Origin of the sequence: Agrobacterium sp. CFBP2214 (assembly GCF_030209895.1) — a bacterium.
GTDB lineage: Bacteria > Pseudomonadota > Alphaproteobacteria > Rhizobiales > Rhizobiaceae > Agrobacterium > Agrobacterium radiobacter.
On sequence record NZ_JARVRC010000005.1, the window covers coordinates 1 to 229,401 of the forward strand.

Annotated in this window: 204 protein-coding genes, 2 tRNA genes and 1 pseudogene (1 of these 207 only partly in view); 112 read left to right on the forward strand and 95 right to left on the reverse strand. The window is 60.1% G+C overall.

Annotation, left to right across the window (positions count from 1 at the left end; all coding sequences use genetic code 11):
• Window positions 1-397: 397 nt before the first annotated feature.
• Window positions 398-2,344, forward strand: a complete 1,947-nt coding sequence (locus QRN60_RS14585) for a M23 family metallopeptidase (protein ID WP_020811344.1) — start codon at window positions 398-400, stop codon at window positions 2,342-2,344.
• 68 nt (window positions 2,345-2,412) lie between these two features.
• On the opposite strand, the gene clpB is transcribed toward QRN60_RS14585, so the two are convergent.
• The 6 genes from clpB to QRN60_RS14615 all read right to left on the reverse strand — a co-directional run bounded on the left by clpB (window position 2,413) and on the right by QRN60_RS14615 (window position 12,288).
• Complete coding sequence (clpB, locus tag QRN60_RS14590) at window positions 2,413-5,037, reverse strand: ATP-dependent chaperone ClpB (RefSeq protein WP_003508767.1); 2,625 nt, start codon at window positions 5,035-5,037, stop codon at window positions 2,413-2,415.
• 367 nt (window positions 5,038-5,404) lie between these two features.
• Window positions 5,405-6,196, reverse strand: a complete 792-nt coding sequence (locus QRN60_RS14595) for a DUF4167 domain-containing protein (RefSeq protein WP_099086375.1) — start codon at window positions 6,194-6,196, stop codon at window positions 5,405-5,407.
• A 396-nt stretch (window positions 6,197-6,592) separates the two neighbouring features.
• Window positions 6,593-7,462, reverse strand: a complete 870-nt coding sequence (prmC, locus tag QRN60_RS14600) for a peptide chain release factor N(5)-glutamine methyltransferase (RefSeq protein ID WP_060727492.1) — start codon at window positions 7,460-7,462, stop codon at window positions 6,593-6,595.
• Window positions 7,459-8,538, reverse strand: coding sequence for a peptide chain release factor 1 (gene prfA / locus QRN60_RS14605; RefSeq protein WP_020811729.1), 1,080 nt, complete (start codon window positions 8,536-8,538; stop codon window positions 7,459-7,461). Before prfA ends, prmC begins: the two co-directional genes overlap by 4 nt.
• Before the next feature lie 29 nt (window positions 8,539-8,567).
• Window positions 8,568-10,835: a phosphoenolpyruvate--protein phosphotransferase gene (gene ptsP / locus QRN60_RS14610; protein ID WP_003508762.1), complete on the reverse strand. Its 2,268-nt coding sequence runs from the start codon at window positions 10,833-10,835 to the stop codon at window positions 8,568-8,570.
• A gap of 175 nt (window positions 10,836-11,010) precedes the next feature.
• Window positions 11,011-12,288: an aspartate kinase gene (locus QRN60_RS14615; protein WP_003508761.1), complete on the reverse strand. Its 1,278-nt coding sequence runs from the start codon at window positions 12,286-12,288 to the stop codon at window positions 11,011-11,013.
• A gap of 390 nt (window positions 12,289-12,678) precedes the next feature.
• On the opposite strand from QRN60_RS14615, the gene QRN60_RS14620 reads away from it, so the two are divergent.
• A complete protein-coding gene (locus QRN60_RS14620) occupies window positions 12,679-14,526 on the forward strand; it encodes a DEAD/DEAH box helicase (protein ID WP_003508759.1) in 1,848 nt (615 codons plus the stop codon).
• Window positions 14,527-14,813: 287 nt separating this feature from the next.
• On the opposite strand, the gene QRN60_RS14625 is transcribed toward QRN60_RS14620, so the two are convergent.
• Together QRN60_RS14625 and nspC are read right to left on the reverse strand one after the other, a co-directional pair.
• Window positions 14,814-16,052 carry a saccharopine dehydrogenase family protein gene (locus QRN60_RS14625; protein ID WP_003508758.1) on the reverse strand — a complete coding sequence of 413 codons (1,239 nt, stop codon included), beginning with the start codon at window positions 16,050-16,052 and terminating at the stop codon, window positions 14,814-14,816.
• Between the two features lie 59 nt (window positions 16,053-16,111).
• The gene (nspC, locus tag QRN60_RS14630) at window positions 16,112-17,209 is read right to left on the reverse strand and encodes a carboxynorspermidine decarboxylase (protein WP_003508756.1); all 1,098 of its coding nucleotides are present in this window, start codon (window positions 17,207-17,209) and stop codon (window positions 16,112-16,114) included.
• Between the two features lie 282 nt (window positions 17,210-17,491).
• On the opposite strand from nspC, the gene QRN60_RS14635 reads away from it, so the two are divergent.
• The 3 genes from QRN60_RS14635 (at window position 17,492) to galE (ending at window position 19,439) form a co-directional block, all read left to right on the forward strand.
• Window positions 17,492-17,836, forward strand: coding sequence for an ElaB/YgaM/YqjD family protein (locus QRN60_RS14635; RefSeq protein WP_003508755.1), 345 nt, complete (start codon window positions 17,492-17,494; stop codon window positions 17,834-17,836).
• A gap of 10 nt (window positions 17,837-17,846) precedes the next feature.
• Entirely contained in the window at window positions 17,847-18,284 is a 438-nt protein-coding gene (locus QRN60_RS14640) for a hypothetical protein (protein ID WP_020810995.1), read from the forward strand.
• A gap of 171 nt (window positions 18,285-18,455) precedes the next feature.
• Entirely contained in the window at window positions 18,456-19,439 is a 984-nt protein-coding gene (gene galE, locus QRN60_RS14645; protein WP_060727493.1) for a UDP-glucose 4-epimerase GalE, read from the forward strand.
• A gap of 104 nt (window positions 19,440-19,543) precedes the next feature.
• Here galE and QRN60_RS14650 read toward each other — a convergent pair whose 3' ends face one another.
• Window positions 19,544-20,116, reverse strand: a complete 573-nt coding sequence (locus QRN60_RS14650) for a PRC-barrel domain-containing protein (protein ID WP_060727494.1) — start codon at window positions 20,114-20,116, stop codon at window positions 19,544-19,546.
• A gap of 236 nt (window positions 20,117-20,352) precedes the next feature.
• On the opposite strand from QRN60_RS14650, the gene QRN60_RS14655 reads away from it, so the two are divergent.
• The gene (locus QRN60_RS14655) at window positions 20,353-22,077 is read left to right on the forward strand and encodes a sensor histidine kinase (protein WP_003508750.1); all 1,725 of its coding nucleotides are present in this window, start codon (window positions 20,353-20,355) and stop codon (window positions 22,075-22,077) included.
• A gap of 297 nt (window positions 22,078-22,374) precedes the next feature.
• On the opposite strand, the gene QRN60_RS14660 is transcribed toward QRN60_RS14655, so the two are convergent.
• The gene (locus QRN60_RS14660) at window positions 22,375-23,364 is read right to left on the reverse strand and encodes a sensor histidine kinase (RefSeq protein ID WP_035213313.1); all 990 of its coding nucleotides are present in this window, start codon (window positions 23,362-23,364) and stop codon (window positions 22,375-22,377) included.
• A 95-nt stretch (window positions 23,365-23,459) separates the two neighbouring features.
• Window positions 23,460-24,254 (reverse strand): response regulator, encoded by a 795-nt coding sequence (locus tag QRN60_RS14665; RefSeq protein ID WP_003508747.1) that lies wholly within the window; start codon window positions 24,252-24,254, stop codon window positions 23,460-23,462.
• A 138-nt stretch (window positions 24,255-24,392) separates the two neighbouring features.
• On the opposite strand from QRN60_RS14665, the gene QRN60_RS14670 reads away from it, so the two are divergent.
• The gene (locus QRN60_RS14670) at window positions 24,393-24,599 is read left to right on the forward strand and encodes a NepR family anti-sigma factor (RefSeq protein ID WP_003508746.1); all 207 of its coding nucleotides are present in this window, start codon (window positions 24,393-24,395) and stop codon (window positions 24,597-24,599) included.
• A complete protein-coding gene (locus tag QRN60_RS14675) occupies window positions 24,599-25,165 on the forward strand; it encodes an RNA polymerase sigma factor (RefSeq protein WP_003508744.1) in 567 nt (188 codons plus the stop codon). Before QRN60_RS14670 ends, QRN60_RS14675 begins: the two co-directional genes overlap by 1 nt.
• A 59-nt stretch (window positions 25,166-25,224) precedes the next feature.
• Here the strand turns inward: QRN60_RS14675 and QRN60_RS14680 are convergent, their stop codons facing one another.
• Window positions 25,225-25,695 carry an Lrp/AsnC family transcriptional regulator gene (locus QRN60_RS14680; protein WP_003508741.1) on the reverse strand — a complete coding sequence of 157 codons (471 nt, stop codon included), beginning with the start codon at window positions 25,693-25,695 and terminating at the stop codon, window positions 25,225-25,227.
• 175 nt (window positions 25,696-25,870) lie between these two features.
• On the opposite strand from QRN60_RS14680, the gene putA reads away from it, so the two are divergent.
• On the forward strand, window positions 25,871-29,545 hold the full coding sequence (putA, locus tag QRN60_RS14685; protein WP_111793002.1) for a trifunctional transcriptional regulator/proline dehydrogenase/L-glutamate gamma-semialdehyde dehydrogenase: 3,675 nt from the start codon (window positions 25,871-25,873) through the stop codon (window positions 29,543-29,545).
• 45 nt (window positions 29,546-29,590) lie between these two features.
• Here putA and QRN60_RS14690 read toward each other — a convergent pair whose 3' ends face one another.
• The 4 genes from QRN60_RS14690 to amaB form a co-directional block, all read right to left on the reverse strand.
• Window positions 29,591-30,415: an ABC transporter ATP-binding protein gene (locus tag QRN60_RS14690; RefSeq protein WP_020009952.1), complete on the reverse strand. Its 825-nt coding sequence runs from the start codon at window positions 30,413-30,415 to the stop codon at window positions 29,591-29,593.
• Between the two features lie 8 nt (window positions 30,416-30,423).
• A complete protein-coding gene (locus QRN60_RS14695) occupies window positions 30,424-31,203 on the reverse strand; it encodes an ABC transporter permease subunit (RefSeq protein WP_111793001.1) in 780 nt (259 codons plus the stop codon).
• A gap of 15 nt (window positions 31,204-31,218) precedes the next feature.
• Window positions 31,219-32,172 carry a sulfonate ABC transporter substrate-binding protein gene (locus QRN60_RS14700; RefSeq protein ID WP_111793000.1) on the reverse strand — a complete coding sequence of 318 codons (954 nt, stop codon included), beginning with the start codon at window positions 32,170-32,172 and terminating at the stop codon, window positions 31,219-31,221.
• A 242-nt stretch (window positions 32,173-32,414) separates the two neighbouring features.
• Entirely contained in the window at window positions 32,415-33,944 is a 1,530-nt protein-coding gene (gene amaB, locus QRN60_RS14705; protein WP_077998595.1) for an L-piperidine-6-carboxylate dehydrogenase, read from the reverse strand.
• 201 nt (window positions 33,945-34,145) lie between these two features.
• Between amaB and QRN60_RS14710 the strand changes: the two genes are divergently transcribed.
• A complete protein-coding gene (locus QRN60_RS14710) occupies window positions 34,146-35,048 on the forward strand; it encodes a LysR family transcriptional regulator (RefSeq protein WP_111784248.1) in 903 nt (300 codons plus the stop codon).
• Between the two features lie 17 nt (window positions 35,049-35,065).
• Here the strand turns inward: QRN60_RS14710 and QRN60_RS14715 are convergent, their stop codons facing one another.
• From QRN60_RS14715 to QRN60_RS14725, 3 genes are all read right to left on the reverse strand, one after another.
• A complete protein-coding gene (locus QRN60_RS14715) occupies window positions 35,066-36,034 on the reverse strand; it encodes a glutathione S-transferase family protein (protein ID WP_111792999.1) in 969 nt (322 codons plus the stop codon).
• A gap of 105 nt (window positions 36,035-36,139) precedes the next feature.
• Window positions 36,140-37,027: a DMT family transporter gene (locus QRN60_RS14720; protein WP_111792998.1), complete on the reverse strand. Its 888-nt coding sequence runs from the start codon at window positions 37,025-37,027 to the stop codon at window positions 36,140-36,142.
• Between the two features lie 167 nt (window positions 37,028-37,194).
• Window positions 37,195-37,344 (reverse strand): hypothetical protein, encoded by a 150-nt coding sequence (locus QRN60_RS14725; RefSeq protein WP_162690248.1) that lies wholly within the window; start codon window positions 37,342-37,344, stop codon window positions 37,195-37,197.
• Window positions 37,345-37,407: 63 nt separating this feature from the next.
• On the opposite strand from QRN60_RS14725, the gene QRN60_RS14730 reads away from it, so the two are divergent.
• Window positions 37,408-38,724, forward strand: coding sequence for a UDP-glucose dehydrogenase family protein (locus QRN60_RS14730; protein ID WP_003508722.1), 1,317 nt, complete (start codon window positions 37,408-37,410; stop codon window positions 38,722-38,724).
• Between the two features lie 86 nt (window positions 38,725-38,810).
• Window positions 38,811-39,833, forward strand: coding sequence for an NAD-dependent epimerase (locus QRN60_RS14735; protein ID WP_087746418.1), 1,023 nt, complete (start codon window positions 38,811-38,813; stop codon window positions 39,831-39,833).
• A gap of 2 nt (window positions 39,834-39,835) precedes the next feature.
• Here the strand turns inward: QRN60_RS14735 and QRN60_RS14740 are convergent, their stop codons facing one another.
• From QRN60_RS14740 to QRN60_RS14750, 3 genes are read right to left on the reverse strand one after another with little or no spacing between them, the layout of a single operon-like run.
• A complete protein-coding gene (locus QRN60_RS14740) occupies window positions 39,836-40,882 on the reverse strand; it encodes a glutathione synthase (protein ID WP_003508719.1) in 1,047 nt (348 codons plus the stop codon).
• 10 nt (window positions 40,883-40,892) lie between these two features.
• Window positions 40,893-42,770, reverse strand: a complete 1,878-nt coding sequence (locus tag QRN60_RS14745; protein ID WP_111792995.1) for a flavohemoglobin expression-modulating QEGLA motif protein — start codon at window positions 42,768-42,770, stop codon at window positions 40,893-40,895.
• Window positions 42,767-43,597 carry an N-formylglutamate amidohydrolase gene (locus tag QRN60_RS14750; protein WP_111793005.1) on the reverse strand — a complete coding sequence of 277 codons (831 nt, stop codon included), beginning with the start codon at window positions 43,595-43,597 and terminating at the stop codon, window positions 42,767-42,769. The genes QRN60_RS14745 and QRN60_RS14750 overlap by 4 nt, the downstream gene beginning before the upstream one ends.
• A gap of 291 nt (window positions 43,598-43,888) precedes the next feature.
• Here QRN60_RS14750 and QRN60_RS14755 point away from each other — a divergent pair, with 291 nt between their 5' ends.
• The 6 genes and pseudogenes from QRN60_RS14755 (at window position 43,889) to QRN60_RS14780 (ending at window position 47,767) form a co-directional block, all read left to right on the forward strand.
• Entirely contained in the window at window positions 43,889-44,110 is a 222-nt protein-coding gene (locus QRN60_RS14755) for a hypothetical protein (RefSeq protein ID WP_020009963.1), read from the forward strand.
• Window positions 44,111-44,128: 18 nt separating this feature from the next.
• The gene (locus tag QRN60_RS14760) at window positions 44,129-44,689 is read left to right on the forward strand and encodes a type 1 glutamine amidotransferase domain-containing protein (RefSeq protein WP_020009964.1); all 561 of its coding nucleotides are present in this window, start codon (window positions 44,129-44,131) and stop codon (window positions 44,687-44,689) included.
• A gap of 61 nt (window positions 44,690-44,750) precedes the next feature.
• Window positions 44,751-45,189: pseudogene (locus tag QRN60_RS14765) on the forward strand (PPC domain-containing DNA-binding protein).
• Window positions 45,190-45,243: 54 nt separating this feature from the next.
• On the forward strand, window positions 45,244-46,104 hold the full coding sequence (locus QRN60_RS14770) for a TIGR02587 family membrane protein (RefSeq protein WP_060723402.1): 861 nt from the start codon (window positions 45,244-45,246) through the stop codon (window positions 46,102-46,104).
• A 7-nt stretch (window positions 46,105-46,111) separates the two neighbouring features.
• Window positions 46,112-46,522, forward strand: coding sequence for a TIGR02588 family protein (locus QRN60_RS14775; protein ID WP_060723403.1), 411 nt, complete (start codon window positions 46,112-46,114; stop codon window positions 46,520-46,522).
• An 18-nt stretch (window positions 46,523-46,540) separates the two neighbouring features.
• Window positions 46,541-47,767 carry an NAD(P)/FAD-dependent oxidoreductase gene (locus tag QRN60_RS14780; RefSeq protein WP_111792993.1) on the forward strand — a complete coding sequence of 409 codons (1,227 nt, stop codon included), beginning with the start codon at window positions 46,541-46,543 and terminating at the stop codon, window positions 47,765-47,767.
• Between the two features lie 6 nt (window positions 47,768-47,773).
• Here QRN60_RS14780 and QRN60_RS14785 read toward each other — a convergent pair whose 3' ends face one another.
• Window positions 47,774-48,259, reverse strand: coding sequence for an MgtC/SapB family protein (locus tag QRN60_RS14785; RefSeq protein WP_112207408.1), 486 nt, complete (start codon window positions 48,257-48,259; stop codon window positions 47,774-47,776).
• A 172-nt stretch (window positions 48,260-48,431) separates the two neighbouring features.
• Here QRN60_RS14785 and QRN60_RS14790 point away from each other — a divergent pair, with 172 nt between their 5' ends.
• On the forward strand, window positions 48,432-48,932 hold the full coding sequence (locus QRN60_RS14790) for a YciE/YciF ferroxidase family protein (RefSeq protein ID WP_020009970.1): 501 nt from the start codon (window positions 48,432-48,434) through the stop codon (window positions 48,930-48,932).
• Window positions 48,933-49,001: 69 nt separating this feature from the next.
• Here QRN60_RS14790 and QRN60_RS14795 read toward each other — a convergent pair whose 3' ends face one another.
• The 12 genes from QRN60_RS14795 to QRN60_RS14850 all read right to left on the reverse strand — a co-directional run bounded on the left by QRN60_RS14795 (window position 49,002) and on the right by QRN60_RS14850 (window position 63,375).
• A complete protein-coding gene (locus tag QRN60_RS14795) occupies window positions 49,002-51,338 on the reverse strand; it encodes a glucose/quinate/shikimate family membrane-bound PQQ-dependent dehydrogenase (RefSeq protein ID WP_129565390.1) in 2,337 nt (778 codons plus the stop codon).
• A 103-nt stretch (window positions 51,339-51,441) separates the two neighbouring features.
• Window positions 51,442-51,783 (reverse strand): flagellar basal body-associated FliL family protein, encoded by a 342-nt coding sequence (locus QRN60_RS14800; RefSeq protein WP_111784242.1) that lies wholly within the window; start codon window positions 51,781-51,783, stop codon window positions 51,442-51,444.
• Window positions 51,784-52,277: 494 nt separating this feature from the next.
• On the reverse strand, window positions 52,278-53,321 hold the full coding sequence (locus QRN60_RS14805; RefSeq protein ID WP_111792989.1) for a helix-turn-helix domain-containing protein: 1,044 nt from the start codon (window positions 53,319-53,321) through the stop codon (window positions 52,278-52,280).
• A 118-nt stretch (window positions 53,322-53,439) separates the two neighbouring features.
• Complete coding sequence (locus tag QRN60_RS14810) at window positions 53,440-54,225, reverse strand: 3-hydroxybutyrate dehydrogenase (RefSeq protein WP_111820670.1); 786 nt, start codon at window positions 54,223-54,225, stop codon at window positions 53,440-53,442.
• A gap of 4 nt (window positions 54,226-54,229) precedes the next feature.
• Window positions 54,230-56,185: an acetoacetate--CoA ligase gene (locus QRN60_RS14815; protein ID WP_111792987.1), complete on the reverse strand. Its 1,956-nt coding sequence runs from the start codon at window positions 56,183-56,185 to the stop codon at window positions 54,230-54,232.
• Window positions 56,182-57,066 carry a 3-hydroxyisobutyrate dehydrogenase gene (gene mmsB / locus QRN60_RS14820; protein ID WP_111792986.1) on the reverse strand — a complete coding sequence of 295 codons (885 nt, stop codon included), beginning with the start codon at window positions 57,064-57,066 and terminating at the stop codon, window positions 56,182-56,184. Before mmsB ends, QRN60_RS14815 begins: the two co-directional genes overlap by 4 nt.
• Window positions 57,067-57,079: 13 nt before the next feature.
• Window positions 57,080-58,675: a GMC family oxidoreductase gene (locus QRN60_RS14825; RefSeq protein WP_060727512.1), complete on the reverse strand. Its 1,596-nt coding sequence runs from the start codon at window positions 58,673-58,675 to the stop codon at window positions 57,080-57,082.
• Between the two features lie 74 nt (window positions 58,676-58,749).
• On the reverse strand, window positions 58,750-59,757 hold the full coding sequence (locus QRN60_RS14830) for a branched-chain amino acid ABC transporter permease (protein WP_003508689.1): 1,008 nt from the start codon (window positions 59,755-59,757) through the stop codon (window positions 58,750-58,752).
• 1 nt (window position 59,758) lies between these two features.
• Window positions 59,759-60,646: a branched-chain amino acid ABC transporter permease gene (locus QRN60_RS14835; protein WP_026363562.1), complete on the reverse strand. Its 888-nt coding sequence runs from the start codon at window positions 60,644-60,646 to the stop codon at window positions 59,759-59,761.
• Window positions 60,647-60,648: 2 nt separating this feature from the next.
• The gene (locus QRN60_RS14840) at window positions 60,649-61,350 is read right to left on the reverse strand and encodes an ABC transporter ATP-binding protein (RefSeq protein ID WP_020009981.1); all 702 of its coding nucleotides are present in this window, start codon (window positions 61,348-61,350) and stop codon (window positions 60,649-60,651) included.
• A gap of 1 nt (window position 61,351) precedes the next feature.
• The gene (locus tag QRN60_RS14845; protein WP_111792985.1) at window positions 61,352-62,137 is read right to left on the reverse strand and encodes an ABC transporter ATP-binding protein; all 786 of its coding nucleotides are present in this window, start codon (window positions 62,135-62,137) and stop codon (window positions 61,352-61,354) included.
• A gap of 29 nt (window positions 62,138-62,166) precedes the next feature.
• Window positions 62,167-63,375 (reverse strand): ABC transporter substrate-binding protein, encoded by a 1,209-nt coding sequence (locus tag QRN60_RS14850; protein WP_060723414.1) that lies wholly within the window; start codon window positions 63,373-63,375, stop codon window positions 62,167-62,169.
• A gap of 233 nt (window positions 63,376-63,608) precedes the next feature.
• Between QRN60_RS14850 and QRN60_RS14855 the strand changes: the two genes are divergently transcribed.
• The gene (locus tag QRN60_RS14855; RefSeq protein ID WP_031234580.1) at window positions 63,609-64,526 is read left to right on the forward strand and encodes a LysR family transcriptional regulator; all 918 of its coding nucleotides are present in this window, start codon (window positions 63,609-63,611) and stop codon (window positions 64,524-64,526) included.
• A 136-nt stretch (window positions 64,527-64,662) separates the two neighbouring features.
• Complete coding sequence (locus tag QRN60_RS14860) at window positions 64,663-65,685, forward strand: LLM class flavin-dependent oxidoreductase (protein WP_003508682.1); 1,023 nt, start codon at window positions 64,663-64,665, stop codon at window positions 65,683-65,685.
• Window positions 65,686-65,872: 187 nt separating this feature from the next.
• On the opposite strand, the gene QRN60_RS14865 is transcribed toward QRN60_RS14860, so the two are convergent.
• Complete coding sequence (locus QRN60_RS14865) at window positions 65,873-66,991, reverse strand: mandelate racemase/muconate lactonizing enzyme family protein (RefSeq protein WP_111792984.1); 1,119 nt, start codon at window positions 66,989-66,991, stop codon at window positions 65,873-65,875.
• 229 nt (window positions 66,992-67,220) lie between these two features.
• Here QRN60_RS14865 and QRN60_RS14870 point away from each other — a divergent pair, with 229 nt between their 5' ends.
• The gene (locus tag QRN60_RS14870) at window positions 67,221-67,895 is read left to right on the forward strand and encodes a GntR family transcriptional regulator (RefSeq protein ID WP_111792983.1); all 675 of its coding nucleotides are present in this window, start codon (window positions 67,221-67,223) and stop codon (window positions 67,893-67,895) included.
• A gap of 107 nt (window positions 67,896-68,002) precedes the next feature.
• Window positions 68,003-69,472, forward strand: a complete 1,470-nt coding sequence (locus tag QRN60_RS14875; protein WP_129567335.1) for a mannitol dehydrogenase family protein — start codon at window positions 68,003-68,005, stop codon at window positions 69,470-69,472.
• Window positions 69,473-69,523: 51 nt separating this feature from the next.
• On the opposite strand, the gene QRN60_RS14880 is transcribed toward QRN60_RS14875, so the two are convergent.
• The 8 genes from QRN60_RS14880 to QRN60_RS14915 all read right to left on the reverse strand — a co-directional run bounded on the left by QRN60_RS14880 (window position 69,524) and on the right by QRN60_RS14915 (window position 78,010).
• The gene (locus tag QRN60_RS14880) at window positions 69,524-70,369 is read right to left on the reverse strand and encodes an ATP-binding cassette domain-containing protein (RefSeq protein ID WP_003508678.1); all 846 of its coding nucleotides are present in this window, start codon (window positions 70,367-70,369) and stop codon (window positions 69,524-69,526) included.
• A complete protein-coding gene (locus tag QRN60_RS14885) occupies window positions 70,366-71,205 on the reverse strand; it encodes an ABC transporter ATP-binding protein (protein WP_020813549.1) in 840 nt (279 codons plus the stop codon). The genes QRN60_RS14880 and QRN60_RS14885 overlap by 4 nt, the downstream gene beginning before the upstream one ends.
• Window positions 71,206-71,208: 3 nt before the next feature.
• Window positions 71,209-72,123 carry an ABC transporter permease subunit gene (locus QRN60_RS14890; protein WP_003508674.1) on the reverse strand — a complete coding sequence of 305 codons (915 nt, stop codon included), beginning with the start codon at window positions 72,121-72,123 and terminating at the stop codon, window positions 71,209-71,211.
• Window positions 72,120-73,127: an ABC transporter permease subunit gene (locus tag QRN60_RS14895; protein WP_003508673.1), complete on the reverse strand. Its 1,008-nt coding sequence runs from the start codon at window positions 73,125-73,127 to the stop codon at window positions 72,120-72,122. The genes QRN60_RS14890 and QRN60_RS14895 overlap by 4 nt, the downstream gene beginning before the upstream one ends.
• Before the next feature lie 61 nt (window positions 73,128-73,188).
• Complete coding sequence (locus QRN60_RS14900; protein ID WP_111820664.1) at window positions 73,189-74,793, reverse strand: ABC transporter substrate-binding protein; 1,605 nt, start codon at window positions 74,791-74,793, stop codon at window positions 73,189-73,191.
• A 115-nt stretch (window positions 74,794-74,908) separates the two neighbouring features.
• Window positions 74,909-76,096 (reverse strand): M24 family metallopeptidase, encoded by a 1,188-nt coding sequence (locus tag QRN60_RS14905; protein WP_129565389.1) that lies wholly within the window; start codon window positions 76,094-76,096, stop codon window positions 74,909-74,911.
• Between the two features lie 553 nt (window positions 76,097-76,649).
• Entirely contained in the window at window positions 76,650-77,399 is a 750-nt protein-coding gene (locus QRN60_RS14910) for an SDR family oxidoreductase (protein ID WP_060723420.1), read from the reverse strand.
• Complete coding sequence (locus QRN60_RS14915; RefSeq protein ID WP_162686891.1) at window positions 77,396-78,010, reverse strand: nucleoside 2-deoxyribosyltransferase; 615 nt, start codon at window positions 78,008-78,010, stop codon at window positions 77,396-77,398. The genes QRN60_RS14910 and QRN60_RS14915 overlap by 4 nt, the downstream gene beginning before the upstream one ends.
• A gap of 163 nt (window positions 78,011-78,173) precedes the next feature.
• Here QRN60_RS14915 and QRN60_RS14920 point away from each other — a divergent pair, with 163 nt between their 5' ends.
• The 4 genes from QRN60_RS14920 (at window position 78,174) to QRN60_RS14935 (ending at window position 82,282) form a co-directional block, all read left to right on the forward strand.
• Window positions 78,174-78,800, forward strand: a complete 627-nt coding sequence (locus tag QRN60_RS14920; protein ID WP_060723422.1) for a ribonuclease D — start codon at window positions 78,174-78,176, stop codon at window positions 78,798-78,800.
• An 83-nt stretch (window positions 78,801-78,883) separates the two neighbouring features.
• A complete protein-coding gene (locus tag QRN60_RS14925; RefSeq protein WP_111792981.1) occupies window positions 78,884-80,113 on the forward strand; it encodes a hypothetical protein in 1,230 nt (409 codons plus the stop codon).
• Between the two features lie 48 nt (window positions 80,114-80,161).
• A complete protein-coding gene (locus QRN60_RS14930) occupies window positions 80,162-80,470 on the forward strand; it encodes a hypothetical protein (protein ID WP_003508655.1) in 309 nt (102 codons plus the stop codon).
• A 261-nt stretch (window positions 80,471-80,731) separates the two neighbouring features.
• Window positions 80,732-82,282 (forward strand): hypothetical protein, encoded by a 1,551-nt coding sequence (locus tag QRN60_RS14935; protein WP_112346904.1) that lies wholly within the window; start codon window positions 80,732-80,734, stop codon window positions 82,280-82,282.
• Window positions 82,283-82,378: 96 nt separating this feature from the next.
• Here the strand turns inward: QRN60_RS14935 and rpsA are convergent, their stop codons facing one another.
• Complete coding sequence (rpsA, locus tag QRN60_RS14940) at window positions 82,379-84,079, reverse strand: 30S ribosomal protein S1 (protein ID WP_020009998.1); 1,701 nt, start codon at window positions 84,077-84,079, stop codon at window positions 82,379-82,381.
• A gap of 150 nt (window positions 84,080-84,229) precedes the next feature.
• On the reverse strand, window positions 84,230-84,910 hold the full coding sequence (gene cmk, locus QRN60_RS14945) for a (d)CMP kinase (RefSeq protein ID WP_003508652.1): 681 nt from the start codon (window positions 84,908-84,910) through the stop codon (window positions 84,230-84,232).
• Window positions 84,911-85,109: 199 nt separating this feature from the next.
• Between cmk and QRN60_RS14950 the strand changes: the two genes are divergently transcribed.
• Both QRN60_RS14950 and QRN60_RS14955 read left to right on the forward strand, forming a co-directional pair.
• Complete coding sequence (locus QRN60_RS14950; RefSeq protein WP_003508651.1) at window positions 85,110-85,496, forward strand: TIGR02300 family protein; 387 nt, start codon at window positions 85,110-85,112, stop codon at window positions 85,494-85,496.
• A 152-nt stretch (window positions 85,497-85,648) separates the two neighbouring features.
• Window positions 85,649-85,724 (forward strand) — tRNA-Ala (locus tag QRN60_RS14955).
• A gap of 74 nt (window positions 85,725-85,798) precedes the next feature.
• Here QRN60_RS14955 and QRN60_RS14960 read toward each other — a convergent pair.
• Both QRN60_RS14960 and QRN60_RS14965 read right to left on the reverse strand, forming a co-directional pair.
• Entirely contained in the window at window positions 85,799-86,299 is a 501-nt protein-coding gene (locus QRN60_RS14960) for a hypothetical protein (protein ID WP_060723426.1), read from the reverse strand.
• A gap of 72 nt (window positions 86,300-86,371) precedes the next feature.
• On the reverse strand, window positions 86,372-86,746 hold the full coding sequence (locus tag QRN60_RS14965; protein ID WP_003508649.1) for a PAS domain-containing protein: 375 nt from the start codon (window positions 86,744-86,746) through the stop codon (window positions 86,372-86,374).
• A 207-nt stretch (window positions 86,747-86,953) separates the two neighbouring features.
• On the opposite strand from QRN60_RS14965, the gene QRN60_RS14970 reads away from it, so the two are divergent.
• The 7 genes from QRN60_RS14970 to QRN60_RS15000 all read left to right on the forward strand — a co-directional run bounded on the left by QRN60_RS14970 (window position 86,954) and on the right by QRN60_RS15000 (window position 92,360).
• The gene (locus QRN60_RS14970) at window positions 86,954-87,856 is read left to right on the forward strand and encodes an NUDIX hydrolase (RefSeq protein ID WP_003508614.1); all 903 of its coding nucleotides are present in this window, start codon (window positions 86,954-86,956) and stop codon (window positions 87,854-87,856) included.
• A 69-nt stretch (window positions 87,857-87,925) separates the two neighbouring features.
• Window positions 87,926-88,897: a quinolinate synthase NadA gene (nadA, locus tag QRN60_RS14975; protein WP_003508608.1), complete on the forward strand. Its 972-nt coding sequence runs from the start codon at window positions 87,926-87,928 to the stop codon at window positions 88,895-88,897.
• Window positions 88,894-90,465, forward strand: a complete 1,572-nt coding sequence (locus QRN60_RS14980) for an L-aspartate oxidase (protein ID WP_112278390.1) — start codon at window positions 88,894-88,896, stop codon at window positions 90,463-90,465. Before nadA ends, QRN60_RS14980 begins: the two co-directional genes overlap by 4 nt.
• A gap of 1 nt (window position 90,466) precedes the next feature.
• The gene (gene nadC, locus QRN60_RS14985) at window positions 90,467-91,324 is read left to right on the forward strand and encodes a carboxylating nicotinate-nucleotide diphosphorylase (protein ID WP_112278391.1); all 858 of its coding nucleotides are present in this window, start codon (window positions 90,467-90,469) and stop codon (window positions 91,322-91,324) included.
• A 144-nt stretch (window positions 91,325-91,468) separates the two neighbouring features.
• Window positions 91,469-91,720 (forward strand): GlsB/YeaQ/YmgE family stress response membrane protein, encoded by a 252-nt coding sequence (locus QRN60_RS14990; RefSeq protein ID WP_003508605.1) that lies wholly within the window; start codon window positions 91,469-91,471, stop codon window positions 91,718-91,720.
• Between the two features lie 12 nt (window positions 91,721-91,732).
• Window positions 91,733-92,149 carry a DUF3597 domain-containing protein gene (locus QRN60_RS14995; RefSeq protein WP_080867088.1) on the forward strand — a complete coding sequence of 139 codons (417 nt, stop codon included), beginning with the start codon at window positions 91,733-91,735 and terminating at the stop codon, window positions 92,147-92,149.
• A gap of 22 nt (window positions 92,150-92,171) precedes the next feature.
• Window positions 92,172-92,360, forward strand: coding sequence for a hypothetical protein (locus QRN60_RS15000; RefSeq protein ID WP_080864605.1), 189 nt, complete (start codon window positions 92,172-92,174; stop codon window positions 92,358-92,360).
• 233 nt (window positions 92,361-92,593) lie between these two features.
• Here the strand turns inward: QRN60_RS15000 and cydX are convergent, their stop codons facing one another.
• From cydX to QRN60_RS15035, 7 genes are all read right to left on the reverse strand, one after another.
• Window positions 92,594-92,716, reverse strand: a complete 123-nt coding sequence (cydX, locus tag QRN60_RS15005; protein ID WP_107677753.1) for a cytochrome bd-I oxidase subunit CydX — start codon at window positions 92,714-92,716, stop codon at window positions 92,594-92,596.
• 22 nt (window positions 92,717-92,738) lie between these two features.
• Window positions 92,739-93,896, reverse strand: a complete 1,158-nt coding sequence (gene cydB, locus QRN60_RS15010; protein ID WP_060723432.1) for a cytochrome d ubiquinol oxidase subunit II — start codon at window positions 93,894-93,896, stop codon at window positions 92,739-92,741.
• A gap of 6 nt (window positions 93,897-93,902) precedes the next feature.
• Complete coding sequence (locus QRN60_RS15015; protein ID WP_111820660.1) at window positions 93,903-95,480, reverse strand: cytochrome ubiquinol oxidase subunit I; 1,578 nt, start codon at window positions 95,478-95,480, stop codon at window positions 93,903-93,905.
• 67 nt (window positions 95,481-95,547) lie between these two features.
• Complete coding sequence (gene cydC, locus QRN60_RS15020; protein WP_112346903.1) at window positions 95,548-97,239, reverse strand: thiol reductant ABC exporter subunit CydC; 1,692 nt, start codon at window positions 97,237-97,239, stop codon at window positions 95,548-95,550.
• Window positions 97,236-99,023 (reverse strand): thiol reductant ABC exporter subunit CydD, encoded by a 1,788-nt coding sequence (cydD, locus tag QRN60_RS15025; protein WP_112357031.1) that lies wholly within the window; start codon window positions 99,021-99,023, stop codon window positions 97,236-97,238. The genes cydC and cydD overlap by 4 nt, the downstream gene beginning before the upstream one ends.
• A 17-nt stretch (window positions 99,024-99,040) precedes the next feature.
• Window positions 99,041-99,619, reverse strand: coding sequence for a GbsR/MarR family transcriptional regulator (locus QRN60_RS15030; RefSeq protein ID WP_003508593.1), 579 nt, complete (start codon window positions 99,617-99,619; stop codon window positions 99,041-99,043).
• Window positions 99,620-99,999: 380 nt separating this feature from the next.
• Window positions 100,000-101,031 (reverse strand): L-idonate 5-dehydrogenase, encoded by a 1,032-nt coding sequence (locus tag QRN60_RS15035; RefSeq protein ID WP_003508592.1) that lies wholly within the window; start codon window positions 101,029-101,031, stop codon window positions 100,000-100,002.
• Between the two features lie 219 nt (window positions 101,032-101,250).
• Between QRN60_RS15035 and QRN60_RS15040 the strand changes: the two genes are divergently transcribed.
• From QRN60_RS15040 to QRN60_RS15050, 3 genes are all read left to right on the forward strand, one after another.
• Window positions 101,251-102,006 (forward strand): SDR family oxidoreductase, encoded by a 756-nt coding sequence (locus tag QRN60_RS15040; RefSeq protein WP_107677826.1) that lies wholly within the window; start codon window positions 101,251-101,253, stop codon window positions 102,004-102,006.
• An 89-nt stretch (window positions 102,007-102,095) separates the two neighbouring features.
• Window positions 102,096-102,989: an NAD(P)-dependent oxidoreductase gene (locus QRN60_RS15045; RefSeq protein WP_112346900.1), complete on the forward strand. Its 894-nt coding sequence runs from the start codon at window positions 102,096-102,098 to the stop codon at window positions 102,987-102,989.
• A 149-nt stretch (window positions 102,990-103,138) separates the two neighbouring features.
• Entirely contained in the window at window positions 103,139-104,122 is a 984-nt protein-coding gene (locus QRN60_RS15050) for an aldose 1-epimerase (RefSeq protein ID WP_112346914.1), read from the forward strand.
• A gap of 17 nt (window positions 104,123-104,139) precedes the next feature.
• On the opposite strand, the gene QRN60_RS15055 is transcribed toward QRN60_RS15050, so the two are convergent.
• Entirely contained in the window at window positions 104,140-104,601 is a 462-nt protein-coding gene (locus QRN60_RS15055) for an Lrp/AsnC family transcriptional regulator (RefSeq protein WP_003508584.1), read from the reverse strand.
• Window positions 104,602-104,768: 167 nt separating this feature from the next.
• Here QRN60_RS15055 and QRN60_RS15060 point away from each other — a divergent pair, with 167 nt between their 5' ends.
• Both QRN60_RS15060 and QRN60_RS15065 read left to right on the forward strand, forming a co-directional pair.
• Window positions 104,769-105,482: an aspartate/glutamate racemase family protein gene (locus tag QRN60_RS15060; RefSeq protein WP_003508582.1), complete on the forward strand. Its 714-nt coding sequence runs from the start codon at window positions 104,769-104,771 to the stop codon at window positions 105,480-105,482.
• On the forward strand, window positions 105,483-106,253 hold the full coding sequence (locus QRN60_RS15065) for a class II glutamine amidotransferase (protein WP_112278394.1): 771 nt from the start codon (window positions 105,483-105,485) through the stop codon (window positions 106,251-106,253).
• A 123-nt stretch (window positions 106,254-106,376) separates the two neighbouring features.
• Here QRN60_RS15065 and QRN60_RS15070 read toward each other — a convergent pair whose 3' ends face one another.
• A complete protein-coding gene (locus QRN60_RS15070; protein WP_223564973.1) occupies window positions 106,377-106,709 on the reverse strand; it encodes a hypothetical protein in 333 nt (110 codons plus the stop codon).
• Between the two features lie 36 nt (window positions 106,710-106,745).
• Between QRN60_RS15070 and QRN60_RS15075 the strand changes: the two genes are divergently transcribed.
• From QRN60_RS15075 to QRN60_RS15120, 10 genes are all read left to right on the forward strand, one after another.
• Complete coding sequence (locus QRN60_RS15075) at window positions 106,746-109,208, forward strand: glycogen/starch/alpha-glucan phosphorylase (RefSeq protein ID WP_003508578.1); 2,463 nt, start codon at window positions 106,746-106,748, stop codon at window positions 109,206-109,208.
• Entirely contained in the window at window positions 109,208-111,415 is a 2,208-nt protein-coding gene (gene glgB, locus QRN60_RS15080; RefSeq protein WP_003508576.1) for a 1,4-alpha-glucan branching protein GlgB, read from the forward strand. Before QRN60_RS15075 ends, glgB begins: the two co-directional genes overlap by 1 nt.
• Window positions 111,416-111,436: 21 nt before the next feature.
• Complete coding sequence (gene glgC, locus QRN60_RS15085) at window positions 111,437-112,699, forward strand: glucose-1-phosphate adenylyltransferase (RefSeq protein WP_003508574.1); 1,263 nt, start codon at window positions 111,437-111,439, stop codon at window positions 112,697-112,699.
• Between the two features lie 5 nt (window positions 112,700-112,704).
• Entirely contained in the window at window positions 112,705-114,147 is a 1,443-nt protein-coding gene (gene glgA, locus QRN60_RS15090) for a glycogen synthase GlgA (protein WP_060723437.1), read from the forward strand.
• Between the two features lie 4 nt (window positions 114,148-114,151).
• On the forward strand, window positions 114,152-115,780 hold the full coding sequence (locus tag QRN60_RS15095) for an alpha-D-glucose phosphate-specific phosphoglucomutase (RefSeq protein ID WP_003508565.1): 1,629 nt from the start codon (window positions 114,152-114,154) through the stop codon (window positions 115,778-115,780).
• A gap of 105 nt (window positions 115,781-115,885) precedes the next feature.
• The gene (gene glgX / locus QRN60_RS15100; protein ID WP_112295397.1) at window positions 115,886-117,841 is read left to right on the forward strand and encodes a glycogen debranching protein GlgX; all 1,956 of its coding nucleotides are present in this window, start codon (window positions 115,886-115,888) and stop codon (window positions 117,839-117,841) included.
• Between the two features lie 54 nt (window positions 117,842-117,895).
• Window positions 117,896-118,384 carry a MaoC family dehydratase gene (locus QRN60_RS15105; RefSeq protein WP_020010027.1) on the forward strand — a complete coding sequence of 163 codons (489 nt, stop codon included), beginning with the start codon at window positions 117,896-117,898 and terminating at the stop codon, window positions 118,382-118,384.
• Between the two features lie 23 nt (window positions 118,385-118,407).
• Entirely contained in the window at window positions 118,408-119,445 is a 1,038-nt protein-coding gene (locus tag QRN60_RS15110) for a DUF2332 domain-containing protein (protein WP_003508560.1), read from the forward strand.
• Between the two features lie 106 nt (window positions 119,446-119,551).
• Entirely contained in the window at window positions 119,552-120,091 is a 540-nt protein-coding gene (locus tag QRN60_RS15115) for a hypothetical protein (protein ID WP_153463805.1), read from the forward strand.
• Between the two features lie 142 nt (window positions 120,092-120,233).
• Complete coding sequence (locus QRN60_RS15120; protein ID WP_112295398.1) at window positions 120,234-120,842, forward strand: metalloprotease; 609 nt, start codon at window positions 120,234-120,236, stop codon at window positions 120,840-120,842.
• Between the two features lie 87 nt (window positions 120,843-120,929).
• On the opposite strand, the gene QRN60_RS15125 is transcribed toward QRN60_RS15120, so the two are convergent.
• Genes QRN60_RS15125 through QRN60_RS15145 form a run of 5 tightly spaced genes read right to left on the reverse strand, consistent with a single transcriptional unit; the run spans window position 120,930 to window position 126,426 of the window.
• On the reverse strand, window positions 120,930-121,484 hold the full coding sequence (locus QRN60_RS15125; protein WP_020809522.1) for a sarcosine oxidase subunit gamma: 555 nt from the start codon (window positions 121,482-121,484) through the stop codon (window positions 120,930-120,932).
• Window positions 121,477-124,437 (reverse strand): sarcosine oxidase subunit alpha, encoded by a 2,961-nt coding sequence (locus QRN60_RS15130; protein ID WP_112295399.1) that lies wholly within the window; start codon window positions 124,435-124,437, stop codon window positions 121,477-121,479. Before QRN60_RS15130 ends, QRN60_RS15125 begins: the two co-directional genes overlap by 8 nt.
• Window positions 124,434-124,748, reverse strand: a complete 315-nt coding sequence (locus tag QRN60_RS15135) for a sarcosine oxidase subunit delta (protein ID WP_020809520.1) — start codon at window positions 124,746-124,748, stop codon at window positions 124,434-124,436. Before QRN60_RS15135 ends, QRN60_RS15130 begins: the two co-directional genes overlap by 4 nt.
• An 11-nt stretch (window positions 124,749-124,759) precedes the next feature.
• Window positions 124,760-125,170 carry a hypothetical protein gene (locus QRN60_RS15140; RefSeq protein WP_035213317.1) on the reverse strand — a complete coding sequence of 137 codons (411 nt, stop codon included), beginning with the start codon at window positions 125,168-125,170 and terminating at the stop codon, window positions 124,760-124,762.
• 2 nt (window positions 125,171-125,172) lie between these two features.
• Window positions 125,173-126,426: a sarcosine oxidase subunit beta family protein gene (locus QRN60_RS15145; RefSeq protein WP_003508543.1), complete on the reverse strand. Its 1,254-nt coding sequence runs from the start codon at window positions 126,424-126,426 to the stop codon at window positions 125,173-125,175.
• A gap of 317 nt (window positions 126,427-126,743) precedes the next feature.
• On the opposite strand from QRN60_RS15145, the gene rpsU reads away from it, so the two are divergent.
• Together rpsU and QRN60_RS15155 are read left to right on the forward strand one after the other, a co-directional pair.
• Window positions 126,744-126,971 carry a 30S ribosomal protein S21 gene (rpsU, locus tag QRN60_RS15150; protein WP_003508541.1) on the forward strand — a complete coding sequence of 76 codons (228 nt, stop codon included), beginning with the start codon at window positions 126,744-126,746 and terminating at the stop codon, window positions 126,969-126,971.
• Window positions 126,972-127,104: 133 nt separating this feature from the next.
• A complete protein-coding gene (locus QRN60_RS15155) occupies window positions 127,105-128,001 on the forward strand; it encodes a tetratricopeptide repeat protein (protein WP_003508539.1) in 897 nt (298 codons plus the stop codon).
• Window positions 128,002-128,072: 71 nt separating this feature from the next.
• Here the strand turns inward: QRN60_RS15155 and QRN60_RS15160 are convergent, their stop codons facing one another.
• Entirely contained in the window at window positions 128,073-128,339 is a 267-nt protein-coding gene (locus tag QRN60_RS15160; protein ID WP_020812422.1) for a DUF6074 family protein, read from the reverse strand.
• Between the two features lie 340 nt (window positions 128,340-128,679).
• Here QRN60_RS15160 and QRN60_RS15165 point away from each other — a divergent pair, with 340 nt between their 5' ends.
• Window positions 128,680-128,958 carry an exopolysaccharide production repressor protein gene (locus QRN60_RS15165; protein WP_112295400.1) on the forward strand — a complete coding sequence of 93 codons (279 nt, stop codon included), beginning with the start codon at window positions 128,680-128,682 and terminating at the stop codon, window positions 128,956-128,958.
• A 110-nt stretch (window positions 128,959-129,068) separates the two neighbouring features.
• A complete protein-coding gene (locus QRN60_RS15170; RefSeq protein WP_111793073.1) occupies window positions 129,069-130,058 on the forward strand; it encodes a glycosyltransferase family 2 protein in 990 nt (329 codons plus the stop codon).
• Window positions 130,059-130,315: 257 nt separating this feature from the next.
• Here the strand turns inward: QRN60_RS15170 and QRN60_RS15175 are convergent, their stop codons facing one another.
• Together QRN60_RS15175 and QRN60_RS15180 are read right to left on the reverse strand one after the other, a co-directional pair.
• A complete protein-coding gene (locus tag QRN60_RS15175; protein WP_112295401.1) occupies window positions 130,316-131,284 on the reverse strand; it encodes a polysaccharide pyruvyl transferase family protein in 969 nt (322 codons plus the stop codon).
• A 52-nt stretch (window positions 131,285-131,336) separates the two neighbouring features.
• Complete coding sequence (locus tag QRN60_RS15180) at window positions 131,337-132,302, reverse strand: glycosyltransferase family 2 protein (RefSeq protein ID WP_112295402.1); 966 nt, start codon at window positions 132,300-132,302, stop codon at window positions 131,337-131,339.
• Window positions 132,303-132,419: 117 nt separating this feature from the next.
• Between QRN60_RS15180 and QRN60_RS15185 the strand changes: the two genes are divergently transcribed.
• The 10 genes from QRN60_RS15185 to QRN60_RS15230 all read left to right on the forward strand — a co-directional run bounded on the left by QRN60_RS15185 (window position 132,420) and on the right by QRN60_RS15230 (window position 144,935).
• On the forward strand, window positions 132,420-133,898 hold the full coding sequence (locus QRN60_RS15185) for a lipopolysaccharide biosynthesis protein (RefSeq protein WP_060723448.1): 1,479 nt from the start codon (window positions 132,420-132,422) through the stop codon (window positions 133,896-133,898).
• A 371-nt stretch (window positions 133,899-134,269) separates the two neighbouring features.
• Window positions 134,270-135,418 carry an acyltransferase family protein gene (locus tag QRN60_RS15190; protein WP_077998598.1) on the forward strand — a complete coding sequence of 383 codons (1,149 nt, stop codon included), beginning with the start codon at window positions 134,270-134,272 and terminating at the stop codon, window positions 135,416-135,418.
• 4 nt (window positions 135,419-135,422) lie between these two features.
• Window positions 135,423-136,214, forward strand: a complete 792-nt coding sequence (gene exoK, locus QRN60_RS15195) for an endo-1,3-1,4-beta-glycanase ExoK (protein WP_284765675.1) — start codon at window positions 135,423-135,425, stop codon at window positions 136,212-136,214.
• A gap of 84 nt (window positions 136,215-136,298) precedes the next feature.
• The gene (locus QRN60_RS15200; protein WP_003508515.1) at window positions 136,299-137,480 is read left to right on the forward strand and encodes a glycosyltransferase family protein; all 1,182 of its coding nucleotides are present in this window, start codon (window positions 136,299-136,301) and stop codon (window positions 137,478-137,480) included.
• Window positions 137,481-137,497: 17 nt separating this feature from the next.
• The gene (locus tag QRN60_RS15205; RefSeq protein WP_060723808.1) at window positions 137,498-138,496 is read left to right on the forward strand and encodes a glycosyltransferase family 2 protein; all 999 of its coding nucleotides are present in this window, start codon (window positions 137,498-137,500) and stop codon (window positions 138,494-138,496) included.
• Window positions 138,493-139,437 carry a glycosyltransferase family 2 protein gene (locus tag QRN60_RS15210; protein ID WP_112295860.1) on the forward strand — a complete coding sequence of 315 codons (945 nt, stop codon included), beginning with the start codon at window positions 138,493-138,495 and terminating at the stop codon, window positions 139,435-139,437. The genes QRN60_RS15205 and QRN60_RS15210 overlap by 4 nt, the downstream gene beginning before the upstream one ends.
• A complete protein-coding gene (locus QRN60_RS15215) occupies window positions 139,437-140,432 on the forward strand; it encodes a glycosyltransferase family 2 protein (protein ID WP_060723806.1) in 996 nt (331 codons plus the stop codon). Before QRN60_RS15210 ends, QRN60_RS15215 begins: the two co-directional genes overlap by 1 nt.
• 67 nt (window positions 140,433-140,499) lie before the next feature.
• Window positions 140,500-141,405 carry a UTP--glucose-1-phosphate uridylyltransferase gene (locus tag QRN60_RS15220; protein WP_003508507.1) on the forward strand — a complete coding sequence of 302 codons (906 nt, stop codon included), beginning with the start codon at window positions 140,500-140,502 and terminating at the stop codon, window positions 141,403-141,405.
• 107 nt (window positions 141,406-141,512) lie between these two features.
• Complete coding sequence (locus tag QRN60_RS15225; RefSeq protein WP_003508505.1) at window positions 141,513-143,861, forward strand: polysaccharide biosynthesis tyrosine autokinase; 2,349 nt, start codon at window positions 141,513-141,515, stop codon at window positions 143,859-143,861.
• Window positions 143,862-143,990: 129 nt separating this feature from the next.
• The gene (locus QRN60_RS15230; protein WP_112295861.1) at window positions 143,991-144,935 is read left to right on the forward strand and encodes a 2-hydroxyacid dehydrogenase; all 945 of its coding nucleotides are present in this window, start codon (window positions 143,991-143,993) and stop codon (window positions 144,933-144,935) included.
• Window positions 144,936-144,959: 24 nt separating this feature from the next.
• Here QRN60_RS15230 and QRN60_RS15235 read toward each other — a convergent pair whose 3' ends face one another.
• Entirely contained in the window at window positions 144,960-147,935 is a 2,976-nt protein-coding gene (locus QRN60_RS15235) for a PAS domain-containing protein (protein ID WP_060723804.1), read from the reverse strand.
• Window positions 147,936-148,301: 366 nt separating this feature from the next.
• Between QRN60_RS15235 and QRN60_RS15240 the strand changes: the two genes are divergently transcribed.
• The 3 genes from QRN60_RS15240 to QRN60_RS15250 all read left to right on the forward strand — a co-directional run bounded on the left by QRN60_RS15240 (window position 148,302) and on the right by QRN60_RS15250 (window position 151,460).
• On the forward strand, window positions 148,302-149,300 hold the full coding sequence (locus QRN60_RS15240; protein WP_060723803.1) for an ABC transporter substrate-binding protein: 999 nt from the start codon (window positions 148,302-148,304) through the stop codon (window positions 149,298-149,300).
• Between the two features lie 218 nt (window positions 149,301-149,518).
• Window positions 149,519-150,406 carry an ABC transporter permease gene (locus QRN60_RS15245; protein ID WP_060723802.1) on the forward strand — a complete coding sequence of 296 codons (888 nt, stop codon included), beginning with the start codon at window positions 149,519-149,521 and terminating at the stop codon, window positions 150,404-150,406.
• Window positions 150,399-151,460, forward strand: coding sequence for a quaternary amine ABC transporter ATP-binding protein (locus QRN60_RS15250; RefSeq protein WP_003508494.1), 1,062 nt, complete (start codon window positions 150,399-150,401; stop codon window positions 151,458-151,460). The genes QRN60_RS15245 and QRN60_RS15250 overlap by 8 nt, the downstream gene beginning before the upstream one ends.
• Here QRN60_RS15250 and QRN60_RS15255 read toward each other — a convergent pair.
• Window positions 151,452-152,696: a TIGR03862 family flavoprotein gene (locus tag QRN60_RS15255; RefSeq protein WP_112295862.1), complete on the reverse strand. Its 1,245-nt coding sequence runs from the start codon at window positions 152,694-152,696 to the stop codon at window positions 151,452-151,454. The two genes, QRN60_RS15250 and QRN60_RS15255, sit on opposite strands and share 9 nt — an antisense overlap.
• A 53-nt stretch (window positions 152,697-152,749) precedes the next feature.
• Between QRN60_RS15255 and QRN60_RS15260 the strand changes: the two genes are divergently transcribed.
• Genes QRN60_RS15260 through QRN60_RS15270 form a run of 3 tightly spaced genes read left to right on the forward strand, consistent with a single transcriptional unit; the run spans window position 152,750 to window position 154,680 of the window.
• Window positions 152,750-153,337: an IMPACT family protein gene (locus QRN60_RS15260; RefSeq protein ID WP_112294083.1), complete on the forward strand. Its 588-nt coding sequence runs from the start codon at window positions 152,750-152,752 to the stop codon at window positions 153,335-153,337.
• Window positions 153,338-153,376: 39 nt separating this feature from the next.
• Window positions 153,377-154,045, forward strand: coding sequence for a pseudouridine synthase (locus QRN60_RS15265; protein ID WP_111782218.1), 669 nt, complete (start codon window positions 153,377-153,379; stop codon window positions 154,043-154,045).
• 8 nt (window positions 154,046-154,053) lie between these two features.
• The gene (locus tag QRN60_RS15270; protein ID WP_112295863.1) at window positions 154,054-154,680 is read left to right on the forward strand and encodes a class I SAM-dependent methyltransferase; all 627 of its coding nucleotides are present in this window, start codon (window positions 154,054-154,056) and stop codon (window positions 154,678-154,680) included.
• On the opposite strand, the gene QRN60_RS15275 is transcribed toward QRN60_RS15270, so the two are convergent.
• Entirely contained in the window at window positions 154,681-154,866 is a 186-nt protein-coding gene (locus QRN60_RS15275; RefSeq protein ID WP_003508485.1) for a hypothetical protein, read from the reverse strand.
• A 183-nt stretch (window positions 154,867-155,049) separates the two neighbouring features.
• On the opposite strand from QRN60_RS15275, the gene QRN60_RS15280 reads away from it, so the two are divergent.
• Both QRN60_RS15280 and QRN60_RS15285 read left to right on the forward strand, forming a co-directional pair.
• On the forward strand, window positions 155,050-156,279 hold the full coding sequence (locus QRN60_RS15280) for a PQQ-dependent sugar dehydrogenase (RefSeq protein WP_129567362.1): 1,230 nt from the start codon (window positions 155,050-155,052) through the stop codon (window positions 156,277-156,279).
• Between the two features lie 87 nt (window positions 156,280-156,366).
• The gene (locus QRN60_RS15285; RefSeq protein WP_112294080.1) at window positions 156,367-157,383 is read left to right on the forward strand and encodes a DNA topoisomerase IB; all 1,017 of its coding nucleotides are present in this window, start codon (window positions 156,367-156,369) and stop codon (window positions 157,381-157,383) included.
• A gap of 3 nt (window positions 157,384-157,386) precedes the next feature.
• Here QRN60_RS15285 and QRN60_RS15290 read toward each other — a convergent pair whose 3' ends face one another.
• Window positions 157,387-158,109, reverse strand: coding sequence for a response regulator transcription factor (locus QRN60_RS15290; protein WP_020010058.1), 723 nt, complete (start codon window positions 158,107-158,109; stop codon window positions 157,387-157,389).
• A gap of 1 nt (window position 158,110) precedes the next feature.
• Window positions 158,111-159,346: a GAF domain-containing sensor histidine kinase gene (locus QRN60_RS15295; RefSeq protein WP_111834844.1), complete on the reverse strand. Its 1,236-nt coding sequence runs from the start codon at window positions 159,344-159,346 to the stop codon at window positions 158,111-158,113.
• Window positions 159,347-159,650: 304 nt separating this feature from the next.
• Between QRN60_RS15295 and QRN60_RS15300 the strand changes: the two genes are divergently transcribed.
• The 6 genes from QRN60_RS15300 (at window position 159,651) to recX (ending at window position 165,732) form a co-directional block, all read left to right on the forward strand.
• Window positions 159,651-160,667: an ABC transporter substrate-binding protein gene (locus QRN60_RS15300; protein WP_003508476.1), complete on the forward strand. Its 1,017-nt coding sequence runs from the start codon at window positions 159,651-159,653 to the stop codon at window positions 160,665-160,667.
• 100 nt (window positions 160,668-160,767) lie between these two features.
• Window positions 160,768-162,231, forward strand: a complete 1,464-nt coding sequence (locus tag QRN60_RS15305; RefSeq protein ID WP_112295866.1) for an ATP-binding cassette domain-containing protein — start codon at window positions 160,768-160,770, stop codon at window positions 162,229-162,231.
• Window positions 162,228-163,169 carry an ABC transporter permease gene (locus QRN60_RS15310; protein WP_060723793.1) on the forward strand — a complete coding sequence of 314 codons (942 nt, stop codon included), beginning with the start codon at window positions 162,228-162,230 and terminating at the stop codon, window positions 163,167-163,169. Before QRN60_RS15305 ends, QRN60_RS15310 begins: the two co-directional genes overlap by 4 nt.
• The gene (locus QRN60_RS15315; protein WP_111797920.1) at window positions 163,166-164,113 is read left to right on the forward strand and encodes an ABC transporter permease; all 948 of its coding nucleotides are present in this window, start codon (window positions 163,166-163,168) and stop codon (window positions 164,111-164,113) included. Before QRN60_RS15310 ends, QRN60_RS15315 begins: the two co-directional genes overlap by 4 nt.
• A 35-nt stretch (window positions 164,114-164,148) precedes the next feature.
• Window positions 164,149-165,069 carry an SMP-30/gluconolactonase/LRE family protein gene (locus QRN60_RS15320; RefSeq protein ID WP_129567363.1) on the forward strand — a complete coding sequence of 307 codons (921 nt, stop codon included), beginning with the start codon at window positions 164,149-164,151 and terminating at the stop codon, window positions 165,067-165,069.
• Between the two features lie 72 nt (window positions 165,070-165,141).
• Entirely contained in the window at window positions 165,142-165,732 is a 591-nt protein-coding gene (gene recX, locus QRN60_RS15325) for a recombination regulator RecX (protein ID WP_111797921.1), read from the forward strand.
• 3 nt (window positions 165,733-165,735) lie between these two features.
• Here the strand turns inward: recX and QRN60_RS15330 are convergent, their stop codons facing one another.
• From QRN60_RS15330 to QRN60_RS15355, 6 genes are all read right to left on the reverse strand, one after another.
• Window positions 165,736-166,134 carry a c-type cytochrome gene (locus tag QRN60_RS15330; protein ID WP_112295867.1) on the reverse strand — a complete coding sequence of 133 codons (399 nt, stop codon included), beginning with the start codon at window positions 166,132-166,134 and terminating at the stop codon, window positions 165,736-165,738.
• A gap of 97 nt (window positions 166,135-166,231) precedes the next feature.
• Window positions 166,232-166,759: a DUF992 domain-containing protein gene (locus QRN60_RS15335; RefSeq protein ID WP_080864623.1), complete on the reverse strand. Its 528-nt coding sequence runs from the start codon at window positions 166,757-166,759 to the stop codon at window positions 166,232-166,234.
• Between the two features lie 247 nt (window positions 166,760-167,006).
• Complete coding sequence (locus QRN60_RS15340) at window positions 167,007-167,816, reverse strand: ATP-binding cassette domain-containing protein (protein ID WP_112295868.1); 810 nt, start codon at window positions 167,814-167,816, stop codon at window positions 167,007-167,009.
• 30 nt (window positions 167,817-167,846) lie between these two features.
• Window positions 167,847-169,814, reverse strand: coding sequence for a Fe(3+)-hydroxamate ABC transporter permease FhuB (gene fhuB, locus QRN60_RS15345; RefSeq protein WP_112294076.1), 1,968 nt, complete (start codon window positions 169,812-169,814; stop codon window positions 167,847-167,849).
• On the reverse strand, window positions 169,811-170,713 hold the full coding sequence (locus QRN60_RS15350) for an iron-siderophore ABC transporter substrate-binding protein (RefSeq protein WP_020809213.1): 903 nt from the start codon (window positions 170,711-170,713) through the stop codon (window positions 169,811-169,813). The genes fhuB and QRN60_RS15350 overlap by 4 nt, the downstream gene beginning before the upstream one ends.
• A gap of 28 nt (window positions 170,714-170,741) precedes the next feature.
• On the reverse strand, window positions 170,742-172,904 hold the full coding sequence (locus tag QRN60_RS15355) for a TonB-dependent siderophore receptor (protein WP_162694844.1): 2,163 nt from the start codon (window positions 172,902-172,904) through the stop codon (window positions 170,742-170,744).
• A gap of 156 nt (window positions 172,905-173,060) precedes the next feature.
• Between QRN60_RS15355 and QRN60_RS15360 the strand changes: the two genes are divergently transcribed.
• The 5 genes from QRN60_RS15360 (at window position 173,061) to QRN60_RS15380 (ending at window position 178,405) form a co-directional block, all read left to right on the forward strand.
• Window positions 173,061-173,975, forward strand: coding sequence for a LysR family transcriptional regulator (locus QRN60_RS15360; protein ID WP_004431656.1), 915 nt, complete (start codon window positions 173,061-173,063; stop codon window positions 173,973-173,975).
• A gap of 226 nt (window positions 173,976-174,201) precedes the next feature.
• Complete coding sequence (locus QRN60_RS15365) at window positions 174,202-174,465, forward strand: spike base protein, RCAP_Rcc01079 family (protein WP_003508451.1); 264 nt, start codon at window positions 174,202-174,204, stop codon at window positions 174,463-174,465.
• 196 nt (window positions 174,466-174,661) lie between these two features.
• The gene (locus QRN60_RS15370) at window positions 174,662-176,329 is read left to right on the forward strand and encodes a phosphoethanolamine transferase (RefSeq protein ID WP_112295869.1); all 1,668 of its coding nucleotides are present in this window, start codon (window positions 174,662-174,664) and stop codon (window positions 176,327-176,329) included.
• 65 nt (window positions 176,330-176,394) lie between these two features.
• Window positions 176,395-177,048 carry a response regulator gene (locus tag QRN60_RS15375; protein WP_020809211.1) on the forward strand — a complete coding sequence of 218 codons (654 nt, stop codon included), beginning with the start codon at window positions 176,395-176,397 and terminating at the stop codon, window positions 177,046-177,048.
• Window positions 177,049-177,067: 19 nt separating this feature from the next.
• A complete protein-coding gene (locus tag QRN60_RS15380) occupies window positions 177,068-178,405 on the forward strand; it encodes a sensor histidine kinase (protein WP_112295870.1) in 1,338 nt (445 codons plus the stop codon).
• Between the two features lie 67 nt (window positions 178,406-178,472).
• Here the strand turns inward: QRN60_RS15380 and QRN60_RS15385 are convergent, their stop codons facing one another.
• Complete coding sequence (locus tag QRN60_RS15385; RefSeq protein ID WP_065695327.1) at window positions 178,473-179,777, reverse strand: MFS transporter; 1,305 nt, start codon at window positions 179,775-179,777, stop codon at window positions 178,473-178,475.
• A gap of 293 nt (window positions 179,778-180,070) precedes the next feature.
• On the opposite strand from QRN60_RS15385, the gene QRN60_RS15390 reads away from it, so the two are divergent.
• The 5 genes from QRN60_RS15390 to QRN60_RS15410 all read left to right on the forward strand — a co-directional run bounded on the left by QRN60_RS15390 (window position 180,071) and on the right by QRN60_RS15410 (window position 185,730).
• Window positions 180,071-181,180, forward strand: a complete 1,110-nt coding sequence (locus QRN60_RS15390; protein WP_112295871.1) for an RHE_PE00001 family protein — start codon at window positions 180,071-180,073, stop codon at window positions 181,178-181,180.
• Between the two features lie 250 nt (window positions 181,181-181,430).
• Window positions 181,431-181,661, forward strand: a complete 231-nt coding sequence (locus QRN60_RS15395) for a helix-turn-helix domain-containing protein (protein ID WP_020809209.1) — start codon at window positions 181,431-181,433, stop codon at window positions 181,659-181,661.
• 232 nt (window positions 181,662-181,893) lie between these two features.
• On the forward strand, window positions 181,894-183,138 hold the full coding sequence (locus QRN60_RS15400; RefSeq protein WP_003508438.1) for an adenylate/guanylate cyclase domain-containing protein: 1,245 nt from the start codon (window positions 181,894-181,896) through the stop codon (window positions 183,136-183,138).
• A gap of 240 nt (window positions 183,139-183,378) precedes the next feature.
• Complete coding sequence (gene iolG / locus QRN60_RS15405; RefSeq protein ID WP_112295872.1) at window positions 183,379-184,371, forward strand: inositol 2-dehydrogenase; 993 nt, start codon at window positions 183,379-183,381, stop codon at window positions 184,369-184,371.
• A 477-nt stretch (window positions 184,372-184,848) separates the two neighbouring features.
• Window positions 184,849-185,730: a DMT family transporter gene (locus QRN60_RS15410; RefSeq protein ID WP_112295873.1), complete on the forward strand. Its 882-nt coding sequence runs from the start codon at window positions 184,849-184,851 to the stop codon at window positions 185,728-185,730.
• Between the two features lie 22 nt (window positions 185,731-185,752).
• Here QRN60_RS15410 and ocd read toward each other — a convergent pair whose 3' ends face one another.
• Both ocd and rocF read right to left on the reverse strand, forming a co-directional pair.
• Window positions 185,753-186,808 (reverse strand): ornithine cyclodeaminase, encoded by a 1,056-nt coding sequence (gene ocd / locus QRN60_RS15415; protein ID WP_112295874.1) that lies wholly within the window; start codon window positions 186,806-186,808, stop codon window positions 185,753-185,755.
• Window positions 186,809-186,821: 13 nt separating this feature from the next.
• A complete protein-coding gene (gene rocF, locus QRN60_RS15420; protein ID WP_080867059.1) occupies window positions 186,822-187,742 on the reverse strand; it encodes an arginase in 921 nt (306 codons plus the stop codon).
• Window positions 187,743-187,871: 129 nt separating this feature from the next.
• Between rocF and QRN60_RS15425 the strand changes: the two genes are divergently transcribed.
• Together QRN60_RS15425 and QRN60_RS15430 are read left to right on the forward strand one after the other, a co-directional pair.
• Window positions 187,872-188,309, forward strand: a complete 438-nt coding sequence (locus tag QRN60_RS15425; protein ID WP_003508428.1) for an Lrp/AsnC family transcriptional regulator — start codon at window positions 187,872-187,874, stop codon at window positions 188,307-188,309.
• A gap of 123 nt (window positions 188,310-188,432) precedes the next feature.
• Window positions 188,433-188,506 (forward strand) — tRNA-Gln (locus QRN60_RS15430).
• A 63-nt stretch (window positions 188,507-188,569) separates the two neighbouring features.
• Here the strand turns inward: QRN60_RS15430 and bioZ are convergent.
• The 5 genes from bioZ to bioB are packed head-to-tail and all read right to left on the reverse strand — an operon-like array spanning window position 188,570 to window position 193,716.
• On the reverse strand, window positions 188,570-189,556 hold the full coding sequence (bioZ, locus tag QRN60_RS15435) for a 3-oxopimeloyl-[acyl-carrier-protein] synthase BioZ (RefSeq protein WP_087746333.1): 987 nt from the start codon (window positions 189,554-189,556) through the stop codon (window positions 188,570-188,572).
• Between the two features lie 56 nt (window positions 189,557-189,612).
• Window positions 189,613-190,908: an adenosylmethionine--8-amino-7-oxononanoate transaminase gene (locus QRN60_RS15440; RefSeq protein WP_112295875.1), complete on the reverse strand. Its 1,296-nt coding sequence runs from the start codon at window positions 190,906-190,908 to the stop codon at window positions 189,613-189,615.
• Window positions 190,905-191,543: a dethiobiotin synthase gene (gene bioD / locus QRN60_RS15445; RefSeq protein WP_112295876.1), complete on the reverse strand. Its 639-nt coding sequence runs from the start codon at window positions 191,541-191,543 to the stop codon at window positions 190,905-190,907. The genes QRN60_RS15440 and bioD overlap by 4 nt, the downstream gene beginning before the upstream one ends.
• Window positions 191,540-192,685 (reverse strand): 8-amino-7-oxononanoate synthase, encoded by a 1,146-nt coding sequence (locus tag QRN60_RS15450; RefSeq protein ID WP_112295897.1) that lies wholly within the window; start codon window positions 192,683-192,685, stop codon window positions 191,540-191,542. The genes bioD and QRN60_RS15450 overlap by 4 nt, the downstream gene beginning before the upstream one ends.
• A complete protein-coding gene (bioB, locus tag QRN60_RS15455; RefSeq protein WP_112295877.1) occupies window positions 192,682-193,716 on the reverse strand; it encodes a biotin synthase BioB in 1,035 nt (344 codons plus the stop codon). Before bioB ends, QRN60_RS15450 begins: the two co-directional genes overlap by 4 nt.
• A 232-nt stretch (window positions 193,717-193,948) precedes the next feature.
• Between bioB and QRN60_RS15460 the strand changes: the two genes are divergently transcribed.
• From QRN60_RS15460 to QRN60_RS15500, 9 genes are all read left to right on the forward strand, one after another.
• The gene (locus tag QRN60_RS15460; protein ID WP_112295878.1) at window positions 193,949-194,395 is read left to right on the forward strand and encodes an acetyltransferase; all 447 of its coding nucleotides are present in this window, start codon (window positions 193,949-193,951) and stop codon (window positions 194,393-194,395) included.
• A gap of 99 nt (window positions 194,396-194,494) precedes the next feature.
• Window positions 194,495-195,394, forward strand: coding sequence for an AraC family transcriptional regulator (locus tag QRN60_RS15465; RefSeq protein WP_060723774.1), 900 nt, complete (start codon window positions 194,495-194,497; stop codon window positions 195,392-195,394).
• A gap of 84 nt (window positions 195,395-195,478) precedes the next feature.
• Window positions 195,479-196,411, forward strand: a complete 933-nt coding sequence (locus tag QRN60_RS15470) for a hypothetical protein (protein WP_112295879.1) — start codon at window positions 195,479-195,481, stop codon at window positions 196,409-196,411.
• A gap of 165 nt (window positions 196,412-196,576) precedes the next feature.
• On the forward strand, window positions 196,577-196,942 hold the full coding sequence (locus QRN60_RS15475) for a hypothetical protein (protein WP_162694843.1): 366 nt from the start codon (window positions 196,577-196,579) through the stop codon (window positions 196,940-196,942).
• An 87-nt stretch (window positions 196,943-197,029) separates the two neighbouring features.
• Window positions 197,030-197,260, forward strand: coding sequence for a hypothetical protein (locus tag QRN60_RS15480; protein WP_003508366.1), 231 nt, complete (start codon window positions 197,030-197,032; stop codon window positions 197,258-197,260).
• On the forward strand, window positions 197,257-198,732 hold the full coding sequence (locus tag QRN60_RS15485) for a TolC family protein (RefSeq protein WP_060727539.1): 1,476 nt from the start codon (window positions 197,257-197,259) through the stop codon (window positions 198,730-198,732). Before QRN60_RS15480 ends, QRN60_RS15485 begins: the two co-directional genes overlap by 4 nt.
• 14 nt (window positions 198,733-198,746) lie before the next feature.
• Window positions 198,747-200,096, forward strand: coding sequence for a multicopper oxidase family protein (locus QRN60_RS15490; protein ID WP_080864632.1), 1,350 nt, complete (start codon window positions 198,747-198,749; stop codon window positions 200,094-200,096).
• 43 nt (window positions 200,097-200,139) lie between these two features.
• The gene (locus QRN60_RS15495; protein ID WP_003508363.1) at window positions 200,140-200,616 is read left to right on the forward strand and encodes a cupredoxin domain-containing protein; all 477 of its coding nucleotides are present in this window, start codon (window positions 200,140-200,142) and stop codon (window positions 200,614-200,616) included.
• A gap of 23 nt (window positions 200,617-200,639) precedes the next feature.
• Entirely contained in the window at window positions 200,640-200,924 is a 285-nt protein-coding gene (locus QRN60_RS15500; RefSeq protein WP_003508362.1) for a copper-binding protein, read from the forward strand.
• An 87-nt stretch (window positions 200,925-201,011) separates the two neighbouring features.
• On the opposite strand, the gene QRN60_RS15505 is transcribed toward QRN60_RS15500, so the two are convergent.
• Window positions 201,012-201,848: a phosphatase PAP2 family protein gene (locus tag QRN60_RS15505; protein WP_031234596.1), complete on the reverse strand. Its 837-nt coding sequence runs from the start codon at window positions 201,846-201,848 to the stop codon at window positions 201,012-201,014.
• A 174-nt stretch (window positions 201,849-202,022) separates the two neighbouring features.
• Here QRN60_RS15505 and QRN60_RS15510 point away from each other — a divergent pair, with 174 nt between their 5' ends.
• The 3 genes from QRN60_RS15510 (at window position 202,023) to QRN60_RS15520 (ending at window position 204,980) form a co-directional block, all read left to right on the forward strand.
• Window positions 202,023-202,721 carry a response regulator gene (locus QRN60_RS15510; protein WP_020010098.1) on the forward strand — a complete coding sequence of 233 codons (699 nt, stop codon included), beginning with the start codon at window positions 202,023-202,025 and terminating at the stop codon, window positions 202,719-202,721.
• Window positions 202,718-203,875 carry an ATP-binding protein gene (locus QRN60_RS15515; protein ID WP_020813631.1) on the forward strand — a complete coding sequence of 386 codons (1,158 nt, stop codon included), beginning with the start codon at window positions 202,718-202,720 and terminating at the stop codon, window positions 203,873-203,875. Before QRN60_RS15510 ends, QRN60_RS15515 begins: the two co-directional genes overlap by 4 nt.
• A gap of 151 nt (window positions 203,876-204,026) precedes the next feature.
• Window positions 204,027-204,980 (forward strand): DUF535 family protein, encoded by a 954-nt coding sequence (locus QRN60_RS15520; RefSeq protein ID WP_112295881.1) that lies wholly within the window; start codon window positions 204,027-204,029, stop codon window positions 204,978-204,980.
• Window positions 204,981-205,010: 30 nt separating this feature from the next.
• On the opposite strand, the gene QRN60_RS15525 is transcribed toward QRN60_RS15520, so the two are convergent.
• Window positions 205,011-206,528, reverse strand: coding sequence for an MFS transporter (locus QRN60_RS15525; RefSeq protein WP_112295882.1), 1,518 nt, complete (start codon window positions 206,526-206,528; stop codon window positions 205,011-205,013).
• A 130-nt stretch (window positions 206,529-206,658) separates the two neighbouring features.
• On the opposite strand from QRN60_RS15525, the gene QRN60_RS15530 reads away from it, so the two are divergent.
• Window positions 206,659-207,513 carry a LysR family transcriptional regulator gene (locus tag QRN60_RS15530; RefSeq protein ID WP_003522061.1) on the forward strand — a complete coding sequence of 285 codons (855 nt, stop codon included), beginning with the start codon at window positions 206,659-206,661 and terminating at the stop codon, window positions 207,511-207,513.
• A 121-nt stretch (window positions 207,514-207,634) separates the two neighbouring features.
• On the forward strand, window positions 207,635-208,417 hold the full coding sequence (locus tag QRN60_RS15535; RefSeq protein ID WP_112295883.1) for a pyrroline-5-carboxylate reductase: 783 nt from the start codon (window positions 207,635-207,637) through the stop codon (window positions 208,415-208,417).
• Window positions 208,418-208,471: 54 nt separating this feature from the next.
• Here QRN60_RS15535 and QRN60_RS15540 read toward each other — a convergent pair whose 3' ends face one another.
• From QRN60_RS15540 to QRN60_RS15565, 6 genes are all read right to left on the reverse strand, one after another.
• Window positions 208,472-210,070, reverse strand: coding sequence for an MFS transporter (locus QRN60_RS15540; protein ID WP_003508354.1), 1,599 nt, complete (start codon window positions 210,068-210,070; stop codon window positions 208,472-208,474).
• On the reverse strand, window positions 210,067-210,507 hold the full coding sequence (locus QRN60_RS15545) for a DoxX family protein (RefSeq protein ID WP_020813628.1): 441 nt from the start codon (window positions 210,505-210,507) through the stop codon (window positions 210,067-210,069). Before QRN60_RS15545 ends, QRN60_RS15540 begins: the two co-directional genes overlap by 4 nt.
• A gap of 208 nt (window positions 210,508-210,715) precedes the next feature.
• Window positions 210,716-212,698, reverse strand: a complete 1,983-nt coding sequence (locus tag QRN60_RS15550) for an amidohydrolase (protein ID WP_020010106.1) — start codon at window positions 212,696-212,698, stop codon at window positions 210,716-210,718.
• Entirely contained in the window at window positions 212,698-212,988 is a 291-nt protein-coding gene (locus QRN60_RS15555; protein WP_087746309.1) for a XapX domain-containing protein, read from the reverse strand. The genes QRN60_RS15550 and QRN60_RS15555 overlap by 1 nt, the downstream gene beginning before the upstream one ends.
• Window positions 212,989-213,060: 72 nt before the next feature.
• A complete protein-coding gene (locus QRN60_RS15560; RefSeq protein ID WP_087746307.1) occupies window positions 213,061-213,753 on the reverse strand; it encodes a hydrolase in 693 nt (230 codons plus the stop codon).
• Window positions 213,754-213,896: 143 nt separating this feature from the next.
• Window positions 213,897-214,829, reverse strand: coding sequence for a VOC family protein (locus tag QRN60_RS15565; protein ID WP_080864639.1), 933 nt, complete (start codon window positions 214,827-214,829; stop codon window positions 213,897-213,899).
• Window positions 214,830-214,948: 119 nt separating this feature from the next.
• Between QRN60_RS15565 and QRN60_RS15570 the strand changes: the two genes are divergently transcribed.
• On the forward strand, window positions 214,949-215,848 hold the full coding sequence (locus QRN60_RS15570; RefSeq protein ID WP_003508348.1) for a LysR family transcriptional regulator: 900 nt from the start codon (window positions 214,949-214,951) through the stop codon (window positions 215,846-215,848).
• Between the two features lie 120 nt (window positions 215,849-215,968).
• Here the strand turns inward: QRN60_RS15570 and QRN60_RS15575 are convergent, their stop codons facing one another.
• From QRN60_RS15575 to QRN60_RS15585, 3 genes are read right to left on the reverse strand one after another with little or no spacing between them, the layout of a single operon-like run.
• A complete protein-coding gene (locus QRN60_RS15575) occupies window positions 215,969-217,048 on the reverse strand; it encodes an alpha/beta hydrolase (RefSeq protein WP_112295884.1) in 1,080 nt (359 codons plus the stop codon).
• A gap of 26 nt (window positions 217,049-217,074) precedes the next feature.
• On the reverse strand, window positions 217,075-217,539 hold the full coding sequence (locus QRN60_RS15580) for a cyclophilin-like fold protein (protein WP_111792738.1): 465 nt from the start codon (window positions 217,537-217,539) through the stop codon (window positions 217,075-217,077).
• Window positions 217,536-218,723 (reverse strand): MFS transporter, encoded by a 1,188-nt coding sequence (locus QRN60_RS15585; RefSeq protein ID WP_112295885.1) that lies wholly within the window; start codon window positions 218,721-218,723, stop codon window positions 217,536-217,538. The genes QRN60_RS15580 and QRN60_RS15585 overlap by 4 nt, the downstream gene beginning before the upstream one ends.
• A gap of 125 nt (window positions 218,724-218,848) precedes the next feature.
• Here QRN60_RS15585 and QRN60_RS15590 point away from each other — a divergent pair, with 125 nt between their 5' ends.
• The 6 genes from QRN60_RS15590 to QRN60_RS15615 form a co-directional block, all read left to right on the forward strand.
• The gene (locus QRN60_RS15590; RefSeq protein ID WP_035213264.1) at window positions 218,849-219,742 is read left to right on the forward strand and encodes a LysR family transcriptional regulator; all 894 of its coding nucleotides are present in this window, start codon (window positions 218,849-218,851) and stop codon (window positions 219,740-219,742) included.
• 709 nt (window positions 219,743-220,451) lie between these two features.
• Window positions 220,452-223,394, forward strand: coding sequence for a beta strand repeat-containing protein (locus QRN60_RS15595; protein ID WP_112295898.1), 2,943 nt, complete (start codon window positions 220,452-220,454; stop codon window positions 223,392-223,394).
• A 93-nt stretch (window positions 223,395-223,487) separates the two neighbouring features.
• Window positions 223,488-224,453: a glycosyltransferase gene (locus tag QRN60_RS15600; RefSeq protein WP_112295886.1), complete on the forward strand. Its 966-nt coding sequence runs from the start codon at window positions 223,488-223,490 to the stop codon at window positions 224,451-224,453.
• Window positions 224,454-224,673: 220 nt separating this feature from the next.
• Complete coding sequence (locus QRN60_RS15605; RefSeq protein WP_112295887.1) at window positions 224,674-226,719, forward strand: O-linked N-acetylglucosamine transferase, SPINDLY family protein; 2,046 nt, start codon at window positions 224,674-224,676, stop codon at window positions 226,717-226,719.
• 102 nt (window positions 226,720-226,821) lie between these two features.
• Window positions 226,822-227,979, forward strand: a complete 1,158-nt coding sequence (gene glf / locus QRN60_RS15610; RefSeq protein WP_003510423.1) for a UDP-galactopyranose mutase — start codon at window positions 226,822-226,824, stop codon at window positions 227,977-227,979.
• 270 nt (window positions 227,980-228,249) lie between these two features.
• Window positions 228,250-229,401 carry the beginning of a beta strand repeat-containing protein gene (locus QRN60_RS15615; protein ID WP_284765730.1) on the forward strand. It continues 4,041 nt past the right edge of the window, so the window shows 1,152 of its 5,193 coding nt (coding positions 1-1,152); its start codon is at window positions 228,250-228,252; its stop codon lies off the right edge, out of view.

The window sequence follows — 229,401 nt, forward strand, 5'->3', positions numbered from 1 at the left end:
CGCCCTCGTTCAGTGAGCGGACTTATAAATCCACCCCACCAAACAAGTCAACACAGCAATATCAAAAAAATCAAGAAATGTGACAGATTACTGATTTTAAAAGGGAATTTCGTTTTCATCAGCCGATCGGCATAAAACCACCCCGCCGTGCCTGTGGTTTTGCACAGGAGAACAGCCCAACGGGCGGCAAGGCGGGTCTCGCGCCTTCTTTTAGCCCCCTTCCTCGCTAATTGCTTTGCCAACGAAGCGTTAATACGAGACATGCCTGCGCGTGTCCTTATATGGGCTGTTGCGGCATGTCCGCCGGTGCGTCGACCGATTTGACTCACGGCTATGAAAGTTGCACACCTTCGCCTGAAGTTTCTGGAGAGCGCATGACCGACGGGGCACAGCTGGTATGACTGCGGATCGCAATGTGATCCGGTCGCTAGGCACAGAACCGCCAATTCTGGCGGAAGGACGCCGTGCACCCGATCGCCGCGAAATTTCGCTCAGATGGCTTTCCGGCACGTTCCTGACCGGCATTACCTCTTCCATATTGATGGGCGTGGCGCTGTTTGCCGCTCTCGACGGCCGCCAGCAGCTTGCCATTCCCGCCGAAGCCTTCGCCAAGGCGGATATGGGCAACAACGCTACGGAAGCCGCCCGTCGGGGCACACGCCTCGTCGCACCGAATATCGCGGCCCGGCCATCCGACCGGTCGATCATGGAAGTCTCCACCGTTATCAATGAAGGCGACAAGGAAGTGGTCCGCAAGGTCCCCTTCTCCCACGTCAAGATCCCGCTGGCGGCAAATTACGCCAAGCAGGACGACTATCCCGCCTTCGATCCCCTGAATATTTTCGCGAGCAACGAGGACAAGGACGCATCGGCGCCCGCACCAAGCCGGACTGGAACGATCTACGGCTCCGAGGTGGAATCCGAAGTCAGCCTGAAGACAGTCGCCTTTCCCGTTCAGCACTCCAAATATCCCTTCGCCGGCTCCCTGAGTTTCGACGAGGTTGAGGAGGCGGTACGTTCGAACGGCTCGATCCTGACGGATGGCAACGAACAGCTTGCCGCGCTCTATTACATCGACCCCCGCCGTTTCGATAATGATGAAGGCGATGTCGATATCACCGCCGGCCTCGCGGCCCGCGTCGTTGAACAGAACATGTCGGTTTCGACCCCGCAGTCAGCCTCGGTGCCCGTCAAGGAATATGCAGACGACGTGATCCCTGCCCGCCAGACCGAGACCATCGAAGCCGCCCTCTTTGGCGCCGGCTATTCGAAGGCACAGTCGTCGGAAATCGCAGGCCTGCTGTCGCCGCAACTCCAGTCGAACAATGTCGAAAGCGGCGACGTGCTGCGCGTCGGCATTATTCAGGAAGACGACAAGAGCGACATCGTGCGCGTGAGCCTTTACCGCAAGGGCCGCCACATGGTCACCATGGCCATTGATGACCGCAAGCGTTTCATCAAGGCCAGCGAACCGCCGAAGCTCGACGCGGTGGCGACCGCCTTCGACAGCACCCCGGCACCTGCCGCCGGTCGCGATCTGCCGAGCGTTTATGACGGTGTCTACCGTGCGGCCCTGGCTTACGGCATGAACCAGAGCATGGTTTCCCAACTCATCAAGCTTCTCGCCAGCAGCGTCGATTTTCAGGCGCAGCTCAAGCCGGCGGATACTTTGGAAGCCTTCTTCTCCGTGGAAGACGCAGATGGCAAGGCGACAGACAAGTCGGAACTGCTCTACGTCAATGCCAAGTTCGGCGACAACGAGACACGTTTTTACCGGTTCCAGAATCCGGACGATAACAGCATCGATTATTTCGACGAGAACGGCAAAAGCATCCGGCAGTTCCTGTTGCGCAACCCCGTTCCTAACGGCCGCATGACCTCAGGTTTCGGCATGCGCCGCCACCCGGTTTTGAAATTCAGCCGCATGCATACCGGCACCGACTGGGCCGCCGCCCGCGGCACGCCGATCATCGCGACGGGCAACGGCACCGTCGAGAAGGCCGGATGGGCCTCGGGTTACGGTAACCAGACCCTGATCCGCCATGCCAATGGCTACGTCTCTTCCTATAACCACCAGAGCGCCATCGCCAAGGGTGTCACCGAGGGCTCCAAGGTCCGACAGGGCCAGGTGATCGGTTATGTGGGGTCGACCGGCCTTTCGACCGGCGCGCATCTGCATTACGAGCTAATCGTCAACGGCACCAAGGTGGACGCGATGAAGGTGCGCCTGCCGGGTGGCAAGTCGCTTTCCGGCGATGCGCTCGCGCGGTTCTCCGATGAGAGAAAACGTATCGACAATCTGCTGAATATTGACGAAAAGCCCAATCAGGTGGCGAGCCGCTAATTCGCCGGACCTTTACCGCCCGAAAAGCTGCCAAATGAAAAGGGCTCCGTTTCCGGAGCCCTTTCGTTTTATGCCGCATCGGCCGTTTCGGCTTCGGCCTCGCCCTTTGCGGGCTTGACCTTGAACAGCAGCCGGTCGGTGCCCGAGGTCACCTTGACCCGCGAACCGTCAGGAACTTCACCGCCGAGGATCATTTCGGCAAGCCTGTCCTGAACCGCCTTCTGGATCACCCGCTTCAGCGGACGCGCGCCGTAAGCCGGATCGTAACCCTTGTTGGCAAGCCAGCTGCGGGCATCCTCATCCAGTTCGAGCGAAATCTTGCGATCGCCGAGCAGCGAGATGAGACGCTTCAGCTGGATTTCGACAATTGCACCCATCTCATCGCGCCGCAGGCGGTGGAAGAGGATGATATCGTCGATACGGTTGAGGAATTCCGGCCGGAAATGCGACCGGACCCGCTCCATCACCAGATCACGAACCGAATCCACATCGTCATTGTCGCCCATCTGCGTCATGAATTCCGAGCCGAGGTTCGAGGTCATGATGATGATGGTGTTCTTGAAATCGACGGTGCGGCCCTGGCCGTCCGTCAGACGGCCATCATCCAGCACCTGCAGCAGGACGTTAAAGACGTCAGGATGCGCTTTTTCAATCTCGTCGAACAGCACGACCTGATAGGGCCGGCGGCGAACCGCTTCCGTCAGGGCACCACCCTCTTCATAACCGACATAGCCGGGAGGTGCGCCGATCAGCCGGGCAACGGAGTGTTTCTCCATATATTCCGACATGTCGAGACGAACCATCGCGGTTTCGTCGTCGAACAGGAAGCGGGCCAAGGACTTGGTCAGCTCGGTCTTGCCCACGCCCGTCGGGCCCAGGAAGATGAACGAACCGATCGGCCGGTTGGGATCCTGCAGGCCGGCGCGCGAACGGCGCACCGCTTTCGACACCGCCTGAACGGCCTCGCCCTGCCCGACAACGGACTTGGCAAGCTCGTCTTCCATGCGCAGCAGCTTTTCGCGCTGACCTTCCAGCATCTTGTCGACCGGAATGCCCGTCCAGCGGGAAACGACATGGGCGATATTGTCGGCCGTCACAACTTCCTGAACCATCGAACCGACACCGCTGCTGTCGCGGGCTTCCGCCGCAGCCAGTTCCTTTTCGAGGCCGGGAATGATGCCATAGGTCAGCTCGCCAGCGCGCTGGAACTGGCCGTTGCGCTGGGCAATCGCCAGTTCGTTGCGGGCTTCGTCCAGCCGCTTCTTCAAGTCTGCGGCGTGGCCGAGCTTCTGCTTTTCCGCCTGCCAGCGGGCCGTCAGCGCATCTGCCTTTTCTTCCGTATCGGCCAACTCGTCCTCGAGCTTCTTGAGGCGGTCGGCGGAGGACTGGTCCGTCTCCTGCTTCAAGGCTTCGCGTTCGATCTTCAGCTGAATGATGCGGCGATCCAACTCGTCCAGTTCTTCCGGCTTGGAATCCACCTGCATGCGAAGACGCGAAGCAGCTTCGTCCATCAGGTCGATTGCCTTATCAGGCAGGAACCGGTCGGTGATGTAGCGGTTGGAAAGCGTCGCAGCCGCAACCAGGGCCGAATCCGAGATACGGACCTTGTGGTGCTGTTCGTATTTTTCCTTCAACCCGCGCAGGATCGAGATCGTGTCCTCAACGGTCGGCTCATCCACCAGCACCGGCTGGAAACGGCGGGCAAGGGCCGGATCCTTTTCCACATGCTTGCGATATTCATCGAGCGTGGTGGCGCCGACGCAGTGCAACTCACCACGGGCAAGGGCGGGCTTCAGGAGGTTGGACGCATCCATCGCGCCATCGGCCTTGCCGGCGCCGACCAGCGTGTGCATCTCGTCGATGAACAGGATGATGCCGCCATTTTCGGCCTGCACCTCGTTCAGCACAGCCTTCAGACGCTCTTCAAACTCACCGCGATATTTCGCACCGGCAATCAGCGCGCCCATATCGAGCGCCATCAGCTTCTTGTCCTTCAGGCTTTCGGGCACATCGCCATTGACGATGCGCAACGCAAGACCTTCGGCAATCGCCGTTTTACCGACACCGGGTTCACCGATCAGCACGGGATTATTCTTGGTACGGCGCGACAGGACCTGAATAGTGCGACGGATTTCGTCGTCGCGACCGATCACCGGATCGAGCTTGCCTTCGCGGGCTTCCTCCGTCAGGTCGCGGGCGAACTTCTTCAGCGCGTCAAAGCCCTGTTCGGCGTTGGCGCTGTCAGCCGTGCGGCCCTTGCGGATGTCGTTGATGACCTGATTGAGCGCCTGCGCCGTTGCACCCGCCTTCTTCAGGGAAGCCGAGGTGGAAGCGGAGCTTTCAATCGCAAGCGCCTGCAGAAGACGCTCGACGGTGACAAAACTGTCCCCGGCCTTCTTGGCAAGATCTTCCGCGGTCGAGAACACTTTGGCGAGCGGCGCGGTGAGCGAAAGGCCACCATTTCCACCGGAAACCTTGGGCAATTTCGCAAGTGCCGCATCATTGGCAAGACGCGCTTCCTTGGCGCTGCCGCCGGCGCGCTCGATCAGCGATGCCGCCATGCCCTGCTCGTCATCGAGCAGAACCTTCAGAACGTGTTCAGGCGAAAACTGCTGATGGTTTTCGGCAAGCGCAAAGGTCTGCGCCGATTGCAGAAAACCACGAACGCGCTCGGAGTATTTTTCAATATTCATAGTCAAACCTCCATAGACCGGCCCGCCCGCTTTCGGCACGGCTCCGGGTGTTAGGGTTGAGGCTCCCTCAAAAGGCAAGCCCCGCTACGACAGCCGTGTTCAAAGGATTTCACGATCGCCGCCTCTTGAAGGTCGGTCGCCGGCGAATGCGGCTTCCGTCCTTCCTGCACGAATATGGGAGGCATTTTCATCGGTTTAAAGGGGAGAAAATCCACCATCCGGGAAATTTTCATCCGAACTGACAGGCGTCAATTCGCCGCGTGAAATCCACGCTGACGGCCAGCGGAATGTTCATAGCCAATCGCAAAAAACAAAAAACTCCGGCAAGCCGGAGTTTTTCGATCGCAGAGTGGTTTGCAGAAGCTGCTTATTCGGCAGCGTTCTCAAGCGTGGCAGGTGCAGCGTCGTCACCGGCCGGCGCATCTTCGCCTTCGGCGCCTTCCGCAGCGGCGGTGCGGCGCGGACGGCGCGGGCGCGGCCCTGTTGCACGGCGTGTCTTCGGTGCACGTTCAGCCGTCGGAGCCTCCGCCTGCTGCTGCTCTTCCTCAACGGCCACTTCCATGGGAGTGCCTTCGATGACCGGCTGCGGCGCCTGGCTGGCGTCGTAAACCGGCGGCTGCTGTTCGGCGGCCACCTGCGGCTGGCGCGGCTGACGTTCCTGCCGCTCGCGGCGGTCCGGACGCTCACGACGCTCCTGGCGCGGTTCGTTCCGCTCAGTACGCTCCTGGCGTTCGGGCTGCTGCGCGCGCTCGACCTGTTCGGCCTGCTGCTGCGGTGCAACGACGCCTTCATCGCCGTCATTCACATCCATATCGTCGCCATCGGCACCGCTATATTCGCCGCGATCGTCGCGCTGGAAGCGTTCCTGCATCTGGGCCTGAGCCGAAGCGATGATGCGGTTATAATGTTCAGCGTGCTGCAGATAGTTCTCAGCGATCACGCGGTCGCCGGAACTCTGCGCGTCGCGCGCCAGAGCCGCGTATTTTTCCGCTATGTGCTGGGCTGTGCCACGGATTTTAACATCGGGGCCGGAGCTGTCATAAGTCCTGGTGAGCGGGTTGCCGCCCTTGCGGTTGAAGTTGTTGTTGTTACCGCCACCATTGTTATTGTTGTTGCTTCCACGCCCCCGGCCGCGCTTGTTTTGCTGTCCTGGCCTCATCAATTGCTCACCTGAATTCTGTTTTGCTGACAATCTGGTTGTTTTCATGCAATTCCGGGCGGAAAACCGCTGGAAATTTTTCCTGAAATTGCTCCATCACGCGCCTTGCCGAAGATAACCCCGGGACAAGACCTCGCGTATGACGACCGGCTGCGCAAATGCTGCACCGAGCCGCCTGCGAACAAAGTTTACTGATTCACATGCCGGAAACGCCCAGCCTTTCAGGGCTCTCAAAAGAACCCGCTTCGGGACTGACCCATACCCTGACGAATCTGTGTTCGTCCTCAGCCACCCGGCATGTGGCCGCAAACTATCCCGCTTCATGCGGAAATCCAAGCCTTTTCTTTTGCTGTGCAAAATATCCTTGCAAAAAATCCGCAGACATATCGCGAACAACTATCTCCGGAAGGTCAAAACTCTGTCGTTACCGCCATAATCCTTCACGGCGTCCAGAAGAGAGAAGCCGTGGGAAGCAAATATAGCGGAAACATCAAGCCTTTGATCGAAACCGATCTCCACACCGACAATCCCGTTTTCCACAAGAAAGCGGCCTGCATCGGCAGCGATGAGGCGGTACGGTGCAAGGCCGTCCTGACCTCCGTCCAGCGCCGCCATCGGATCGTGGTTACGAACCTCTTGGTCAAGCGTTGCGACGATATCAGTCCTTATATAAGGCGGATTCGACACAATTATGTCAAAGCTGCCAGAGATTTTTTCAAACCAGTCGCTGCGTATGGTCTCAAAGCGCGCGCCAAGATCATTTCGGGCCGCATTCCTGGCCGCCGTTTCCAGCGCATCGGCGGAAATATCGCTGCCGATGCCGGTGGCATCGGGGCATTCTTTCAACAGCGCCAGACAGATCGCGCCCGTGCCGGTGCCCATGTCCAGAATGCGGGCGCTGCCCTTGGCGGAGATGGCTTTTTTCAGCTCCGGCAACAGCGTGTCGACCAGAACTTCCGTATCCGGCCGGGGCTCGAGCGTCTCCTTTGACAGAAGAAGATCGAGGCCATGAAATTCCCGGTGGCCGAGAATGCGGTGAACGGGTTCGCCATTCGCCCGCCTTTCGATCATGGTGGCGATACGGGCGCTTTCTTCCGGCGTAACGACACGATCAGGCTTCATCACGAAATCGGTCAATGAAAAATCGATGACCTCCGCAATCAGGAGCCGTGCATCGAGAAGCGGATCATCGATCCCTGCCGCCTGCAGCCTTTTGCGGGCGGCGGCAAGCGCGCTCGCAACACTCGCTTCGCCCGCCGTACTCAAAGCTGCTCGCCGAGCTGGGCAAGCTGACCGGCCTGATAATCGGCGATCAGCGCATCCACGAGTTCATCGATCTCACCCTCGATCATCCGGTCGAGCTTGTAGAGCGTGAGGTTGATGCGGTGATCGGTGACGCGGCCCTGCGGGAAATTGTAGGTGCGGATGCGCTCGGAGCGGTCGCCGGAACCGACCTGGCTCTTGCGGTCCGCCGAACGTTCGCTCTCCACTTTCTGGCGTTCGATATCGTAAAGCCGCGAGCGCAGAACCTGCATGGCCTTGGCGCGGTTCTGATGCTGGGATTTCTCCGAACTGGTGACGATCAGACCCGTCGGAAGATGGGTGATACGAACGGCGGAGTCGGTGGTGTTGACGTGCTGGCCGCCCGCACCCGAGGCACGCATCGTATCGATGCGAATGTCTTCCGGGCGAATTTCGATATCGATGTCTTCCGCTTCCGGCAGCACGGCAACCGTGGCTGCCGAGGTGTGGATGCGGCCGCCCGCTTCCGTTTCCGGCACGCGCTGCACCCGGTGTACGCCGGATTCGAACTTCAGCTTGGAAAATACCCCTCGCCCGCTGATCGTGGCGATGATTTCTTTGTAACCGCCCGCTTCACCCTCGCTGGCGGAAAGCACTTCGACTTTCCACCCCTTGGTCGATGCGAAGCGCTCATACATGCGGAAGAGATCGCCGGCAAAAAGTGCCGCCTCGGAGCCGCCGGTGCCGGCGCGGATTTCAAGGATCGCGCTTTTTTCGTCCGCCGCATCCTTCGGCAGCAACAGGACCTGCATGTCCTTTTCAAGCTCGCCGATGCGGCTCTCGATTTCCGGCAGCTCCATTTCCGCCAGGTCGCGCATATCCCTGTCGGTCGTCTTGTCAGCAAGCAACGCCTCGAGATCGGCCGCTTCGGAGACCGCCTTCTCGTATTCGCGGATTTTCTTCACTACCGGCTCGAGTTCGGAATATTCCGAAGCCAGCTTCACATAAACATCCGCTGCAGGCCCGGCCGACATACGCGCTTCGATCTCGCCGAAACGTCTTTCCAACTCGCGCATTTTTTCGACGGGAAGCTTCGCCACCAGTCACTCCAATATTGAAACAGGTCTTTTTAAATGGGAATGGAATGCGTCGCCGCAAAGCGTAACAACACCTCGCGCGCGCTTTCCAGCGAATTATGGTCGTCCAGCGCCGCGTTCAGCTCATCGGCAAGGCGTGCGGCATCAAGCCCGAGCAGCATGGCCTTCACGGGGCCGATCGCCGTCGGCGACATCGAAACCGAACGGAAACCGAGACCAATCAAAGCCATGGCCGACAGCGGCTTGCTCGCCATTTCACCGCACAGCGTCACCGAAGTGTGGTGCCTTTCGCCGGCGCGCACGATATCGCGCAGAATGCGCAGGAACGGCTTGCCCAAATTATCGAAACGATCCGAAACACGAGCATTACCGCGATCCACCGCCATCGAGAACTGGAACAGGTCATTCGAGCCGACGGAGACGAAATCCACCTCCTGCATCAGCTCATCGAGCTGCCACATCAGCGAGGGCACTTCCAGCATCGCGCCGAATTGCAGCTTTTTCGGCAGCGCGTGGCTGAATTTCGAGAGATGCTGCACTTCCTTCTGGAGAAGGTCGCGCGCGGCGCGGATTTCGGACACTTCCGTCACCATCGGCAGCATCATGCGCAATTCAGCACCGGAGGCGGCGCGCAGCAGCGCGCGCATCTGCGTGCGCATCAGGCCCGGACGGTCGAGCGACAGGCGGATCGCCCGCCAGCCAAGCGCCGGGTTTTCCTCTTCCTGGCCGCGCATATAGGACACAACCTTGTCGCCGCCGATATCCAGCGTGCGGAAGGTGACGCTTTTTCCCTTCGCCTGCCGCAGAACGGACCGGTAGAAAGCCTCCTGCTCCTCGCCCTTCGGCATGTTGGAGGCAATCATGAATTGCAGCTCGGTGCGGAACAGGCCGATGCCATCGGCGCCGGATTCCTCGAGCTGCGGCAGGTCTACGAGAAGACCCGCATTCATCTTGAGGTTGACTTTCTGGCCATCCTTGGTGATCGGCTCCACATTGCGAAGCGCGCGGAACTGCTCCTGGCGCTTGGCGCGCAGGCGCACCTTTTCCTCATAGGCGCGCTGCAAATCCGACATCGGGCGCAAATGCACCTGGCCGTCATCGCCGTCGATGATGATGGGATCGTTATTTTCAGCGAGGGCGACGATGCCTGTCGCCTGCCCGATGATCGGAATGCCCATGGCACGCGCCACGATGACGACATGGCTCGTCACCGCGCCGTCTTCGAGCACAAGACCGCGCAGTTTTTCGCGCGGATAATCCAAGAGTTCGGCGGCACCCATGGCGCGGGCCAGAACGATGGCGTCGAGCGGGAAATCCTGCTCAGGACCACGCCCGCCGAAACCGATGAGCTGGCGCAGCAGCCGGTTGGCGAGATCGTCGAAATCATGCATGCGTTCGCGCAGGTAAGGATCGGTCAGGCGCATCATGCGCGCCTTGGTGTCGCTCTGCACCTTTTCGACAGCCGCTTCCGCCGTCAGGCCGTTGCGGATCGCCTCTTCCATGCGGCGTACCCAGCCCTGATCGTGGGCAAACATGCGATAGGTTTCGAGAACTTCGCGATGTTCTCCTTCGGTCGGCACGTCACGGCGCTGCAACATGTCGTCGATCGACAGGCGTAGCGACCCAATGGCATCGGCAAGACGCCGGATTTCCGTATCCGCATCTTCATTGAGGAGATTGGTGACGACAATGCGGGGATCGTGCAGCACGACGTGACCAAGACCGATGCCTTCGCCATAGGCGTCGCCATCGATGGAAACGGCACGCGTCAGATCAAGCTCCACACCGGGGCGGGTGATCTTTTTCAACTCGCCGCTCGCCACTATTTCAGCGATAAGCATCGCGGTTGTCTCGAGCGCTTCAATTTCATCCTCCCGGTATGTTCGGCTGGCCTTGTTCTGGACCACAAGAACGCCAAGAGTGCGACCGGAGCGCAAAATCGGCACGCCGAGGAAGGAATGATAAATTTCCTCACCGGTTTCAGGAAGATAGCGGAAAGCCGGATGCGCCTGCGCATCGGAAAGATTGAGCGGCTGGGCCGAAGCGGCAATCGTGCCGACAAGACCCTGCCCCATTTTCAGCTGTGCGAGATGCACGGCATCCTTGTTGAGACCTTCGGTGGCGTAAAGTTCCAGCACGCTGTCGGAGCGCAGCACGTAGACCGAGCAAACCTCCGCCACCATGTTGCTGGCAATCTGACGGACGATCTGGTCCAGACGGTCCTGCGGTTCAAGGTGCTCCGCCATCATTTCGCGCAGCCGCTTGAGCAGGACGCGCGGACCTGCGGAAAGGTCTCTCATCGCGTTTGCTCCCCGACGCTTCCGATCCGAATGTCATAATATTCGAGAATCAAAACGTCATTTAAAAATTTATAGCGCGAGAAGCGCGTCCCGCAAGGGACACGCTTTCATGAAACGCCACATCGGAAGAACGCAACTCCGAAGAATCGGAGCATCGGGAACCGATGTCTCGGCTTCAAGCCTTATCGAGGCCGTAGGCGGAATGCAAAGTGCGGACCGCAAGTTCGGCATAGGCGCCGTCGATCAGGATCGAAATCTTGATCTCGGACGTAGTGATCGCCTTGATGTTGATGTTCTTCTCGGCAAGCGCCTTGAACGCGCTGGCGGCAACGCCGGCGTGGCTGCGCATGCCGATGCCGATGACGGACACCTTGGCAAGGCCGGTTTCGTTCTGTGCGACGTCGAAACCGATCTGGGCCTTGTTGTCATCCAGAACCTTCAGAGCCTTGGCAACATCGCCCGAGGGAACGGTGAAGGTCATGTCGGTGCGCGAACCATCTTCGGAGATGTTCTGCACGATCATGTCGACATTGATATGCGCTTCAGCGAGCGGCCCGAAGATCGCGGCCGAGACGCCCGGACGGTCGGCCACGCGGCGCAGCGAGATCTGTGCTTCATCCTTGGCATAGGCGATGCCGGTTACGACTTCCTGTTCCACGATTTCATCCTCGTCACAAATCAAAGTACCGGGCGGGTTGATGAGGTCGCCCATGCCCGGCGCATCGGGATCCTCGAAACTGGAGCGAACGAAGGTGCGCACCTTGTGTACCATGGCAAGCTCGACCGAGCGAACCTGCAGAACCTTCGCGCCGAGAGACGCCATTTCGAGCATTTCCTCGAAGGCGATCTTCTTCATGCGGCGAGCCTTGGGCTCGATGCGCGGATCGGTGGTGTAGACGCCATCGACGTCAGTGTAGATGTCGCAGCGATCTGCCTTGACGGCGGCAGCGATGGCGACAGCGGACGTATCCGAGCCGCCGCGACCGAGCGTCGCGATGCGGTTGTCAGGACCGATACCCTGGAAGCCGGCAACGACGGCAACCTGGCCTTCGCCCATGCGGTGGACGATATCCGAACCGTCGATCTCGAGAATGCGGGCGGCGCCATGCGCATTGTCGGTGCGGATCGGGATCTGCCAGCCCTGCCAGGAGCGCGCATTGATGCCCATGGATTGCAGCGTGATCGCCAGAAGACCCGATGTCACCTGTTCGCCTGATGCGACAACCGCGTCATATTCGCGCGCGTCGAAGAACGAAGCGGCGTTGGCGCCGGCAACCTTCGCGGCGTTCTGCACCCAGTCCACCAGCTCATTGGTTTTGCCGGACATGGCGGAAACGACCACGGCCACTTCATGGCCGGCATCCACTTCGCGTTTCACATGCCGTGCGACATTGTGAATGCGTTCGAGGTTCGCGACGGACGTGCCGCCGAATTTCATGACAATGCGAGCCATAGCCTTGACCAGTACCATCCCATTTTCCCGCCGGCTCCCTCTGGAAACGGACGGACAAGAACAAACCCAGTCGGCCCTTCCTGACAAAGAGCCTCAAGTTGCGGGTCTCTTAGCGAAAAGGCGGGGGGCACGCAATGCCGTTTATGAACCATGCGGTACGCCTTTTTCGGGAGCCTGAGCATGGAACAATGGCGCAAGGAAGCGCCGGCGGGATAAAGCACACGCAAAAGAGCGTACCGCAGTGCACTGTACAAACGGGCCCATTCGCAGTATGAGCGCGGCAATGCAACCGGCCAGATGGCCGAAATGGCCTGTATCGGCTGCCCCGGAGACTTTAGGACCTATTGGTTTCGGGCGGATGCGGGCAGCTTCATATCCGAAAGACGGTAGATGACAGACACCCAGGGTATCGCCCCGGCGATCGCGCAGGCGTTGGAAAAACGCGGCTACAAAGATTTGACCCCCGTGCAGCAGGCCATGCTTGCGCCGGAACTCGCCGACAAGGACGCGCTGGTTTCCGCGCAGACCGGTTCCGGCAAGACGGTCGCCTTCGGCATCGCGCTTGCGACCACGCTGCTGCGTGACGACAACCGCTTCGGACAGGCTTCCGCGCCGCTGGCGCTTGCCATTGCGCCAACCCGCGAACTGGCCATGCAGGTCAAGCGCGAACTGGAATGGCTTTATGAGTTTGCCGGTGTTTCCATTGCCTCCTGCGTTGGCGGCATGGACATCCGCAATGAGCGGCGGGCGCTGGAGCGCGGCGCGCACATCGTCGTCGGCACGCCCGGTCGTCTCTGCGACCACATCAAGCGCAATGCACTTGATCTGTCCTCCATCCGTGCGGTTGTGCTTGACGAAGCCGACGAGATGCTCGACCTCGGTTTCCGCGAAGATCTGGAATTCATTCTGGAAGAATCGCCCGACGATCGCCGCACGTTGATGTTCTCGGCCACCGTGCCGCGCAGCATCGCCAAGCTTGCCGAAAGCTACCAGAAGAATGCCGTGCGCATCGCCACTGCTTCCGAACAGAAGCAGCATGTGGATATCGAATATCGCGCCATGCTGGTGTCCCCGGCAGACCGCGAAAACGCCATCATCAATGCGCTGCGCTTCTATGAAGCCCGCAACGCCATCGTTTTCTGCTCCACCCGTGCGGCCGTCAACCATCTGACAGCGCGACTGAATAATCGCGGCTTTGCCGTCGTGGCGCTGTCGGGCGAATTGACCCAGAACGAGCGCACCCATGCGCTGCAGGCCATGCGCGATGGCCGCGCCCGCGTCTGCGTTGCGACCGACGTTGCCGCGCGCGGCATCGACCTGCCGGGTCTCGAACTCGTCATACACGCCGACCTGCCGACCAATTCCGAAACGCTTCTGCACCGTTCCGGCCGTACCGGCCGCGCCGGTCAGAAGGGCGTTAGCGCCATCGTGGTGCCGGTCAACCAGCGCCGCAAGGCAGAACGCCTGCTTGAGGGCGCCAAGGTCAGCCCAGCATGGGTTCGTCCGCCTTCCGCCGAAGAGATCGTCGAGCGCGACGGCGCCCGGCTTCTGGCCGATCCTTCGCTGACCGAGGCTGTAGCCGACGACGAACGCGATTTCGTCACCAAGCTCCTGGAACAGCATGGCGCGGAAAAGGTCGCCGCCGCTTTCGTGCGTCTTTACCACGCCGGACGGTCTGCACCTGAAGACATCACGGAAGTCTCGCTGGACAACAGCCGCAAGCCGCGCCGCGACAGTTTCGAGACGGTCGAAAACGATGCCCCGCGCCGCGAACGCTCCGATTTCGCCGACAGCGCGTGGTTTTCGCTGTCCGTCGGCCGCAAGCAGAGCGCCGAGCCGCGCTGGCTCATCCCCATGCTCTGCCGCTTCGGCAAGATCACCCGCCAGGATATCGGCGCGATCCGCATGCAGCAGACGGAGACCTTCGTGGAACTGGCGGCCGATGCCGTCGACCGTTTCACCTCCGCCATCGGCAAGGACATGATGCTCGAAAAGGGCATCCGTCTGAAGGCTCTGGAAGGCAAGCCGGAAATAACCGGCGGCTTCCGCGAAGATACGCGTCCGGCCAAGGCCCAGCGCAAGTTCAGCAAATCGGACAATGCGGCCGCTCCCCGCGACGACCGCAAGACTGACGACAAGCCCTGGAAAAAGAAGAAGCCCTTTGGCGACAAACCTAAATACGAGGGCAAGAAGGACAGGCCTTTCGAAAAGCGTGGGCCGAAGCCGACAAAGGGCTGAGGTCGACCCTTCGCAAGCCTCGGAAATTTCGGATCCCGTTCATTCGGGGCCTGAGGCCGGCGGCAAGGTTTCTGCCGTCATGCCGGCCTTGAGCCGGCATCCAGCCACGGCGCTTCGCGCCGTGAGAAGACTCTCCCGCGATCAAGGACTTGATCGCGCCGGCCCCCGGACTAAATCCGGGGTGACGGTGGGGTGCTACGAATTCGCCAAACTATTTGGGTCGCCTCCAACAAAAAAGCCCCGCTTTCGCGGGGCTTTTTTATTTCCATCAATCAAAACGCCTGCAATCAGAACTCCAGCGCGCGGTCGCCGTTTTCGTCCTTGATGCGGTTCGGAAGACCGATCTTGTTCAGAATGTTCAGGAACGGCTTCGGCGGCAGTTCTTCAACGTTCGCCATCTGCTTCACGTCCCATTCGCCTGTCGCAATCAGCATGGCGGCGGCGACCGGGGGAACGCCGGCGGTGTAGGAAATGCCCTGCGAGCCGACTTCCTCATAGGCTTCCTTGTGGTCAGCCACGTTGTAGATGAAGACTTCGCGTTCCTTGCCGTCCTTGATACCCTTGACGATATCGCCAATGCAGGTCTTGCCGACATAATCGGGCGCCAGAGAAGACGGATCGGGCAGCACGGCCTTCACCACCTTGAGCGGCACGACTTCAAGGCCTTCAGCCGTCTTGACCGGCTTCTCCGACAGGAGGCCGAGGTTCTTCAGCACGGTGAAGACATTGATGTAGTGATCGCCGAAACCCATCCAGAAGCGCACATCCGCGCCGTCCATGTTCTTGGACAGCGAATGCACTTCGTCGTGGCCGGTCATGTAGGCCTTCTGCTTGCCGACGACAGGCAGGTCGAATTCCTGGCCGACTTCGAACATCTGGTTCGTCTGCCACTCACCCTTCTGCCAGGAATAAACAACACCGGTGAATTCGCGGAAGTTGATTTCCGGATCGAAGTTGGTGGAGAACCAGCGGCCGTGGCTGCCGGCATTGATATCGACGATATCGACCGAGGTGACCTTGTCGAAATAGTCATCCTTGGCAAGACGCGCATAGGCGTTCACCACACCCGGGTCGAAGCCGACGCCGAGAATGGCGGTAATGCCCTTTTCCTTGCACTCTTCCGCGCGCTTCCACTCGTAGTTTCCGTACCACGGCGGCGCTTCGCAAATCTTGGTCGGATCCTCGTGGATCGCCGTATCCATATAGGCAACACCCGTGTCCATGCAGGCACGAAGAACGGACATGTTGACGAAAGCCGAACCGACATTGATGACGATTTCCACGCCGGTTTTTTTGATCAGGGCTTTCGTCGCCTCGATATCCATCGCGTCAAGCGCATGGGCCTCAAGTTTCACATCAGTCTTGAGGCTCTTCTTTTCGCGTACGGACTCGACAATCTTGCGGCACTTTCCCAAGGTCCGTGACGCAATATGAATGTCTCCCAATACATCGCTGTTCTGGGCGCACTTATGCGCCACGACCTGTGCTACGCCACCGGCGCCGATGATCAGAACGTTCTTCTTCATTTCAGGTGATGCCTCCTTTTCCCCGCAGGGATAAGCTTCGTTGGATGTTGAAACAGGGTTTAAGACAGGCTTTGCTCGAAATCGGCAAAGTCGAATTCACGAACGGCGCGCACGGTGCCGTCCAGTTCCTTGATGGCGATCGCCGGCATCTTCACGCCGTTGAACCAGTTCTTCTTGACCATGGTGTAACCGGCCGCATCCTGGAAGGAGATGCGGTCACCGACCTTCAGCTCCTTGTCGAAACGGAAGTCGCCGAAAATATCGCCGGCGAGGCAGGACTTGCCGCAGACCATATAGGGATGTTCGCCCTCATTCGGCGACACCTTGGCGGTTTCGCGGTAGATCAGCAGATCAAGCATATGCGCTTCGATCGAGCTGTCGACGATGGCGAGGTTCTTGCCGTTGAACAGCGTGTCGAGAACCGTCACTTCGAGCGTCGTGCTCTTGGTGATCGAGGCTTCGCCCGGCTCAAGATAGACCTGCACGCCGTATTTTTCCGAAAAGGCGCGCAAACGGTCGCAGAACTGGTCGAGCGGATAATTGTCGCCGGTGAAATGAATGCCGCCGCCGAGGCTCACCCATTCGGCGCGCGACAGCAGCGATCCGAATTTTTCCTCGATCTGCGTCAACATGCGGTCGAACAGCGAGAAATCACCGTTTTCGCAATTATTGTGGATCATGAAGCCGGAAATGCGATCCATGACCTTGTCGACCTTGGCGACATCCCATTCGCCGAGGCGGCTGAAGGGGCGCGCGGGATCGGCAAGATCAAAGCTCGAGGAGCTGACCTGCGGATTGAGACGCAGACCGCGCGTGATGCCGGAAGCCTTGTCCGCGAAACGCTCGAGCTGACCGATCGAATTGAAGATGATCTTGTCGGCATTCGCAATCACCTCGTCGATTTCATAATCGGCATAGGCGACGGAATAGGCATGGGTCTCGCCGCCGAATTTCTCGCGGCCGAGACGCACCTCATAAAGCGATGACGAGGTGGTGCCATCCATATATTGCGACATGAAATCGAACACCGACCATGTGGCGAAGCACTTCAGCGCCAGCAGCGCCTTGGCGCCGGATTTTTCCCGCACATAGGCAATCTTCTCCATGTTGCGAAGAAGTTTTGTCTTGTCGATAAGGTAATAGGGCGTCTGGAGCATGTCGTTTCACATATTGATTGAAGTCAAGGTACGTCTCGATGATGGGCCTTATATGATGCTTGTGACAGGAAAACAAATGTCCGGCACCGAATTCCCGGAAAATAGCCCCCGAGCCGAAATGCCTGTGAAGAAAACACCTTCCCTTGCGGAACCAAGCCGGCATGGGCGCGTTTGAATGACGGACAGGCGGGTGTTTCGGCCGCCGTAACGAAGGTTCGTGAGCGGCGGCAATCTGTAACATACCGCCATTCCCATCAACGATGTTCAGGAAGGACTTCACCTATGGCAAGCGTGCGTAGCAACGTGAATGACAAGATCCAGCAATCCCTCGAAAACGGTGATGCAGCCGATGTGGCGGCGCAGCTCGCCCAGCTTCGCGAAGATCTGGCAAATCTTGCCAAGAGCGTGAAGGCGCTCGGCGTCGGAGCATCGCACGAGCTAAAGGCGCAGGCAGCCCGTGTGGCCGATGACGCGCTGACCGCGTCCGGCGAAATGGCCGACAGCGTCCGCAGCGAAATCTCCACGCTGAATGACAATCTGACCGACCACGTCCAGAAGAACCCGCTGCAATCGCTCGGCATCGCCGTCGGCGTCGGTTTCGTGCTCGCCCTTCTGACGCGTCGATAAGGCCGCGCTCATGCTTGAGGCATTGCTGGTCTATCTGGGGGAGACCCAGCGCGAAGGGCGCGTCGTCACAAGGCGATTGCGCGCGACCATAATCCTGTCGGTTCTGACCGGGATATTCTTTCTGATCGCCTTCATCGCCGCCGTGGTGGCGGGGTCCATCTATCTTGCCCGGCATGTGGGTGCAGGCCCCGCGGCGCTGGTCGTCGCCGGCACGGCATTTCTGCTCGGCGTCATCATGCTGGTGGCGCTGGCGATCGTCAAACGCCCGAGAGTCTATGCCGCACGGCCTGCAGTCGCACCTTTCACGGCAGCGCCGCTTGCCGCAGCACCGCTGGCCCTGCAATCGCTGCTGACACTGGCGATCCAGGCGCGTCCCTATGCAACGCTCGCCGTGGCTGTCGCGGCCGGTTTTCTGGCCACCAGGGTCAATACGAAAAAGTCCAAGTAATTTCTTGGCGACACGGCAAGGCAAACCGCGCATCCAGACGATGGATGCGCGGTTTTTTTTATGTTACCCGCGAAGGATAGACTGGTTGATGGCATCCTGCGCCACGCCGCCCTTATTTGAACAAAGTGACATAGAGTCTCGGCGCGTCCGTAATTTTCTGAAAGGCAATTGATGAAGAAGAAAGTCCTTGTCGTCGGCGGTGCCGGCTATATCGGTTCGCACACCTGCCTTCTCCTGTCTGAGCGAGGATATGAACCTGTCGTTTTCGACAATCTGTCCAACGGCCATGAGGAATTCGTCCGCTGGGGACCCTTCGAACAGGGCGATATTCGCGACCGGGCGCGGCTGGACGAGGTCTTCGCCAAACACCGGCCGGAAGCCGTTCTCCACTTCGCCGCACTGATCGAAGTCGGTGAATCGGTCAAGCAGCCCGTGGCTTTCTACGACAACAACGTCATCGGCTCGCTCAACCTGCTCTCCGCCGCCATCGATGCCGGCGTCACGTCATTCGTTTTCTCCTCCACCTGCGCCACGTATGGTTTGCCGGAACAGGTGCCGATCGACGAGACGCACCGGCAGGCGCCGATCAACCCCTATGGCCGCACCAAATGGGTGGTGGAGCAGGCGCTGAAGGATTACAGCACCTATAAGGGGCTTCGCTCCGTCATGCTGCGCTACTTCAATGCCGCGGGCGCGGATTTCGAAGGCCGCATCGGCGAATGGCACAAGCCGGAAACCCATGCGATCCCGCTTGCCATCGAGGCGGCGCTCGGCCGGCGTCAGGGCTTCAAGGTGTTCGGCACGGATTACGACACACGCGATGGCACCTGCGTGCGCGACTATATCCACATTCTCGATCTTGCCGATGCGCATGTGAGGGCGGTGGATTATCTGCTGGATGGCGGGGAAACCGTCGAACTCAACCTCGGCACCGGCACCGGCACCACGGTGAAGGAACTGCTGGCGGCGATTTCGGAAGTCTCCGGCCGCCCCTTCCCCGTTGAATATACCGGACGCCGCGACGGCGATTCCACGACGCTTGTCGCGAATAATGACAAGGCGAAAGAAGTTCTGGGCTGGGAACCGCGTTATTCCCTGGCCGACATCATCAAATCCGCCTGGGCGTGGCATTCCTCCCGCAATGCCGGGGACTGAGTAATCAGCGACCAGATACAAAAAAGACACCGGCCTTCTGGCCGGTGCCTCCCGCGGGACGGCTGATGAAAGCCGGTCCCGCTCCTGCCTCCCAGGTATGGGAATTAGGGCTTGGTGGCGGACGTCGTCGTGCTGTCGGGAGCCGCCGGCACTGCCGCATTCTTTTCGCTGGCCTTCTGTTCCAGCGTCTTGAATTCGGGAGCGGCCTTCAGCGTTTCCGCCGTTTCCGTCGTCGTCAGGCGGATCGTGCCGTCCTGCGCATTACGCGTCATCGTTACCTTGTCCATGGGAACGGCAACGTCCTTTGCGCCGATGCCCAGGAAGCCGCCGACGCCAATCACAGCCGCAACGAGACCACCATCTTCTTCCATGATCAGGTTGGTGACGTTACCGATGCTTTCATCGGCCGCTGTATAGACCGACTTGCCGATATAGTCGTTGGCGCTGACCTGCGTTTCTCCCTGTTCGGTCAGATAGGCGCCGCCCGTCGTTGCAGCCGCGCTGTCATTGGCCGCAGGAGCCGCAGGCGTCATGGGGGTGGCAGGGGTCGCCGGCTCCGTCTGCGTGCTCGGATTTGCCGGCGCAGGCTGGGTAGTGCCCTGAGCGATGGCCAGCGGCGCGAAAGCCGTCGTGCCCATCAGGGCGGCGGTGACGAGTATCGTAAGTTTCTTAGCCATTTCGTACCTTCCTTTCATCGTTCTCAACTGGCCGGCGGGGATGAATTTCATGTCCGCTTTTCGGCCGGTTCGTCTGGCAAACGGGTTGGTCGTTGAAATAGTTCCGATTTTTTCAATCACACCGACGCAATTGCGGCCTGCCGCAACAACCGAAGGTAAAAATCAGGCATTGCTAAAGGGGGATGGCACGGTATTATCCGTGTCGTAACAATGCCATAACTGCCGGAGTTTTTTGTATGCCTCGACCCGGCGACAGACTGAAAGACATGATCTCGGCTTTGCGTCGGCGCAGTGCGAATTTTTTCCCCACCGCCTCCATCGGCACCTATCTGGTGGTGATGGCGACTGTCATCACGCTCCCGCTCATTCTTTTCGGCGGCTATCTGATGCTCCGCCTCGAGGCGGAAAAACGCGACGACCTGCAGCGGGAAACCATCGAGGATGTGCGGGTGGTCTCCCGCAACATCGACCGCCGCCTGCAGGAAATCGCCACCTCGCTCAATCTCCTGTCGCAATTTCCGGAACTCGAGAACGGCAACCTTGCCGCATTTCAGGGACGCGTCGCAGACAGCCTGAAGCGGGAGGGCCTCTACGCCATTCTCGCCACCAAGGACGGCCAGCAGCGTCTCAACACCCGGGTGCCCTATGGCCAGCCACTCGGCAAGGTGCCGGAGGAAGCCAATCTGGCCAGGGCGGTCGACTCCCGTCGCATCACCGTCTCGGACATGTTTTTCGGCTCGACCAGCAAGGAATGGGTGTTCAACGTTACCTTGCCGCTTGGCCCGGAACTGGATTCGGCCGGGGATGCCCTGATCCTGACGCAGAATGCCAGCGACCTCAGCCGGCTGATCCCCACGGAAAACCTGCCGCGCAACTGGGCGGTCGCCATTATCGACGGGACCAATCGCGTCGTCGTTTCCAGCGCGCAGGATGAGGCGGAAGTGGGCAAACCCTTCGTCAACCCTGACGTACTCTCGGAAATGCAGGCCTTCAGCGGCAATTTTTTTGACGGCAAAGGTAATCTCTATGCCTATGCCCAATTGCCGGGCTGGCAATGGAGGACCGTGATGTGGGGGCCGCTTGCGGCGAGCCAGGCGGTGCTGGTGGATACATGGCGACAGATGATGATCGGCAGCCTTGTGCTGGTGCTGATCGCCATTGGTGGCGCCTATCTGGTCGGCCGGCAATTGCGCAGCTCCATTCGTGACCTGACCCTGATGGCCGAGCGCATCGGCGAAGGCGAAATCGTCGCCCCTGTCGATACCAAGATAAAGGAAGCGAACCAGGTCGCCATCGCACTCTCCAACGCGTCTTTTGACAGAAGCCAGTCGGAAGAGCGGCTGCAATTGCTGCTGCACGAACTGGTGCACCGCTCCAAGAACATTCTGACGCTGGTTCAGGCGATGATACGGCAATTGGGGCGCGAGAATAAAAGCATTCCGGAATTCCAGAAGGAGGTGGATCACCGCCTGCGCGGTCTTGGAATGTCGATCCGGGCATTGGCGGAGGTTCAATGGCAGGGCCTGCCTATCCGCAAGCTGATCGAGACCCACCTCGATGTTTTCGGCACCGTGGCGCAGCGCATCATGCTGGTGGGAGATGATTTCATGCTCTCTCCGGAAGCGGCGCAGAATTTCGGCCTGGTAATCCATGAGCTGACGACGAATTCCATCAAATATGGCTCATTGTCGGTTCCATCAGGAAAAATCACGGTGCGATGGCAGTCGCTTGAAAAGGACGGGCGGCAGATGATCCATCTCGTCTGGACCGAAACGGGCGGACCACCGGCGAGAGAGCCAAGCCGCAAGGGCTTCGGCACCACGGTCATCAAAAGGCATGCGGAAGGCGCCTTCGGCGGGCAGGTGGTGACGGAATATCGCGAATCCGGCTTCGAGTGGTCTCTGGAAGCGCCGATCCGTTATTTCACGCCCAAACGATCGGAACAGACAGGCACGCACTGAGGCCGTCCGCTGGCGGGCCGTCTCCGCCATACGGATAGCAAAAAGCAGCGAAAAATGGCTGATATCTTGCGTAATGTTAAAAAAACGCATTTTTCGGGAACCGAATCCGGCCATGCGTGTTTTTACTGCAGGCCAAGCAATTCCCCCGTCCCCGCCTGAAGCTTGGCTGAAAATAAACAGGTTTCACCCCTGAAAACCTGTCATAAAAATAGCACGGCTCTTTCATGGGCCGTGCTTTTTGTTTTTTATCTTCACGAAATGGAAGTTAGACCCGGCTCTGCGAGGAACAGACGGATTTCAGGCGTCCGCGCTGTCGCCGGAGGGAAATCTCAGCCGGTAGACGATCCGTTCAGGCGTCAACTGATACTCGGCGCTTCCCCCCAATGCGGACGGAACCACCTTTTCCAGCACGACACTGCCGAAGCTGCCGCGCCGGGCCTCCGCCGGCTCTTTCGACGGCATCATCGGCTCATTCCATTCGACGACATAAAAATCACCCTCCTGGCGACATTGCAGGGTTATGGGCGGGTGGTAGGCAAGATTGCCGCTATGGCTGACGGTGTTGACAACCAGCTCATGGAAGGCAAGTCCGATATAGAGCGCACCATTCGGGTTGAGGAGAAGGTTCTCCCCTTCCATATGGATGAGGTTCGGATATTCCGGCACGTAAAGATCAAATTGCTGGCGCAGCAGCTCGAATATACGCGCACCCCGCCAGTCCGAATCCGTGATGAGATCCTGACTTTGGGCAAGAGCGTGCAGCCGCCCCCGGAACTTGCGCAGAAAATCATCCTTGGTGAGGCTGAAGCGGGCCGTCTGGCCGGCAAGGCTCTGGATGATCGCCAGCAGGTTCTTGGAGCGGTGGCTGACCTCGCGCAACAGCGAGCGCAGAAGCTGCTCGCGCCGCCTTTCCGCCGTCACTTCGCGAATGGTGGTTTTCATCACCACCTGGTCCGTTTGGTTGAAGGTGGAATGGACTTGAAACTGGAAGACGCGATCATTGCCGGCATTGACTTCCAGCATGCCGCGGCTGCCCGCCGTGTGCATGTCCTTCTTGAGTTCGGCAAGCCGCGCTGACAGATCGTTGCCAAACAGATTTTCATCTGTCGGATGGGAATCTGCCGGAAGTTTCCAGACATCCGGCAGATTGGCCACGAATATATAGTCGCGGTTCCAGTCCTGCAGCATGACTGTCTCACCCGAATCGAGCAAGGCGAGGACGAGCGAGTCGTGAAGTTCGCTTTCGTTCCTCTCCGCGTTATGCCATGCCAGCCGATGCAAATTCATCTCCTTGCAGAAAGCCGCGGGGCATCCCCACGACCGTAACCGCCAACGCCCGGGCACCAGACTGGTTCCCGGTCAGTCCGCGGTTTCGGCAAAATTCACGCCGCGACGCGTGAGCTTTCGTTGAAAAACAGGGCTTGGCTGATAAGCGCTTTCACCATGTCCGGATTAAACGGCTTCGTCACAAGGAAGGTCGGCTCCGGCCGCTCGCCCGTCAGAAGACGTTCGGGGAAAGCCGTGATGAAGATCACCGGGAGGGTGGTCATCTGCAGGATGTCCTTCATCGCATCGAGACCGGAACTGCCATCGGCGAGCTGGATATCGGCGAGGATCATCTTCGGCTGGGTGCGATGGAAGAGCTCGAGCGCTTCGGTGTGAGTGCGGGCAATGCCCGTGACACGGTGGCCGAGATCGGTGACCATCTGTTCGATATCCATGGCGATCAGAGGCTCGTCCTCGATGATCATGATATCGGTCGCCACCTGCCGGGCGATTTCAGACGCCGCCTCATCGATCAGCTTGCCGACCTGATCTTCGGAGACCTTCAGAACCTCTGCGGTTTCCGATGGCGTGAATTCTTCGACAGTCGTCAAAAGGAAAGCCTGACGGGCCAGCGCCGGCACGGCGGAGAGGTTGGCCGAGGCGCGTTTTTCCCATCCCGACAGGTTTTCATCGGTCTTAATATTGATCGTGACGGAACTAAAGATCGATACGAACAATTGATAGAGCGAAACGCGATCGCCGCTTGTCTGCGGGAAAATGCTGATATCGGCGATCAGAGCTTCGAGTGTTGCCGCAACATAGGCATCGCCCGTGGATTGAGAGCCGCAAACGGCACGCGCGAACCTGCGCAGATATGGCAGGTGCGGTGCGATGCGTGTAGAAACTGACATGGAATTCTCCCCTTTCATGCGGTCTGCAGCGCAAACCCACGATAGCAACGTGCGCATCGCAAAAATAGTTCCGGATCGCCGGAACTATTTTTTTTACCGCGCATTATTTGCCACGACACAAAAGGAATACCGGACGTTATGAACATATTTCAATCGGACCAAGAATCTCCGGACAATCCAGCCGCCCCCCAGGTCCCGCACTCCGGGCGGGCGGTGATTTCCCGTAAGCTCAGGGAGCTCTACGATGCCGTTCAGGAAGAGGGCATCCCTGACAAATTCCTCGATCTTCTCGAGAAACTCGATGAAGCCGAAAATAAAGCCAAAGCCAAGGCTTCGGAGGAATGATGGCGAAAGAGCCAGAGCAGACAGAATACAATTTCAAGCGGGAAATGCTGGCGGCGCTGCCAAACCTGCGGGCATTCGCGATATCGCTTATCCGCTCGAGGGATCGTGCTGACGACCTCGTGCAGGACACGATCATGAAGGCCTGGGCCAAACAGGACAGCTACCAGCCGGGCACCAACATGCGCGCATGGCTGGTGACGATCCTGCGCAACGAGTTCTATAGCCAGATCCGCAAATCCGGCCGTGAGGTGCAGGATACGGACGGGGTCTATACCTCGCGCCTGTCAGTCCCGCCCGAACAGCATGGTTCGGTGGATCTTCAGGATTTCCGGGCAGCACTCGCAAAGTTGCCGGATGACCAGCGTGAAGCCATCCTGCTGATCGGCGCCTCGGGTTTTGCCTATGAGGAAGCCGCCGAAATCTGCGGCTGCCCGGTCGGCACGATCAAGAGCCGTGTCAGCCGTGCAAGACTGCGCCTGCAGGAATTGCTGGGCATCGAAAACGAAAACGAGTTTGGTCCGGACGCGCAGATGAGCGCGGTCACCGCCGCAGCCACGGCGCGCTGAGAAAACCGAACAGCCAAAACGGGCAGGCAGTCGCCTGCCCGTTTTTTTATGTCCGCTTTTCAGATGCCGGTTTCCTTCACCGATTGCATGACCACGAATGTCGAGGTGTTGGAGACGGATGGCAGGCTGGAGATCTTCTCACCGAGTACCCTTCGGTATTTGCGGATATCGCTGGTGCGCACCTTCAGAAGATAATCGAAGGCGCCGGCGATCATGTGGCACTCCTCCACTTCCTTGATCTTGCGCACCGCCGTGTTGAACTCCTCCAGCGCCTTTTCCCGCGTATCGGAGAGTTTCACCTCAGCGAAGGCGATGTGATCGACGCCGAGCTTCTCCGGGTTGAGCATGGCGCGGAAGCCGAGAATATAGCCCTCATCCACCAGCCGCTTCAGCCGCGTCTGGCAGGGCGTCTTGGAAAGGCCTACCCTTTTCGACAATTGCAGAACGGACATGCGCCCATCCTCGCTGAGCGCCTCGAGAATCTTGAGATCGAAGTGGTCCAGACCGTCTGTTTTCTGACTGTTTGCCATGTGATTTCACGCCAAATCTGAAAAATAAAAGTTCATATTGCCTGTTTTATCCTGAAAATAGGGCCATAGCAATTTCTGCGATGATGATATTGTCTGCGACAGGATGACAAGCGGCGGGCGGAGGACACGCTGCCGCCGACGGTCTGTCTTCAACAGCTTTTTCAGGATTTTCAGAATGGCCGATGGTGCAAGCAACGCCGGTGTAATGGCGAACGGTATCTTCCAGAATTTTGCACCGCCGGTGCGCGAGCAGAGCCTGCTACGCAAGGCAATCACCGCCGCCTATCGCCGCCCCGAAGAAGAATGCCTTGCGCCACTGCTCGACGCGGCAACGGTGACGGCTGAAGAGGCGAAAGCCATTCGCGACACTGCCCGAAAACTGATCGAGGCATTGCGTGCCAAGACCAAGGGCACCGGCGTCGAGGGGCTTGTGCAGGAATATTCGCTTTCCAGCCATGAGGGCGTGGCGCTGATGTGCCTTGCCGAAGCGCTGCTGCGCATTCCCGACACCGCCACCCGCGACGCGCTGATCCGCGACAAGATCGCGCGCGGTGACTGGAAATCCCATATTGGCGGCGGGCGCTCGCTCTTCGTCAATGCCGCAACCTGGGGGCTCGTCATCACCGGCAAGCTGACCTCGACGGTCAATGACAGCGGCCTTTCGGCGGCGCTCACCAAGCTGATCGCCCGGGCCGGCGAACCCGTCATCCGCCGTGGCGTCGACATGGCCATGCGCATGATGGGCGAGCAATTCGTGACCGGGGAGACGATCGGCGAAGCGATCAAGCGTTCGAAGCCGCTGGAAGAACAGGGCTTCCAATATTCCTACGACATGCTGGGCGAAGCCGCGACCACCGCGAAGGATGCGGAGCGTTATTACAAGGATTACGAAAACGCCATCCACGCCATCGGCAAGGCGTCTGCCGGCCGCGGCATCTATGGCGGGCCAGGCATTTCGATCAAGCTTTCGGCGCTGCATCCGCGTTACGCCCGTGCCCAGGCCGAGCGGGTGATGGCGGAGCTTTTGCCGCGCGTCAAATCGCTGATGCTGCTCAGCAAGAAATACGATATCGGCCTCAATATCGACGCGGAGGAAGCCGACCGGCTGGAACTGTCGCTTGACCTTCTGGAGGAACTGGCGCTCGACAAGGACCTCGCCGGCTGGAACGGCCTCGGTTTCGTCGTGCAGGCCTATGGCCGCCGCTGCCCCTTCGTTCTGGATTACATCATTGATCTCGCCCGCCGTTCGGGACGCCGCATCATGGTGCGCCTCGTCAAGGGCGCTTACTGGGATGCGGAAATCAAGCGCGCGCAGGTGGAAGGGCTGGAAGATTTCCCGGTCTTCACCCGCAAGGTCCACACTGACGTCTCCTACATCGCCTGCGCCCGCAAGCTGCTCGCCGCGCGCGATCTGGTCTTCCCGCAATTTGCGACCCATAACGCGCAGTCCATGGCGACGATCTACCATCTCGCCGGTCCTGACTTCAAACTCGGCGACTACGAGTTCCAGTGCCTGCATGGCATGGGCGAACCGCTTTACAGCGAAGTCGTCGGCAAGAAGAAGCTCGACCGGCCCTGCCGTTTTTATGCCCCCGTCGGCACCCATGAGACGCTGCTGGCCTATCTCGTCCGCCGCCTGCTGGAAAACGGCGCGAACTCTTCCTTCGTCAACCGCATTGCCGATCCCGCCGTACCGGTGGACTCCCTGCTGGAAGACCCGGTCGCGGTGGTCAAGGCCTATGCCGTTCCCGGCGCACGGCATGACCGCATCGCCGCGCCCGCCGACCTGTTCGGCCCGGAACGTAAAAACTCCGCCGGCCTCGATCTTTCCAGTGAAACGACGCTCTCTGCACTGGACAATACCCTGAAAGCAGGTGCTGCGACCGAATGGAAAGCCACAGCGCCACAGGCAGGTGGCAACACGCGCCCGGTTCTCAATCCCGGCGACCACAATGATATCGTCGGCCATGTGACAGAACCGACGCAGGCCGATGTCGAAGCCGCCATGCAGCGGGCAGCAGCCTCGAACTGGCCTTCCACCCCGGTGGAAGAACGCGCCGCCTGCCTGGAGCGCGCCGCCGACGCCATGCAGGCCGAAATGCCCGCCCTGCTCGGCCTCATCATGCGCGAGGCGGGAAAATCCATGCCGAACGCCATTGCCGAAGTGCGCGAGGCCATCGACTTCCTGCGTTATTATGCGGCGGAAGCCCGCAGGAACTTCAAGACCGGCGAGATGCCGCTCGGTCCGGTCGTCTGTATCAGCCCCTGGAATTTCCCGCTCGCCATCTTCATCGGTCAGGTCACGGCGGCGCTGGTTGCCGGCAATCCGGTTCTGGCGAAGCCCGCCGAAGAAACGCCGCTGATCGCGGCCCAGGGCGTGCGCCTGCTGCATGAGGCCGGCGTTCCGCAGGATGCCGTGCAGCTTCTGCCGGGCGACGGCAAGACGGGTGCGGCACTCGTCGGCTCCCCGCTGACGGCGGGCGTGATGTTCACCGGCTCGACGGAAGTGGCACGGCTCATTCAGGGCCAGCTTGCCGGCCGGGTTCTGGCCAATGGCCAGCCGGTTCCGCTGATTGCCGAGACTGGCGGCCAGAACGCCATGATCGTCGATTCCTCGGCGCTTGCCGAGCAGGTCGTCGCCGATGTCATCGCGTCTGCCTTCGACAGCGCCGGCCAGCGCTGCTCGGCGCTGCGCATTCTCTGCCTGCAGGAAGATGTGGCGGATCGCACGCTGACCATGCTGAAGGGCGCGCTGCATGAGCTGCGCATCGGCCGTACCGACCGGCTTTCCGTCGATGTCGGCCCTGTCATCACCGCCGAGGCGAAGGGCATCATCGAAAAGCACATCGAGGGCATGCGCGGGCTCGGCCACCGGATCGAACAGATCGAGCTTGCTGGAGAAACCGGCAAGGGCACCTTCGTGCCGCCGACGATCATCGAGATGAAATCGCTGGCCGATCTGAAGCGCGAAGTCTTCGGGCCGGTGCTGCATGTCATCCGCTTCAAGCGCGACAATCTCGACCGGCTGATCGACCAGATCAACGCCACCGGCTATGGCCTGACCTTCGGCCTGCATACGCGTCTTGACGATACGATCCAGCACGTCCTGTCGCGTGTCGCGGCCGGCAATCTTTATGTGAACCGCAACATCATCGGCGCGGTGGTCGGCGTACAGCCCTTTGGCGGACGCGGCCTTTCCGGTACCGGTCCCAAGGCTGGCGGCCCGCTCTATCTCGGCCGCATGACGCAGGAAGCGCCGAGGATCGACCGCGTTGCGAGCCAGCAGGATCAGGCAGCCGTCGATCTCGCCCGCTGGCTGGACGAAAACGGCGAAACCGTCGCGGCCGAAGCCGCACGGCAGGCGGCAGCACTTTCCGGCCTTGGCTTCGAAACCGAGCTGGCGGGTCCTGTCGGCGAACGCAACGTCTATGCGCTGCATCCACGCGGCAAAATCCTGCTGGTGCCGGCAACTGAACAGGGGCTCTACCGCCAGCTTGCCGCGGCGCTTTCCACGGGTAACTCGGTTGTCATCGACAATGCGTCGGGACTGGAAAAATCCATTTACGGACTGCCCGCAACCGTGACCTCACGGATTGTCTGGGCGGATGACTGGGCAAAGTCCGGTCCCTTCGCCGGCGCACTGGTCGAGGGCGATGCGGAGCGTATCGTGGCGGTCAACAAAAAGATCGCCGCCCTGCCCGGCCCGCTGGTTCTCGTTCAGGCCGCGACAACGGAAGCGCTTACCAGTGAAAGCCAGCCCTATAATCTCGACTGGCTGGTCGAAGAAGTCTCCGTCAGCGTCAACACCACAGCCGCCGGCGGCAATGCCAGCCTGATGAGCATTGGCTGATGATATTATCCGGCGGGGCCTTCGGCCCTGCCGGTTCATCCTTTATCAGCTGACATCACCACGGCCGAAGAGCTGGTTCAGAACCTGCTCTTCCAGTCTCGCAAATTCCGCCGTGCCGTGGCGGCGCGGGCGCGGCAGTTTCACATCGAGATCGAGCGCGATGCGCCCCTCATCGATGACGACGATGCGATCCGCGAGAGCAACGGCCTCGGAAACATCATGGGTGACGAGGACGGCGGTGAATTTCTGCTTGCGCCAGATGCGCTCCAGCAGAAGCTGCATTTCGATGCGGGTAAGTGCATCGAGCGCGCCAAGCGGCTCATCCAGCGCCAGGATCTGCGGATGGGCGACAAGAGCGCGCGCCAGCGCCACGCGCTGCTTCTGGCCGCCCGAGAGCACATAGGGCCATTCGCCCGCCCGGTCCTTCAGGCCCACCTCATCGAGAATGGCAAGGGCCTGCTCCTTTGCCGCCTCTCCTTTGGCGATGCCGGTCAGCCCCACGGACACGTTATTCGCGATACGCTCCCACGGCAGAAGACGCGGCTCCTGAAACATCATACGGGTGCGGCTCGATGGGTCTTTCGAGACGGTTCCGGTCGTCGGCGTGTCGAGACCGGCCAGAATACGCAGGAGCGTGCTCTTGCCGCAGCCGCTTTTGCCGATGACGGCCAGAAACTCGCCTTCCCGCACATCGAGATCGATGCCGCGCAGAACCGGCTTGTCACCAAAGCTCTTCGTGACGTTGCGGAAGCTGAAGGCGACCTTGCCATCGGTCGATTTCGTGCGGTGTTCGGTCTTCGCCTCCGTTTCAGGCGGAATGGGTGGCCGGGCATCGGGGCGTCTCAGCGTCGTCACATTACCGGTCGACATGGGTTACCTCAGACTTTCTTGAAGGCTGGATGCCATTGCAGGAAGATGCTTTCGAGGAAGCGGGCGAAACTGTCGGCCAGCTTGCCGAGAAGCGCATAGATGAGGATCGACAGCACGACGACATCGATCAGCAGGAACTCGCGCGCCTGCATGGCCATGTAGCCGAGGCCGGAGGAGGAAGAGATGGTTTCCGCCACGATAAGCGTCAGCCACATGATACCGAGCGCATAACGCAGGCCGGTGAAGATGGCGGGCAGCGCGCCGGGCAGAATGACTCGCCGGAAAAGCGTAAAGGGCGACATGCCATAAGTGCGGCCCATCTCCACCAGTTGCGGATCGACACCCTGAATGCCGAGAAGCGTGTTGATGTAGATCGGGAAAAACACTCCCAGCGCAACGAGAAAGAGCTTCGCCTCCTCATCGATGCCGAACCACAGGATGACGAGCGGAATGAGCGCCAGATGCGGAATGTTGCGGATCATCTGCAGCGTCGTATCGGTGAAGCTGCGGGAAAATCTGGACAGGCCATTCGCCAGCCCGAAGATGAAGCCTATGGAACCGCCGATGGCGAAACCGGCGAGTGCGCGGGCGGAACTGACGCCAATATTGGCGACAAGCTCACCCGAGAGCAAAAGCCGCCAGAAGGCTTCCGCGACAGCGGAAGGGGCCGGAAGCACATTGGCGGAAATCAGACCGGCGCGCGCCGCCGCCTCCCACCCTGCAAGAATGAGTGCGGGGAGCAGCCAGCCTGTGATTCCGCCAATCTCGATACGCTTTCCGGTGCTCACGGCGTTTCCTCCGGCTCAGTTCGTCGCGCCCGACCAGACGGCATCCTTGATGCTGATCTGTTTCGGGATCAGGCCGAGACGATAAAAGCGGTCGGCGGTTTCCTGCTGGCTGGCGATTATCTTGTCGTCAATCTTGGCAATGCCGAATTCAGAACGGTTCGCGGCCAACGTCTGCGCCTCCAGCGGAACACCCGTCACCTCATGCAGGGCGGCAGCAACCTTGTCGCGATTGGCGGCGGACCATTTCGCCGCCTCGCCCAGCGCATCAATGGTGGTGTTGATGGTGTCCGCATGGGATTTGGCATAATCGCGATTGGCGAGGAAATAGGTGCTGACCGCAAGCACATCGCTGGTGCGGGCAAGCGTCACCGGCTTGTAGCGGGTTTCGGCGATCGCGTAGAACGGATCCCAGACGGCCCAGGCCTCAATCTTGTCGCTGGCGAAAGCGGCCGCGGCATCGGCGGGGCTGAGATAGATCACCTCGATATCGCTGAACTTCAGCCCGTTCTTCTCCAGCGCCGCGACCAGCAGATTGTGCGCGCTGGTGCCTTTGCCGACGCCGACCTTCCTGCCCTTCAAATCGGCGACCGACTTGATGCCGCTTTCGGGCTTGGTGAAGATCGCCTCGCCCTTGCCGTTAGAGGGAAGAGCCGCGACATAAACGATGGCCGAACCCGCCGCCTGCCCGAAGATCGGCGGCGCATCGCCGGTCCAGCCGACATTGATGGAGCCGACATTCAAAGCCTCCACCAGCGGCGGGCCTGCGGTGAATTCGACCCAGGAAACCTTCACGCCCTTGGCCTCGAGCGCCTTTTCAATGACGCCCTGCTGCCGGGCGATAACCGGCAGGCCGGTTTTCTGATAACCGATCTTCAGCTCTTCCGCCGCCTGCGCCTGCAGCGGCAGGACGGAGAATGCGGCGGCAACAAAAAGGCTGGCGGAAAGCGCACGGCGGGTGATGGCTGGCATTTCATCTCCTTGTCACCAGCCCCTCTGGCCGGTTCACGATATGGAGCAATGCTAGGGTTTTCCAGTAAAACGATAGAGAGACGATAATTCAATATGAGCGATATTGCGGGAATAAAATTCCGCGCAAATGCGTCTTTTCCGCAAATCGTCTCGGGCACCCTCGTCTGACCCATCAAATAGAAATGCCGGCGCGGATGACGCCGCGCCGGCACGATGGATCAATTTTTCTATCGCCGAGGCGATTATTCGATATCGAAGGAAACGCCCTGCGCCAGCGGCAGCGCCTTGGAGTAGTTGATGGTGTTGGTGGCGCGGCGCATATAGGCCTTCCACGCATCCGAACCGGATTCACGGCCGCCGCCGGTTTCCTTCTCACCGCCGAAGGCGCCACCGATTTCCGCACCCGAGGTGCCGATATTGACATTGGCAATGCCGCAATCGGAGCCTTCCGACGACAGGAACCGTTCCGATTCCTGCATATCGCGGGTGAAGATCGATGAGGAAAGACCAGCCGCGACGGCGTTATGGTCGTCAATCGCCTGGTCGAGATCGCTGTATTTCATGACATAGAGGATCGGCGCGAAGGTTTCTTCCAGCACCGGTCCCGCCTGCTTCGGCATTTCGACAAGCGCCGGCTTGACGTAATAGGCATCCGGCGCACCCGTATCCACACGGCCGCCGCCATTTACCACGCCATCATGGGCTTTCGCCGCTTCGAGGGCCTTCTGCATGCCGTCGAAAGCCGCCTTGTCGACCAGCGGGCCGACGAGTGCGGAGGTTTCCAGCGGGTTGCCGACAGAAACGGAGGCATAAGCCTTTTTCAGACGCGGCACGAGCTGGTCATAAACGCTGTCATGCACGAAGAGACGGCGAAGCGTGGTGCAGCGCTGGCCGGCCGTACCCATGGCGCCGAAGGCGATGGCGCGCAGCGCCATGTCGAGATCGGCGGACGGGCAGACGATGCCGGCATTGTTGCCGCCAAGCTCCAGAATGGCGCGGGCGAAGCGTTTCGCCAGACGCGGGCCGACATCGCGGCCCATGCGGGTGGAGCCGGTGGCCGAGACGAGCGGCACCTTGGGATTGTCCACCAATGCCTCACCCACGGCGCGGTCGCCGATCAGCAGCTGGGACAGGCCTTCCGGCGCATCACCGAAACGGGCGGCGGCGCGTTCGAAGATGCCCTGAACGGCCAGCGCCGTGAGCGGCGTCTTTTCCGAAGGCTTCCAGACAACCGAGTTGCCGCAGACGATGGCGAGTGCCGCATTCCACGACCACACCGCGACCGGGAAATTGAAGGCGGAGATGACGCCGACGACGCCGAGCGGATGCCAGGTTTCCATCATCCGGTGGCCGGGGCGTTCGGTGGCGATGGTGAGGCCATAAAGCTGGCGGGAAAGGCCGACCGCGAAATCGCAGATATCGATCATTTCCTGCACTTCGCCGAGACCTTCGGAGGGAACCTTGCCTGCTTCCAGCGAGACGAGACGTCCGAGATCGGCCTTAAAAGCCCGCAGCTCTTCGCCGAGCAGCCGGATCAGTTCGCCACGGCGGGGCGCCGGTACATTGCGCCATACCTTGAAGGCGGCATCGGCCCTGTCGACCACGGCGGCGACACCTTCGACCGAGATGGTCTTGAGGCTCGCGACCTGTTCACCGGTCACCGGGCTGAAGGAGGCCATATCGCCGCCGGTATAGAGATCGCGGGCAACGCCCATCCTGTCGAGCAGGGCCGCGGCTTCCTGTTTCACGTCGAGCTTCGTGGTCGCATCCATGTCCATCGTCCTTTTGGCTGAAAGGGGAGGAAAGGCCGTTTTGATACGGCGCTTTCAACTCCCGTCACTCGTCTTTCCCCGAATTTGTCATTCGTTCTTTGAAACTGGCGTTTTGCACCGTTCCATTCTTTCCCGTAATCATATATGGCCATAATGACCCTTTTCCAATGAGGAAAGCGGGTAAGTTGATGCGAGAATGGAATGGATCCACGCCGAAGACTGGTCCCTGACATCGTTACCCTGCAGGCGTTCGAATGCGCGGCACGGCACGGCAATTTTACGCGTGCTGCGGAAGAACTCAACCTCACGCAGAGCGCGGTGAGCCGGCAGATCGGCGAACTCGAAGCGCAGACGGGAATGCAGCTGTTCGAGCGCATCCGCAGGCGGGTCGTGCTTTCAGAGGCGGGGCGCAAATTCCTGCCCGATGTGCGGCGCCTCCTGCAGCAATCCGAGCAGCTGATGGTGCGCGCGGTTTCGGCAGGAACATCGCAGGCATCGCTTTCGGTAGCGACACTGCCGACATTCGGCAGCCGCTGGCTGATGCCGCGCCTCTCCCGCTTCATCGACACCAATCCTGATATGACGATCACGATCGGCTCACGATCGCACCCCTTCGATTTCGACGAGGAAGGGTTCGATCTCGCCATTCATTATGGCCAGCCGGTCTGGGCGCATGGCACCTGCACATTTTTATGCAATGAGGTGATCGTGCCGGTCGCGAGCCCCGCCCTGCTGCACCGCGCCGGCGTGAGTCGGCCGCAGGACCTGACCGGGCAACCGCTCCTGCATGTGACGACGCGGCCGAAACTATGGACGGAATGGCTGGAAATGAACGGGGTGACGGCTGATAATGCCTATCAGGGCAGCCGTTTCGACCAGTTCTCCATGATCATCGAGGCTGCGGCGAGCGGCATCGGTTTCGCCCTTCTGCCGAAATATCTCATCGAGGCGGAGATCGCCTCCGGCCGCCTCGAAATCGTCTTCGACATCCCGCTGCAGACCGACAAGAGCTATTACGTGGCCCTGCCGGAAGGACGGCAGGACAATGCGCTGGCCCGCGCCTTTCAGGCCTGGCTGCTCGATCAGGTCGGCAAGCCGGTTTAGTCCGTTATCCGTTCACCTCACAGCGAAACGTCATCCAGCCCCGGAAGATCAGGACCGACAGGCACGATGCGGGTCGGGTTGAGCGCCTTGATGGAATAATAACCGCGCTTGATATGGTCGATATTGACCGTGTCACGCACGCCCGGAACGTTCAGCACCCGCATCATATAAGCCTGCAGGGCGGGATAATCGGCGATGCGGCGGAGATTGCATTTGAACAGGCCGTAATAGGCGGCATCGAAACGCACCAGCGTCACAAAAAACCGGACATCCGTTTCGGTCAGGAGACCGCCGAAAAGGAAAGGCCCGCCTGAGACGAGGCGGATTTCAAGCTCCTGAAGCGTCGCGAACACGTCGGCGAAGGCTTCTTCATAAGCGACCTGCGTGGTGGCAAAACCGGTTCTGTAAACGCCGTTGTTGAGCCGCGGATAGATGTGGTCATTGAGAGCATCGATCTCATCGCGCAGCGCTTCCGGATACAGGTCCACGCCATTGTCGGCCAGAGCGCCGAAACCGGAATTCAGCATGCGCAGAATATCGGCGGATTCGTTGTTGACGATGGTTTTCGTCTTTTTGTCCCAGAGCACGGGCACGGTGGCGCGACCGGTATAGTGCGGATCCGCGCTGGTATAGACCTCATGCATATAGGTAAAGCCGTTGAGCGTATCGCGATCCGAGCCCGGATAGTCGCCGAATTTCCAGCCCTCGTCGGAAAGGGCGGGCTCGACAACGGAGACCGAAATCACCTCTTCCAGCTTCTTCAACTTCCGGCCAATCAGCGTGCGCGATGCCCAGGGGCAAATCAGCGCGACGTAAAGATGATAGCGGCCGGGCTCAGCGGCAAAACCGCCCTCACCCGTTGGTCCAGCCGAACCGTCAGGTGTCACCCAGTTGCGGAAGCCCGAGGTCTGGCGGACAAAGCCGCCTTTCTTGTCGGTCGCCTGCACCGGATGCCAGTCAGCGGTCCATTTTCCATCCACGAGCATTTGCGGCTCCCCGTTCATCTAAAGATGAAAGCCTTATGGGCCGGGTCACCACCGCTTCACAAGCCGCGCTTCGGTTGACGCACTGTTTCCGATCGGCGGATGGACTCAAAGGCGATTGCGGAAAAACGGGTTCCAGCGCACGGTGCCCAGCCTCACCTTTTCGCGGATCATCGTGAGCAGCCCCGATGCGGCGATGACGCTCAATCCCAGCACCGCCATGGCGTCAGGATATTCGTGGAAGAAGGCCATGCCGATCGCCACGGCCCAGAGGATTTGCGAATAATGCGACGGCGCAATCTGGCTCGCCGGCGCGATACGGGTTGCGACCAGAAGCGTGACCTGCCCCGTTGCCGTGCAAAGCCCGATGAAGGCGAAGGCCAGAAGCTGGTGCAGATCGGGCATGACAAAATCGGGGATGGAGGCAATACCGTTGAAGGTGAGGCCATAGATCAACAGCACGCCCATGATCGAAGTCCGCTTTTCCTTGCCCGCAAGTGAGCGCAAAAGCACGATGGTCATGGCCGCCAGGAACGCGACGCCGATGGCGGCGATATGCCCAAGTTCCAGCGTCTTGAAGCCCGGCCGCACGACGAGGATGACACCGACGATGCCGGCCAGAACCGCCGCCCAGCGCCAGGGGCCGATATTCTCCTTCAGCACGACGGCGGAAAGGACGGTCACGAAGAGCGGTGACAGGAAGATCAGCGCATAGGCTTCCGCCAGCGGAATGGTGGTGAAGGCATAGATGCCTAACATACCGGCGAAGAGGCCGGAAATGGCCCGGCCATGCACGGCGAAAGGCCGGCTCATGCGCCAGAATTCACGCCATCTTTCCTCGCGCGGCTTGCTGAAGAAGATGAAGATGCCGGAAAAGAGGATGCTGAAGAAGCCGATTTCGAAAACGCTGATCTGCGATCCAAGCGACTTGATGGTGGCATCGCCCAAGGAAAAGGTCGCATAAGCGAACAGGCCGAGCAGAAAACCCTTTTGCATTTGAACGTCCCCGAACACCGACCGCAACGCAAAGCTTCCCCCGGTCGCGTGAAGCAACCCGGACGCCCCTTCAAGGGGCAGACAGTCTGGCAGATTTGATCCTCACCCTATGGCTAGACCCGGCTACCTATGAGTGCAAGCCGCAAAACAGGCAAAAATGCGCGATCTCACCGCATCGATGCAATCGGCTGCAAGGTGCGGCAAATTTGTCCCGCCGCGGCCATCACATCACCGTCATGGAAAGAGGTTAGCCGGTGTTGATCGTGGCGCTTGGCGACGGGCATGAAGGCGGCTAAGTATGTCATGGTATTTTTCACCCGCCGATTTCCCCGGCCGGTGTCGCTGCGTTAACATGACCTCGCTAACCGAAAGGAAAAAGAATGCGGATTGTGATGATCGGTTCGGGTTATGTCGGCCTCGTGTCCGGCGCGTGTTTTGCAGATTTCGGCCATGACGTGGTCTGCGTCGACAAGATGCCGGAGAAGATCGAAGCCCTGAAAAACGGCCATATCCCGATCTTCGAGCCGGGTCTCGATGTCATCGTTGCCAACAATGCCAAGGCTGGCCGATTGAGCTTCACGACGGATCTTTCCGCCGCGGTCGCCAATGCCGAGGTCGTCTTCATCGCGGTCGGCACCCCCTCGCGGCGCGGCGATGGCCATGCCGATCTCGGTTATGTCTATGCGGCGGCGAAAGAGATCGCCCATGCACTCGACGGATTTACCGTCATCGTCACCAAATCCACCGTTCCCGTCGGCACCGGTGACGAGGTGGAACGCATCATCCACGAGGAAAACCCCTCGGCCGATTTCGCCGTGGTCTCCAACCCGGAATTCCTGCGCGAAGGTGCCGCCATTGAGGATTTCAAGCGGCCGGACCGCATCGTCGTCGGCCTTTCGGATGAGCGCGCCCGCCCCGTCATGACCGAGGTTTACCGCCCGCTTTATCTCAACCAGTCGCCGCTGCTCTTCACCACCAGACGTGCATCCGAACTCATCAAATATGCCGCCAACGCTTTTCTGGCGATGAAGATCACCTTCATCAACGAGATGGCTGATCTGTGCGAAAAGGTCGGCGCCAATGTGCAGGATGTCTCGCGCGGCATCGGGCTCGATGGCCGTATCGGCCCGAAATTCCTGCATGCCGGCCCCGGTTATGGCGGCTCCTGTTTTCCCAAGGACACGCTGGCGCTCGCCAAGACCGCGCAGGACTATGACGCCCCGGTGCGGCTGATCGAGACCACCATCGCCATCAACGACAACCGCAAGCGCGCCATGGGCCGCAAGGTCATCAACGCGATGGGCGGTGATGTGCGCGGCAAGAAGATTGCCGTGCTTGGCCTCACCTTCAAGCCGAATACCGACGACATGCGCGACAGCCCGGCAATCGCCATCATCCAGACCCTGCAGGATGGCGGCGCGAAAGTGGTCGGTTACGATCCGGAAGGCATGGCGAATGCCCGCCACCTGATGGAAGACATCGACTATGCGGACGGCCCTTACGAGGCAGCGGAAGACGCCGACGCCGTGGTGATCGTGACGGAATGGAACCAGTTCCGCGCGCTCGACCTGCCGCGCCTGAAGGCGATCATGAAAAGCCCTGTTCTGGTGGACCTGCGCAATATCTACCGCACGGATGAAGTCGCCGCGCATGGCTTCATCTATGCCGCAGTCGGTCGTCCGCACGAAGGCGCATAGAGGTTTCGTTTTCTCAATTTCATTAAAAGGTTTTCTGCGCTTCGGTCAGACCGAAAACGCACCAACGGATTCGGGATATAATCATCATGCGTTATCTGGTTACCGGTACGGCTGGCTTCATCGGCTTTTACGTTGCGAAACGGCTGCTGGACGCCGGCCATTTCGTGACCGGCTTCGACGGCATGACGAAATATTACGATGTCAGCCTCAAGGAAAAACGCCACGCCATTCTTTCCCGCTCCAACGGCTTCCGGGCCGAGATCGGCATGCTGGAAGATACGGATGCGCTGAAGCGAGCGGCAGAGGCCGCCGAGCCTGAGATCATCATCCACCTCGCAGCCCAGGCGGGTGTTCGTTACAGCCTTGAAAATCCGCGCGCCTATATCGATTCCAATCTCATCGGCTCGTTCAACATGCTGGAGCTCGCCAGAAGCCTTGATGTCAAGCACCTGATGCTGGCATCGACCTCCTCCATCTACGGCGCCAACGAGAAAATCCCCTTCGCGGAAAGCGACAAGGCCGACGAGCCGATGACGCTTTACGCGGCCACCAAAAAATCGATGGAGCTGATGGCGCACAGCTATGCCCATCTACACAAGCTGCCCACCACCGCCTTCCGTTTCTTCACGGTCTATGGCCCGTGGGGACGGCCGGACATGGCGCCGATCAAATTCGTCGACGCCGTCTCCAACGGCAGAGCGATCGATATTTACGGGCAAGGTAATATGAGCCGCGATTTCACCTATATCGATGACCTCGTGGAAGGCATCGTCCGGCTGAGCACGGTCATCCCTTCCGAGGAAAACCGGGTCACTCAGGAAGGTGTCACCGACACGCTCTCGCACCATGCGCCGTTCCGCATCGTCAATATCGGCGGCGGCCAGCCGGTGGAACTGATGCATTTCGTTGAGACGGTCGAAAAGGCGGTCGGCAGGCCGGCTATCCGCAACATGCTGCCGATGCAGCAGGGCGATGTGCCCCGCACCTTCGCCTCGCCCGATCTTTTGAGAGCCCTGACCGGCTACGTGCCGCAAACCCCGGTCGAGGAGGGCATCAAGGCCCTCGTCGCCTGGTACCGCGAAATGCACCCGGCCGAATTACGGGAATAAGCTCACAGCGTCGCCAGCAGGCGGTTGGAGATGGTGCCGCCGGACGCGCTCTGCATGCTGATCTTGGTTTCCACGGCCTCGATGATCGTGTCGCTGAAATCCATCTCGGTGAGATCGCGGATATTGGAAAGGCCGCCCGGCGAAAACACGTTCACTTCCAGTATCTTGTCACCGACAATGTCGAGCCCGACGAGGAACATGCCGTCCTCCACGAGCTTCGGCCGCACCATCTCGGCAAGCGCCACGATTTCATCCGTCACCTTCACCGCCTCGGCGGTGCCTTTGGCATGGATGTTGGAGCGCAGGTCGCCCTTGGCCGGCACGCGGCGAAGGGCGGCATATTTGCCGTCACGCATCAGCGGCCGGCCATTCATCATGAAGAAGCGGATATCACCATCCTTCGCAGCCGGCAGATAGGCCTGCGCGATCAGATAACCCTCAAGGCTGACCGCCTCGAAAATCTGGTTGAGATTGGCCTCCTTGCTGGAGCCGATCTTGAAGACGTTCTTACCGCCGGAACCCTGCAGCGGCTTGACGATGACGCCCTTGGGGTGGCCATCGGCAAAGGCGCGTATTTCATCGACATTGCGCGAGATGATCGTGGTGGGGCGGACGATTTCAGGAAAGCTCTGGAAATAGAGCTTGTTCTGCGCCAGCGCCAGTCCTTCGGGATCATTCAGCACCACAACGCCGCGCTGTTCGGCAAGCCGCCCGAACAGGATACCCGCATGCACCGCCCACGGTCGCGTTGTCTGGTCGAGCGAGGGGTCGTTGCGCAGCATCAGCGCATCGATTTCCTCCACATCCATGGTGCGCCGCTCCAGCGCCTTGTCCTGAAGGGCGGCATGGAAGCCTTCCGATTTCTTGTATTTTGTCTTCGGCAATACGGTGGCATGGATGGTCAGGCTGTCATCCGCGCGCAGGGTAAAATCCCCTGGTGTCAGATAGACCACCTCATGGCCGCGATTGAGCGCCGCCATGGCAAGCAGGCCGGTCGCGTAGTTCGGCCCCTCGGTTTCGATGGAATTGACGAAAAATGCGATACGCATGAAGCCCCTCCTATAAAGTCGCCAGTTCGGCAATGGATAATCCCGCCCGTATTTTTTCCAGCCGCTCATTGGCCTTGGCGGGCAGCAGAAATGCGGGTCGGACACCCGGCGGACGAAGCAGGCCGCGCAGGGCGAGCTCCTGCATGACAGGAAAATGGGCCGCCGCAATCTTGCCCATCCAGAACGGATCGAGCGCGCCGCCCCTGCGCAGATGGTCCATCACCTCGGCCAACCCGCGCAGATAAATCGCATCCTTGGAGAGACCCCCGCCGCGATAGATGCGCAGCACCATGTTGAAGGCCGCGGCCTCGTCGAAACCGTGTTCGCGGGTCATGATGCGGAAAGTGTCCACGAAAGTCGCACCATCCAGCATGGCGGCGCAGCCGACGACGCGGCCGGCGATCAGCCGCAGGCGCTCGCGCGTCATGCCGCCGGCCAGATGTTCCGCCAGCACCGCCAGCCCTTCCTGCACGCCCTCATAACCGGAAAGGCCGGTGCGGAAGAGCCGCAGCCCCTGAAATGAGCCGTTGAAATAGGTAAGAAGATGCACACCGATCTCATGCGACAGGAGCGCCTCGACACGGCGCTGTTCCATGACAGTATGGCGGGAGATCAAGAGCTTCTCGCCCGTCACCATCAGGCCGGGTGGCAGGTCATCACGGATTTCGACGCGGGCCTTGAATTCCGGCTCCTCGCCCAGATAGGTCTCGACCATTTCGCGCGACTTCCTGGCGACCACGTAACAATCCACCATGGCGATTTCGCCGCTTTCTTGCCTGTGCGGGCAATCCTCAAGCACGCGAAGCGCCAGCGTCAGAAGAGCGGGTTCGACGGCGCCATAGAGGGCGCGTGAAAAATCGGTGAAGGTGCGATGATGCAGGCTCGCCAGCATCGTCAGCTGCAGATCGATCTCCCGCTGTTTCTCCCGGTAGAGATGATAGAGCACCGGGTCTTCAAGATGGTCGAAGACGACGGAATAGAGCTTGCGCTTCTGCTCCTCCACATCCACGCCCAGCGGCCGGTAAAGCAGGCGCGGCGCGTACTGGAAGCTGCCATCGCGAAACTCCTCGAATGCCCGCCGCGCATTGATGGGCGTGACGGAGAGAAGAAAATCGAAGGAGGAGACAATCTCGTCGATCGACCGGTCGGCACGTTTGACCGCATCGACAAAGGCCTTGCGGCCAAGCGCCCGGTGACTGGTGACCTTCAGCGCATCCATGCCGGAGGAAAAAGACGAAAAGGCCTGCAGACCGGCATCGAAGAGATCGGCAATCATCGTCTCGCGCAGACCGGGATAATCCGCACCGGATTCCGGCTGGCGATAGATCGGCGCGAAGCGCACGCTGATGCAGGGAAAATCCAGTCCGGCATTCTGAAACCGGAGGACCGGGTCGGCTTCCGGCTCCGGCCGGGTGATGCGCGGCGTGCGAAAGCGCACTTCGGCATCACAGACCGCCTTGATGAAGACCCGGCGCGCTTTCTGGGTTTCCGGTTCTGACGTCGCCGAGACCGAAACCTCATAATGCGGCAGGAAGGGAGAGTCGTCGGCGAGCAGGATGTCGTGTTCAAGCTCGCCAATATCGAGAACAATAAAGGCGCCGAAACGCTCGCGCATGACCGCGCCGACCGCCTCGATCAGCGGCGCGGCCTCCTGAATGTTCGAAGCGATGAGATAGGAGGCATGGGCGGCGGCGATGTCGCGCGCGGCGAGATCTTTCGTGCCGCCCGTCAGATGCAGGCAGAGGAACGGCAGCGGTCGGTCGATGTGCAAACGGCCGTCTTTTCCGACATCGCGGCGGATGGCCTTGCCGGCTTCCAGGCACAACACCACGTCATCGACCAGATCGGTGATTGGGGATGGCGCGCTGCGGACGGGTGAGAGGTTCATCGCCGCGCCCTCAGACATTCTTCGAGAACCGGCTGGAGCGTTGCGATCGCTTCACGAATATCCGCCACCACGCGCTCATCCGGCTTTCCCGTCCACTCGTCCATGAAGAATTTCTTGAACTCGATTGCAATGGCGCAGCCATTTTCGGCGAAACGCTCGTGGATGAAGCGCGTCTGCTCGCCCTTGCCCTGAAACGCCACATTCTCGCGAACATCGAGACGGCGTCCGCCGATGGTCGCAGACGCGAAATGATGACCGACCGCGCTGACGACATCGCCCCATCGGCTGCGATCCATGGAAAAGGTGCCGATATTGATATCGGGCGCCTCCGCCTGCGCCGTCGCCGGTGCGTCGGCGCCCTGCCGGCGATGATTGTAACTGTGCACATCCAGCACCACGAAAGCACCATGCCGTCGCTCGAGCGTTGAGAGAACGGTTTCAAGCATCGCGTAATAATCGGCGTGGAAATCGAGCGATTGCCGGCTGGCCTGTTCCGGCGGCGTCTGGTTCCAAACCTCCAGCCCCCAGGATTGTTCCGGCTTCAGATAGATCGCCTGATCGGTGGCGCGATTGAGATCGACTTCAAAACGGGAATGGTGAACGACGATCCGGTTCGTCAATCCGGCGACCATCTCGCCGGTAAAGGGATCCTCCTCTCTCAGCCGCTTTTCCGGCGAAAGAGCCATCAGATCGGCTATATCCATGCGGATGAAATGACCGTCATGGATGGCCGTGCCGATAACGGGCGAATTGCCGAAATCGATCGACCAGAAGCCCCTGTTTTCGTTGTTACCCCGGTATTCGCCGTCACTCTGTGTGGCTGCCATGCTGCCTCCCTGCATCGGGGATAAAACAACACGACATGTCCGTTTGTTCCGGTAAAAAATTGCGCACTATTCATTTGTGCCTGGCAATGATGCCGCCCGAAAAAACTGCGGAACCATCCTTTAAAGCTCACGTTGTTCCAGCAGGAGGGCCGCCGTGTCAAACGGACACGATGGTGCCGAAGAACACCGGGATTTTTCCGTTTTCTCCCGGTGGCCAACGAAATGGCAGCCGAGCTTCTTACCCATCCGGCGCCCCTCCGTTCCCGTTTTCCACGCACAAGGAGCTGCGACATGGAAAAGACCGAAACACGCAAACTTGCGGAAGAATATCTGCGGCTCGGCGGCACCCGCAAGGTCATGATCGACGACAACAAGACCTTCGTGCGCCAATGGAAAGCCGAACCGGCGGAAGCCGAGCGATTTTGGCAAACCAACATCGAAAATCTCGATGAGAAGCGCCTCAAGGACGTGGAATTCTTCCTCCCCTCCATGAATTCCGACAAGGACGACTGAACCCAGAAGGAGACAGATATGACTGCCATCAACGCCGCAAAAATCCTCATTCTCGCAACGGACGGATACGAACGTTCCGAGCTGCGGGTGCCGTATGACCAGTTGAAGGCCAAGGGTGCGGACGTGAAGATCGCCTCCATCAAGGAGGGCGAAATCAAGAGCTGGGATAAGAAGAACTGGGGCGACAGCATCACCGTCGATCTCTCGGCCAAGACCGTAAAAACCGAAGATTTTGACGCGCTGGTTCTTCCCGGTGGCCAGATCAACCCGGATATTCTGCGCCATGACGAGGATGCGATGCGGGTGGTTCGCGATTTCGTCAAATCGGGCAAGGTGGTTGCCGCCATCTGCCATGCGCCGTGGCTGCTTGTCGAAGCGGACGCCCTGCGCGGCCGCGACGCCACTTCCTATTGGTCGATCAAGACCGACCTCAAGAATGCCGGCGCCAACTGGAAGGATGAAAAGGTGGTAACGGACAAGGGTATCATCACCTCCCGCAGCCCTGACGATCTCGATGCCTTCGTCGCCAAGATCGTGGAAGAGATTGAGGAAGGCCGTCACGAACGTCGCGCCGCTTAAGACACGAACGACATTCCCGTGCCGCCGGTTTCCGGCGGCACTTTTATTTTGGAGGAAGAATATGAAAAGCAGATTGCTGGCAAGCGGCGCGGAGCGCACCTTCATCCTCGTCATCGATCCCGAGGAAGAAGCCTTCGAGGCCATCAGGCGTTTTGCCAGGGCCGAGAACATCAACGCCGCCTCTGTCACCGCGATCGGCGCCTTCGCCACGGCAACGCTCGCCTTTTTTTGATCTGTCCACGCAGGACAAGGAAATACCGGTCACCGAACAGAGCGAGGTCCTGAGCCTGCTTGGCGACATTACGCTTGACGAGAACGACACGCCCAATCCGCACCTGCATGTGGTTCTGGGTTTTGCCGACGGGTCCACAAAAGGCGGCCATTTTCTGAAGGGCGTGGTTCGTCCCACTCTGGAAGTCGTCATTCGCGAAACGCCCGCAGAATTGCGGCGCAGCTATAACAGGGAATTCGGCATCGCCCTTATTGACCCTGCGAAATAAACCCAACGGAACCGGAAAAACGCCATTGCGTTATCCTCCGCACAAGGGGACGGCATGGCGGTTACGGTCAATCAAAAACATGGGGAAGATGACGAGGTCAGGCAGTTCCTGATCGGCCTTGCGCGCGGCACAGCGGGTGCATTGCTGTTTGCCCTGCCCATGCTGATGACCATGGAAATGTGGTTCCTCGGTCTTTACGTCAACTCATGGCGGCTTCTGCTGCTCTGCATCCTCAACCTGCCGCTGCTTCTTCTTCTTGCCCGCCGCATCGGTTTTGAGAATATCAATTCCTGGAGCCAGGCCCTGCGCGACGCGATAACCGCCTATGGGCTGGGCATCGCTGTCAGCGCGGGCGTGCTCCTGCTGTTCGGCGTTCTGAACGACCAGCTCACCGCCTCCAATATCGTCGCCAAGGTCGCGCTGCAATCCGTTCCCGCCAGCATCGGCGCGCTGCTCGGCCGCAGCCAGCTCGGCCAGCATTCCGACGCAGAGGACGAAGAGGAAGGCGAGTATTCCGGCGAGACAGGTTATCTGCACGAGCTTTTCATGATGGTGGTGGGCGCGCTCTTCCTCAACCTCAATGTCGCCCCGACGGAGGAAATGATCCTGATCGCCTACAAGGTGACGCCCTATCACGTTCTGGCCCTTTGTCTGCTGTCGATCGCCATCATGCATGGCTTTGTCTATGCGCTTCACTTCAAGGGCTCGCATCAGCTGCATGAAGGACAGCAATGGTGGCAATCCTTCATCCGCTTCACCCTGCCCGGCTACGTCATCGCCATCGCCATCAGCATCTATACGCTCTGGACCTTCGAGCGCCTCGACCACACCTCGCTGTCGCAGATCATGAATGCCGCCGTCATTCTCGGTGTTCCAGCCTCGATCGGCGCGGCGTCGGCCCGGCTGATCCTGTGAGGACAAGATGACGATATCGAAAAACGGAAAACAGACGGAAAGCGCCGATCCGCATTGGATCGAATGGGTGACGGGAACCATCTGCACCTTGCTCGTCGCCGCGATGCTCGGCTGGATCGCCTATGACATCTATCGCTATGTACCCGAGGATGCCCGCTTCGACATCGCCGTCACCAGCGTGGAGGGGCAGCCCGGGCAATATCGGGTGAAATTCGACATCCGCAACCTCTCCATGACCACCGCAGCGCAGGTGCAGGTGCGCGGCGACCTGCAGCGGAATGACGCCGCGCCGGAAAACGCCGATGTGACCTTCGATTATGTCGCCTCGGAATCGAAGGACAGCGGCACGCTTTTTTTCCGCAGCGATCCCCGCAGCGGAACGCTCACCCTCACTGTCGCCGGTTATACCGAGCCTTGACCCATTCAGGACATCTTCATGACGACACCGGAACTGACGAAAGAACGCGATCTCAGGGATTCAAAATCGGTCTGGGCCGATAGCCCGCGCATCGGCATCCGCAGCGGGCACACACCCGCCGCCGACCATTACGACACGATCGTCGTCGGCGCCGGCATCAGCGGCGCACTCGTATCCCACGCCCTGCAAAGGCCGGGTCAATCCATGCTCATCATCGACCGGCGCGAACCGGTCATGGGCAGCAGCGTGGCAAGCACCGCGATGATACAGCACGAGATCGACACGCCGCTGACGGAACTCAGAAAGATGATCGGCAGGCCCGCGGCCGACAGGGCATGGCAGCGTTCCGCACGCGCCGTCCTGCGTCTGGAGGAAGTCGTCTCCTCGCTTGGCATCTCCTGCAGCATGAAGCGCAAGCAGGCGCTTTATCTCGCCGGAGACGACATGGGATCGCGCGCGTTGAAAGCCGAAGCGGCCGCGCGCGAAGAAGCTGGCATCGAAGCCCGCTTCCTCTCCGCTGCAGAACTGCGAGAGCAATATGGGCTGGACCGGACCGCCGCCATCCTCAGCGATATCTCGGCCTCCGCCAATCCCGCACAGCTGACGGCCGGCCTTTTGCGCCATACGGCCGGCGCAGGCGCCGAAATCGTCTCCCAGCTTGAGATCACCGATCTTAGAAACCTCGGCAACGAGGTTGTCCTCGCCACCGCCGGCGGCAAGATCCTTTCCGCACGCAATGTCGTTTTCTGCACCGGCTATGAATTCCTGAAAATGCTGGAGAGCCCGAAACACCAGATCATTTCCACCTGGGCTCTGGCGAGCAAAAAGCGGCTCGATCTACCCGGCTGGCTGGAGAACCATATCGTCTGGGAAGCGTCCGATCCCTATCTTTACCTGCGCACCGACCGCGAGGGGAGGATGATCGCCGGAGGCGAGGACGAGGAAAACCCCACCGCCTATCTGTCGGAGCGCAAGCTTTCCGCGAAGGCGAAGACGATCAGCTGCAAGATCGAAAGGCTTCTTGGCGTCGATATGGGAGAGCCGGACTATCGCTGGGCCGCGGCCTTCGGCACCACCACCACCGGCCTGCCCCTGATCGGCGCGGTGCCGGGTATGAAAAACGTCTATGCCGTGATGGGTTTCGGCGGCAATGGCATCACCTTCAGCCAGATCGCCGCCGAAATCGTGGCGGCCGCCGTTAATGGCGGCAAGGACCCGGACGCCGATCTCTTCCGTTTCGGCTGATGCCCGTCAATCCTCCTTGATGCCGGTGGCCACCTGCAAGCGCCGGAGCGTCCAAAGGACAACGATACCGGCGCCGGCGGCGACAAGGGCAAGCGGCCACATGCCGAGACCTGCCGAGAGGCCGATTGCCGCCGAAAGCCATATGCTGGCGCCCGTCGTCAGGCCTTTGACATCCCCTCTCGTATAAACGACCACACCCGCTGCGAGAAAGGCGATGCCCGCCGTCACGGCTTCCACCAGACGGATAGGATCGAGCCGCGCGGCCTCATGACCTTCCGCCATCGTCTCCATCATATGAATGGTGATGATGCAGAAGGTGACGGCAGCAAGGCCGATGAGCATGTTGGTGCGCAAACCGGCCGTGTTCTTGTGAAACTCCCGCTCCAGACCGATCAGGCCGCACAGGATGACCGCGCCAAACACGCGCACCAGCAGTACCTCGAAGGGGATGGAAATATTCATGGAAAATTCTTCTGCAAGGCTCTGGGGCACGTCATGTCTCCTCCCGACATTTATTCCCACTAAGTTCGGAAAGGCTGCGTTGGTTCCGCGCAGCAATATAAACGTTGCGCGCAACCGAGCCGGAACCATGGCAGCGGCAAAGGGTTTGTCTCCCGTGCGCATGGGCGCACATCATGCATTTTCACACATGGGAGAAGGACCAATGGCCGAGAAGAAACTCGACGACCTGTTTTACGACACGCTGAAGGACATCTACTACGCCGAAAGGCAGATCCTGAAGGCCCTGCCGAAAATGGCGCGGGCGGCAACCGACCCGAAGCTTAAACAGGCCTTTGAAAAGCACAAGGAAGAAACCCAGGGCCACGTCGAACGCCTGCAGGAAGTGTTCGAGATCATTGGCAAGCGCGCACAGGGCAAGACCTGCGAAGCCATCCAGGGCATTATCGCCGAGGGCGAGGAGATAATGGAGGACTTCAAAGGCACACCCGCGCTTGATGCCGGTCTCGTTTCATCAGCACAGGCGGTCGAACACTATGAGATCGCCCGCTATGGGACCCTGAAGGCCTGGGCGGAAAAGCTGGGCCACACGAAGGCGGTTTCGCTGCTGGATGCCACGCTCAAGGAAGAGGCAAAGACCGACGATGCGCTGACCGCGCTCGCCGAGACTTCGGTCAACGCCGCCGCCCAGAAAAAGGCCGCGTAATACCCTCAACAACAAAAACCGGAATGGTCACCCATTCCGGTTTTTTATGTGTCTTGAAGACTGCAGAGATTACGGCAGGGTATAGGCGATCACATAATCGCCCGGCTTGGTTCCGACGGAACCGTGACCACCTGCAACCATCACTACATATTGCTTGCCGCCCTCCAGCGCATAGGTCATGGGCGTTGCCTGGCCGCCGGCCGGCAGGCGCGCTTCCCATAGCTGCTTGCCGGTGGTGAGGTCATAGGCGCGCAGATAGTTGTCGACGGCAGCACCGAGGAAGGCCACGCCACCCTTGGTGATCATCGGCCCGCCAATACCAGGCACACCCACCTTGAAGGGCAGTGGCAGCGGCGTCATGTCATAGACCGTGCCGTTCTTGTGCTTGTAGGCGATATCGCCGGTACGCAGGTCGGCACCCGTGACATAACCCCATGGCGGGGCCTGGCACGGGATTTTCAGCGGACCGAGGAACGGGCCCATGAACACGCCATAGGGCGCGCCATCATTGCGGTTCAGGCCCTGTTCGCTACCCTTCTCGTCCTGACCCTTCGGCGGAATGTCGGCGCGCGGCACGAGCTGCGAGGTGAAGGCGAGATAGGTCGGCATGCCGAACATGACCTGGCGTTCGGGGTCGACCGCGACGCTGCCCCAGTTGAAGGTGCCGAAATTGCCGGGATAGATGATCGAGCCGGTCAGTGACGGCGGCGTATAGCGGCCCTTGTAGTTCAGCTGATGGAAGCGGATGCGGCAGGCGAGTTGGTCGAACATGGAGACGCCCCACATGTCCTTTTCCTGCAATGGCTCCGGCTTGAACGACAAGGCCGTCGTCGGCTGCGTCGGTGAGGTGAAGTCCTCAGGGATCGCACCGCCCGGCGCCGGCTCCTCCGTGATCGGCAGAAGCGGCTCGCCGGTGCGCCGGTCGAGAACGTAGATATCGCCCTGCTTGGTCGGGCCGACGAGAGCCGGGATGGTCTGACCGTCCTTGGTGATGTCGAGCAGCACTGGCTGGGCCGGCACGTCCATGTCCCAGAGATCGTGATGAACCGTCTGGCGCACCCAGCGATCCTTGCCGGTGTTGATATCGAGCGCGACGATGGAGGAGGAATATTTCTCCACATTCTCGCTGCGGCCCATACCGAGCTGATCGGGCACCTGATTGCCGAGCGGGATATAAACGAGACCGAGGCCTTCATCATAACTGAAGACCGACCAGCTGTTGGGCGAATTGGTGGTGTAGGTTTCACCCGCCGCAATCGGTTCGGTTTTCGCCGGATTGCCGGAATCCCAGTTCCAGACGAGCGCACCGCTATTCACATCGAAAGCGCGGATGACACCGGACTGTTCCTGCGTGGAATAGTTGTCGTTCACCGCGCCGCCGATGATGATCTTGCCCGCCGCGATGACCGGCGGCGAGGTCGAATAATAATAACCGGCGGGATTGTACTTCATGCCCTGCTCAAGATGCAGCACACCCTGATCGGCAAAAGACGTGCAGACCTGACCGGTGGCCGCGTCAAGCGCGATCAGCCGCGCATCCGAGGTCGGCAGGTAGACGCGTTGGGCGCAGGCCGTGCCTTCAGCAGCATTGGGCTCGGCATAATAGGACACGCCGCGGCAGGTCTGGTGCTGGCGGTCCGGATTAAGACCGACATTCGGGTCGTATTTCCACTTTTCCTTGCCGGTGGCGGCATCGATGGCAATCGCCCAATTATGCGGTGTGCAGATATAAAGCGTATTGCCGATCTTGAGCGGCGTCACCTGATACGTGGTTTCCCCCACATCATCAGGCAGCTTCACATCGCCAGTCTGGTAACGCCAGGCCTCCTTGAGCTGCGAGACATTCTCGACATTGACCTGGGTCAGCGGCGAATAACGCTGTCCATAGGGCGTGCGGCCATATTGATGCCAGTCACCGTCAGGCACATTGCCGCCATAGGCGGGCGTCGCCGAGGCGGTTTCCTGCGGCAGGGAACCTGCCGTGTCGTGTGGATCCTGCGCCATGGAATATCCGGCCACGACGATGGAGGCGAGCACGGATAGCGCAAGCGGCCAGGCGTTCGGCCCATAGCGAAGCCCGGTGGGGCTCGCAAAACCGAGCGGCTTCCGGACCCATGGAACCAGAAGCCACAGCCCGATGAGAATGACGATGCCACCGCGCGGGCCAAGCTGCCACCAGTCTAAGCCAACTTCCCAGATAGCCCAGGCGAGCGTGGCGACAATGAAGACGGCATAGACGTGAAGGGCTGCGCGATTGCGCTTGAACAGCAGAACGGCCGTCAACAGGAAGGCCAGTCCGGAAAGCACGTAATAAAAGCTCCCGCCCAGCATGACGAGCTGAGAGCCGAAACCGAACAGCCCAAGACCGATCAGCGTAAGAACAACTGCAGTGACGGTGACTGCCATGAATGAAACCCCCGATTCCTGTCACTTTGCGTGAAATGAAATCGGGCGCAATCTGGTTCCATGGAAATTATCATCATCGCGAAAAAACTTCACGCTAGGGTGGTCACGGGTTTTGCGGCGCCCCTGTCGAATCCTGTGGCGAGGGGTTTGTCTCTGTCGATGACGGTGGTTGCGCGCGGCCATTCGCGGGATTGTTGTCGAAGCTTCCCGATCCGGACGGCTGCTGCGGCACCGGCGCAGTCTCGGTCTGCGGGTTCTGTGGCAGGTTCTGGTCGGGTTCGAAAACGGAATATTCGACGACAGCCCAGACCACCAATGCAAGAAGCACGCTGACGATCAGAATGACAAGGACGGGACGTCCGCGCGATCCCTGCCGCGCACGCGTTGCCGTTTCGCTTTTCGGAGTATCCCGACTGTCGAGATAGCTGGCATTTTCTCTGGCCATGTCTTTCACTCCCTGTAACCCTGTTGATCTAATCCTTGGGGTCAGGGTTTTGTTCCAGATCGCCGGAGAACGACGTTAACCGCACTCGGCCGGCAAACGCGCCCTGTCACAGTCTTCCGCATCCAGCGCGCTGAAGCTTTGTCCAAGGCCGAGCCAGGAAACCGGCAGGCGTGCTTCGCCGTCGTCCGTTTCCGATGGATCGTCTGAGGAGCTGTCAAAATTCGCCGAAGGCGGGGGCGATGGCGGCCTGTGAAATGTGGCGCCGGAAAAGGAGAGGTGTTGTTTTACCGCATGGCGCCATTGGCGACACAGGTCCAGAAAAGCGAGGATTCTCAGTATCATGATTGTCAGGCAATATATTGATAAAAATAACGCGCCCTGTTTGGCACGTCTGGAAGACATGCGCATCCCCATCGCGCCGCAGCCGCAGCGAATGGTCGGATTGTGCCAACAAACCGTCATAAAGTGTCAGAACGGCGCGCGGCCAATCGTCATCAGCGGCCGAGCTGCACGATCCAGCGTGTCCATTCCGCGCTATCCGGCTTCAGAATATCCGACGTGAGGTCACGGTTTTCCGAAGCGAAATGCCGCATCTGACGCGGCGAAAGGCCGAAAGTCTTCTTGAAGACGCGGCTGAAATTTTCCGGATTGGTGAAACCATAGGACGCGGCAACCTCGGCAATCGTCATATGCGCCGATTGTGGTGCCCGCAGGAAATCCATCGCGCGTTCGAGACGTCGGTGGGTGATGCAGGCCGAAAACCCGCCAAGCGGCTCGAAGAGCCGGTAGACGGTGCGTCGCGACACACCGAATTCGCCCATGACCTTTTCCACCGACAGGGCCGGATCGAGAAGGTGACTGTCGATATAACGGCGGATGGATGCCCTGAGCGCCCGCTGCACGCCCTGCGCATTGTCGTGCCCGACATGATTGTTGATGGCGGCCGCAGCCAGTTCCAGAAGCGGCGAGACCGTGGCTGCGCCCTCGCTGGCGTTCATGACGTCGAAATGGCGATAGATGCTCGTCATCGTTTCGCGCAGCAGCGATACCAGCGGCAAACCGGCCGGCAGCACGCGTTCATGATGATTGCCGGAACCGCCAAGCCTGCCTTCCAGCAGCCGGCGCGGCACGACGAGGCTGAGATGATCATGATCCGACGTGGCAGTGGCCAGCGGCTGCGCCATATCGATGAGATAGAGGTCGCCGGGGCCTGCGGTCTCGCCCGAACCGCGCCGCGACATGCTCTTCCCGCTGGCGTAAAATTGCAGAAGAAAACCGTCCATGCCGTCGCGGGCAAGCTTGTGGCGCGATCGGTCGAAATCCTGCGCCGAGGACTGGGTGCGACCGAGCGCAACATTCCCGATGAAAGCGGCGTCCACGCTGGCGAAAAAACCGTCATCCTGCGAGCGGCGCAGGCGGGCATCAAAAAGCACGTTGATCGAATCCCGCCACAACGCCATGGCGTCGCGTTTCGGCACCTGGCGCGTATCGAAGCGCGAACGCGCCAGCGGCGCTTCAAAAGACCCTGTGTTCATCATGCCGCTTTTCCGTGAACACGGCGCTACCCCCACCGTTCCCGAAAACTATACAGGATTGAAATCGCCTAACAATACCGGAAACCAGCGCGATCGTTCGCTTCAGACGCGTGTGCGAAATTTATTTCGCCGTCCAGCCGCCATCGATCGAAATGGTGGTGCCGGTGATGGAGCGCGCCATATCGCCCGCGAGATAAAGCGCCATTTCCGCCACTTCTTCCGGTTGCACGAACCGTCTGGTCGGCTGCGGCGCAAGCATCACCTTCTTCACCACGTCCTCTTCGCTCATGCCGTGCACGCGCGCCTGATCGGCGACCTGGGCGGCGACAAGCGGGGTCCAGACATAACCGGGGCAGATGGCGTTACAGGTAATGCCGAGTTCGGCGACTTCCAGCGCCACGCTTTTCGTCAGACCCACCACCGCATGTTTGGTCGCCACATAAGGCCCCTTGAAGGGCGACGCGCGCAGGCCATGGGCGGAGGCGATGTTGACGATGCGGCCCCAGCCCCTTTCCTTCATGCCCGGCAGGGCCGCGTGGATGGTGTGAAAGGCGCTGTCGAGCGAGATGGCGACGATGCGGGAGAAATCGGCGAAATCGAACTCGTCGATCGGCGCAACCTTCTGGATGCCCGCATTGTTGACGAGGACGTCGATATGACCAAATTCGGCGATGACGGTTTCCGGCAGATGCGCGCTTTCATCATAATTGGCGAGATTGGCGGAAAAATAGACCGGCCTGTGCCGCGCCGCCTGTGCCACCATCTCCAGGGCCTGCGTCGCCTCCTCCGTCGTCTCTATGCCATGCACCGCGACCAGATATCCCGCTTCGGCGAAACGTTTGGCGATGGCGAGCCCGATGCCGCTGGTGGAACCCGTGACGAGCACGGTTTTCGGTTGATCCTCCATCGGCCTAGTCCTTCAGCTGCGGCAGGTTGCGGAAAAGTTCGAGCGCTTCAGGATTGGCAAGCGCATCGGCATTCTTCACCGGCCGGCCATGGATGGTATCGCGAACCGCGATTTCGGAAATCTTGCCCGAACGGGTGCGGGGAATGGCGCTGACGGCAATGATTTTTGCCGGGACATGCCGCGGCGTGGCGCCCGAACGGATGCGGCTGCGGATGGTTTTTTCCAGCTCTTCCGTCAGGGTCGCGCCGCCCTTCATGCGCAGGAAGAGGATGACCCTCTGGTCACCGTCGATATCCTGCCCGACGGCAATCGCCTCCTCCACTTCAGGCACGGTTTCCACTTGCCGGTAGATTTCCGCAGTCCCGATGCGGACCCCGCCGGGATTGAGGGTCGTGTCTGAACGCCCATGGATGACATATCCGCCCGAAGGGCGCATTTCGGCAAAATCGCCATGCGCCCAGATGCCGGGAAAGCGGTCGAAATAGGCGGCCTGATACCGCGAACCGTCCTCGTCGCCCCAGAACTTCACCGGCATGGACAGATGCGCATTGCGGCAGACGAGTTCACCGGCAACGCCGCGAACGGAATGGCCCTCATCATCCAGCGTGTCAATATCCATGCCGAGCATCGCACCCTGCAATTCGCCGCGATGCACGGGCTGCAGCGGATTGCCGCCGAGGAAACACGCGCAGATATCAGTACCGCCGGAAATGGAGGCGAGATGCACGTCAGCCTTCCAGTCGCGATAGATATAATCGAAGGATTGTGGGATGAGCGGCGAGCCGGTGGAAAGGATCGTTCTGAGCGACGAAAGGTCATGGCTTTCACTCGGCTTCAACCCGGCCTTCAGGCAGGCATCGATAAACTTCGCCGATGTGCCGAAAGTGGCGATCCGTTCGGCATCGATGAGATCGATCAGCCGCGCGGATGTTGGATAACCGGGATTGCCGTCATAGGTGACAAGCGTTGCACCGAGCGCCAGACCGGAGACCTGCCAGTTCCACATCATCCAGCCGCAGGTGGTGAAATAGAAGAAACGCTCGCCTTCCTGAATATCGCATTGCAGTTTCAGCTCCTTCATATGCTGAAGAAGCAGGCCGCCGCCGGAATGGGTGATGCATTTCGGCTTGCCTGTTGTACCCGAGGAATAAAGGATCGCCAGCGGCGCCTTGACGGGCAGACGATTGAAGGCAATCTCGCCCGCCGCATAAGGCGCGACGAAATCCTTGAGCGTCACACAGCCGAGATCGGCGAGGCTTTCGGGAACGGCATCGCCGATCAGCACGATCTTTTCAGGAGCCGCACTTTCCGCCACCGCACGGATGGTCGGGCCGACATCGATGCGTTTGCCGGCATAACCATATTCCGACACGGCGATGAGAATTTTCGGGTCGATCTGCGACAGGCGGTCGGAAGCGCCGGCCGGGCCGAAATCCGGCGAGCAGGATGACCAGATGGCTCCAATGGCGCTGACAGCCAGATAGCTGACGATCGCCTCGATATCATGGGTGACGATGGCGCCGACGCGGTCGCCTTCCTTCACGCCCGCATCAACGAGCGCCTGCACCATCAGGGACACTTCGTCGTAAAGCTGTCTGCGGCTGATCTCGCGGCGCGTGCCATCGTCGCGATGGGCGATGATGGCCAGCCGATCGTCGGCATCGCGCAGCAGATTTTCGGCGTAACTGAGCCTTGCGCCCGGATAGAACTCAGCGTCTCGTATAGTCTTGCCGGGTTTGAATGCCGTTTCGCTGCGGGTTCCGATAATGCCGAGCTCGTCCCAAAGCGCATCGTAAAATTCGTTCGGCGCGTCGATCGACCAACGCAGCAGGCCGGCGTAGTCATCAGCCGCCTGCTTGTGCAGCTCTGCAGTTCTGGCCGCGAATGAAAACAGAGCCGAGTGCTTCACCCTCTTTTCGGGCGGTGCCCATAAGATGTCGGATGGCGCGGCGTCCGTCATGCTTTGCCCCCGCGCAGCATTTCGACGATGGCGGAGAAATCACGCCCGCCGCTCCCGTCATCAACGAAATTCTCATAAAGCGCCGCCGCAGCTGCGCCGAGCGGGGTGGAGGCCCCGGCACCGTTCGCAGCCTCCTGCGAAAGCTTCAGATCCTTGAGCATCAAGGCCGCCGCAAATCCGGGCTGGTAATCCTTGTTGGCTGGTGATGTCGGCACCGGTCCCGGCACCGGGCAATAGGTGGTGAGCGACCAGCATTGCCCCGAAGAGGTGGAGGCGACATCGAACAGCGCCTGATGCGAAAGGCCGAGTTTTTCGCCCAGCACGAAGGCTTCGGAAACGGCGATCATGGAAATGCCGAGGATCATGTTGTTGCAGATCTTGGCAGCCTGGCCGTTGCCGCCCTTGCCGCAATGCACGATCTTCTTGCCCATCGCCTCCAGCACCGGCTTCGCCGCAGAGAAGGCCTCCGCTTCGCCGCCGCACATGAAGGTCAGGGTGCCGGCAGCAGCGCCACCCGTGCCCCCGGAGACCGGCGCGTCAACAGAGGGGCAACCGGCGGAAGCGGCCAGTTCATGCGCCTTCAGCGCGCTTTCCATATCCACCGTCGAGCAATCGATGAGCAGCGTGCCGGCAGAGATCTTTTTAACCAGATCGCCATAGGCGGAAACGACATGTTCGCCCTTCGGCAGCATGGTGATGATCACCTCAGCCGCTTCGATGGCCTCGGCGGAATCCGCGGCAACGGGAATGCCCGCCTCTTTCGCCGCCGCGCGGCAGGCGTCGGCAAGATCGTAACCCCTGACGGCATAACCCGCCTTGACGAGATTGGCGGCCATCGGCAGGCCCATATGTCCCAGCCCGAGAAAAGCGACGGTCTTCATCGGTGCGCTCCTTTCAACGATTATCCGCAAGGATCATGTCGGCGGCCTTTTCGGCAATCATGATCGTCGGCGAATTGGTATTTCCGGATGTGATGCGCGGCATGACGGAGGCGTCGGCAACGCGCAGCCCGGCAAGCCGCCGGAACTTCAGCCGTGCATCGACAACGCTTTCCATATCCGACCCCATGCGCAGCGTGCCGACGGGGTGGAAGATGGTGGTGCCGATATCGCCCGCCGCTTTGGCGAGATCATTGTCATTTTCAAAGGAGGGGCCGGGCCGGTATTCCTCCGGCTTGAAGCGTGCGAAGGCCGGCTGGGCGACGATGCGGCGCGTCAGCCGCATGGCGTCGATCGCCACCTGCCGGTCGCCTTCGGTGGAAAGATAGTTCGGGCGGATTTCCGGCTGCATGGCGAAATCCGGTCCTTTCACATGCACTGAGCCGCGGCTTTCCGGCCGCAGATTGCAGACACTTGCGGTAATGGCGGGAAAAGTGTGAACCGGATCACCAAACTTGTCGAGCGAAACCGGCTGGACATGATATTCCAGATCGGCGGTTTCCTTTTCCGGCGAGGAGCGGGTGAAGACGCCGAGCTGGCTCGGCGCCATCGACATCGGCCCGGAGCGGGTGAGCGCATATTCGAGACCGATCCTCGCCTTGCCGAACAGGGTGGAGGCCCTTTCATTCAACGTCAGGACGCCGGAGACCTTGTAGACCATGCGCAGCTGCAGATGGTCCTGCAGGTTCTCGCCCACACCCTGGACCTCCGCCACCGTATCGATACCGGCAGCCTGCAACACATCGCCACGACCGACACCGGAAAGCTCCAGAATATGCGGCGAGCCGATCGCACCGGCGGACAGCACCGTCTCGCGCCGGGCGCGCATCTTTTTCAAGACGCCGTCATGGTGGAACTCCACGCCCGTCACCCGGCCTTCTTCGATGATGAGACGCTTGACATGCGCCTTGGTCAGAACCGTCAGGTTCTTGCGGCCAAGCGCCGGCTTCAGGAAGGCTTTTGCCGTGTTCCAGCGCCAGCCGGCCCGCTGGTTCACATCGAAATAACCGGCGCCTTCATTGTCGCCCCGGTTGAAATCATCGGTCGCGGGAATGCCGGCTTCTCCTGCCGCCCTCTGGAAGGCGTCAAGCACATCCCAGCGCACGCGCGCCTTCTCCACGCGCCATTCACCGCCGGCAGAGTGCAAGTCGCTTTTGCCGCGATAAAAATCTTCCGATTTCAGGAAATAGGGCAGGATGTCGTTCCACCCCCAGCCCTCGCAACCAAGCTGCCGCCAGAGATCATAGTCCCGCGCCTGCCCGCGCATATAGATCATGCCGTTGATGGAGGAGCAGCCGCCCAGCACCTTGCCGCGCGGATAGATCAGCGAACGGCCGTTAAGCCCCGGCTCTTCCGCCGTCTTGAAACACCAGTCGGTGCGCGGATTGTTGATGCAATAGAGATAACCGACCGGAATATGGATCCAGTGGTAGTTGTCGTTGCCGCCAGCCTCCAGCAGCAGCACGCGGTTGTTCGGATCTTTCGAAAGGCGGTTGGCGAGGACACATCCGGCACTCCCCGCTCCGATGACGATATAGTCATATTCGCCCATGCTTTTCTCCATGCGCCGCCCTTGCCGCACCGTCCCGGACGCGGGGGAAGCCTTTCAAGTGTTTTCAAAAATCTCTAGCCGCGGTGCTGGAAGCCGAGTTTTCTCCCGAGCCACGACGCATAAAATTCGCCGATCAGACCACGCCGGAACACCAGAACGCAGGCCATGAAGACAAGCCCGGTGATGATGGTGACCGGGAAATCCGATGTCGCGAGATAGTTCTGCAGGGTGACAACGAGACCCGCGCCGAAGATAGGGCCGATCATGGTGCCGATGCCGCCGAGCAGCGTCATCAGGATCACCTCGCCCGACATCTGCCAGGTGACGTCGGTCAGCGTCGCGAACTGGAAGACCAGCGCCTTCAGACCGCCCGCAAGACCGGCCAGCGCCGCCGACATGACGAAAGCACCCAGCTTGTAACGCTGCACGCTGTAACCCAGCGAAATGGCGCGCTGCTCGTTTTCACGGATCGACTTCAGGATCATGCCGAAGGGCGAGTTGACGAAACGCCAGATGACCAGAAGTGCCAGGACAAAGGCGGCCAGCACCGTGTAATAAATATTGAGCGGCGCATTGAGATCGAGAAGGCCGAAAAGATGGCCGCGCGGCACGCCCTGCAAGCCGTCCTCGCCATGGGTAAACGGCGCCTGAAGGCAGAAGAAATAAAACATCTGCGATAGCGCGAGCGTAATCATGGCGAAATAGATGCCCTGACGGCGAATGGCGAAAAAGCCGATGACGAGGCCGAGAAGGGCCGCGCCCGCCATGCCGATGACAAGGCCGATCTCCGGCGTAACGCCCCATTCCTTCACCGAATAGGCGGTGAAATAGGCGGCGCCGCCGAAAAACGCCGCATGGCCGAAGGACAACAGCCCCGTATAACCGATCAGCAGGTTGAAGGCGCAGGCGAACAGCGCAAAGCACAGAAGCTTCATCAGAAAGATCGGGTAAACGAACATCGGCGCGGCGATCAACACGGCAAGACCCGCCAGTATGAGAACGGTCTTGATGGTTCCGGCGGTCGCGGAAACTTCCGTCTGCGGCAGCGTGCCGGCAGTGGGGCTATGGGTGGCTTTGGACATATCAGGCGTCCTTTCCGAAAAGTCCGGCGGGGCGGATGAGCAGCACAAAGGCCATGATGACGAAGATGACGATATTGGAGGCTTCCGGGTAGAACACCTTGGTGAGGCCCTCTGCGACGCCCAGCATGTAACCGGTGACGATGGCGCCCATGATCGACCCCATGCCGCCGACCACGACAACCGCGAAGACGACGATGATGAGGTTGGTGCCCATCAGCGGCGAGACCTGATAGATGGGCGCGGCGAGAACCCCGGTGAACCCGGCAAGGCCCGCACCCAGCGCGTAGGTCAGCGTCAGGAGAACGGGCACATTGATGCCGAAAGCCTGCACCAATGTCGGGTTTTCGGTGGCAGCGCGCAGATAGGAGCCAAGACGCGTCTTTTCGATCAAAGCCCAGGTGGCAATGCAGACGATGAGTGAAATCACGACGACGAAAGCGCGGTAATTCGGCAGGAACATGAAGCCGAGATTGGTGCCGCCGGCAAGCTCGCGGGGAACCGAATAGGGCTGGCCCGCCGCGCCATAAAGCCAGCGGAACGTGCCTTCCACCACCAGCGCCAGGCCGAAGGTGAAAAGCAGCCCGTAAAGCGGATCGAGATCATAAAGCCGCGACAGCAGGAAGCGTTCGATGATCGCGCCGAAAAGTGCGACGACAAGCGGCGTGACGATGAGCGCCACCCAGAAAGTGATGCCGAAATACTGAAGGCCGAGAAAGGCCACGAAAGCGCCGAGCATATATTGCGCGCCATGGGCAAAATTGATGACGCGCAGCAGGCCGAAAATGACGGCAAGGCCGAGCGACAGCAGCGCATAAAAGGACCCATTGATGAGGCCCACCAGCAATTGCCCGAGCAGTGCCTGAATTGGAACGCCGAAGATCATTGTCATGGTTAAACCCCCAGCACCTTGTTGAGCTCGCCCATGCGGCCGGAAAGCTCGCCGACCGGAAAATTGCTGACCATCTGGCCGTGATCCATCAGGTAGAAACGGTCAGCGATGCGGCTCGCAAAACGGAAATTCTGTTCGACCAGAACCACGGTCATGCCGCGGCTCTTCAGTTTCTGCAGCACCTCGCCGATGCGCTGCACGATGACGGGGGCAAGTCCCTCGGTCGGTTCGTCAAGAAGCAGCACCTTTACACCGGTGCGCAGGATGCGCGCCATGGCCAGCATCTGCTGCTCGCCGCCGGAAAGCTTGGTGCCGGGGCTGGTGCGGCGTTCGTAAAGATTGGGAAACAGCTCGTAGATTTCATCGAGCGTCATGCCACCGGATGCGACGACGGGCGGTAGCTTCAGATTTTCCTCGACGCTCAGCGTCGCGAAGATGCCGCGCTCTTCCGGCACAAAACCAAGACCGTATTTCGCCGTGCGATGCAGCGGCACCGGCATCAGATCCTTGCCGCCGAGCTTGATGACGCCCTTGCGGTTGCGGATGATGCCCATGATGGTGCGCAGCGTCGTGGTCTTGCCCACGCCGTTGCGTCCGAGAATGGTGATGGTTTCGCCTTCGCCGACGGTCAGGTCGACGCCGTGCAGGGCCTGGCTTTCGCCGTACCAGGATTTCAGGTTGGAGACTTCGAGCATTGCCGCCATATCAAGCCTCCTCCGTGCCCATGTAAGCCGTGCGCACGCGCGGATCAGCGGAAACGGCGGCATAATCGCCTTCCGCCAGAATTTCCCCCCGCTGCAGCACCGTGACGTGGTGGCAGATATCGGCCACGACCTTCAGATTGTGTTCGACCATCAGCACCGCACGGGTTTTGGCCACCTCGCGGATGAGCTCGGCGACATGCGAGACATCTTCCCCGCCCATACCGGCCATCGGCTCATCAAGCAGCAGCACCTTCGGGTCGAGCGCCAGCGTGGTGGCGATTTCGAGAACGCGCTTGCGACCATAGGAAAGATCGGCCGCAAGCGCATGTTTTTCCCGCGTCAGGCCAACCGTTGCGATCAGCTCCTCGGCGCGCGCATTGAGCCTGTCGAGCGACGACAGGGGTAACCAGAATTGCGTTGAAAGGTTGTTGGGCCTTTGCAACGCCACCCGCACATTCTCCAGAACCGTTAGATGCGGAAACACCGCCGATATCTGGAAGGACCTGACGAGGCCGAGACGCGCCACCTTGTCCGGCGGCGTCCTTGTTATGTCCGTTTCCATGAAGGTGATCGCCCCGCCCGTCGGCTGGAGAAACTTGGTCAACAAATTGAAGACCGTAGTCTTGCCGGCGCCGTTCGGGCCGATCAGCGCATGCACGCGGGCGTGATGCACGTCGAGATCGACGTTTTTCACGGCTGCGAATGCACCGAAGGTCTTGGTGAGACCACGCGCCGAAAGAACGACGCGAGGTTCGGCCTGCCCGGCGGGGGCGGGAGCGATCGTCATGAAACTTTCCCCTTTATTGCGTCAGTCTTTTATTGCGTTACCAGCGGGCAACCGCTTTTTGCGGGGTCCATGAAGGCTTCCTTGCCGGGAATGGTGGCGAGCACCTTGTAATAATCCCACGGCTGCTTGCTCTCGTCCGGCTTCTTCACTTCCATGAGATACATGTCGTGGATCATGCGGCCATTGGCGGCCACATGGCCATCCTTCGAGAAGACGTCGTTGACGGGCATTTCCTTCATGGCCTTGGCGACGGCATCAGCATCGTCGGTGCCGGCCTTTTCGATGGCTTTCAGGTAATGCAGCACGGCGGAATAGGTGCCGGCATGCACCATGTTCGGCATGGCGCCGGTGCGTTCCTTGAAGCGTTCGCCGAATTTGCGCGATTCATCGTCGCGGTCCCAATAAAAGCCTTCCGTCAGCGTCAGGCCCTGGGCTGCTTCAAGACCGAGGCCGTGGACTTCGGCGAGCGTGAAGAGAAGAGCCGCAAGCCGCTGGCCGCCGGCGACGATGCCGAATTCGGCCGCCTGCTTGATGGCGTTGGAGGTATCGAGACCGGCATTGGCAAGACCGATGACCTTCGCGCCCGAGGACTGCGCCTGCAGCAGGAAGGAGGAATAATCCGTCGTGGCAAGCGGATGGCGCACGGAGCCCAGCACCTTGCCGCCATTGGCCTTGACGAAATTCGCGGTATTTTCTTCCAGCGAATAACCGAAGGCATAATCTGCGGTCAGGAAGAACCAGCTGTCGCCGCCCTGCTTCACCAGCGCGCCGCCGGTGCCGACCGCCAGCGAATAGGTGTCATAGGCCCAATGGAAACCATAGGGGCTGCACTGCTTGCCGGTCAGTTCGGTGGTTGCCGCCCCGGTGTTGACGGTGATCTTCTTCTTGTCCTTGGAGAGCGCCTGCACGGCAAGGCCGACCGACGACGAGGTCAGCTCCATGATCGAATCGACCTGTTCGGTATCGTACCATTGGCGGGCGATATTGGAGGCCACATCCGCCTTGTTCTGGTGGTCGGCGGTCACCACCTCAACCGGCGCGTTCAGCACCTTGCCGCCGAAATCCTCAACCGCCATCTTCGCGGCTTCATAAGAGTACTTGCCGCCGAAATTGGCGTAGACACCCGACTGGTCGTTCAGGATACCGATCTTGACCTTGCCGTCTGAAATCTCGGCGGCATAAGCGGCGGTGCCCGCGGCCAGTGCCATGGCCGTGGATAAAAGGATACTCTTGCGCATGACTTCTCCTCCCAGAGATGATTGCGAGCCTCAGATGGGTCTGTGCAATGGTGAACGAAACCGCGTCGGGGGTTTCCATGCCATTGCACCTGATTGGTCACACCGCCCTCCTCAAAGCGATGCATCCTGAGCCTAGACTTCTCGAATTCGGTCGTTGACACAAGAGCTGGGCATCATCAAATTGCGAACAGGAACTGTTCATTTTTGAACAGAACTCTTGATGGAAGACAAATATGGCCACCCCTTTCACCTGGGACGACCTGCAATATTTTCTGGCCGTGGCCCGCACCGGACAGCTCTCCTCGGCGGCGAGAAGCCTGCGCACCAGCCACGCCACCGTCTCCCGCCACATCGACCGGCTGGAATTCTCGCTTAAAACCAAGCTGTTCGAGAGAAACCCGCGTGGTTACGAGCTAACCACGGTCGGGCGGCGGCTGGTCGATACCGTCGAGCGCATCGAGGCGGAAGCGGAAAGATTGCAATCGGATATTTCCGAAAGCGGCAGCCTGCTGCGCGGCGTGGTGCGGCTCAGTGCGCCCGAGGGTTTTTCCAATTTTTTCTTCGTGGAAAGGCTGAAAGACTTCGCCATCACCCATCCTCACATCATGGTGGAGATGGTGACGATCCAGCAGATCATGGCGCTGTCGAGGAAGGAGGCGGATGTGGCGGTCACGCTCGACCCGCCGAAAGCCGGTCCCTACATCAACGAACAGATCATCGATTACACGCTGCATATCTATGCCTCGCGCTCTTATCTCGCCAGCCACCCGAAAATCACCCGGCGCGAGGATTTGCCCGATCATTTCTTTATCGGCTACGTGCAGGACCTGATCTTCTCACCGGGCCTCGATTATATGCGCGACGTGATGCCCGGCCTGCGTCCGGGCTTTCAGTCCTCAAGCATTTTCGCGCAGCTGACGGCAACGCTGAGCGGCAGGGGCCTGTGCATCCTGCCGAATTTCATCGCGGCACGTTTTCCAGACCTGCAGATGGTGCTTGCCGGTGAGGTGGAACTGCGGCGCGGCTACTGGCTGACCAGCCACCACGATCTCGCCAATGTGCCGCGGGTACGCTCTCTGATGGATTTCATCCTCACGACCGCACGCGCGCATGAAAATCTCTTCATCCTGGACCGCAGAACAATCGCCTGACGCGGTCATCGTTCACATTTCGGCGACACCGTGTTTACGGGTGGCCGATTGGAGGATGCGCACGGTTGCCTATATGACTGACAACAACGAAGCCGGTTTGTGACGACCGGCATCCTCCGACATCTGGAAGGTCATCATGAAAAAGATCGGATTCCTCTCCTTCGGCCACTGGACGCCCTCGCCCCAGTCGCAGACCCGCTCGGCTGCGGACACGCTGCTGCAATCGATCGACCTCGCCGTCGCGGCGGAAGAACTGGGAGCCGACGGCGCCTATTTCCGCGTGCATCATTTCGCCCGCCAGCTTGCCTCGCCCTTCCCGCTTCTGGCCGCCGTCGGCGCCCGCACGAAAAAGATCGAAATCGGCACCGGCGTCATCGACATGCGTTATGAAAACCCGTTCTACATGGCCGAGGATGCCGGTTCGGCCGACCTCATCGCCGGCGGACGCCTGCAGCTCGGCATCAGCCGCGGCTCGCCGGAACAGGTGATCGATGGCTGGCGTTATTTCGGTTACCGTCCGGCCGAAGGCCAGAGCGAAGAAGACATGGCGCGTCAGCACACCGAAGTCTTCCTCGAACTTCTGAAGGGCGAAGGTTTCGCTGAGCCGAACCCGCGTCCGATGTTCCCGAACCCGCCCGGCTTGCTGCGGCTGGAACCGCATTCCGAAGGGCTGCGCGAGCGCATCTGGTGGGGTTCGAGTTCCAATGCAACGGCGGTGTGGGCGGCAAAGCTTGGCATGAACCTGCAAAGCTCCACCTTGAAGACGGACGAAACGGGCGAGCCTTTCCATGTCCAGCAGGCGCAGCAGATCCGCACCTTCCGGGAAGCCTGGAAGGAAGCCGGACATGCCCGCGAGCCGCGTGTATCGGTCAGCCGCAGCATCTTCGCCCTCGTCAACGATCGCGACCGGTCGTATTTCGGTTACGGCAACGAAGGTGATGACAAGATCGGCTACATCGACGACAAGACACGTGCGATCTTCGGGCGCAGCTATGCCGCCGAGCCGGAGCAGCTGATTGAACAGCTGAAGGCCGACGAAGCCATCGCCGAGGCCGACACGCTGCTCCTGACCGTGCCGAACCAGCTGGGCGTCGATTACAACGCCCATGTGATCGAGACGATCCTCAAGCAGGTAGCGCCGGCACTCGGCTGGCGCTAAATTTGGAAAAATTGCATCATCCACACTCCGTCACCCCGGACTTGATCCGGGGTCCAGCGCGATCAAGTCTTTGATCGCGAAAGACTCTTTTCACGGCGCAGACGCGCCGTGGCTGGATGCCGGATCTAGTCCGGCATGACGGAGGACGGGCTTTCCCTCCCTTAAAATCCGGGCTGTATACCGCTGCTCATTTTACCGATTTGCCATAGCGGGCAAAGCTTTCAGCCAGAGGCGTGGTGCTGGCGCCGGGGTGTTCCGGGCGCTTGTAAACACCGTCACGGACATGGATCGGTTCTTCGAAATGATCTTTGATCCACGGAATATATTCGAGAATGGTCGATGCCGGGTGCCAGTAGCTCAGATGCACATGCACCTGGCTCATTTCGCCGGCATGCGGCACCACCGGCAGGCGATGGGCGAGCGCGAGATCGGCAACCTGGATATATTCGGTTATGCCGCCGAGCCGGGTCACATCCGGCTGGACATAGGCCACCGCGCCGGCATCGATGAATGAGCGGAACGCATCCACCGTGTAGAGCTGCTCCCCGAGCGCAATCGGAATGGACGTATTGCGCGCCAGCCGCGCGTGGCTCGTCACATCGTCATACCACAACGGCTCCTCGAACCAGTAGATATCCAGATCCTTCGCCGCCGCGCAGAAACGCTGGCAGGTCGGCAAATCCCATTTGCCGTTGCCGTCAATGGCGATGCGAATGGACGAACCGACACGCTTGCGGACGGCGGCAAGGCGGGCGATATCGATAGTCGGATCATCATGCCCTACCTTGATCTTCAGGCGGGTGAAGCCGTCTTCCTCCACCGCCCTCATGCTGCCCGCCAGCAAATCCTCCAGCGTGAAGGAAAGCCAGCCTATATCGGTATTGTAAGCTTCCACCGCCGCTGTGCGCGCGCCGCCGAGATATTGCCAGAGCGGCACGCCCGCCTTTTTCGCCTTCAGGTCCCAGAGCGCCACGTCGATCGCGGCCAGCGCCAGATGCGTGATGCCGGCGCGGCCAACCCATTGCAGCGAGGGATAACGGGCAAGTTTCGTCCACAGCCTTGAATGCTCCGACGCATCCTCTCCCACCAGCAAGGACGCATAACAATCGCTGATGCAGGATGTGATCAGCCTGTCCGACGGCAGATGCGCATGGGTGCCGGTGAAACCATAGCCCTCAAGGCCGTCACTGGTGGTGATCTTCGCGCCGACGACGCCCCAATGGGTGATGCTGTGGGTGGAATCGGAAATGGACTCCGAGGTCAGCGGCAGGTGCAGGATGAAAGGTTCGACGGCGGTAATTTTCATGATCGGTCAGTCCTCGATGCTGATTGCTTCCGGGGAGGAACAGACGCCACCGCCCCGCGATCAGAGATCGCGCGGATGGCTTTCGGGAATTTGCAGGCCACCCTCCTCCAGCAGCCCGCTTCCGCTGGCAGATAGAGCTAAAGGAAAATCGGCTTTTGTAAAATAAAAAATTTTTTATTTTTAATATTCAGCCATTGCCTGTCCCGCGAAGCTGGGCAATGATGCAGCCATGAACACGCTGGTCAAAATCACGCTCGCCGAACAGGCGCATCAGGAACTGCGCGCACGCATCGTCAGCGGCAGATTGCGCGGCGGCGAACGCCTGTTGCCCAATGAGCTTGCCGCCGATCTCGGCATCAGCCCCACACCGGTGAAAGAAGCCTGCCTGAAACTCGAAGCTGACGGGTTGGTGGTCAATTCCTCCCGGCGCGGCATGGTGGTGCGCGATTTCACGGTGGAGGATGTGGAAGAACTTTACGCCGCCAGAATGCTGCTCGAAAAAGGCGCGGTGGAAGTGGCTTTCGACGCCGGCCAACTGGATGGAGCGCTGCACGCGGAACTTCTGGAAAGCCTGACGAAACATCGTGAATTCGCCAAGGGCTCGACGCTGGACGAATTGTCGAAAGCGCTTTTTTACGATCGCAGCTTCCATACGACTCTTGTTTCGGCGGCGCGCATTCCCGTCATTTCCGGCTCGCATGGGCGCATTCTCGACCAGACCCACACGGTTTTCGTCTCGATCCTCGGCGATTACGCCCGCTCGGTCGAGGAACACCAGAATATCGCCGACGCCATTGCCGCCGGCAGCAAGGTCCAGATCATCGATGCCCTGTGGCGGCATCTCGAGCGCAGCCGGCAGAATACGCTGCGCCAGGTCCGGCTGCTCAAAGAGGCCGGTGTCTGATCCATTCAAAAGACAAGGGGAGGAACTGACATGCGCGAAAACCCGAGCGTCGCAATTCCATCGGCGCGAGCCGCGACCATCTCGCTCCGTACGGGGATTTCGCGTCGATGACAGACCGGCTTTCCGCTGCAACCCTGCCCCGCCTGCCGCAAACAGTAGCAACACCCGCCTATGAGCGTGAGAAGATCACGCCCGGCATCGTGCATCTCGGCGTCGGCGCCTTTCACCGGGCGCATCAGGCGGTTTTCATCGATGATTGCCTTAACCGCGGTGAGACGCAATGGGGCATCGTCGCCGCGTCGCTGCGCAGTCCGGACACACGCGACGCCATCGAACCGCAGGACAATCTCTACACCTTTTGCCTGCGTGATGGCCAAAGCGAGCGCCTGCGCATCATCGGCTCCATTCTGGAAACCATCGTTGCCCCGGAAGACCCCGAACGGCTGGTGGAGCGGATGGCCGATCCGCGCGTTCTCATCGTCACCCTGACCGTGACAGAGAAGGGCTACCTGACCAATCTCGCCTCCCGCAGCCTGCTGCGCGAACACCCTGATATCGTCCATGATCTCGAAAACCCGGACAGGCCGCGTTCCATCTTCGGCTTCATCCTTGCGGCCACGCGGCGCAGGCGCAAAGAGGGTTCTCGGCCCCTGGCGCTGCTGTCCTGCGACAACCTGCCCGCCAACGGCCATGTGTTGCAAAAGCTGCTGCTGGAATTCGCCAACCTTGCGGATAAGGAACTGGCCTCCTTCATCGAAGCCAATATTGCCTGCCCCTGCTCAATGGTGGATCGGATCGTTCCCGCCACCACGGATGCGGACCGGGATGCGATTTCGGTCGCACTCGGCTTGCGTGATGCGTGGCCGGTCGTTGCCGAACCCTATTTCCGTTTCGTCATAGAAGACCACTTTCCTCATGGAAGGCCGGCGCTCGAGAAATCAGGCGTGGAATTTGTCGGCAATGTCGAACCGTACGAACATATGAAGCTCCGAATGCTGAACGGTTCTCATAGCGCCATTGCCGCCATTGGCCAGATTGCCGGCCTTGCGACGGTGGCCGATGCCTGGGGTGAAAAGACCGTGCGCGATTTCATCGACGCCTATTGGCGCGAGGTCGGCCGGACGCTGGACCCTGTCGTCGATGGTGCGGAATTCGCAGCCGGCCTGCGGGAACGTTTCGCCAATCCCTCTCTGCAGCACAAGACCATGCAGATCGCCTCCGACGCTTCGCAGAAGGTGCCGCTGCGTATTCTTGCGCCCTTACGCGAATTGCTGGAGGAAAACGCCGGAAGCGGCGCTGTCATTTTTGCCGTGGCCCTCTGGATCAGGTCATGCGCGGACAGGAACGAAAAGGGAGAGCCGATCACGATTCTCGATCCGGCCTTCAGGGAGTGGGATGCGCCGGATCAGCTGGCAATGGCACCGGACGATGTTATCGACCGCTTTCTCGCGTTCAAACGCACGTTCGGCGATGATCTGCCCGGCAATGAAACCTTCGTCTCGAACCTGAAAGCCGCCTATCGCAACGTCAGGGAACTTGGCGCACTCGCCGCCATCGGCGTATTTTTGAAGTCCTGAAAGACGAACAGGCCGGAAATCCGGCCTGTTCTCAACTTTGGCGTCTCGCGTTTAAGCCGTCGCGGCCTGCCGTGCCGCCTTGCGGCGCTCCACGCGGGCGCGGATGGCGTCGGCATCCGTGATCGGTGTCGCGGCAAAAAGCTGGCGCGTATAGGGGTGCTTCGGGTTGGCGAAAAGTTCCTCGCGCGTGCCCTGCTCCACTGCCTCGCCCTTGGAAATGACCAGCACGTCATCGGCGATGTAGCGCACCACAGAAAGATCGTGGCTGACAAAAACATAGGTCAGTTCGAATTCTTCCTGCAGATCTCGGAGCAGGTTCAGCACCTGCGCCTGCACCGAAAGATCGAGCGCGGAGACCGGTTCATCCAGCACCAGCAGCGCCGGGTTCAGCATCAGTGCGCGCGCGATGGCGATACGCTGGCGCTGGCCGCCCGAGAACATGTGCGGATAGCGGTTGAAATGCTCAGGACCGAGGCCAACCTTCACCAGCATGGCTTCGGCGCGCTCGCGGCGCTCGGAAGCCGGCATTTTCGTGTTGATGAGCAGCGGCTCCATCAGCACATCACCCACTTTCTGGCGCGGGTTGAGGCTGCCATAGGGGTTCTGGAACACCATCTGCACCTTGGAGCGCATGACCGTATCGGGGCGGCGCTTGGCGATATCGACCGGCTTGCCTTCGATCTTGAGTTCACCGCCGGATGCCGGGTCGATCAGCGCGATGATGCGGGCAAGCGTCGACTTGCCCGAACCGGACTCACCGACGATGGCGAGCGTCTTGCCGCGCTCGACGGCAAAATCGATGCCTTTGAGGGCCTGAACCGTCTTGGCGCCGCCAAAGATGCCGCCGGGAACGTGATAATGGCGGGTAATGCCCTTGCCTTCGACAACGATACTCATTGAACGCCCTCCTTGCCGAAGAAATCGGAAACCGTGGGCAGACGGTCGCCGGTGGCATTTTCCGGCAGGGCCGAAAGCAGTGCCTTGGTATAGGGATGCTGCGGGGCCTCGAACAGGCTTAAGACATCCGCCTCCTCCATCTTGCGGCCCTTATATTGCACGACGACGCGATCCGCGGTTTCCGCCACGACGCCCATGTCGTGGGTGATGAGGATCAGCGCCATGCCATATTCCGTCTGCAGATTCATCAGGAGATCGAGGATCTGCTTCTGGATCGTCACGTCGAGCGCGGTGGTCGGCTCGTCGGCGATCAGCAGGCGCGGCTTGGAGGCGATCGCAATCGCTATCATCACGCGCTGGCACTGGCCACCCGACATCTGGTGCGGATAAGCCTTGAGCTTGGTTTCCGGCTCGGGAATACCCACGGCACGAAACAGTTCCAGAGCCCGGGCACGCGCGGCAGCGCCGCTCATGCCGAGATTGAGGCGCAGAACCTCCTCGATCTGGAAACCGACCGTAAATGACGGGTTGAGCGAGGCGACCGGCTCCTGGAAGATCATGGTGATCTCGCGGCCGATCAGCTTGCGGCGCTCCTGCGGCGACATGGCGAGCAGGTTGATGCCGTCAAAGGTCATCTCATCGGCGGTGATCGTCGCCGTATCGGGCAGAAGCCCCATGACGGCGAGCATCGAAACCGACTTGCCGGAACCGGATTCGCCGACGATCGCCAGCACTTCGTGCTTGTCGACGGAGACATCGATCCCGTCGACGGCCGTGAAGGCGCCGGTGGCGGTGGCGAATTTGACGGTGAGGTTCTTGATTTTCAGCAGGCTCATTGCTCAGCTCCGCTTCAGTTTGGGATCGAGCGCATCGCGCAGGCCGTCACCCATGAGGTTGATGGCGAGCACCGAGATCAGGATCGTCAGGCCCGGAAGGGTGACAACCCACCAGGCGCGCAGGATGAATTCACGCGCTTCCGCCAGCATCGTGCCCCATTCGGAAGCGGGCGGCTGTGCACCCATGCCGAGGAAGCCGAGGGCTGCGGCATCGAGAACCGCAGACGAGAAGGAGAGCGTTGCCTGAACGATCAGCGGCGCAAGGCAGTTCGGCAGGATGGTCTTGAACATCAGCCGTAAATTGCCGGCGCCGGCCACGCGGGCGGCGGTGACATATTCGCGCCGGAGTTCGCTCATGACGGCAGCACGCGTCAGGCGGGCGAAATGCGGCTGGTAGACGATGGCAATGGCAATCATCGCATTGGTGAGCCCCGGCCCGAGGACCGCGACCAGGACCAGCGCCAGAAGCAGTGACGGAAACGCCAGAATGACGTCCATGACGCGCATGATGACGGTATCGACCCAGCCACCGAAAAAGCCGGCGACGAGACCGATAACGATGCCGCCGACAAGGGCGATGGAGACGACAACGACGCCGATGAACAGCGAATATTGTGCGCCATAGATCAGGCGGGACAGCATGTCGCGCCCGACCGCATCGGTGCCGAAGAAGAAGCCGGCACGACCGCCTTCCTGCCAGACCGGCGGGACGAGCAGCGCATCGCGATATTGCTGGGTCGGATCATGCGGCGCGATCAGGGGCGCAAAGACCGCGATGAGGACGAGGAGAATGAAGACGGCAAGGCCGATGACGGCGCCGCGGTTCTGACGGAAGTAGAACCAGAAATCGGCGATCATCCGGCGGCGGATGGCGGCGTCCGAAAGGCGGACGCCGGGGGTGGTGATCACATCGGTCATTTGTGACGGATCCTCGGATTGATGAGGCCATAGGTCAGATCGACAAGCAGGTTGACGACCATTACCAGACCCGCGATCAGAAGCAGGCCGCTCTGCACGACCGGATAGTCGCGGCGCGAGATGGAATCGATCATCCACTTGCCGATGCCCGGCCAGGAAAAGATGGTTTCGGTCAGGATGGCGCCAGCCATCAGCACGCCGATCTGGAGGCCGATGGTGGTGATGACCGGGATCATGGCGTTGCGAAGCGCATGGACGCCGACAACGCGGGCGGGCGACATGCCCTTGGCGCGTGCGGTCCGCACATAGTCCTCGCCCATGACTTCCAGCATGGCCGAGCGCGTCTGGCGGGCAATCACCGCCAGCGGAATGGTGGCAAGCACGACCGACGGCAGGATGAGATGCGAAAAGGCCGACAGGAAGGCGCCCTTCTGCCCCGAAATCAGGCTGTCGATCAGCATGAAACCGGTAACGGAGGGGAAGAAATACATCAGCGAAATGCGGCCCGACACCGGCGTCCATTGCAGGATGCCGGAGAACATGATGATCAGCAGCAGGCCCCACCAGAAGATCGGCATGGAGAAGCCGACGAGCGCGGTGGTCATGGAAATCTGGTCGAACCAGGAACCACGACGGATGGCGGCAATGACGCCGACCGGCACGCCGATCAATGTTGCGATGATGATTGCGACGAGACCAAGCTCGACCGTCGCGGGGAAGAGCGACAGGAACTCGGTGAGAACCGGCTTCTTGGTGACCAGCGAATTGCCGAGATCGCCCTGAAGCAGCCGTCCGAGGAAATGAAGATATTGCTGCCAGACGGGCTGGCTGAAGCCGAGCTGTTCGGCAAGCTGCGCATGCCGCTCAGGCGAAATGCCACGCTCGCCCGCCATCAACAGCACGGGATCGCCCGGCAGGACGCGCACGAAGGCGAAGGCGACGAAGGTAATCCCGAGAAATGTCGGAACGAGGTAGAGGAGTTTGCCGAGAATGAACCGGATCATGGTTTTTTCCTGAAAAGACGCGCGGAAGAACAGGGTCCTTCCGCGCGTCCGTTGTTTGGGATTATTCCGCGACGTCGACGTTTTCGAAGGTGAAGTCACCAAGCGGGCTCATGGTGAAGCCGGAAACCTTGGCGGACATCGGAACGAACTGCGTGGAGTGCGCAAGCGTCGCCCACGGAGCCTGTTCCTTGAAGATCACCTGCGCCTGCTCATAAAGCTTTGTGCGCTCGGCAACGTCAGTGGTCTGCTTTGCCTTGGAAAGCAGTTCGGAGAACTCCTTGTTGCACCACTGGGCACGGTTTGCACCGCCTTCACCGGTTGCAGCGCAGGAAAGCAGAACGCCCATGAAGTTGTCAGGGTCACCATTGTCGCCGGTCCAGCCGAGGATGACGGCACCGTCGCGGTTCACTTCAGTCGACTTCTTGAGGTATTCACCCCATTCGAAGGAGACGATCTCGGCCTTGACGCCGACCTTCGCGAAATCCGACTGGATCAGCTCGGCGGTGCGGCGGGCGTTCGGCATGTAGGGACGCTGAACCGGCATCGCCCAGATCTTCATCGTCAGATCCTTGACGCCAGCGGCTTCGAGAGCCTTCTTGGCTGCTTCCGGATCGTACGGATCGTCCTTGATGCTGTCGTTGTAGGACCACATTGTCGGCGGGATCGGGTTCTTGGCAACCGTGCCGGCGCCCTGGAACACGGCGTCGATGATCGCCTGCTTGTTCATCGCCATGTTCAGCGCCTTGCGGACTTCCGGCTTGTCGAAAGGCGCAACGGTCGTGTTGTAGGCGAAATAGGCGACGTTCAGACCGGGCTGCTCGTCGAGCTTGAGGTTCTTGTCGGCGCGGATGGTGGCCAGATCAGCCGGAGCCGGATAAGGCATCAGGTGGCATTCGCCGGCCTTCAGCTTCTGCAGGCGAACGGCGGCGTCAGGCGTGATCGCGAAGATCAGATCGTCGATCTTCGGAGCTTCGCCCCAGTAGTCGGCGTTCTTCTGGTAGCGGATGACCGCGTCCTTCTGATAGGCGACGAACTTGAACGGACCGGTGCCGATCGGCAGGTTGTTGAAGTCTTCCTTGGTGCCGGCCTTATCAAGCGTATCGGCATATTCCTTCGACACGATCGAAGCGAAAGGCATCGCGATATTGGCGAGGAAAGGCGCTTCCGGACGGGTCAGCACGAACTTGACGGTGTAATCGTCAACCTTGACGATTTCCTTGATCAGCGACGGCATTTCCATGGAGTTGTAATATTCGTAGGTGATGCCTGCGATATACTGGTTCCACGGGTTCTTCGCGTCGCCCTGGCGGTTGTAGCTGAAGATCACGTCGTCGGCGTTGAAATCGCGGCTCGGCGTGAACTTCTCGTTGGAGTGCCACTTCACACCCTTGCGCAGGTGGAACGTGTATTCGAGGCCATCGCTCGAAACATCCCATTTTTCAGCGAGACCGGGCTCAACTTCGGTCGTGCCCTTCTTGAACTCGGTCAGACGGTTGTAGACCGGATGCGCGGAAGCGTCGAAGGTGCCACCTGCGGTGTAGGGCGACGGATCGAAGCCTTCCGGCGATGCCTCGGAGCAATAAACGAAGGTCTTCGCCATGGCTGGCATGGCGGAAGCCATCGCAAGCGCAGAGGCGATAAGCAAACTGCGGGTCAGCGTTTTCATCTGGTGGTCCTTTCCCTCTTTTTCTGAGTTCCTGCGGCCCCTGGGGGCCTACCTCTTCTGGTCAGCGGCGACGCGGAGACCCGTGTCGCCGTTCGGTCTTTTGCCTCCCGACCAATTACCCGGCGACCGGCTGAAACAGCCGGTCGAGGTTCGTCTCCGGTGGACAGAACCAGCGCGGCCCCGCCTCCGTCATATAAGCAATATCCTCGAGACGGACGCCGCATTCGCCATAAACGCACAGCATCGGCTCGATGGAAAAACACATGCCCGGCTCAAGCGCCGTGGCATTTCCTGCAACGATATAGGGTTCTTCGTGAATATCCAGCCCAAGCCCGTGACCGGTGCGGTGCGGCAGGCCGGGAACCTGATAGTCCGGGCCAAAACCAGCCGCCTTGAGGCTTTCGCGCGCGGCCTTGTCGACATCCTGGCAGGCAGCGCCGAGGCTCGCAGCCGCAAAAGCCGCAGCCTGCGCGTCGCGTTCGGCGTTCCAGAGAAAGCGCTGACGCTCGGTCGGCTCACCGAAAACATAGGTGCGGGTGATATCGGAACGATAGCCATGAAGAATGCCGCCGAGATCGACCAGCACCATGTCACCTTCGTTCAGCGTCTGCGCATAGGGCACGCCATGCGGATAGGCCGTCGCCTCGCCGAACTGCACCGCCACGAAAAGCGGCTTCAGGCCCAGCGCAATATGGGCGGCGTTGACGAAATCGGCCACTTCGGTGGTGGAAATGCCGGGACGCAGGCCTTCGAACACGGCTTTCTGCACACCGTAGCTGGCGTCCATCGCGGTCTGGATGAGAGCGATTTCGGCCGCGGATTTGACCTGCCGCTGGGCAACGATCATCAGCTGGGCGGAAATGATCCGTCCTTCGAGACGCTGCATCAGGGCCGATGCGAAAACAAAGGGTGTTGCGGGATCGATGGCGACAAAATGACCGGGACAGGAAAGTGCGCCAATGCGTCCTGCCATCAGGTCGAAGGGACTTTCATCCTCTTCCCAGACGGCGACCTCACCCGGAATGCGGATGAGCGTCTGAAGCTTAGGCTCCTCGAAGGTCGGGCTGACATAGACCGGCGCACCCTCGGCAGGAACGAGAGCGCCATGAATGCGCTCGGAAAGGCCAAGCGACAGACCGGTATAATAGGTCAGCGACGATGATGCATCGAGCCAGACCGCCTTCACATTTTGCTGGATCATCCGCGCTTGCAGGCCACGTAGCCGCAATCTGAACTCGTCTTCAGCGATCGATGAAACCGCGATCGGCTGAAACCGCTTCAGCGCCTCTTGAAAGTCTGCCATTCTCTCCCCGCCGCTTTCGGGCCGCAGACACAAGCGTGCCGGCAACCTCCCAAGCGTTCTTTTGCTCATGCTTAAACACAGGGCGGGGGCTAGGCAATGGCCCGGCGGGGCGCGCCACCACAAAACTGTGCAAATTCATCTAGACATAACGAAAATGTGATCAACACACGCCCGATTTAAGCCCTCATTGCCTTGACGCAAAAAATCAAAATCCCCCCGGAAATCCAAGGGGAGTTTGCGGCCAGCCTTCAACACGGAGCGGGCACGCCAAAGGACGACGGCGAGAGGCAGTAAAGGAAAAGACGCCCAGAAAAGGAAAAAGCCTGCCGCGGGAGGAGGTGCGGCAGGCTTCAAACTTGATCGGTGATTGGGAGGAGGAGTACCACCGATCCACATCGAGCGACACTGGGAGGAGGAGTGCGTCGCTTCGATGATTTGAATATAGCGGTATCTGTGATTTTTAACAGAGCAAGTCTCGCAATGCAGCATTGCATTTCTGCATAGCTCCAGAATTCCTGCCCGGTTTTTCAGCACTCCCCCAAACCGTGAGAAATCAGCTTTCCCGATAGACCTGGAAACCGGCAAAGGACTGGTTGACCGGCATGAGTTCGAGGCTGTTGATGTTGATATGCTTGGGCTGCGAGGCGACCCAGTGGATAGTGTTGGCAATATCGTCCGCCGTGATCGGATTGACGCCCTTGTAGAGATTATCCGAGGCTTCCTGATTGCCGCCGGTGCGCACCAGCGTGAATTCCGTTTCGCACATGCCCGGTTCGATCGAGGTTACCCTGACGCCCTTGCCATGCAGGTCGGAACGCAGGCCGAGCGAGAATTGCCGCAGGAACGCTTTGGTACCGCCATACACATTGCCGCCCAGATAGGGGTAGTGCGCAGCAACAGACGAAAGGTTGATAACAATACCCTTGCGCTCGATCAGCGTCGGCAGCAGATGGTGGGTGACGTTCAGGAGACCAGTGATGTTGGTGTCCACCATGGTCTGCCAGTCTTTCAACGGCACCTGCGGCGCGGGCGCCGTGCCGAGTGCAAGGCCGGCATTGTTGACGAGAATGTCGATATCCCTGAATCCATCAGGCAAGCCGGCCAGCGCCTTTTTTGTCGCCTCCTCGTCGGTGATATCGAAGGCGACGCCATGAAAGGCGGAACCGAGTTCAGCCGAAAGCGCCTCCAGCCGTTCCGCCCGCCGGCCCGTGCCGATGACCTTCCAGCCTTCCTTGACGAAGCGCTGCGCCGTGGCCTGTCCGAAACCGGATGTCGCGCCGGTGATGAGGATGGTTCCGCTCATGATGATGCCTCCACTATATCAGTTCGTTCGGGGTCAATCGGTGTCAATAATTTTTCAGCCGCCGCCGTGAGGCAGCGTCTATAGGCGTCCAGATCCGTATACAGAGCGTCTTCCGGTGCATCGCCGACGATGATGATACCGCCGCGCCGCAAAATCCCGCCATGCAGCATCAGATTGTCGACCATGTCGAAATTCTCAATCGACAGCCCGTCCGGTCCGCGATAGCGGCCCGTTTCATCCAGGGTAGCAACGCCGCCATAATGCGCCTTGATACGGGTGAAATGATTGGCCGCGACATTGGTATAGGCGAAAACCGGCTTGCCCAGCGCGCACATGAAGCCCAGCTCGTAGCTCGTTCCCGTATCGGCGGCGATGCCGCGGAACGGCGTGAGATTAGCAATGATCGCGTCCGCTTCCAGCATCATCTGCTCATCGACGGCATTGATGTTGCAACCGTGGCCGATCCTGGTGTCCGCCGGCGGAATCTGCAGATCACCCGGCGAAAGCGGTATGAAACCGGCTTCCCGCGCCAGCGAGGCCTTGAGGTCGAGCATTTCACGCGCATTCGGGAGGAAGACTTCCGGGCCGGCGAGATAGATTTTCTTTGTCATCGGGAATTCATGCGATCTGTCAGGAAAGGATGTTCCGAACCTAACCCGGGCTGTTTCGCAAAGGCAAGCCGAAGGAGGACGGAAACGACCCATAAAACGGTATCGTCCAGACGCTCTTTCCGTTATAGCCGGTGCCATAAACAGGAAATTTCCGGAGCAAGACATGGCAGCCACCATCCGCTATCACGAAGGCGATATTTCCGCCGAAGATGCAGCCCGCTACACCGGTGCTATCGCCATCGACACGGAAACGCTGGGGCTGGTGCCGCGCCGCGACCGTCTCTGCGTCGTCCAGCTTTCGCCGGGCGATGGCACGGCTGACGTCATCCGCATCGCCGCCGGCCAGACGCAGGCCCCGAACCTCGTCCGCATGCTGGCCGATCCCGCCCACCAGAAGATTTTTCACTACGGCCGTTTCGATATCGCCGTTCTGTTCCATACCTTCGGCGTGACGACCACACCGGTCTTCTGCACCAAGATCGCCTCGCGGCTGACCCGTACCTACACGGACCGGCATGGCCTTAAGGACAATCTGAAGGAAATGCTGGAAGTCGACATCTCCAAGGCGCAGCAATCCTCCGACTGGGCGGCCCAGCCCCTGTCGCCCGCCCAGCTCGAATATGCCGCCTCCGACGTGCTCTATCTGCACGCACTGCGTGACAAGCTGACAGCCCGCCTCATCCGCGACGGCCGCCTCGACCATGCCGACGCCTGTTTCGCCTTTCTGCCGACCCGCGCGAAACTCGATCTCCTCGGCTGGGAAGAAACGGATATTTTCGCCCATAGCTGAGCCTTCAGCCGCTTCGTTTAAGCACTGATTTACCAGAACTGCCTATTCTCGGCCGCAACTTTGGGCGGCCGGGAACTTTGAAGATGATCACTCCGCTACAGCAGACGGCGGGCATTGCAGTCAGCGAACTCATGCGCTCGATGGTGGAAGCCATCGAGGACCGCCAGCGCGAAGAGCAGGAAAAGGCGAACGGCACCCAAAAGGACGATGCGGTCAAGACCAACCCGCAGCCGGACGAAAGCCATCGCGCCGCCAATGAAAAGATAAGCGCCTATCTCTTCGGCATCATGAAACCGGACGCCGATGCTTTCGCCTCACTTGTTTCCCGCTTTTCCTCCGCCCTCGGCATCACACAGGAAGCCGACGAGTCGAGCTTTTCCTTCGCCAAAAGACTTCAGGATGCCCTGACGCTGACGGACAGTTTCGAAAAAACCGATGCGCAGGGAAAAGCCACGAAAATTTCCCTGACCTCTTTCGGTGTTTCGGAGGGACAGGTCGTCGAGGTGCTGAATAATGGCGCCACCACCAAGACCGATCCCATGGCCGCCCTCGCCGCCCGCATCGCCAAGGGCGCCGGCCTGACGGGCAACGAAGATAATTTCGGCGATGAGATGTCGAAAGCCATCATGGCGATGCGCGCGACTTTGCCGAAAAATGTCAGTGAACTGGAAGAAACCACCGGCCTCAAGCAACTCGGCATCTCCGCCAGACAGATGATCGCCGCCATCGCCAACCCCTATGGCGACGAGGCGCGCGCCGTGAAAGGTGCGCTGGACACGCAGGCGCAGGGCACACGCTTCATGACGCGGGAGACCCTGAAAGTCATTCAGCGTCTCGAAGATGTCGCCGATCCCAAAACCAAAGAAGAGTTGCAGGCCGAACGCGGTAAAGAGCGCATTGGCGAAATCAACGATGCGGAAGTGAAGGCGGAGCGGGAAGAGGATATCCAGGCCCTCGATGCGCAGGGCAAGCTTGAAGACGTGCAGGAACTCCAGGACGTCGTGAAGGAGCATATCGATGCTTCCGGCGAGGAAAAGACGGTAGACGCCGATCCGCAGGCGTCGGCCGACATATCATCGGAAACCGCCCTGATCTCCGTGCTTGCGGCTGCGCCTGCGGATGAAGCCGAGCCGGCGAAGAACGAAGATGAACCTGCCGAGACAGACGCAGCCACCAATCCGGCCGATGCGGAAGACGACGCCGAAAAACTGCTCGATGCGCAGACACTTGTCGAAGAGACCCGCAATGCCATTCTGCCGGTCTCGATCGACGACAATGGCCTTTATGAACTGCTGAAGAAAAAGGCGGCATGATTGCCGCTTCCGAAAGTCACTTGAGCGAAACATGATGTGAGTTCAGACATGACCGATATTTCCGGCCTATCCGGCAGCGTCGTTTACGACAATGAGCCCAATGCGGCGCAGGCCCTGCTGTCCATGGCCGCCCCGCCGCTTGTTCCCGATGACGGGGCCTTCACCGCAGCCGGCGAAGAGGACAATCCCATCGCCCCCATTGAAATGCAGCCAGAGCGAAGCCTTCCCAAGGCAAGCTGGCTGGATGCGATGCCACCGGAGGCTTTTGAGGCCGCAACCAGCGACCCCGATCATATTTCCTCTGTCAATTCCGACGATAACGGCCTTTACCGCATGTTCATCGGCGTCTCACCCTGATTGCGCCCGCACAGGCAATTCTTTGGTTAGCCAAATCTTAATATCTGCAAGCCAAGATTGAACCAGATGATTCTGTATGCGCTGCAACCGACATTTGCGGCCAGAGGCGTATACGGCGCTCCCGCATGAGCGGGCGAGATGACACCTGTCCATCACCGGCGCGGCGATTTTTCAACATTTAAGCCAGATGCGGATCAGAGAGCCAATGGGGATTGGCCCTTTCGCAGCCAGCGGCGGTCACCGATAGAAACGGAGCGCAGCATGTTACCGCCTGTACCGAAAATTGCGGCAACCGATGCCGCCTATGGAACCACGGTCCCGCTGATGCCGCGCGGGCAGGTGAAAGAGACCACACCGCCGCAACCGAGCAATCCCGTCCCTGAAAATAGCGGCAGTCTTTTTGCCCGGGCGGCAATCGCCTCCCTCACCAGCGAATTTCAGCTCTCCCGCAGCACCGCCGTTCTGGCGGAAGCGCTCGGCAAGCTGATGAACCTGCCGCGGCGGGATGGCGAAGCGATCCAGACCTATGTGACGCGACTGACAGAGGCGCTCCGCACCCTGCCGGCGCCACAACGTCTGGCGCTTGAACAACAGGTCGGCAAAGCCCTGCAGGGCCTGACGCTTTCAATGCTCGCCGAAATCCTGAAACAGCCGACCGGGCCGGATGCTGCCCGCCTCGCGCTGCTGATCGAGCTTTCCCGTTACAAGGGAGCGGATCTGGCGGCAAAGGCGGTGGTCTCCTCCTATCAGCAGAACAATTCCTCCAATCCCACCCCTGCGCAATCGGCACCGCCGAAACAGCAGAACGCGCCGGGCCAGAATGCCGAAGGTCGCCCCTCTCCGGCCGTGACCGCACAGGCGGCAAATTCCGCGACCGCCAGCCGGCTTCTGCCTCTGCTCATCGGCCCGCTCGCCCTCAGTGGCGCAGCGGTGAAAGCCACGGTGGCGGCGCTAACCGCGCAGCTGGACCCTCGGCCCACGCTTTCCGCCCCGCCTGCCGACACACATGATACGCCAAGCAATGCCGCAAAGCCGGATGGAAGAGCCGAAAACACGGCACGTCCGCTTCCGCCTCAGACCGGCAACGTGACAAAGGAGGTGTCGGGCGAAATCCGCCTGGCAAACCCGCCTCGCGCCGAAACCGGTGAAACGCGCCCTGCCCTGCCGCATCGAGAGATAACGAAGGCGGAGCAGAAAGAGCCCCGCACGGGCTTTAACCCACCGTCCGGTCCGCTCGCGGACGACGCCGAGACCATGAATACCCTGCTGCTTGCCGCCACGGCTGGCAAACTTCCTGCCAAGGCAGCCGGCACACAGCAGTCTCTGCCCGCGCCGCAAAGTGGCGCGCAGCAGCCCTTCGACGATCAGGCCGTGGAAAAACCCGCCCTCGCAACGGCCGCCGCCCGCCCCTCCGGCGAAGAAACGGAAACGGCGACCCATCGTCCCGAAACCCAGCTGCAGCCGCGGGCCATGCTGGACCCGGAAGCGAGAATGGCGATGCTGGAGCAATCGGCCTCGCAATCATTGATCGCCGCCGCCCTGGTAAAAGACGGCACGCCGCTGCCGCTCGTCGCCTATCCGCCGGCGGACGAGGACTATGAATCGGAAACCCCGCCGCGGGGAGGCGGCCCCTTTTCCGAGGATGAGGCGGAAGGTGAGGCCGAGGCCGGCGCTGAAAACTCCGATGGTCAGGACGATACGGAAGAACGCATTGCTGCCAATGACACGACAGACGAGCGGGAAAGCACGCCTGCGGCGGCTTCCGACGACAGCGCGGAAAATTATTATCTCAAGATGAGCGGCATGCTCTGAGAAGAGCGCCGGTGCCCGCCCGCCGGCGCAACCTGAAAGCAATAAAAAACCCGCCGGAAAATTCCGGCGGGTTCTTCATTTCAAAGATCTTGGCGATTATTCGCCGCGGTTCTTCAGAGCCGCGCCGAGGATGTCGCCGAGCGAAGCGCCCGAGTCGGAAGAACCGAACTGTGCGACGGCTTCCTTCTCTTCAGCGATTTCCAGAGCCTTGATCGAAAGCATGACCTTGCGGTCCTTCTTCGAGAAGTTGACGACGCGGGCGTCGACAACCTGGCCAACGGAGAAGCGCTCAGGGCGCTGCTCGTCACGGTCACGGGAAAGGTCAGCGCGACGGATGAACGAGGTGAGGTCTTCGTGGTTGACGAGCTTCACTTCGATGCCGCCATCGTTGACGCCGATGACTTCAGCGGAAACGACTGCGTTCTTGCGCAGGTCGCCGGAAGAAGCGGCTTCGCCGACAGCATCCTTGCCGAGCTGCTTGATGCCGAGCGAGATGCGTTCCTTCTCGACGTCAACATCGAGAACGACGGCCTTGACCACGTCACCCTTGTTGAACTCTTCGATGACCTGTTCGCCCGGACGGTTCCAGTCGAGATCCGACAGGTGAACCATGCCGTCAACATCGCCTTCGAGGCCAATGAACAGGCCGAATTCGGTCTTGTTCTTGACTTCGCCTTCAACTTCAGTGCCGGCCGGATGGCTGTAGGCAAATGCCTGCCACGGGTTTTCCAGCGTCTGCTTGAGGCCGAGCGAGATACGGCGCTTGGACGGATCGACTTCGAGAACGACAACGTCGACTTCCTGGCTCGTGGACAGGATCTTGCCGGGATGTACGTTCTTCTTGGTCCAGGACATTTCGGAAATGTGGATCAGGCCTTCGATGCCCGGCTCCAGCTCAACGAATGCACCGTAGTCGGTGATGTTCGTGACCGTACCGGAGATCTTCTTGCCAACCGGGTACTTGGCGGAGATGCCATCCCACGGATCGGACTCGAGCTGCTTCATGCCGAGCGAGATACGGTGGGTTTCCTGGTTGATGCGGATGATCTGAACCTTGACCTGCTGGCCAATGTTGAGGATTTCCGAAGGATGGTTGACGCGGCGCCATGCCATGTCGGTAACGTGCAGCAGGCCGTCGATGCCGCCGAGGTCAACGAACGCACCGTAATCGGTGATGTTCTTGACGACGCCGTCAACAACCTGGCCTTCTTCGAGGTTCTGAACGATTTCAGAACGCTGCTCGGCGCGGGACTCTTCGAGAACCGTGCGGCGCGAAACAACGATGTTGCCGCGACGCTTGTCCATCTTGAGGATTTCGAAGGGCTGCGGGTTGTGCATCAGCGGGGTAACGTCGCGGATCGGACGGATGTCGACCTGCGAACGCGGAAGGAAGGCAACAGCGCCGTCCAGATCGACGGTGAAACCACCCTTGACCTGGTTGAAGATAACGCCTTCGACGCGTTCGCCAGCTTCGAACTTGGCTTCGAGCTTGACCCAGCTTTCTTCGCGGCGAGCCTTCTCGCGCGACAGAACGGCTTCGCCGAGAGCGTTTTCGATGCGCTCGACGTAAACTTCGACTTCGTCGCCGACCTTCAGCGTGCCGTCCTTGGACTTCGCGCCGAATTCCTTCAACGGTACGCGGCCTTCAACCTTGAGGCCGACGTCGACGATGGCAACGTCCTTCTCGATTGCCGTTACGATACCCTTGGCAACATAGCCTTCGGCAAGATCGTTAGAGGCAAAGGATTCTTCGAGAAGCGCTGCGAAATCTTCGCGCGTGGGGGTAGATACTGACATGAAATCTCCTGATTGCATCCGCGCTATGACGAATACAAAAGCGCCGGTGGGCTAGTGTTGTTGATACCCGACCCCATGCCCGCCTTTTCAAAAGGCTTTCCGGCGCAAGGACATGACTTCGGGCAATTCCGGACTAAACGCGGACCGAATTCAAGCGGTTCCGCGAGAAACCTGTTTCTCCAGGGCGGCGTCGATGATCGTCCGCGCGGCCTGAAACGCCGCCTCTATACTCATTTCCGACGTATCTAGCAAGTGCGCGTCTTCAGCCGGCTTCAACGGGCTGTCAGCGCGGCCCATGTCGCGCTCGTCGCGTTTTTTCACCTCAGTGAAGATGGCATCATAATCGCCGCTGCCGCCATTGGCCAGAATTTCGTCGTAACGGCGTCGCGCCCGCACGTCGGCAGAGGCCGTGACGTAAAGTTTCACCGGCGCCTGCGGGCACACCACCGTGCCGATGTCGCGTCCGTCAAGCACCGTGCCCGGCTCCTTCAAGGCAAAACGCTGCTGCGCCTTGACGAGCGCGCGTCTCACCGGCGTCATCACCGCTATTTTGGACGCCGCCTCACCAATATCGTGCCGGGAAAGAACGGCGCGATCGAGCCCCGCAAGATCGACCTCCAGCGCCATCTTCTCGGCCACGGCCTCGTCATCGAGCGGCAGGCCGGCATCCAGAAGCGCCTTGGCGGTTGCCCTGTAGGTCAGCCCGGTATCGAGATGGTGGAAACCATAGGTCTCGGCGATCCTGCGTGATAGGGTTCCTTTGCCCGCCGCGGCCGGCCCGTCTATGGCGATCGTGAAGGTCATGAAGCTTTCCGCCTGTGCATCCGTCATTGATATAATAGAGTGTGTCATGCCTCCCTATTTATATCAGCATCCCCGCATAGGGGTTGCGCCGAGGCAGGCGGCACCCGAAGTTTGTCTTTGACACGAAAGAGCGCAACGATTAAGGGGACCGGCTATAAATTTTACCGTCTATGCCGGTTTTACGGCGTACACACCGAAACTCATCCGACAATTTGAGGCTTAGACAGTGGCAAAAGCGGAACTTGGTACCAAGCGCACAGACCCCGATACCGGCAAGAAGTTCTACGATCTGAACCGCGACCCGGTCGTTTCTCCCTACACCGGCAAGTCCTGGCCGCTGTCCTTCTTCGAGGAAAGCACCGCCCAGGCCAAGATGGAGCAGGCTGAAGAAGAGGAAGTGGCGGAAGTCGATACCGAAAACACGGAAGTCGAACTCGTCTCGCTGGAAGATGCCGATGGCGACAACAGCGGCGACGAAATCCCTGATCTGGGTGACGACGATGACGTCGAAATCGACGACGATGACGACACCTTCCTCGAAACCGACGACGAAGATGACGACGACGACATGTCCGGCATCATCGGCGTATCGGGCGACGACGAAGAAGCTTGATTTTACTCGATAATTCGGCCCGACGACAAAAAAATGACGCCGGGCCGTTTTTTATGCTTGCACTCGTCGGAAAGCCGCAGTAGTAAGCCGCCACCGAACGGAACAACAACCGCTTCGGTTCCCGGAACCGGAAGAAATGCCGGAACCCTTATGGGGCTATAGCTCAGCTGGGAGAGCGCTTGCATGGCATGCAAGAGGTCAGCGGTTCGATCCCGCTTAGCTCCACCAAATCTTCTCAGACAATAAATTCTGCTTTCGGCCAACCGGTCCTATTCATCTTTTAGGCCATTTGACGTCATCGCCTATTGCAGCAGCGCCCGCACATCCTGCCCGTTGATACGGCACTCCAGGGAACCCGGCGCACTCACCTCCTCCACCACCCGACATTCGAGATATCTGCCGCGCAGCCGGTTCTCCAGCGCCTTGAAGGCGTTGAGGCCGCAGGCGTAACGGCGGCCGTCGGGGCCGGTGCAGACGCGGTTGCGTTCGACCTCCTCCACGCCGGCGAGGCGGAATTCCTGGCCCTTGAAGGTAAAGCGGTTGCTGGAAATCACACGCAGGCGCTGGTCCGCATGCATTTTTATCGGATAGAGATCTGGCGGCGTCGGAATGCGCTCGTAATTTTGGCTACGGGGATCGACCCGCACCGGCGAGGTGGTCCACAGCAGTTCCGTATTGGCGGCAAGGCTCGCCGGTGCGGAGGTCGCCTCGCCATTGACGAGCGAGGCGATGCGGATGCCGGCTATGCCGAGGCCTATGGCAAGGACGATCTGAAACAGCAAAATTGCGATCTGCCTGACCATGTCACCGCAACATCAAAACAATGAACGACATAAAATAAATCGGCCGTCTTTACGAAAGTGACCGGCCGCATATCACATCAATAAAACCTTGCACGCACTGACATCCCGCACGGTGCCCATGGCCATGATCGGGAGCTGGTCGCTATCCAGGATCACCCGTCCGGTTGTCCGCAACCAGCGGAAACCGCCGGATTTGAGCTGAATGCGATATTCCTGATCATAGAACACGCCATTTGTCAGCGAATTATAAACCGCCTTGGCGACGCGTGCGCGCGAGCCGCTTTCGATCTGCGCGATGAAATCTTCGACCGGAATGCCGCAGGCGGCTTTTTCCGGCGAGAATTCGCGCAGGCGGGCCGCCACGGCATCGAGATAGATCAGGTTCTGCCCGATGTTCCAGGTATAATAACCCACAAGTGTCTCTTCGAGCGATATGTTCTCCAACATCGGCCTTCTACCGTCTGAAATGCTTGTGCGGGTCTGTAACATACCAGACGATAGACGGCTAACCACAAGAATTCATCCTTTTGTCTGATGAGACGCGGTTTTGTGGGCGGCGGATTATCGACAGCCCATTTCGGCCGCCATGTTGGCGAACCAACCTTCCTGTGCCAAAGAAGGTTGACCCTAGAGCCAACGACCAGAGGAGCCGCCGTGACCATCGGGCTTGCCCATGCCGAACTCATCGCCGTCGTCACCGCCATCACCACGGATGAGCCGCGGGTCATGACCGTTCGGGAAGGCGCAGCACTTCCGTCGGGGCCGTTCGAATTCGGGCACAGAACGCTCCAGAGCGGGTTGCGGGAATGGATCCACGAACAGACCCACCACCCCGTCGGTTATCTCGAACAGCTCTACACCTTCGCCGATCGCGACCGCAACAACGACATTTTGGGCGGCAGAACCATCTCCATCGGTTATCTTGGGCTGGTTCGCGAGCAGGAAGCCTCAGGCGGCAAACGCGCCCTTTGGCACGGCTGGTACGAATATTTCCCCTGGGAAGATCATCGCCAGGGACGCCCTGAGGTTTTGGACAGCATCATCGACAGGCTGCGTGCTTGGGCGGATTCCGATCCCGCCTGCAAAAGCCAGCGCCATTTGCGGGCGGACTTCACCTTCGGCCTAGATGGCGGCGGCTGGAACGAGGAACTGACCCTGCAGCGCTATGAGCTGCTGTATGAAGCCGGGCTGGTTGAGGAAGCGCAGGGCGATCCGCGGATCAATTTCGGCAGGCCCATGTTTGCCGATCACCGCCGCATTCTCGCCACCGGCATTGCGCGATTGAGGGCCAAGATCAAATACCGGCCGGTGGTGTTCGAATTGATGCCCGATGCCTTCACGCTCCTGCAGCTGCAGCGCGCTATCGAGGCGCTGGCCGGGCTGACGCTGCACAAGCAGAATTTCCGCCGGCTGATTGAACAGCAGCAGCTGGTGGAAGAAACCGGCGACATGGCGACCGAAACCGGCGGCCGCCCGGCAAAGCTTTTCCGCTTCCGCCAGACCGTTCTCGATGAACGCGCCCTCTCAGGTACAAAACTGCCCCTCTCCCGCAATTGACATATACTCACAATGAGAATATCTCTTTGTCCTAGATATACTCAAACAGAGTATAAATGGGAGAGTGCCGTGAACGAACAGATATCCGCCGCAAGCCTCTATGATCGCGTCGCCCGGGTGATTCCCAAGGCCGAATGGATGGGCTTTCAGGACGATGTGGATGCGATCCTCGAGTTGAAGCGCAAGCGAAACGCGGTCATCCTCGCCCATAATTACCAGACACCGGAAATCTTCCACGGCGTCGCCGATATCGTCGGCGACAGCCTTGCCCTTGCCCGCAAGGCGATGGAAGTGGAAGCGGATGTGATCGTTCTCGCCGGCGTGCATTTCATGGCCGAGACGGCAAAGCTGCTCAATCCGCAAAAAACCGTGCTCATTCCGGATATGGGCGCAGGCTGCTCGCTGGCGGATTCCATCACGCCCGAGGACATTGCCCTTCTGCGCAAGGCCTATCCCGGCGTTCCGGTTGTCACCTATGTGAACACGTCCGCTGCGGTGAAGGCGGCCTCCGACATCTGCTGCACGTCAGGCAATGCCCGCCAGGTGGTGGAATCGCTCGGCGTGCCGCGCGTGCTGATGCTGCCGGATGAATATCTGGCAAAGAACGTGGCGAAGGAAACCAATGTCGAACTGATCGCCTGGCGCGGCCATTGCGAGGTGCATGAACTGTTCACCGCCGATGACATCAGAGAACTCAGGGAAAGCCATCCCGGCGTCACCGTGCTGGCGCATCCGGAATGTCCGCCCGATGTCGTGGAGGCCGCGGATTTTTCCGGTTCCACCGCCGTCATGTCCGACTATGTCGGCCGCGAACGCCCCGCCCGCGTGGTGCTTCTGACGGAATGCTCGATGAGCGACAATGTCGCCGTACATCACCCGGATGTCGAATTCATCCGTCCCTGCAATCTCTGCCCGCATATGAAGCGCATCACGCTTGGCAACATCCGCACGGCCCTTGAGGAAAACCGCCACGAAGTGACGGTCGATCCGGCTATCGCCGTCGCCGCCCGCCGCGCCGTGGAAAGGATGCTGGAAGTATGAACGAACGCCTCCCGTCGCATGCGGGCTGGACGGTCATTGTCGGCAGCGGCATTGCCGGCCTGATGGCGGCGCTGACGCTTGCGCCGCAGCCTGTGCTGCTTATCACACGCGGCGTTCTCGGCGGCGAGACGTCCAGCGCCTGGGCGCAGGGCGGTATTGCGGCAAGCCTCGGCCCCGACGATAGTGCAGCCCTCCACCTTGCCGATACGCTCGCCGCGGGTGACGGCCTCTGCGATGCTGAAATGGCCGCAGAGATCGTTTCCGCCGCCCCCGCCGTCATCGAGGCGCTGGAGCAGGCGGGGGTGCGCTTTGACCGTGATGCCGCGGGCAGGCTCGTCTTCGGGCTGGAGGCCGCCCATGGCAGAAGGCGCATCCTGCATGCCGAAGGTGACGGTTCGGGCGCGGCCATCGTCACGGCTCTCGCCGCCAGCGTTCTTCGCACACCCTCCATCACCGTTCTGGAAGGCACGGAAGTTCGTCGCCTGCTGACGGAAAACGGCGCCATCGCCGGTCTCGCCTGCATCGGCCCCAAAGGCTGCTTTACGTTGCCGGCCACACAGGTCGTTCTCGCCACCGGCGGCCTCGGCGGGCTTTATGAGGCGACGACCAATCCATCCGGCAATTTCGGACAGGGCATCATGCTCGCCGCCCGCGCCGGCGCCATCCTCGCCGATATGGAATTCGTCCAGTTTCACCCGACGGCGCTTTCCTCGCTACGACGGCCGCTGGCGCTGGTGAGCGAGGCAGTGCGGGGCGAAGGCGCACTTCTACTTAATGAGAACGGCGAACGTTTCATGGCTGATGTTCCGGGTGCGGAACTCGCCTCGCGCGATATTGTCGCCCGCGCCATCGACCGCGAAATGTTGCGCGGCGGCAGGGTCTTTCTCGATGCCCGCAAGGCGCTCGGCTCGGGCTTTTCCACCCGTTTCCCCTCGATCGACCTGCTCTGCCGGGAGGCAGGGATAGACCCCGCCCGCGAACTCGTGCCGGTCCGCCCGGCGGTGCATTACCATATGGGCGGCGTCGCCACCGATGGCAGAGGCCGAAGCTCGTTGCCGGGCCTTTGGGTTGCCGGCGAAACCGCCTGCACGGGGCTGCATGGCGCAAACAGGCTTGCCAGCAATTCCCTGCTGGAAGCGGCCGCCATGGGCATGCGCGCAGCGGAAGACATTGCCAGCAGGCCGACATATGCTGGAAAACAGCCAGCTGATATCGCAACCCTCCCCGTGCCTGACTTCCCGGCAGTCGACCTCTCTCCCGTCCGGCCCATCGTTTCCCGCCATCTCGGTATCGTGAGACATGCTGAAGGACTGACGGGCGCGATCCGTGATCTTCTGCCATTGACTGAGCGGAACGGCCCGGCATCCGATCCCGCCCTTGTTGCGCTGGCCGTCGCCGTCTTCGCGGCGCAACGCACGGAATCGCGCGGCGCGCATTTCCGCGACGATTTTCCTGAAAAGGACGCAGCGGCGACAAGGCGCAGGCTGAGCCTTAGCGACGTGATTACCATCGCCCACGAATTTTCCTCTTCCAGCCATTCTTCGGCCAGCCTTGCGCGGAGCGCCTGACATGATCCTTTCTCCCCTGCCACGCCTCATCATCGAACCGCTCGTGCGCAACGCCCTCCTGGAAGACCTCGGGCTGGCGGGCGATATCACCTCCGCCGCCGTCATTCCCGCCGATCATCGCTCGGTCGTCGTCATGGCTGCGCGCGAACCGGGCGTTATTGCCGGTCTCGATGCGGCGGACCTTGCTTTCCAGCTGGTAGACCCGGCCATCGTGATGAAACGGCATGTGCAGGATGGGGCAAGCGTGGCCCCCGGCGATATCATCGCGACGATCGAAGGCCCCTCGCGCGGCCTTCTGACGGCGGAGCGCACGGCGCTGAATTTCCTTGGCCACCTGTCGGGCATCGCCTCCGTCACCGCAAAAATCGTTGCCGCCATTGCCGGCAGCAAAGCCTCGGTCGCCTGCACCCGCAAGACGACGCCGGGGCTGAGAGCACTGGAAAAATATGCCGTGCGCGCCGGCGGCGGCATGAACCATCGTTTTGCGCTCTATGACGCTGTTCTCATCAAGGACAACCATATCGCCGTGGCCGGCAGCGTGCGCGACGCCATCCGCCGCGCCCGGCAGGGCGTGGGGCATCTGGTCAAGATCGAGGTGGAAGTCGATACGCTTGCGCAGCTGCGTGACGTCATGGACGAGGGCGTCGATGCGGTTCTCCTCGACAATATGACACCCGAACAGCTTCGCGAGGCCGTAGGGATCGTCGCCGGTCGCGCCATGACCGAAGCGTCCGGCCGCATCAATCCGCAAACGGCCGCGGCCATCGCCACAACCGGCATCGACCTCATTTCTGTCGGCTGGCTGACCCATAGCGCACCGGTTCTCGATATCGGGCTGGATTTTGAGAACCAGGGTTGAGTTTGCGATAGCGTGCACGCCGCACGGAACAAAAGTTCCGCGTCATCGTTAGTATCCCGCCTGGGGTCAATTCAAGGCGGGGGGACGTGCGCAAAAAATGCGGGTCCAGTGCCTTCTGACCTCTTTAGAAAGGAAAGGCCTGTTATGGAAGACGCACAAGTTGGCTGGATTGCAGCAATCATCATCGGTGGCGTAGCCGGATGGCTCGCGGAACAGTTCATGAAAAGCAATATGGGTGTTTTCATGAACATTATTCTCGGCATTATCGGCGCCATCGTCGCCAATTTCCTTCTGGGGCTCGTGGGCATTTCGCTCGGAGGCTGGATTGGTTATCTCATCGCCGGTTTCATCGGCGCCTGCATTCTCATCGCCATCGGGCGGGCATTTCGCCGCTAAGGGGAGGACACCATGAGCTTTTTCGACAAGATCAAGAACGCTATTTTCGGCAAGGCCGAGGCCGCGCCGCAGACTTCGGCTCCGGCCGGAACACCGTCGACCACCGCCAGCCCGACCACAGCAAGCCCGGCCGCGCCCGCTCCGACAGCGGCGGCTCCGGCACCCGCCGGCAATGTGGACGTCGCTTCGATTCTGGATGCGGCTGTCAAGAAGAACGGCCAGAAGCTCGACTGGAAACGCTCCATCGTCGATCTTCTCAAGGCTCTCGACCTCGACAGCAGCCTGACGGCCAGAAAGGAACTCGCCGGCGAGCTCGGTTATACCGGCGACACCTCGGATTCGGCGACCATGAACATCTGGCTGCACAAGGCCGTCATCAAGAAACTGTCCGAGAACGGTGGCAAGGTTCCGGCCGACCTTCTGGATTGAACCGATAAACGGGAGAGCCGCGATGGACGACTATTCCAGCCTTCGAGAGCAGATCGGCCAGGACCTCGACACCCTGCACAGGACCGAGCATCCGAAGTCGATCTTCGAGATCGCCGACGACTATCTTCTGGGAAATCCAAATCTCAACAGAGCCATCGTCGAAGACATCATCAAGGAAGAAGCGGACAAGCGCGGCATCGCGATCCACTGAAGCCGCGCATCGCAGGCACGGCGGTTGTAACAAAAGGGCGGCATCCTAACCGGATGCCGCCCTTGTATATTTGGCAGAGTTGCATCATCCGCATTCCGTCACCCCGGACCAGATCCGGGGTCTAGCGCGATCAAGTCCTTGATCGCAAAAAGACTCTTCTCACGGCGCAGACGCGCCGTGGCTGGATGCCGGATCTAGTCCGGCATGACGGAGGAGAGGTTTTCGCCAAAGCTTTATTTATCCAGCTTCGCTTCGACCTTTTTCGCGTTTTCTTCCATCAGCTCATACCACATCGCGTTCATGACGGCGAAGATGGCGGCGAGAGGCAGGCCGAGCAGCCAGGCGAAATACCACATGTTCGATCTCCTTCTTTCTTGATCAATAAGCGTGACCGCTGTCGTCGCGGATCGCCTTTTCGTCCACCTTGCCCCACAGCACGCGATAGACCCATGATGTATAGGCGACGATGATCGGGATGAAGATGAGGGCGACGACCAGCATGATGAACAGCGTCATATGGCTGGACGATGCATCCCATACCGTCAGGCTCGATTTCGGATCAACCGAGGACGGCAGGATGAAGGGAAACATCGCTAGCCCTACCGTTGAGATGATGCCGAAAATGGCGAGCGAGCTGGAAAGCAGCGCCAGCACCTCCTTGCGGGCCCTGAACAAGATGAAGGCCACGAGCGGGAAGACAAGACCGAGCGCCGGCGCCAGCATCATCCATGGATGCGCCGCATAGTTGGAAAACCAGACGCCGCTTGCGACCTCGACCGTCTTCGACAGCGGATTGGACGGACCGTCGGTCACGATGTCAGAGGTGAAGCGATATCCATCGATACCGAGCCACAGAAAGACGCCGCCGAGCGCAAACAGAACTGACGTGGCAAGGGCCGCGATGCTGCCAAAAGCGCGGGCGCGGGCCGCCACCGGACCATCCGTCTTCAGCACCAGCCATGCCGCACCATGCATGATGAGCATGGCGACGGATACGAGGCCGCAGAGGATGGCGTAGGGGTTCAGAAGTTCGAACAGCGTCGTGCCGTCGTAGAAAATCCTGAGGTCGTCATTGAGGTGGAAGGGAACGCCCTGCAGCACATTGCCGATCGCCACGCCGAAGATCAGCGCGGGAACGAAGCCGCCGATAAAGAGCGCCCAGTCCCAGCCGGTGCGCCATGCGGTGCTTTCACGCTTGGAGCGATATTTGAAACCGACCGGCCGCAGGATCAGCGCAAACAGGGTGGCGAACATCGCCAGGTAAAAACCTGAAAACGACACCGCATAAAGCGGCGGCCAGGCGGCGAAGATCGCGCCGCCGCCAAGGATGAGCCAGACCTGATTGCCTTCCCAGACCGGGCCGATGGAATTGATGACGACACGCCGCTCGATATCCGTTTTCGCCACGAAGGGCAGCAGCGCGCCGGTGCCGAGATCGAAACCGCCGGTAACGGCGAAACCGATCAGCACCACGCCGAGCAGCAGCCACCAGATGACGCGGAGGATTTCGTAGTCGATGAGTTGGTGCAATATCATGATCGTTTACTCCGCAGCGACGAGTTTTTCAGGAACGAGCGGCGCTTCCGGCTCATGGTCCGGATCAGGCCCCTTGCGGATCGCCTTCAGCATCAGCCCCATCTCGACGATGAACAGCACCGTGTAGATGGCGATGAAGCACAGAAGCGTAATCAGAACCGTCGAGGCGCTGAGGCTGGAGACGGCAGCGGCAGTGGGCAGCACACCCTCGATGATCCATGGCTGGCGGCCGAATTCGGCCACGACCCAGCCCATTTCCGCCGCGATCCACGGCAGCGGAATGGCGAAGACCGCCACTTTCAGCAGCAACGGATAGTGATCCAGCCGGCGGCGGGCCGAAAGATAAAAGAACGTCGCCGTCAGAAGGATGAAGAACATGCCAAGGCCGACCATGATGCGGAACGCCCAGAACAGCGTCGGCACATGCGGAATGGTATCCGCCGCAGCTTTCGCAATCTGCTCTTCGCTCGCCTGGCGCGGATCATCGACATATCGTTTCAGCAGCAGGGCATAACCAAGCTCGTGGCCGAGTTCCGCAAAGGTGCCGCGCACCTCTTCGGGCAGTTGCGCGCCTTTACCGGTGGCGCGTATCTGCATCAGCGCGTCATAGGCCTTGATGCCGTCGCGGATGCGGGTCTTGGCTTGCTCCACCAGATCGTTGATGCCCGGAATTTGCGTATCGAGCGAGCGGGTGCCGATAAGACCCATCACCCACGGGATCTTCACCGCGAAATGCGTCTCGCGCGCTTCCTGATCGGGAAAACCGATGACCGTGAAGGGTGCCGGGGCCGGCTCGGTTTCCCACATGGCCTCGATGGAGGCGAGCTTCATCTTCTGGTGTTCGGTCGAGAGATAACCGCTTTCGTCACCCAGCACGACGACCGACAGCGCCGATGCGAGACCGAAGGAAGCGGCGACCGTCATCGAACGCTTGGCCAAATCGACATGGCGGCCTTTCAGCACATACCAGGCCGAAACGCCGAGCACGAAGATGGAGGCCGTCACGTAACCGGCGGAAACCGTGTGAACGAACTTCGCCTGCGCCACCGGGTTGAACAGGACCTCGAAGAAGTCCGTCACTTCCATGCGCATGGTCTGGGGATTGAAGGCAGAGCCCGTGGGGTTCTGCATCCAGCCATTGGCGATCAATATCCATAGCGCCGAAAAATTCGAGCCGAGCGCCACGCACCATGTCGCGACGAGATGGCCGAGTTTCGACAATTTATCCCAGCCGAAAAAGAACAGCCCGACGAAGGTGGCTTCCAGGAAGAAGGCCATCATGCCCTCGATCGCCAGCGGCGCACCGAAAATATCGCCGACATAGTGGCTGTAGTAGCTCCAGTTCATGCCGAACTGGAATTCCATGACGATGCCGGTGGAAACGCCAAGCACGAAGTTGATGCCGAACAACGTGCCCCAGAATTTCGTCATCTGCCGCCAGATCGTGCGGCCGGTCATGACATAGACCGTTTCCATGATGGCGATCACCACCGACAGTCCGATCGTCAGGGGAACGAACAGAAAGTGATACAAGGCCGTCACTGCAAATTGCAGGCGCGACAGCGCCACTATGTCGAGTTCCATAGTCTTACCCACCTTTTCCGGAAGGCCGGCCTTCCATTTCAAAGACGACGCCGGCTCTCAAAAAATCTCAGTCCGGGCGCAGTGTATTCAGCACTACGCCGTATTCCGGGGCGCCGCTTTGACATTCATCAAATTGACGCCCCTCTTTCAGCACGATGATGCGCTCGGCAAATTCCGCCTCGCGGCGATTATGGGTGATCATCACGACAGTCTTTCCCTGCGCCCTGGCAAACAGCCGGGTGAGGACGTCGCGGGCAGTCTCACCGTCGAGCCCCTCCGTCACCTCGTCGAGAAGCCAGAGCGGCCGGTCGGCGAGCAGGAAACGGGCGAGCGCCAGCCGGCGCGACTGGCCGCCGGAAAGCCCCTGGCCCGCCTCGCCAAGCCTTGTCTCCAGCCCGGCGGCCAGGGATTTGACATGTTCGGCAAGGCCTGCCGCCGTCAGCGCATCCCACAATTCATCCGCGGTTGCGGCGGGTTTCGCCAGCCGCAGATTGTCGGCGATGCTGTCGCGAAAAAGCTGGCTGCGTTGCGTCATAAGAGTGGACGGCAGCGCGCTAACCGTGCCCGCAGCCGGCCGCAATTCACCCGCCAGAAGCTGGATGAGGCTCGTCTTGCCCGCGCCGCTCGGGCCGACGATCGCAACCCTCTCCCCGGCAGCGATTGCAAGGTTGATATTCGTCAGGACCGGATTGTCGTTCCCCTCCCGCTCCAGACGCACATCTTCGAGTTTTGCCGCCATCCCGCTGACCGGCAAGACGGGACAGCGACCCTCAACCGTTGCCGAGAGACGCGGCGCGATGCGCCGTGCGGAGAATAGCGTACGCCCAAGTTCCATCGCCCCACGACGCAGCGCCGTGAAAGGCTCCAGCGCAGCAAAACAGACGAGCAGCCCGAGCGCCGCAGCAGGCGCGCTCACCGCCCCCTGTTCCGCAAGCCAGGCCATGCCGAGAAGGGCTGCGCTCAAAAGAACGGCCGCTGCAACTCCGAAGGAAAAACCGGCATTGGTCTCGATACGGTTCAGGTTATCGTCGCAGGCAGAGAGGTAATCATCCGCCCGTTTCACCGCCGCGACCTGCGCGAAAAGGCGGCCGGTGGTCAAGAGCTCCGTCTGTCCGCTCACGAGGTCGGCCGTGCTGGCCCGAAGCGCTTCAAGCCCGATTGCCCGGCGGCGCGAGAATGTTTCCGCGCGCAGGGCGGAGCGCGCCGAAATTCCAAGCCCCGCCACGATCAGGAAAGCTGCCGCCAGAATGCCGGCCATCGGATGGAGAAAAGCAAGCCCGAAGCCTGTTGCAATCGCGGCGAGGATCGCCACGGCGGCGGGAACCAGCACGCGCAGATAAAGCGAATCAAGCGCGTCTATATCCGCCGTCAACCGGTTCAGCAGGCGGGCAGGCCTTGCCTCCAGGGATTTCGCGGCCTGCGGCGCGGCAAAACCGCGAAACAGTTTTTCCCGAAGGGCTGCAAGCACGGAAAGCGTGGCTTCATGGGTGGTCATGCGCTCGCCATAGCGGGCGGCGGTGCGCGCCAGCGCCAGAAGACGAATGGCGGCCGAAGGGGCAAAGACATCGAAAGCATAGGCCGTTGCGGGCAGAAGACCGGCAATCGCCGTTGCGGTGATGAACCAACCGGAAACGCCGAGAAGGCCAATGCCCGCCAGCACCGTCGTTACCGCCAGAACCGCGCCCGCCAGCAGCATGCCGCGCCGCGCCGACCAGAACAGGGCGATAACGGGTCTCAATATCGCAAAACGCGCGATCATGGCTGCCCCCTCGAATGGATCGCCGTCATATCCACGATCCTGTCCATGCGCGCCGCAAGCACCGGATCATGGGTCGCGACGATCAATGTCCTGCCATTTGCCAGTTGCAGCAGGTTATCCGTGACGAGAGCAGCCGTTTCCCGGTCAAGATGGGCTGTCGGCTCATCGGCCAGAACAAGCTGCGTTGCGGGGTCTGCGAAAGCACGCGCAATGGCAAGCCGCACCGCCTCCCCGCCCGAGATTCCATATCCGCCATCGCCGATCTGCAGATGCCGGCGCGCATGCGTCAGTTCATCGAGCCCGGTGCGGCGCAGCGTCTCTTCCACCATGCCATCACTGACACCGGAACGACCGAAACGAATATTCGCCTTCAGCGAACCGGCAAAAAAGAACGGCTTCTGGCTGACCCAGCCGATCGTCCTGCGCAGCCCATCGGCCGTCGCATTGTCGAGCTTTACGCCGCCGATCCTGATCGAACCCTCTCCAGCCTCGGCCAACCCGGCAATCAAGGAGAGTACAGTGGATTTGCCACAACCGGAAGGCCCGAGAATCGCAACTCGCTCACCCTGTTGAACCGTCAGGTTGAGATTTTGGATGACAGACCGGGCGTTCGGATAAGCAAAGGAAAGATTGTCGATCTCCAAGAGGCCGGGCGTCGGGGATGGGACAGACGCCACATCCGCACCCTCTCCCGCGATGGTCGCACCGCCCGCCGTCAGTTTGCCGAGCGCATCAAGCGCCGCTTCGCCGGCCGCGCGGTCGTGCCAGACGGCGGAGAGTTCCCGCAGCGGTTCGAAAAACGCCGGCGCCAGAAGCAGGATGAAGAGGCCTTCGGCTAGCGTCAGCTTGTGGCCCCAGGCGCCGAAATCCAGAAAACCGAGCAGATGAAAACCGATATAGACGGCGGTCATGGCAACGCCGAGCGCTGCGAAAAGCTCCAGCACCGCCGAGGAGAGAAAGGCGATCCTGAGCACCGCCATCGTCCGCTTCTTGAGGTTCTGCGCATCGGCGCTGAGACGCTCCGCCGTCAGATCGACGGCTTCGAGCGTGCGGATCGTTTCCAGCCCGCGCAGGCGATCAAGCAGGAAGGCATTCATATTGCCCGTCTCGGCAAGCTGCTTTTCACTGGCGGCCTTCGCCTGCCAGCCGATGAGCGCCATGAAAAGAGGGATGGTTGGCATGGCGAGCAACAGCACCAGCGCCGCGATCCAGGTAAATGGCAAGATCGCCAGCACGAAAACCAGGGGAATGATGGTGGCCTTCATCCGCGCCGGCTGGAAACGGGAAAGATAGGGCACCAGCGCTTCCGCCGCCTCAGCCACGACGCCCGCCGCCTCACCCGAGGCGGTGCGCGACAGATCGAGCGGGGAAACCTTCGCCACAGCCTGCAGCGCTTCCAGCCGCCGTTGCGACAGCACCGCGCGGGCGGCACGAAACGACAGCCGCGCCGCCATCTTTTCCAGCCACGCCTTGACGAGGCCGAGGATGAGAACCGCAGCGGCGGCCGGCACGATCGCCATCATCGGCGCGCCATCGGCAATTCTTCCGACGGAAAAGGCAAGCAAACCCGCCTGCGGCAGCCACAGTAAAGCCGCCAGCACATGCAGCAGGGCAAGGGATCTCCCCACCACCGGCGCGCGTGTCATTTTCGCCCGCCCATCGGCTCTGTCGCGAGAGGTTCTGCGGTTGGCGTTACGCCGACCCATCGCATCGGGCGAGACTGCAGCCGGCGCGGGACAGACTGCGCCGTCACCGTCGGCCCCCTGGCGGATTTCCACTGACATGCTCACGGCCGCTCTCCTCACCCGTCCTTCTTCGCGCCACGGGGTCTGGCGAGGGAGACGATCTTGTCCTTGGCCTCCAGCAGCTTCGTGACCTTCGAACCGAGCGCGAGAAGCGACGCCAGCCTTTCCGTCTCCAGCCGCTTCACATCGTCATACCAGCCGGTGAGCTGCTCGATCAGCGTCTTCATCTCGTCGATGCGCTTTTGCGCATGCCGCTCATCTTCGTTTTCCGGCGTCTCCATCAGAATTTCACGCAGCACGCTGAGCGTCGGATCGATCTCGCGCTTCTTGCGCTCTTCGGCAAGGGTGCGGAGAATTTGCCAGACATCATCAGGCGTCGTGAAAAAATCGCGCCGGTCGCCGGGAAAATGCTTGAGAATTGCAAGGTTCCACGCCTGCAGCTCCTTCAGGCTCATCGACACGTTGGAACGGGAAATGCCAAGCGCCTCCACAATATCGTCCGCACACAACGGCTGCGGCGAAATGTAAAGCAAAGCATAGACTTGGCCAACGGTGCGGTTAATGCCCCAGCGGCTGCCCATCTCACCGAAATGCAGCACAAAGGACTGAACGAGCGGGGAGAGATTGGTTGGCATTTCTTTGTTTCCTGAATTTTCAGTAATTTCTGAAATTTCGATAACGCAAAAAAAGACAGGCGGCAAATCACCTTTTTGACCTGCGTCAAAATGTGCAAATGGGCAGAGACGACATCGGTGAAGATGCTCGTGGGTGCAGCCAGGGCAAAATATGCGGCAGTCGTGTTGGGGCTTTATGACAGGCTGGGCGTTTGCTCGGGTTCGTCACCCTCTCTCCGTCATTCCGGCCTTGAGCTGGAATAACGCACTCCAAAGCAGTTTATGATATCGATAACATAGCTGCAGGCCGCCGCAGGCAAAAATCCACCCCTAAAAAATCGGCGGCGGAAAGATCCGCCGCCGATCGAAACGTCCGCACATTCCCCGTGCGGCAAAAGCGCTTACGAAAAAGCGATCTGCACCTTCATGGCGCGACTGCGGTCGGAGGCGAATTCGAAGGCCGAGATGGCGTCGTCGAGATCGACGGTCTGGGTGATGAACGGCTTGACGTCGATCAGGCCCTTGCGCATCAATTCCACACCGGTGGCGAATTCCTCATGGAAGCGGAAAGAGCCGCGCAGATCCAGTTCCTTGGCGGTGATCGCCATCATCGGCAGGTTCATATCGCCACCAAGACCGAGCTGGACGATGATGCCGCGCGGACGAAGCGCCGTAATACCACCGGCAAGCGCCACGGCGGCACCCGAGCATTCATAGAGAACATCGAAAGTTCCCTTGTTTGCCCCATAGGCGGCAAGCGCGTCGGGCTCATCCTTGCTGTTGATAACACGGTCCGCACCCGCCTCACGCGCCTTGGCGAGCGTGAAATCGGAAAGATCGGTGGCGACGATTTCAGCCGCGCCGGCACGGCGCGCGGCCAGAATGGAGAGGATTCCGATCGGGCCACAACCCGTGACAAGCACACGTTTTCCCAGCAAATCACCGGCGCGGCGGGTGGCATGCAGCGTCACCGCGAGCGGCTCGGCCATGGCGGCCTCGCCGGCGCTCAGGCCATCGGCCGGCACGCATTGCAGGGCGTCCGCCACCAGAACCTCACGGAACGCACCCTGAATATGCGGGAAAGGCATGGCGCTGCCATAAAAGCGCATGTTGAGGCACTGGTTGTGCAGGCCTTCCTGGCAGAAGCGGCAGGTTCTGCAGGGGCGGGACGGCGAAACGGCCACCAGACCGCCGACCTTCAGCCCTTCGACGCCCTCGCCCAGTTCTTCGATGACGGCCGAGACCTCATGGCCCAGCACCATCGGCTCACGAAGCCGCACCGCGCCGAAGCCTCCGTGATTGTAATAATGCAGATCGCTGCCGCAAATTCCGCCCCGGACCAGACGAAGCCGTACTTCTCCCGCTCCCGGCGCTTCCTCGGGCCGTTCCTCGATGCGCACATCCTTGGCCCCATGGGCAACAATCGCTCTCATAAATATCTCCCGTTCGACATCGCGCCTGAGCAGCACGACAAATAATCCGCATCCCTGTCACCGCCGCCTGCCGTGCATTTGCACGCCGTGCAGCCTCCCCGCCCGCCCGATCCGTACCGAAACCGGGCGTTTAAGCCTTGACATCCACGTCTGAAAGGGATGAATGTTATCGATAACATAAACCGGTATGAATGCAATGTCGAGAGACTGGAGGAAACAGTGGGCCTTAATTTGTTCGATCTTTCCGGCCGCCGCGCCCTGATCACGGGTTCGTCCCAGGGCATCGGCTTCGCGCTGGCGCAGGGGCTGGCGGAAGCCGGAGCGGAAGTGGTGCTGAACGGGCGCGATGAAGCGAAGCTGAAGGCCGCCGCCGCTGGCATCAAGGGTGCGAAAACACTTGCCTTCGACGCTACCGATCATGGCGCGGTGCGCGAGGCCATCGACCGTTTCGAAGCGGAGGTCGGCCCCATCGATATTCTCGTCAACAATGCCGGCATGCAGCACCGCACGCCGCTTGAGGATTTTCCGGCGGATGCCTTCGAGCGCCTGCTGCAGACCAACATCGCCTCGGTGTTCCACGCCGGACAGGCCGCGGCGCGCCATATGATCAGCCGTGGCCGTGGCAAGATCATCAACATCGCCAGCGTTCAGACCGCCCTTGCCCGCCCCGGCATCGCGCCCTACACCGCCACCAAGGGCGCCGTCGGCAATCTGACGAAAGGCATGGCGACGGACTGGGCCAAATACGGCCTGCAATGCAACGCCATCGCGCCCGGCTATTTCGATACGCCGCTCAATGCGGCTCTGGTTGCCGATCCCACCTTTTCGGCATGGCTTGAAAAGCGCACGCCGGCCGGTCGCTGGGGCAAGGTCGAAGAGCTCGTCGGCGCCTGCATCTTCCTGTCATCCGATGCCTCGTCCTTCGTGAACGGGCATATTCTTTACGTCGATGGCGGCATCACCGCTTCGCTTTAACAAACACCAAAACCGGATGGCCGGCTGCGGCCGCCATCCGGTTTTGAACCGATGACACCACGACACTTTGGGAGGAGGCCGTGAACACCATGACCGAGAAGAACAAAGTCGCGCTGATCGGCGCCGGCGCCATGGGCGGCGCGATCGGCACACGGCTCATCGAGACCGGCAATCAGCTGACGGTTTTCGATCTGGATGCGGAAAAGGTGGCGGCGTTGACGAGCCTCGGCGCGCAGAGCGCCGGCACGGCGGCGGAAGCGGCTTCAGTTTCCGATGTGGTGATCCTCAGCCTCAATTCCCCGAAAATCGTTCGCATCGCCGTCTTCGGCAAGGATGGCGTGGCGGCGGGGGCAAAGCCCGGCACACTCATTATCGACATGTCCTCCATCGATCCGGAAGCGACCAAGGAGCTGGCGGCCGATGCTGCGGAAAAGGGCCTGCGCTGGGTGGACAGCCCGCTTTCGGGCGGTGCGCCCAAGGCGCTTGTCGGCCAGTTGACGCTGATGGCCGGCGGCAGCGAAAAGGATGTCGCCGATGCGCATCGCGTGCTGCGGCATGTGGCCAGCAACTATACCCACATGGGACCCTGCGGCGCGGGACAGACGACGAAACTCATCAATCAGGTTCTCTGCGGGCTGAATTTCCTTGCGGTGGCGGAAGCAACACAGCTTGCGCTGGATGCCGGCGTCAATGCCACCAAAATCCCGCAGGCGCTGAAGGGCGGCCGCGCCGATAGCGCCATCCTGCAGGAATATATGCCGCGTTACGTGGCAAAGGATTACCGCCGCACCGGCCGTATCGACAATATGGTGAAAGACCTCAACGGCGCGCAGGATCTCGCCCGGCGCACCAACACGGCCATGCCACTGACGGCACTTTGCGCCGAAGTGCACCGCATGCTGACGGCGGCAGGGCTGGGTGGAGAGGATCAGGCCGCACTGATGGAGTTTTTCAGCGGCGCGAAACGCACCTTTCCGGACTGATTGCCCGATGGGCATGAAATGGCAGGAGCCTGTTGATACAGCCCCCACGGGCCATTGCGAAATTGTCCTTCAGCGAAGATGATCGGGCGAATCGGCATGGCAATTGCCCCGATCATCGCAGACGCATGCATGCAAAGGACAATTTCCCGATGACTACCTCCACGACAGGCACGGGGATTGCCGGTCTGACCGTTTCCGGAGACGGTTTCATTGCCGAAATCGCTTTTGAGGGCGCGACGCTTCTGAGCTGGCGGCCGATCTCTGCCGATGGCGGAGAAGGCGAAGATCTTGTCGACGGATATTCGACGCCTGCCGAACTGCAATCGCAGAACGGCGTGAGAAACGGCATTCTCGCACCCTTCACCAATCGCATTCCGGATGGCCAATTCAGTTTTGGCGGGCAGGCGCACCGCATTGAACCGGTGCTTGCCCATGAAACTCTCGTCTTCCACGGATTTGCCAGAGCCCTGCCCTTCGCCCTCGCGCAATCTCTTGAGGAAAACGGCGCTCGCATCCTTATCTTCCGCACTGAAATATTGCCTGCGGATTTCAAGGGTTATCCCTACCGTCTCGCCATCGAGGTGGAATATCGCTTCGCCGGCCATGAGGTCACCATCGACATACGCGGCATCAATCGCGACGACCGGCCCCTGCCTTTCGCCGCCGGCTGGCATCCCTATTTCCGCCTGCCCGGCACGACGTCTATCGACGACCTTCTTCTCACGCTGCCCTCGCGAACGGCGATTGAAACAGACGAGGACCTGATCCCCCTTCGCGACCCACAGGGCGGGATAGTCAAACGGGACGACACCCGCTTTCTCTATGCGCCGCTGGCCGGCCATGTACTCGATGTCTGCTTCACCGATCTGGTCGCATCCGAAAACGGGCTTTACGAGACGAGGCTCGAAAACCGGCACGATGGTTCGAGCCTGACGGTATGGCAGGAGCGTGGGCACATGCATGTCTTCACCGGCGATACGCTCGCCCGCGACAGGCGGCACTCCATCGCGCTTGAACCCGTGGAAACACCAACCAACGCCTTCAACCACCAGGAACTCGCGGATGCGATTACCCTGCAACCCGGCGAGACTCGAGGCTTCCGCTTTGGCGTCCGTTTCAAGGCGGCGCGCTGATAAGGCTCGATAAGCCCTCAGATATGCGTCGTCGGCAGCGAAGACGACAGCTTAACCGTCTCCATGGAGATATAGGCGGACATGTCGTAAAGCTGCACGCGGCGCAGGATCTGTTTATAGACCGTGTCGTAATATTCGACATTCGGCAGCACCAGCTTCAGAATATAGTCGAAATTGCCGGTCAGCCGGTGAACCTCGACAATCTCAGGTATGGTGCTGACGGCGGCATGGAACCGGTCCAGCCAGTCCTCCGCATGCAGGCCCGTTCTCACCAGCAGAAAAACCGTGGTCGGCAGGTTGATCTTCCGTCGGTCCAGCAGCGCCATCGTGCCCGTCACATAACCTTCCGTTCGCAGCCGCGTGATGCGGCGCGAACAGGCCGATAGCGACAGGGAAACCTCCTCTGCGATATCCGCGAGTGGGGTCTCGGCATTTTCCTGGAGAATCGCAAGGATTCGGCGGTCACGGTCGTCAATCATCCGTTAAGAATGCACCGGTTAACGCAACAGCGCAAGAAATTTGCGATATTATCTAATATGGCGCGTTACATTTGCATACTTGCCGCGCCATCCTCCAAAAAACGCATGCCGTTTTCGTTTCGGTGATGGCATTCTTGTCTTCAATCAAACTTGATAAGGGAACTCTTATGAAACGGATCGGCCTGATCGGCGGCATGAGCTGGGAATCTACCGCAACCTATTACCGCATGATCAATGAGGCCGTGCGCGACAGCCGCGGCGGCCTGGTCTCGGCCGATATCGTCATGCATTCGCTCGATTTTTCCGAGGTCGTCGCCCTCCAGAAGGCCGATCGCTGGGATGAGGCAGGCGCTCTTCTGGGCGCTGCCGGTGCGCGCCTTGCCAATGCGGGTGCCGATTGCGTGCTGATCTGCACCAACACCATGCATCTTGTCGCTGACACCGTAGCGAAAATGTCCGGCGTGGCGCTGATCGACATCATCGATGAAACCGCAGCAGCCCTGAAGGCGGATGGACGCCGCAAGCCGCTTCTGCTCGCCACCCGTTACACGATGGAGCACGGCTTCTACACCGACCGCATGCGCCGCCACGGCGTCGACGTGGTCGTGCCCGATGCGGAAGACAGGGCTGCGATCCACGACATCATATTCGGCGAACTCTGCCAGGGCGAGATCAAGTCCTGCTCGCGTGAACGCTATCTCGCGGTCATCGACAAGGCTCGCGCACTCGGCGTCGATTCCGTCATTCTCGGCTGCACCGAAATTTCGCTGCTGATCGACCCCGACGCCCTGCCGCTGCCCGGTTACGATTCGACCGCCATTCACGCGAAGGCCGCCGTCGGCTTCGCGCTCGGAAACAAGGCTTTCGACAGAGCCGCATGAATGTGCCGCCTCTTTGCCTATTCCGGTAAACCCGTCTGGCTCGACAGCCTGCTGATCGAGCCAGAAGCATCACTGGTCAGCCAGTCCATGGCCGCAAGAGAAGCGAAAACCGTCGTCAATGGCGACGGTTGCGGCCTTGGCTGGTATGGCGAACGCGGAACGCCCGGCGTCTTTCGTGATACCAGGCCCGCCTGGTCGGATGCCAACCTCGCTGCACTCTGCCACCAGCTTCGCTCGGGCATGTTCATGGCCCATGTCCGCTCCGCCACCTCAGGCGAAGTATCCCGCGCCAATTGCCACCCCTTTGCCCATGGCCAATATCTCTTCATGCATAACGGCCAGATCGGCGGCTACGAGCAGATCAGGCGCGACATCGACTCCCTTATCCCCGATGATATCTATGCATCCCGACGCGGCACCGGCGACAGCGAAGCAATATTCCTCATCGCCGCCGGCCTTGGCCTTGATGCCGATCCCGTGCGCGCAATTTCCACCGCCCTTCGTCTCTGTCAGGAAAAGATGGTCGCGGCGGGCGTTTCCTCCGCACTGCGCTTCAGCGCCGTGCTGATGGACGGCGATTGCGTGCACGCCTTCCGCTGGTCGAGCGATGACAAGCCGCCGACGCTCTACTGGCGCGGCCTGGAAGAAGGCATCGCGTTGAGTTCGGAGCCCTTTTCCTTCGATTGCACTCCCTGGTGCGCCGTTCCGCCGAATACCCGCGTGACGATCCGCGCCGGGGAAATGACGACAGAGCCTTTTTTTCTGCCGTAAACATCGTCTTCGACGACGGTGTTGCCCCGTTTTCACACCGCCGCCACGCGAGACAAACATGGCTGTGGCGGCGACCCATTTATTTTCATTGAATTTTTGCGGCCGCGAAGGCTAGTGTGTGATTTAGAGCATCGGACCGAAACATATGCGCGGTTTTCGGTCTGGTGTGTAAAGATAATAGAGCGAAACAGATTTCAGGACCGGTGAACCATTTAAAAGTGTTGCAGCCTCTCTCCCTTTTTTGAACGATGCCCGGCATCGCGACCACCACGCAAACCTCTTCAGGAACGGCGGATAAAGGGCCGGCAATGCCTTCGGCGATCCTTGGGACGCGGAAGAAAAATTCTTATTTTTCATAAACCTAAGCCGTTCAACTTTCCGCAAAAAATGCTGTTGCCACACCTCCATATCGATGCATAAACTGGCATCAGCAAAGGCAACACGGATCGACCTCATCAGACCCTCTCCTCCCACCAAGGTGCTGACCGACCAATGATCAATAATCTAAACGCCGCCGATCTTCCCCGCCCCGCCCCGCGCAGTTCCAACCCGGAAATCATGGCGTCGGAAATCATCGAACGCCTCACCTACCGCATCGGTAAGGACGTCAAGGTCGCCAAGCCGCACGACTGGCTGACCGCAACCATCCTCGTCGTCCGCGACCGCATCATCGACAAATGGATGGAATCCACCCGCAAGGCCTATCACAACAATTCCAAGCGCGTTTATTACCTGTCGCTCGAATTCCTGATCGGCCGCCTGATGCGCGACGCCATCTCCAATATCGGCCTGATGCACGAAATCCGCGATGCGCTGTCCTCGCTCGGCGTCGATCTTGACGTCATCGCCGGTCTGGAGCCGGATGCAGCCCTTGGCAATGGCGGCCTTGGCCGTCTCGCCGCCTGTTTCATGGAATCCATGGCGACCGTCGATATTCCCGCCTATGGCTATGGCATCCGTTACGTGCACGGCCTCTTCCGCCAGCAGATGGCGGATGGATGGCAGGTGGAACTGCCGGAAACCTGGCTGGCGCATGGCAACCCCTGGGAATTCGAACGCCGCGAAAGCTCCTATGAAATCGGCTTCGGCGGATCGGTGGAGACGATCGGCGGTTATGAAGATCCGCAGCGCTTCGTCTGGAAACCGGCCGAACGCGTCATCGCCATGGCTTACGACACGCCGGTCGTCGGCTGGCGCGGTACCCGCGTCAACACGCTTCGCCTGTGGTCGGCGCAGCCGATAGATCCCATTCTTTTGGCCGCCTTCAATGCCGGCGACCATATCGGCGCATTGCGCGAAAGCAACAAGGCGGAAAGCCTGACGCGGGTTCTCTACCCCGCCGATGCGACGCCGGCCGGTCAGGAACTGCGCCTGCGGCAGGAGTTCTTCTTCTCCTCCGCTTCGCTGCAGGACATTCTGCGCCGCCATCTGCAGCAGTACCCGGATTTCACCTCGCTGCCCGACAAGGTTTCGATCCAGCTTAACGACACGCATCCGGCCATTTCCATCTGCGAAATGATGCGCCTGCTCTGCGATGTCCATGGCCTTGAATTCGACGAAGCCTGGAAGATCACACAGGGCACCTTCTCCTACACCAACCACACGCTTCTGCCGGAAGCGCTGGAAAGCTGGCCGGTGCCGTTGCTCGAGCGCCTTTTGCCGCGGCACATGCAGATCGTTTACGCCATCAACGCCAATACGCTGCTCTTCGCCCGCAAGGAAAAGAAGATGGCGGATCAACAGATCCGTTCCATCTCTCTCATCGATGAAGGCGGCGAGCGCCGGGTGCGCATGGGCAACCTCGCCTTCATCGGCTCGCATTCCATCAACGGCGTTTCCGCACTTCATACCGAGCTGATGAAGGAAACTGTCTTTGCCGACCTGCACAGCCTTTATCCTGATCGTATCAACAACAAGACCAACGGCATTACGCCGCGCCGCTGGCTGATGCAGTGCAACCCCGGCCTGACGGGATTGATCAGGGAAGCGATCGGCGACGATTTCCTCGATGATGCGGAAAAGCTGACGGCACTCGACCGTTTCGCCGACGATGCCGGTTTCCGCGAGAAATTTGCCGAGGTGAAGCGTCTGAACAAGGTGCGGCTTGCCAATACGGTGGCGCAGCGCATGGGCATCCGCGTCGATCCCTCGGCCATGTTCGACATCCAGATCAAGCGCATCCACGAATATAAGCGCCAGCTTCTGAACCTTGTTGAGACTGTCGCCCTTTACGACCAGATCCGTTCCCACCCGGAACTGGATTGGGTGCCGCGCGTTAAGTTCTTCGCAGGCAAGGCGGCGCCGAGTTATCACAACGCGAAGCTGATCATCAAGCTTGCCAACGATATTGCCCGGGTCATCAACAACGATCCGGCCGTGCGCGGGCTTCTCAAAGTGGTGTTTGTTCCGAACTATAACGTCTCGCTTGCCGAAATCATGGTTCCCGCCGCCGATCTTTCGGAACAGATTTCGACGGCCGGCATGGAAGCCTCCGGCACCGGCAACATGAAATTCGCGCTGAACGGCGCGCTGACCATCGGCACGCTCGATGGCGCGAATGTGGAAATGCTCGAACATGTCGGCGCTGAGAACATCGTCATCTTCGGCATGACGGCGGAAGAAGTGGCCAGAGCTCGCGCCGAGGGCCACAATCCGCGTGCCATCATCGAAGGGTCTGCGGAATTGTCGCAGGCTCTGTCGTCCATCGCGTCGGGTGTGTTTTCACCGGATGATCGTTCGCGGTTTTCTGCCCTCATCGACGGCATATACAACAGCGACTGGTTCATGGTCGCCGCCGATTTCGACGCCTATGCCGACGCACAGCGCAAGGTGGACGCGATCTGGAGCGATCAGGATAGCTGGAACACCAAAGCAGTGCGCAACACGGCGCGTATGGGCTGGTTCTCGTCCGACAGGACGATCCGCCAGTATGCCACCGAGATCTGGAGAGCCTGATGAAAAAACCGCTCAATTCGGCCGAAGAGAAAAAGACTGGCGAAATCACGAAGGCTGAAATCGAGGCGATCAAGAGCGGTTTGCATTCCAATCCCTTTGCCCTTCTCGGCGTTCACGAGACGCCGGAAGGGTTTTCCGCCCGCTGTTTCATTCCGGGCGCCGAGGAGGTTTCCGTCCTCACGCTGGATGGAAATTTCGTAGGTGAATTGAAGCGGCTTGATCCTGATGGTTTTTTCGAAGGCCGGATCGATCTTTCAAAGCGCCAGCCGGTGCGGTACCGCGCCAGCCGCGACGATGCCGAATGGGCGGTGACCGACCCCTACAGCTTCGGCCCTGTTCTCGGACCCATGGACGATTATTTCGTCCGTGAAGGATCGCATCTCAGGCTCTTCGACAGGATGGGCGCGCATCCGCTGAAACTCGAAGGCGTCGAAGGTTTTCACTTCGCCGTGTGGGCGCCCAATGCGCGGCGTGTTTCCGTCGTCGGCGATTTCAACAATTGGGATGGCCGCCGGCATGTGATGCGCTTCCGCAAGGATACCGGCATCTGGGAAATCTTCGCGCCTGACGTCTATGCCGGCTGCGCCTACAAGTTCGAAGTCCTCGGCGCCAATGGCGAGCTTCTGCCCCTGAAGGCCGACCCTTATGCCCGCCGCGCCGAATTGCGGCCGAAGAACGCTTCCGTCACCGCGCCGGAACTGACGCAGAAATGGGAAGATCAGGCCCACCGGGAACATTGGGCGCAGGTGGACCAGCGCCGCCAACCGATCAGCATCTATGAGGTGCATGCCGGCTCCTGGCAGCGCCGCGAGGACGGCACCTTCCTCAGCTGGGATGAACTCGCCGCCCAGCTCATTCCCTATTGTACGGATATGGGCTTCACCCATATCGAATTCCTGCCCATCACCGAACATCCCTATGATCCCTCCTGGGGTTACCAGACGACCGGCCTTTATGCGCCATCCGCCCGTTTCGGCGATCCCGAGGGCTTTGCCCGTTTCGTCAATGGCGCGCACAAGGTCGGTATCGGCGTTCTTCTCGACTGGGTTCCGGCGCATTTTCCGACCGATGAGCACGGGTTGCGCTGGTTCGACGGCACCGCGCTTTACGAGCACGCCGATCCGCGTCAGGGTTTTCACCCCGACTGGAACACGGCGATCTACAATTTCGGCCGTATCGAGGTCATGTCCTACCTCATCAACAACGCGCTTTATTGGGCCGAGAAATTCCATCTCGACGGCCTGCGCGTCGATGCGGTCGCCTCGATGCTCTATCTCGATTATTCCCGCAAGGAAGGCGAGTGGATCCCCAATGAATATGGCGGACGCGAAAATCTCGAATCCGTCCGCTTCCTGCAGAAGATGAATTCGCTCGTCTACGGCACCCATCCCGGCGTCATGACGATCGCGGAGGAATCCACCTCGTGGCCGAAAGTGTCCCAGCCCGTCCACGAGGGCGGTCTCGGTTTCGGCTTCAAATGGAACATGGGCTTCATGCACGACACGCTGAGTTATTTCGCGCGTGAGCCGGTGCATCGCAAGTTCCACCATCAGGAACTGACCTTCGGCCTGCTTTACGCCTTCACCGAGAATTTCGTGCTTCCGCTTTCCCACGACGAGGTGGTGCACGGCAAGGGATCGCTGATCGCCAAGATGTCCGGCGATGACTGGCAGAAATTCGCCAATCTCCGCTCCTATTACGGCTTCATGTGGGGTTATCCCGGCAAGAAGCTGCTGTTCATGGGGCAGGAGTTCGCACAGTGGAGCGAATGGAGCGAAAAGGGGTCGCTCGACTGGAACCTGCGCCAATATCCGATGCATGAGGGCATGCGCCGCCTCGTGCGCGATCTCAACCTCACCTATCGATCCAAAGCTGCCCTGCACGCCCGTGACTGCGAACCTGACGGCTTCCGCTGGCTTGTGGTCGATGATCACGAGAATTCCGTCTTCGCCTGGCTGCGCACGGCGCCCGGCGAAAAGCCGGTGGCGGTCATCTGCAACCTCACCCCGGTCTATCGGGAAAATTATTATGTGCCGCTGCCTCTGGCGGGGCGGTGGCGGGAGATTCTCAACACCGATGCCGAAATTTATGGCGGCAGCGGCAAGGGAAATGGCGGACGCGTTCAGGCGGTCGATGCCGGCGGCGATATCGGGGCGATGCTCGTCCTGCCGCCGCTTGCCACGATCATGCTCGAACCGGAAAACTGACAGACAGAGAGGGAGGACACCATGTCGGAAAAAAGAGTTCAGCCTTTGGCGCGTGATGCAATGGCCTATGTCCTCGCAGGCGGCAGAGGCAGCCGCCTGAAGGAGCTGACGGACCGCCGGGCAAAACCCGCCGTCTATTTCGGCGGCAAGGCGCGTATCATCGATTTTGCGCTTTCCAACGCGCTCAATTCCGGCATTCGCCGCATCGGCGTCGCCACGCAATACAAGGCGCACTCCCTCATTCGCCACCTGCAGCGCGGCTGGGACTTCTTCCGCCCTGAACGGAACGAGAGCTTCGACATTCTTCCCGCCTCCCAGCGCGTTTCCGAAACGCAATGGTATGAAGGCACCGCCGACGCGGTTTACCAGAATATCGACATCATCGAGCCCTATGCGCCGGAATATATGGTCATCCTCGCCGGCGACCATATCTATAAGATGGACTACGAATACATGCTGCAGCAGCATGTCGATTCCGGCGCTGACGTGACGATCGGCTGCCTTGAAGTACCGCGCATGGATGCGACCGGTTTCGGCGTGATGCATGTGAATGAAAAAGACGAGATCATCGATTTCATCGAAAAGCCGGCCGATCCACCAGGCATTCCCGGCAATGAAGGCTTCGCGCTTGCCTCCATGGGCATTTATGTCTTCCACACGAAATTCCTGATGGAAGCGCTGCGCCGCGACGCCGCCGATCCGACCTCCAGCCGCGACTTCGGCAAGGATATCATTCCCTATATCGTAAAGCACGGCAAAGCCGTCGCCCACCGCTTCGCAGACTCCTGCGTCCGCTCGGATTTCGAGCATGGTCCTTACTGGCGCGACGTGGGCACCATCGATGCCTACTGGCAGGCCAATATCGATCTCACGGATGTGGTGCCTGACCTCGATATCTACGACAAGTCCTGGCCGATCTGGACCTATGCGGAAATCACCCCGCCGGCGAAATTCGTGCATGACGATGAGAACCGCCGCGGTTCGGCCGTGTCTTCGGTTGTTTCGGGAGACTGCATCATTTCCGGTGCGGCCCTCACCCGCAGCCTCCTGTTTACCGGCGTGCGCGCCAATTCATACTCCCGCCTTGAGAATGCCGTAGTACTGCCGAGTGTGAAGATCGGGCGCCATGCCCAGCTCAGCAACGTCGTCATCGACCATGGAGTGGTCATTCCGGAAGGACTGATTGTAGGAGAAGACCCCGAACTGGATGCCAAGCGTTTCCGCCGCACGGAAAACGGCATTTGCCTTATCACCCAATCGATGATCGACAAGCTGGACCTGTAGAGCCCATGAATGTCCTTTCGGTTTCATCCGAAGTCTATCCCCTGATCAAGACCGGAGGGCTCGCCGACGTTGCCGGCGCGCTCCCCATCGCGCTCGAGGCCCTTGGCGTCAGGACGCGGACATTGATACCCGGATATCCGGCGGTGAAAGCCGCCGTGACGGACCCCGTCAAATGTCTGGAATTTACCGATCTGCTCGGCGAAAAAGCCGATGTGCTCGAAGTACGGCATGAGGGGCTCGATCTCCTCATTCTCGATGCGCCCGCCTATTACGAGCGCTCCGGCGGCCCCTATCTCGACCAGACCGGCAAGGACTATCCAGACAATTGGAAGCGCTTCGCGGCACTGTCGCTCGCGGCAGCCCGTATTGCCGCCGGCGCGCTTCCCGGCTGGCGGCCGGATATCGTGCATGCCCATGACTGGCAGGCCGCCATGGCGCCGGTCTATATGCGTTATGCCGAAACGCCTGAGATTCCGAGCCTTCTCACCATCCACAACATCGCCTTTCAGGGCCAGTTCGGCGCCAATATCTTCAGCAAACTGGCGCTGCCACCGCATTCCTTCGGCATGGAAGGCATCGAATATTATAATGATGTGAGCTTCCTGAAGGGCGGCCTGCAGACGGCAACGGCGCTCAGCACCGTCAGCCCGTCCTATGCCGAGGAGATCCTCACCCCGCAATTCGGCATGGGCCTGCACGGCGTCATCGGCAGCCGCGCCCATGTGCTGCACGGCATCGTCAACGGCATCGATGCCGATGTCTGGAACCCGGCAACGGACCATCTGATCCACGACAATTATTCGGCCGCCAATCTCAAGAACCGCGCGCTGAACAAGAAGGCGGTCGCCGAACATTTCCGCATCGATGATGATGACAGCCCGCTGTTCTGCGTCATCTCCCGCCTCACCTGGCAGAAGGGCATCGACCTCATGGCGGAAGCCGTGGATGAGATCGTTTCGCTCGGCGGCCGTCTCGTGGTGCTTGGCGCGGGCGATGTGGCGCTGGAAGGCGCGCTTCTGGCGGCGGCATCCCGACACCATGGCCGCGTCGGCGTTGCCATCGGTTACAACGAACCCCTGTCGCATCTCATGCAGGCGGGCTGCGACGCGATCATCATTCCCTCGCGTTTCGAACCCTGCGGCCTCACCCAGCTTTACGCGCTGCGTTATGGCTGCATTCCGGTCGTCGCCCGCACCGGCGGCCTTGCCGATACGGTGATCGACGCCAACCATGCCGCCATCGCCAATAAATCGGCGACAGGCGTGCAATTTTCACCCGTCACGCTTGATGGTCTGAAACAGGCGATCCGCCGGACCGTCCGTTATTATCACGACCCGAAACTGTGGACACAAATGCAGAAACTCGGAATGAAATCCGATGTTTCCTGGGAAAAGAGCGCCGGTCTCTACGCCGCGCTTTACAGCCAGCTTATTTCGAAAGGCCATTGAAACAATGATCAAAACCATCAAGACGACGCCCTATCAGGACCAGAAGCCGGGCACATCCGGCCTGCGCAAGAAGGTGCCGGTCTTCGCCCAGGAAAATTACGCGGAGAACTTCATCCAGTCGATCTTCGACGCACTCGAAGGCTTTGAGGGCCAGACGCTGGTGATTGGTGGTGACGGCCGTTATTACAACCGCGAAGTCATCCAGAAGGCGATCAAGATGGCCGCCGCTGCCGGTTTCGGCAAGGTTCTGGTCGGTCAGGGCGGCATTCTCTCCACACCCGCCGCCTCCAACGTCATCCGCAAATACAAGGCCTTCGGCGGCATCGTGCTTTCCGCCAGCCATAATCCCGGCGGTCCGACCGAAGATTTCGGCATCAAATACAATATCGGCAATGGTGGTCCCGCACCTGAGAAGATCACGGACGCGATCTATGCCCGCTCGAAAGTCATCGACAGCTACAAAATCTCGGATGCCGCCGATATCGATCTAGACAAGATCGGCAGCTTCAAGGTGGACGAGCTGACTGTCGAGGTGATCGATCCGGTCGCCGATTATGCCGCCCTGATGGAAGAGCTGTTCGATTTCGACGCCATCCGCACGCTTATCGCCGGCGGCTTCAAGGTCGTGGTTGATTCCATGAGTGCCGTTACTGGCCCTTATGCCGTGGAAATCATCGAAAAGCGCCTCGGCGCACCGAAGGGTTCCGTCCGCAACGCCACACCGCTGCCGGATTTCGGCGGCCATCATCCCGACCCGAACCTTGTCCACGCCAAGGAGCTTTATGACGATGTCATGAGCCCGGAAGGCCCCGATTTCGGCGCCGCTTCCGATGGCGATGGCGACCGCAACATGGTCGTCGGCAAGGGCATGTTCGTCACGCCATCAGACAGTCTGGCCATCATCGCCGCTAATGCCAAACTCGCCCCCGGTTATGCGGCCGGCATTTCCGGTATCGCCCGCTCCATGCCGACAAGTGCGGCAGCCGACCGTGTCGCCGAAAAACTCGGCCTTGGCATGTATGAGACGCCGACCGGCTGGAAATTCTTCGGCAACCTCATGGATGCCGGCAAGGTGACGATCTGCGGCGAAGAGAGCTTCGGCACCGGCTCCAACCATGTGCGCGAAAAGGATGGCCTCTGGGCTGTGCTCTACTGGCTGAACATCGTCGCCGCGCGCAAGGAAAGCGTGAAAGACATCGTCACCAGGCACTGGGCCGAATATGGCCGCAACTATTATTCGCGCCACGACTATGAGGAAGTGGATTCGGATGCGGCGAACACGCTGGTCGCCACCCTGCGCGAAAAACTCGCGACGCTTCCCGGCACCAGCTACGGCAATCTGAAGGTCGCGGCGGCGGATGATTTTGCCTATCACGATCCGGTCGATCAGTCCGTCAGCAAAAATCAGGGCATCCGCATCCTCTTCGAAGGCGGTTCGCGCATCGTGCTGCGCCTTTCCGGCACCGGTACTGCGGGCGCGACGCTTCGCCTTTATGTCGAGCGTTACGAGGCGGATGCGGCCCGTCATGGCATCGAAACGCAGGAAGCGCTTTCCGACCTGATTGCCGTTGCCGATACGATCGCCGGCATCAGGGCCCATACCGGCCGCAACGCGCCGAGCGTTATTACGTAAGGGCTTGTCGCCCGCTCATGAGGGACGCACTGAAAGCGTCCCTCATTCGGCCTTGCCTCCCTTTTCCGTTCTGGGAGAGAAACACCATCCCCGGAGAGACTGATCATGCAGACAACTTCCGTTTTCCCCAAAGGCGCAATCCAGACGGAAAACGGAACGGAATTCACGGTCTATTCCCGGCATGCCTCCCAGATCGATCTCTGCCTTTTCGATAAAACCGGCGAAAAAGAAACGGCGCGCCTGCCGATGGTGCGCGGCGAAGACGATATTCACAGATTGATCGTCGCCGACGTCGGCCTCGGCACGCGATACGGCTTTCGCGCTCACGGCATTTACGCTCCTGAACACGGCCTCTGGTTCGATCCCGCAAAGCTGCTGCTCGATCCCTATGCCACGGAGATCGACCGCCCCTTCCGACACGATCCAGCGCTTTACGCCTTTGGCGCGGAGACCGGCGAGATCATGCCGAAGGCGGTCCTTTCCCAATATGAGCCGGTCAAGCGCCATCAGCCGCTTTTTGCCGAAGGCGGGCTGATTTATGAGCTTGCCGTCAAATCCTTCACGCAGTTGCATCCCGAGGTGCCGAAAGACATCAGAGGCACCGTCGCAGCACTTGCCCATCCCGCCATTCTCGCACACCTGAAAAAAATCGGCGTCGATGCGGTGGAATTGATGCCGATCACCGCTTGGATCGACGAGCGCCACCTGCCGCCTCTCGGCCTTTCCAATGCCTGGGGTTATAATCCCGTCGGCTTCATGGCGCTCGATCCGCGCCTCTGCCCCGGCGGCGTGCGGGAATTGCGAGATACGGTTGCGGCGCTGCATGCGGAAGGCATCGGCGTCATTCTCGATCTCGTCTTCAACCATACGGGTGAAAGCGATATCGAGGGCTCGATCCTGTCGTTGCGCGGGCTCGACAATCTCACCGCCTTCCGTCACCCACAGGGAAAACCGGGCGTGCTGGTCAACGATACCGGCACCGGCAACACGGTTGCCTGCGACCATCCCTATATTCGCCAGCTCATCGTCGATTCCCTCAGGCATTTTGTTCTGAATGCCGGTGTGGACGGCTTCCGTTTCGATCTCGCGCCCGTGCTCGGAAGAACGGCCGCCGGCTTCGACATGGCGAGCGAGACGCTGGCCGCCATGCATTCGGACCCGGCGCTTTACGACCGGATATTGATCGCCGAACCCTGGGATATCGGTCCCGGCGGATATCAGCTCGGCAATTTCCCTGAAAGCTTCCTCGAGTGGAACGATCGCGCCCGCGACGACATGCGCCGTTTCTGGCGTGGTGATGCCGGCACGACCGGGGCGCTGGCCAATGCGCTGTCCGGCTCATCGCCGATCTTTTCCCGGCATGGCCGCGCGAGAAGCCGCAGCGTCAATTTCCTTGCCGCCCATGACGGTTTTACCCTGTTCGATCTTGTCAGCCATGAACGCAAGCACAATGAAAGGAACGGCGAAAGCAATCGCGACGGCCATAATGATAACCATTCCTGGAACAATGGTTTTGAAGGCCTGACCGATGATCCCGCCATTGTCGCCGCCCGGCTTGCGGATGTGAAAGCGCTGCTTTCCACGCTTTTCGTCAGCCGCGGCGCCCTGATGCTGACGGCGGGCGACGAGGGCGGCCGCAGCCAGCAGGGCAACAACAATGCCTATTGCCAGGACAATGAGATCAACTGGGTCGACTGGTCATCGCTTGTCCCCGAACTGATCGACCACACGGCCTTTCTTGCCGCATTGCGCAAACGTTTCGGCGTGTTTTCTGAGACGGGCTTCTTTTCCGGCAGGGACGATGTGACATGGCTTGCCCCCGCCGGAGAACCGATGACGACAGCAGATTGGGAAAGACCGGATGCGCAGGCCTTCGCCATGCTGCTTTCCACCCCGGACCGGGAGACCGGCGAGGATACCGAGCTTGCCGTTCTTATCAATCGCGGCCGCGAGATCGTTCCCTTCACCCTGCCGGGTGATGGCTGGCGCGCCATAGGTACGGATTTCGGCAATCCCGCCTTCCTGCCCGCCCGTTCGGTGGTGTTTTATCTGCGCAGTTGATCCCTTCGCGTCACGAGCCGTATAAGTCGCGGGAAACAATGCGGACGAGGTAACATGACAAAAGAAATTGCGCTGGCGGAAATGAAGGATCGCGTCGGTACGGAAATGGGCGTTTCCGACTGGATCACCGTTGACCAGACGATGATTGATGCCTTCGCAAAAGCGACGCTGGACGAACAGTTCATCCACACCGACCCGGAACGCGCCAAAGCGGAAAGTCCCTTCGGCGGCACCATCGCGCATGGATTTCTGACGCTCTCCCTGCTTTCGGCGCTGAATTACGATGCCCTGCCCCGCATTCGCGAACAGACCATGGGCATCAATTACGGCTTCGATGCCATCCGTTTCGTCACGCCGGTCAAAAGCGGCGCGCGGGTGCGTGGCCGGTTCACGCTGGCGGAAGCGCGTTTTCGCGGGGCCGCCATGCTGATGACGACTTATGACGTGACGGTGGAAATCGAAAACGAGAAAAAACCGGCGCTCACCGCACGCTGGACCACCATCAGCCAGTTCAACCCGGAGGACAGGCCGCAAGACGCCTGAAACCACCGCAAGGGAGAGAGCGCATGCATGACGAAGCCGTAAGGAATGCGTTCCTCGTGCAGGCAAGAGCCTGCGACAGCCTTGGCTCGCCCTTTACCGCACGGCTATGCCGCGCGGTGGCAGCAAGGCTCGACCGCCAGACGGAGGTGGGCGAGCGGATTTTATCCTGGCCCGGCGATGTCGGCCCCTCCGGCGATTCCGTTCCCCTGCGGTTGGCGGGCGCCCTGCATGCGCTTGCCATCAAGGAAAAGATCGCGCCGCTTGTCGATATCCCACCGGAAGACGAGGAGGCTCTCTGGCAGGCTTGCGCCAGCGCCCTGCGTTTTCATTCCGCCTTCATCCTTGAAAGGTTGAAATCACCACCGCAGACCAACGAGGTTCGCCGTTCCGCCGTGCTGCTGCCGGGCTTTCTTTCGATTGCGGAATTGACCGGCAAACCGCTGGTGCTTTCCGAAGTGGGAGCCAGCGCCGGCCTCAACCTGCAATTCGACCGTTACCAATATCACCTCGGCAAACTCACCTGGGGCGAACAATCCGATGTTATCCTGTCACCAGAATGGCGCGGCAATACCCCACCCCATGGGCGGATCGAGGTTATCGAGCGCGCCGGCTGCGATCTCAACCCGCTCGATCCGTCATCGGCCGAGGATCGTCTGCGCCTGATGTCCTATGTCTGGGCCGACCAGACCGACCGTCTGGAGCGCATCGCCGCCGCGTTGCGGATCGCGGTGGAGAACGGCCTGCAGGTCGAAAAGGCCGACGCCGTAGACTGGCTGAAACGCCGCCTTGCCAGGCAATATCCGGGTACTGCCCACGTCGTCTATCATACCGTCGCCTGGCAATATCTGCCCGATCCCTTGAAACAGGCAGGCGAGGCACTGATCGCCGAGGCCGGAACCCGTGCCACGCTGGAGGCCCCGCTTGCCCGCCTGCAAATGGAGGCGGATACGACGTCCGGCAGTGCCGCCATTACCCTGCAAATCTGGCCGACCGGCGAGAAGCAGGAAATTGGCCGCGCCGATTTCCATGGGCGATGGGTGCAATGGCGGGGCTGGAAATAAGGGCAAAAAATTTAGACGAAGAGATTGCCCAAAATCCAACTAGTACTTGTAAAATGAATACAACCATGCTCCTCTTCTTGAGACCTTATCTAGAGGGGGATTCTAATTGCGTATCAAAACCCCAAAAATCATAAATATTCTTATGTTTTGGACGTTAATTTCGACCCCGGCGCTCGCCCAGCAACAAATGGGATCGCAAGCCGCCATGAATGCGTGCGCAAACATTGCCACCTTACTGCAGATGGGAGGGCCACAACTGCAATCTGCATTTGGGCAGCATGCACTATTTGCAATTTTTCAACAAACTGGTGGAACAGGTCGCTATCTACCCCTAGTACAACTTGGACCTGTTCATAACGTTATGATAGGCGGGGAAAATGTACTTCCGTTGGGCAGTTTTTTGACTTGCCGGACCGTTCATCAGAATGGATATGCGGATTGGCAGCTTGCATTTTCTCAAATGACGCAGAGATTTGAGAATTTTCAGTTCAATTCGGTGCCTGGTGGAAACCCAAATCCAAACCCGACTCCGAATCCGAATCCGACGCCAAATCCCAATCCCAACCCGAATCCCACACCGAATCCGGTGCCAAAACCACCTTCGGATAATCAGGCCTGTCAAAAATTTCCCGAACTTTGCCCCTGAGGTGAACGCCATGATTACGAGACGCAGTCTTATTGTCGGATGCGGCGCAAGCCTCGCACTACCCGGGATATGCCGATGCCAGACATATAACGGATGCACGCTAACCGCCTCGGAGATTGCATCCGAAACGGATAACAAAACGATGGAGTTCTCCTACGTCGACGGCCAGGCTCCAATCGCCACGTCTGGAGACAAAGACTTCGACTACGCGCTGGCGCAGACCCTGAACTATCTCAGTAATCTTTTCGATGTCCTGCCCGGCTTCACTTATCTCGACGACGCGAAGGGGAAAAATGCCTATGCCAGTTCGGCCAACTATATGGGGCGCTCGGACGGTACGGTTCTTTTTGGCCTACGTTTTCTACAGGAATTTCTCAATCAGCCAGCCTATCCCGCCGCTTACATCGCAGCCGTATGCGCTCATGAGTTTGGGCATATCGCACAATATAAATATGGAATAGACGACCGATTGCGCGGGCAGCCGACCGTAAAAAGAATAGAGCTACATGCGGACTATCTAGCGGGATATTTTGCGGGCAACCGCAAGCTAGATAACGCAAATTTCCCGGCAGCGGTTATCGCCCAGGCACAATTCAGCGTGGGAGATCACGCAGTTGATAATCCCGGGCACCACGGCACGCCGGACGAGCGCGGAAATGCCGTAAAAGCCGGTTTTCTTGCCAGTTATCGTCAACGCCTAAAGTTCCAAGATGCACTGGAAGCCGGCGTTGCATATGTCCAAACCCTCTAAATTAAACACCCTGCCTGACTTTGGCTTTAAAAACTCCATGTCTTCAGACAGATATAAGCCGCTCTCTTTTTAAAACGCTTGAAGAGTCTAAACCGCCACGTCCGCCGCCGCCTCCTGCAGCAGCCCGCCGACATATTCGGCAAAGGAGCGCCAGCATTCCACCCGGAACGTATCGTCCGCGGTGCGCAGCAGCACCACTTCCGCCTTGCCGAAGACGGTGCGTGAGCAAGCGCCGACAGGGAATTTTGCGTGAGAAAGGTCCTGCGGGCAGCCGGCATTGAGCGCTGCTTCCGCGCCAGCGCCGGAGACGATGACGGCCGTGTTGCGGTGGGAAACATCGGTTGCCGAAAACAGGCCCGCAACATTGGCGAGCGCTGCCATCAGGTCGCTTTCGCCCTGATCGATCACCAGCCATTCATCCGGCCCAATCCACAGGGCGGAACGCAGGCCCGACGTGACGGAACTCTTCGGGCTGGTGGGCAGCGCAAGACCGAGCGCTTCGGACAGCGCCGGTACGGCGCTTTCCCGTGCGCGTAGCGACAGCCGCGAGGCGGAAGCCGCAGGCTTGAGCGATACGAAGGGAGAGCCGCCGTGAAAATCCTCAAGCACGGATTTGCGTTTTGCGTGCAGCATGTCAGCCATTGAGACGGGCTCCTTCCTTGTCGAGGAAGACCATGTCGGTCACTTCGACGGCAATGGTTTTATCGGCAAGTGGAATATAGAGCGTTTCGCCCATGCGCGCCCTGCCATCCGCCACCAGCGCAAAAGCGATGGAATGGCCGAGATTTTCCGACCAGTAGGCGGAGGTGACATGGCCGAGCATGGTCATCGGTTTCGGCTGGTTCGGATCAACGACGATCTGGCCGCCCTCATCCGGAACGGTCAGCCGGTCCTTGGTCTTCAGGCCAACAAGCTGCTTACGGCCGGAGCGCGTGAGATCGGGGCGTTTCAGCCCGCGGATACCGACGAAATCCGTCTTCTTTTTCGAAACGGCCCAGGCAAGCCCGGCATCGTCAGGTGTCACCGTTCCGTCCGTATCCTGCCCTACGATGATGTAACCCTTCTCGGCACGCAGGATATGCATGGTTTCGGTGCCATAAAGGCAGCCGCCGACGGCTTCCGCCCTGTCGCGGATCGCGCTCCAGACGGCGGCGCCGTAATCGGCCGGCACATTGATTTCGAAGCCGAGTTCGCCGGTGAAGGAGACGCGGAAGAGGCGCGTTGGCACACCGCAGAACTTGCCTTCGGCTACCGCCATATGCGGGAAGGCTTCCGGCGACAGATCGATACCCTCAACGAAGGGCGCGATGACTTCCCGCGCCTTCGGCCCCTGCACGGCAATGACAGCCCACTGTTCGGTTGCCGAGGTGAGCCAGACGTCGAGATCGGGGAATTCGGTCTGGAGATAATCTTCCATGTGCTGGAGAACGCGGGGCGCGCCGCCCGTCGTCGTCGTGACATGGAACCGGTCTTCGGCAAGACGGCCGACAACACCGTCATCGTAAACGAAACCGTCTTCACGGGTCATGATGCCATAACGGCAGCGGCCGGGTTTCAGAGTATCCCAGGCATTGGTGTAGATGAGGTTCAGGAACTTCGCCGCATCCGGGCCGACCACCTCGATCTTGCCGAGCGTGGAGGCATCGAACACCCCGACGCTCTCACGCACCGTCTTGCATTCGCGGTTGATCGCCTCATGCATGCCCTCGCCCGCCCGCGGGAAGAACCAGGCGCGTTTCCAGTTGCCGACATCCTCGAAAACCGCGCCGGCCGCAAGCTCTTCCTCGTGCATCGGCGTCTTGCGGGTGGGATCGAACAGCGCGCCGCGCGAATGGTTGATGAGCGTGCCGAAGGTGACCGGCGTATAGGGCTGGCGGAAGGTGGTGAGACCAACCTTGGGCAAATCCCGCCCAAGTGCCTCCGATGCGATGGCGAGACCATGCATGTTGGACATCTTGCCCTGATCCGACGCCATGCCGTTGGTGGTGAAGCGCTTGATATGCTCGACCGAATGCATGCCTTCGCGCACGGCAAGGCGAATATCCTTGGCGCAGACATCGTGCTGGAAATCGATGAAGGCCTTGACGCCGGTGCCCTCACCCGCGCCTTCGGCGGCACCGATCATGCCGCCCGTCCAGGCGCGCGCATTCTCGCCGGAAAACGCCACCGAACCGCCACCGGCAGCTGCCGCTTCGGCAATGATCGCGGAAAGATCATCCGTGCCGTTGCAGGCGCCGATGGAAACGCAGTTCTGCACATGGATATCCGGCAGGAAACGCTGGTTAGCCGCGTCAAACTTCAGCTTGCCGCGCGATTGCGAGAAGAGATGCACCGAGGGTGTCCAGCCGGCGGAAACGACAAGCGCATCGATGGCGATCTTGCGCTTGTTGGCGCCACCATTGCGGCCAACGGTCATCGAGGAGACGCGCAGGCGGCCGGCGGTGTTGTAAACACTGTGACCCGCCAGCACTTCAATGCCGAGCGCCCGTGCTTCGTCCAGCAGGCGCTGATCCGGGTTCTCCCGGCAATCAACGATGGCGGCGATCTTCACCCCCGCCTTCTTGAGATCGAAGGCCGTCTCATAGGCCGAATCATGGGCGGTGTAGACCCCGACATTATGGCCGACGGCCACACCATAATGGTTGAGGTAGGTGCGGGCGGCCGCAGCCAGCATGATGCCCGGGCGGTCATTGTTAGCGAAGACCATGTGGCGCTCGATTGCGCCCGCCGCGAGCACGATCTTCTTCGCACGCACTTGCCACAGCCGCTCACGCGGCTGGTGTCTGGCGGGCGTGGCGAGATGGTCGGTCACGCGCTCGGCCAGCGCGACGAAATTGTGGTTGTAATAACCAAAGGCGGTGGTGCGCGTCAGAACCCGCACATTGGGCAGGGCTTTCAGTTCGGCGAAAACCTTCTGCGCCCATTCATAACCGGGCAGACCATCGATGACTGCACCGGTATCGAAACGCAGCGCGCCGCCAACTTCGGCATTTTCATCCACCAGAATGACGCTGGCCCCGGTCTTTGCAGCAGCGAGCGCCGCCGTCAGGCCGGCAACGCCGGCGCCGGCGACCAGCACGTCGCAATGGGCATAACGACCGGAATAGTGATCCGCATCCGGTTCGCTCGGCGCCTTGCCGAGACCGGCGGCGCGGCGGATCAGCGGTTCGTAAATCTTGTGCCAGGCGGCCTTCGGCCACATGAAGGTCTTATAATAAAAACCGGCCGCGAACATCGGAGACAGAACGTCGTTGATGGCGTTCAGATCGAAGGACAGCGACGGGAAACGGTTCTGCGAGGCGATGATGGCGCCGTCGAAAACCTCCTGCACCGTGGCGCGAACATTGGGCTGCTTACGCAGGCTGTCGCGTGAGACATCGATCAGCGCATTCGGCTCTTCCGGTCCGGCGGAAAGGAAACCACGCGGCCGGTGATATTTGAACGAGCGGCCGATCAGATGCACGCCATTTGCCAGAAGCGCTGACGCGACCGTGTCGCCCTCCAGCGCCGGATAGATCTTGCCGTCGAAGGTGAAGCGTGCGGTTCTGGCGGGGGTCAGACGGCCAGCGCCCTTGATACGATAATCGCCGCTCATTTCCCGGCTCCCTTTTCTGCGGAAAGGACCGTTTCAGCATCGGGTTTAGGTTCACCCGCCTTGTAGGTCATCAGGAATTTGTCGCTCACCGAATCGCGGGCGGCGTTGAAGAAGCGGCCGCAGCCGTGAATGTGACGCCAGCGCTCGAAAACGAGGCCCTTGTCATTGTCGCGGATGAAGAAATACTCCGCGAAGGCCTCGTCGGAAATATCGGCGATGTTTTCCGGCCGGGCAATATGGGCTTCGCCCGCCCAGCGGAATTCCAGTTCGGAACGGTCTTCCCCGCAATAGGGGCAATGGATCAGAAGCATCGTCGCTCCACCTAGAGAGAATTTTCCGGAAGCGCTGTTCCGGCGGGTTGGTCACACAGCCGTCTGCCCATCGAAACGAACGGAGAAAGCCGCTTTAAAAGTTGCTCGAAATTATCGAATGGCCTCAGCGCCGAGGCCCGGCCCATATTGACGATGGCAACCGCCATCATGTCGGTGTCGATCGCGAAGGGGTAGTCCTGCTTACCGTCGTCCTGCTCGCCGACGAAATAAACCATCTTCGTCGTAAGGCTCGGCGCGCAGAGAAGCAGGCCCTTTTCCGCCACGAAGGGCCAGTCTTTCTCACCCTGCATTTTCGCAATCTTCTGGCTGCGGAAATCCTTAGCCTCGGGAATGACGCTGCCGGCGGGCACGGCTGCAGCCGCGCCAGATATATTGAGCGCAAGCATAGCCGCCGCCGCCAGCATCAATGCGCCACCGCGGCAGCGGCAGCCTCGTCGATAAGACGGCCGGTGCGGAAGCGGTCAAGCGTTAGCCCCGCCGCCAGGCGATGCGGTTCGCCACGGGCGATGAGATGCGCGAAGAGATTGGCCGAACCCGGCGTCGCCTTGAAACCGCCCGTGCCCCAGCCGCAATTGACGAAGAGGTTCTGCACCGGCGTCACGCTCTGGATAGCGGAACGATCAGGCGTGTTGTCGGTGATCCCGCCCCATTGCCGCATCATCTTGACGCGGCGGAAGATCGGGAACAGCTCGCAGATGGCGTCGAGCGTGTGGGTGATGATCTGCAGGCCGCCGGTCTGCGAATAGGAGTTATATTGGTCCGTGCCAGCGCCGATAACCAGCTCGCCCTTGTCGGACTGCGAGATATAGGCATGCACCGTGTTGGACATGACGACACAGGGGAAGATAGGCTTTAGCGGTTCCGACACCAGCGCCTGCAGCGGGTTGGAATGCAGGGGAACACGCACGTCCGCCATCTTCATGATGACCGAGGAATGACCGGCGGCGGAAACACCGATTTTTTTCGCGCCAATGAAACCGCGATTGGTCTCCACGCCCGTCACCGCGCCATCAGGCCCGCGGCGAATGCCCGTGACCTCACAATTCTGGATGATGTGCACGCCGCGGTCTGAAGCCGCGCGCGCATAACCCCAGGCTACCGCGTCGTGGCGGGCCGTGCCGCCGCGACGCTGAAGGGCTGCACCATTGATCGGGTAACGCGCATTGCCGGATATATCGAGCGGCGGGCAATAGGCTTTCGCCTGCTCCGGCGTCAGCCATTCATTGTCGATGCCATAAAGACGGTTGGCATTGATATGGCGGCTGAAGGACTGCCGATCATGGATATTGTGCGACAGCATCATCACGCCGCGCGCCGAATACATGACGTTGTAATTGAGATCCTGGCTCAAGCCTTCCCACAGTTTCAGGGAATGCTCGTAAATATCCATGCTCTCTTCATAGAGATAATTGGAGCGGATGATGGTGGTGTTGCGGCCGGTATTGCCGCCGCCGAGCCAGCCTTTTTCCAGAACTGCGACATTGGTAATGCCGTGTTCCTTGGCAAGGTAATAGGCCGCTCCGAGCCCATGCCCGCCGCCGCCGATGATGACGACATCATAATCCTTGCGCGGCTCGGGTGAAGCCCATTGCGCATCCCACCCTTTATGACCCCGCAACGCCTCACGCGCCACGGCAAAAACGGAATATTTGCGCATTCGCAGTCTGCTCCTCAAGAACCGGCCAGAGGCCGTAAACATAGTTCCGGCCCGTATCATACACATGGCAAATCGGGATGGGAGGCAATATTCATTTTGCGACGTCGCAATGATTTTGTTTCGACATCGCAGGCGGAATTCCGGGCAGGCCGCATTTTGCTGGTTGATTATGCGCTAGCGGCTGGACTTGCTGCAAATGATCTGTTATTGCACGTCACCAATCGCCCAGCTCGACAGCCGGACGAACCATTTTTTGTTTGCGTGTGAATGCCTTTATTCACACAGCAAGATAACCAAACTAAAGGAACGGGTTTAACGTGCAGGTACTAGTCCGCGACAATAACGTTGATCAGGCGCTCCGCGCCCTGAAGAAAAAGATGCAGCGCGAAGGCATTTTCCGTGAAATGAAAATGCGCGATTACTACGAAAAGCCCTCCCAGAAGCGCGCCCGCGAAAAGGCTGAAGCCGTTCGCCGCGTTCGCAAGCTGGCACGCAAGCGTGCACAGCGCGAAGGTCTGGTTGCAGGCCCCCGCGCAGGCCGTTAATAGGCCGTCTTTTGGACGTTTTTGAATGCTTGTTGGGCGGGGGCGATCAATTCGCCGCCGCTCTTTGTGTTTGTGGCCGGAGAATGTTCTTGAGAACGATCGTGAGACCGGCCTGCGAGGGAACCCACACCGAATGATCGCTGTCGACGCCTGTGTTGTGAAAAACTCCGATGCCTCCACGCGCCGGGTGCCATTAAAAAACAACAGAGGGTTCCGCGCTTCTCTGGTCGTCTGTACCGTCCTTGCCGGTCTTTCCGGCTGCGCGACATCCAACCAGACGGAAGATGTGTTCAGGATCGACCGCGCCCAGGGTTCGCAGGAAAATATCGCCTCGCTTACCTCGGTCATCAACGCCAATCCGCAGGATCCCGAAGGCTATAACGTCCGTGGTTCGGCTTACGGCCGCGCCGGTGATTCGCGCCGCGCCATCGAAGATTTCAACAAGGCGCTGCAGCTCAACCCGCGCTTTTACCAGGCCTATGCCAACCGCGCGCTGGTTTACCGTAATAGCGGACAGCAGCAGCAGGCCTTGCAGGACTACAACGCCGCCCTGCAGATCAATCCGAGCTATGACGTGGCGCTGATCGGCCGTGGCAATCTTTACCGCCAGTCCGGACGCGTGAACGAAGCTTTCAACGATTTCTCCCGCGCCATCGAGCTTGAAACCACCGACGGACGCGCCTGGCACAATCGCGGCCTGATCTACCAGCTGCGCAACCAGCATGCCCAGGCCATCGAAGACTTCTCCAAGGCGATCTCGCTGTCGTCGACATCGCCGGAGCCCTATAATGGCCGCGGTCTTTCTTACGTCGCACTCAATGACGACGAAAACGCCTTCGCGGATTTCAACCACGCTATTTCGCTTGACGGTAATGTGGCAGAATCCTGGGCCAACCAGGCGCTCGTCTATGAGCGGCGCGGCGAGATGGCCAAGGCCGCCAAGTCCTATGGGCATGCGGCCCGGCTCGACCCGAAATATAAGCCGGCACTTGACGGCGTTGCCCGCACACGCGGCGCCGGCGCCTCCTGATCAAACGGGCACGAACAAAAAAGCCGGCGGGTCTGTCACCCGCCGGCTTTTTTATGGAAAATGCTGAGGTTTCAATGGCTGTCTCGGCGTGCCTCGGGTGTGGCGTCACCCGCCCACAATTCCGCCTGCACCGCATTTTGAAACTCCATGACTTCACGCCGCATGGCAGCGTCCTCATAACCGAGTTCCGTCAGATAGGCGGCCAGTTCACGGCACTCCCTGCGCCAGAAATCATTCGCCTCCACACCATGCAGCCGGTCGAGCATGGTTGCACATCGTTTAACGTCGGCAATACGGTTCTTTGCCGGAAAGGCGATTACTTCTGAACTCGTTGTCACGCGGGCACCTTGCTCTTGCTGAGGAATCAATACCGACTTTTTAAAGGCGAGATGGTTAACGAAGTCTGCAGAGGATGTAAGACAGCGAGCAATGGCCGCAAGAGAAGGCTTTTATGTCTCTCAAAAGCATGGAATCGCATGGTAAGGCAGCCCCGATCGGGGGAAGTCAGCAATTACCGAGGAATTTACCAATCAAGATTACCGAAATTTCATGCCGCAACCGTTAGAAGAAGTATATGTGTGTTGAAACAGCACCGGTCTCATCGTATATTTCTTGCAAAGAAGAAAAATGCCGCAGCGCAGTCAAAAATGGAGAAATCGTTCTCGGGAGGAGAGCACCATGTATGCACCTCGTGTTTTTTTCAGCATGATCGGTGCATTGCTTGCCTTTGCGGTTGTGACATATTTCATCCACGGCTCCTTCTACACGGCATTCATCCAAACCCTCATCTGTGCAGTCATTCTGCAAGTCGGTTATTTTATTGGGATTCTCGTTCTGGTCGCCCGGGAAAAACGGCGCATGCGGGAAACCTTCGCGGGGGACCGTGGCACCGAGGCAATACAGGCGGACGCCGTAAAAAGCCCGCCGCCGCATGGCGCCAAACTGACCGATATGTGAGTTTTTACGCAGCTTCTTTTATTGCGCCGCAAAAAAATCGCTTGCATCCACACGCCTGACACTTTCTGCTGGCCAAATCCTGACGGTTGGTCAAAGCAGAAGGACAACACATGGTGAGTGGTTCACAGCCCATTTGCGTCATCATCGCTGCGAAAAATGCATCCGAAACGATCGATATAGCCATCCGCTCCGCCCTTGTGGAGCCGGAGGTCGGGGAAGTCGTGGTTATCGACGACGGTTCCACCGATACGACGAGCGATGTGGCGCATGCGGCGGATGATGGCACGGGCCGTCTGCGGGTCGTGCGATTCGATGTCAATCGCGGCCCTTCGGCCGCGCGCAACCACGCCATCTCGATTTCATCCGCGCCGTTGATCAGCATTCTCGATGCGGACGACTTCTTTTTCCGGGGTCGTTTCGCCGCCATGCTGGCCGATGACGACTGGGATCTCGTGGCCGACAATATTGCCTTCATCCAGCAATCGGTCCCCGGCGCATCCTCCATGCAGCCGGTCCGTTTCGAACCGCAGGCGCGGTTTCTGTCGCTCACGGAATTTGTGGAAGGTAATATTTCCAGGCCCGGTGTGGAGCGCGGGGAGACCGGCTTTCTGAAACCGGTGATACGCCGCGCTTTTCTCGACAAACATGCATTGCGTTACGATGACGGTCTGCGGCTTGGCGAGGACTACGAACTTTACGTGCGGGCGCTGGCCGCCGGTGCACGTTACAAGGTCATCCGCCATTGCGGTTACGGCGCGATCGTGCGCGGCAACTCGCTGAGCGGCCGTCACCGCACCGAAGATCTTCGCCGCCTATATGAGGCGGACAAGGCCATTCTCGCCGGTTGCCGGCTCTCGGCAGAGGAAACGGCGATCCTGCGCGAACATGAAAAACATATCCGCGCCAAATTCGAACTCCGTCATTTTCTCGATGCGAAAAAGCAGAAGGGCATGGGCGGTGCGCTGAGCCACGCCCTGACGCGGCTGCCCGCCCTGCCCGCCATCACGCGCGGCATCTGGACCGACAAGACCGCGCGCTTCCGCAAACCGCCGCCGGTGCGGGATGTTCGTTATCTGCTGGATGGCACGCCGGTTTCGTGAGGGTAGAACCCACTGCCGCAAGAACGACGACAAGTCCGCCGTTCCCTCCTCCGTCATGCCGGACTCGATCCGGCATCCAGCCACGGCACGCCTGCTCCGTGAAAGAGTCTTTCGCGATCAATGACTTGATCGCGCTGGACCCCGGATCAAGCCCGGGGTGACGGCCTGCGGATGCTCCGCTTTTGCCAAACGCATAGGTGCCGCTGCACTTTATCCGTGGCGCGAAAGGAAGCACCGCCGCGGACTATCTTGGACCCTCAGAGATAGTCCCGCTTCACCGTTTCCAGAACGGCGGCGAAACGCTCCTTGCGCTCCTCCAGCCGGCCATCCGGGCTGAGGCGTGGCTCCGCTCGGCTTGCCTGCCAGAGCGCCAGTGTGGAAGGCGCGGCCAGCACCTGCTTGGCCAGCTTGCGCAGGGATCGGGACTGGGTCTCCTGCGGTCGCACCAGCACATCGCCCAAATGTGTCGGGTTCCCATGCATCGAAACGGAACCGGTCTCGGCAATGACCGGGCCTGGCGGCGGCGGGAAACTCATGCCCCAGAAGCGCGAGCCCTTTTTCGCCGCCTCGGCGCGGGTTGAAACCGGCACGTAGCGCGGCTGATATTCGACACCCACGCTGCCGGCCCAGTCGCTCCATTTGAAGCTGTTGATCGACGGCGAGGTGCTGACCGCGACCCACGGCACGCGGAAGGCATCGGCAAGGATTGCGCCATGCATGGATTCGGCGACGATGAATTCCGACTGGGCGATGGCGCGGATGACAGCCTTCGCCTCGCCGCGCGGGTCGAGATAGGTGAGCCCCGCCGGTTCGCAGACCGTTTCCCACATGCCGAATTCCGCCGATTCCCAATGGGGAACGAAGGTCTTCTTGTAGAGCTTCGGCAGGCCTTTGAAGTCAGGCATCTCGGTGACCATGACGGCCGGGTCGACAATGCCCTTTTCAGGGGCGAGCCCGAGCTTGGCGGCGGTTTTGTCGCCGCGCACGCAGCGAATATCCCAGAACTCGGTGCTGGTATCCGGCACTGCGCCATAACCATAGCCGCTGCCGATCACCAGCTTGCGCTGCTTTGCGGGCAAAAGAACATCGTTCAGCACGGTGCCGACGCCGACCAGCATGACATCGTCATGCACATCGCGCAGGCCCGGAAGCAGAAAGTCCCACAGCCACAGGTTGAGATCGTCACCGAAATTGCCATGATGAGATTCCCAGTGGTAAGGTTTCATGAGGTCACTCCTGGGTAAAAAAACATATAAATTCTTGTGGGCGAGAATTCGCTCATCTCGAGCGGACGATTTTTCCGGCACCGAGTTCGAAAGCAGCACGCAGCAGTGCGGGATCGCGCATCGCCCATTTCAGAAGCAGTCCGAATTCGGGCGCCTTGCGCCGTTTCAGATTGCCCGCCTGGCTCCACAGCGCCTGTTTGCGCGCCGTGTTTTTATAGGAAGCGATGGAGGCGACATCGTCCGGCCGGCGTGAAAAACGGCCCTCCAGCGTATCGAGCGCCACCCAGGTATTGAACTGCTGGCGCAGGAATTCCGGCGAGGTATTGTCGATGCTGTGGAAGATATTGACGCCCATGCCACGCATCGCGCCGGCATCGTCACACAGAAGCGTCCGCTTCGATGCGAGGATGGAATCACAGAAAAACAGCACGTCTTCCGCCGCCAGACGCAGCGCCGGGTCGAAGCGGATCTTCTCGAAAAGAGGACGGCCGATCACCATGCAGGAGAGATGCAGGAAGCTCCAGTTGCGCAGCATCACACTTGCCAGATCCGGCAGTTCGATCACCAGCGGCTTCTCGGAAAGCCTTGCCGCACCCTCATTTTTTTCCAGCTCGGAAATGGCGAAATGATAATAAAATTCGTCACTTGCCTGCATTGAGGCCCAGTAGCACTCGCCGCCATAGGTCTGAAGCGCGAAGGCAGCATTCTGCAGATGATCGGGTGTCCAGATATCGTCGGAATCCAGAAAGGCGACATAGTCGGTGCCATCTGGCACATTGTCCAGACCGGTATTGCGGGCACCGCCCGGTCCGCCGTTGGACTGTTTAATGACGATAATCCGGTCTTTCTGTTCCTGCGAAATTTCCGCAAGTTCCTGATCGATCGGGTATGGCGATTCGTCATCGACGATGACAAGATCGAAGTCCTGGTAAGTCTGCGCAAAAACCGATGCGAGTGCACGTCCCAAGATACCGTGCTGCTTTTGGTAGTAGGGAATGACGACAGTAAATCTTGCCATTGTTTCGCCCCTTGCGTTGATCAAGAAGTGTCGGGCCCGATCCTAAAAGCGGCCCCGATGGTATCGGCAACTCCCAACCGGCTTCCTCCCGCCGGCCTCCAGAAACAGGATGCTTGTATGCCCCCAGCGCCAAATGTAAAGACCATCACCACGAATGTCGGGTGGAGCGTTTTATCAAAAACAGGGACATTCGGGCTTAAATTTGTCACGGTCCCCATTCTTGCACGGTTGCTTTCCCCGGAGGAATTCGGGGTGGTGGCGGTAGGACTAACGGTTGTACAGTTTCTGACCATGATCGCCGGCGCGGGGCTCACCTCTGCCCTCATCGTCGAGAAGGAAGAGGATATGGAAACGATCCATACCGTCTTCTGGGCCAATCTGGCGATCTCCTGCACCATGGCCGCCGTCCTCTACATCTGGGCGGAGTTTTTCGGCGGGCTGCTGGGTGCAGTGGAAAGCGCCTATCTGCTGCGCATCATGGCCTTCCTCATTCCGCTGCAGCTTGCTGGCGATGTTGCCTATTCGCTGCTCGCCCGGCGCATGAATTTCAGCAAGGACGCGCTTTGGAGCATGGCGTCGGAAAGCATCGCCGCGGTTGTCGCCGTGGTGCTCGCCCTTCTCGGCTTCGGCGTCTGGGCGCTCATCATCCAGCTTTTCGCCGCCGCCCTCATCCGGCTTGTCGGGCTTTATGCCGTTTCCCGCTACTGCCCGCGTTTCGTCATGAAACCGCGCCGTCTCGTGCCGCTTCTCGGCTTCAGTTCGGGGCTGATGGGCTCGGAAATCGCCAATTTCGTCACCTTCCAGTCACCGATGGTGGTCATTGCCCGACACCTGGGTCTGGCGGATGCCGGCGCCTATTCCGCCTCCAATCGTTTCGCCAGCATTCCCAATCAGGTGGTTCTGTCCGCCGTCATGGGCGTTCTGTTTCCCGCCTTCAGCCGCATGATGGACGATCCGCAGCGCCGTCGTGATGCACTGATGTTCAGCACGCAGGTTCTGACCGTGCTCTTGGCGCCGATGATGTTCGGCCTCTGGGCCGTGGCCGAGCCCGCCATGCTTGTCATCTTCGGGCAGAACTGGGCCTATGCCTGGCCGGTTCTCGGCCTGCTGGCGCTATCGAAGGCCATTCTGACACCATGCAGCACCTTCATCCCCTACCTGAAGGGTGCAGGTTACGGCCGCGTATTGTTCTGGTCGGCGACGATCCGCGCCATCGTCACCACGGTGGCAGTGTGGCTCGCAGCACTTTACGGCACGCTGATCGACGCCATGGTCTGGCTCTGCATCGTCAATGCGGTAACGCTGGTCGCCTATTCCTGGGCGGTGTTCAAGGCGAGCGACACACCGTTCTTCCGCGGCCTTTATGTCAGCAGCAGGCCGATGATCGCGGCACTCGTGATGGCCGTTGCGGTGCGTTATCTGCTTCACGTTCTGGCTGAGCGCATTCCCAGTGCCACCCTTCAGGTTCTCATCGGCGCAGCCGTGGGCGGCGTCATCTACGGGGTGCTGATCCTGCTCACCGAACGCGCGCTGCTTGGGAAAATCTTAGGCATGGTCAAATCGCGGCGTATGCGGGACACTGCAACCCAAGGTTAGAAATATAGCGGAAAAATGCGCCTCATTTCCGCCGTTAAGCGCCCTCGCCGCGAGGTTTTCATTCACCGCGGCGAGGTAAAGTCACCCGTCTTTTTGCAGCGCAACATCACGACAAATGACAAATTCACACGCTTCAGCGATTTTTAACGATGTGTGAGTTTGTAAAAATTGCAGTTATTTCAATTATTTGACTTCTATTCAGCGAAGAAATGGCGCTGACGCCAGACATTCACCCGCAAAATCTAATCTTGTGTTTTTCCCGCGTCGCCACATTTTATCCCAAAGTCGAAACCAGACTTTCCAGTGCGGGCTTACGTTCGCTCTGGTTGCAACGCGGCGTGGGTGGACGCCGCCCAATAGGGGTGACTGATGTGACTGTCGATCAGAACCTATCCTCCCGTATCAACTTGATGCGCATATTGCTGATATCAGGAATCGTGTTCGTCCATGTGCCGCACGATGCCGAGACCAGCCCGTTTCTTGGCCTTTACGGCTTCTTCGACTGGCTGCGGGTTTTTCTGGGCGATGCGCTGTTTCGCATCGGCGTTCCCTGTCTCAGCGCCATTTCCGGCTATCTGCTGTTTCGCCGCGGCATGAGCGGGTTCGATTATCCGGCGACGATCCGCTCCAAGTCGAAAACCGTGCTGCTGCCTTTCCTTCTGTGGAATGGCGCGCTGTTTGCGGCCGTATTGCTGATCCAGCTCTTTGATGTCGGCATCGGGTATTTCCCCGATCTGTGGAATGCCAGCCCGCGTGAAATCATCAGCCATGGAACCGCGCTCGAAGAGCTGCCGGTAAATGTGCCGCTTTATTTCCTGCGCGACCTGTTCGTCTGCATTCTGCTGTCGCCGGTGCTCGCCTTTCTGATGCGCCGCTTCGCCCTGCCGACCCTCGCCATCCTGCTCTTCATCACCGCCATGCCTGACCTGACGATCTTCATCGTCCAGAAGAAATCCATTCTCTTCAGCTTCTCGCTCGGCATCGCGCTTGCCCTCCACCGTATCGACGTCAAGGCGCTCGACCCCTACGCCGTGCCGATCATGGCGCTGACCTTTGTCGCCTCGGCCATGTTGGCGACGGGACTTTATCTCACCGGGCCGGAATTCACCTTCTGGCTCAACATGTCGCGCAATCTGCTTGCCGTCTTCGGCGCGCTCGGCTTCTGGGCATCCTCCGCGCTGTTGATCCGCAGCCGGCTTGGCCAGCGGCTTGCCGAAACCGGCAGCCTGAGCTTCTGGATATTCTGCGCCCACTATCCCCTGCTCGTCATCATGTGGATGGTCTGGAACAAGGGCGGGCCGGACTTCTATCCCGCCTTCTATATCACCGCGACACTTTCCGCCTTTGTCATTCTGATCATCAGCAACGCACAGACGCGGAAATATCTACCGGCCGTCTATTCCGTGCTCACCGGAAGCCGCAACGGCAAACGCAAGACGATGACCGATTTTGCGACCAAACGGGCCTCCATGATCGGCCCGCCCACATCCGAAACGCTTTATTCGCAACGACAGAGGTGAACCAATGACAACATTTGTCACCCGCGTTCAGACACGCATTCTTCTTGCCACGGCCCTTTCGGCCGCAGCTTTTGCAACGCCGATCCACGCGCAGGAAGGCAACGGCACGTCCTTCATCGAGAACTTCGATTCCATGGACCGATCTTTCTGGTACGTTTCCGACGGCTGGAACAACGGCGCGCATCAGAACTGCACCTGGTCGAAGAAGCTGGCAACGGTGGAAAACGGCCAGCTCACACTCGGTTTCGAGGAAGCCAAGGCCGGTGATCGCAACTTCGCCTGCGGTGAAATCCAGACCAAGGGGCGTTATCGCTACGGCACCTATGAAGCACGGATGAAGGCCGCCACCGGCTCCGGCCTGAACTCCGCCTTCTTCACCTATATCGGCCCGACCGACAAGAAGCCGCACGATGAAATCGACTTCGAGGTTCTCGGCAAGAACACGGGCAAGGTGCAGCTGAACCAGTATATTTGCGCCAAGGGCGGTAATGAGAAGCTGGTGCCTGTGGAAGGCGGCGCCGATGCCGGCTTCAACGACTACGCTTTCGTCTGGGAGCCGCAGCGCCTGCGTTATTACGTCAACGGCAAGCTCGTCCATGAAGTGACGGACGAGACGAAAATCCCCCAGAACGCCCAGAAGATTTTCTTCAGCCTGTGGGGCACCGACACGCTGAAGGACTGGATGGGCCGGTTCTCCTATGCGGGACCATCACAAATGATCGTTGACCGGTTTGCCTTCACGGCGCTCGGTGACAAATGCCAGTTTCCAGAGTCCATCGCCTGCGCCCTTAATTGACCGCATTTTTGAACCGCTCCGATTTTTTTGCACCAAAACCTAAGCTGCGGCGTCTCTGACGCATGAAACCAACCGGAACCCTGCATGACCCATGTTCTTTATCTCGCGCATGATCTGTCGGACCCCGCCATTCGTCGGCGGGTACTGACCTTGCTTGCGGGCGGGGCACGGGTCACGCTGGCCGGTTTCCGGCGCGGGCAGAACCGGCTGGCGGAGATTGAAGGCGTCGTGCCCGTTGTGCTCGGGGAAACCGCCGACGGGCAGTTTCTGCAGCGCATGGCGGCGGTGGCGAAAGCCAGCCTCTCGCTGGGCAAGACCCTGAACGACATCCCCGCGCCCGATGTCATTCTTGCCAGAAACCTGGAAATGCTGGCTTTGGCAAAGCGGGCCATGTCGATCTATGCCGGGCAGCCGGCACTGGTTTATGAATGTCTCGACATTCACCGCCTGCTTCTCAACAAGGGCAAGCCCGGGCAGATGCTGAACGCCGCCCAGCGTTATTTCGCCCGCGACGCGAAACTGCTGATCACCAGTTCTCCGGCCTTCGTGGAGCATTATTTCAAGCCCGTGTCGGGCCTCGACCTTCCCGTCCTGCTGCAGGAAAACAAGGTGCTGGCGCTCGACACCGCCGTTGCCGCCGCCCCGCAACCGCGCCCGCCCGCCCCCGGCGAGCCGTGGAAAATCGGCTGGTTCGGCGCGCTTCGCTGCCGCAAATCACTTGAGATCCTCGCCGAATTTGCCGGACGCATGCAAGGCAGGGTCGAAATCATCCTGCGCGGCCGGCCGGCCTATTCGGAGTTTTCAGATTTCGACGGTTTCGTAGCCGCCGCCCCGCATGTGCATTTCCACGGACCTTACAAGAACCCCGAAGACCTCGCCGCCATCTATAACGAGGTGCAGTTCACCTGGGCTATCGACTTTTTCGAGGAAGGCCAGAATTCGAGCTGGCTTCTGCCCAACCGGCTTTATGAGGGTTGCCTTTATGGCACCCTGCCGATTGCACTTGCCGGCACGGAAACTGCGCGTTTCATCGAAAAGCGCGGTATCGGCTTTGTCCTGCAGAATGCCGACGCTGACGATCTTGCCGCCCTGTTTGCGGAGATGACCCCGCAAATCTATGCGGACGCCTTCAACACCCTCTCGACAACAGACAGGAAACAATGGCTGACCGACCGCGACGATTGCCGTCAGCTGGTCCAGCACTTGTCCTCTCTCGCCAAATCCGCCTCCGGCCACGCCCGCGAAGCGCAGTTTTCACCCGTGTAGTGCGTAGGGGGCAAATCATGGAAGGTCTTGGTCATTCCGGCATCAGAACGCTGATCGTCATACCCTGCCTCAATGAGGCGAAGACGATCGAGGGGCTGCTTGTCAAATTTACCGATGCGATGCAAGGGCGTCTCTTCCGCATCGTGGTCGCAGATGGCGGCAGCACGGATGGAACCCGCGATATCGTTTCCGCCTTTGCCGCAAAGGACGATCGCGTCACGCTTCTCGCCAATCCGAAGCGCATCCAGAGCGCCGGCATCAATCTTGCCGTCGCCACCTTCGGCGAGGATTTTGATTACCTCATCCGCATCGACGCCCATGGCGATTATCCCGATGATTATTGCCAGAGGCTGATCGAGGACGCCGAGCGCACCGGCGCGGATTCCGTCGTCGTCGCCATGGATACGGTCGGCCACGGCCTTTTCCAGAAGGCGACGGCCATCGCCCAGAATTCCAAGCTCGGCAATGGCGGCTCCAAGCACCGCGAAGGCGCCAAAGGCCACTGGATCGACCATGGCCACCACGCGCTGATGCGGATCGCCGCTTTCGATGCGGTGGGCGGTTATGACGAGAGCTTCAGCCATAACGAGGATGCCGAACTGGATTTCCGGCTACGCAAATCCGGTTTCCGCCTCTGGATGACCGACAAGACCCGCATGACCTATTATCCGCGCGCAAGCGTCATGCCGCTGTTCAGGCAATATCTCGCCTATGGCCGTGGCCGGGCAAAGAACCTCCTGAAACATCGCTCGATCCCGAAAATCCGCCAGATGATTCCGCTCGCCGTCCTGCCGGTTTTCATTCTCGCGCTACTGTCGCTCGTACATTGGGCCGCACTTATTCCGCTCGGCCTCTGGATCGCCGCATGTGTGGGTTATGGCTTGTGGATGGCAATAGGTCAGCAAAACCCATACGGCCCGCTCGCCGCCTTTTCGGCGATGGTGATGCATCTGGCCTGGTCCACCGGCTTCTGGCTGGAACTCCTGAAATTCCGGGGAAGAAAGGCTGTCTCATGACCGACAACACCGTCACCGGCACGCAAAATCTCAAGACCGTCGATATCGGCATCTGCACCTACAGACGCCCGGCACTCGTCGCCACACTTCTGTCACTCTTCGAGCTGGACGTGCCGGAAGGCGTGAAAGTTCGCCTGATTGTGGCCGATAATGACGAGGAGCCGAGCGCCAAGGCAAGCGTCGATCGCCTGCGTGAAACCGCACCCTTCGAGATCACCTATGTTCATTGCCCGAAATCGAATATTTCGATTGCCCGCAATGCCTGCCTGTCGGAATGCAGCGCGGATTATCTGGCCTTTATCGATGATGACGAGACCGCCCCGCCGCACTGGCTGGCCGCCCTTCTGGAAAAAGCCGACGAGACCGGTGCGGAAACCGTCCTCGGCCCCGTGACGGCGGTTTACCGGGACAATGCGCCGGGCTGGATGAAACTCGGCGATTTCCACTCGACAGTTCCGGTGTGGGTCAATGGCGAGATCATCACCGGCTATACCTGCAACACGCTGCTCAAGATGGATGCGCCCTCGGTCAAGGGCCGGCGCTTCGCGCTGGCGCTCGGCCAGAGCGGCGGCGAGGACACTCATTTCTTCTCGCATCTTCACGCCGCAGGCGGCCGTATCGTCTTTGCGGAAGACGCCGTCTTGTCGGAGCCGGTTCCGGAAAATCGGGCAAGCTTCATGTGGCTTGCCAAACGCCGCTTCCGCTCCGGCCAGACCCACGGCCGCGTGCTGGCTGAAAAGAAACCCGGTGCACGCCGTGTGGTTCAGGTGCTGAAGGCAGGTTCGAAAATGCTGTATTGTGGCGTATTCGCCGCCTTGAACGGCTTCAACGCCGTGCGCCGCAACCGTTATGCGCTGCGCGGCGCGCTGCATATGGGCTCGATGAGCGGCGCTTTCGGCGTGCGCGAAATCCGCCAGTATGGCGCGGTGGAGGCGACCTGATGGAAAATCTCACCTCCCCGCCCGATATCAGCTTCGTCATCGCCGCCTATAATGCCGCCGATACGATCGAAGCCGCCGTTCAAAGCGCGCTCGACCAGCAGGGTGTGACGCTGGAGGTTATCGTCGTCGACGACCGTTCCGCCGACGATACCATCCCCTTCGTTGAGGCGATTGCCGCCATCGATCCCCGCATCCGCCTGCTTGCGCTCGAAGAAAACCGCGGTCCGGGTGGTGCACGCAATGCCGGCATCGAGGCCGCGACGGGACGCTGGATCGCCGTGCTCGATTCCGACGACGTCATCCGCCCGGAGCGTTCTGCCTGCATGATGTGCCGGGCGGAGGCCGCGAATGCTGACATCGCTGTCGATAATCTCGATGTGGTCTATACCGACGGCAGGCCGATGGAGACGATGTTTCCGGAAGAGTTTCTGGAGGAACGATCCGCCCTCACGCTTGAGGACTTTATTTCCTCCAACATCCTGTTCCGCTCCACCTTCAATTTCGGCTACATGAAACCGATGTTCCGGCGCGATTTCCTCAATAGCGAGGCACTGCGCTTCCGCGAGGATATCCGCATCGGCGAGGATTATATCCTGCTCGCCTCGGCGCTCGCCGCCGGCGGCCTCTGCGTCATCGAACCGAAGCCGGGTTACATTTACAATATCCGCGAAGGCTCGATTTCGCGCGTGCTTGAACTTCATCACGTCGAAGCGATGATGCGGGCGGATCAGGAATTCCTGAGCCATTACACTCTGCTGCCCGCCGCCATGGATGCGCAGCAGGCGAGAGCCCGCAGCCTGCGGCTGGCGCATAATTTTTTGACATTGGTGGAAAACATCAAGAGCCGCTCGGTACTGGGCGCCTTGAAGACCACAATCCGAGATCCTGCCGTGCTGGGGCACTTAAGAATGCCGATTGCAGTGCGGCTGAGGAGGCTGCGGGACGCCATGTTTGCGCCCGGAGCGAATACAGGGGTGAAAAGACAGATTTCGTGAAATTTACGCGTAGACGAAATCTGCGCGGGGACTGGGGACAGATCAAACCTTGATGAAGGAGAACGCGATGGACCTGAACAAAACTGTCAGAAAAGCCGTCATTCCGGTAGCCGGCAACGGCACGCGGTTTTTGCCCGCCACCAAGGCGATGCCAAAGGAAATGCTGACGATCGTCGATCGACCGGTCGTGCAATATGCCGTCGACGAGGCCATGCAGGCCGGTATCGAACACATCATTTTCGTCACGAGCCGCAACAAGACCGCCATCGAAGACTATTTCGACAGCGCGCCTGAACTCATCAATACCCTCACCCGTTCCGGCAAGACCGTGCAGGTACTGCAGCTGGAAAAGATGCTGCCCGTCGCCGGCACCGTCAGCTATACGCGCCAGCAGGTGCCGCTCGGTCTCGGCCACGCCGTCTGGTGTGCACGCGAACTGGTGGGCAAGGAGCCTTTCGCGCTGCTTCTGCCTGACATGGTGTCCTATGGCGCACGCGGCTGCATTGCCGGGCTGATGGAGCTTTATGACGAAGTCGGCGGCAATATTCTCGGCGTCGAGGAATGCCTGCCGGAAGAAGTCTCGTCCTATGGCGTCGTCGGCGTCGGCCAGAAGGTCAATCACGGCTTTGCGGTCACCGAAATGGTCGAAAAGCCGGAACCATCCAAGGCGCCTTCGAATTATTACCTGAATGGCCGTTACATCCTGCAGCCGGAAATCTTCGATATTCTCGCCAAGCAGGAGCGCGGCGCGGGCAATGAAATCCAGTTGACCGACGGCATGAGGCGGCTTGCGGAAAAGCAGTCTTTCCATGCGCAGAAATATAGCGGTCGCACCTTCGACTGCGGCAGCAAGCAGGGCTTCATTGCCGCAAACGTCGCCTTCTCGCTGCTGCGCGCCGACATGGAAGCCCAGGTTCTCGCTTCGGTGAAGGAACTGGTGGCGAACCACGAAAGCCGCGTCCAGGCGGCCTGACTTTAATCGCGCCGCCGGGGGAGGCGGCCGGCGCACCAATAACGGGGGGCGGGAAGGCGAGTTTATTCGGCTTCCCGCGTACCATTTTTAATTCACAAGGTAGGTCCATGCACCACAAGACCTTTAAATCCAATATCGGTTTTCCGGAGTCCGGCAAGGATTCCGACACGTTCATCGACCTCGACCGCCTGTGGGCCGCCGTGGTGCGTCGTGCTAATGTCATTGCCGCCTCCGTCATTGCCGCCGTGGTTCTGGCCGGCCTTTATCTGGTGCTTGCGACCCCCGTTTACACCGCGATGACGCAGGTGCTGCTGGATGAAAGCCTTTCCCGTTATGCGGAAGAGGAATCGCCGGTGCCCGCCGCCCAGATCGTCGACAACCGCATCGCCAGCGCCGTGGAAATTTTGAAATCCAAGGAAATGGCGCTGACAGTGGTCGACAAGGCCAAGTTCGACGAGAATGACATCATCGTCAATCCGCCGATGTCGCCGGTCGAACTCGTCAAAACCTCCGTGCGTGGTATCCTTGATCTCGTCCTGCCGGGCGATCCGCCCGTCTCCGAAGCCGCAATCCGCGCCGGACGCCGCGAAAAGGCCGCCGCCGTGCTGCAGCAGTCCTTGACGGTGGAACGTGTCGGCCGCAGCTCCGTCATCGCCATTTCCACCCGCTCGACCGACCGTCAGCTGGCAGCGCAGATCGCCAAGACCTATGCGCAGGCTTACCTCACCGAACAGCTGAACGCCAATTTCGACGCCAGCGAGCGCGCTTCTGTATGGTTGCAGGAACGCATGACCGACCTCAACCAGCGCGCCCAGGCCGCCGAGCTTGCAGTTCAGAAATACAGGTCTGACAACAATATCGTATCCTCACGCGGTGAGCTTATGTCGGAAAGCCAGCTTGCCGATCTTAATGGCCAACTGATTTCCGCACAGGCGGATGCAGCTACTGCCTCTGCCCGCTACAGCCAGTACAAGTCGATTATCGACCGCGGGCCGGAGACAGCTGTCGACAATGCCGTCGTGTCGGCCCGTGATACCGACAACTCGGTCATTCAGGATTTGCGCAAGCGCTACATCACCATTTCCGACAGGCAGCGCGGCATCGTCCAGCAATTCGGCGCCGACCATCCGCAGGCGGCCGCGCTCGACGCCGAGAAAAAAGAGATTTCGCAGCAAATCTTCCAGGAATTGCAGCAGCTGACCGGCAGCTTCAAGAACGAGGTCGACGTTGCCAATTCGCGCGTGCAGTCGTTGCGTGACAGTATCGACAAGGTAGCTGGTCGCAATTCTCAAGCCAACATCACCATGGTGCAGCTGCGTGAACTCGAACAGCGGTCCACGGCGCTGCGCACCCTCTATCAGTCCTATCTCGGCCGCTTCGAGGAAGCCTCGCAAAAGCAGTCACTGCCGATCGCCAAGGCACGCATCATCTCCGAAGCGGGCCTGCCGACATCGCCTTCCAGTCCGAAAAAGACCATGACCATGGCGCTTTCGGTCGTTCTCGGCCTGATGCTGGGCGGGGGTATCGCGGCGCTTCTCGAGTTCCGGGACCGCTTCTTCCACACCGGCAATGACGTGCGCGACAATCTGCGCATGCGCTTTCTCGGCTACCTCCCCTTCATCGGGGAAAGAGGCGTGGAAAACGCCAAGGCCGGCACCAGCGCCGCCACCCCCGGCGGCGAACATGCCACGCTTGACGAAAGCGGGCAGGTCTCGTTCCAGAAAATGCTGCGCCTTGCCGTCGATAGCCCGCGCTCCAGTTTCGCGGAAACGTTGCGCAACGTGAAGCTGACCGCGGATGTCGTCATTCAGGAACGTCAATGCCGGGTCATCGGCGTCATTTCCTGCCTGCCGAACGAGGGCAAGTCGGTCGTGGCGCTCAATCTCGCCGGTCTGATCGCCTCCACCGGCAAGCGCACCCTCGTCGTCGATGCGGATATCCGCAATCCCGGCCTCAGCCGCATGCTGACGACGCGGCAATCCGCCGGCCTGGTGGAAGTTGTGCTCGATGAAATTCCGTGGACGCAGGCGGTAAAGGTCGATACGCGCACGAAAATGGGCATCCTGCCGGTTTCGACCAGCAACCAGTTCGCCCATTCGAGCGAGTTGTTGTCCTCCTCCGGCATGCGCAAATTCATCGACTCGGCGCGCGAGGCCTGCGATTACATCATCGTCGACCTGGCGCCTGTCGTCCCCGTCATCGATGCCAAGGCCTTTGCACCGCAGGTGGACGGTTTCGTCTTCGTCACCGAATGGGGCAAGACGCCGATCCAGATGGTGCAGAACCTGATGGCCAACGAGCCGCAGATCGCCAACAAGACGCTCGGCATCGTGCTGAACAAGACCGACATGACGGAACTGCAGCGTTATGCCGGCCCCGGTGGTTCGGAGCACTATCACGAGAAATTCTCGGCCTATTACGGCGATGCGAAGCCGCCGGTGAAGGAAGAGGCGTAATCGTGAAACGGCCCGGTGAAAACCGGGCCGTTTTATTCTGTGGAAGATTCGAACGATAAACCCATGGTATTGCCCCCCGAAATTGCGCATTGATGGCGTAAAGCTAAAATCGCAAGCAGGATCAGTCCCATGCCATCACCCATCGCCTTTGTTTCACGGATGAATGCGGAAACGGAAGCCGTCTGGAAACAGGCGCTACGCGCCGCCATGCCGCAGGAGGACATCCTCTCCTTCTCCGAATTGACGGACGAACAGCGACGGGCAGTGGACTTTGCCATCGTCGCTAATCCCGATCCCGCCGATATCGCCGCGCTTCCGGGCCTCACATGGATTCACAGCCTGTGGGCGGGCGTCGAGCGGCTGGTGCTGGAGCTGGGCGACAAGGCTCCCCCCATCGTCCGGCTGAAGGACCCGGAGCTTTCCCGCGTGATGGCCGAAGCCGTTCTGGCATGGACCTACTATCTGCAGCGCGACATGCCGGCCTATCGTGAAAACCAGCAAAAGGCCCTTTGGCAGGAGCTGGACTACCGCCATCCCGGCGAGATGACCATCGGTCTCCTTGGCCTTGGAGCGCTTGGCACCGCTGCAGCCGAACGCCTCACCCATGCGGGCTTCAACGTCGTCGGCTGGAGCCGCTCGGCCAAGGTGATAGAAGGCGTGGAAACGCTGACCGGCGATGCCGGGCTGCAAGCTCTGCTGGAAAAAAGCGACATTCTCGTCTGCCTCGTCCCGCTCACCGACGCGACGCGTGGCCTTCTCGATGCCGGCCGTCTCGCCGCAATGAAACAGGGGGCGGCGCTGATCAACTTCGCCCGTGGCGCGGTCATCGTCGCCGACGACCTGATCGCGACGCTCGATGACGGCCGCCTTTCGCATGCCGTTCTCGATGTCTTCGAACAGGAGCCGCTGCCCACGGCTTCGCCATTCTGGCAGCACCCGCAAGTCACGGTCCTGCCGCATATTTCCGCCCCGACAAGCCGCGAAAGTTCGGCCCGGATCGTCGCGGGCAATGTCCGCGCATGGCGCGAGACCGGCAGGCTGCCGGAAACGGTTGACATGATCAGAGGTTACTGAGCCGGCAACAAAGCGGCGGGCGGACTATTCCGCCACCGCGCTCTTTGCCGTATGGGCCTGTTCGACCGCCGAAACGATCTGCTGTTCGTCATAGGGCTTGGTGAGCAGCACCGCGCTTTCGGGCGCCCCTTCCGGCAAATGGCTGTCGCCCGTCGCAAACACGATGGCAAGCCCCGGCTTGCGGCGCAGAGCCTCCACCGCCAGCTCGCCGCCCTTCATGTCGGGCAGACCGAGATCGGTGACGAGAACATCTATGCGGTCTGCCTCGATCACCTTCAGCGCCTGAGCCGCATTTCCGGCCTCGACGACGGCAAAGCCGCTCTCCGCCAGCATCTCCGTCGAATTCATCCGGATCAGCTCGTCATCTTCGACCAGAAGGACGCGTATGGACCGGTTTTCGTTTTCGACCGTCCTCACCGGTTCGGAAGGCTTGGAATAACCCGGCGCAACTGCCGGCCGCGCTCTCGCCAAAGAAACCTGCTTGCGGTTGGCAATCACATGGCGGATGCGCCGTGCCAGCGCTTCGCGCGTATAGGGCTTGGAGAGAAGCTCCACCCCGGCATCCAGCTTGCCGCCATGCACGATGGAGTTTTCGGTGTAACCCGAGGTGAAGAGAACGGCGAGGTTGGGCAGCCTTTCCTGCGCGCGGCGCGCCATTTCCCGGCTTTTCAAAGGCCCGGGCATTACCACGTCGGTGAAGATGACATCGATCGGAATGCCGCTTTCCACCACCGTCAAACCGGCCTGCGCATCACGGGCGGTGAGCACCCGGTAACCGAGATCGCTCAGCGTCTCGACGACGGTGTTGCGCACTTCCTCGTCATCTTCCACCACAAGAATGGTTTCCGTTCCGCCCTCCACGGGGCCGGTCGGCATCACTACTTCCCGGTCCTCATCGGCGGCGGAGCGCGGCAGATACATCTTCACCGTCGTGCCCTGCCCCACCTCGCTATAGATGTTGACGTGGCCGCTGGACTGTTTTGCAAAACCATAGACCATCGAAAGGCCGAGACCGGTGCCTTTGCCCTCCGGTTTGGTCGAAAAGAACGGCTCGAAGACTTTTTCGAGGATCTCCGGCGACATGCCCGACCCGGTATCGGTGACGGCGAGCATGACATATTGCCCCGCCGAAACCTCCGAATGCTTGCGGGCATAATCGCGGTCGAGCACCGCATTGCCCACTTCAATGGTCAGCTTGCCGTGCCCTTCCATGGCGTCGCGCGCATTGATGGCGAGATTGAGAAGCGCGTTCTCCACCTGGTTGGGATCGGCATAGGTGTTCCAGAGACCGCCCGAGGTGATGACCTCCACCTCGATCGCCTCACCGAGCGAACGGCGAAGCAGATCGTCCATGCCGGTCACGAAACGGGAAATATTGATGACGCGCGGTTCCAGCGCCTGGCGACGGCCGAAGGCCAGCAGCTGGTTAGCCAGCTTTGCGCCGCGATGGACGCCGGCCAGCGCATTTTCCAGCCGCCTTTCGGCGCGCTCGTTGCCGATCACATCCTTGGAGAGCAATTGCAGATTGCCAGCAATCACCTGCAGAAGATTGTTGAAATCATGCGCGACGCCGCCGGTCAGCTGGCCGATGGATTCCATCTTCTGCGCCTGCTGCAGGGCCTTTTCGGTCTGGCGGCGCTCCGCCATTTCCGCCTCGACACGGGCTTCAAGGCTTTCGTTCAATTGCCGAAGCTGCTCTTCCGCCCGGATGCGGTGGCGAATTTCGCGCTCGAGATTGCTGGCATGTTCCTTGAGGGTGTCTTCGGCCCGCCGCTGCTCGGTTATGTCAGTGTGAACGCCGACCCATTCGGTAATGGCGCTGGACTTGTCGAAAATCGGCACGCCGCGGATCAAAAAAGTGCGGTAGACGCCGTCGTGACGGCGCACGCGGTGTTCCCAGACATAGGTCGACTTTTCCGCGACCGCGCTGTTCCAGCTTTCGACAGACCCCTGCCTGTCCTCCGGGTGGACGGCGTCCGCCCAGCCAAAGCCCTGATATTCTTCCGGAGTCTGGCCCGTCAGCGCCGCCCAGGCAGGCTGCTCGCCCAGCATCCTGCCATCGGCGCTGTTGGTCCACAGCACGCCGTGCACCGCATCCACCGCCGCACGGAAACGGTTGTTGCTGATGAGGATTTCCTGTTCCGAGCGCTTGCGGTCCTCGATATCGATGATCAGCACATAGATGCCATCGATGGAGCCATCCGTGATATAGCGCGGCACATAGCGGATTTCGGCGGCGCGCATGGTGCCGTCGGGCCTGCGGATCACGGTGTCGGAAACGATCTTCTCGCCGGCGAGCGCACGATCCAGATAGGCCCTGCGCGCCTCAAAAAACGCCTCGCCGACGATTTCGGGAACGCTGCGGCCGATCACCTCCTCGGCGCGGCGGCCGAACCATTCCAGATAGCCGTCATTGGCGAATTTATAAACGTAGTCACGATCGACATACCCGACCAGAATGGGCAGGGCATTGGTGAGCCGGCTTAGTTCCTTGCGGCTCTGCTCCAGCGCCTCCACGGCCTTCACCTTGTCGGTATTTTCGAGCACGGTACACAAAACGCCGTCCACCGTGCCGCCCTCATTGTAGATCGGCGTGTAGAACAGATCGAAGATCACCTCTTCCGGCAGGCCATGTCGCATCAGCGTCATCGGCTGGTCGCGATAGGCCATGACCTCACCGCGAAAACCGGCTTCCAGAATACGGCTGTTCCAGTCCCATATTTCCGGCCAGATGCCGGGCACCGTTCCGCCCAGCGCCCGCGGGTGATAATTGCCGGCGATCTCCGCATAGCCGTCATTGTAGATCATCACGTGATCCCTGCCCCACATCAGCACCTGCGGAATGGGGGAATTGACGACGGAATTAGCCTTTTGCCTCAGATTTTGCGGCCATTCGCAAATAGGACCGAGCGATGTCTTCGACCAGTCGAAGCGGCGCACAAGCTCACCCGTTTCACCACCACCGATCGGCCATACCGGGGCAGCACGAAGATTGGTCATTCAACATCACCACAAAAACCGAGAGGAAATCTCCCGTAATACAGAACAAGATAAAAGTCCAAGAAAACAGAAACTTCCGTTTATTGTTCCCCCGGGTTTCTTCAAATACTGAAAAAGTTCCGTTCTTCCGAAATATTGGGATGCGCGAGCGCAGGGGCGCGGCGAATTCGGTGTCTCCACACCACGGATTTCAGGCTCGCATTCGCGGGACCGGATAATTGATTGATAATTGCCATCCTCAATACGCCAGAATCTGCCGCAAACGGAACGGCCAGAAAGCAATTATTAAGCCTCAATAAAGGCGCTGGCGGTCGCGGTGCCGTCAGCACCCGGGTCTTCGCCACACCGCGACCAGAGGGAACAAAAATGAAAATACTTTTGGGTGCCACAATTCTTTCCGCCGGCTTCGCCTTTTCAGGCGGCGCAGCCTATGCTGCCGACTGCGGAAACGTGACAATCGCCAGCATGAACTGGCAATCCGCCGAAGTTGCCGCCAACCTGGACAAGTTCATTCTTGAAAAGGGCTATGGATGCTCCGCCGAAATCGTGACCGGCGACACCGTGCCGACACTGACCTCCATGGCCGAAAAAGGCCAGCCGGATATTGCCCCCGAGGCATGGGTCAGCCTGCAGCCGGAAATCGTCAAGCAGGGTCTGGAAGGCGGCAAAGTGGTCGCGGCCGCAAAAATTCTTTCCGATGGCGCTGTTCAGGGCTGGTGGATCCCGAAATACCTCGCAGATGCCAATCCCGATCTCAAGACCATTCCGGACCTCTTCAAACATCCCGAGCTCTTCCCGTCGCCGGAAGACAAGTCGAAGGGCGCCGTGTTCAACGGCCCGCAGGGCTGGGGCGGCACTGTCGTCACCGCGCAGCTGTTCAAGGCTTTCGGCGGTGAAAAGGCCGGCTTCACCCTCGTTGACACCGGCTCCGCCGCAGGTCTCGACGGTTCCATCGCCAAGGCTTACGAAGCCAAGCAGCCATGGGTCGGCTATTATTGGGCGCCCACCTCGCTGCTCGGCAAATATGAGATGGTAAAGCTCGAATTCGGCACGGACTATGATGCGGCAGAATGGAAGCGCTGCACCTCGGTTGCCGATTGTCCGGACCCGAAGCCGAACGCATGGCAGGTGGACGACGTGCAGACGCTGGTCAGCAAGTCCTTTGCCGATCGTGCCGGCCCCGCCATGGACTATCTCAACAAACGCGCCTGGACCAACGCGACCGTCAACAAGCTGATCGCCTGGATGACGGATAACCAGGCGACCGGCGAAGATGGCGCCAAGCAGTTCCTGAAGGAAAACGAAGCTCTCTGGACGGGCTGGGTTTCTCCGGAGGTCGCGGAAAAGGTCAAGGCCGCCCTTTAAAAGCCGGTCCTTACATATCTGCCCGGCAACCGGCGTTCGCCAGCGGCAACGCCGCGCCCGCACCGGCTCCGAAATGCCCAAGGCTTTCGGTGGCGATGCGCCGGTTCAACAGAGCGTTCCGCCTTGCGTCCTGAAGGATGCGCGGCGCTCTGGCGATTTTGCTCCCGGAGCGCGGAGGACATCGATCCCCGCCTCCGGTTCGTCATGGAGAACAGGATATGGAATGGCTTTTCAAATTTCCGACCATGAATGACGATGCTCTGCGCGCGCTGAAAAAAGTCATCGACGAGGGGTTCCGGGCTTTTACCCGAACCTATGGCGGCGCAATCGAGGGGCTGTTTACCCCCCTTCAGAGCTTCCTCATCTGGGCGGAAAGGCTTTTGATCGGCGCACCCTGGCCGGTCGTTATTCTTATTGTCGCCGCGCTCGCCTGGTTCGGCAGCCGCAGCGCCACCATTGTTTCGCTGTGTTGCGGCATTCTCTTCGCCATCGGCTGGTTCGGCATGTGGGAAGACACGATGAAGACGGTCTCGATGATCTTCGTCTGTGCGGTGCTGTCCATCGTCGTCGGCCTGCCTATCGGCATCGCCATGGCGCGCTCCAACCGCCTGCAGAGCGTGGTCAATCCCGTTCTCGACGTGATGCAGACGATGCCGAGTTTCGTCTATCTCATTCCCGTCGTCATGCTGCTCGGCATCGGCCGCGTGCCTGGCGTCATCGCCGTCGTCATCTATGCCATTCCGCCGATGATCCGGCTCACCAATCTCGGCATCCGCATGGTCGACCACGACGTGCTGGAGGCTGCCGATGCCTTCGGCTCCTCGAAGCGCCAGAAGCTTTTCAAGGTGCAGCTGCCGCTCGCACTCCCCACCATCATGGCCGGCATCAACCAGACCATCATGATGGCGCTCGCCATGGTCGTCATTGCCTCGATGATCGGCGTGCAGGGTCTTGGCCAGCCGGTGCTGAAGGCCATCGCCAACCAGTATTTCACGCTCGGCGTATTCAACGGGCTTGCCATCGTCGGCATCGCCATCATCTTCGACCGCATCAGCCAGGCCTATGGCCTTCGCCTGCAAAAACACCGGGAAGTGGCGCATGGCTAGTCAATCGATCGAAATTCGCAGCCTCTACAAGATTTTCGGCCCCAAGGCGGCCGACTATGTCGACCCCGTCAAGGCCGGCATGTCCAAGGCGGATCTCAATGCCAAACATGGCCACGTGCTCGGCCTGCGTGATATCAACATCACCATGCCGGGCGGGCAGATCACCGTTATCATGGGCCTTTCCGGCTCCGGCAAATCGACGCTGATCCGCCACGTCAACCGGCTGATCGACCCGACCGCCGGCGAAATCCTCTATGGCGGCACCGATGTCTGTCGCCTCAACGAAGCGGACCTGCTGGAATTTCGCCGCCACAAGACGGCGATGGTGTTCCAGAAATTCGGCCTCTTGCCGCACCGCAACGTGCTGCAGAATGTCGTCTATGGCCTTGAAGTGCAGGGCGTCGACAAGCGCGAGCGGGAGGAAAGGGCGGAAGTCTGGATCAGGCGCGTGGGGCTGGAAGGCTTCTCCAACCATTATCCCAACCAGCTTTCCGGCGGCATGCAGCAGCGTGTGGGTCTGGCGCGGGCGCTCACCAATAATGCCGAAATCCTTTTGATGGACGAAGCCTATTCTGCGCTCGATCCGCTCATCCGCGTCGACATGCAGACGGTGCTTCTGGAACTGCAGAAGGAATTGAAAAAGACCGTGGTCTTCATCACCCACGATCTCGACGAGGCGCTGCGGCTGGGCGACAAGATCGCCATTCTGCGCGATGGCGAAATCATCCAGCAGGGCACGGCAGCCGAAATCGTCATGTCGCCGGCCGACAGTTATATCGAGGCCTTCGTCGAGGAGGTCAATCGCGGCAGGGTCATTCGCCTCGGCGCCATCGTGCAGCCGGAGTTTTCCGGCCAGTCGCGGCTTCAGCTCGATGCGGATATGACGGTTGAAGAGGGCCTGCGCGCGCTCGTCCGGGAAAATGTCAGCAGCGCCACGGTCGTTGGAGAAAATGGTAAGGCGCTCGGCGCCGTCACCACCGACGCCATCATGCGCTGCCTCGTCAGGACCGCCTCGGGTGAAGAAGCGGGCGCGGCAGAACGGCTCTCAGGCTGAGCCTTCAAGCCACCCGGCCATGCCCTTCGCGGCGGCCTTGCCGGTGGCGAAACAGGCGGTGAGCAGATAACCGCCGGTCGGCGCTTCCCAATCCAGCATTTCCCCGGCAGCGAATATGCCGGGGAGCCTTTCCAGCATGTAGCTTTCATCAAGGCCGCTCCAGGCAATACCGCCGGCCGACGAAATCGCCTCGGCAATCGGTCTGGCCTGCAAAAGCGGTATCTCCGCATGTTTTATTCTCGCGGCGACAAACTCGTCCGGCATGGCGGCGATATCGGGAAATATTTCCCGCAGAAGCCCGACCTTCACAGCCGATAAGCCGGCCGCCTTGCGCATACGGTTTGCAAAACTCTCCTTCCGGCCGAGCTTCCCCAGATCGAGGCTGAGACGTTCCACCGTACGTGCCGGTGCAAGATCAATCGCGAGCGATACTTTGCCCGCCTGTTCCAGCCGGTCGCGCAGGGCGGCGGAATGGGCATAGATCACGCTGCCCTCAATGCCATGCTTTGTTATCACGAATTCGCCCTGAAAGGCTCCTGCCGGCGAAATGGTGACCGTGGATTTCACCGCTTCACCCGCAAAACGCTCACGGAAGACATCACTCCAGTCAACGTCGAAACCGCAATTGGCCGGGCGGAACGGGGAGAACTCGACGCTTCTGGCCGCAAGCGCCGGAACCCATGCGGCATCGGAGCCGAGACGCGGCCAGCTTGCGCCGCCCAGCGCCAGCAGCACGGCATCAGCTTTGATAGTGATCTCGCCCTCCGGGGTCGAAAAAACCAGGTGCTCTCCGGAAAAACCCGTCCATCGATGCCGCGTTCTGATGGTTACGCCCTGCGCCTCCAGCCGGGCGAGCCATGCCCGCAGCAGCGGCGAGGCTTTCATGACTGTGGGAAACACCCGGCCCGAGGTGCCGACAAAGGTCTCCTGCCCCAGCCCCTGCGCCCAGTCGCGCAACATATCGGGGGTGAAATCATCGAGGGCGGCACGCAGCCGTGGTTCCGCCTCGCCAAACCGCTGACGGAAACTGTCGTAGTCTTCGGCATGGGTGATGTTGAGGCCGGATTTTCCGGCCATCAGCAATTTGCGCGCCACGGTCGGCATCGCTTCGAACACCGTCACGGCATGGCCCGCGGCCGAAAGCACCTCGGCCGCCATCAGTCCCGCCGGCCCGCCGCCGATAACAGCAACCTGCCTCGCCTTGCTCAAAACCTTCTCCATCGCCATCTTCGCCATTCCGAGCCTTATACCGATTTCCGCATGCGAATATATGCGTTATTGAAACGCCCATGTTCACGCTCGACCGCCCCGTCACCTTTTCGCAGGATATCAAGAAAAGCCGCTTCATCGCCTTTGCCGCACCGGTGACGGGCGAAGAGGACGCGAAGAACTTCCTCGCGGCGCATTCCGATCCCGACGCGAACCATAATTGCTGGGCATGGCGAAGCGGCCAGACCTATCGTTTCAGCGATGACGGCGAACCCTCGGGAACGGCCGGGAAACCGATCCTTCAGGCCGTCGACGGCCAGGCGCTGGATAATGTCGCGGTTCTCGTCATCCGCTGGTTCGGCGGCATTCTCCTCGGCAGCGGCGGGCTCATGCGCGCCTATGGCGGCACGGCGGCGGCCTGCCTGCGGTTAGGCGAGACGTCACCGGTCATCGCTTATGTCAGCGCCACGCTGAGCTGCCCCTTCTCCGATCTGGCGCTGGTGAAATCACGCCTGTCCGCCACCCAGAACCTGCGGATGGAAAGGGAAGATTTCACCGGCACCGGCGCGGATATGCTGCTCTCGGTTCCGGTCGAGGAAGCCGAACGGCTCACCCGGCTTCTGAGCGACCTGACCAGCGGGCGCGTCAATCTCCATATTCCCGACTAGCGGCCTGTCCGAATGTGCAATTCGTGCTAAGGAAGCGACATGTCATCCGAGCTTTCCAACCCCGTCTATAATCCGCCACTCGACCCCTGGCTCACCATCGTGCACCGCGACGACGACCTGCTGGTGCTGGACAAGCCGAGCGGACTTCTCTCCGTGCCGGGGCGCGATCCGGCGCTTTCCGACAGCCTGATGACGCGTGTGCAGAAGCAGTTCCCGAAAGCACTGATGATCAACCGGCTGGATAAGGACACGTCAGGCATCGTGCTGATGTCCCTGAACCGCAAGGCGCATGCGGCGATTGCGTCGCAGTTTGAAAACCGCCAGACGCGCAAATCCTATGTCGCCATTGTCTGGGGAGAGGTTGCCGGAGAGTCGGGAGAAGTGGACCTGCCACTCGCCATCGATCCCGAAAACAAGCCCCGCCACCGGGTCGACCACGAAAACGGCAAGCCGGCACAAAGCCTTTGGCGGGTGCTGGAACGATTACCGCTTCCGGCAACGCGGCTGGCGCTGACACCCCTCACCGGCCGCACCCACCAATTGCGGGTGCATATGAAGGCGCTTGGCCACCCCATTCTCGGCGATGAGTTTTATGCCGAGGGTAAGGCGCTCGCCGCCGCACCGCGCCTGATGCTGCATGCGCAGGAGGTTGGCTTCCGCCATCCGGATGGGCGTGACGTCACCTATACCGTGCCCTGCCCGTTCTGAGGTCGCAGATGAAGGAACAAAAAGAAAGCTTCGTGGTGGATTTTGTCGGCGGTGCGGTGGGCCACCGTTTCCGCTCCGGCGAAGGGCGCGGACAGGCTCTGCCCAAGGCCGCGGGTTTCACCAAAGGCCGAACGCCAAAAATCGTCGATGCCACGGCCGGGTTGGGGCGCGATGCCTTCCTGCTCGCATCCCTCGGGGCTGACGTCACCCTCATCGAACGCTCAGCGGAAATGCATGCCCATCTCGCCGATGGCATTCGCCGCGCCCTGGAAGCGGGCGGCGCCTACGCCGAGGCGGCAGCGCGCATGACGCTGCTCAACGGCGATTCACGCTATCTGCTGAAAGAGCTTTCACCCGAGGTGGTGATTGTCGACCCCATGCATCCGCCACGCCACAACACGGCGCTGGTAAAAAAGGAAATGCGGGTGCTGAGAGAACTGGTTGGCGCCGACCCGGACCAGGTGGAGTTGATGGAGGCTGCACTGGAGAATGCGACAAAGCGGGTGGTCCTGAAATGGCCCCTGCGCGCCGAGCCGATGCCGGGCATTCGCAAGCCTTCGCATCAGATAATGGGCAAGAACACCCGTTATGATGTCTTCATGATCTTCGGAAAATCTCTCGACGAGGAAGAATAATCAGCGGAAGCTCGGCTTGCGCTGCGCATTCATCAAAAGCTCGTGCCGCGAGGCGAACTCGCCGAACAGCTTTCTGAGCCGGGTCTCCTCCGCCTTGTCCAGCCGGTAACGCCGGCAGAATTCCGCAACGTTCAGGATCGGTTTGGTTCTGTTGCCGTCTATGGTCTTGTTGTCGATGATCTGCATGGCGCCCTCCTCATAACAGAGGCCAAACGTCGCTCCCGCCTTGCGGTTCCCTATGAATTCGCATGGATGAGAAAAGAGCGTGCAGCCTGCACACGGACCGATCAAGTTTTCTTGAAACTATCGCAGGAAACGAAATCCTCCCCAAATGGTTCTCTGCCTGATGTAACGATGGAAGGGAGACCCATGTTCCACAACAACCGATTTCTGAGTTCGACGATCCTGTGTGCGCTGCTCGCCCTGCCCTTTGCCGGCGCTGCACACGCCCAGACCGCCCCGGCTGCCGAAACGAAACGGCCGAATGCGCCGGATCAGAAGCCGGCTTTTGAGGGCCAGACACGCGCGCCGCAGGCCGCCTCCCAGCCGAATGTCGAAAAAACCATCGTCGCCGAGGGGCTGCCGCACCTGTGGTCCATGGAATTCCTGCCGGATGGCCGCATGCTTGTCGCCGCCAAGGAAGGGGCCATGCATATCGTCGCCGACGGCAAGGCAGGCCCGGCGATTGCCGGCGTACCGGAGGTGGCGTCCGACGGACAGGGCGGACTTCTCGACATCGCGCTCGCGCCCGATTTCGAAACATCGCGCACCATCTTCTTCTCCTTTTCCGAACCGCGCGATGGCGGCAACGGCACCTCCGTCGCGTCGGCCAAGCTGACCGAAGATGGCGGCGCGGCGAAACTGGAAAATGTCTCGGTGATTTTCCGCCAGATGCCGACCTATAACGGCGACAAGCATTTCGGCTCGCGCCTCGTCTTCGGACCTGACAACGAGCTTTATGTCACCGTCGGCGAGCGTTCGGATTCAAAGCCGCGCGTGCAGGCGCAGGATCTGTCGAGCGGGCTCGGCAAGGTCTTCCGCATCAATGCTGAAGGCAAGGCCTTTGAAGGCAACCCCTTCGCCGGCCAGCAGAACGCCCTTCCTGAAATATGGAGCTATGGCCACCGCAACCTGCAGGCCGCGGCACTTGATGGCCAGGGCAGGCTCTGGACCGTGGAACACGGGCCAAAGGGCGGCGATGAGCTGAACCTGCCCAAAGCGGGCCTGAACTACGGCTGGCCGGTCATCACCTACGGCGTCGAATATAGCGGCCGCTCGGTTGGCGAAGGCGCTACCGCCAAAGAAGGCATGGAGCAGCCGGTCTATTATTGGGACCCGGTCATCGGTCCCTCCGGCATGGCCTATTATGATGGCGACCTTATTCCCGAATGGAAGGGCGCCTTCATCGTCGGCGGTCTGGTGAGCCAGGGCCTCGTCATCCTGCACATCGACGGCGACAAGGTTGCGACCGAAAGCCGTCTTCCCCTTGAGGCGCGTATCCGCGACGTGAAGGTCGGGCCTGACGGCGCGGTTTATGCCGTGACCGAGGAGCGCGGCGGTGGTGAATCGCAGATTGTGCGGATCGCCAAGGCCGGCTGAGAAAACTAACGACCGGAACGACAGGCCGCCGGAACGAAGGCGGCCTGTTTTTCGTTTGCCGCAGCGTGAAACCTGCCGGAAAAAACGATGCCACAACCAGCCACCCGCCTTCTTGCAAAAATCGGACTTGCCTATGTCAACGATCAGGAACCGGGTATTTCCCGCGAAAAACGCGGGCGCGGTTTCTGTTACCGCCTGCCGGGCGGCGAGCTTCTCTCCGACAGCGTCGAACTGAAACGCATCAAATCGCTCGGTGTGCCGCCCGCCTATAGGGACGTCTGGATCTGCATCGACCCATCAGGGCATTTGCAGGCAACCGGCTTTGATGCACGCGGGCGAAAACAGTATCGCTATCACCCCGACTGGCACGCGCTCAGGGGCGAAACGAAGTTCTTTCAGCTCAAAAGCTTCGGCAAGGCGCTGCCCGCCATCCGCCGCCGCGCCATCGCCGATATCGAAAAACAGGATCACGGGCAGGAGATGACGCTTGCCGCGCTCACGTTGCTGCTCGATGCCGCCTATCTGCGCGTCGGCAATCGCTCCTATCTCGAAACCAACGGCACCTATGGCGCAACGACATTGCTCAAGCGCCACGTTTCCTTCGGTGAAACCATCGAACTGCGCTTCGCCGCCAAGGGCGGGCAAAAGGTGAGACGGCAATTGCGCCACCCGCGCCTGCAAAAAATCCTCGAGGAGATCGCCGATCTGCCCGGCAAGGAACTCTTCGTCTGGCAGGATAGCGAAAACCGGGTGCATTCGGTCGATTCCAGCGATCTCAATGCCTACCTCTCGCGCATCGGCGGCACCGGCATTTCCGCCAAGACCTTCCGCACCTGGGGTGGAACGCTCGCGGCCTTCTGCAACGCAATGGAGCATGTGGCATCAGGTGAAAAACCGAGCATAAAGGGCATGTGCCAGGCGGCTGCGGCGGAGCTTTCCAATACGCCCGCCATCTGCCGCAAGAGCTATGTGCATCCCGCCGTTCTCGACATAGCGGCTGAGGAAAAAGCCCAGAAAAAACTCGGCCGCATCTTGAAGGTCGGGGCAAAGCCCGTCTCCGGCCTGAGGGCGGATGAAAGACGGCTGCTTGCCTTCCTGCCCTGAGGGTCAGCGGTTTCCCGCCCATTCCGCCAGTTCGCGCTCGGCCCTTTCCAGCGCGCTGTAATTCAAAAGCTTGCGCAGGAAGGCGACAGTGACAGCGCGGGTTCGAAGATTATACCGCCCTTCCGCGTCGTCATCGCCAGCCGCCTGATGCACGTTCAGTTTCTCATACAGGCTTTGCAGGCGGTTCTGCACGCTGCGCAGCGACAGGTTGCGGCGGCGCGCAATCGCCTTGTCGGTGAGGCCGAGCGCGACATCGACAAGGATTTCGTATTCGGAATCGGTAAAGCCATGCGCCTTGCCGAGGCTCTTTTCCTGCAGCCCGCGCACTTCCCGGTCGATCACGCATTGCGCCTCGATAAAGATGCTGCGCAAGGCCAGCCGCAGACGGTCATCGGATGCCGATTTCAGCACGTAACCGTAAGCGGCGCCCTCTGGCACGATGCGGGAGACACCACGCACATAGGCCTCGTCGGAATAGTTGGACCAGAACAGGATGCGGGTGTCCGGCCGCTCCTTCCAGATGGTGCGCGCCGCCTCTATGCCGTTGCGCTCGTTCATCTGCAAATCCATGACGATGTGGGCGGCGCGATTTTCCCGCGCCAGCTTTTCGCCGGTTCTGCCGTTGGCCGCCTCCAGCACATTGTCGCATTCCGGCAGGGCGGCACGCACCGCCTCGTTCAGATAGGCGCGGTGCAGCGCATCGTCCTCAACGATCAGCACGTCCATGTCATAAATCCTCCCGCCGGTCGAAAGCATCCGCCGGCAAGGTCACTGTGATGCGGGTTCCCGCCCCCTTGCCGTTGCCGCCAATATCGAACCTGGCTGAAATCAGCCGCGCCCGCGTCTTCATGTTGCCGATGCCGAGGCCGCCGGACGCCCCGCCTTCGCCGCCGCCGCTGCCGTCATCACTCACCGTCACCCGCAAGCCTCCATCGATGGCGACAAGCGTTACGGCAATGGTTTCCGGCTGGGCATGGCGAATGGCATTGTTCACTGCCTCCTGTACGATGCGGAACAGCGATATCGCCACCGTCTTGTCGAGCCTTTCCACCAGCCCTTCCGTCTCATCGCTCACCGACCAGTCGATTGCCGACCCGCTATCGCGCACGGAGCGGTCTACATAGGTCTCGATGGCCTCGACAACGCCGAACAATTGCAGGATGGAGGGTTTCGCCTCCTCGATGATTTCACGCAGATCCTGCATGCAATGCTGCAGGCTGCGCACCACCGGCTCGAGCATTTCGCCCGAAACGTCCGGGGTATGGCTCATGCGTTCGATGCGCCGCGCCAGCCGGGTCAGGTCCGCCAGCGTCTGGTCATGCAGGTCCATGCCGATACGCTGCCGCTCGGCCTCCAGAGCCTCGGTCAATTGCAAGGCGCCCAGCCTCAAACCCTCCTCGCGGGCATTGGCGCGCGCCTCTTCAATGGCCGAGCGTTTGGCCTGCTCGGCGGCACGGATGGCGTAGAAATAGGGCGCCAGCAGATCCGCAACCGCGCGGGCATTCGTCACATCCTCCATCGTATAGGCGTTCGACTGGTGCGACGAGCAACTGAGCGCGCCAATGATGTCGCCATGCACCTTCATCGGCACATGCAGGCGGCTATGCAGATTAAGTTCGATGATCGGGCTGGAAAACGCCCCTTCGAAGTGGAAGCGCGGATCGGAGCAGGCGTCACCGCTTAACAGGTGCTCGACCTCGCCTGACAGCAGCGAACGGATCGGGCTTCCGGTGAGAAGGGCGGGCGGCTGCCGGCTCCAGGCGCTGACGAGACCGCTCTCATAGGCGATATGATATTTGTCATCCAGCTGCTTGATGCAGACATCCATATGGTCATGCGGGATGATATGGCTGATCTCCGTGGCGACCGCCTGAATGATGGCATTAAATTCCAGCTGCCCGGCAAGCAGCCGCGAAATGCCCATATAATGGTGAAAAAGAGCGCTTTTCGGCGTATCCAGCATGTGCGGACGCCCTCCCAAGCGTCTGCCTTCGACCTCTGCGGCGAAGTTTGAACCCATTGGGTGCCGCATCATTCATTCTGCGCCCGGCAGTGGCGTTTCGTCCTGCGGGTTCCCGCAAGCTTTCTGCGGAAACCCGCAGGAAGATTGCCGCGATCCGCCTATACAAGCCAAATCTTCTTGGTCATTCTCGCTTCTACTGGGGAAAGGAGCTCCAGTGCAAAGGAATTCCGCCTGCCGCCGAGGAGATTTGCGGCGCGCAAGGATTCCGGGCTCGAAAAGGGCAAGCCACGAGGGAGGAAATCAAATGGCTTTCAGGAAGATGCTTTTGGCATCGGCCGCTGTCGCATGCGCAGCTCTGCCGATCACCGCTCATGCCGACACGTCGGCCAAAAAAATCGCGCTTTCAAACAATTACGCTGGCAATTCCTGGCGTCAGGCGATGCTGACCAGCTGGGACAAGATCACCAAACAGGCGGTTGCCGACAAACAGGTTGCCGCCGCAGACGCCTTCACGACCGCCGAAAACCAGGCAACCGAACAGGCGGCGCAGATCCAGAACCTCATTCTTCAAGGTTATGACGCCATCGTCATCAACGCCGCTTCGCCTACAGCCCTCAACGGCGCGGTGAAGGAAGCCTGTGACGCCGGCATCACCGTCGTGTCCTTCGACGGCATCGTCACCGAGCCCTGCGCCTGGCGCATCGCTGTTGATTTCAAGGCGATGGGCGCAAGCCAGATCGACTATCTCGCCAAGGCCATGCCGAAGGGCGGCAACCTACTCGAAATCCGCGGTCTGGCCGGCGTTTCGGTCGATGACGAAATCCATGCCGGCATCGTCGACGCCGTCGCAAAGAATCCGCAGTTCAAGATCGTCGGCTCCGTCAATGGCGACTGGGCGCAGGACGTCGCGCAGCGCGCCGTCGCCGGCATTCTGCCGAGCCTTCCCGAAGTCGCGGCCGTCGTGACGCAGGGCGGCGATGGTTACGGCGCGGCACAGGCTTTCGCCGCCGCCAAGCGCCCGACACCCACCATTGTGATGGGCAACCGTGAAGACGAACTGCAATGGTGGAAACAGCAGAAGGACGCAAGCGGCTACGAGACCATGTCCGTCTCCATCGCTCCCGGCGTCTCGACACTCGCTTTCTGGGTGGCGCAGCAGATCCTCGACGGCAAGGACGTGAAGAAGGACCTGACCGTGCCTTTCCTGCGCATCGACCAGGGCAACCTTGAGGAAAATCTCAAGACGACCCAGAAAGGCGGCGTCGCGAATGTCGAATATTCGCAGGAAGACGCGCAGAAGGCCATCGCATCGGCCAAATAGGCCGGATCGGCTTAGAGCCTGAATATTGCGGCGCTCCCGGAACGGGCGCCGCAATAGCCACCGATATTATCCGATTTTCAGATCACTGGCGTAATTGCTCATGAATGACATCATCGAGGCGGAAGAAGTCGTCGCCGCGCGCGGCGTGAAGGTCGTGTTCGGCGCGGTAAGGGCGCTTGATGGGGCCGATCTCGTCATCCGCACGGGAGAATGCCTCGGGCTCGTGGGCCACAATGGCGCGGGCAAATCCACCATCGTCAACGTCATCAATGGCGGGCTGACGCCGCATGAGGGTTCCATTTCCTATCGCGGCGAGCAAGGTCGCCACGGCATCGCGGCCGCCCGCGCCAGCGGCGTGCGCTGCGTGTTTCAGGAATTGTCGCTCTGCCCCAACCTCACAATCAGCGAAAATGTCCGCATCATGCATGCCGCAATCAGCGGGCGGAACTGGCGCGGGCGCGCGCTCATCATGATCCGGCAGACGCTGGACGAGATTTTTCCCGGCCACGGCATTGATTGCGAGCTGACGATTGCCGAACTTTCCATCGCCGAGCGGCAGATGGTGGAAATCGCCATCAATTTCTGCCGAACCCCTGATGCACCGAGACTTGTCATTCTCGATGAGCCGACGTCCTCGCTCGATGCCGGTCTTGGCGAGCAATTGATGGATTATGTCCGCCGTTTCGTGCGCACCGGCGGCTCCGTTCTGCTGATCTCGCATATTCTCGGCGAAATTCTTTCGACGGCCACCCGCATCGTGGTGATGAAGGACGGCCGTGTGGTCGCCAATCGGCCGGCGGGCGAATTCACGACACGCACGCTGGTGGAAGCCATGGGCAGCGTCGTCAAGGAACAGGACAGGCAAAAAAGCGAAAACCGCAAGGCGGGCGAAAAAGTACTTTCCATGCCGCCGCGTCGGGGTGAAGGCCTTGCCTTCGAGGCATTTCGCGGCGAGATCATCGGCCTCGCCGGTCTCGGCGGCCATGGCCAGACCGAAGCGCTTCTCGAACTTTACCTTGCCCGTAACAGCAGCTGGCTGCCCGCGCGCAAGACCGATATCGCCTTCGTGGCGGGGGACCGCAGCCTGAACGGGACCTTCCCGCTGTGGAGCATCCTGAAGAACCTTTCCATCGCTTCGCTCAGGGATATTTCATCCGCGGGCATGGTGGACAGGGGCAAGGAAACCGAACTCGGCGCGCAATGGAAAAAGCGCATCGAAATCCGCACGCCCGACATGGGCAACAAAATTCTTTCGCTGTCCGGCGGCAACCAGCAGAAGGTTCTGTTCGCCCGCGCCCTCGCCACTACAGCCAGCACCGTTTTGATGGACGACCCGATGCGTGGCGTCGATATCGGCACCAAACAGGAGGTCTACGATATCTTGAGAACCGAAGCCTCCCACGGCCGCACCTTCATCTGGTATTCCACCGAAATGGACGAAATCCGCCTTTGTGACCGGGTCTATGTTTTCCGCGACGGCGCCATTCAGGCCGAACTGGTGGGCGAGGACATCACCGAGCAGAATGTGCTGGCCGCCTCCTTTTCCGGAGAAGATCACGCATGAAACTCTCCGCCAGCGCCCTTCGCCTCATCATTCCCGCCGCCTCGCTCGCCTTCCTGCTCGCCGCCGTCTTCTACATGCAGCCGCGCGCCATGAGCTATACCGGCCTCAACCTGCTGTTCAATCTGGCGGTGCCGATCGCGCTTGCCACCATTGCGCAGATGCTGATCATGTCCGTCAACGATCTCGATCTGTCGATGGGCACCTTCGTCAGTTTCTGCGCCTGCGTCACCGCCACCTTCCTGCAAACCACGCCGCTGCTTGGTATTGCGATCTTTGCCGGTGCGATTGCGGTTTATGCCCTGTTGGGCGCCATCATCCATATCCGCGCCCTGCCCTCCATCGTTGTCACGCTTGGCATGAGTTTCGTCTGGGGCGGCCTTGCCGTTCTCATCCTCCCCTCGCCCGGCGGCCAGGCACCCGCCTTCATCCGCGCACTGATGACGGCAAAACCGCCGCTCGTGCCGATTGCCATTGTCGCCAGCATCGTGATTGCGGTCGTCGCCCATTACATCGTCATGCGCTCCTCCTTCGGCGTGCTGATGCGCGGCGTCGGCGGCAATTTCCGCTCGGTCGAACGCTCCGGCTGGTCGGTCGTCGGCATCCGCGCCGCCACCTTTGCGCTGGCCGGTTTCTTCGCGGTGCTGTCGGGCATCGCACTTGTCGGGCTGACGACATCGGCTGATGCCAATATCGCGCTTCGCTACACGCTGCTGTCGATTGCAGGCGTCATTTTAGGCGGCGGCGAATTCGTCGGCGGCCGGGTTTCACCCATCGGCGCCGTCATCGGCGCGCTGACGCTGACGCTCGCCGGCTCCTTCCTGTCCTTCATGCGCATTTCGCCAGACTGGCAGATCGGCGCTCAAGGGGCGATCCTCATCATCGTGCTTGCGCTGCGCATCCTGCTCAACCGTCTCGAAAAGCGGGAGAAAAACCAATGAACGGGCTTTCGTCCTTCTCCAAAAAACCGTGGATATGGTCCTTTGCCGCAACGGCTGTCGTCTGGATTATCACGGTGCTCTTCACCGGCGGTGCAAGCTCCTTCGGCCTGTCGCACGCAGCGCTGACATTCGCGGCCTTTTCCGTCATCGTCGGCATCGGCCAGATGTTCGTCATCACGCTCGGACCTGGTAATATCGACCTCTGCGTTCCTGCAACGATGACGCTATCAGGCACGCTGGCCCTCAAATTCATGGATGTGTCCGATGGTCTCATCCTGCCGGGATTGCTGATCGCCATCCTGATCGGCATCGCCATCGGCATCGGCAATTACACGCTGATCAAGCTCCTGCGCATTCCGCCGATCATTGCGACGCTGTCCATGAGCTTCATCGTGCAGTCCATCGCCATCTGGTCCAACCGCGGCCTGCGCATCAAACCGCCGGAAACACTGGCCACTTTCGCCACGTCCAGTTCTTTCGGCATTCCGAACGTGGCGCTCGTCGCGCTGCTGCTCTCGGTCATCGCCTGGCTGCTGCTCGACCGCACATTTTACGGACGCTGGATTTCCGCGATCGGCCAGAGCACCTTCGCCGCCCGCATGACAGGCATTCCGGTGGATGGAACCCGCTTCGTCACCTATGTGCTCTGCGCGGTGCTGGCGGCGATTGCCGGTTATCTGCTCGCCAGTTTTTCCGGCGGCGCAGCACTCAACATGGGATCGGAATACCTGCTGATGTCCATCGCCGTCGTTGTCATCGGCGGCACGGCGGTGGCGGGCGGCGATTCCAATGTTCCCGGCATCTGGGGCGCTTCGCTCTTCATGTTCCTGGTGGTATCGATGCTGAATACCTATGGTTTCGGCGCGGGTATCCGCCTCATCCTCACCGGCCTCATCATCATATCAGTCATCCTTCTGGCAAGCGGCCCCAAGGCCACGCGCTGAACCCCGAACGACAAGCCCTCAAGCGGACGACGCTCATGACCACAGACAAGACCTCCCCTTACGAAATCCACGATGACCGCTTCCGCCATCTGATCGTCGGCAACGCGGAACTGGAAGAGCTTTATTCCGGCTGCCGCTGGGCCGAAGGACCGGTGTGGGTTGCCGATCTGAACTGCCTGCTGTTCAGCGATATTCCCAATGAGCGTATGTTGCGCTGGGTGCCGGATGGCGGGATCTCGGTGTTCCGCCAGCCTTCCAACTTCACCAATGGCAACACACGCGACCGGCAGGGGCGACTTGTCTCCTGCGAACATGGCGGCCGTCGCGTCACCCGCACCGAAGTCGACGGCTCGATCACCGTTCTCGCCGACAGCTACGGCGGCAAGCGGCTAAACTCCCCCAATGACGTGGTGGTCAAATCCGATGGCAGTGTCTGGTTCACCGACCCCACCTACGGCATTCTTTCCGACTATGAGGGATACAAGGCAGAGCCAGAACAGAAGACGCGCAATGTCTACCGGCTCGATCCCGCAACCGGAAAGATCGACATCGCCATTGACGACTTCGTGCAACCGAACGGTCTCGCGTTTTCACCTGATGAAACGAAGCTCTATGTTGCCGACAGCTCCTACAGCCATGATGTCTCCCGCCCGCGCCATATCCGCGTTTTCGACGTGGTGGATGGCGTGAAGCTCGCCAATGGCCGGGAATTCTGCAATCTCGACAGCGGCCTGCCGGACGGTTTCCGTCTGGATACGGCTGGAAACCTCTGGACCAGCGCCGGTGATGGCGTCCACTGCTTTGCGCCTGATGGTACGCTCATCGGCAAGATCAAGGTGCCGCAGACAGTCGCGAACCTCACCTTCGGCGGCCCGAAAAATAACCGCCTCTTCATCACCGCAACAAAATCGCTCTACTCCGTCTATGTCGCCGCAACCGGCGCGCAAACGCCTTGAGGTGGTGAAAAACCGGAGGACACGGGCCGGGAGGGAACTGGCAAGACGGCTTCACCGCGCTATAAAAGCGGAATGAACGATGATTCCAGCCCCTTCCTGACCGACGATATGGCCCTGGATGGTGAAACGCCGGCCGTTGAGCCCACCAGCCGCATGCTGTCCTGGGCGCGCAATTCCGCTCTCTACCGGCTCGAACAGCGCATGATGACGGAAAAGCAGCTGCGCGACGCCATCACGCGCAAGGCGCGGGAAAAATTCGAGGATATCAGCACCGCACAGGTGAAGGCGCTCGGCGAATTTGCCGTCACTTTTGCTTATGGCATCAAGGCACTCGACGACACCGCCTATGCGGAAATTGCCGTGCGGAGCGGCCAGCGCAGCGGCAAGTCGAAACGCGGACTCGCGCAGAAACTTCAGATCAAGGGTATCGCCCGGGAAACGGCAGCAGTCGCGCTTGAGGAAACCAATGATCTGGTCGCCGCCATCATCTTTGCACGCAAGCGCGCCTTCGGACCTTTCCGTCGTGTCGAACTCGATGAAAAACGCAAATCGAAGGAGTTTTCCGCCTTCGCCCGCAACGGTTTCGGCTTCGAGATTGGCTCAAAGGTCATGGCGATGACGGCGGAGGAGGCCGAGGAGATTATCGCCGAAGCACCGCTCTGACACCTATTGCGGCATTGGATGGGTTTTCAGATAGGCGATCAGATCGGCTATATCGGTTTCGCTCCAGAGGCCGAAAAAGCGCATGGCATTTCCCGGGATAGCCTTCTTCGGGCTGGAAAGGAATTTTTGCAGTTTCTCCTCCGACCATACCCGGTCAGCCGCACCGGCATCCTTCAGCGCCTGCGAATAATGGCCGTAATCAGCCACGGAAGCCATCGGCCTGCCCACCACGCCCATCAGATGCGGCCCCATGCGGGTGCGCGGCGTGTCAACGCTGTGGCAGGTGGAGCAGCGGCTGAAGACCTTCTCGCCATGGGCCGCATCGCCCTCGGCAAAGGCGCTCGACGCAAGCAGGAGGAAAAACGCGGTCGCCGCAGCAGCTTGTTGGGGCATGAAAATCATGGTCCGGATAATACAACGCCCTCTCCGTCTGACAACGAAGAGGGCGTTTTTTGACATGCGACAGAATGCCCGGTCAAAACACCGGGCATTTCGCCGATCAGTTCATGGCCGTGAGCGTCACGGACGTACCGGTCGCTGCGAGGTTGAGGCCAACCTGGCCGGTCACGCTGACCGTCTGCAGCTGGATGGAACCGGAGGTGCCGCCAACGAGAACGTTGGTGCCAACGCCGAGACCGACGGTGACTTCAGCCGTTGCGCCCTGATAAAGGCCGCCGAGCGAACCGCGGTGGTAACCGGCTGTCGGGGCGAAAACGGCCCAGACCAGACGGCCCTGCGTGGTGAAACCGAGGTCGACACCCATCTTGCGGATGGCGCCGGAGTAATGGTCGGTGCGACGGGCGCCCATGGTGGACTGGAAAGTGCAATCCAGTTCCTTGGCCGAGCCGAGAACGTAACCGACGCCGCCGCCGATATCGCAGGTGAGGTAACCGATCTTGACGCCGTTGCGATCGTCCTGCTCCTGCGGAGCCGGCTCATATCTTGCAAGGTCGGCAGCGAGGGCGGATGCGGTTCCGCCAAGGCCCATCGTCAATGCGGCAAAAGTTACGGCAACAGCCTTTTTCATCTGATTTTCTCCTGTTTTATTCCTACCCGCAGCAGCCCTTCTTGCCCTCTCCGGATATTGAATTCCGCACTGTTAACGTTTGTTCCCTGAAATCGATCCAAAACAACTTAATTGGAGGCGATGAAAGCGGAACGGTTAACAGTGTCTGATGGCGGTAGGATGCCATTAAGACATTGTTAGGGCGGGAAATGCGTGCGGAATCGCCATCAACAGCCAGCGTTGCCGGCCGTTGTTTTGCTGCAACAACTCAAAGCGGCAGAGCGACGGGAAAGCCGGTGGCGGCATGGGTCATGACATCCATGCGAACGCCATAGATGCGCTGCAACGTCTCCGGCGTCATGATCTCCTGCGGCGTTCCCCGTGCGATAAGCTGGCCGGAATGAAGCGCAACGATCTCATCGCAGAAGCGTGCTGCCATGTTGACGTCATGCAGCACCACGATGACGCCAAGACCCTTTTCGCGCGACAGTCTCTGAACCAGCGAAAGCACTTCGATCTGGTGCGCCATGTCGAGTGCGGAGATGGGTTCATCGAGAAGCAGGCTTTCAGCGTTCTGGGCCACCAGCATGGCAAGCCACACGCGCTGGCGCTCGCCGCCGGAAAGCGTATCGACCAGCCGGTCGCGGAAGGCGATGGTATCGGTAAGCTCGATCGCCTCGTCCACCTTCTCCTGATCCGCCTTGCTAAATTGCCCGAGCGCCCCGTGCCAGGGATAACGGCCGAGCGCCACCAGCTCCTTGGCCAGCATGCCGGAAGCAGCCGGCGTATATTGCGGCAGATAGGCGAGCTTTCGCGCAAATTCGCGATTGCCCCAGGCGCCGAGTGATTTTCCCTCGAACGAGACCTTGCCCGCCGTCGGTTCCTGAATGCGTGCGAGAATCTTGAGCAGCGTCGATTTTCCCGAACCGTTATGACCGATCAGACCGATGGTCTTGCCGGTCGCAAAACTTGCCGTCAGTGGGTGCAGCAATGTCCTGCCCGGCACTTCCATCGTGACGCCATCAAGAGAAAAAAGCGGGATATCGTCGTAATCGACGGCAAGTGCTGCCTCACCCATGGTTCTCATCTCCGTAAATGTTCAAATAAATCATTGGCGCCTGCCTGAAAGCCAGATCAGATAGGGCGCGCCGGCCAGAGCCGCAAAAAGCCCGAGCGGCAGTTCATAGGGAAAGGTCACCGTTCGCGCCCCGAGATCGGAAAGCGCCATCAGCACCGCGCCGAACAGGAAAGAAGCCAACAGATGATCGCGCGGCGTGGTGAAGCCGGCGCGAAGCGCAATGTGCGGCGCCATCAGCCCGACGAAACTCAAGGGACCGACGAGCAGCGAGGCGGCCCCCGTGGCGATACCCGCCACCGCGATGACGGCGATACGCGCCAGGCCGAGCGGCAGCCCGAGCGAGAGCGGCACATCCCGGCCAAGCGGCAGGATCGTCAACCAGCGCGTCACCGACAGGGCAGTCGCCAGAAGCACGATGGAAAGAATGGCGAGAAAGATTGCCGAAGCCGGTGTCGCGGTCGAACCAGAGCCGCTGAGCCAGGCGAGAATCTGCCATGCCCGCTGGTCACCAATCGCAAGCAGCGCCGAAAGCACCGCCGAGCAGAGCGAACTGATAGCAATGCCGGCGAGCAGGATTTTTTCTGGCGCCAGATGCCGGCGCACGGAAAAGAACAGGACGAGGATCATGACGCCCGCCGAGCCGATGCCGGCGCCGCAAAACAGCTCGAACAGACCGGCCGCCGGAAAAATCGTGATGGCGGCGGCAAAACCGAGGCCTGCGCCGCCGCTGACGCCGATGACCTCCGGGCTTGCCATCGGATTGCCGGTGAGCCGCTGCAAAAGAGCACCCGCCATGGCGAGAAGACCGCCGGCGGCGATGGCCGCCATCAGCCGGGGCCAGCGGAAGGGCAGAAGGCTTTGCAGGTCACCCGCCCCCAGCATTGTCCAGCCCTGAGGCCCCCTGCCGATGGCGAGTGCTGCAAAGATCAGCGCGGCCATGACGATGAGCATCGGCAGCAGGGCCGTAAACCCGCGTCTTGTCGCGAGATCGACGCCTTCGCCGCGATGCACGTCGGTCGGCCGGATTTTCGGCAGCAGCCAGAGAAGCAGCGGGCCGCCGATCAGGGCCGTCACCGCGCCGGTCGGGAAAACTTCCGCCGTCTTGTTTGCCAGAAGTTGCACGATACCGTCGCAGAACCAGAGCAGCAGGCCGCCCAGAAGCGGGGAAACGAAGAGCACCGAAGAGGAGCGCCGCACGCCAAGCGCCCGGGTGAGCGCGGGTGCCGCAAGGCCGATGAAGCTGACGAGGCCAACCGCCGAAGCGACGAAGGCGGCCAGCATGACGGCGACGGCGGCGACGGCGAGCCTGATCGAAAACAGCGATACGCCGAGCGATCGCGCGCCGGAATCGCCGAGACCGAGAACCGTCAGCGGCCTAACCAGCAGGCCCGTCAGGACAAGCCCCACGAGAAGCTGAAAGGTGAGAGACAGGGCGTTCGACCAATCCTGCTGACTGAGCGAGCCGCCATTCCAGACCACGAGCGACATCAGATATTCGCCCTGCGCGAGCGTCAGCGCCGCGGAAACGGATGCGGCGGTAATGCCGACCAGGAGCCCTGCCACCACCATGGTTACCGGTTCGAAGGAGCGTCGCCAGCCAAGCAGGAAGACAATACCGGCGGCAGCGGCAGCGCCGGCAAGCGCCACCAGTGCGCGGTTGCCATCCAGCACCGAGGGAAAGAACAGCGTGGCGATGACGATGGCCAGTTGCGCGCCAGCCGAGATGCCGAGCGTCGAGGGATCAGCGATCGGGTTGCGCAGCAATTGCTGAAAAAGCGCGCCCGAGAGACCCAGCATCGCGCCCGCCAGAATGGCGACCGCCACACGCGGCATCAGGCTGAAAGCGAGGATGACCTGATCCATCGACATGGCGGCGGCATCAAAAGGCAGGCCGGGCCACGCACCGAAAGGCAGCCGCAGCAACCCGGCATGCAGGGAAAGACCGCAGGCCAGAATGAACAAAAGCCCGAAGAAAAGCGGGAGAGGCCGCACCATCACAGGGCTTCTCCCCGTGCCGAGAGCGCTTCGGTCAGAAGCCTCGCGAAACGCATGCCGGCGGTGATGCCGCCATAGGGGCCGACATTGGCAAGCGTCACCACCCGATTTTCGCGCACGGCAGGCAGCGCGCGCCAGATGGCGCTGTTGCGCAGAGTTTCCCGCGCCTCCACCGGAATATCGGAGACGATGACGATGCGCGCATCGGATGAGGCGGCGAGGTTTTCAAGCGGCACCGGGGCCGCGAAGGTGAATTGCGACCGATCCACCCAGGCATTGGTCAGCCCCAGACGGCCAAGAACATCCCCGAACATGCTATCCGCACCAAAGGCACGAAAATGCCGGGCGTCGCCTATGTTGATGACATAGGTCGGCCGTGCGGAAAAACCGGCAAGACGGGTCCGCATGGCTTGCAGTGCCGCTTCCGTTTCACCCAGAACCTTGCGCGCCTCTTCGGCCCGCCCGAGCTTTTCACCAAGCGCGGTGACCGCCGCCAGCGCCTTTTCGAAAGGCGGCTCGCCCTTCACGTAAAAGGGCAGCGAAAAGACGGGGGCGATCGCTTCCAGCCTGCCGGTATAACGTGTGTAGAAAGGCGAAATCAGAATGAGCTCTGGCCGGGTGAGCTGCAGAAGCTCGAAATTCGGAGCGCCGCGCAGGCCGAGATCGGCGACAGTTTCAGGGATATCAGGCTCGACCGCGCCGGCCCGGAACTGGATGAGTTCCGTCGCCGCCACCGGCATGACGCCGAGCGCCACAGATGTTTCCAGCATGGCCCAGTCGATGGCGGCGATGCGCGGCGTCACTGCTGCCCGCGCCTTGCCCGCAAGAGCCGAGGCGGCGAGCAGGCTTAAAAATTCCCGCCGCCCCCAGAGGGGGGAAATCCATCGATCCTTACGCGTCATGCCCCTGCTGCTTCACTTTGATATGGCGTTACCAACGGTAGGTCAGCTTGCCCATAACGGTCCTGCCGTCACCGTAATAGCATCCGAAAGTGGAGCAACTAGAAATATATTCTTTATCAGTCAAGTTTTGCACCAGAAGCGAAGCGCGGTAGCCGTTCTTCTCGTAATGCACGCCGAGATCGAGCAGGGCGAGGCCCTTCATCTCGAAGGCATTGGCGGCATCGCCATAACGTTTTCCGACATAACGGACACCGCCGCCGATACCGAAGCCCTCAAGCGCCGTATCTTCCGGGAAGGTATAATCCAGCCAGAGGCTGGCGGCGTGCCGGGGCGTGCTATCCAGTTCCTTGCCGTTGTTCACACGGCCGGAGACCTCGCTGTCCATGTAGGTATAGGCCGCCCGCAGGTCGAGCCCGTCTGCAAGGCTTGCGACGCCTTCCAGTTCGAGGCCCCTCACATGCGCCTCGTCCATCTGCTGCGTTACCCCGCCCACCGTCGTCGTGACGTTCTTTTGTTTCAGATCGTAGATCGCCGCCGAGAAGAAACCGTCAAAACCCTCGGGCTGGTATTTGACGCCGGCTTCCCATTGTTCGCCTGTGGTCGGCTTGGGCGCATCGCCGACAGCCGGCTGCGGCACCGGCTCGAAGGAGGTGGCATAACTGACATAGGGCGCGATGCCGCCATCGAAGAGGTAACTGACGCCGACACGGCCCGTCAGCTTGTGATCGTCCTTGTCGAGCGCGCGGTAGGTCGTTCCGTTGAACGTCGTGCCGCCGGTGCTTGCCCAATCCTGCCGCAGACCGGCGGTGACCCGCCAGTTCTCAAAGGCCATCTCGTCCTGCGCATAAAGACCGATCTGGGAAATATCCGTCTTCACATCGGCATAAAGCGTGCGCGAGGTGAGACTGATCGGCCCGCCATAAACAGGATTGACGGGATTGAGCGGCGTCGCGGCCCAGAATTCGGTTTTGACGTTATTGTCGAAATAGCGGTAATCCAGCCCGACAAGCAGGGTGTGGTCGACTGGTCCCGTGGAGAACTCCGCCTGCAGGCTGTTGTCGATGTTGAAGGTGTTCAGCAATTCATCCTGGAACGTCGCATTGCGGCGGATGAGATTGCCGATCATGCCGCCGCTGGTCGAAGACATGCCGAGCGCCCGGTAGGACCAGTCGAAATTGGAATAACGCGCATTCTGCCGGAAGGTGAAGGTCTCGTCGAAACGGTGCTCGAACTCATAGCCGATATTGGTGAACTTGCGGCTTGAGGTATCGAAAGAGGGATCGCCGACATAAAAGCTGCGATCCAGCATGTTGCCTGGTCTCAGATAGGTCAGCGCCGGCGGCAGACCAGACGGTGAACTCGGATTGTCGTGCTGATAGGAGGCGAGAACCGTCAGTTTCGTATCCTCGTCGGGCTGCCATGTCAGCGCCGGGGCGATGAAATAACGGTCATTCTGCAGATTGTCCGTCTGAAGATGGGCGTTGCGGGCAAGGCCGGTGAGGCGATAGGCAAAACTGTCGCTATCCGCGACCGGCCCACCAATATCGAACATCGACTGGTAATAATCGAAGCTGCCGATCTGCGCTCCGACTTCGCCGAAACGCTCGAAAGTCGGCCGCTTGCTGATGAGATTGATGAGACCGCCGGGATTACCCTGACCGTAAAGCACCGAGGCCGGCCCGCGAATGACTTCCACCCGCTCCAGACCGTAGACCTCATAAGACGGCGCACCGGCCGTGCGCATCAGCCGCAGACTGTTGAGGAACTGCAGCTGGTTACCCTGAAAGCCGCGAATGCGCGGCGCATCGAAACGTGGATCCGCCCCAAACGGCTGCGCGACGACGCCAGGCACATAATTCAGCGCCTCGCTGAGATTACGGATATTCTGCGCATCCATCTGATCCCTGGTGATGACGGAAACCGATTGCGGCGTCTCGATGAGGGATCGCCCCGTCTTGGTGGCGCTGGCGCTGGTTTTTGCCACATAGCCCTTCACCGGCGCCTTGGGGTCCTGATTTTTCGCGCCGTCCACGGTGATGGTCTGCAGCACCGTCGTTCCGGCTTCCTGCGCAAGGGCAACGCCGGAGGTCACGAACGCCACATAGGCGATGGCAGCGCAACCGCCCGCCAGAATGGAAATGTGTTTAGATTTTCCCTGCACGCCAAGACCCTTCATCAACCGCGCCGCCATGAGACGGTTATTTTTCTGGAGAATTTAAGTCATCTTATTACGCAAGGAGCGGATTGTGATCCAATAAGTGAAACTGGATTTTTTCAGAACTACTGATTATGAAAATTCTCACGGATAATAGCTTGGAATTATTCAAATCCGTCAGGAAAGGCCGTGATGATGGGCAGGAAACCGGCAAACCGGGCGGACGCGTTCGAGCTGCGGCACCTGCGCTATTTCACCACGCTGGTGGATGAGCGAAATTTCGAGCGCGCCGCCGCCCGCCTCGGCATTGCCCAGCCGGGTTTGAGCCAGCAGATCATGGCGCTCGAGCAGATCGTCGGCATGCCGTTGCTTGACCGGACAAGGCGATCGGTGAAGCTCACCACGCCCGGCCAGCTTCTTTATGAGGACGCCCGCAAAATTCTCGCCAATGCCGAGGCGACACTTGCGGCGCTCAAACGCGTCGATCGCGGCGAGACGGGCCGCATCTCAATCGGTTATGTCGCTTCGGCCGCCTATTCCGGCCTGATGATCCAGTCCATCGCCAGTTTCCGCGCCTCCCATCCCGACGTGGAATTGCAGCTCATCGAGATGGAAATGCGGCTGCAGCTCGCCAAGATCGCCGACGGCAACCTGGATTTCGCCTTCATCCGCCCGCCTGCGCCCGTTCCGGAAGGCGTCACAACCCATGTGGTTCTGCGCGAACCGCTGGTGGCCGCACTTCCTGAAAACCATCCCCTGGCCTTTGCGCTGCAGGTCGACCTCAAGAACCTTGCCGACGAGACCTTCATCACGCCGCGGCAGCCGCCGGATGTCGGCTTTCATTACAATACGATAGAAGCCTGCAATGAGGCCGGGTTCCAGCCGACGATCAGCCCGGAAGGCCGGGATTACACCACCATTACCAGCATGGTGGCGATCGGCCTCGGTGTGGCGCTGGTGCCGCGCTCGCTCGATTGTCTGCGGTTGCCGGGCGTGCGCTACGTGCCGCTTGCAGCGAGCGCCACGACTTCGGACCTCGCCATCGCCCACCGGAAAACGGAAGCCTCTCCCGCCGTCAGGGCCTTCATTCTCCATACCCGCAATTGACGCGACAGTACCCGTGGACGAAAAAACCCGTCATCGTCCGTTTACGCAGCATCGGCGGCAACAGGCCGGGCGATGCAACTACATGAGATTGCGGAAAGAATGGCGCTCTTTTCGGCAAACCGGAAGCAAGGCCTAAATCCCGTACGGACATTTTCTGTTCCCGCTTTTCCCCGCGGCCGCGGCGTACCGCATAATCGCGGCAGATTTCGATTTACGGGAGACAGCAATGGCTGAGACTTACGAACACCACGCCGCAGGCCTCGAATCCCCGGCATCCCATGCTTTCGAGGTTGTTCCTGATGATACGAACCCGCTTCCTTCCCCCACGCGGGCCATCTATGTGGGCAATGGTGGTCATCTCTGCCTGACCCTGCTTTCCGGCGCGACGGTGACCTTCCAGAACCTGCCCGCAGGCAGCCTGCTGCCGGTCAGGGCCACCCGCATATTTGCAACCCGCACCACCGCCACAGGCATTCTGGGGCTCAATTGAGCGCTCCATCGCCAGCCGATCATCGATCTGAAACGCGGCCCCCGCCAGACATCCACCAAGGAGTGTGACACTTTCATGACAAGCTTTCAGGTTGATGTCAGCAAAATGAAGCATCCGCCATTGATCGGCCCATGCGGCAGCTTGGACAGCGGCGTTCCCGCCCCTTTTTCGTTGCCGCCGGCCTATCGGAAATCTGGTGGATCTGGCAGTGGCTCTTTTTACCGCGAAAGCGACGGGAACAATAACGTATCGTCCGGAGATCGGCAGCGTGCCGCTCAGCCTGCTGACGGCGGCCTATCTGCTGTTTTTCACGAACCGGACATTCTGGTCGAAGGTTCACACCTATCTTTCCGCCTATCCGGTTGCCATCGTCGCGCTTTATGTCGCCATGGCCGCCCTTCTCAGCGCGCTGATCATCATTTTTTCCGCCAAATATACCATCAAGCCGTTTTTGATCGTCCTGGTCTTCGCCGCGGCGGCCGCTTCCTGGTTCATGGATCGTTACGGCATCGTCATCGACAGCGACATGATCCGCAACGCCATGGAGACGACACAGGCGGAGGCAGGCAATCTCATCACGCCCGGCTTTCTCTGGCATATGGCGATTTACGGACTGGTGCCGTCCCTCGTCATCATCGCCGTCCGCATCAGACACCGGCAGATCCTCGACAAGCTTTTGTGGAACACGATCAGCATCCTGATCTGTCTTTCCATCGCCGGCATCATCAGCTTCGCCAATTCCAAGACCTTCACCACGGCCGTGCGCCAGCACAAGGATATCGTCAAAAGCGTCAATCCCCTGTCGCCGATCATGTCGGCCATTCATTATTTCACGCTGGCCGGCAAGGAAGTCGATATTCAGGTCAGCCCGGTCGGCAGGGATGCGAAAATTCTGCCTTCATTGGGCGGCGTCCGCAAACCCCGCATCACCGTCATCGTGGCGGGTGAGACGGCGCGGGCCGCGAACTTTTCCCTGAACGGTTATGGGCGCGATACCAATCCCGAACTCGCAAAACGCGGCGTGATCTATTTTCCGAACACGACCAGTTGCGGCACTGCGACGGCAATTTCCATTCCCTGCATGTTCTCGAAGTTCCCGCGTTCGCAATATAGTCACAACAAGGCGCTCGCCAATGAAAACGTCATGGATGTTCTCGTCCATGCCGGGGTCAGCGCGACATGGCTGGATAACAATACCGGCAGCAAGAACGTGGCCGACCGCATCCCTTATTTCGATCTGCCCTCGACCAATGACAGCCGCTTCTGCACTGGCGGGGAATGCCGCGACGACATCTTCTTCGACAAGCTCGACGCCTGGCTCAACAACGTCACCAAGGACAGCGTCATCGTGCTGCACCAGATGGGCAGCCATGGGCCGACCTATTATCTGCGCTACACCGACGAGTTCCGCAAATTCACCCCGGATTGCCGCACGGCCGAGCTTGGCAACTGCTCCGATGCGGAGATTGTCAACTCCTACGACAACACGCTTCTTTATACCGACCACTTCCTTTCGACCGTGATCGACAAGCTGAAGGCCCGTTCCGACAGGCTGGCGACGGGCATGATCTATGCGTCCGACCACGGCGAATCGCTTGGCGAAAACGGCGTCTACCTGCATGGTGCGCCCTATCTGCTTGCGCCCGACCAGCAGACCCATGTGCCGTTTCTCGTCTGGTTCGATGACGATTTCGCCAGATCCATGGGGCTGGATAAAGCCTGCCTGGCAAAAAGCGCGGCAGAGGGCGGGCGCTCGCACGACAATTATTTCCACAGCATCCTTGGAATGATGAACGTCTCCACTTCGGTCTACGATCCCTCGCTCGATGTATTCGGCGGCTGCACCAAGCGCCAGAACAGCTGAAACACCGTGCTTGACGCTTATCCGGAGAAAGAGATACGCAGGACGAAGCGATAGAGGGAGCTGTCTTGCGGGTTCTGCTTGTTGAAGACGATCATGTGCTGGGGGAAGCGCTGCGAGACCATGTCGCCGCGGCGGGTCACGCTGTCGACTGGTTCAAGACGCTGGGTGACGCCATGGCGGCGACGCTGACCATGGGTTATGGCCTGATCCTGCTCGACATGCGCCTGCCGGATGGCGAAGGCATCACCCTTCTGCAAACCCTGCGCAGGCGCGACGACGCGACACCTGTCATCATTCTGACGGCCCATGATCAGGTCTCCGACCGGATTGCCGGGCTGAATGCCGGGGCCGACGACTATCTGGTCAAGCCCTTCGATCTCAACGAGCTTTCAGCGCGCATGCTGGCGGTCTCGCGCCGTTACGAAGGGCGCTCGGCCCCCGTCATCCGCCTGCCCGGCATCGAGATCAACCAGGTGGCGCGCAATATCACCGTTGACGGAACGGCGCAGACGCTGAGCGCCCGGGAATGGGCCGTGCTCGAAAAACTCGTCGAACATCCCGGCGCGGTCGTCTCGAAAGCGCAATTGCACGACACGCTTTACGAATTCGGCGCGGAAATAGAAAGCAACACGGTCGAGGTCTATATCAGCCGGCTGCGCAAGAAAATCGGCCATGACCGCGTCGAGACCGTGCGCGGCGTCGGCTACACCATCAGGTAAGAACGGCAGGCAGGCAGATATGGCCAGACCGACCAGCATGACCCGCAAACTCGTCACAGCGCTGACGAGCGTTGTCGCCATATCCTGGCTTCTCGCCTGCGGATTGGGCGTCATGGTGATGCAGGACGAATTCGCCGAGATTTTCGACGCCGGTGTTAAGGAAACCGCCGAAAGGCTGCTGCCCCTGCTGGTGGACGACCTCAGGGAAAACAATACCGCGCCTGCCGCGCAAAAGCTCAACCAGACGTCGGAACGGGCGGAGTATCTGACCTATCAGGTTCGCGACCGGGAAGGACAGGTGGTGCTGCATTCGCATGACAGTTCGACGGAGCCTTTCGAGGTCTCGCTCGAACCCGGTTTTTCCGAAACCGCGACCCAGCGCATCTTTACGGTTGCGACACCGGACGGCAATTATTTCCTGCAGGTCGCCGATGCCTTCGCCAATCGCCGCGAGGCGATCGAAGAGGCGGGCACCGCGCTGCTGCTTCCCGTTCTCATCCTCATTCCCGCCAGCATTTTCGCCGTCATCGTCGTGGTGCGCAGGACATTGCGACCGATACAGACCCTGCGCGACGACATCGGCAAGAAGGATGGAGGCAATCTCGCACCGCTGCCAACACAGCCCTTTCCGGCCGAACTTCATCCCATCGCCCGTTCGGTCAATCTGCTGCTCGGGCGGTTGCGATCGGCAATCGAGGCGGAACGGGAATTCACCGCCAACAGCGCCCATGAATTGCGCACGCCGATTGCCGGTGCCTTGGCGCAGGCGCAGCGGCTCCATGCCGACATCCCGCCGGAACTGGCGCCGCGCGTGGAAAATATCGAAAAATCCCTGCAGCATCTCGGCCATCTCGCCGAAAAACTGCTTCAGATGTCGCGGGCGGAAGCAAGGATCGGGGTTACCGACAAGGCGAACGATCTCATTCCCGTTCTCGAACTCGTCATCGACGATATGATGAGAACGGCAATCGGCTCATCCCGCATCCGCTTCACCAATCGCTGTGAAGGCGGCCTATCCTGCAAGATAGGCGCGGATGCCTTCGGCATCATCATCCGCAACCTCCTCGAAAACGCGCTGATCCACAGCCCGCCGGAAAGCCCCGTGCAGGTCGTCGCCGAAACAGACGGCACGATCCGCGTCGTGAATTCCGGCCCGGCAATCGACGGGGCGCTCCTACCCAAGCTGACGACGCGTTTTACCCGAGGCCAGACCTCGGCTGATGGCACCGGGCTCGGCCTTGCCATCGTCAAAAGCCTGGTGGAGCAGACCGGCGGAGAGCTGGTGCTTTCCTCTCCGGCGCCGGGCCGGCAGGACGGTTTTGAGGCCCGCATCGTTCTTCCGGTCGAAGCCGCCTGAATGCGCTGAAAACAAAAACCCCGCCGGGAAGGCGGAGCTTTTATCGGTTCGGATAGAGCGGAGGGGCTCAATCCTCGTGGATATGGCTGTGATCGCGCGTATCGCGCATCTTCACATAAACCACCAGCGACAACGCGATCATGATCGTCACATACCAGAAGAACCAGTTTTCGTGGCCGATCTGCTTGAACTTCAGGGCCACGAATTCCGCCGTTCCGCCGAATATGGTGTTTGCCAGCGCATAGGGCAGAGCCACGCCAAGCGCGCGGATATGGGCGGGGAACATTTCCGCCTTCACCACCGCATTGATGGAAGTGTAGCCGGTAACGATCAACAGACCGACCAGCACGAGGGCGAAAGCCATGATCGGATCGGTCGTCGTCGAAAGCGTGCTGAAGATTGCGTAGGTGAACAGCGTGCCAAGAATGCCGAAGCCCACCATCAGCGGCTTGCGGCCGATCTTGTCCGAAAGCGCGCCGGCAATCGGCTGGCACAGCATGAAGACGAAGAGCGCAGCCGTGGTAATTTCGGTGGCGCTTTCCTTGCTGAAACCTGACGTGTTGACGAGGAACTTCTGCAGATAGGTCGTATAGGCATAAAAGGCGAGCGTGCCGCCTGATGTCAGCGCCATCACCATCAGCGCTTCCCTCGGATAGTGCTTGAACAGCGCCCATCCGCTGGATTTCGGCTTGTCGGCGGCTCCGCTCTTGGCGTTTTCGAAGGACTGCGTCTCGGCAAGGCCACGGCGGATATAGAACACCGCGATCGCCAGGATGCCGCCGATGAAGAAGGGAATGCGCCAGCCCCAGGAGCCAAGCTGCTCCGGTGTCAAGGCCCGCTGCAGCACCAAAAGCACCGCCAGCGCCAGAAGCTGACCGGAAATCAGTGTCACATACTGGAAACTGGAGAAGAAACCGCGGCGGTTCTTTCCGGCCATTTCGCTGAGATAGGTCGCGCTCGCGCCATATTCGCCACCAACGCTGATACCCTGCAGAAGGCGGGCGAAAACCAGAATGGCCGGTGCGGCAATGCCGATCGTCTCATGGCCGGGCGTGATTGCGATCAGCAGCGAGCCGAGACACATCAGCGTGACTGACAGTGTCAGGCCGGCCTTGCGGCCCTTGCGGTCGGCATAGGTGCCCATGAACCAGGCCCCGATGGGCCGCATCAGAAATCCGACAGCAAAAACGGCGGCCGCACTCAGGAGTTCGGCGGTCTGGTTTCCGGAAGGGAAAAACACCGGCGCGAAATAAAGGGTGAAGGCCGAATAGACGTACCAGTCGTACCATTCGACGAGGTTGCCCGCCGATCCGCCGATAATGGATTTCAAACGGGTTTTCTGGTCCGGTGCCGTGGCAGGACCATTTGCCATAATATTCACGGGTAAACTCCAATTCATCTTCGTCTGGAGATGGAAGGGCGAACGGAAGGTGTGATAATTTGTCGCTCTCGGTGGGGGTATATACCCGTCATATTGCAGTGCGCAAGTTTATACCGCATCGCAATATTGCCGAGGAAACAGTCAGGGCTTCCAAGACCCTCGTGGCTCCCGACCTTTAACCACCGGTCTTCTCGTCGGGATTTTGGGTAGACACCGAGAAAGTAAAAAGCGCCGCGACTGTGATCCGCCTTGTAAGCCGCCCGCGCTCAAACTAAAAAATATCAATGATTTACGATATATCGGACATCCAGATCGAAAAGCTCCTCATTGCCGCCGCCCGTGCCGGCGAGGCGCTGGCGCGGCTGGACGAGCGGATCGCCCGGTCACCGATGAAACACGGCTTCATCGAAAGGCAGGATTTCACCGACGCCATTTCCTCTATGTGGGTGGACGGCGAACTCGTCCATATGGAAGATCTGGTGCTGCATGACGCGCATATGGATGTGCGCGCACCGACCCATGAAATGACGGCGGCACACCGGATTCTCCGTTCAAGGCGGCTGATCTTTTCCAATGCCGCCGGCTGGGCCTTTACCGCACCGGGTCTTTCGAGGCTCCGCGGCAGGGCCGCGCTTGCCGAAGAGGCAGCGCCCCCCGGACAAACGCTCGATCACTCCCTTGATGAAGAAGCCGACGTGGAGGGGGAAACATCGCTGGATGGCGCTTTTTCCGAGCTGGACGCGCTTCTGGCGCGCAGCGCCGCAACGCTCGATGCGATTACCACCGGCAACGCGCTTCCGACGATGCACCGGGAGGAAAGCCATGCGATCATCAACGAACCCGACTGGGACGAGGATGAAAGACTGAAAGAATGGTGGGAGGTGCATGCACGCACAGAGGAATTACCCGCAATTCTTCGCACCGCCATCCTGCTCGACGCCTGGAACATGATCGAGGTGCTGCAACGCAGCCCCTGGCTCGGCCGGCTTCTGGCCTCCGCTTTTCTGCGCGACGGCGCCGTCACGCCCGATCACCTGCCGGCGCTGAGCGCCGGTCTTCGCGCGATCCCACGCGAGCGCCGGCACGCGAGACACCAGACGCAGCGCCTTATCGCCCTTCTCGACAGCTTCTACGAAGCGGCACAGGCCGGCATGAAGGAACATGACCGGCTGACCCACGCGCGCGAGCGCATGATGCGCAAGCTGGCCGGCCGGCGTTCCTCCTCGCGTTTGCCTGAACTCGTGGAGCTTGTCGTCTCCCGGCCGGTGGTCTCGGCGGCGATGATCGTCAAGGAACTCGGCACCACGCCGCAGGGCGCGATCGGCCTCGCCAACCAGCTGGAATTACGGGAAGTGACGGGTCGTGGCCGGTTTCGCGCCTGGGGCATGCTGTAGCGAAAGCCGCCCTAACCCCCGCGGAAACCCCGAAAAACGGCATTTTTTCGGCCTTTTCCCGGCAAGACGCGCCGCAGGAATGCAGCGATCACGAATCTTAACAAAATTTAACTATTGCGTAGGTGGATGAAGCCGCTATGTTCCTCGCTGCGTTGCAACACCGATTTCTTCTCCGGCAACGCGGTCGCATTCGGCCCGGCAACTTTTCTTTGCCGCCCGCATTTAAGTGTCCACCATCAGGGAGATGCAAATGACAATTTCAGTCTCACAACCCGATTCCGATCACGAAACCGATGCTCCTTTCGCCAAAAAAGTCCTCACCGCTCGCAATCTCGCCGGATATACGGTCGAACAGCTTGCCGTGACCTGCGGCCTGACCACCAGCGAAATACGCGCCCTGGAAGACGGCACGGACAGCGATCCGCTGCGCATCAGGCGCGTTGCCGCCGCACTGCATATTCCCGTCGAAACCGTTATCTGATCCTTCTAGCGATCACCAAAAATCTCAGCGCCGCCGGGGGACAATGTTCCCGGGAACATCCGGGCGGCGCGCGTGGCCTGATGCCGCCAATCCCTTCCGGAACATTTTCCACGCCCCTCTCTTAACATTTTCGTTATCCGGCACCACATGGGGTTCACGAGCGACCATGTTCGGCCGAGTTCGACATGTGCCCTGCCCGTGCGAGAGCAGCAACAACCTCCGGAATCCTGCCATGACACTAAGTCTCGACACCGAAGAACGCGTTTCTTCAGCACTGGATGAATTGTGGCCAGCGGAAAAGACGGAAATTCTCGACTGGCTCATCACCGGCACCAAGGACGAACGCTTTATCGACGAGATATTCGTCGAGCTCTGCAGCAGGCTGCGGGCGAGCGGAATTTCCGTGGCGCGGGGCGTGCTCGCTTTCCGCATTCGCCATCCGCAATGGCTTGGCGCGCGCATCCTGTGGAAAGCCGGCCTGTCCTCCGCCGAGATCGCCACCTATGGCTATGGGTCTGAAAATACGCCCGAATATCTCAACAGCCCCATCAACGACATTCATCAGGGCGCCACCGAAGTTCGCCACCGGCTGAACGGAGAGGAGATCGATGAACCCGGCTATACGATCTACGAAGATCTGCGGGCCGAAGGGCTGACGGATTATTGCGCCTGGCCGATCGAACACACCTTTGGCAAGCGCCATGTCGCCACATTCTCCAGTGACCGGCCCGGCGGTTTTTCCGACAGTGAAATCCTCGCCTTGAAAAACCTGCTACCGGCGCTCGCGCTGGTCAGCGAAATACGCCTGAAAAACCGCATGACGCGCACCCTGCTGGAGACCTATGTAGGGCCGCATGCGGGTGAAAAGATCCTCAATGGCGCAACGACGCGCGGCAGCGGCATGACGGTGGGCGCGGCGATCCTGATCTGCGACCTGCGCAACTTCACCCATATTTCCGACCTCTGGCCGCGCGACGATGTCATCGAGCTTCTGAACGGTTATTTCGACGCCATGTGCGATCCCATCGAGGAATTCGGCGGCGAAATTCTGAAATTCATGGGCGACGGATTGCTGGCGATTTTCCCGCTCAGCGATCCCAAGGCCTGCGAAAACCTGTTGAAAGCCATCGCCAGCGCGCAGAAGAGCCTCGTTGCGCTCAATGAAATCAATCGCCGGAAGGGCCACGATTCCCTGGGTTACGGCATCGGCGTGCATGTCGGTGATGTCATGTACGGCAATATCGGTTCGAAAACCCGCCTCGATTTCACCGTCATCGGCCCCGCCGTCAACATCGCCTCGCGGCTGGAAACACTGACCAAGGAGACCGGGCGCAACGTGCTTTTCTCCGAAGAATTCGTCCGCATGGCAGGACATCAGGAAAAGCTCGAAAATCTCGGCCCATGGCTGCTGCGCGGACTGGAAACCCCGGTCGAGGTTTACGCGCTTCCGCCAGAGACGAACATAATCTCCGACTGAACGGGTCGCCTTCACCCACCTTGCTCCACCCCGCACGGCTCCTTCTGACGGAGGTGACGCTTTGTTGCGGGCGCCTTTTCGGCGATGCCGTTTCCGCTGTTCCGTCCCCTCTCAAAACGCTTGACACATCTGCGATGTCGATCTAGCAAAATAGAACATATATTCCATATCGAAACATTGCTTGCATTCATATTCTGTCTTTCCGGGAGTGAAGGGCGGGTGTGAGAAACCGGAGGAAAGATGGTTACGAAATTGGCACTGCTCGGCGCTGGACGGATCGGCAAGGTCCACGCCAAGGCGATCACCACCGACAGCCGTGCGCAGCTGGTGGCCGTTGTGGACGCCATGGCCGGTGCTGCGGAAGCAATCGCCCGCGAAGCGCAGTGCAAGGTCAGCACGATCGATGAGGTTCTGGCCGACAAGACGATCGATGCCGTCATCATCTGCACGCCGACCAACACCCATGCCGACCTGATCGAGCGTTTCGCCCGGGCCGGCAAGGCGATCTTCTGCGAAAAGCCCGTCGATCTCGATGTTGCCCGCGCGGAAGCCTGCGCGAAGGTGGTTGAGGAAACCGGTGCGAAGGTGATGCTCGGTTTCAACCGCCGTTTCGACCCGCATTTCCAGGCCGTTCACAAGGTCATCGAAGATGGCCGCATCGGCAAGGTGGAAATGGTGACCATCACCAGCCGCGACCCCGGCCCGCCGCCGGCCGAATATATCAAGGTCTCCGGCGGTATCTTCCGCGACATGACCATTCATGATTTCGATATGGCCCGCTTCCTGCTCGGCGAGGAAGTGGAAAGCGTGTTTGCAACCGGTTCGGTTCTCGTCAATCCGGAGATCGGTGCGCTGGGTGATTTTGACAGCGCCAGCATCATCCTGACGACGAAAAGCGGCAGGCAGGCGGTCATTTCGAACTCTCGCCGCGCGACCTATGGTTACGACCAGCGCATCGAAGTGCACGGCTCGCTCGGTTCGGCAGCGGCCGAAAACCAGCGCCCGGTTTCCATCGAAATCGCCAATGCGGAAGGTTACACCCGCCCGCCGCTGCATGACTTCTTCATGACGCGTTACACGGCGGCCTATGCTGCGGAAATCACCGCCTTCATCGACAGCATCGAAAACAATGTCGCGCCCTCGCCTTCCATCAAGGACGGGCTGGTCGCGCTGAAGCTGGCCGACGCCGCGCTGAAATCCACCGCCTCGAAGGCGGCCGTAAAGATCGGCTGAAGCCACAATCGGGACGCTGTGCGTCTTGCTGAACCCTCTGTCCGCCGCGCAATTGTTGACGGCGGACAGCCGTGCCTGTCCCAAGGCCTTCGGCAGCAGGCCCACATCATCCAAGCTCCACGTCAACCTGCAGCGCGTCGCACCTCTCAGATATCACAATAGGCTGGCGCACCCACCGCCCTCATTCCTGTGCTCGTCACAGGAACCAGCCGACGCGCGTCTGCGCGGCGGGAGGACCGCTTTCAGTCCAAGGACTTGGACTGGCTGGATCCCTGTGACAAGCACAGGGATGAGGGGGAGAGCATCGCAAAATTACATTCCAGCAATTGACCTTTGAGAAGGCAGCTTCCGGACTTGCATGGCAGCTATTCGGAAAATAAGGTTGTCTGACAAGGTACGGCCATAACATATGGCTGTTACCCACCTCATTCACCCCGAATACTCTTTTGCCGGCGGCAGTCGGATAGCGGTTTTTTCATGCCATCACCCAGGACCGGCTTTGTTTATGCGCTTGTCGCTTTCACGATCTTTGCGGCGCAGGATGGCATTTCGAAGCATCTGGGCAGCGCCTATCCGCCGGTCTTCGTGGCCATGCTGCGATACTGGGCCTTTGCCGTTTTTGTTCTGCTGATGGCTGCAAAATCCGCCGGCGGCATCAGGGGCGCCGTCATGGCCAACCGTCCCTGGCTGCAAATCGGCCGCGGTGTGCTTCTTGCCGTGCAGATCGTTTTTTCCATCTTCTCCTTCGCCGTCGTCGGGCTGGCGCACAGCCATTCCATCCTCGCCTCCGCGCCGCTGATCGTTGCGGCATTGTCCACGCCGTTGCTGGGAGAACATGTGGGCTGGCGACGCTGGTGCGCCATTTTTGTCGGCTTCATCGGCGTTCTCGTCATCCTCAAGCCGGATGGCGAAGGCTTCGACAACAAGCTGATCATCACCTTCGTGGCCGCCTTCATGCTGGCGCTCTACAGTGTCCTGACCCGCCTCGGCAGCAAGAGCGATTCAGCGATGACCAGCTTCTTCTATACCGGCGTGGCCGGTGCGGCGGCGCTGACGCTGGTCGGCCCGTTTTATTGGGTCAACCTCGCTCCGCAGGATTGGGGATGGATGCTGGCGCTCTGCATTACCGGCATGAGCGGCCATTATTGCCTGATAAAAGCATTCGAACTGGCGGATGCCGCCTCGGTGCAACCCTTTTCCTATTACCAGCTGGTGCTCGTCTCCATCATCGGCGTCACCATCTATGGCGAGGTCGTGACATCAAACATGGTGATCGGTGCGGCGATCGTTATTGCCGCCGGCCTTTTCACCATCTGGCGGGAACATGTGGTTGCCAGGAGGAGCCGCCGCCAAGCCTGAGCCTCACGCCCGGCGAGATCGATCAGACGAGAGCCGCCTCACAACGCAGAAGCATCCCAAACAGATCACGCGGCTCATCCGGATCGGCCAGCAGATCAAGCTCCGTATAAAGGCCCGTGGATGGCAGTTTTGAACGCACGTAACGCAAAGCCGAAAAATCTTCGGTCGCGAAACCAACGCTGTCGAACAGCGTGATCTGCCTGTCGCTTGCCCGTCCCTCCCTTGCGCCGGCAATGACCTGCCAGAGCTCGGTAATGGGATAATCCGCCGGCAATTGCTGGATTTCACCTTCAATGCGCGTCTGCGGTGGATATTCCACGAAAATATCCGATCGCAAAAGGATGTCCCGATGCAATTCCGTCTTGCCGGGGCAATCGCCGCCGACGGCGTTGATGTGAATGCCGGGCCCGACCATGTTGTCGGTCAGGATCGTCGCATATTGCTTGTCAGCGGTAACTGTTGTGATGATGTCAGCCCCTTCGACCGCTTCCTGCGCGCTCTCGCAGATCTTGATGGCAAAACCCTGCCCGGCGAGATTACGGGCGCATTTTTCACTGGCGGACCGGTCGATATCGAAAAGGCGCAACGTGTCGATGCCAAGAATCGCCTTGAAAGCGCGCGCCTGGAATTCGCTCTGCGCGCCATTGCCGATGATGGCCATGGAGCGGGAATTTTTGCGGGCGAGATATTTCGCCGCGACGGCTGATGTTGCGGCGGTGCGCAGCGCCGTCAGGATCGTCATCTCGGTCAGAAGCAGCGGATAACCATTGCCGACATCGGAAAGCACGCCGAAGGCCGTCACGGTCTGGCGGCCTTCTCTCATGTTCTTCGGATGGCCGTTGACATATTTGAAGCCGTAAAGCGTGCCATCGCTGGTCGGCATCAGTTCGATGACACCTTCCTTCGAATGCGAGGCGATGCGCGGCGTCTTGTCGAAGCTTTCCCAGCGGCGGAAATCCTCTTCCACCACATCGGCAAGCTCGCGCAGGAACGTATCGATACCCACGCGCAGCACGAGTTTCATCATCTGATCGACGCTGACGAAGGGCACGATATTGAGGTTCGGTATCACGGTCATCACATCACCCCTTTCAGCCGGCCCGTGTCGGGCGGTCCATGACCCGCTTGCCCAGCAGGCTGGCGGCAAGATCGACCATCAGGGTCGCGGTTCTGCCGCGCTCGTCGAGAAACGGGTTGAGCTCCACGAGATCAAGACTGCAGACCAGCCCGCTATCATGCAGCATTTCCATGACGAGATGCGCCTCGCGGAACGTCGCGCCACCCGGAACCGTGGTGCCGACGGCCGGCGCGATGGACGGCTCAAGAAAATCGACATCGAGACTGACATGCAAAAGCCCGTTTGCCGCCTGAACCCGCGCCAAAAATTGACGCAGGAGAACGGCAACGCCGTGTTCGTCTATCGAACGCATGTCGTGAACGGTGATGCCGCTCTCTTCCAGTGCGGCCCTTTCGGCCGGATCAACGCTGCGGATGCCGATCATGCCGATATTGTCTTCAGGAACCGCATGGGAAAGCGGCGGGAAATAACCCTCAAACCCCTTTCGCCCGCTGAAATAGGCAACCGGCGTGCCGTGCAGATTGCCGCTGCGCGTCGTTTCCAGCGTGTGGTAATCGGTATGGGCATCGAGCCAGAGCACGAAGAATGGCCGACCGCTCTCTGCCACCCGGCGCGCCATGCCGGCGACCGTCCCCGCAGAAATCGCATGATCGCCGCCGAGGAAGATCGGCACAGCGCCGGCGCTTTCACGATAGGCAGCCTCCGTCAGCGCCTCCGTCCAGGCCACGGTTTCAGCCAGATGATGCACCGCCGGGTTGGGATGGCAAAATTCTCGCAACGGCGCGGGCGTCACATTGCCGGTATCGACGACCCGATGCCCCAGTTCTTCGAGAGCGTGTGCCAGCCCTGCGACGCGATAGGCGCTGGGGCCCATCTCGCATCCCAATTGCCCGGCCCCGATCTGCAGCGGCGCACCGATCAACCTGATTTCCATTCCCGTCCTCGCTTTCCTGCCAACACACCCAGTTCAACACAATGACCTGGCGAAATGAACATCAAATATTGGCAATATTATCGAAATAAGCTATCGATCTGCTAGAATTAATTTATCAAACTGGTCATCATGGATAATCTCGACGAACGGCTCATCACCCTTTTGCGGCATAATGGCAGGCGCAGCATTTCTGATCTCGCAATCGAGACGGAAACCTCGCGCGCGACGGTGCGCTCGCGCATCGAAAGAATGGAGAACGACGGCACCATCATCGGTTACACCGTCATTCTACGCGCCGACGCGGTGGAGGCGGCGATCCGCGGCATCATGATGATCGAGATTGAAGGCCATGTGACTGATCGTGTCATCCGCACCCTTGGCGGTTTTCCGGAAATATCCGAAATCCACAGCACCAACGGCCGCTGGGACCTGATCGTGGAACTCAACGCCGCCACACTCAGCGATTTCGACGCGGTGCTCCGCCGCATCCGCCTGGTGCCCGGCATCACCGGCAGCGAGACCAGCCTCCTGCTCTCCACCCCGCGCTCCACCCGCGCACGGCTCTGACCCCTGAGACGAAACGCAAAACAGGGATAAAACGCATTTTTCGATTTTTTCGACTTGCGCCCCGCAATAAATCATCTATATGACGACCCACCAAAGCGAACGCGGCAACGTGCTTCAGGCTTTTGGGGAATAGTTCAATGGTAGAACGACGGACTCTGACTCCGTTAATCTTGGTTCGAATCCAGGTTCCCCAGCCAAATATCTCCAAATAAAATCAGCTTCTTGAGTTTGGAATGGTCCGCGTCATCGCGATGCCCCGTTCAAACGCGATAAACGACCGCTCCACCAGACATGCCCGCGCCAGCCGCTGTTAAAAGCAGGGTTTCGCCTTCCGCGAAAGGCCTTTCGGCATTGGCGACGGACAGCGAAAGCGGAATGGTTGCGGCGGAGGAATTGCCGAAGCTTTCTATCGTGCGAACCGTCTTTTGCCTGTTGATACCGAGATTGCCGCAGACGGCGTCAAACATGCGGGCATTGGCCTGATGGGGTACGAAACGGTCGATGTCGGCTGCCGTCATTCCGGCCTCGTTCAGCACCCTTTTCGAGGTCTCTGTCATCAGCATCACGGCGCGGGAGAAGACCTCGCGGCCATCGCGCATTGTCATTAGCACCTCTTCGGCGGATGTATCGGCAGAGAACGGCTGGCTACTGCCTCCCGCCGCTATCTGGATCAGATCATAACCGCCGCCATCCGCAACAAGATCGGCTGACAAAAGCCCACGCTGCGCCTCTTTGCAGGGCTTGAGTACAACGGCGCCGGCGGCATCAGCGAACAGGACCGCGCTTGCCCTTTCCACCGGATTGATACGGCGGCTCAATATATTGGCGGCAACGACGAGCACGGCGCGGCCGTGGGTGCGGACAAAGCCATCGGCAAGGGTGAGCGCATAAAGAAAGCCGGAACAGGCCCCAGCGAGATCGATCGCGCCGGATCGGACGAGGCCCAGCCGGTGTGCGAGCAGCGGCGCCGAGGGTGGCAGAAGATGATCCGGTGTAGAAGTTGCAAGCAGCGTCAGCGCGATCTCGGCGGAGCCAATTTCCGCATCTTCCAGCGCCATGCGGCCGGCTCTTGCGGCAAGGCCGCTCAACGTGTCACCCTCTTGCGCCCAATAACGCGTGCGGATGCCGGTGCGCCTCTCGATCCAGCCGGCCTCCAGCCCGAGGCTGGCCTCTATCTCGGCATTATCGACACATCTTGACGGAACGGCATGACCAAAACCGGCCATGCGGGAAGAACGGGTCTGCATTGTCAGGGCTTTCGGAGACGGTTCTGGAACAGGCTGAACACGGCCGTACGCTGTTTTCACGCGATGCCGGCCGCACGCGATTTTAACGATGCGGTTTCGGTGACGATCCCGGCCACCTCGTCGATGGCGTCAAAGGCGCTGGTCAGATCTTCCCCCGTCGAACAATAGGGCGGCATCAGATAAAGCACATTGCCGAGCGGGCGGATGACGAACCCGCGCTCGCGGAACAATTGCCGCATGCGCGGGCCCGCCTCGGCGAGATAACCACCGGCAGGCACCACGAGGTCGAGCGCCGCGATGGTCCCCATTTGCCGGATGCCGGTGAAACGCCGGTCATCCGCAAATCGCCGGAGATTGTCGCGCAACATCTGTTGCAATTGCCCAATGCGCTGAAGCACGGGCTCATCCCGCCAGACCTGAAGATTGGCGACAGCGGCAGCACAGGCAATCGGATTGGCCGTATAGGAACTGGAATGGAAAAAAGTCTTGCGGCGATCTGTTGAAAAATGCGCATCGAAGATTTCCACGCTGCACAGCGTTGCGGCGAGCGGCAGCGAGCCGCCCGTAAGCCCTTTGGATGTGCACAGAATATCCGGCGAAATACCTGCCTGTTCGCAGGCGAACAGGGTTCCCGTTCTGCCCCAGCCCGTCATCACTTCGTCTGCGATGACGAGACAGCCATGGCGCTCGGCGATCTGTTTCAGCCCGGCCAGTATATCCGCACCGTACATCTTCATTCCGCCGGCTCCGAGCACCAGCGGCTCGATCAGCAAGGCGGCGATGCGGCCCGAACGGCAGAAGCTCTCGAACATGTCCAATGTCTGCTGTTCACCGCCCGCTTGCGGAAAAGCCAGCCGGTCGACACCGAAGAGCAACGGCTCGTAAGCGGCATTGAACACGCCGCGCTCACCTGTCGACATGGTGCCGATCGTATCGCCGTGATAACCATGCTCCATCACCACGATACGGTCGCGCTTTTCCCCGCGATTGTGGAAATAGCCGAGCGCCATTTTCAGCGCCACCTCAACCGCAGTCGAGCCGCTATCGGAATAGAACACGTGGCTTAACCCGTTGGGTGCAAGTTCGATCAGCCCGCGCGCCAGCGTTTCTGCGGGTTCATGGGAGAACTCGGCGAAAATGACCTGGTCGAAGGCTTCTGTCGCGGCGCGGATGGCCGCCATGATCCCGGGATGCCGGTGCCCGTGGGTGATGACCCACCAGGAGGAAATGCCGTCGAACAGGCGATTGCCGTCCTCATCGACGAGAAATGCGCCTTCCGCTGATACGACGCGTTTCATCGGCGGTTCCAGCCCGTGCTGGGTGAAAGGATGCCAGACAGGGGAACGGCTCATGCAGGCGCCTCCAGAAAATCAGCGAGATTGAAGTGTCGGGCAAATGCCTGATGCAGCGCCTCTGATGTCATCTCCGGCAGGCGCGGCAGACGGCCAAGCAGGCGAACAGCGCCGACATTGGCGATGACGCACTCATTTTCCCGGTTCTCGTCGCCGATGAAGACCACGCCCTGCACCGGAATGGCGCGACGCCGCAACGCCTCAAGCGAGAGCAGCGTGTGGTTGATGGTGCCAAGCGAGGTCCTTGCGCACAGCACAAGCGGAATTTGCCAGCGGGCGAAAATATCGGCGAACAGCAATGTGTCTGTCAGCGGCACCAGAAGCCCGCCCGCCCCCTCGATGACAAGAGGTCCATCCGTTTGCGGCGGCATCAGAAGCGCGGGATCGATCGTTACATTCTCAAGGTGGGCCGACAGATGTGGCGAGGCCGGCATTTTCAGGCGATAGGCCTCCGGCACGATACGGGCCTGCGGCACACCCCCCAGCCGTTCCACCGTCTCACTGTCTGTTTCTTCCTCCAGCCCGGATTGCACGGGCTTCCAGTAATATGCCTGCAGGGCGTGGGTCAGCGCCGCGGAAAAAACCGTCTTGCCGATGCCCGTGTCGGTGCCTGAAATGACGAAACGAGGGCTCATTTCCGCTCCTCCGCCAGCGAAACGGCAAGCAGCCCTACCATATCGGCGATCTGTCTCTCATCCACGTTGAGCGTGATGGCGATGCGCAGGCGCGCCGTGCCTTCCGGCACCGTCGGCGGGCGGATCGCGCGCACATCGAAACCGCCTTCCCGCAGATGCGCGGCGATACGAAGCGAACGGGCATTGTCACCGATCATCACCGGTAATATCTGCGAGCCGCCGGGGGCAACGCCAAGCCGGGAGCGAAGCTCTTCGCCGGCAAAGTTTACCAGCTCCGCCAGCCGCAAACGCCGCCACGGCTCATCGACGATGATACGCAGGGCTTCCCGCACGGCCGCCGCCATCAGCGGCGAAGGCGCGGTCGAATAGATGAAACCGCGGGCGCGGTTGACGAGATAATCGGCAAGAACCGCCGGCAGGCTCAAAAGCGCGCCGGAAAGGCCGAGCGCCTTGCCGCAGGTGTGCAACGCCACCACATTGCCGTGGCCTTCCAGCTCCGCGGCAAGGCCGCGCCCGCCGGGGCCGAACACGCCGGTCGCATGCGCCTCGTCGACGACAAGGAAGCCCTCATGTTTCCCGGCAAGATCAGCCAGGGCCGCAAGCGGGGCACGGTCCCCATCCATGGAATAAAGGCTTTCGACAGCGATCCACGGGCGGCCCCGGCCACCCTCCCGCCGCCAGCGGATTATTTCCCGTTCGAATGCCTCGACCTGATTATGCGGCACGGCGATCACCTTCGCCTTGCCGGCGGCAATACCATCATGGACGCTGGCATGGATGAGGGCGTCGTGAAGGACGAGGTCTTCCCGCAGCGGCAATGTGGAGAACAGCGCGACATTGGCGGCAAAACCGCTGCCGAAATAGATTGCTTTTTCAGCCCCGAACAGCCCCGCTGCTTCCGCTTCCAGCGCCTCATGTTCGCGGTGGTTGCCGCGCAGCAGCCGCGAGCCGCCGGCCCCTGCCGGCACGCCCCTTCCGATGGCATCGGCAAATGCCTCCTTCAGCCGGGGTGAATCGGCAAGGCCAAGATAGTCGTTGGAGGTGAAATCGATCCCCTCCTGGGGAGCGAGCACGCGCAGCCGCGACTTGCGCTGCAGGCCGGCGAGCTTTGCCTCATAGGGGAAGAGCGCCGTGAGATTCACCGGCACCCTCCCGTCTCCCCAGACTGCAATTCCGTGGGCTGCAGTTCCATCGGCTTCAGGCCCAGCCGGCGGAAAAGCGCCGTATCGTGGTCCTCACCCGGATTATCCGCCGTCAGCAGTGTCTCACCGATGAAGATGGAATTGGCACCGGCCAGGAAACAGAGCGCCTGTGTCTCATCGCTCATCTCCGTACGCCCGGCCGAAAGCCGCACATGCGAACGCGGCATCAGGATACGCGCCAGCGCGATGGTGCGGATGAAATCGATGGGATCAACGGGATCGGCATTGGCGAGCTTCGAGCCGGGGATCGGGATCAGCATGTTTATCGGCACGCTTTCCGGCGGAACCGGCAGGTTGGCGAGCGTCACCAGCATCGAAATCCGGTCTTCCACCGTTTCCCCCATGCCGAGAATACCGCCGGCGCAGACCTTGATGCCGGCATCGCGGACATTGGCAAGCGTTTCCAGCCGGTCCTCGAAGGTACGGGTGGTAATGATCTGCGAATAAAACCGCTCGGACGTGTCGACGTTGTGATTGTAGTAGTCGAGACCGGCATCGGCCAGCCGTTCGGATTGTTCCGGGGTCAGCATGCCGAGGGTCATGCAGGTTTCCATGCCGAGCGCCTTCACGCCCTCGACCATGGCCACCACCGCCTCCATGTCGCGCTCCTTGGGATTACGCCAGGCAGCCCCCATGCAATAGCGCGTCGCCCCGCCTTCCTTCGCCTTGCGCGCCTCAGTCAGCACCCGCTCCACTTCCATCAGTTTGGAGGCCTTGAGGCCGGTGGGGTTGCGGGCGGACTGGCTGCAATAACCACAATCCTCCGGGCAGCCGCCGGTCTTGATGGATAAAAGCCGGCTCATCTGGATGGCATTGGGATCGAAATGACAGCGATGCACCTGCTGGGCGCGGAACAGGAGATCGTTAAACGGCAAATTATAGATAATTTTTGCTTCTTCGAGTGACAAGCTGCTGCCAATATCTAGAATCGGAGCTGGGTTTCTGTCGATTTGCGTGACGATCTGGTCCATCTGTCGATCTCTCCCTCAAAATAAATAGATAGAAGTTCTTTTTATCTATTTTTTTCGGGCTGCTTTTTGCAAGCACTTTTTCGAGAAAAATTTCCGAGAGGAGAGATGGGCGGCACATGCGGGATCAGAATCGCCGGGTTTCAATGCTGAAATTCATTGAATACGCACGCACTCACGGAAAAGATCGGATCGGCCAATGGCGTGAAAACTCCGCACTTGCTAAGGGTGAGACATGATCGCACTTCGTCCCTCCGAGAGCCGCGACGCTGTCCGCATCCTCGACATATGGAGCAAAGCAGTCGACGCCACCCACCAGTTCCTCCTGCCGGCGGATCGCGCCGCGATCGGGGAGGAAGTCGACGCTTTCCTGCCACAGGCGCCGCTGACGCTGGCCGTCGATGCTTCTGACCATGTCCTCGGTTTCATGTTTCTGCATGAAGGGCATATGGAGGCGCTTTTCATCGATCCGGACCATCATGGCCAGGGCATCGGCAAGGCACTGGTGCAGAGGGCGCTTGCGCTTCATCCCGCGCTGACCACTGACGTCAACGAACAGAACGGCGAGGCCATGGGTTTTTATCGTCGGCTGGGATTCGAACCGACCGGACGCTCCGATCTGGACGGACAGGGGCGACCCTATCCACTCGTTCATCTTCGATTTCGCGCAACGGAAAAATAGGCCGCCGGGATCGTCGGGGAGGATCAAGCCACGAACACCATAGTCCGCTTCGCAACCGACGATTTTTTGCCCGAACACCGCTTCGACCAATGGCGCGAAGTGCGCGGCAAAAGCCTGTTTGGCGTGACGATCGAGCTTGCACGGGATCTTCGCCACAGTTTCAAGGGTTCGTTTCAGGCGCGCGCCGTCGCCGGCGCCGTGGCAACAGAAATGCGCGCTTCGTCTTACCGGGTAAACCGCACGGAAGCCGATATTGCCCGCATTGCCGGCAACAGCCTCTGCATCGGCCTGCAGGTCAAGGGTTCGGGGTTTCTGCATGCCGGCAGGGATCAGGTTCACGCCGTCGGCGGCGGCGATATCACCATCAACTATTCCGACTTGCCCTATGACGCGATACCGGGAAACGAGGCCGATTTTCACTACAAGATGCTAAAAATCCCCGTGGACTACGAGGTCATGCTCGGTCAGGCCACCGATGACCTGTTTGCGACGCGTTATGCGGAAAACAATAGTTTCGCCCTGCCCTTCCGGGCCCTTTTCAACGCGCTGAACGCTGCCCCCGGCAGGCTCATCGATCCCGCACGCGATGTCACGCATATCGCCCGGCTTGCCATGACGGCGCGCGGACGGCTTTCGCCCGCCATGCCGGAGGTGCGCGCCGCGCTCAGGACCGGGCTCTGTTATGCGGCCCAGGACATCATGATACGAAAAAAATCCCGGCAGAACCTCACCCCTGCCGCAGTCGCGAAGGAACTGGGCATTTCGCTTCGGCAATTGCATGTGGTTTTCGAGGGTGCGGAACTGTCGTTTTCCCGCACGCTCTCCTCCATGCGGATCGAGGAAGCGAAGCGGTTGCTGCTGGCATTCCCCGCTCTGCCGGTCACACAGATCGCCTATGGCTGCGGCTTCGACAGCCTTGCAACATTTTACCGTGTGTTCGCCGGCACCTATGGCATGACGCCCGGTGACGCCCGCGCTGCGGATATGCCGTCGGCTTAAAATTTCACCTCTGCGCGCAATGAGAAGACGCGCCATTTCAGCTCCTGTAAGGCCGCTAGACCATCCCATTCCGGAGCGCGGCCCATGACCAATTTTTTCGACTTTGCGATTTCCCGACTACCGGCCGTCGTCGCCGATGGCCGCGGTCCGGCACCCTGCGAAATAGAGGCGATGCTGCAGAAAGAGCCCTTCGCGGCCGCGCTGCGGCTTCTATCGGGTAGCTTTATCGCCCTCTACGAAGGCTCGCCCGAGATGACCGCGCTCTTCGCAACACGCCAGAACCGGCTTCTTTGCCATGCGCTTCTGGCGCTCTATTTTCAGAAATGCGGGGACTGTGAAACGGCAACGGGAGAAGCAGCCCTGACGCGGGAAGATTTCGGCCATCTGGCGCTCCGGCACGGGCTCGCCAGCCACAGCGTTGCCTATGCCTTCTTCAAAGCGGCGCTGAAACGCGGAATGACACGCCCGGTCGACCAATCCGGCAACGGGCCGGGCAATGGGGTGGCGCCTTCAGCCCCGGCGCTGGCGATGCTCGCGCAATGGTACGACGTGCATTTTCAGGCGCTGGACCTGCTCGATGAGGGCTTCAGGGCATCGCGCTTCATCAGGCGATCGGAAGCCCTGCTTCCCCATATCCACCCCCGTGTATCACAGGCGTTTCTGTCACATCCGGAGGTGCGCTGCCCCGGCCCGCTTTCCATCATTTTCAACTGGTTCGATGCGGGCGGCCTGCTGATGGACCGCCTTATCGCCGGGATCGACTGGGAAAGACCGCCCGAACAGGGCAAACGTGTGACCGATGTGGAAACCGTGACACAGCTGGCGACCTCCCTCTCCGTGTCACGCATCCATGTCGGCCGCAAGCTTGCAGCGGCCGAACTGATCGGCGGCATAGGCTGGAGCGGACGGCGCGGCCGTTCCGCGCTCTGGATCTCGCAGGGCTTTTACGAGGAATATGCCCGCACACAGGCCCGCAAGCTTCTCATTCTCGATGATGCCTTCATCGACGTCGTGTGAGCTGCGGACAAACTGCACGCCCTGCCATTCGACTGGAAGGTTTGGCTCCGCATCAAGCGCGACATAAAGGCTTTCGTTGATGGTTATGAGGGATATCCATTGACAAATCACAGGACTGCAGCTTTTCTATCCAGCATGCGTGAGATGTTGCGAGCATCGAAATTGATGGCCCTGTTGTTCAGACTGGTGATGATCCTGTCACTGGCGGGCTATAGCGTTTCCACTGTCAATGCCGCAATGCATCCTGCCGAAGCCGGTGGAATGCAGCACGATCAGTCCGCCATGATGGATCACGGCGGTTCAGCCATGATGTCCGACAGTCATGATCACAAAGATATGGCCGCCGAGCATGATAGCGGCACCCAAAAAACCGCAAAGCCCCAATGCTGCGGCGATTTCTGTCTCGGCATGGCGGTCCTGATCAGCCACGACACCACTGGCAGACCCGTCGTCAACAGCATCCGTTCCTTCCTTGACGACAGCAAGGCGCTCGGCCAGACCCCGCTGCTTCACCGCCCCCCGAATATCTGAACAGGCAAAGCCCGCCTTTGGGCAATGACCGTGCGTGAGCGGCTTTAGCGCCGTCGCGCCGTTGCATCTCCTGTTCGGAAAATATCCATGAACCCGATTTATATTGTGGTTGCAGCGCCCCTGCTTCTGGGCGGCTGCACAGCCACATCCCTGATGAACGACGCCGCCTCCTATGACGATGCGGCAAACCCGACGCTTGGCGCGGGGCCCATCCGCTATCAAACCCCGGTTGCGGGTTACACGCACCGCGCGCCGGTGGACCCGAAGCCCTGGCGTAACCAGAACGATGCACAGGCTCCGAAAGGAGATGCATCATGACATCACGCACATTCAAGCTCGGCGCTAAACTCGCGGCCACCCTTTGCCTGCCGTTTCTTCTCGGCGGCTGCGTCACAGCCGCCCAATATGCGTCGCGCGACGCCGGTTTCACCAATGTTTCGGCCCGAACATCCGAAGCAACAGGCAAGCAGGCGGTCTGGGTGCAGAACCGGGCCGAGGCGCAGGCGACGCAGGCCCGCGTCAAATCGCTGATGACAACCAGCAAGACCCTTGATGTCGAGACGGCGGTGCAGGTTGCGCTCCTGAACAACAAGGGCCTTCAGGCGGCCTATGCCGATCTCGGCGAATCCGCCGCCACCGCATGGCAATCCACCATGCTGGTCAATCCGCGGGTCGGCATTGGGCTGACGGGGATCGGCACCCCGGGGCTCAGGGCCTACAAGGCGATCGAAGGTGTCGTCGTCACCAATATTCTGGCGCTCGCTACCCTCAAGGAAAATGTCGAGATCGCCGATACCGGTTTCCGCAAGGCGCAGCTCGCGGCCGCGCTGAAGACGCTGCAACTGGCGTCGGATACCCGCCGCGCCTGGATCACCGCAGTGGCAGCATGGGAAAATGTCGGCCAGCTGGCGCAGGCGCAGACCGCGGCGGATGCCGCCTCGGAACTTGCCGTCAAGCTTGGAGAAGCCGGCTCGCTCAACAAGGAAGGTCAGGCCCGCGAGCAGGTCTTTTATGCCGAACTGACCGGTCAGATCGCCAAGGCGCGACTTGAGGCCCGTCTTGCCAAGGAGGAACTGACGCGGCTGATGGGACTGTGGGGAGCGGATATCGAATACACCATTCCCAACCGCCTGCCCCCGCTTCCGAAGGCGCTTAACAAACGGGACATGATCGAGGCCGAGGCGCTGCAGCGCCGTGTGGACCTACAAATGGCCAGGCTCGATCTGGAGGCCACCGCACGATCGTTCAAGCTCACCGAGGCCACCCGATACGTGACCGATCTCGAAATCCGCTCGGGCTTCGAGACCGAACGCGAGCTGGAAGACGGCGAAAAACACAAACAGACGACCGGCAATGCCGAGCTGGAATTCGTCATTCCGATCTTCGATTCCGGTCAGGCGCGCATGCGGGAATCCGAACTTGCCTATATGCGCGCGGCAAACCTGCTGGCGGAAAAGGCGGTCAATGTCCGCTCGGAAGCCCGCTCGGCCTATCAGGCCTATCGCTCGAATTACGACATCGCCCGGCACTATCGCAACAGCGTGGTGCCGCTGCGCACCAAGATCGAGGAGCAGTCGCTGCTGACCTATAACGGCATGATCACCAACACCTTCGAACTGCTCGCCGACAGCCGGGAAAAGGTCAATTCAAGCCTGCTGGCCATCAATGCCAAACGCGACTTCTGGCTCGCGGAGGCCGGCCTCGCTCCCGCCATCTACGGCGGAGGTACAGGTGCTGCGGCAGGTGCGGAGACCGAGGTTGCCGCCGCTGGCGGCGGTGGCGGACATTGAGAAAGGAAATCACCATGTTCAATAGAAGAAACTTTCTGGGTGTCGGCGCCGCTATGGTCTCCACGGCGGCCTGGGCGAAAACATCGAATAGCAGCCTGCCGGAAGCAGCCGTGATGGAAACGGCCGCGACCCAGGCTCCGGTCAAGCCCACCACCGGCCCCGATTACAACCCGGTCGTTACCCTCAACGGCTGGACCCTGCCCTTCCGGATGAACAATGGCGTCAAGGAATTCCACCTTGTCGCCGAGCCGGTGGAGCGCGAAATGGCGGAGGGCATGACCGCCCGGCTGTGGGGCTATAACGGCCAGTCGCCGGGCCCGACCATCGAAGCCGTCGAAGGCGACCGGGTGCGTATTTTCGTCACCAACAAGCTGCCGGAACATACAACGATCCACTGGCACGGCATGATCCTGCCGTCGGGCATGGACGGCGTCGGCGGCCTGTCGCAGCCGCATATCCCTGTCGGCAAGACCTTCGTCTACGAGTTCGATCTCGTGAAGTCGGGCACCTTCATGTACCACCCGCATTCGGACGAGATGGTGCAGATGGCGATGGGCATGATGGGCTTTTTCGTGATCCACCCGAAGGACCCGGCATTCATGCCCGTGGATCGCGACTTCGTGTTCCTCATCAATGCCTTCGACATCGATCCCGGCTCCTATGTGCCGAAGATCATGACCATGACCGACTTCAATCTGTGGTCATGGAACAGCCGGGTGTTTCCGGGCATCGATCCACTGGTGGTTTCCAAGGACGACCGGGTGCGCGTGCGCGTCGGCAACCTGACCATGACCAACCACCCGATCCACATGCACGGTTACGATTTCGAAGTGACCTGCACGGATGGCGGCTGGGTGCGGCCCGAGGCGCGATGGCCGGAGGTCAGCATCGACATCCCCGTGGGTGCGATGCGCGCCTATGAATTCGACGCCAAATATGTCGGTGACTGGGCAATCCATTGCCACAAGTCGCACCACACGATGAACGCGATGGGCCATGACGTCCCGACCTTCATCGGCGTCGACAAGAAGACCGTCACCGAAAAGATCCGCAAGGTCCGGCCGGAATATATGCCGATGGGCACCGCCGGCATGGCCGATATGGGCGCGATGGAAATGGAGATCCCTGAGAACACCGTTCCGATGATGACGGGATGGGGTCCGCACGGCCCCATCGAGATGGGCGGCATGTTCTCCGTGGTGAAGGTTCGTGAAGGCATCTCCGCGGGCGATTACGCCGATCCCGGCTGGTACGAAAACCCGCCCGGAACCCAGGCCTGGGAATGGACCGGCGAGTTGCCGGATACACAGAAAAACACCGACCCCAAAACGCAGATCACGCCGCAACCGATGAAACACGGCTGATTGCGCAGACCAACGACCCCATCAAAATCAAGGAACATACAGAATGACCAAATTGAAACTTGCACTGCTTCTCACCGCTCTCGCCACGCCTGCCCTGGCATCGGGCACCCACGGCGGCGGCCATGCAGCGATGGCGATCGGCGAACCCGGCGACAAGGCCAAGGTGACCCAGACCATTCAGGTGACGATGAAGGAAACGCCCGACGGCAAGATGCTGTTCACGCCCGCCAAGTTCGAATTCAAGAAGGGTAAGACGGTTCGCTTTGTCGTGAAGAATGTCGGCGAACTGGACCATGAATTCATTCTCGATGAACAGAAGGCCAATCTGGAGCACAAGGCCGCCATGGAGAAGGCGCCGGAGATGGAACACGACAATCCGAACGCGATCAGCCTCGCGCCGGGCGAGAGCGGCGAAATCGTCTGGAAATTCACCAATGACGGCATGTTCGAATTCGCCTGCCTGAAACCCGGACATTACGAGGCCGGCATGCGCGGCGATCTCAAAGTTTCTGCAAAATAATCCAGCAACAAAGGAATATGACCATGAAGACCATCGTTAAAATCACCGTCGCAGCAGCACTCCTGCTCACCGCTCCCCTCAGTGCATTCGCAGAGGAATTCACCAAGGGAACGGTCAAGAAGGTTGATGCTGCGGCCAAAAAGGTCACCATCATCCATGAAGAACTGAAGAACCTCGACATGCCGGCCATGACGATGGTGTTCCGCGTCAAGGACGATGCGCTCCTCGCCAGGCTCAAGGAAGGCGCCAATATCGAGTTCATTGCAGAACGCGCCGAAGGCAAGCTTGTCGTCGCACAGGTGAAATAAGGCCTCAGCAGCCGGTCCAAAAGAAACAGAAAGGGCAGCGGTTTTCCGCTGCCCTTTCTGTATTGGTGTCAGGACGTCCTGCGAACTCTAGTGTTCGGCAAATGGCCTTGGTCCTACGGCGGGCCGCGACCCGCCGACCTTGGGCGAGAAGGCCGCGTCTATCGCCTGCCGATTGTTCATGAACGGCCGTTGGAGCAGAAGGAACACCACGAGCATCAAGGGCCATGCAATCAGGACATCGGAGAGGAAGTGAGCCCCCATCGCCACCCTGTTCAGGGAGACAATCACGATAAACGGCGCCAGTATTGCGGTGCCTATCAGGCGAAATTTCTCTGGCAGGAGGATGATGAAGGCCAGGAGGGCGACTGCGGAAGCACTTTCACCGGAAGGAAAAGAGCAGTTTCGGGCGCAGCTGCCATTGAGGGAAAGAACCGGCGTAAAAACCAGCTCTCCCCCGAACTCTGCGAGATGCCGCGGCCTTGCCCTGCCGAACAGGTTTTTCAGGGCATGCACCGTGGCTCCTGGTCCAATAGCAAAAAATACCATAATAAACAGTAGCTTATGTGGCGGCAAAAGCCGCGGCAAGCCGCGCGAAAATGGCATGGCGAAAAGCATGCCCGCAAGTCCTGATAACAAGACCGCCGGAAGCATGCGGTTCAGATCACGGACGGCAATCAGGAACTCGTCCTCACCGAGGGTGAAACCGCCCGCCCAGAATTGCCGGCTCACTTCAAGATCGATATCCGGCCTGATCGTAAAGACGATCATCATCGCAAAGGCGACCAGCAGAGCCTGCAGAGAGGGGCTGCCGGAAGCACTCGCAAATGCCTGACGGACGACAAAGACGGCGTTTGCGCGAAATTTCGACCGCCGGGTCCAATTCCGCTTCTTTTGGTGGGTTTTACTGGCGAGAGACTGGTGCATGACCAGTTCTCTTCCGCAGAAATGTCAAGGCATTGCGGAGAAAGACACAAGACTGCAAGGAAAGCGGTGCGCATTGGCTTTATTAGAGGATAGAGGCTCTTGCCCGACGTTTCGCATCCGCTTAGCGTCCCGCCACCACCACAGCCTATATATGAATAAATTTGCGGGTTCAGCATGGACAAAGGGCTTATTCTGATCGTCGAAGACGACCCTGATATCATTCAGATTCTGGACGCCTATCTCATTCGCGAAGGATACAGAACCGTCAGAGCCAGCGATGGAGAAACGGCGCTGACCCATTTCTCCATGTTGAGGCCGGATCTGGTTCTCCTCGACATCCGCCTGCCGAAATTCGATGGCATCGAGGTGCTGAACCGCATCCGGCGGGAACGGGAAACGCCCGTCATCATGGTCACCTCTCTTGCGGAGGATATGGACAAGCTGACCGGCCTTCGCCTCGGCGCTGACGATTACATCGTCAAACCTTTCAACCCGCATGAGTTGATCGCCCGGGTGAATGCCGTGCTGAAACGCACGCGACAGCCAGGCTCCGGCGGGGTTTTGCGCTTCGGGGCCATCGAAGTGGACACCGAAGCTTATGTTGCGGCCGTCTGCCATGGTGGAGAGCGGGCCGTTCTGCCCCTGACGCTGAGCGAGTTCCGGATCCTCGCCCATATGACGCGCCGTCCCACCCACGCCTTTCAGCGCGCCGACATTCTCGACGCCTGCCTGCCGGAAAGCGATGCGCTGGCGCGCACCATCGACACACATATCGCCAATCTGCGCAAGAAACTGACGGATCATGGCGCCTGCGGTTATCTGGTCTCGGTGCGCAGCGTCGGTTATCGGCTGGCCGGGGAGCAAAAACCATGAAGCCCTGGCGACTCCGCCTGCGCACGATGACGGCGATCACCATCACCACGATGCTCATCTTTGCCGTTGCTTTGGTCTATTTCGGCGTTTCCTGGTATGCGGACAACATTGAGGAGCGCATCATCGCCCAGCTGTCGCCCGATGCCGCCAAGGCCTTCTCGGATATCGACCTGGGCATGATGCCGGATCAACGCCAACTTCAAGCCCTTGTCGAGGTTTTGCCGGGCCTGGAAGATCAGGCAGATAACGAGCTTATCAAATCGGTGTTCGTCTTCGGATTGCTCGGTGTCTTCCTGTGCAGCTTGCTTGGTTATTTCATATCTCGGCGCATTGCCGCACCTCTCGGCGAACTTGCTGATGCCGCGCGGCGCATGGCGACCGGCAACTTCAGCGGCGGCGCAAAGATCAAGGCGAGCCCCATCACCGAAGTCGCATTTCTGGTCGACAGTTTCGAGACTCTGACGCGGGAACTTCAGATGATGGAACGCCGGCTGAAGTTCAACACGATGGCAGTGGCCCACGAGCTGCGCACCCCACTCACGATCCTGCGGGGCCGTTTGCACGGCATCGCGGATGATGTCTTTCCCCTCGACAAGCAAGCCATTCGCCACCTCATCGTCCATGTTGAGGGACTGGCGCGTCTTGTTGACGATTTGCGCACACTTTCGCTGGCGGAAACCAACAGTCTCGTCAAAGACACCGAACCGCTTGATCTTGCCGCCGAATGCGCGGCGGTGGCTGAAGCGGCCCGGCCACTGATGGATGAGGTCGGCATTGATCTCAATATGTCGCTGGAGCCCGCACCCGTTTGCGGCGATCGACAACGCCTTCGGCAGCTTCTGCTGATTCTGATGGATAATGTGCGCCGCTACGCGGCGAGCGGCGGGTTTCTGCGTTGTTCGACCGGGGTTCAGGACGGGCGCGCCTTTGTCGCGATCGAGGATAAGGGGCCGGGCTTTCCCGCTGGCGTCGAGGCGCACGGCATCGAACTCTTCTGGCGGACGGAACCGTCGCGCGCGCGCAAAACCGGTGGCACAGGTCTCGGCCTGTCGATTGCCCGCGCAATCGCACGGGCGCATGACAGCGATCTCCAGATAAAGGCGCGGCCGGATGGCGGAACTATCGTGACGATTGTCTTCGGGGAAGCCTCCTAAAATATCCCGGCCAACCGTCTCTTTGCGGTTGCTTGTTTTTGCGCTGAGGCGACGAACCGGTCTTCACATGGGACAGGCTGTTTCTCGACAGAATCTTGACAATTCCGGCGCATGCCCCGGCTGAACACCATGTTCTGCCGGAAGCCCATTTATGTCGCGCATTCAAGATGCTGCCGTTCTGGCAGAGAAACTCCCGGTCACGGATGATGTGGCCGAGACAGTTTCGGAAACACCCCGTTTTTTGTTGCTCTGGAGAATTATGACCTTTGCCCGACGCGCCTACTGGAAGCGGGCGGTCCTTTTCTGGCTGCGTTTTGCGATCAATCCATTGGTCACCTTTCGGTGGTGGCGGTTTCTGGCGGATTTTTCAACAGAGCGAAAATTACCGCTCCCGCATGACGACCTTCTCCAGAAACCCCTGTCGAAACTTCTTATCAATAAAGTTTCCCAGAAGAGACGGCTGGCTTTTCTCATGGATAATTTCGCAATTGCGGACCGGCATTTTTCCAGGAGCGTGATGGCCGGGCTGTGGGCGGGAAAAACCATTGATATGGGCACCGTTTGCGGCCGGAACGATGAATATCGATGCATACTGGCCTTGGCGGATTGTTGCGGCGGCCGACACGAGGGTGCGTTTTCCATCAGACTCATGGATAGCCATGACAACACCGTTCTGTGGACGGCAACGTTTACTTTCGTGGAAGGGTGCGAAACACAGAACCACACGATTGTCGTTGGCGGCATGCAGGGTCCGCGCGCCGCGAAGGAACAAATGGTGTCGATGACGCGCGATCTCTCGGGACTTCGTCCCAAGGAGGCTGCACTGATGGTTCTGCAAGGTCTCGCCGGTGAGGATGCACATGACTATTTCGCTGTCGCCCACTCCAGACACCCCATCCGTTACCGGCGCGCCCGACGGCAAAAAATGATGGTTTCGGACATCGATGCATTCTGGCGGGAACGCTCTGGCGAGCCGGATGAAATATTCGGTTTCAAGGTGCCCTTCTCCAACCTTGAGGGTGGAGATAAACGCAGCCAAATGAAGTCCTCTTTTTTCAGCCTCGGCAAACGTCTTGCCGAGGCCGGAGTAAACGAAAGCGGCTGAGGCTCGTCCCAGGTTGCCTGGGACTTCGCGCTAACCATGGGCAGGTTTTCGCGCCGGACCGAAGATCATGAAACTGATGGCGGCAAGGAGCCAGACGCTGATGCCGGCATAAAGCATGACCAGACCAAAACCGTCCGCAAGCGCCTGATGGATGAGCTCTTCCGAAACACCCTGCGCCGCGCCGGCGGTGCCCGCCGCGATCTTTTCCGCAAGCGACTGCAACGCATTGATGTCAGCACCTGTTGGCAGGTTTGCCCGAAGCGAAGCCCGGACGCCCTCGACCAGAATAAAGCCCATGATCGGGATGTTGATGGCGAGCGAGATCATGCGCGCGCTCATGTCGATACCCGAAGCCATGCCGGAACGGGCGGGGGAAACCGCCCCTGTGGTGGTGTTGGTAACAGGCGTATTGGTCAGTCCGAGCCCGATACCGGCAAGGATGCAGCCGGGCAGCATGGTGAGCCAGCTCGCATTTTCGATGCCGCTTCCCAATTTCATCAACATGAAACCGAGGCCGATGATGAACAGTCCGGCCGGTATGACGAGGCGCGGCTGGTAACGCAACGACAGGCGCTCCGCCAAAGGCGGCACCACCAGCGCCGGCAGCGTATAGGCAAGCAGGCCGAGGCCGGCGGTGACGCTGTCATAACCGAGGCCTGCCTGAAACCAGATCGGCAGATAGATCATGAACGGCCAGAAGCTGATGTTCATCGCCGCCGAACCGATGATCGCCCCGGAAAAAGGCCGGATGCGGAAGACGGAGAAGTCGAACATCGGTCGCGTGTTGAGCTTTTCAGCGAACACGAAGGCGATGAAGCTCGCAACCGAGACGCCAAGGATCAGAAGCGCCGCCGGGCCCACAAAACCGAGTTCGGGTCCCTGCGTGATGAAAAAGGCAAGGCAAAAAACGGCAACCGAGAGCGTGACCATGCCGGCAATATCGAGACGCGCCGCTTCCGGATCTCGCGATTCTCCCACACCACCGGCGGCGAGCAGCCATGTTCCCACGCCAAGCGCGACGTGAACGAGGAACACCCATTCCCAGCTCCACAGCGCAACGATGGCGCCGCCGATGATCGGGCCGAAACCCAGCCCCACGCCCGAGACGATGCCCCACCAGCCGAACGCCATGCCGCGTTCACGGGCCGTGCGGAACTGATGCGACAGGATGGCGATCTGGCACACCAGCATCGCCCCGCCGCTCAGTCCCTGCAGGAAACGCGCGCCGATCAGCACCGAGACGTTTTCCGTCATTCCGCAGGCGAGAGAGGACAGCGAGAAAGCGGCGATGCTGGCGATGAAGACACGTTTGCGGCCGAAGCGATCGGCCAGCGCGCCCGTCGCCATCAGCACCATCGTCACGCCGATCGTATAGGCATTCATGATCCACTGAAGCTGCCGGAAATCCGCGTGCAGCACCTGTTCGAGTGTTGGCAGGATCGCCGGAACGCTGGAAATTTCCAGTCCGAACATCAGGGCGGAGAGACAGACGGCAGCGAGCGCCGTGGCGCTTCTGCTGCCCGCTGGTGCGGTAACGGCAAGGGTCATTCTTCAGCCTTTCATGGGTCGGCGCGCAATGGCGAAAACCGATCTGTGGAGGAGGCAGGCTAGACAAAGCTTGACCATAACTGAATTGGATGATTGGCTATTTCAGAGACAACAAATCGGAATAATCGACATGAGCACGCTGGATGTTGAGGCCGTCGAGGCCTTCGTCACCATCGCTGATATGCAGAGCTTCACCCGCGCTGCCGAAGCGCTCGGCACCACCCAGGGCGCCATCAGCGTCAAGCTCAAACGGCTGGAGGACAGGCTCGGCCAGCGGCTGCTCGAACGCACACCCCGCTCCGTGCGGCTATCCGCACAGGGTGCGGTATTTCTGGCACCCGCCCGCGAGTTTCTCGCCGCGCATGATCGGGCTCTTGCAGGGCTTTCCTCGCCGCGCCGCCGTTTCGGCCTTGGTATTGCCGCCCATGTGGCGGGACCGGAGGTTCCGACCCTTCTTGCACGTCTCAACGACCACGACCCCGGGCTTACGATTGAAGTGCGGATGGATCATTCCCGATCCCTGCTAGATGCCTTCGACCGCGGAGAGATCGATGCGGCAATCATCCGCCGCGAGGACGACCGGCGCGACGGCGAGGTGCTGGGACCGGAACATTTCGGCTGGTATGCAACCCCGCAATTCGAACACCGTCAGGGTGAACCGCTGCGGCTGGCGGCGCTCTCACCCGCCTGTGGTGTGCGTGACATAGCCACCCGCGCCCTGGATGCGGCGGCGATTGCGTGGACGGAGGTGTTTCTTGGCGGCACATCGTCGATGGTGACGGCAGCCGTCTCGGCCGGGCTTGCGGTTTCCGCCTTCTCCTCCCGTCTTGCACCACCCGGCACGGTGGAGGTCAGCCAGCGTTTTGGCCTGCCACCCCTGCCCTCTACCGAAATCATCATGTTCTCGACCCTGACGGACAGCAGATCCCGGGAGGCGTTACGCACGCTCGCCGCCGCCTTTCGCGAGCATCGGCCGGGATCGTGACCATGATCACGCAGATTGACACCGTCCGCTTGTCGACAACTACCGGCGGAAAATCTAGCATCGGGCGAAAATGACCCGGCCGATGTCTCTCTCGGTCCAATCGCTGCAGTGGAGTCCCCTCATGTCCCTTCCCCAGAAAATCGGCTTTATCGGAACGGGTGCCATCACGGATGCGATGGTGCGCGGCCTGCTCGCCAGGCCTACCGCCTTGCCGCATGTCATGGTGTCCCAGCGCAGCGCGGATATCTCGGCCAGGCTTGCAGTCGATTTTCCGCAGGTGATCATCTCCGGCGACAATCAGGCGATCGTCGATGGCTGCGATACCGTCATGCTCGCGATCCGTCCGCAGATCGCCGAAGAGGTCATCCGGCCTCTCCGGTTCCGCGACGGGCAGAAGGTCATCAGCGTCGTGGCGGCAACCAGCCGCGAGTCGCTCCTGGACTGGATCGGCGCGGATGTGCGTCTCACCCAGGCGATCCCGCTACCCTTCGTCGCCCGGCGCAAGGGCGTCACCGCCATCTATCCCGCCGATACAGATACTGCCGCAATCTTCAACGTGCTCGGCAATGCGGTGGAATGCGAGACCAAGGCGGAATACGACCTTCTGGCCGCGGCCAGCGCTCTGATGGCCACCTATTTCGGCATCATGCAGACCACGACCGAATGGCTGGCCGAGAATGGTCTGCCGGAAGAAAAGGCGCGCGCTTATCTTGCCCCCCTCTTCGCCGGCCTCTCCGAGGTGGCGGTGCTTGCTGGAAGCAAGGCGGATTTCAACGGGATCAGCCGTGAATTCGCGACAAAAGGCGGCCTCAACGAGCAGGTGCTGCTGGACTTCGACGGCAAGGGCGGCTCAGGGGCGCTGAAAGACGCATTGAGCCGCGTGCTGGAGCGGATTACGCAATAGCCGGACAGGTGCAACGGCAACAACAAAAAAGGGGCCTTTCGGCCCCTTTCTGTCTTATGCCTTCCCCGGACGGTTGATTGTTAGGAAGTGCCGCACGACAGGCTTTTCCAGTCCGGAATGGTAAGCCAGCACCTTGCCCTGCAAATCCGCGTCGGCATGGGAAACCCGCTTGTGCTGGCGCAGATGTTCAGCCCAGGATTCCACCATGAACCATTCGACAATCTTCTGCGGATCGGCGGAGTCTTCCGTCACGCCCCAGCCATAGGCGCCATCGCGGCGACGTTCCTGGGAGAGTTCGTCCAGCGCATGCAGGAAATCGGAACGGTGATGCTTTTCGACATTATATTCGATCAGGATCAGAACCGGGCCGCGATCATGAGCCACCGGCTCGGCAACGAGCGGTTCGGGCCAATGGTTGGACGGCACCATATCCGCATCGCCCGCAGGCAGTTTCAGACGGTGCATGACGAGGCCCGCAACCAGCAATCCCGCAGCGCCGATCAGCAACGCACCCGGCACGCCTGTGGCTTCACCAACAGCACCCCAGCCAAGGCTGCCGGCCGTCATCGCGCCATTGAAGACGGTGAGATAAACGGCAAGGCCACGGCCACGCACCCAGTTCGGCAGAACTGCCTGGGCTGCGCCATTCAGCGTCGTCAGCGCCGTGATCCATGCGCCACCGAGGAACAGCAGGATGATGATGGCAAGCCACTTTGGCGGTGCGAAGGACAGTCCAGCCATGACGAGCGCAGTCGTGAGAGCCGCACCCAGCAACAGGGCATCGGCATCGAAACGTTCGCGCAGCTTCGGCATGACCAGCGCGCCGCAGATGGCGCCGGCACCGACGGCACCGAGCAGGATACCGTAGAAGCTCGCATCTCCACCGAGCAGTTGCCGGGCGACCAGAGGGAGCAGTGCCCAGACAGCACTGGCGAATGCAAAGAAGATCGCTGCCCGCAGCAGGACGACATGCAGCGGCTTGCTGGCGCGGGTATAACGAAGGCCCGCCCGGAATGCGCCGAAGAAACCTTCCGCCAGTGCATCATTGGCGTTCTTTGCCCGTGGCCACCACAGAAGGGCGGCGATAACCACGAAATAGCTGGCGACATCAGCGCCATAGGTAAAGGCCGCCCCGAAGGCCGCGAGCAGGATGCCGCCGGCGGCCGGGCCGATGGAACGGGCGATGTTGATGCCGAGCGAGTTCAGCGCCACGGCGCTCTTGATATCCTCACGTTTCACCAGCTCCGGCACGATGGCCTGCCAGGTCGGGCCCATCAGCGCGGCGCCGATGCCGCCGAGGAAGGTGAGACCGATCAGCGCGCTGACGGACAACAGGCCGGTTTGGGCCAGAACCATGAGGGTGACGCTGACGGAGGCCAGCAACAGCTGCACGGCGATCAGGAATTTGCGGCGGTCGAGAATATCGGTCAGCACGCCGGCCGGAATTGCCAGAAGAAAGATCGGCAGCGTCCCTGCCGCCTGAACCATGGCGACGGCCGCCGGCGAGGCCGAAAGATCGGTCATCAGCCATGAACTGGCGACATCACGCATGAAACTGCCGGTATTGCCGAGCACCGTCGCGGCCCAGAGGACGGCGAAAACTGGTTGCGCAAGAGGAGCAAAGCTGCTCGCCGAGGATTTTGCGGCACTCATTTGCCTGTTCCTTTCGTGAGATCGATTGCGGCGACGATGATGAAGGCGCCGGCAAGGCCAAGATGCTCGAAGAAGGCGTTGGTGGCCATCATGCGGTCCATGCCGGGCGCCATTTCCCAGAAGCGAAGAGCGATGAAGGTGGCCAGAAGCGTGAAGCCCGCAAGTGCCAGAGCACCGGCCCAACGCAGGAAGCCCGACACCACCAATGCGGAGGCGGTGAGTTCGAACAGGATGACGACGACGGCGAATGCGGCCGCCGGCTGAAGGCCAAAATGGTTCATCTCGGCGATCGCGCCGGGGAAGTCGAAGATCTTGGTCAGCGGCCCCTGAATATAGGCCGAGCAAAGCGCCAGAAGCGCAAGGGTCTTTGTGGCGGGGGCGGCAACGACATTTGCGAGGAAGCCGCGAAGGCGAAGGGTTGAAGATGGCTCGGTCATTTTTTGCTCCTGCGATCTGGCCGGTCGGTTCGAGCGGCGCTGCGTTCATGTGATGGAGCGATATTGGCGCAAAGGATTACCGCCAACAATTGCATCAATAGTTTCTATATAATTGCGAATTTTGTAATATTCTTTTTATCGCCGGATCTTTCGCAGACAACGGGCAGCGGCAATCCACTGCCCGTTGGATTTATCTTGCCAATCAGCCTCAGACCGCCCAGCAGGAGCAGCCGAGAGCGCCGAAAAAGCCCTTCAGATCGGCAATCGGCAGTTTCGACGTCCATGCGCCGGCATGGTCGTGACCATGCACACCGCAATCACTGGCACAGCCGCAGGACGAGATCGCCGCCCGTCTGAGCGAGTTCTTTCCGGCACCCTGCGGCTCACCCCAGGCGGCATAACCGCCGAAGGTTCGCACAGGCGACCAGTCGGGCATCGCCGGCGGAATATTGCTTTCATCAAGCGTCCTGAAGTCGCCGGCGCCATAGACGATCTTGCCGCCGACCATGGTCAGTTCGGAGGTAAGGAAGGAGATTTCATCCTCCGCGCAGGAGAAATAATCCTTGTCCGGCACCACGAGATCGGCGAACTGGCCTTTTTCGATGCGGCCCTTCTTGCCTTCCTCGTTGGAGAACCAGGTGACTTTTTCGGTCCACATGCGCAGCGCCGTCTCGCGGTCGAGGCAGTTGGCGCGCGGATAAAGCTGCATGCCGCCCACCGTCTTGCCCGTCACCATCCAGAACAGCGACACCCACGGATTATAGGAGGCGACGCGTGTTGCATCCGTACCGGCCGAAACGTTCACGCCCTTTTCCAGCATCCGCGCAATCGGCGGTGTGGCCTCCGCCACGCCCTGGCCATACCGTTCAACGAAATATTCGCCCTGATAGGCCATGCGGTGCTGGGTTGCGATGCCGCCGCCAAGCGCGGCGATGCGGTCGATCGAGCGGTCGGAGATGGTTTCGGCATGATCGAAAAACCAGTTCAACCCTTCGAGCGGGATATCCCGGTTGACCTTTTCGAAGACATCCAGCGCCCGCGAAATGGTCTCGTCATAGGTGGCGTGCAGACGCCAGGGCCAGCGGTTTTCCGCCAGAATCCGGACAACGTCTTCAAGCTCGCCTTCCATTTCCGGCGGCATGTCCGGCCGTGGCTGGCGGAAATCCTCGAAATCGGCAGCGGAAAAGACCAGCATTTCGCCTGCACCATTGTGCCGGAAGTAGTCGTTACCCTGCTTGTATTTGACCGATGACGTCCAGTTGAGGAAGTCCTCCTTCTCCTGCTTCGGCTTCTGGGTGAAGAGGTTGTAGGCCAGCCGAACCGTCATCTGGTTCTCATCCGACAGCTTCTGGATCACTTCGTAATCATCAGGGTAATTCTGGAAGCCGCCGCCCGCGTCGATCACGCCGGTCACACCCAGCCTGTTCAGCTCGCGCATGAAGTGGCGGGTGGAATTGACCTGATAATCGAGAGGCAGCTTCGGCCCCTTGGCGAGCGTCGAATAGAGGATGCCGGCATTCGGCTTGGCGAGCAGCAGGCCGGTCGGATTGCCGTTCGCATCGCGGGTGATCTCGCCGCCGGGCGGGTTCGGCGTATCCTTGGTGTAACCGACGGCACGAAGCGCTGCGCCGTTCAGCAGCGCCCGGTCGTAGAGATGCAGCAGGAAGACCGGCGTATCCGGCGCCACCGCATTGATTTCCTCGATGGTCGGCAGGCGCTTTTCAACGAATTGATGCTCGGTGAAACCGCCCACGACCCGCACCCATTGCGGGGCCGGGGTAATAGCCACCTGACGCTTCAGCATGTCCATGGCATCGGCAAGCGAGCGCACGCCATCCCAGCGCAGTTCCATGTTGAAGTTCAGGCCGCCGCGCACGACGTGGGTATGATTGTCGATCAGGCCGGGCAGAACCCGCTTGCCCTTCAGGTCGACGATCTTCGTATCCGGCCCGGCAAGGGCCATGACCTCGGCATCGCTTCCCACTTCCAGGAACAGGCCATCCTTGATGGCCACTGCCGTTGCATTCGGATTGCCGCGATCGAGCGTCGTGACGCGGCCGTTGTGAAGGATCGTATCTGGATGCATGGAAGAACCTCCGGTCTTGATGAGATCAGCGGCCTTAGCCGGTGAAAACAGATTCGGAAAGGCAAGGCTCGAAGCCGCGCCAAGAAAGGTGCGTCGTGTCGGCATCAGCTTCTCTCCCGGTTGATAGGCTGTTTGACCTCGGCAAGGCCAGTTGTTTCAGCGCCACCCTTCGGCATATGGCCGAACATATGCGGCTTGATCTGGTTGATCCACGAAACGGCGGCCGGTTCCTTACCGACGATCGTCTTCGCGAAAGGGATGATCTGCTCTCCAACCAATATGCCGAGCAGACCGACGAGAGCGATGACGGGTGGTGCGGGAGAACGCACATTGAGCAGGCTGTAAACGATGCCGACCAGCAGACCGGCGCCAAGGGACAGAAGATAGACTTTCATCGAAACCTCCTCGATGGGTAAAAGCCGCACCGGACTGGATGACGATCCTGCCGGCGCGGCGTGGTTGAAAGCTTATTTCTTGGCCGGGTTGGGGCCGATGCGCTTGCCGTGCTTGACGCGCTCGGCACCGCCGTGGACATGGGTGACGGCATAATCGATGCCCATACCGTAGGCGCCGGAATGTTCCTTCACCAGTGCGGTGACGGCGTCATAGGTTTCCTTGCGTGCCCAGTCGCGCTGCCATTCGAGCAGCACCTGCTGCCAGGTCACGGGAATGATGCCGGCCTGCACCATGCGGTCCATGGCATATTTATGCGCGTCGAGAGAGGTGCCGCCGGAGGCGTCCGCCACCATGTAGATCTCGTAATCCGCGACATCATGGAGCGCCGAGAGTGCGAAGGTGGTGTTGCAGACTTCCGTCCACAGGCCGGAGACGACGATCTTCCTGCGGCCACCAGCGGCGTTCTTCGCCAGCGCATCGCGGACATTCTGGTCGTCCCAGGAATTCATCGAGGTACGCTCGAGAATGTCGTTTTCCGGGAAAACCGCGAGCAGTTCCGGGAAGGTGTTACCGGAGAAGCTTTCCGTTTCAACCGTGGTGATGGTCGTCGGGATGTTGAAAATCTTTGCCGCCTTGGCGAGGCCGACGACATTGTTCTTCAGGGTCTGGCGATCGATCGACTGCACACCGAAAGCCATCTGCGGCTGCTGGTCGATGAAGATGAGCTGGCTGTTGGCGGGGGTAAGGACTTCGAGCTTGGACATTTTCAGTTCTCCGTTCAGGTGGTGATTGCCGATCTACGGCGGTGGAAACTAGGAAGGCTTCGCCGGTCGGCTGCCCGGCAGGGGCAGCCGTCTTGAAAAGTATAAATCTGTTTTGGTCAGTGGACGCGGATCAGAGACCCGCTTTATGCCGCAAGGGGAGCGAGGTTGGCCTCGATCTGGTTGCGGAAAGGCTCGTAGCGGCTCGGCAGCTTGAGCGCTTCGCCCAGATGCGCGGTATCCTCGTCACGGTCGAAACCGGGTTCATTGGTGGCGACTTCGAACAGAATGCCGCCCGGCGTGCGGAAATAGATCGCCCAGAAATAATCGCGGTCGATGACGGGGGTGACCTGATAGCCCGTATCCATCAGCGCCTTGCGCACTTCCAGCTGCTTTTCGCGGTTTTCGACTGCGAAAGCGATATGGTGGACCGAACCTGCCCCCGGACGGGCAAAGGGCGTCTTCGGCAGGGCCGCAAGATCGATCGTGTCGGCCCCGTTGCCGCCGGGAATGATGAAGCGCGTCACATTGCCTTCAGCATCAGCCCGTTCATAGCCCATGAAACGAAGGAGTTCCTCAGTCGCGGCCGTGTCGTTCAGATTGAAGCGCGCGCCGGTGAAGCCCCGTATGGCGCTGTCTTCGGAAATACCCTCGGCCAGCCAGGGGGCGCGGGCATCATTCTCCGTTTCGATCAGCGCAAGTCCATCGCCATCGGGACCGGTGAAGCGCAGGCGCTCGGCGCCGAAAACCGTGTCGGCCTGAAGGCCGGCGGCGCCTTTGGCAAGCAGGCGCTCTTTCCAGAAGCCCAGCGAACCCTTCGGGATGGAAAACTGCGTCTCGCCCACCTCGCCGACGCCGGGACGGCCGGCCATCATGTTGGCGAAGGGAAAATAGGTCATGACCGTGCCGGGCGTGCCATTTTCGTCGCCGTAATAAAGGTGATAGACGCTGGGTTCGTCAAAGTTGACGGTTTTCTTGACCCGGCGCAGGCCGAGCGTATCGGTGAAGAAACTGTTGTTCTGCCGCGCATCCGACGCCATCGAGGTGACGTGGTGCAGGCCCTTGATATCCTTGATCATCGGCGGCGCCTTTCGTTGTTGGTGTGTCCGTTTCGATGGACAGAGATGTAACCCGCTTGATTGCATCGCGGAATTGCAATATTTCTCTCGAATGAATTGCGATTTTTGAAATAATAGAGATGAACGACCATAAAGCTCTGAAAACCTTTCTGATGGCGGCCGAAAAGCGCAACTTCGCGCAGGTCGCCCGTGAACTGGGCATGACGGCGGCTGCCGTCACCCGTGCGATTGCCGCGCTTGAAGACGATCTCGGTGTGCAGTTGTTTGTCCGCACCACCCGACAGGTTTCCTTGACGACGGACGGCGCCATCTTCGCCGCACAGATCCAGCCGGCGGTCGAGGCGCTTGAGAACGCCCGGCGCGATGTCCGCAACGCCCATAAGGCCGATGAGGGGCGCCTGAGGATCAGCGCGCCGACATGGCTTGGCAAGACGGTGCTGCCGCCGATCCTGTCGGGTTTCCGGGAACTCTATCCAAAAATGTGCTTCGAGATTTCCCTGTCGGACGGCCTGATCAATATCGTGGATGACGACTACGATCTGGCGATCCGCATCTCGTCCGCCCCGTCAGACAAATTCACCATCTGGCGCAAGATCAGGGCCGTGCCGCGAATATTGGTGGCGGCACCGGGCAGCCGCTTCACGCAGATGGAACATCCAAGCGAACTGACCCCTGACGATTGCCTTGCCTATAGCGGTGAAAGCCGGCGGGAGAACTGGGTCCTGTCAGACGGCGGATCGAGCATCGCCATCTCGGCCGGCCGCGCATTCAGCGCCAATAGCGGCGAGGTTCTGGCCGATATGGCGGCAGATGGCGCGGGCGTGGCGATGCTGCCGGGATTTAATATCGCCGAGCATATCCATAGCGGCCGGCTCGTTCATGTCCTGCCCGGCTGGGCGCCGCCCGAACTCTGGCTGACGCTCTATTATCCGCCCTATCAGACGCTGCCGCCCCGTATCGCGACCTTCTCGAAATTCTTCGAGGAACAATTGCCGGCGCATATGGTGATGCTGGACTAGAGCCGGCGACCTTGACCCCGCCGACGCGCACGAGCGCGTCGGCCTGATGCGTGGCTTAGCGTGGCGGCAGCAAGAAATGGCAATAGCCGGGGCTGCCGCAACGTTCTGATGGTCGGGCCTCTAGGCCAGATGCTGGCTGAAGAAGGCGGCGATCCGGTCGAACGGGATTTTGTCGGCGCGGTCATACAGGTCCGTATGGTTGGCGTCCGGAATGATCACGAGTTCCTTCGGTTCGGCAGCGGCAGTGAAAGCTGTCTCGCTGAAATATCGGGAATGCGCTTTCTCGCCATGGATGAACATCACCGGGCGCGGCGATATTTCGGCGATATAGGTCAGGATCGGCATGTTCATGAACGACAGGGGTGTCGTCTGCGTCCAGGAATTACCCGAATTGACAGCACGCGCATGATAGCCGCGCGGCGTCCGGTAGTAGTCGTGATAGTCGATCAGGAACTGCGCTTCGCCACCCTTGAGATCGTTATAAGGCGGCTGATAGGCGGGGCTTCCCTTTTCCGCATCCTGCCAGCGCTGCCGGCTCATCTGCTCCAGCGCCTGTGCGCGCTGTTCGAGGGTAACGCTGTCGTTGTAGCCTTTGGACATGGCCCGCGTCATGTCATACATGGTGCTGGCCACGACCGCCTTCACGCGCTTGTCCGCCGCGACAGCGTTCAGCGCCATGCCGCCCCAGCCGCAGATACCGATGACACCGATACGCTCGCGATCCACATAGGATTGCAGCCCGATGTAATCCACCGCGGCGCTGAAGTCCTCGGTATTGATATCCGGCGAGGCGACGTTCCGGGGCTCGCCGCCGCTTTCTCCGGTATAGGAGGGATCGAACGCCAGCGCGGCAAATCCGCGCTCCGCCATGGTCTGCGCATAAAGACCGGATGACTGTTCTTTTACCGCACCGAAGGGGCCGCTGATGACAAGGGCGGCCAAAGGCGCACTTTCGCGGTTCTTTGGCAGGTAGAGGTCACCTGCCAGGGTAATGCCGTAGCGGTTCTTGAACGAGACCTTCTGGTGATCGACATTGTCGCTCTTCGGGAAGACCTTGTCCCATGAAGAGGTTTGGGCGAAAGCCTGCGTCGCGCTCGCCATCGGCACCATGCCCATTGCGGCGACGGCGATGCCCGTTGCCTTCATCAGGTTGCGCCTGCCGGTATTGCAGGTTTCATCAGTTTCAACTGGCTTGCTCATGCTGGGAACTCCTGTTGTGGTTCGGTTCATTGGACGCGTTCGATGCGCAGCGGAAATTCCCCGGGGATATGAAGCGCTTCATAGCCTTTATCGAAGCGTCCCAGCCGGATGAGGCCGGGATGCCTGTAGTCGGCATAGAACATCGCGAGATTGCCCCAGGGCATGTAATAACAAAGGTCGTAAGGTCGCTCGTTTTCGAACGGACCGTGGCCTTCGACCGTCAGCTTTCGAGGGAGATAGGCGATCTTCTCGTTGGAGCCGAAGTCAGCGATCCTGACGTCGAGCGGCAGCATGGACGCGAAATCGCGGGCTGACGGATTGTTGTAGAGCGTCGCTATCATCGTGTTTTCTGCGAAAATCAGCTTGATCTTCAAATCGGTCCTCTCCTGATTGTTAGGCCCGCCTTTGCTGAAAGCTCGCCCGGGCAGGATGAAGGCGGCGGCCATCGCCAGCAGGATGCGTCGGGCGAAAACCGCCGGGCGACCATTCACGATCGCCTCCGCGCCAGCCGCCAGGCGACAAAAGAGGCAAGCGAGGAACCGCAGAGCAACAATGCGCTCAGTGTGAAGGCCGACCACCAGCCGAAACTGTCGAATAAAATGCCGCCGACCGAGGCCCCCGCCGTGATCGCCAGTTGAATGACGGCAACCTGCAGCCCGCCGCCGGTCTCGGCATCATCAGGCAGAATGCAGCTCAGCCAGGTGCCCCAGCCAACCGGTGCGGCGGTTCCAACGAAACCCCAGCCGACAAGTGCGGCTGCGACAGGAAGTTTCGCGTCGCCAAAGGCGACCATGAAGAGCGCGATACCGGCCATCAACAGGGGAATGATCGCAAGAATGCTGAAGAGACGGTGTTGCAGCAGCCGGCCGACGACCCAGGTTCCAACCGCCCCCGCCAATCCCATGATCAGCAGCAGCAGCGACAGCATCGTGATTTCGACCCGCGTGACCTGCTCGAGAAAGGGCCGCAGATAAGTAAAAAGTGCGAACTGACCCATGAACAACAGCAGGATCGCGACCATGCCCGCCGTGACGGCTGGACGTCCAAGCAGCCTGAAGACATTCGCGGATGAAAGGGCGCGGCGCGGCGGAAGTTCCGGCAGGACGATCCATTGCCACAGGAGCGCAAGCAGGCCGATAGGCACGACCAGAAAGAAGGCGCCGCGCCAGCCGATATAGGCGCCCAGCAGGCTGCCAAGTGGGGCGGAAACCGTTGCCGCAACCGCGTTGCCGGCATTCAGCAGTGCAAGTGCTTTCGGCACCTGATCATGGGAGACGAGACGCATCACGATCGCGGTGGACATCGACCAGAAGCCGCCGATCGAGATTCCGAGCAATGCCCGGCCAAGCATCAAGAGCGGGAAAGACGGTGCAAGGGTGACCACGATGCCGGACACCATCAAGAGCGCCGTGAGGCCGAGTACGACAACGCGCCGGTCCAGCCGCCGGGTCAGGCCGGTAATCAACAGGCTGGTGATAACCGCAAAGATGCCGGAGATGGAGATCGCCTGCCCCGTATTACCTTCTGAAACGCCGAGATCGGCGGCGATCGGCGTCAGCAGACTGACGGGCATGAATTCCGAAGCGATCAACACGAAGGCGCAGAGCGTCATGCAAAACACGGCGCTCCATGCCGCATGTCTGCTGCCCATCTTTTCGTCATAGGTGAGAGTCATTCGCCAGATCCCACTAAAATCCCGGTTTCTTTCGATGGCGGGAAGATATTGCCGGGCGACTTTGCGGACAATCCGTGCTAATTCGCATGGACTTATCGAAATTCAATATTAATCAGAGGTTTTTGATGCAGCGAGAGGATATGAAGGATCTCCTCTGGTTCATGGAGGTTGCCAAAGAGCGGAGCTTTACGAAGGCTGCGGCGACGCTCGGAACATCGCAATCGACATTGAGCTATACAATCAAGCAGCTTGAAGCCCGGCTGGGCGTGCGCCTGCTGACGCGGACGACACGCAGCGTGGCCACGACGGAAGCCGGCGAACGCCTGCTTTTATCTATCGCTCCGCGATTTCAGGGGATCGAGGCGGATCTGGCGGATCTCGTCGCCTTTCGCGAAAAGCCCTCAGGCACCTTGCGCCTCACCCTGTCCGATCACGCCCTGCAAACAACCGTCTGGCCGAAACTGGGCCGCGTCCTGTCCAACTATCCCGACATTCGTATTGAGCTCTATAGCGACAATGGCATGCGCAATATTGTCGAGGAACGCTTCGACGCCGGCGTGCGACTGGGCGAGAGCGTCGACAGGGACATGATCGCCGTTCGGATCGGCCCGGACTGGCGTCTGAGAGCCGTGGCTTCGCCAGACTATTTCGTCAGACACGGCATCCCTGTCATACCCCAGGATCTGGTCGGCCATGTCTGCATCAATACACGTCAGGCAACCTGGGGTGGATTTTACGCCTGGGAATTTGAAAAGGACGGGCGGGAGCTGCGGGTCAGGGTTGACGGACAACTAAGCTTCAATTCCTCGATCTCCCAGATCGACGCCGCGATGAAAGGCTACGGGATCGCATACGTTCCGGAAGACCTCGTCGAGGCGCACATCGCTGAAGGGAGATTGCAGGCGGTTCTGGACAATTGGAGCGAGCCCTTCACCGGCTATCACCTCTATTATCCGAGCAGGCGTCAGATGTCTCCGGCGATGAAGGTGATCATCGACGCCCTGCGCCATCATGCCTGATACGGAGGGTTGACCTCCTATCGGAACAACCGCCCTGAACCCAAACCGGCCGGCATTCGTGGCGGATCATCGCGGCCCGCGTCTGCCCGCCTAAAGCATTGCCATATCCACGAAACGGGAAATCACAGCTTCCTCTCCCTAAAAACAAACTTCACGGCACCCGATATAAAGGAGACAAAGCAAATTATTGACTGCGGCTGACGCCCGTTACATCAGCGAATCAGCTTGCGACAAGAATTGTTGTTCCGTTTTGACCGACAATAAACATTAAACCCTTGCGCTCCCGCCTGCTCAAACGGGCGCTACTTATACGAGCGCGGACATATCTGGTTTCCCGCAGTGAAAACCGACCGACTGGGTAATTGGATTCGCAATTTTATACTCTATAAAGCTCTAAGATACGCAAACATCAAGAATAAACGCGCCCCCTCCAAATATTAACTAGGCTTTAAATGTTCGCCTGATATGACACGCACGTCGCGAAGATGTTAAGCGGCGGAAATTATTAAGCGGCATTCGCACAAGCTAGCGTGGAAAATCCGGGCCCCGTTCTCCGGCTCGAATTGCATGATGCCTTTCCAGCGCAGGTTCACATGAGCCATGTTCTCCACAATTTCGCTTTATTTGCGGATGTCGGACCGCTGTCATCATGGGCAGTGTCTGGCGGCAGATAGGCGTGACCAGTCGCCATTCGGTAAAGGACACGTTCATGACTTCGATTCTTTCCTCACTGTCTGCTGTGCAGATTTCCAAGCTTTCCACGTCCACCATTGCCAGCCTAACCTCTGAAGACGTGAATGCCCTTGACAGCACCAAGATCAAGGCCCTCTCGTCGTCTCAGATCGCTTCTTTGAGCACAGATAACCTTGCGCTCTTCAGCTCTGAAGACCTCCGGGCCATTTCCGTAAGCGCCTTTAAGGGACTGACCCTGACCCAGATCGCAAAACTGAGCTCCGCTCAGATCAGCGGCCTGTCGGCGTCTCAGGTTACGGCACTTTACACCAGCCAGATCGACGCCCTCTCAACCGACCAGATCAAGGCTCTTAACTCGGCTCAGGTCGCCGGTCTCAACTCCGCACAGGTTGCAACCCTGAACAGCAGCGAACTGGCTCTGTTCTCGACCGACGAAATCAAGGCCATTAGCGCCAATGCAATTGCCGGCCTTTCTGCGGCTGCACTTGCTGCCCTCAGCACCGAAAACGCCGCCGCTCTGACAAAGTCTCAGATCGCCGCCCTGTCTTCGACGCAGCTGAACGCCCTGTCCTCCGACAGCCTTGCCACCTTCTCCGCCGATGAAGTCAAGGCCATCAGCACCAAGCTCCTCGCCGGCCTCGACGTCACCAAGCTGAGCACTGGCAACATCGCCGCCCTGAGCAGAACGCAGATTTCGGCACTGTCCTCGGCACAGTTCGCAGCTCTCTCGACCGATCAGATCAAGGCGCTCAACTCCGATCAGATCGCCGGTCTCAGCTCCGCACAGGTTGCCACCCTGAACAGCAGCGAACTGGCTCTGTTCTCGACCGACGAAATCAAGGCCATCAGCGCCAATGCCATCGCCGGTCTTACCCTGGCTGGTCTCGGCACCGAAAACGCCGCCGCTCTGACAAAGACGCAGATCGCCGGCCTGTCTTCGACACAGCTGAACGCCCTGTCCTCCGACAGCCTTGCCACCTTCTCCGCCGATGAAGTCAAGGCCATCAGCACCAAGGCACTCGCTGGCATCGACGTCACCAAGCTGAGCACCGGTAACATCGCCGCCCTGAGCAGAACGCAGGCAGCGGCGCTTTCCTCGGCGCAGTTCGCAGCTCTCTCGACCGATCAGATCAAGGCACTCACCTCCGATCAGGTCGCCGGTCTCAGCTCCGCACAGGTCGCCACCCTGAACAGCAGCGAACTGGCATTGTTCTCCTCTGACGAGATCAAGGCTATCAGCGCCAATGCCATCGCCGGTCTTTCCGCCGCTGCACTTGCTGGCCTCGGTACAGAAAACGCCACCGCACTGACAAAGACGCAGATCGCTGGCCTGTCTTCGGCACAGCTCAACGCCCTGTCCTCCGACAACCTTGCCACCTTCTCTGCCGACGAGGTCAAGGCCATCAGCACCAGAGCCCTCGCCGGTCTTGATGCCAGCAAGCTGAGCACCGGCAACATTGCGGCCCTGAGCAGAACGCAGATTTCGGCACTGTCCTCGACACAGTTCGCAGCTCTCTCGACCGATCAGATCAAGGCCCTCAACTCCGATCAGGTTGCCGGTCTCAGCTCCGCCCAGGTTGCGACCCTGAACAGCAGCGAACTGGCACTCTTCTCGACCGACGAGATCAAGGCCATCAGCGCCAATGCCATCGCCGGTCTTACCCTGGCTGGTCTCGGCACCGAAAACGCCGCCGCTCTGACAAAAACGCAGATCGCCGGCCTGTCTTCGACACAGCTGAACGCCCTGTCTTCCGACAGCCTTGCCACCTTCTCCGCCGATGAAGTCAAGGCCATCAGCACGAAGGCTCTCGCAGGCATCGACGTCACCAAGCTGAGCACCGGTAACATCGCCGCCCTGAGCAGAACGCAGGCAGCGGCACTGTCCTCGGCGCAGTTTGCAGCTCTCTCGACCGATCAGATCAAGGCCCTTAACTCCGATCAGGTTGCCGGCCTCAGCTCCGCACAGGTCGCCACCCTGAGCAGCAGCGAACTGGCGCTGTTCTCGACCGACGAGATCAAGGCTCTCAGCGCCAATGCCATCGCCGGTCTTACCCTGACCGGTCTCGGCACCGAAAACGCTGCGGCATTGACCAAGACGCAGATCGCCGGCCTGTCTTCGACACAGCTCAACGCCCTGTCTTCCGACAGCCTTGCCACCTTCTCCGCCGATGAGGTCAAAGCCATCAGCACCAAGGCACTGGCAGGCCTCGACGTCAGCAAGCTGAGCACCGGTAACATCGCCGCCCTGAGCAGAACACAGGCCGCAGCACTTTCCACGGCGCAGTTCGCAGCTCTCTCGACCGATCAGATCACGGCCCTCGGCTCCGATCAGGTCGCCGGTCTCAGCTCCGCCCAGGTTGCGACCCTGAGCAGCAGCGAACTGGCACTCTTCTCGACCGATGAGATCAAAGCGATCAGCGCAAATGCCATCGCCGGTCTTTCCGCGGCGGCGCTCGCGGGCCTCGGCACCGCAAACGCCGCGGCACTGACAAAGACGCAGATCGCTGGCCTGTCTTCGGCACAGCTTGGCGCCCTGTCCTCTGATAGCCTTGCCACCTTCTCGACCGACGAGGTCAAGGCCATCAGCACCAAGGCACTCGCAGGCCTCGATGCCAGCAAGCTGAGCACCGATAACGTCGCCGCCCTGAGCAAAGCACAGGCCTCAGCGCTCTCTTCGGCACAGTTCGCGGCCCTGTCGACCGACCAGATCAAGGCCCTCAACTCCGATCAGGTTTCCGGCCTCAGCTCCGCACAGATCGCGACCCTGAACAGCAGCGAACTGGCACTCTTCTCGACCGATGAAATCAAAGCGATCAGCGCAAATGCCGTCGCCGGTCTCTCCACAGCTGCCATTGGTGGTCTGAACAGCGCCCAGGCCGGCGCTCTCTCGCCCCAGCAGCTCAAGGTCATGAACGATGCACAGGTCGAGGCGGTCATCAAAGCCTACAAGGCAGTATAAGACTTAAACGACCAGAAAACCTACGACGCGGCTCAGGGCCGCGTCGTAACATTTTAATTGCAGAATGCCCCAGAAGGACATTCAGTCTCTGTCATGGCAAAAATATCCATCATCATTCCGGCCTTCAACATGGCCAGTCTTATCGCCGAGACACTCGACAGTGTTCTGCGTAATGAAACCGAAATGGATATCGTCGTTGTCGACGATGCCTCCGCCGACAATACCTGCGACATCGTTGAGCAATACATGGCGCGGCACGCCAATATAAGGCTGATGCGCAGCGAGACGAACACCGGCCCGGGCGTCGCCCGCAACAGGGCGCTGGCGACAATCGACAGCGAATATTGCCTGTTTCACGATGCTGACGACCTCCTGCATGGGGGAGCCGTCGATACCGTTCTGCCCCTGATGGACGAGACGAATATCGATGTCGCGGCATTCAGATATAGCGTGCTGAGAACGGCCGGTGGCGCTCCTGGCGAAATGGCGCCTATCGACAAGAATATCTGGGATAGCGTCCTCGGTAGTCGCGACAGCGCCATGATCGATCTCGACTCGACCGCGCAATTCCTGGTGACGATCAACTACCCGTGGAACAAGATACTGCGGACATCTTTCATTCACCAGACGAAATGGCGCTTCTCCACGGCGCGGATCAACGAAGACATCCTGCCGCATTGGGCGGCCTATATGAATGCCGGGCGCTTTCTGGCCATTAACAGCAGCCTGACAACACATCGCCTCATCCCGGGACGGGAGCAGCATACGAGCACTTTCGACGAGCGCCGACTTGAAATGTTCGCGGCGCTGAAAGACACCGAAAAGCTTTTCCTGGAAAATCCGATCTTCAGGGCAAAATATTACCCGATCTTCATCGTCTTCAAGGCAGGTCTGCTGGAATGGGCGGCCAAGCAGATGCGGGAGGACCTGCACGGTCTTTTCCGGGAATATGTCGCACATTCATACCAATACTTCACAGACGAAGACTTCGACAGTGTCTATAGGATAAACCCGTCAATCGCTCTGGCGAGCTACAGGATGAAACATTCCCGTCGCTAGACATGTGAGCGATCCTTATTGCAGCACGACAGCATCAACGCCTCAGAAGCCGGCGCCTGACTGGGAGAAACCTTCGCCCCGCCGGGCCGCCGGCTGATCTGGACACGCAACCCCGCCTCAAACACATCCAGCCACAGGCAAGTTACCTGCGATAGCTAAATACGGCCCATCAACAGGCCGTTTTTATCTTCGACCCTTTGTCGCCTTGCCGCAGGATGTCATGACCGCCAACCACGTCTCTCCTTCAAATGACGACACCGCTCCCAGCGCACTTGATCTTGCGCGGAACCAACGGTTAAGTCTCATGGATCTGCTGAGCGTGACCGAGGCGCTCAATGCCGCCGGCCAACGAGCCGCTGCTGTGGAACTCTACAAGACCTGGGTCGCATTCAACGACAACAATCCCGTCATTCATCTTGCCTATTTCAACTATGCCGTCGCGCTCAGCCAGCTCGGCGACCGCGCGGGCGCCGTACAGGCATTCCGCGCCTGTTTGAAGGCCAATCCGCAATTCGCTCCCGGCCACATCAATCTCGGCCGTGTCCTTGAAGATAGCGGATTGATCGGCCAGGCTGTGGAACAGTGGTCGCATTATGCCGAGACAACGAAACATCTCGACGCCGAAGCGGTGGGCCATCGGCATATGGCCCTGCAGAACATCGGCCGGGTCCTCGAAGGCGCTGGAAAGCTTGATGACGCTGAGACCGCCTTGCTGCAGGCGTTCGAGTTGCGGCCGGAATTGCCGGAAGCAGGCCAGCACTGGGTGTCATTGCGGCAGCGGCAGTGCAAATGGCCGGTGCTTGCGCCCTCGAACCACGTCCCTGCCCGCAAGATGCTCGACGCCATGTCGTCGCTGACGCTGAGCTGTTACGCCGACGATCCGATGTTCCAGCTGGCCAAGGCATATCGCTATAGCAAAACGGTGGTCGGCACGCGCCCGGACCTCAGCCGTTTTCCGCGCAGATCACCGAAGCAGAAGTCCGGGACCGGTGAGCGGCTGCGCGTCGGCTACCTCTCGTCGGATCTTCGCGACCATGCCGTGGGCTTCGCTCTTTGCGAGGTTCTGGAGTTGCATGACAAGAACAGCCTTGAGGTTTTCGCCTATTATTGCGGTAACGTCCGCAACACTGACAGCACGCAGGAGCGGATCAAGGCGGCGGTTCATTGCTGGCGGGATATCCATGGCCTCGACGATGCCGCGGCGGCATCGCAGATCATTTCCGACGACATTGATATCCTGATCGACGTGAATGGCTACACCAAGGACGCTCGCACGAAGATTTTCGCCTATCGTCCCTCGCCTGTTATCGTCAGTTTCTGCGGCTATCCCGGATCGATGGGAAGCCCCTTCCATCATTATCTGATCTCCGACGGCTACATGATCCCGCCGGAGAACGACATCTATTACTCCGAAAAAGTCCTGCGCATCGCGTGTGACCAGCCGCTTGATCGCAAGCGCCCAATCGCCGCCCGGCCAAGCCGGGCCGAGGTCGGACTGCCGGAGGATGCATTCGTTTATGCCAGCTTCAATGGCATGCAGAAGATTACCGAAAGCTGCTTTGCGCGATGGATGACGATCCTGTCTGAAACGCCCGGCAGCCTGTTGTGGTTGCTGGCGGGCGATGAAGATGTCAATCAGCACCTGCAAGGCATCGCAGAAAAAAGTGGCATCGCACCGGAACGGCTCGTATTTGCGCCGAAGGTCCCGAACCCGCAACATATTGCCCGTATTGGCGTCGCCGATCTGTTTCTGGATACGTTCCCCTATGGCGCTCACTCCACAGCCGCGGATGCGATAACATCCGGCCTGCCCGTCCTCACCATGCCCGGCAAGACATTTGCGGCGCGCTTCTGCGGCAGCATCGTCACAGCAGCGGGTGTTCCGGAAATGATTTGTTCTTCGCCGGAAGATTATGTCGCACGCGCCATCGGTTTCGAACGCGACCGGAAGAGCCTTCTGGAGGTTAGAGAATCGATCGCCCGGCAGCGCGACACCAGCGTATTGCGCGATATTCCCGCTCTGGCGCAACGTCTGGAAGAGCTGTTCTGGCAAATGCAGGGCGAATGTGAGCGCGGCGAGACACCGGTGCCGGATCTCAGCAATCTCGATCTCTATTACGAACTGGGCGCGGAAGCCGTTTTCGAGAACATAGAGTTTGAAGACGAGCAGAGCTACCGCAACCGCTACCTCAAGAAGCTCACCCAGTGGCACGACTATGCGCCAATCCCCTATGACCGTCGCCTCTGGCAGAAACCGGACAACTGAGCGCGGACTATTCTCGACCGGCCGGGGCACGCGCTGCACGGCAGCTCTTCGATGCAAATCTTGACCGCCCGCCGGGCGACGTATGAACAGGACTGATTACCAATGTTCGCGGACGAAAGAATTGTCATTGTGGGCGCCGGGCTTTCCGGCGCAGTCATTGGCCGGGAGCTTGCACTGGCAGGCCATATGGTCGACATCGTCGACGCCCGCGATCACATTGCCGGCAATTGCCACACCGAACGCGACAGTGAGACTGGCGTCATGGTGCATGTTTACGGTCCGCATATCTTCCATACCGACGACAAGGAAGTCTGGGACTATGTGAACGGCTTCCAGACGTTCATGCCCTACAAGAACCGCGTCAAGACGACGAGCGGCGAGCGCGTCTATTCGCTGCCGGTCAATCTGCATACGATCAACCAGTTTTTCGGCAAGAATTTCCGACCCGATGAAGCCCGGGCCTTCATCGAGGAAAAGGCCGACAAGTCGATTACCGACCCACAGACCTTTGAGGAGCAGGCGCTACGCTTCGTCGGCCGCGATCTCTATGAGGCCTTCTTCAAGGGATATACCGAGAAGCAATGGGGCTGCTCGCCGACAGAGCTGCCGGCCTCGATCCTGAAGCGCCTACCGGTGCGCTTCAACTATGACGACAACTACTTCTTCCACAAATATCAGGGCATGCCGGAAACCGGCTATACGGACATGATCGAGCGCATCCTCGATCATCCGAACATCACCGTCAGGCTTGGCACACATTTCCAGCGCACCGAGGCGCCCGCCTCCGGGCACGTTTTCTATTCCGGTCCGCTTGACGGTTATTTCGACTTCGAATTCGGCCGCCTGGCATACCGGACGCTGAACTTCGAACGCTTCACCTATGACGGCGACTACCAGGGCTGCGCGGTGATGAACTATGGCGATGTTGCGGTACCCTTTACCCGCATCACCGAACACAAGCACTTTTCTCCGTGGGAGGAACATGCAGGCTCCGTCTGCTACAGGGAGTTCTCCCATGAATGCGGCCCGCAGGACATTCCCTATTATCCCATCCGGCTGGTCGAAGACAAAGAACAGCTTGCCGAATATGTGGCGCGTGCCGAACGGGAAGCGTCGGTAACCTTTGTCGGACGGCTGGGGACCTATCGTTATCTCGACATGGATGCGACCATTCGAGAGGCGCTCGATACCGCCCGCCTCTATCTCGCCAGGCAATCGGAGGGCGCACCCATGCCGGCATTTCTGCATTCGCCCGTCTGAGACGGATCTGTCGCGTTCTTCTCCATAACACCCGCCGGCTTTACCGGAGCTCGCCGACGTTTTGCCGCGACGGCATAACGTCCCTCGCCGGCGGCGTTAAAGACAAGTATCGCAAAGGGAGATCGGCTGAGACGTAGCAACTTCAGGTTCAGGCAAGCCCGATTGCGTAATCAACATCTGAAAAATGGTGGACCCGAATAACCGATGCCCCTTTGGGGGGCTTGGGCGGAAAATCCACCTGTTAAGCTTGGACTTTAGGATTTTTCAGACATGACGTCGATCATTTCTTCCCTGAATGTCAATCAGATCAGATATCTTTCGACAGAGGCGGTCGCAGCCTGGACAACCGACGACGTGGCGTCGCTTTCCACAACGCAGATCAAAGCGCTCTCGTCGGCTCAGATCGCGGCGTTGGATGTAGAGGATGTCAAAGTCCTCAACTCGCAACAGTTGAGCGCCATTTCGCAGGTCGCCATCGTTGGCCTGACGCTGGATCAACTCAATATTCTCGATCAATACGCCATTAAAAGTCTGAATTCGAGCCAGGTTTCTGCGCTCACCACCACCCAGCTTCAGGCCCTGACGACCGATCAAGCGGAGGCTTTGACCTCATCTCAGGTGCGCGCCCTCAGTGCGACGCAAATTGCCGCCCTGAGCGCGGAAGATATCGCAACATTCTCAACCGCTGATATGGCCGCGATCACGAACAGAGCCGTGCCGGGCCTGAGCACGGAAGTGATTGCAGGACTGACCCCGGATCAAATCGCGGCCCTGAGCACAAGCGCCGTTGCAAGCCTGACAACCGACCAGATCGCGGTCCTGAGCCCGGATCAGGCCGAAGCCCTTACGCCGGCACAGGTCAGGGTGTTGAGCTCGATGCAACTCGCGGCCCTCGGCACAGATGACATAGCGACATTCTCCACCGCCGACATCGCGGCGATTACCGTCAAAGCCATGCCGGGCCTCAGCACCGAAGCAATCGCAGAGTTTACCCCTGATCGGATCGCCGCCCTCAATGCAAGTGCGATTGCGGGTCTGACAATCGACCAGATCGAAAGCCTGAGCACCGCCCAGATCGCCGCATTGACGACGGCTCAGATTGCCGCGCTCAAAACAACGCACATCGCCGCCTTAAGCACGAGCCAGGTCGAAGCCCTGTCACCGGCACAGGTGAGATCGTTGAGTGCAGCACAATTCGTGGTCCTGAGTGCGGAGGATATAGCGACATTCTCAACCGCCGATATCGCGGAGATTACCGCCAAAGCCATGCCACGTCTGGGCACGGAGACGATCGGCGCGCTTACCAGAGATCAGGTCGCCGCATTGACGACGGCCCAGATGAACGCGCTTGGCGTCGCGCAATTCCAGGCCCTAAGCGCTGCTCAGATCGAGGCCCTGTCAACCGCTCAGATTGCCGCCCTC

What these genes read in the sequence shown, in the direction of transcription:
- bioD (WP_112295876.1), bottom strand. Translation starts at nt 191,543, where the DNA reads ATGAGCCCTCGTTTCGTCATTTCAGGCACCGACACGGGCATCGGCAAG.
- QRN60_RS15230 (WP_112295861.1), top strand. Translation starts at nt 143,991, where the DNA reads ATGCCATCACCCATCGCCTTTGTTTCACGGATGAATGCGGAAACGGAA.
- QRN60_RS14800 (WP_111784242.1), bottom strand. Translation starts at nt 51,783, where the DNA reads ATGGCCAGAGAAAATGCCAGCTATCTCGACAGTCGGGATACTCCGAAA.
- QRN60_RS15175 (WP_112295401.1), bottom strand. Translation starts at nt 131,284, where the DNA reads ATGAAACCTTACCACTGGGAATCTCATCATGGCAATTTCGGTGACGAT.
- QRN60_RS15180 (WP_112295402.1), bottom strand. Translation starts at nt 132,302, where the DNA reads ATGGCAAGATTTACTGTCGTCATTCCCTACTACCAAAAGCAGCACGGT.
- QRN60_RS14825 (WP_060727512.1), bottom strand. Translation starts at nt 58,675, where the DNA reads ATGGGCGAATATGACTATATCGTCATCGGAGCGGGGAGTGCCGGATGT.
- QRN60_RS15135 (WP_020809520.1), bottom strand. Translation starts at nt 124,748, where the DNA reads ATGCTTCTGATCCATTGCCCCTATTGCGGGGAAGACCGTTCCGAACTG.
- cydD (WP_112357031.1), bottom strand. Translation starts at nt 99,023, where the DNA reads ATGTCAGTGGAAATCCGCCAGGGGGCCGACGGTGACGGCGCAGTCTGT.
- QRN60_RS14850 (WP_060723414.1), bottom strand. Translation starts at nt 63,375, where the DNA reads ATGCGCAAGAGTATCCTTTTATCCACGGCCATGGCACTGGCCGCGGGC.
- QRN60_RS14640 (WP_020810995.1), top strand. Translation starts at nt 17,847, where the DNA reads ATGCTTGAGGCATTGCTGGTCTATCTGGGGGAGACCCAGCGCGAAGGG.
- mmsB (WP_111792986.1), bottom strand. Translation starts at nt 57,066, where the DNA reads ATGAAGACCGTCGCTTTTCTCGGGCTGGGACATATGGGCCTGCCGATG.
- QRN60_RS15350 (WP_020809213.1), bottom strand. Translation starts at nt 170,713, where the DNA reads ATGACGCGTAAGGATCGATGGATTTCCCCCCTCTGGGGGCGGCGGGAA.
- QRN60_RS14595 (WP_099086375.1), bottom strand. Translation starts at nt 6,196, where the DNA reads ATGAGGCCAGGACAGCAAAACAAGCGCGGCCGGGGGCGTGGAAGCAAC.
- QRN60_RS15220 (WP_003508507.1), top strand. Translation starts at nt 140,500, where the DNA reads ATGGACCTGAACAAAACTGTCAGAAAAGCCGTCATTCCGGTAGCCGGC.
- QRN60_RS15240 (WP_060723803.1), top strand. Translation starts at nt 148,302, where the DNA reads ATGAAAATACTTTTGGGTGCCACAATTCTTTCCGCCGGCTTCGCCTTT.
- QRN60_RS14855 (WP_031234580.1), top strand. Translation starts at nt 63,609, where the DNA reads ATGGCCACCCCTTTCACCTGGGACGACCTGCAATATTTTCTGGCCGTG.
- QRN60_RS15485 (WP_060727539.1), top strand. Translation starts at nt 197,257, where the DNA reads ATGACATCACGCACATTCAAGCTCGGCGCTAAACTCGCGGCCACCCTT.
- QRN60_RS15490 (WP_080864632.1), top strand. Translation starts at nt 198,747, where the DNA reads ATGTTCAATAGAAGAAACTTTCTGGGTGTCGGCGCCGCTATGGTCTCC.
- QRN60_RS14875 (WP_129567335.1), top strand. Translation starts at nt 68,003, where the DNA reads ATGACAGACCGGCTTTCCGCTGCAACCCTGCCCCGCCTGCCGCAAACA.
- QRN60_RS14790 (WP_020009970.1), top strand. Translation starts at nt 48,432, where the DNA reads ATGGCCGAGAAGAAACTCGACGACCTGTTTTACGACACGCTGAAGGAC.
- galE (WP_060727493.1), top strand. Translation starts at nt 18,456, where the DNA reads ATGAAGAAGAAAGTCCTTGTCGTCGGCGGTGCCGGCTATATCGGTTCG.
- QRN60_RS14995 (WP_080867088.1), top strand. Translation starts at nt 91,733, where the DNA reads ATGAGCTTTTTCGACAAGATCAAGAACGCTATTTTCGGCAAGGCCGAG.
- QRN60_RS14905 (WP_129565389.1), bottom strand. Translation starts at nt 76,096, where the DNA reads ATGGCAGACTTTCAAGAGGCGCTGAAGCGGTTTCAGCCGATCGCGGTT.
- QRN60_RS14660 (WP_035213313.1), bottom strand. Translation starts at nt 23,364, where the DNA reads ATGAATTTGCATCGGCTGGCATGGCATAACGCGGAGAGGAACGAAAGC.
- QRN60_RS15200 (WP_003508515.1), top strand. Translation starts at nt 136,299, where the DNA reads ATGACCCATGTTCTTTATCTCGCGCATGATCTGTCGGACCCCGCCATT.
- QRN60_RS15560 (WP_087746307.1), bottom strand. Translation starts at nt 213,753, where the DNA reads ATGTCCAAGCTCGAAGTCCTTACCCCCGCCAACAGCCAGCTCATCTTC.
- QRN60_RS15030 (WP_003508593.1), bottom strand. Translation starts at nt 99,619, where the DNA reads ATGCCAACCAATCTCTCCCCGCTCGTTCAGTCCTTTGTGCTGCATTTC.
- amaB (WP_077998595.1), bottom strand. Translation starts at nt 33,944, where the DNA reads ATGGATGCGACCACGAAGCTCGACGTGAAACAGGAAGCCGCGGCCCTG.
- QRN60_RS15510 (WP_020010098.1), top strand. Translation starts at nt 202,023, where the DNA reads ATGGACAAAGGGCTTATTCTGATCGTCGAAGACGACCCTGATATCATT.
- QRN60_RS14805 (WP_111792989.1), bottom strand. Translation starts at nt 53,321, where the DNA reads ATGATGAACACAGGGTCTTTTGAAGCGCCGCTGGCGCGTTCGCGCTTC.
- bioB (WP_112295877.1), bottom strand. Translation starts at nt 193,716, where the DNA reads ATGGACCAGATCGTCACGCAAATCGACAGAAACCCAGCTCCGATTCTA.
- QRN60_RS15505 (WP_031234596.1), bottom strand. Translation starts at nt 201,848, where the DNA reads ATGCACCAGTCTCTCGCCAGTAAAACCCACCAAAAGAAGCGGAATTGG.
- QRN60_RS15530 (WP_003522061.1), top strand. Translation starts at nt 206,659, where the DNA reads ATGAGCACGCTGGATGTTGAGGCCGTCGAGGCCTTCGTCACCATCGCT.
- glgA (WP_060723437.1), top strand. Translation starts at nt 112,705, where the DNA reads ATGAATGTCCTTTCGGTTTCATCCGAAGTCTATCCCCTGATCAAGACC.
- QRN60_RS15270 (WP_112295863.1), top strand. Translation starts at nt 154,054, where the DNA reads ATGAAGGAACAAAAAGAAAGCTTCGTGGTGGATTTTGTCGGCGGTGCG.
- QRN60_RS15340 (WP_112295868.1), bottom strand. Translation starts at nt 167,816, where the DNA reads ATGGGTGAGGCAGCACTTGCCGTCGATTACGACGATATCCCGCTTTTT.
- QRN60_RS14635 (WP_003508755.1), top strand. Translation starts at nt 17,492, where the DNA reads ATGGCAAGCGTGCGTAGCAACGTGAATGACAAGATCCAGCAATCCCTC.
- QRN60_RS14770 (WP_060723402.1), top strand. Translation starts at nt 45,244, where the DNA reads ATGGCGGTTACGGTCAATCAAAAACATGGGGAAGATGACGAGGTCAGG.
- QRN60_RS15440 (WP_112295875.1), bottom strand. Translation starts at nt 190,908, where the DNA reads ATGAGCCGTTCCCCTGTCTGGCATCCTTTCACCCAGCACGGGCTGGAA.
- QRN60_RS15410 (WP_112295873.1), top strand. Translation starts at nt 184,849, where the DNA reads ATGCCATCACCCAGGACCGGCTTTGTTTATGCGCTTGTCGCTTTCACG.
- QRN60_RS14920 (WP_060723422.1), top strand. Translation starts at nt 78,174, where the DNA reads ATGGCAGCCACCATCCGCTATCACGAAGGCGATATTTCCGCCGAAGAT.
- QRN60_RS15275 (WP_003508485.1), bottom strand. Translation starts at nt 154,866, where the DNA reads ATGCAGATCATCGACAACAAGACCATAGACGGCAACAGAACCAAACCG.
- QRN60_RS15155 (WP_003508539.1), top strand. Translation starts at nt 127,105, where the DNA reads ATGATCGCTGTCGACGCCTGTGTTGTGAAAAACTCCGATGCCTCCACG.
- QRN60_RS15130 (WP_112295399.1), bottom strand. Translation starts at nt 124,437, where the DNA reads ATGAGCGGCGATTATCGTATCAAGGGCGCTGGCCGTCTGACCCCCGCC.
- QRN60_RS14815 (WP_111792987.1), bottom strand. Translation starts at nt 56,185, where the DNA reads ATGACGGACGCCGCGCCATCCGACATCTTATGGGCACCGCCCGAAAAG.
- QRN60_RS15245 (WP_060723802.1), top strand. Translation starts at nt 149,519, where the DNA reads ATGGAATGGCTTTTCAAATTTCCGACCATGAATGACGATGCTCTGCGC.
- cydX (WP_107677753.1), bottom strand. Translation starts at nt 92,716, where the DNA reads ATGTGGTATTTCGCCTGGCTGCTCGGCCTGCCTCTCGCCGCCATCTTC.
- QRN60_RS15000 (WP_080864605.1), top strand. Translation starts at nt 92,172, where the DNA reads ATGGACGACTATTCCAGCCTTCGAGAGCAGATCGGCCAGGACCTCGAC.
- QRN60_RS15260 (WP_112294083.1), top strand. Translation starts at nt 152,750, where the DNA reads ATGTTCACGCTCGACCGCCCCGTCACCTTTTCGCAGGATATCAAGAAA.
- QRN60_RS14650 (WP_060727494.1), bottom strand. Translation starts at nt 20,116, where the DNA reads ATGGCTAAGAAACTTACGATACTCGTCACCGCCGCCCTGATGGGCACG.
- QRN60_RS15460 (WP_112295878.1), top strand. Translation starts at nt 193,949, where the DNA reads ATGATCGCACTTCGTCCCTCCGAGAGCCGCGACGCTGTCCGCATCCTC.
- QRN60_RS15095 (WP_003508565.1), top strand. Translation starts at nt 114,152, where the DNA reads ATGATCAAAACCATCAAGACGACGCCCTATCAGGACCAGAAGCCGGGC.
- QRN60_RS15055 (WP_003508584.1), bottom strand. Translation starts at nt 104,601, where the DNA reads ATGATTGACGACCGTGACCGCCGAATCCTTGCGATTCTCCAGGAAAAT.
- QRN60_RS14745 (WP_111792995.1), bottom strand. Translation starts at nt 42,770, where the DNA reads ATGAACCTCTCACCCGTCCGCAGCGCGCCATCCCCAATCACCGATCTG.
- QRN60_RS14830 (WP_003508689.1), bottom strand. Translation starts at nt 59,757, where the DNA reads ATGTCCAAAGCCACCCATAGCCCCACTGCCGGCACGCTGCCGCAGACG.
- QRN60_RS15590 (WP_035213264.1), top strand. Translation starts at nt 218,849, where the DNA reads ATGCAGCGAGAGGATATGAAGGATCTCCTCTGGTTCATGGAGGTTGCC.
- QRN60_RS14625 (WP_003508758.1), bottom strand. Translation starts at nt 16,052, where the DNA reads ATGAAGAAGAACGTTCTGATCATCGGCGCCGGTGGCGTAGCACAGGTC.
- ptsP (WP_003508762.1), bottom strand. Translation starts at nt 10,835, where the DNA reads ATGAGAGACCTTTCCGCAGGTCCGCGCGTCCTGCTCAAGCGGCTGCGC.
- QRN60_RS15425 (WP_003508428.1), top strand. Translation starts at nt 187,872, where the DNA reads ATGGATAATCTCGACGAACGGCTCATCACCCTTTTGCGGCATAATGGC.
- QRN60_RS14900 (WP_111820664.1), bottom strand. Translation starts at nt 74,793, where the DNA reads ATGAAAACGCTGACCCGCAGTTTGCTTATCGCCTCTGCGCTTGCGATG.
- QRN60_RS15540 (WP_003508354.1), bottom strand. Translation starts at nt 210,070, where the DNA reads ATGAGTGCCGCAAAATCCTCGGCGAGCAGCTTTGCTCCTCTTGCGCAA.
- bioZ (WP_087746333.1), bottom strand. Translation starts at nt 189,556, where the DNA reads ATGCAGACCCGTTCTTCCCGCATGGCCGGTTTTGGTCATGCCGTTCCG.
- QRN60_RS15575 (WP_112295884.1), bottom strand. Translation starts at nt 217,048, where the DNA reads ATGAGCAAGCCAGTTGAAACTGATGAAACCTGCAATACCGGCAGGCGC.
- QRN60_RS14990 (WP_003508605.1), top strand. Translation starts at nt 91,469, where the DNA reads ATGGAAGACGCACAAGTTGGCTGGATTGCAGCAATCATCATCGGTGGC.
- QRN60_RS14840 (WP_020009981.1), bottom strand. Translation starts at nt 61,350, where the DNA reads ATGGCGGCAATGCTCGAAGTCTCCAACCTGAAATCCTGGTACGGCGAA.
- QRN60_RS15265 (WP_111782218.1), top strand. Translation starts at nt 153,377, where the DNA reads ATGTCATCCGAGCTTTCCAACCCCGTCTATAATCCGCCACTCGACCCC.
- QRN60_RS14675 (WP_003508744.1), top strand. Translation starts at nt 24,599, where the DNA reads ATGGCGAAAGAGCCAGAGCAGACAGAATACAATTTCAAGCGGGAAATG.
- QRN60_RS15475 (WP_162694843.1), top strand. Translation starts at nt 196,577, where the DNA reads ATGGCCCTGTTGTTCAGACTGGTGATGATCCTGTCACTGGCGGGCTAT.
- QRN60_RS14960 (WP_060723426.1), bottom strand. Translation starts at nt 86,299, where the DNA reads ATGGTCAGGCAGATCGCAATTTTGCTGTTTCAGATCGTCCTTGCCATA.
- QRN60_RS15065 (WP_112278394.1), top strand. Translation starts at nt 105,483, where the DNA reads ATGTGCCGCCTCTTTGCCTATTCCGGTAAACCCGTCTGGCTCGACAGC.
- QRN60_RS15070 (WP_223564973.1), bottom strand. Translation starts at nt 106,709, where the DNA reads ATGAGGTCGATCCGTGTTGCCTTTGCTGATGCCAGTTTATGCATCGAT.
- QRN60_RS14715 (WP_111792999.1), bottom strand. Translation starts at nt 36,034, where the DNA reads ATGCTCGTGGATGGAAAATGGACCGCTGACTGGCATCCGGTGCAGGCG.
- QRN60_RS15280 (WP_129567362.1), top strand. Translation starts at nt 155,050, where the DNA reads ATGTTCCACAACAACCGATTTCTGAGTTCGACGATCCTGTGTGCGCTG.
- QRN60_RS14835 (WP_026363562.1), bottom strand. Translation starts at nt 60,646, where the DNA reads ATGACAATGATCTTCGGCGTTCCAATTCAGGCACTGCTCGGGCAATTG.
- QRN60_RS14755 (WP_020009963.1), top strand. Translation starts at nt 43,889, where the DNA reads ATGGAAAAGACCGAAACACGCAAACTTGCGGAAGAATATCTGCGGCTC.
- QRN60_RS15400 (WP_003508438.1), top strand. Translation starts at nt 181,894, where the DNA reads ATGACACTAAGTCTCGACACCGAAGAACGCGTTTCTTCAGCACTGGAT.
- QRN60_RS15255 (WP_112295862.1), bottom strand. Translation starts at nt 152,696, where the DNA reads ATGGCGAAGATGGCGATGGAGAAGGTTTTGAGCAAGGCGAGGCAGGTT.
- QRN60_RS15605 (WP_112295887.1), top strand. Translation starts at nt 224,674, where the DNA reads ATGACCGCCAACCACGTCTCTCCTTCAAATGACGACACCGCTCCCAGC.
- QRN60_RS15570 (WP_003508348.1), top strand. Translation starts at nt 214,949, where the DNA reads ATGAACGACCATAAAGCTCTGAAAACCTTTCTGATGGCGGCCGAAAAG.
- QRN60_RS14925 (WP_111792981.1), top strand. Translation starts at nt 78,884, where the DNA reads ATGATCACTCCGCTACAGCAGACGGCGGGCATTGCAGTCAGCGAACTC.
- QRN60_RS15075 (WP_003508578.1), top strand. Translation starts at nt 106,746, where the DNA reads ATGATCAATAATCTAAACGCCGCCGATCTTCCCCGCCCCGCCCCGCGC.
- QRN60_RS15320 (WP_129567363.1), top strand. Translation starts at nt 164,149, where the DNA reads ATGACCACAGACAAGACCTCCCCTTACGAAATCCACGATGACCGCTTC.
- QRN60_RS15185 (WP_060723448.1), top strand. Translation starts at nt 132,420, where the DNA reads ATGCCCCCAGCGCCAAATGTAAAGACCATCACCACGAATGTCGGGTGG.
- QRN60_RS15385 (WP_065695327.1), bottom strand. Translation starts at nt 179,777, where the DNA reads ATGGCAAATGGTCCTGCCACGGCACCGGACCAGAAAACCCGTTTGAAA.
- QRN60_RS14890 (WP_003508674.1), bottom strand. Translation starts at nt 72,123, where the DNA reads ATGACCGATGTGATCACCACCCCCGGCGTCCGCCTTTCGGACGCCGCC.
- QRN60_RS15145 (WP_003508543.1), bottom strand. Translation starts at nt 126,426, where the DNA reads ATGCGCAAATATTCCGTTTTTGCCGTGGCGCGTGAGGCGTTGCGGGGT.
- QRN60_RS15495 (WP_003508363.1), top strand. Translation starts at nt 200,140, where the DNA reads ATGACCAAATTGAAACTTGCACTGCTTCTCACCGCTCTCGCCACGCCT.
- recX (WP_111797921.1), top strand. Translation starts at nt 165,142, where the DNA reads ATGAACGATGATTCCAGCCCCTTCCTGACCGACGATATGGCCCTGGAT.
- QRN60_RS15015 (WP_111820660.1), bottom strand. Translation starts at nt 95,480, where the DNA reads ATGGAACTCGACATAGTGGCGCTGTCGCGCCTGCAATTTGCAGTGACG.
- QRN60_RS15225 (WP_003508505.1), top strand. Translation starts at nt 141,513, where the DNA reads ATGCACCACAAGACCTTTAAATCCAATATCGGTTTTCCGGAGTCCGGC.
- QRN60_RS15380 (WP_112295870.1), top strand. Translation starts at nt 177,068, where the DNA reads ATGGCCAGACCGACCAGCATGACCCGCAAACTCGTCACAGCGCTGACG.
- QRN60_RS14845 (WP_111792985.1), bottom strand. Translation starts at nt 62,137, where the DNA reads ATGACGATCGCTCCCGCCCCCGCCGGGCAGGCCGAACCTCGCGTCGTT.
- QRN60_RS14740 (WP_003508719.1), bottom strand. Translation starts at nt 40,882, where the DNA reads ATGCGTATCGCATTTTTCGTCAATTCCATCGAAACCGAGGGGCCGAAC.
- QRN60_RS14720 (WP_111792998.1), bottom strand. Translation starts at nt 37,027, where the DNA reads ATGCAAAAGGGTTTTCTGCTCGGCCTGTTCGCTTATGCGACCTTTTCC.
- QRN60_RS14910 (WP_060723420.1), bottom strand. Translation starts at nt 77,399, where the DNA reads ATGAGCGGAACCATCCTCATCACCGGCGCGACATCCGGTTTCGGACAG.
- QRN60_RS14735 (WP_087746418.1), top strand. Translation starts at nt 38,811, where the DNA reads ATGCGTTATCTGGTTACCGGTACGGCTGGCTTCATCGGCTTTTACGTT.
- QRN60_RS14965 (WP_003508649.1), bottom strand. Translation starts at nt 86,746, where the DNA reads ATGTTGGAGAACATATCGCTCGAAGAGACACTTGTGGGTTATTATACC.
- QRN60_RS15035 (WP_003508592.1), bottom strand. Translation starts at nt 101,031, where the DNA reads ATGAGAGCGATTGTTGCCCATGGGGCCAAGGATGTGCGCATCGAGGAA.
- QRN60_RS14775 (WP_060723403.1), top strand. Translation starts at nt 46,112, where the DNA reads ATGACGATATCGAAAAACGGAAAACAGACGGAAAGCGCCGATCCGCAT.
- QRN60_RS15210 (WP_112295860.1), top strand. Translation starts at nt 138,493, where the DNA reads ATGACCGACAACACCGTCACCGGCACGCAAAATCTCAAGACCGTCGAT.
- glgX (WP_112295397.1), top strand. Translation starts at nt 115,886, where the DNA reads ATGCAGACAACTTCCGTTTTCCCCAAAGGCGCAATCCAGACGGAAAAC.
- glf (WP_003510423.1), top strand. Translation starts at nt 226,822, where the DNA reads ATGTTCGCGGACGAAAGAATTGTCATTGTGGGCGCCGGGCTTTCCGGC.
- QRN60_RS15120 (WP_112295398.1), top strand. Translation starts at nt 120,234, where the DNA reads ATGGAGTTCTCCTACGTCGACGGCCAGGCTCCAATCGCCACGTCTGGA.
- rocF (WP_080867059.1), bottom strand. Translation starts at nt 187,742, where the DNA reads ATGGAAATCAGGTTGATCGGTGCGCCGCTGCAGATCGGGGCCGGGCAA.
- QRN60_RS15335 (WP_080864623.1), bottom strand. Translation starts at nt 166,759, where the DNA reads ATGAAAAAGGCTGTTGCCGTAACTTTTGCCGCATTGACGATGGGCCTT.
- QRN60_RS15045 (WP_112346900.1), top strand. Translation starts at nt 102,096, where the DNA reads ATGACCGAGAAGAACAAAGTCGCGCTGATCGGCGCCGGCGCCATGGGC.
- QRN60_RS15550 (WP_020010106.1), bottom strand. Translation starts at nt 212,698, where the DNA reads ATGCCGACACGACGCACCTTTCTTGGCGCGGCTTCGAGCCTTGCCTTT.
- QRN60_RS15395 (WP_020809209.1), top strand. Translation starts at nt 181,431, where the DNA reads ATGACAATTTCAGTCTCACAACCCGATTCCGATCACGAAACCGATGCT.
- QRN60_RS15250 (WP_003508494.1), top strand. Translation starts at nt 150,399, where the DNA reads ATGGCTAGTCAATCGATCGAAATTCGCAGCCTCTACAAGATTTTCGGC.
- exoK (WP_284765675.1), top strand. Translation starts at nt 135,423, where the DNA reads ATGACAACATTTGTCACCCGCGTTCAGACACGCATTCTTCTTGCCACG.
- QRN60_RS14680 (WP_003508741.1), bottom strand. Translation starts at nt 25,695, where the DNA reads ATGGCAAACAGTCAGAAAACAGACGGTCTGGACCACTTCGATCTCAAG.
- QRN60_RS14620 (WP_003508759.1), top strand. Translation starts at nt 12,679, where the DNA reads ATGACAGACACCCAGGGTATCGCCCCGGCGATCGCGCAGGCGTTGGAA.
- QRN60_RS15355 (WP_162694844.1), bottom strand. Translation starts at nt 172,904, where the DNA reads ATGGCGGCGCGGTTGATGAAGGGTCTTGGCGTGCAGGGAAAATCTAAA.
- QRN60_RS15525 (WP_112295882.1), bottom strand. Translation starts at nt 206,528, where the DNA reads ATGACCCTTGCCGTTACCGCACCAGCGGGCAGCAGAAGCGCCACGGCG.
- QRN60_RS14870 (WP_111792983.1), top strand. Translation starts at nt 67,221, where the DNA reads ATGAACACGCTGGTCAAAATCACGCTCGCCGAACAGGCGCATCAGGAA.
- QRN60_RS15060 (WP_003508582.1), top strand. Translation starts at nt 104,769, where the DNA reads ATGAAACGGATCGGCCTGATCGGCGGCATGAGCTGGGAATCTACCGCA.
- QRN60_RS15520 (WP_112295881.1), top strand. Translation starts at nt 204,027, where the DNA reads ATGTCGCGCATTCAAGATGCTGCCGTTCTGGCAGAGAAACTCCCGGTC.
- QRN60_RS15235 (WP_060723804.1), bottom strand. Translation starts at nt 147,935, where the DNA reads ATGACCAATCTTCGTGCTGCCCCGGTATGGCCGATCGGTGGTGGTGAA.
- QRN60_RS14930 (WP_003508655.1), top strand. Translation starts at nt 80,162, where the DNA reads ATGACCGATATTTCCGGCCTATCCGGCAGCGTCGTTTACGACAATGAG.
- QRN60_RS15565 (WP_080864639.1), bottom strand. Translation starts at nt 214,829, where the DNA reads ATGATCAAGGATATCAAGGGCCTGCACCACGTCACCTCGATGGCGTCG.
- QRN60_RS14730 (WP_003508722.1), top strand. Translation starts at nt 37,408, where the DNA reads ATGCGGATTGTGATGATCGGTTCGGGTTATGTCGGCCTCGTGTCCGGC.
- ocd (WP_112295874.1), bottom strand. Translation starts at nt 186,808, where the DNA reads ATGACCGTGATACCGAACCTCAATATCGTGCCCTTCGTCAGCGTCGAT.
- cydC (WP_112346903.1), bottom strand. Translation starts at nt 97,239, where the DNA reads ATGATCGCGCGTTTTGCGATATTGAGACCCGTTATCGCCCTGTTCTGG.
- QRN60_RS14615 (WP_003508761.1), bottom strand. Translation starts at nt 12,288, where the DNA reads ATGGCTCGCATTGTCATGAAATTCGGCGGCACGTCCGTCGCGAACCTC.
- QRN60_RS14665 (WP_003508747.1), bottom strand. Translation starts at nt 24,254, where the DNA reads ATGTCAGTTTCTACACGCATCGCACCGCACCTGCCATATCTGCGCAGG.
- QRN60_RS15390 (WP_112295871.1), top strand. Translation starts at nt 180,071, where the DNA reads ATGATTTACGATATATCGGACATCCAGATCGAAAAGCTCCTCATTGCC.
- putA (WP_111793002.1), top strand. Translation starts at nt 25,871, where the DNA reads ATGGCCGATGGTGCAAGCAACGCCGGTGTAATGGCGAACGGTATCTTC.
- QRN60_RS14810 (WP_111820670.1), bottom strand. Translation starts at nt 54,225, where the DNA reads ATGGAGGATCAACCGAAAACCGTGCTCGTCACGGGTTCCACCAGCGGC.
- QRN60_RS15205 (WP_060723808.1), top strand. Translation starts at nt 137,498, where the DNA reads ATGGAAGGTCTTGGTCATTCCGGCATCAGAACGCTGATCGTCATACCC.
- QRN60_RS15215 (WP_060723806.1), top strand. Translation starts at nt 139,437, where the DNA reads ATGGAAAATCTCACCTCCCCGCCCGATATCAGCTTCGTCATCGCCGCC.
- QRN60_RS14935 (WP_112346904.1), top strand. Translation starts at nt 80,732, where the DNA reads ATGTTACCGCCTGTACCGAAAATTGCGGCAACCGATGCCGCCTATGGA.
- glgC (WP_003508574.1), top strand. Translation starts at nt 111,437, where the DNA reads ATGTCGGAAAAAAGAGTTCAGCCTTTGGCGCGTGATGCAATGGCCTAT.
- QRN60_RS15600 (WP_112295886.1), top strand. Translation starts at nt 223,488, where the DNA reads ATGGCAAAAATATCCATCATCATTCCGGCCTTCAACATGGCCAGTCTT.
- QRN60_RS14885 (WP_020813549.1), bottom strand. Translation starts at nt 71,205, where the DNA reads ATGAGCCTGCTGAAAATCAAGAACCTCACCGTCAAATTCGCCACCGCC.
- QRN60_RS15470 (WP_112295879.1), top strand. Translation starts at nt 195,479, where the DNA reads ATGACCAATTTTTTCGACTTTGCGATTTCCCGACTACCGGCCGTCGTC.
- cydB (WP_060723432.1), bottom strand. Translation starts at nt 93,896, where the DNA reads ATGATATTGCACCAACTCATCGACTACGAAATCCTCCGCGTCATCTGG.
- QRN60_RS15305 (WP_112295866.1), top strand. Translation starts at nt 160,768, where the DNA reads ATGAATGACATCATCGAGGCGGAAGAAGTCGTCGCCGCGCGCGGCGTG.
- QRN60_RS14670 (WP_003508746.1), top strand. Translation starts at nt 24,393, where the DNA reads ATGAACATATTTCAATCGGACCAAGAATCTCCGGACAATCCAGCCGCC.
- QRN60_RS15535 (WP_112295883.1), top strand. Translation starts at nt 207,635, where the DNA reads ATGTCCCTTCCCCAGAAAATCGGCTTTATCGGAACGGGTGCCATCACG.
- QRN60_RS15330 (WP_112295867.1), bottom strand. Translation starts at nt 166,134, where the DNA reads ATGATTTTCATGCCCCAACAAGCTGCTGCGGCGACCGCGTTTTTCCTC.
- QRN60_RS14710 (WP_111784248.1), top strand. Translation starts at nt 34,146, where the DNA reads ATGGATCCACGCCGAAGACTGGTCCCTGACATCGTTACCCTGCAGGCG.
- nadC (WP_112278391.1), top strand. Translation starts at nt 90,467, where the DNA reads ATGATCCTTTCTCCCCTGCCACGCCTCATCATCGAACCGCTCGTGCGC.
- glgB (WP_003508576.1), top strand. Translation starts at nt 109,208, where the DNA reads ATGAAAAAACCGCTCAATTCGGCCGAAGAGAAAAAGACTGGCGAAATC.
- QRN60_RS15285 (WP_112294080.1), top strand. Translation starts at nt 156,367, where the DNA reads ATGCCACAACCAGCCACCCGCCTTCTTGCAAAAATCGGACTTGCCTAT.
- QRN60_RS15310 (WP_060723793.1), top strand. Translation starts at nt 162,228, where the DNA reads ATGAAACTCTCCGCCAGCGCCCTTCGCCTCATCATTCCCGCCGCCTCG.
- QRN60_RS15555 (WP_087746309.1), bottom strand. Translation starts at nt 212,988, where the DNA reads ATGAAAGTCTATCTTCTGTCCCTTGGCGCCGGTCTGCTGGTCGGCATC.
- rpsA (WP_020009998.1), bottom strand. Translation starts at nt 84,079, where the DNA reads ATGTCAGTATCTACCCCCACGCGCGAAGATTTCGCAGCGCTTCTCGAA.
- QRN60_RS15290 (WP_020010058.1), bottom strand. Translation starts at nt 158,109, where the DNA reads ATGGACGTGCTGATCGTTGAGGACGATGCGCTGCACCGCGCCTATCTG.
- QRN60_RS14700 (WP_111793000.1), bottom strand. Translation starts at nt 32,172, where the DNA reads ATGCCAGCCATCACCCGCCGTGCGCTTTCCGCCAGCCTTTTTGTTGCC.
- QRN60_RS15360 (WP_004431656.1), top strand. Translation starts at nt 173,061, where the DNA reads ATGATGGGCAGGAAACCGGCAAACCGGGCGGACGCGTTCGAGCTGCGG.
- QRN60_RS14880 (WP_003508678.1), bottom strand. Translation starts at nt 70,369, where the DNA reads ATGAGTATCGTTGTCGAAGGCAAGGGCATTACCCGCCATTATCACGTT.
- QRN60_RS15365 (WP_003508451.1), top strand. Translation starts at nt 174,202, where the DNA reads ATGGCTGAGACTTACGAACACCACGCCGCAGGCCTCGAATCCCCGGCA.
- QRN60_RS14795 (WP_129565390.1), bottom strand. Translation starts at nt 51,338, where the DNA reads ATGGCAGTCACCGTCACTGCAGTTGTTCTTACGCTGATCGGTCTTGGG.
- QRN60_RS14655 (WP_003508750.1), top strand. Translation starts at nt 20,353, where the DNA reads ATGCCTCGACCCGGCGACAGACTGAAAGACATGATCTCGGCTTTGCGT.
- QRN60_RS14895 (WP_003508673.1), bottom strand. Translation starts at nt 73,127, where the DNA reads ATGATCCGGTTCATTCTCGGCAAACTCCTCTACCTCGTTCCGACATTT.
- iolG (WP_112295872.1), top strand. Translation starts at nt 183,379, where the DNA reads ATGGTTACGAAATTGGCACTGCTCGGCGCTGGACGGATCGGCAAGGTC.
- QRN60_RS15480 (WP_003508366.1), top strand. Translation starts at nt 197,030, where the DNA reads ATGAACCCGATTTATATTGTGGTTGCAGCGCCCCTGCTTCTGGGCGGC.
- nspC (WP_003508756.1), bottom strand. Translation starts at nt 17,209, where the DNA reads ATGCTCCAGACGCCCTATTACCTTATCGACAAGACAAAACTTCTTCGC.
- clpB (WP_003508767.1), bottom strand. Translation starts at nt 5,037, where the DNA reads ATGAATATTGAAAAATACTCCGAGCGCGTTCGTGGTTTTCTGCAATCG.
- QRN60_RS14780 (WP_111792993.1), top strand. Translation starts at nt 46,541, where the DNA reads ATGACGACACCGGAACTGACGAAAGAACGCGATCTCAGGGATTCAAAA.
- QRN60_RS15165 (WP_112295400.1), top strand. Translation starts at nt 128,680, where the DNA reads ATGTATGCACCTCGTGTTTTTTTCAGCATGATCGGTGCATTGCTTGCC.
- QRN60_RS15545 (WP_020813628.1), bottom strand. Translation starts at nt 210,507, where the DNA reads ATGACCGAGCCATCTTCAACCCTTCGCCTTCGCGGCTTCCTCGCAAAT.
- QRN60_RS14760 (WP_020009964.1), top strand. Translation starts at nt 44,129, where the DNA reads ATGACTGCCATCAACGCCGCAAAAATCCTCATTCTCGCAACGGACGGA.
- QRN60_RS14860 (WP_003508682.1), top strand. Translation starts at nt 64,663, where the DNA reads ATGAAAAAGATCGGATTCCTCTCCTTCGGCCACTGGACGCCCTCGCCC.
- QRN60_RS15515 (WP_020813631.1), top strand. Translation starts at nt 202,718, where the DNA reads ATGAAGCCCTGGCGACTCCGCCTGCGCACGATGACGGCGATCACCATC.
- QRN60_RS15110 (WP_003508560.1), top strand. Translation starts at nt 118,408, where the DNA reads ATGCATGACGAAGCCGTAAGGAATGCGTTCCTCGTGCAGGCAAGAGCC.
- QRN60_RS15595 (WP_112295898.1), top strand. Translation starts at nt 220,452, where the DNA reads ATGACTTCGATTCTTTCCTCACTGTCTGCTGTGCAGATTTCCAAGCTT.
- QRN60_RS14750 (WP_111793005.1), bottom strand. Translation starts at nt 43,597, where the DNA reads ATGGCAGCCACACAGAGTGACGGCGAATACCGGGGTAACAACGAAAAC.
- QRN60_RS15125 (WP_020809522.1), bottom strand. Translation starts at nt 121,484, where the DNA reads ATGGCTGACATGCTGCACGCAAAACGCAAATCCGTGCTTGAGGATTTT.
- QRN60_RS15105 (WP_020010027.1), top strand. Translation starts at nt 117,896, where the DNA reads ATGACAAAAGAAATTGCGCTGGCGGAAATGAAGGATCGCGTCGGTACG.
- QRN60_RS14690 (WP_020009952.1), bottom strand. Translation starts at nt 30,415, where the DNA reads ATGTCGACCGGTAATGTGACGACGCTGAGACGCCCCGATGCCCGGCCA.
- QRN60_RS15585 (WP_112295885.1), bottom strand. Translation starts at nt 218,723, where the DNA reads ATGACTCTCACCTATGACGAAAAGATGGGCAGCAGACATGCGGCATGG.
- QRN60_RS15500 (WP_003508362.1), top strand. Translation starts at nt 200,640, where the DNA reads ATGAAGACCATCGTTAAAATCACCGTCGCAGCAGCACTCCTGCTCACC.
- QRN60_RS14980 (WP_112278390.1), top strand. Translation starts at nt 88,894, where the DNA reads ATGAACGAACGCCTCCCGTCGCATGCGGGCTGGACGGTCATTGTCGGC.
- QRN60_RS15050 (WP_112346914.1), top strand. Translation starts at nt 103,139, where the DNA reads ATGACTACCTCCACGACAGGCACGGGGATTGCCGGTCTGACCGTTTCC.
- QRN60_RS15315 (WP_111797920.1), top strand. Translation starts at nt 163,166, where the DNA reads ATGAACGGGCTTTCGTCCTTCTCCAAAAAACCGTGGATATGGTCCTTT.
- QRN60_RS14585 (WP_020811344.1), top strand. Translation starts at nt 398, where the DNA reads ATGACTGCGGATCGCAATGTGATCCGGTCGCTAGGCACAGAACCGCCA.
- QRN60_RS14915 (WP_162686891.1), bottom strand. Translation starts at nt 78,010, where the DNA reads ATGACAAAGAAAATCTATCTCGCCGGCCCGGAAGTCTTCCTCCCGAAT.
- QRN60_RS15295 (WP_111834844.1), bottom strand. Translation starts at nt 159,346, where the DNA reads ATGCTGGATACGCCGAAAAGCGCTCTTTTTCACCATTATATGGGCATT.
- QRN60_RS14865 (WP_111792984.1), bottom strand. Translation starts at nt 66,991, where the DNA reads ATGAAAATTACCGCCGTCGAACCTTTCATCCTGCACCTGCCGCTGACC.
- QRN60_RS15300 (WP_003508476.1), top strand. Translation starts at nt 159,651, where the DNA reads ATGGCTTTCAGGAAGATGCTTTTGGCATCGGCCGCTGTCGCATGCGCA.
- cmk (WP_003508652.1), bottom strand. Translation starts at nt 84,910, where the DNA reads ATGACGGATGCACAGGCGGAAAGCTTCATGACCTTCACGATCGCCATA.
- QRN60_RS15170 (WP_111793073.1), top strand. Translation starts at nt 129,069, where the DNA reads ATGGTGAGTGGTTCACAGCCCATTTGCGTCATCATCGCTGCGAAAAAT.